This window comes from Glutamicibacter sp. JL.03c (genome assembly GCF_025854375.1).
Lineage (GTDB): Bacteria > Actinomycetota > Actinomycetes > Actinomycetales > Micrococcaceae > Glutamicibacter.
This window is the reverse complement of the sequence record NZ_CP107575.1, coordinates 1,033,584-1,264,269: the sequence shown is the minus strand read 5'-3', so window position 1 is coordinate 1,264,269 and position 230,686 is coordinate 1,033,584. Positions and strand designations below refer to the sequence as shown.

Sequence of the window (230,686 nt, the reverse complement as noted above, 5' to 3'; positions counted from 1 at the left end):
ACAGGACAACGAGCCACACGAGGCCCATGAAGTCATTCATTGCCAGCCTCCTGCTCCGCTGCCACCGGTTCGAAGCGGACCTGCGCGATACGCCGGCCATCGAGCTCGGTCACGGTAAAGGTGCCGTTCTCCGTCTCGACCTGGTCGTTGAGTTCGGCCAAGCGGCCTAGTTCGGCAAGCATGAATCCACCGATGGTTTCGTAAGAGGACTCCTCGGGGATCACCTCGTGGTCGAAGTTCTCATTGACCTGGTCCGGCCGGAACATGCCGGGAAACAGCCAGTTGCCATTGGGCTGGGTGACTGCTTCTTCCTCGTCCTCGTCATGTTCGTCGGAGACTTCGCCGACGATCTCTTCAACCAGGTCCTCCAAGGTGACCAGGCCCGCGGTTCCACCGTATTCATCCATCACGATGGCGATCTGGAATTCTGCGGCGCGCAGCTGCTCCAGGAGCACATCAAGGTGGATGGTTTCCGGGACGTACAGTGCGTCACGGGCGAACTCGCCCACCTGCAATGCAGCACGGCGTTCGCGCGGCACAGAGACAACCGCCTTGACATGGCAGATCCCCTGGATCTCATCGCTGGATCCCTCGATCACAGGAAAACGCGAAAAACCGGTGTCGGCGCTGACTTCGATCAGCTCGGAGAGCGGAGCCTGCGAATCGATGGTGGACATCGAGGTGCGCGGCGTCATCACGTCGGCCGCGGTGCGTTCGGAAAACTCGATCGTGGATTCGACAAATCGTGCGGTCTGCACATCGAGGGTTCCCAATTCAGCAGATCGTCGGACCAGCGAGGCCAGTTCCTGTGATGAACGGGCAGCGGAAATTTCTTCCTTGGCTTCAAGGCCGAAGAACCGGTGGAGCACGGCGTTGGAAAAACCATTGAGCACCACGATGGCCGGCTTGAAGATGGCGGTGAAGAGCAGCTGCGGGCGGGCCAAGAGCTTGCCCATGGTCATGGCCTGGGCGATGGCCATGTTCTTCGGGACCAGCTCACCGATGAGCATCGAGAGCAATGTCGCCACGATCAACGCCACGACTACGGAGATTGCTACCGAGCTGGCTTCGGGGATGCCGATCCGCTCCATCAGCGGTTCCAGCAAAGAGCTCATCGCCGGTTCCAGCACGTAACCGGTGAGCAATGTGGTTAAAGTAATGCCCAGCTGGCAGCTGGAGAGCTGGGTGGACAATGAGGTCAGGCATTGCAGAAGCGGCTTGGCGCCGCGTTCGCCGCGCTCTACGGCGTTTTGCACTGTGCTTTTGTCAAGGGCGACCAATGAGAATTCCACGGCCACGAAGAAGCCAGTGCCGAGAATCAGCAACAGGCCAAGAAGTATGAAGAGCCAATCCATAGGTGGTTACCACCACCTGTTCATCGGCATGAGGATGTGAGATTCAGTGCCGATTCGACGGCAACTAGAAGGCTCCATTCGGGAGCCGGAACCTGCTGAACATGGACTGTGTTGGCCGGCACTGCGCCCGTGGGCGGCACACCGGCTTGGAGAGTGTGATTCCATAGTGCGATTTAGTCTATCCAATGATGCCCCTTTGCGCACCACTTGGACAAGGTGGCGTTCAACGGTAGCCTCACCACGCCGAACGGGATGTTATACACAACACTTTCGTGAGATTACATACGTGCCGTGGCCAAGTGCGCGTAAAAGTAACTAGACTGGTGCGCAGGTCTAGAAATCTTGTGAGCCGAAGTGGTCGATTCACGTCCTCGGAAGACCACCGGCTCAAGCTAGAACAACGTAGAAATCAGGGAAGAGGCGTTGCACGTGCCAGAGCAAGCACACCACCGACTTACTGAAGAGTTTGGTGGAAACGAGTGGCTAGTAGACGAGCTGTTCGAACAGTATCTCGTCGACAAGAACTCGGTAGATAAGAAATGGTGGGATATTTTCGAATCTCTCGCCGCGGACAAGAAGGCACCGGCAGCGCAGCCGGCGCCAGCGGCGCCAGCAGCAACTACTGCAGCACCGGCAACGACCGGGCCGAGCGCACCACGCGCCGCAGCCCAGGCCCGGACTTCGGAGCCAGCGCCAGCTGCAAAGCCAGCACCAGCCGCAGCGCCCGCCGCTGAGGCCAAGAAGGCAGAGCCAGCACCGAAGACTGCGCCGATTCCGGCGCAGGCTCCAAAGGCTGCCCCTTCCACCGAACTTTTCGGTGAGGAAAAGCGCACTCCACTGCGCGGGCCAATGAAGGCCATCGCGACCAACATGGATGCCAGCCTCGCCGTGCCGACCGCAACCACCGTGCGCGCGGTTCCGGCCAAGGTGATGATCGACAACCGCATCGTCATCAACAACCACCTCAAGCGTGCTCGCGGTGGCAAGATCTCCTTCACCCACTTGATCGGCTTCGCCGTGATCCGTGCGCTGAAGCAGATCCCGTCGATGAACGTCACCTACGATGTCATCGACAAGAAGCCGACTGCGATCCAGCCGGCCCACGTGAACTTCGGCATCGCCATCGACATGCCCAAGCCAGATGGCACCCGCATGCTGGCCGTGCCGAACGTCAAGGCCGCCGAGACGCTGAGCTTCAACGAGTTCTGGGCCACCTATGAAGACCTGATCAAGCGGGCGCGTGGCAACAAGCTGACCGCCGACGATTACGCTGGCACCACCGTGTCGCTGACCAACCCCGGCGGCATCGGCACCGTCCACTCGGTTCCACGCCTGTCCAAGGGCCAGGCCGCCATCATCGGCGTCGGCGCACTGGAATACCCGGCTGAATACCGCGGCGCTTCGGAGAAGACCGTGTCAAGCCTGGGTATCGGCAAGCACATCACCCTGACTTCCACCTACGACCACCGCGTCATCCAGGGTGCCGGTTCGGGCGAATTCCTGAAGCTGGTTGAATCCCTCTTGCTCGGCGAGCAGGGCTTCTACGACGAGATCTTCGAGCAGCTGCGCATCCCCTACGAGCCAGTTCGCTGGGCCGTTGACAACCAGGTCGACATCGATCTGCAGGTCAACAAGGTCGCTCGCATCCAGCACCTGATCAACTCCTACCGGGAGCGCGGCCACCTAATGGCCGACATCAACCCGCTGGAATACGTCCAGCGCAAGCACCCTGACCTGGACATCAACAACTACGGCCTGACCCTGTGGGATCTGGACCGCGAGTGGATCACCGGCGGCTTCGGCGGCGCGGACCGCCTCTTGCTGCGCGATATCCTTGGCACCCTGCGCGACGCATACTGCCGCACCATCGGCACCGAGTACATGCACCTGCAGAATCCGGAAGAGCGCGAATGGTTCCAGGCCAAGCTGGAATCGCGCTACGCGAAGCCAACCCGCGAAGAGCAGCTGCGCATCCTGAGCAAGCTGAACTCCGCAGAGGCCTTCGAGACCTTCCTGCAGACCAAGTTCGTCGGCCAGAAGCGCTTCAGCCTCGAAGGCGGCGAATCGCTGATCCCACTGCTCGATGCGATCATCTCCGATGCCGCCGACGACCAGCTGGACGAGGTCGCCATCGGCATGGCCCACCGCGGCCGACTGAACGTGCTGACCAATATCGCTGGCAAGACCTACGCACAGGTCTTCCGCGAATTCGAAGGCACCGCTACCCCGGGCTCGGTCCAGGGGTCGGGCGATGTGAAGTACCACCTGGGCACCGAGGGTTCGTACACTTCGGATGCCGGCAACCAGACCAAGGTCTACCTGGCTGCCAACCCGTCGCACCTGGAAGCTGTTGATCCAGTGCTCGAGGGCATCACCCGCGCCAAGCTGGATCGCTTGGGCTCGAAGAATGAAGTGCTGCCGATCCTGGTGCACGGCGACGCGGCCTTCGCAGGCCAGGGCGTGGTCTCCGAGGTCCTGGCCATGAGCCAGCTGCCCGGCTACAAGACCGGCGGCACCGTTCACGTGATCGTGAACAACCAGATCGGCTTCACTACCGCTCCTAGCTCCTCGCGCTCCTCGGTCTACGCCTCGGATGTGGCCCGCACCGTGCAGGCGCCGATCTTCCACGTCAACGGGGATGACCCGGAGGCAGTGGTCCACGTAGGCCAGCTGGCCTTCGAGTACCGCCAGAAGTTCGGCAAGGACGTCGTTATCGACCTGATCTGCTACCGCCGCCGCGGCCACAACGAGGGTGACGATCCTTCGATGACCCAGCCGATCATGTACAACCTGATCGAAGCCAAGCGCTCAACCCGCAAGCTGTACACCGAGGCCCTGGTTGGCCGCGGCGACATCACGCAGGAAGAAGCAGAGCACGTCTTGGCCGAGTACAAGGAGAACCTGGAGCGCATCTTCGCTGAGACGCATGCCGCACAGACCTCCCCGATCCCGATCATCACCCCGGGCTCGACCATCAACGACCTGGAGAAGCCATTCGCCCAGGCCGCCGACGAGAACACCGTCGACGGCGCCCGCGGTTCGGCCATCTCGGCACAGACTTTGGCACACATCGGTGCAGCCCACGTTCAGATCCCTGAAGGCTTCACCATGCACACCAAGCTGAAGTCGCTGCTCGAACGCCGCGAGAAGATGTCCCGCGAAGGCGGCATCGACTGGGGCTTTGCAGAAGTTGCGGCCCTGGGCTCGCTGTCCATGGAAGGCGTGCCAGTTCGCCTGGCCGGCCAGGATTCGCGCCGCGGCACCTTCGTGCAGCGCCACTCGGTCTTCCACGACCGCGAGAACGACAACGAGTGGTACCCGCTGCACCACCTGAGCGACGATCAGGCTCCGCTGTGGATCTACGACTCGCTGCTCTCCGAATACGCGGCGCTCGGCTTCGAGTACGGCTACTCGGTGGAACGCCCGGATGCACTGGTGATGTGGGAAGCCCAGTTCGGCGACTTCGTCAACGGCGCGCAGACCGTGATCGACGAGTTCATCTCCTCGGCCGAGCAGAAGTGGTCGCAGTCCTCCTCGCTGGTCATGCTGTTGCCGCACGGCTACGAGGGCCAGGGCCCGGACCACTCCTCGGCACGCATCGAACGCTTCTTGCAGCTGTGCGCAGAGAACAACATGGTTGTGGCCCAGCCTTCCACCGGCGCCAACCACTTCCACCTGTTGCGCCGCCAGGCCTACGCCCGTCCGCGCAAGCCGCTGATCGTGTTCACCCCGAAGCAGCTGTTGCGCCTGAAGGCCGCTGCCAGCTCGGTCGAGGACTTCACCACCGGCGGTTTCCAGGAGGTTATCGGCGATAACACCATCACCGATGCCAACGCCGTGGACAAGGTGCTGCTGTGCTCCGGTCGCGTCTACTACGACCTGATCGCCGCACGCAGCAAGGCCCAGGATTCCAAGACTGCCATTGTGCGTGTCGAGCAGCTCTACCCGGCTCCTGCCGAGCAGATCGCCGCTGAGCTGGCCAAGTACCCGAATGCCAAGGCAGCGTGGGTACAGGATGAGCCAGCCAACCAGGGCCCATGGCCGTTCTTCGGCCTGTATGTCGCGCCGCAGCTGGATCAGAAGATCACCCTGGTCTCCCGTCCGGCATCGGCTGCGACCTCAGCAGGCACCGCGAAGCGCCACGATGCAGAAAACGCAGTGCTGCTGCAGCAGGCCTTCGCCCGCTAAAGCACGCCGCAACACGCTGCCGACGTGAAGTTGCCGGCGAGAATTCCCAGCTGATGCTGGGGAAACTCGCCGGCAACTGCTCTTTAACCCGTGCTGGGGACCGATCGGTAACGTGTGGCGTGCATCCTGCGCGAATCTCCCCCGTTGGCAGTGCCTTCACTGCTAAGGTGGGGATCGATTCATATTCTTGAAGCCAACGAAAGGTCGCCCAGTTGGAGTTACGCACAATCCGCATTACCGCAATCGGAGATGAGCTGCTGGCCGGACATGGGGACCCGCGTGGGCTAGGCTGGTTCGGCCGTGTCATGGCCCGAACCCAGGATCCAGCGCTGCGCTTGCAGTCCTTCGTTTTGGCCTCCCCCGCCGAGGGTTCCGAGGCGCTGGCAGAACGCTGGATGGGCGAAGCCTCACGGCGTTTCAGCGACCAGTACGAGAACCGCCTGGTCATCGCGCTCTCAGATCGCGACGTAGACCTCGACGTCTCCACCGCGCGCAGCCGGCTGAACCTGGCCAATATCCTGGATTCGGCTTCGCAGATGAGCATCAAGGCGCTGCTCGTCGGCCCGGCTCCCGGCCTGGATGACGCCCGCAACCAGCGAGTGGCCGAGCTCAACCGCGTGTACTCCGATGTGGCCCTGCGCCGCAACCACCATTATGTTGACACCTTCACTCCCCTGCGGTCGCACGCGCAGTGGCGGGCCGACCTGAACGCCTCCGGCGGGGTGCCCGGGCAGGCAGGCTACGGCCTGATGGCCTGGCTGGTGCTGCACCGCGGATGGTACTCGTGGCTGGACCTGCCGGAGCCCGGCGAGGGCTAACGCGCCTTCCTCGCGTTAGGAGAATCGGCGCAAAGTATGAAAGACTATTAGTCGGCCCGAATTATCGGGAAGATCCATTGATCCCTCAAAGGAGTCACCATGTCGAAGCGCGCTCGTAAGCGTCGCGATCGCAAGCGTGGCGGTGCCAACCACGGCAAGCGCCCAAACAGCTAAGCGAAGCGAACATAAAAAGAACCCCGTACCATTCGAGTTTGGCTCGAACGCTACGGGGTTTCTCTTTGCCTGCTAGTGGCCCGACTCGACTCGGATCTGCGAGATCCGGGCGATGATATTGGCCTTCAGCGTCCGCGGGGCCTGCTCCTGGCAGCTGCGGCGCACCACCGAACGGATAATGCACTCCAGGTCGTACTCTTCGGTGCACTCCGGGCAGCCATCCAAATGCGACTTGACCTCTTTGAGGTCGCTGAGCGTCAAGGCACCGTCGAGGTACTCATAGATGCGTACGATGCGGTCATCGGCGCAATCACCCAATGAATTGCAATCCATCTTACTTCGCTCCTCCATCAGCCTTCGCCGCGCTCTTATTCCGCGCCCCGGTGGCTATCCCACGATCTGCCGCATAATCGGCGAGCAGTTCCCTCAAGTTCTTGCGTCCACGATGCAAACGGGACATCACGGTGCCAATAGGCACGCCCAGGATGTCGCTGGCTTCCTTGTAGCTGAAGCCTTCGACGTCCACGAAGTACACGGCCATCCGGAAATCCTCGCCGATGGCCTGCAAAGCAGCCTTCACGTCCGAGTCCGGAAGGTGGTCCAAGGCCTCGACCTCAGCCGAACGCAAGCCGGTAGGCGAATGCTCCATGGCCGAAGCCATCTGCCAATCCTCGACGGTATCCGTGCTGGTACGCAGCGGCTCACGCTGGCGCTTGCGGTACAGGTTGATATACGTGTTGGTCAGGATCCGATACAGCCAGGCCTTCAGGTTGGTCCCTGGCTTGTACTGGTGGAAGGCCGAGTACGCCTTGGTGTAGGCCTCCTGCACCAGGTCCTCTGCGTCGGTCGGATTTCGGGCCATACGCAGGGCAGCCGAATACAGCTGGTCCACATACTCCATGGCGTCACGCTCGAACCGTTCGCGACGCTGTGCCTCGGACTCGGTGGCCACATCGGGCAAGTTCTCGTCCACACTCTTGTTGTTCATCACGCTTGAGTCTACGCGGTTGCTGGCGCTATTGCGCGAATCCGCCCGCGATCGGGTAGCAGTACGAGTGCCCCGTGGCTCGTCGGCCACCACGCAGGTGGTGCCGCCCGCTGTCGAAGTATCCTGTCTGGTCGTCACACTGTGTATAACCACAGGAGCTAAAACCTTATTCCCGCACCGATCTCGGCTAGGATTTAACTAAAACCGCACGAGCCTAAGGATCAGCAATCAGCACTGCAAGCGCCTCTGGAAACTCCCAGTTAGATCGATCGAACGACGAAGGCAACTGGTGGCCTGCCCCGCATGTGACCACCGGGGTTGACGCCATCGTTTCGGTGCCCGCTTCCAAGTCGCTGACCAACCGCTATCTGATCCTCGCGGCCCTGGCCTCCTCCCCCTCAACCATCCACAACACGCTGATCAGCCGCGACACCGAGCTGATGCTCACGGCCTTGGCCAGCCTAGGGACGGGGATCGAACGCAGCGAGCAGCCCGATGGCTCCACCACCGTGATCGTCACCCCGGCGGCAGCCCTGGAACGCGGGCCGCTGGAGATCAACTGCGGACTGGCCGGCACGGTGATGCGCTTTGTCCCTCCGCTGGCCGCGGTGGCCGGAGCCACGGTGAGCTTCGACGGCGATCCGCACGCCCGCCTGCGCCCAATGGCACCAGTACTCGACGCCCTGCAGGCACTGGGCGTCGCCATGAGCTTCGCCGGCGAGCAAGGCATGCTGCCCTTCACCATGGATGCCAGCGGGCTGAAGCCGGTCGCTCCGGTTGTGATCGATGCCTCCAGCAGTTCCCAGTTCATTTCAGCGCTGTTGCTCGTCGGCCACGCCCTGCCCGGCGGGCTGGAGTTGCGCGCCGCCGACGGCCCGGTCGCCTCGCCGGATCACATCATGATGACCGTGCAGACCCTCAAAGAGCTCGGCGTGCAAATCACCGTGGACGATGACCAGCGCGGTTGGCGCGTCGATAAGGGCGAACTGCGCGGGTTCACGGTCACCGTGGAGCCCGACCTGTCCAATGCCGGCCCATTCCTCGCCGCGGCCCTGGCCAGCAAGGGCAGCGTCGGCATCCGCTTCTGGCCTGCCTCCACCACCCAGGTCGGCGGCAAATGGGTGCAGATCCTGGCCGCGATGGGCGCCGAGGTGCACCATGGTGCGGACGGTGTGCTGACAGTGCGCTCCACCGGCCAGCTGCGCGGCATCGATTATGCCGACGCCTCCGAACTCGCTCCGACCCTCGCGGCCTTGTGCGCCCTGGCCGACTCCCCGAGCACGCTGACCGGCATCGGGCACCTGCGCGGACATGAAACCGACCGCCTGGCGGCATTGGAAACCGAGCTGGGCAAGGTCGGGGTGAAGGTCGTAGCCACCGAGGACAGCCTGCAGATCACCCCGGGCCCCTTGCACGCCGCTGATCTGCACAGCTACGCCGACCACCGCATGGCCACCGCTGGAGCCCTGCTGGGCCTGGCCATCGACGGGATCCGGGTCGAGGATATCGCCACCACCGCCAAGACCATGCCGCAATTCCCTCAATTGTGGGCGGATATGGTCGCGACCGTGAAGGCAGCTGGCTGATGCGCTACTCAGAATATGACGAGTCATCGGTCCGCGTTCGCCCGAACAAGCGCGGCTCACGCCCCCGCACCAAGGACCGGCCGGCCTACGAGAAGGCCGAGATCGGCCGCATCATCACCGTGGACCGCGGCCGGTACACCGCAATTCTGGACGAGGACACCAGTGCCGAGCGCATTGTGATCGCCGCCCGCGCGCGCGAGCTGCGCCGCCAGGCCATTGTTCCCGGCGACCTGGTCGCCTTGGTCGGTGATACGTCCGGCAAGCCCGATACCCTCGCCCGTTTGGTACGGATCGAAGAGCGCACCACCTTGCTGCGGCGCAGCGCCGATGATACCGACGCCACCGAACGCGTGGTCGTGGCCAATGTGGACAAGCTGGTCATCGTGGTCGCGGCCGCCAATCCCGAGCCCCGCACCGGCTTTGTGGACCGTGCCCTGGTGGCTGCCTACGATGCCGGGATCCAGCCGGTGCTCTGCGTGACCAAGGCGGATGTGAAGGATCCTGCCGGTTTCCTGGCGCACTATGAGGGACTTGATTTCCCGGTGGTCATCTCCCGCACTACCACTGCCGATGCCTCCGGCGTGGATGCCCGGGGCGCCGACGGCTCCAGCGCCCGCCTGGATGCGAACGCGCTGAAGGAATTGGACGAACTACTCGCCGGCTGCGTTTCGGTGGTCCTGGGCCACTCCGGGGTAGGGAAGTCCACGCTGGTCAATGCGCTGACCGGATCGACCCGCGCCACCGGACACGTCAACGCGGTCACCGGACGCGGACGCCACACGTCCTCCAATGCCCTGGCCCTGCGCTTCGGCCAGGTTCCAGGCTCGTGGCTGATCGACACCCCCGGCATCCGCTCCTTCGGGCTGGGACTGGTGGATACCGATAACATCCTCGCGGCCTTCGAGGACCTTGCCGAAGTCGCCACCGATTGCCCCCGCGGCTGCACCCATGCCGCCGGCGAGGCCGGCTGCGCCCTCGAAGCCTGGGCGCAAGCGGCCGAAAGCAGCCAACCGGCCAATCGCTTGGCCTCATACCGCCGATTGGTCACCACCGAGGAAACCACGCATGAAAAGGAGCTCGGCGCGCTTTGAGCGCCGGAACACCATGGCAGATTTCACCCTGGAGCAAGATCTCGAATTCGCTTTGGCCTTGGCCGAAAAGGTCGACAAGCTGACCTTGGCCCGCTACGGCGCCAACGACCTGGTCGTCGAGTCCAAGCCGGACATGACTCCGGTGTCCGACGCAGACCGCGGCGCGGAGCAGCTGATCCTGGCCGAATTGGCTGAGCACCGACCCGATGATTCGGTCCTGGGCGAAGAGTTCGGCGTGCACGGCAGCGGATCGCGGCGCTGGGTGATCGATCCGATCGACGGCACGAAGAACTTTGTGCGCCGGGTCCCGGTCTGGGCCACGCTCATTGCCCTGCTCGTTGACGATGAGCCGGTGCTCGGCGTGATTTCTGCTCCGGCGCTGAGCCGCCGTTGGCATGCAGCGACCGGCCTGGGTGCCCACGTGAGTGAACCGGCCGCGGATGGCGGACAATCCACCCGGCAGATCTCGGTCTCCTCGGTCGCCGATCTGTCCGATTCCTCCCTGGCCTACGCCTCGCTGAGCGGATGGAAGGACGCTGGCAAGCTCGACGGATTCCTGGACCTGCTGGATGCCGCCTGGCGCACCCGCGGCTACGGCGACTTCTACTCCTATGCACTGCTGGCTGAAGGGTCCGTGGATGCGGCCTTCGAACCCGAGCTGGAACTCTACGACATGGCCGCGCTGGTTCCGGTCGTCCGCGAAGCCGGGGGACGCTTCACCTCGGTGGCCGGCGAGGAAGGCTGCCATGGCGGCAATGCGCTGGCGACCAACGGCAAACTGCACGAAGCCATCCTCCCGTACCTGAACCGCTGATGCTGACCACCAGCGAGGAAGACTACCTCAAGGCGCTCTACACGCTAACCGAATGGGAAGATACCGAGGTGAGCACCGGGGCGCTGGCCGACCAGCTGGGGCTCTCTCCTGCCTCGGTGACCTCGATGATCCATAAGCTCTCCGGCAAGGGCCTGGTCAATCATGTGCCGCGCAAGACGGTCGCGCTGAGCCCCACCGGCCGTCGCGAAGCCCTGCGAATGGTGCGACGCCATCGTCTGCTGGAAACTTTCCTGCGCGACGAACTGGGCTACGGCTGGGACGAGGTGCACGATGAAGCCGAAGCGCTGGAGCATACCGTCAGCGACCGCTTCATCGATGCCCTGGATGCTCGGCTAGGCCATCCCCGCCACGACCCCCACGGCGATGCGATCCCCGCCCCCGATGGAAGCCTTCCGGCCTCCCAAGCAGTGCGCCTGGACCGCTATACCGGACAGAGGGCCGTGATCGATCGCATCAGCGACGAAGACCCGGATTTCCTTCGCCGGGCCGCAGCCCGGGGGCTGGTGCCCGGCGCATCAATCGAACTGCCACACCAATTGGACTACATCGAGGCCTCGATGATCTGGGTCCGCGGCGCTGGCTCAAAGTGAGCCGCAAGATGCCTGCCCCAAGATTTGCCCTGCGCCCGATCGAAGTGCTTTTGGTCTTCGTCGGCGGTGGTGCCGGGACCGCCAGCCGTCTGGCGGTCAGCCTTGCACTGCCGCAGCACGGATCGGTGCCGGTGGCGATTTTGCTTATCAATGTCTCAGGCGCCTTCGCCCTGGGCTGGCTGCTCACCTCGCTATCGGCCCGGGGACCTGAAACGCCGCGGCGCAAGAGCCTGAGGCTGCTGCTTGGCACTGGATTCTTCGGTGGCTTCACCACCTACAGTGCGCTGGCCACCGACACCATGTTGTTGTTCGGCCAAGGTTCGCTCACTGCGGCACTCGCCTACGGGCTGGGCACCGTACTGCTCGGCGCCTTGGCGACCTGGTGCGGAATGCTTGCGGGCAGCAAGCGCGAACCGTCATCTGGCGGTGCCTCATGATGGCTGTGACGCCTGCCCTCTTTGTAGTCGTTGCACTGTGCGGCGGACTGGGTGCGGTATTGCGCTATGTCCTTGACTCATTCATCGCGCTGAAAACCGGTGGTGTGCTGCCATGGGGCACATTCACGATTAATATTTCCGGCTCGCTGCTGCTCGGTTTCCTGACCGGCTTGCTGGCCAGCACCGGTATAGATAGCGCGTGGCTGCTGGCCGTGGGCACCGGGGTGGCCGGTGGCTACACCACCTTCTCGACCGCCAGTTTTGATACCCTCCGCCTGCTGCGGGCAGGCCGTTCGCTCGCCAGCCTGATATACGCGCTCGGCACGCTAGCAGCCTCTGTCCTCGCGGCCTACGGCGGTTATCTGCTCGCTTCGCTGCTCTAGGAAGGTAGCGGCACATATTCTGGCTCCCCTGCATAAACTAAAAGCCCAGCCTTTCGTGGCTGGGCAATATTGCTAGCGAGCGGCTCGTCTTCCCTTGGGAGCTCCGGTGGCGTGGCGGCTGGGGGCAGGTTTGACCGGTTTCGGCGTGCGATCGTGCGGGACCACGTAGCCACCGGTAGCGAGAATCAGGATCGCACTGATCCCCGTGAGCGACAGCATGGCAATCGCCCAGATTTGGGATTGATCGTAAAAACTGTGGTCAACACTGAGCCACAGCACGTAGGCGCCGATCAAGTAGATGAGGTGTACCAGCAGGACCCGGGTGCGCAAGCGGAGTCTGATCACGGCCTTGGGCGAGAAGAAGAGCGACCAGATCAACAGCAGCGGGATGACAACTACCAAAATAGCCAGAATCATTGGCCAAGGTATGAATGCGATGGCCGCAAGAGCGGCTGCAAAAAGCAGTCCAACCTCAAGCAGGAAGGCAACCATCGCGTAGATGCCTGAAAGGAACGGCGATACCCGCTGGGAGTCTTTTTTGCCCATCGACTTTAATCTCACTCCAATTCCTTGCAGTCCACCGACCAGTTATCTCCGGCTTTCATCTCAAGTCTATGTGTAAATCCTCAAAGCCGCGAATAGACTCGCGAAGCTCCACCAGTGTTTAGCGCACACGACGTAGCCTTCATACATTGGCGGTGGCATGAGGCGTGGCGAATATGTCGCCAATAAAAAAGCTCCGGAACCAGGCCATGCACCTAGTTCCAGAGCTTCAATATGTGGAGATGGGGAGAATTGAACTCCCGTCCGATGTGGTGTTGCCAGGTCTTCTCCGGGCGCAGTTTGCTGCGGATTTTCTCTGCCCCAACCATCACGCAAACATGTGGTTGATCCGGGCACAGTTACCTAAATATGTACCCAGCAGCGGTAACAACCGCAGGATACAGTGGCTATCTAAATGACGTTAGGATCAGAGGCAATAGCAACCTCTGGCTAACGGACTGTCTGGCTGCTTAGGCAGCGAGAGCGAAGTCAGTGCGCTTTGATTCGGCACTTATTGGTTTGCAAAGAGCGTTTACGAGATAACTTTGCGTCCTCGGCCCGCTTCATCTGTCGCGACTCACACCGTCGAAACCGATCATCCCCGTATTTTGTTGTCAGTCCCGGTTTCCCGGATACAACCACGCCCGAAGCCATGTCTATCAATCATAGCTCATTTGCCCGGTCTCCCCAAAGCAAGATGCGCCACAGCAAGACCCCTGAGCTAGCGGCGATTGCGCTCGCGCATGGCCCGCAATGCTTCACGATTATCCTGCTGCTCGCGCATGGTCTGGCGCTTGTCATATTCGCGCTTGCCTCGAGCGACACCGATCTCAATTTTTGCCCGCCCCGATTTGAAGTACAAACTCAGCGGTACAACGGTCAAACCGGCTTCGCCGATTTTGCGTTCGATCTTGAGCAGTTCTTGACGGTGGAGCAAGAGCTTACGACGGCGGCGTGCCGCATGATTGGTCCACGAACCGTTGAGATACTCCGGGATGTAGACGTTCTCGATATAAAGCTCACCACGGTAGAACTGGCCGAATCCGTCAACGAGCGAAGCTTTGCCTTCGCGCAACGACTTGACTTCGGTTCCAGTGAGGACCATGCCAGCTTCGAAGGTATCGAGGATTTCAAAATCGTGGCGCGCCTTGCGGTTGCTCGCGATCACCCGATCTTCTTGATTCTTCTTAGCCACGTTACTCCTTGCATGTCGCGTACGGATTCTCGCACGCAGACTTCAAGTCTAGCGCTAGAGAAGTCCCAATGGGTTCACGGCCGTGCCGTTGACGACCGTTTCGAAGTGCAGGTGGCATCCTGTGGAGTTACCGGTGGTGCCAACATAGCCAATAACCTGGCCCTGCTTCACGTGCTGTCCGACACTAACGGCAACACGCGACATATGGTGGTATCCGGTGGCCAAGGCCTTGCCCTTGACGACACCGTGAGAAATAAGCACCTTATTCCCGGAGGTACCGCCCCAACCGGCCATCCACACTTCGCCGTCAGCCGCAGCCGTAATCGGCGCACCGCACTGGCCGCCGAAGCCCCAGTCAATTCCGGCGTGTACGTATCCGCCCTGTCCCCCGTAGTCAATGGTTCCTGCAGGCGTTGGGCGCCACCCGAAGCTGGAGGTCAGGTTGTTGCTGGTAGTTGGCTTGACCAAGCCCCAGGCGCTGGAACCATTGGAAGTGTTGACCTCAGGCTCCGCAGGGGTTGAAGGAACATAGGCCTTTTTCTTGTAAGCCTTCTTCTTTGCCGCAGCTTCCTCGGCCAAACGCTTCTGCTCGGCTTCGTATGCCGCTTTGCGCTTGGCTTCAGCTTCGGCTGCCTTGCGCTTGCGCTCGGCTTCTTCGCGCAGCAAACGTTCCTGGCGTTCCTTGATGTCAGCCTGAACCTGAGCGTATTCCTTCTGCTGCGAAGCTAGCTTGGCCTGAATCTGAGGCTTCTTGGCTTCGAGCTCAGCGCCAAGCTTTTCGGTGCTGGCAACCAGCGCGTCCAGTTCATTCTTCGCGTTCTGCGCCTGAGTCCGAGCTGCCTGCTCTTGAGCCAGCGCGTCTTCGGCTTGTGACTTGAGCGATGAGATTTCCTTCTCAACGGCGTCCAGTCGAACCTTGTTGTTTTCGTTGTTCGCTTGCTCTTGCGCAAGGTCGTTGTAGGTCGCACTCTGCGATTCCATCGCACGATTTGCCAGATCCAACCCGTCGGCAATCTCGGTGGCAGAATCCATATTCAGGATCATGTCCAGGCCGCTCGACACGCCACCGCGCTTGTAGGCCTCCGAAGCGATCGAAGCCATGGCTTCTTTTGCTTCCGAGATCTTCTTGGCATTCGCCTCGATTTCAGCAGCCACTTGATCGCGAGTGCCCTGGGCAGCGATCAGTCGGTCGTTCAGGTCGGCGACAGCCGCTTGGGCATTGGCGACACGGCTCTGCGCGTCAGCCAATGCCTGCTCTGCCGCAGGGACCTGAGCCTGCTGCTCACGCAATTTCTGGTCGGTCGCCTGAATATCGGCGTCCAGGAATTCCATGTCTTGCTCTAGGTTATTAATGTTTCCCTCAACCTGAGCCTTCCTGTCATCCAGCTCGTCAGCAACGACTAGCCCAGCTGGCAACGTTAAAGCCAGTGCCATCGCACCACCGAGGGTGGCGCGCAAGAACTTACTTCGCACTGCGTTGGACAGCATGTGGCTCCTTAAAGAGTTTTGTCGTGCTTTAGATAGGCCGAAGATAACGTTTCGGCTAAACCTTCAGGTAACGCTTCAAGGTTACCACTGATGAAATTGTGGCCAAAACGATACCAATTATCAAGAGGACAGGCGCAACGAGCCAAACTTCGCCCGTCGAAATGAAGGCAACGCCGACATTTTCGCTGGCGAGCTTGTCTTCAACGAGGAACTTGAGGAGCAGCCACAAGGTACCCGAAGCCAGCAATCCACCTATCAACGAAGCAATAACACCTTCAATGATGAATGGAAGCTGAATCGTCGCTTTTGAAGCTCCGACTAGTCTCATGATGGTTGTTTCCAAGCGTCGGTGCATTGCCGAGAGCTGAATAGTCGTTCCGGTGAGCAAGACGGCGCAAACAATCATGACGATGGCTACCACTGCGGCCGCAGCCGAAGCCACTCGGACCAACTGGAAGACCTTCTCAAGCAGGTCTCTCTGATCTATCACCGAATCCACACCGTCAACTGTCGAGAACGCTTCGTTGATCACCGGATACTTTTCGGGATCCACCAAGGCAACTCGGAAAGACTCAGGCAACTGGGCCGGAGTGATCTGGTCGACTAGGGATGAATTCTCGTACTGATCACGGAAGTTCTTATACGCCTGGTCTTTCGACTCGTAGGCATATTCCTTGATGTACGGGGCCAGCTGTTCAGACTTGAGAATCTTTTCGATGTTCTGTCGCTGCGCGTCGGTGACTTCATTTCCACCGCAGTTCGGTGAGGTGCTGGTGTCGTCGCAGAGGTAGATCGCTACCTCCATGCGGTCATACCAGTAGCCCTTCATCTGGTTGATCTGCAGTTGCAGAAGGACCGAAGCGCCAACGAACGTCAGCGATACGAATGTCACCAGTACGACCGAAACGACCATCACGACATTCTGCCGAAGGCCTTTCGCCGCTTCGCGGAGAATAAATCCTAGTCTCACTGGTCCTCGTCTTTCTGGTCCTCAGCAACCTGTGAATCTTCGTCGTGCTCCACAGCGGAATCGCCCAAGAGGAGTTCTCGGGAACCGTCCTGGTTCACCACGGTGGTCATCGGCGTGTACTGGCCTTCGATCTCATCGCGGATCACCTGTCCGCGCTGCAGTTCAATTACGCGATGACGATATTCGCTAACAAGTTCGTGTGCGTGCGTCGCCATCAAAACGGTGGTGCCGTTTTGATTAATCCGGTTCAGCACGTTCATGACTTCAATGCTGTTTTTCCGGTCAAGGTTACCGGTGGGCTCATCGGCCAACAGGATCGACGGCTTGTTGACGATGGCACGCGCAATACCGACACGTTGCTGTTCACCACCGGACAGTTCAGTTGGCTTGCGGCGAGCCTTGTCCTCAAGTCCTACAAGCTTCAACGCATCGGGAACTCGTTCACGGATCTGTGCTCGCGAAGCGCCAATGACTTCCATCGCGAAGGCCACGTTGTCAAAGACCGTGCGTTCTCGCAATAGCCGGAAATCCTGGAAGACGAACCCGATATCGCGACGCAGTTTTGGCACACGTCGGCTCGGGATTCGGTTCAGGTTCTGCCCTGCAACATAAACAGCACCGTCGGTGGATCGCTTTTCACGGAGCACCAAACTCAGGAAGGTCGATTTCCCGGAACCGGATTCACCGACCAAGAAGGCGAATTCGCCACGGCTGATCTCGATGTTTATATCGTCCAATGCAGCATTCTGCTGTCTTGGTTCATAAACCATCGAGACGTTTTCGAATTTAATCATGTCTTCAATCGCTAGTCTTCGTCGGGGCGCGACCCACGAATACCTATCTCGAGATCAAACGTCAATAGATGCGCCAGTGTTCCAAACACTATCGGTGCAACCTGCCGAACCCGCCTAAATCCTAGGTGTGTTGCCAAATTCATCCGATACGCACAGCCAGAAAAATGGTCGAGATCTTGAATGACCTGATGTCTTTCGCCCTCACCAAAGAGCTTCGGTGACGATACTTACACTATTTATGGAAAGTCCAACCAACTCGATAGGTATTCGCGATATCGACTATTTGCTTGGGCGACGCTGTCCTGCACGCCAACGGATGCCTGCATCGATGAAATCATCGATTTCACCGTCAAGCACCGCCTGAGTATTTCCAACTTCATGTTCAGTGCGCAGATCCTTAACCATCTGATACGGATTGAGCACGTACGAACGCATTTGATCGCCCCATGAGGCTTTCACATCACCAGCAAGCTCTTTTTTCTGAGCATCTTCCTGCTCCTTTTTCAAGAGCAGGAGCCTGGATTGCAAAACTCGAAGCGCGGCGGCCCGGTTCTGAATCTGCGACTTTTCATTTTGCATGGAAACAACAACACCGGTTGGGATGTGTGTCATGCGAACTGCCGAGTCGGTCGTATTGACGCTCTGTCCGCCAGGACCGGAAGACCGAAACACATCCACGCGAATTTCAGACTCAGGGATTTCGATGCTGTCGGTCTGTTCAATCAAAGGCACCACTTCAACAGCGGCAAAAGAAGTTTGACGCCGTCCCTGATTGTCAAAAGGAGAAATTCGCACGAGGCGGTGCGTTCCAGCCTCTACGGACAGAGTTCCGAATGCGTAGGGCTCATCGATCTCAAAAGTAGCCGATTTCAGGCCAGCTTCTTCCGCGTAGGAAGTGTCCATCACGGTCGCCTTGTAGCCGCGCTTTTCGGCCCAACGCAGATACATACGCATGAGCATCTCGGCGAAATCCGCGGCATCCACGCCACCGGCACCCGAGCGAATCGTCACTACAGCACCGCGCGAATCAAATTCGCCGTTGAGCAAGGTGACAATTTCAAGATCGTCCAAGGCTTTGTGGATGCTGATGAGTTCTTTATCGGCTTCCTGCAAGGTTTCGTCATCGTCCTCGAGTTCAGCCAGCTCAACAAGTACTTCAAGATCGTCAATTCGTGTTTTGAGCTTGGTCAGGCGTTCGAGTTCCGACTGGCGGTAGGAAAGCTTACTAGTGACAATTTGCGCAGCTGCGGGATCGTCCCAAAGATCAGGGGCCCCTGCTTCCTCAGAGAGCGTCGCAATGTCAGCCTTGATCTGATCAACATCGCTTACATCTTCAATTGCAGCGAAAGTTGAGCGCAGTGTGTGGATTTCAGCAGAGAAGTCAGTTTTTGCCATGGTCCTCTAAGACTACGTCATTTCGGCGATAATCCCTGATTCCTCCGTTATCGGCTGAGTACCGTCTGAGCCGTGGAGTTCACTGTAATCGGAACCCCATTCGGAACAATCCAACCGACAATCGGCGGTTGCACAGATCCAGAGAGTTGAAGCGTCGCTCCTTGTCCATCCGGGCGGATACGCACCGAAGAAATCCGCAAATTATCAATTCTGCCGGCAGCGCCGACGTCGGACAGGTACTTGCTTACCGCTTGTTGGGCCCTTTTTTGGTTCAATTCGATGCGAGGGTTTGGACCGTCGGCTACGAATTCGAACTCATCGACTGCAGCGACCACTGCGCCGTCGGCGATGGACAACAGTTGGCGTGCTTTTAGGTTGACTGCACTAGCGGCTAGGACGACCGAAATCGTCAAGAGCGTCACTGCGCAGAGGCCGATAGCGAGCACCAAGGACTGTCCTTCATCCGCGGAGATCCGGCTCTTCACCATCTTCCACCTAGCCAAATTGATCAACCCTCTGAGACGCGGCTGCATCAACTGTGAACACCGAAGCATCAATCATTTCAGAGACGAAGGGCAAGGGGACATCAAGCTCAACGGTGACCGTTACGACGCTTCCCGGGCTCAAGCACTCAGCGTCGCAGGAAATAGTGGTAATCGCATCGGTATACCCGAAGTTGTTCATGGCACGGCTGACTGTTTCCTTGGCATTCGATTGGGCCTGAACTGGCGTATCGGAAACGGCAAATACCTTCGCTGCTTGGTCTGCAGCGCCAACCACCGCATAGCTTCCTGCTTGGAGATAGCTGGCAGCGAGGATCAGATAGATCATGGGAATCAGCAACACTGTCGCGGCAAATATGAACTCCACGATCGCGCTTCCCGTTTCATCGCGTGCTGTTTTTCGCAGAAGCGATGAAATTGCCTGTCGTAAATCAGTCATATTTCACCGCTTCGCCTTGCACATGGAGATCCCAGCCGTTCGGCAGCAAACCGACCAACGGCACTCGCGTATCAACCGATACCGTAATCACCTGGCTCTCACCGATTTGCGCGGTGCGAACGCCGACGTTGCCTGCAAACCCTGCGTGCAGGCTCTCAGTGATCAAGTGTTGCGTTCTATCCTGGGCATCAGCGGCAGACCGATTCGCCAGGGCACCATAGCGCGCACCATTGGCAGCAGCGTCGATCAACGTATTACGCACATGCAGAGCGAGGGCGAGTTGGATCAGCGTCATCGCAATGAGGACCAACAACGTCATGATCATGACAAATTCTGCAACGGCAGATCCTTGGGAGTCTCCCGTCAACCGTCGCAAAAACCGCGGTTCGTTCCGGGAGATGACGGAACGCATCTTCGACCGCTAGCCCAGTCCCGAAACCCGATCAATTGCTTGATTGAATAGATCCTGCAGTCGAGGACCCGCAATAGCCAGCAAAGCTGCCACCAGGACCGCTGACATCAAGGTGATCATGACCCAACCAGGCACATCACCTCGACTGTCTAGGAGTTTGGGCGACATTTTCTCCCACATTCTTTTGAGGAACGATGTCCCTCTTAAGAAGAAGACCACTAAGAATTCTTGAATGCTGCACATGACTTTCCTTCCGGTGATTCGTTGATGTAAATTGCGGTTGATCTCGTTGTTCTTTCCGATCAATAGCTCATCTCCAATAGCGCCAATCCTGGGAATACGGCAAACACGATGGTCAACGGAAGAATGCCAAAAACAACAGGAACTAGCATCAGGATCTCCCGTTTTCCGGCGACCTCCATCAGCTCGCGTTTTGATGCATCACGAACGTCTTGCGCCTGATCACGCAATACCTGAGCAAGAGGAGTTCCTCGTTCAGTTGCTACGACGATAGCGTCGACGAATCTGGCGATTGTTCCAACCTGTATGCGTTCCGACATATTCTGCATCGCTTGAACCATCGGCGTTCCGGCATGGATGTCGTTCAGAGTCTTCACGAATTCGTCGCCTATCACTCCATGACAGATACGAGAAATTCGCTCAATCGCCCCAGTGGTGGACTCCCCCGCACCGACAGTCAGTGCGAGGACTTCTGCGACGGTTGGAAATTGGGTCAATATCCTGCGAGCTCTGCGATGGATTTGCTCCCCGAGCCACCAACCTCGCAAGGCGTACCCCAACACCCCACAGCAGATGACCACGAGGATCGAAAAAACGACCGACAAGTTATATTGCATCGCCGCGAGCACTGTGCAGACTGATCCTGCTACCACGCCAGCCAGGGCACAAATGATTTCCTGCGACCGATAGTCGATCAAGCTGATGTCGAGGCCCGCCGCGTTTAGCCTCTTCTTGAGAATGTCATTTGACGGACTGTGATTTGTGGCGAACTTCTGGATCTGCAAAATCAGCGGTGCTGCCAGTTGCCCCAAGGCGGAGTGTCCCGACTCCGAATGCCAGGAGTCCTCAAGCATCCGAGAGCTCCTTACACCTACGCGAACATGCGGTGCAATTCGTTCAGCGAAGGCCATCCTTCTCCATCCGGGCAGATTGATCAGGATGATCCATATCCCCAGGCCAAGGCCGAGTCCGCACAGTGCCGCCCATGATGTATATGAGTTCATGACAGCACCCTTTCTTCCACAGGAAGCGTGCCAAGCCTGAGCATGATCCGGTAGCAGACAATGGAGATTCCTACGCCCACGCCTAGAACGATGACTCCGCCAGGGGTCATATACGCTTCTTTTGCGGCTTCCTGAGTTCCCAAAATCAAAAGCAGGATCCAGGGTGCTGCCACGGCTAATCGCGCGGCGGATACGATCCATGATTGCCTTGCAGCTAATTCACCTCGCGTGCGAACGTCATCGCGTAAGAATGCAGACAGCGTTGCTAGGGTCTGTCCCAAGTCTGTGCCGCCGACTTCACGAGTGATTCGGAGTGTCGTGAGAATCTTATCGGCCACAGGATCCGCCAACCGCTCGCCTAACTGATCTAACGCAACACTGAAGTTCGCTGTGGCCCTGTAGTCCAAGGCGAAGTCACCGAACTGGGGCCTGAGTATTTGCGGCCCCACCGTTGCCAGTTGCCCCAAAGCCTCAGGCAACGACAGTCCGGCACGGATGGCGCTTCTGAGATGGTCGACAACTTCGGGCCATTGCTCTTGTAATGCTGCCCGCCGTTTGGAAGCTTGGTGCCGGATGAATGCCCAAGGTGCGAAGAAGCCGAAACTGAAAAACAACAGGGCAAAGAGCCACGCTCCCGTAAGCCCCAAGGTCAAGAGTCCCGAAATCAATCCACATACCAAACAGATCAATGCGAACTTGCTTGGGGAAACATTTGTCATCCCTGCTTGAAGCAAGGCGGTTTTGATCTTCGACTTACGTTTTGGTGCGCGCACCCACGGAGCGAAGAGAAGCCAGTCAACCAAGATGGCTAGACCGAGGCCGCCAAGTAACGCGAAGATTGCGATCATGATTGCCCCGCCATTAGCTCCGCGATATTGATCCCCGACAGTTCAAACTTTTCATGTTCCCAATCGGCCCCCTGCGAGGAGATAAGAGCTCCATCTCGTCTTTCAAACAAAGTCGAGGATTCAATTTGGCCTGATTCGACACGATTTCGAATACTGAGGATTTCATTGACATACCGGTGTCCACTTGGACTTCGGACACAGTGAACGACCAAATCAATACAGGCAGCAACAGTCTTAATTGTGAAGTCGCTCGTTATGTTCGGGCCTGCTAACAAAGGCAAAGTGCAAATCTTTGTTATCGCATCTCTTGCTGAATTCGCGTGGAGCGTACACAATCCTGAAATGCCGGAATTCAAGGCAATGAGCATGTCTAGCGATTCAGCCTCTCGTACCTCCCCCACAACGATGCGATCGGGCCTCATGCGAAGTGCCTCTTTCACGAGGCGCCGCATCGTAATTTCGCCGGTTCCTTCAAGGTTTGCCAATCGCGTCTGCATGGCAACTACGTCTCTCAGGGCTAGGTTAATCTCAAAAATTTCTTCTATGGTGATGATGCGTTCACGCGGACCAATTGAAGAAGCCAAACAATTAAGCATCGTTGTTTTGCCGGCTTGAGTCGGGCCCGTGACGATCACGTTGAGGCCCGCATTAATGGCCGTCGACAGATACAACGCCGCGGTTCGGCTCAGGGAATCGAGTTCCACCAGGTCATCTAGTTTGCTGGCCCTCGCGATGAATTTGCGTATGTTTACTGCCCAATGTTCGTGTGTGATGTCAGGAATGACGACATGTAGACGGGATCCGTCCGGAAGCTGGCAGTCGACGAATGGTTGGGACAGATCCAAACGTCGGCCCGACGACTTGAGCATGCGCTCAACCAAGGCAGCGATCTCTGATGCTTCCATGCGAATGTGGGTCAGCTGGCTTTGCCCACCTCGAGCGCAAAACACCTGATGTGGAGCGTTGATCCAAATTTCTTCGACCGTCGGATCATCGAGAAGTGGCTGGAGGGCACCAAAGCCTGCTACGTTGTCGAAAATGGTTTGACGGGCCGCATCGAGCGATCCAAGAGAAGGCACTGCACCAAGCAGTGCACGCTCGTCATAGTCCCTGATGACTTCTTCGATCAATGACTTGATCATCGTAGGCTGTTTCGCCGGATCGAGTCCACGCCTTCTCACCAACTCACGAACTTCGTCTTCAACGATGGACAGTGCTTCCACAACGAGCTCCTGTGGTTCTTCGTATCAAAGATTCCCGAAGTCGGGGACCATCGGCGAGCGCATCGTCGGTGCAGCATTCATATTCGTATGACAAGGGATGCTATAGGCACTTCGGCTACCTTTCAAGAGCTTTTCGTGTTGTGGATAACCGAAAATTCATTCTCCACAGGCGGTCTTTTAGTTATTCGAGAAGGTTACTTAGCACGCTTTGATTACTCCCATACTGCTCTTCACTTTTATTCAGGATTCTTCATGGCCCGCTACGAATTTCTCTTGATATCTCAAAATTTCCAGCATCCGCGTCAATTTGAGCTGGTCTCGAGTGGAAGGTTGACCGGCGTAAAGTTGGCTTCGCTTCTTCAGTCCTCGTTTCCTGATGAACATTGGTACGTCGAACAAGAAAATCTTGAAAGTATTGGCACTCTGGCGTCGGATCAGCGATTAGTTCTCAGCGACATACCTCGGATACCGGCAAAATCTTTGGCCGCTTCGTCAACATTAAAGCTCTACGTTCTCAGCGGCCCAGATGCCGGCGCTTGGATATCTATAACGCACGGAGAGCAGTCTATTGGCCGTAATGCCCCTCTTTGGCTTGAGGATCCGCTTATTTCACGGGGCCACGCAACCTTGAGCGTATCGGCGAGGCGGATACGACTCCTGGCAACAGCCAACCATCAATTGATTCGTGACGATGGCACTGCTTGCAGCTCGATAGATCTCTCATTGGGATCTCGGTTTCGTTTAGGGAATACGGATTTCGCCGTTGGTGACCCCCTCGTCTCGGAGTCTAGAACGAGGATTCTGGCTGACGATTTGGAAGTCCTGCTCCCGCCAAGGCCTGAAATGAGCAGATTGGTGATGCTCACGCTGGCTGCCCTCGTACCGGTCCTTACCGGAATCCTGCTGGCAATCCTTATGGGCACTATGCTTTTTCTCATCATCAGTGGAGTTTCCGCTCTTATGGGCTTGGTCCCGGCGTGCCAGATCGTCGCAGAACTCAATCGTTGGAACCGATCCTTGGCCGCGCAACGCAGTGCGGTGGTCGAAGCCAGGTCCCGATACGCACCCCCATTGGGACACGCAATAGTGGCCGGGCTGGATGCAACAACGCTCGGTATCAATTCTCTGACGGCTCCTCCCCTTGTTTGGGGCAATGGCCAATGGTCACCGCAAATTTCCGCACCGTCTCAGCCTCAGCGCTCCCATAAAGCTTGGCCAATACTCAGGAAGAAAAAGCTGGATGCTCCATGGCCTGGTCCTGTCTTTGCTCCTGCGACACCTGTCGTTTGGCAACTGGTGGGAATTCAAGGCCAAGATATGGGAGAAATCCTAGCTGGAGCTCTCGCGCGGTTCTTGCCGCTTATCGCTGCGGGCAGGCTTTCGCTCGTTATCGATCCGTCTATTCATTGCTTGCCGGCGTCATTGCTGCTTCTGCAGAATGTCACGGCGACCAATCTGACGCCTCCGAGTTCTGATCAGAATTCTTGGAAACACGACAATCCGGCGCTCAAGACCATTTATCTGACCACAAGCCCGACAGGTCCGATACCCGATACCCTAGTTATCGAGTTGGGGCCAGCGCTTCATGAGACCGCTGAGCATTGGATAATGCTCGATTCCTTAGCGTCCCATCTGCCAGATCAACGATTCTCTCTGACCGAGCTGCAAAAATTGAGCCTGACGCGCTTTGACCGCACCGTACAACGGTTTCTGGCTCTTTCGCCATCATCAAATTCAGACTCGTTACGACCGTTCAAGGAACCAGGCGATCGGTTACTAGCTTCAATTGGGGTCAGCAAAAGCGGCGACGAAGTTTCAGTAGATTTCGATGCAGACGGACCGCACATGTTGATCTGCGGAACTACTGGCTCTGGAAAATCGGAAGCACTGCGTCGAATCGTCGCTGACCTGTCTTATCAGTTCTCGCCACAGCAGTTGGCGTTCGCATTGATCGATTTCAAGGGTGGCGCGGGATTATCAGTTTACGAGCAACTTCCTCACGTCCAGCTCTTCTCCAGCGATTTGGATGACTCTTGCGCACAACGCACGCTTGAACAGCTCGAATTCGAGGTTCGCCGCAGGGAAAAGCTACTAGCTGACAATGGTTGTAGCGACCTCGGCGAATACCGATTGCTTACTTCACCACCACAGCCCCTGCCTAGGCTTGTCGTGATTGTCGATGAGTTTCGAGTATTTATCGAAACCCTGCCAACGGCCGGACAACGGATCGACCGGTTGGCAGCGGTAGGACGGGCATTAGGAATCCATCTGATTCTCAGTACACAGCGTCCTGCCGGCACACTCACCGGCCAGACACGCGCGAACATTAATGCGGTCATTGCGTTGCGAGTTAATGATCCGAGCGAGTCTGTTGAGCTCGTGGGCTCAACAGCGGCGACGTTACTGGATCGCCCTGGACTCGCAATAATCAAAAGCTCGGCAAGGCCTACAGAGCATTTCCAATTTCATCTCGCGGCTGAACCTGAAATCAAAGGTGAGATTCTTGAGCGAAACCGCACCAACATGTCCTTATCCAAATTCGCCACGTTCGCCCCCGCCCCTGCGATACCCGGGCGAGATCCGCTTACAGAACTAGTCGACTTGGTGAACGCATGCTGGGGTTCAGCACCCACGTGCAATTCTGGCTTCGCACCGCCGCTTCCCCCAGGCGTCGACGATGTTCCTATGCCGACTAGTTGGAAGGGCCGGAACGAGGGTGCAATCTTCTGCGGGGTGCGAGATAACTTGGCTGGCGGAACGCAAGAGCCATTGATCATCAACACCCAGCGGTGGCGTTCCCTGCTTATTTGCGGATTACCCGAGGCCGGCGCTCGACTGGCATTTGAATATTTCGCTTCGTTGTCCCGAAAAATTCTTTGTTTCGGGCCGTCACCTGTCCAGCACGCATGGCGATTTGGGAATCTCAAGGTGGTGACCGGCGAAGATACTTATGCATTCCTGGATGCACTGGACTTCCTGGAAGCACAGCCGAATGACGAATCCCTGATCATCATGATTCATTCATTGGCGCAGCTCCAATCGAGCCTGCCGCCTCAACATTTTCAACGCTTTGACGAAGCAGTGGGGTCGTTACTACGGCTCGGCGGCTCGCGGGGTCCTTTTATCGTTTGCGCCGTTGATCGTGATCAGAACTGCCTGAAGTCCACAGGATTGTTCACTACACAGTGGTACTTCCCGCTCAATGCCACAGAGCCATTGAAAATGATCTGGCCCAAACTTCCGGCTTGCTCGCCCATTCCCGGCAGAGGAGTGGTTCTAAATTCCGATCATTCCGCCCAAGTTTTCCAACTTGCTCCTGCCCGGGCCGAGCATCACAAAGACTGTACTTGGATCGATACCAGTGCGATGCTCCGTGCAGAATCCTCGCCGTTCGGTGACGAAGTCGAGCTTCTTGGCTACCATCCGTTTACGGGTAGCCCCGTGGTCCTCCCCCATCAGGCGCGCTTCCTAATCATCTGCGCCGATGCCAAAGAACGGTTAACAATTTCTTCTTGCCTGGCCAAGCGCTGGAAAGCCGCACATTCAAACGGCATCGAAAGCTTGGCCGCCACGCTCGATGATTATGATTCAGAACGGCAAATTCGTCCACACCTCATGTGCATCAACGTGGACAGCCCCTCAGATCCGCGACTCGTAGCGATGCTGGAAAGGCTCAAGGCCTCAGATGTGCGTTTGGTTCTGTTTGCTCCGCCTTCGGCACGGCTCGCCTATGAACTCGGTCTACCGTCCCTCGCCGTAGACGACCGGGAAGTCGCAATTGTCGAGGCAGAGCATTCACAAGACATGCAACCAATGCAATGGCCATCCCTGCACCAAGACCCCCAGAGAACAAGTCGGCCCTACTGGCGTGCCGTCGTCGCTCGCTACGGACAACCCCGCATGGTGCTCGTTCCCCGAGAGGCGTGAAGCAAGCGACTACTGCGAGGGTCGATCCCCTAAGAATGCCGTGGTTTTCGGAGCGAAGAGCAGGACAATGCTCGCACCGGCGACCAGGATCGAAACCGCTGCCCCAATCTTGACCACGCCGATATCCGAATTAAGGAACGAGACTGACAAGATGAGTTGGAACAATTGCCAGACGATGATTGGGGCGCGGGTAAAAGCGCTGCCCTTGAAGAAGTTGATAGCTACGGAACCTTGCCAGATAGCAAGCAAAAGGCAGAGCACCAGCATGAAGATTTGCCCGCCGACATTGACTACTCCGTCGATCGAAAGGTTTCCCAGGTAGCTGATGGCATAACCCAGGACTGCCAGCGCTTCGAGCAAGACTAGTGCGGCTACGATGACAACACTGATTGGTCGGGGCACATTACTTTGTTGGTTGCTCACGTCAACAATCTTCGTCGACGTCTGGCAGGAACTCAAACTGCCATGAGCACCCACGCTGTAGCCCAAGACACACCAAGAGGTACTAGCGGACTTGCCTGTCAAATGCCATGTGAGAAAGCACTCAGGCATTCAGCAACATTTCGCTATCATGACTCTTGTTTACTTCCTCGTAACATGAAAACCTTATGTGGTCGGTTAAACGAGGAACCCAATCGGTCCTCGCCGAAGATCAGAAGAGCCAATCGGTAACCGTTGGGTAATCAGGATTTAATTACATTCCTAATTAGTTGTTACCCCTCCGTTGCTTGCCGTTGGCCCTTCAGACCCCTCTCAGATTTCAAGGAGCATCAATAAGCATGGATTGGCGTAGCCGCGCGGCGTGTCTGGAAAAGGATCCGGAACTGTTTTTCCCAGTGGGAAACACCGGTCCGGCCCTATTGCAGATCGAAGAGGCCAAGAGCGTCTGCCGTCGATGTGAAGTAACCGAGACTTGCTTGCAGTGGGCTATTGAGTCCGGTCAGGATGCAGGCGTATGGGGCGGCATGAGCGAAGATGAGCGTCGCGCTTTGAAGCGCCGCGCTGCCCGCGCTCGTCGCGCTTCGTGAATATGCGCTCGAGGTAAATCTCGCAACCCGAGACGCCAAACGAAATCCGCCAGAGGTCAACACCACTGGCGGATTTCGAGTTTAACCGGCATTTTGCCAGCTCGGCTAGGTAAATTAAAAGTAGTGTTATTGTTCGAAAGGATCTGTTAGTGACTTTGGCCTGCTTCGCGCGCACAATTCAGGCGGGTGCGGACGGAAAATGAGCTCAGCCCTGACAGACCCGAATCTGGGCAAAACTCTCGACGGCAGATATCGCCTCGACCATCTTCTAGCCCTTGGCGGCATGTCCCGCATCTACCGCAGCATGGACAAGAGGCTCCATCGCGCAGTCGTCGTGAAAATTCTGAACGACAATTACGCGAGCGAACCCACCGTACGCGAGCGCTTCCAATCGGAAGCCGTAATCGCCGCGAATATCACGCACCCGAACGTGGTCTCAATCCGTGACCACAACGTCAGCGACAATCTCGTGTACCTCGTCATGGAGTACGTGCGCGGCCGCAACCTCGACCAAGTCATCGCCGAGCGTGGCCGATTCACACCCCGCCAGACGCTGAGCGTGCTGGAACAAATTTGCAGCGGGCTCAGCGCTGCCCATCGCGAAGGAATCATTCACCGGGATATGAAACCCGCGAATGTCTTGCTGGCCGATAGCGGGGAAATCAAGCTCACCGACTTCGGCCTGGCGCGCGCTGCCAGCGCGCACACCCAGTCCGCAACCCTCCTGGCAACGCTTTCCCACGTTTCTCCGGAGCTTGTTTCCGGTGCCTCCGCTGATTCCCGCAGCGATATCTACGCTCTTGGCATCATGATCTACCAAATGCTCACCGGCAAGCTGCCGTACTCGGAAACGAATCCAGCGGCCATGATGAAGCATCATCTGGACTCCCCCATGCCATTGCCATCGCAAACGGTTCCGGGATTGGCAGAAGACCTCGACGAGCTGGTGCAGTGGTGCACCGAAAAGGATCCCGAAAAGCGCCCCCAGGATGCCTCGCTGCTGCTGGAGGAAGTCCGCCAGATCCACTCGACGCTCACCGATGAGCAACTGGATCTCGGCGTGGATTCTCTGGGGACTATCGACGATCTGATCCCGCAAACATTCACCCACATGCCGACGACCTTGCAACAGCGTCTTGACGCTATGCAACGCGACCGGGAGTTCGAGCGCGAACAGCAATGGCTCGAACTCAATTCCACCTCCGCCGACGGCAGCTACGAGGTCGACGATGAGGAATCCAGCGAATCCCCCACTACGGTCATCGCCGCTGGCGACGCAACCGAGGTCCTGGATCTACGCGACGCCCAGGCCACTCTAGCGCTTGCGCAGTCCGGCAATGCGCCTGCGCTGAATGCGACCAGTGTCTATGCGCGTGATGAGCTTGCCCAGCCTGCGCCCGAGTCAATCGAGAACGGGCCAAGCCCCCGGGACTCCAAGCGCGCGCAAAAGCAGGCCAACAAGCGGTGGCGCAAGGAAGCCCAGATTCCCACGCACCAGCTTCGAAAACCGCGAACGGTCACGCAGAAGATCGTCACCACTCTCCTATGGATCGTGATCGTGGCCCTGGTTGCCGGCGCCGGGTGGTTCTTCGGGCGCGGTCCGGGTACGATCGTGCGCATTCCTTCGCTCACTGGCATGCTCCAGGAACGAGCTATCGCACAACTGGACAGCCAGGGTGTCCCCGTCAGGGTCAATACTGCCTATGACGACGAGGTCGCCATTGGCCGAGTGGTCGATTCCCGTCCGAGCACGGGCAAGAACATCATGAAATTCCAGGGCGTAGAGCTCACGGTTTCCCAGGGACCAGAGCTCTTCGATGTTCCCGATGTGACGGGCCTGAAGCTGGAGAGTGCCAAGAAGTCGCTGGCCACGGCCGGCTTCAAGAATCTGGACACCAGCGAAGAGTATTCCTCGACGGTTGAAACCGGTGCGGTCATCGGTGCCAGCCCCGGGGCCGGCACGCGGCTGCCAAAGAAGAACACCATCACGCTCACCGTTTCCAAGGGCCACGCTCCGGTCGAGGTTCCCTCCGTGATCGGGCTGAGCCGCGATGAGGCTTCACAGAAGCTCAACGCAGTCGGGCTGTCCTTGAAATCCGGCGCCGATGTTCATTCAGCGCAGATCGAGCAGGGTCTGGTCGCTTCCCAGGAACCGGCAGAGGGTACCGCGCAATTCGGCAGCGCCATCACCGTGAACCTGTCTTCCGGGCCTGAATACGTCCAGATTCCATCGGTTGTCGGCCTGAGCGTCCAGGACGCCACCTCCACGTTGGAAGAAGCAGGCTTCAAGGTCAAAACCCACAGCGTTTTTGGCGGCCAGGACCAAACAGTGCGGATGCAGACACCGCTGAACCAGAAAGCGATCCTCGGCAGCGAGATTACCATCTACGCTTTCTAGCAGGTACGGCAAAGGCTCGGTTCCCTGTGGAACCGAGCCTTTGCGTTATGCCTTAGCGGTTGCGGCTACGGCTTTGCAGTGCCGAGGAAACCAGGAAGGCCATTTCCAGGGACTGGCGGTGGTTTAGGCGTGGGTCGCAGACGGACTCGTACAGCGAGTCGAAGTCTTCCTCGCGGATCGGGTCTGCGCCACCGAGGCACTCAGCTACGTCGTCACCGGTCATCTCGACATGCAGACCGCCTGGGAAGGTGCCCAGGGAGTCGTGTACCTCGAAGAAGCCGCGGACTTCATCCATGACCGCGTCGAAGTTGCGGGTCTTGTAGCCGTTCTGGCTGGTGACGGTGTTGCCGTGCATCGGGTCGGTGACCCACAGTACCTGCGCACCGGAAGCGGTGACCTTTTCAACCAGGCTTGGCAGCTTCTCGCGAATGTTCTTCGCGCCCATGCGAGTGATGAAGGTCAGGCGTCCTGGTTCGCGATTCGGATCAAGCTTCTCGATCAAACGCAGCGCGTCGTCCGGCTCGGTGGTCGGGCCTAGCTTCACGCCAATCGGGTTGCGCACGCGCGAAAGGAAATCGATATGCGCGTGATCCAGCTGGCGGGTTCGTTCGCCGATCCACAGGAAGTGGCCGCTGGTGTCGTAGGGCAGGCCGGTACGCGAATCGGTGCGGGTCAAGGCACGCTCGTAGTCCAGCAGCAAGGCTTCGTGCGAAGCAAAGAATTCGGTGCGCTTGAGCGCCTCGAAGTCCGCACCGCAGGCGTCCATGAATCGGATGGCCGAGTCGATTTCGCCGGCGAGCTGCTCGTACGCCGAGTGCGCCGGGTTGGCCATGAATCCGCTGTTCCACGAGTGCACGCTGCGCAGGTCGGCAAAGCCGCCCTGGGTGAAGGCGCGGATCAGGTTCAGCGTGGCCGATGAGGTGTTGTAGGCCTGCACCATGCGCTTTGGATCGTGGGCCCGCGATTCCTCGGTGAATTCGTAGCCATTGACGATATCGCCGCGGAATGCCGGCAGGGTTACGCCGTCTCGGGTTTCGTCATTCGAGGAACGTGGCTTGGCGAACTGGCCGGCCATGCGGCCCATCTTGATGACAGGCATCGACGAACCGTAGGTCAAAACGACGGCCATCTGCAGGATCGTGCGTACCCGTGCGGAAATCTTGTCGGCGGTAGCGTCGGCAAAGGTTTCGGCGCAGTCACCACCCTGCAGCAGGAAGGCCTTGCCCTGGGCGGCCTGAGCCAGCCGTTCGCGCAGGACATCTACCTCGCCGGCAAAGACCAGAGGAGGACGCGAACCCAATTCGTTGATGGAGGACTGATAGTCCTTGTGCTCACGCCAGGTTGGCTGCTGGGCAATAGGCAATTCACGCCACAAATCTAGCTGCGGATCAGTGGCGGGGCCGGCTACAGAGGAGCCGGGCAATGGGGTTCGGTTTACTTCGCTCACCTTGAAGATTCTACGTCCCTGAACGGCAAAGCACAGCTACGAATGTAACAACGGCGCGTAATACTGTGAGCAGGCTTCTACTTCTCGGCCTTGCGGGGTGCGTACACGTCGACATAGCTCTGCCCAGAGAGCACGTTGATCGCCTGCCGGATTTCATCGGCGCAGGCTCGCAGCGCCTGCGGATCGTCGTGTTTTCCTGCCAGATGCTCAAAGCGCAGCGGCTTGCCGATTTTGATCCCGATCTTCCCCGGATGCGGCAGGCTCTGCCCAATGGGCTGAACCTTGTCGGTGCCGATCATGGCCACAGGGATCACCGGAGCCCCGGATTCCAGTGCGAGTTTCGCAACTCCGAGCTTGGCTCGGTATAGCCGCCCGTCAGGCGAACGGGTGCCTTCGGGGTAGATCCCCAGGATCTTCCCCTCATCCAGGGCCTGCTTGGCACTGGCCAGCGAAGCGGCCGACTTTTGGCCACCTGATCGATCCATGGGCAACTGATTGATATTGCGGAAGAACCAGGCAGTAGTGCGCCCCTTGAGCCCGCGCCCATTGAAATATTCGTCCTTGGCCAGAAAAATCACCGTCCGTTCAAGCATCGCCGGCAAGAACACCGAGTCGCTGACCGACAGGTGGTTTGAAGCCAGGATTGCCGCCCCGGACTGCGGGATGTTGTTGATCCCCTGCAGATCCACCCGGAAGAAGATCGCCACCAGTGGCCTAACGGCAAATCGCTTGAGGAAGTCGTACAGCACGGCAGTAAAATTCCTTCTTCTCGGGGTTCAGCTTTGTCGCGGGGACATGCGATGATCACAAAACTCGTGACACTGTCCGCACACTTCAATTGTGCACTACGCTCGAAGGTGTCAGCAGAAAATTGGAGTAGCCATGATGGAAAATGATGCACAAAACACCTCGGATCTCCCGTCGCGTACTCCCAGCGCGGTGCTGCTGATCCATGGCTTCACCGGTTCTCCCACGGCCATCCAGCCGTGGGCTGCATCATTAGCGCGCTCGGGATTCGCTACCGCTATGCCTCTTCTTCCCGGCCATGGGACTCGTTGGCAGGATATGATTCCGGTGGCCTACAGAGATTGGATCGAAGCCACCGAAGAGGCTTTTGACGATCTTGCCCGCACCCACGAGAAGGTCTTCGTGGCCGGGCTGTCCATGGGAGGGGCCCTGGCCCTGCATTTGGCCACTCGGCGCAACGTTGCCGGGATTTCGCTGGTGAACCCCGGGCTTGTCGTCGACTCCAAGCTGGCGCCGCTCACGCCCTGGTTGAAGCATGTCTTGCGCAGCGTGGCGCCCATCAGCAATGACATCGCCAAACGAGGGATGGACGAGGGAGCTTATCCGCGCACCCCTGTGGCGGCGGTGGCGCAGCTGCACGCCCTGTTTGCCCAGACCCGTTCACGCCTGGAATTGGTGGCCGCGCCGGTGCAGCTGTTTCGATCGACTGTTGACAATGTGGTCTCCGAAGCGTCGGTACGGGAGCTGGTCGCGGGGCTGGCCCCTGGGACCTTGACCGAACACCATATGCTGCTGCATTCAAAGCACGTGGCCACGCTGGATTATGACGCCGAACAGATTTTCCACGAGTCCGCCCGTTTCTTCTCCAAGCTAGCCGGCAGCGCGCCCGGCACGACAGGGAGGCATCCATGACCCCGTCCGACGCCGTTCCGCCGGAACAGGAAGATCCTCGTTGGGATGATCTGGTGAAGAACTTCCAGCAGCTCGACGCGCAAGCGCCTCGGGAACCCAGCGCCCAGGAACGCGCAGATCAGCTCAAGAAGCTGTTTAATACCGGGCCTGGAGCCATGAGCGGGCCGCGCGATTTTGCGCCTGAGGAATCTGATGAGCCATTTGTCCCTGACGAGCCGGCCGCTTTGGGTTCCGGGAGCCCGATGCTCAACCTGGCCTGGACAGCGGCAGCCGGCGGGCCGATCGGCTTGCTGTTGTGCGTGCTGTTCTTCCGTTCGGCACCGGCTTTTGTGGTCATCGGCTTGGCGCTCGCCACCCTGGCTGGCATTGCCTACTTGGTCAAGAGTCTTCCCACTTCCCGCGATCCGGGAGATGATGGGGCTCAGGTCTGACGTGAACTTGGAGCGTCCAGAGCTGTAGGTTACTGTAAAGTAATAAAATGTGATGCGGATTACCCGACATTGCTCATGGGGTCACACAAAGTTCAGGAGATGAATACCAGATGCGCGAATACAGCTCGCCAATTCGCATCCACACGCCTCAGCAGTCAAATATCACCGATCTGTTGCTCCGCCACGCTAACTCGGCGGCTAATCCAGCCTTGTTCGCCAAACCCGGAGCGGACTCAACCTGGCAGGACGTCACCGCATCACAGTTCGCCGCGGATGCCAAGGCCATCGCCAAGGGCTTCATCGCCAATGGAATCAATCCAGGCGAGCGCATCGCGCTGATGGCGAAAACCCGCTACGAATGGACCTTGGTCGACTTCGCGATCTGGTTCGCCGGATGCGTCACCGTGCCAATCTACGAGACCTCCTCCCCCAGCCAAGTAGCCTGGATCGTCGCAGACTCCGAGGTCAAAGCCGTCGTTCTCGAATCCGCAACCCACGAAGGCGTGGTGCGTCGGGCGGCCCATCAAGAACAGCTCGACACCCTGGAGAACATTTGGCAGTTCGGGGACGGCCTTGATCAGCTGGTCGAAGACGGCAAGGCCATTGACGACGAACAGCTCGAAGCCCGCCGATCAGCGGTGACGTTGAGCGACCTGGCCACCATCATCTACACCTCCGGCACCACCGGGCGCCCCAAGGGCTGCGAACTGACCCACAGCAACTTCGTGGAGCTGGCCGAAAATGCCGCCGCATCGCTGCCCCAGGCTGTCTACCCCGGCGCCTCCACCATCATGTTCCTGCCGCTGGCCCACGTCTTCGCGCGATTCATCTCGGTGATCAACGTGGCCGCAGGCTGCCGCACCGGGCATACTCCGGACGTCAAGAACCTGCTCGGCGATCTGCAGTCCTTCAAGCCGAATTTCATCCTCGCCGTTCCGCGCGTCTTCGAAAAGGTCTACAACTCGGCCATGCTCAAGGCCGAAGACAGCGGCAAGGGCAAGGTCTTCCACGCCGGGGTCGACGTCGCGGTCGCCTATTCAAAGGCCCAGCAATCGGGCAAGATCCCGCTGGCGCTCAATCTCAAGCACAAGCTTTTTGATGCCCTGCTCTACAAGAAATTGCGCGATGCGATGGGCGGCAACATCCGCCACGCGGTCTCCGGCGGCGGCCCGCTGGGAGAACGCCTGGGCCACTTCTTCAACGGCATCGGCGTCACCGTGCTCGAAGGCTACGGATTGACCGAGACCACTGCGCCGATCACCGTGAATACCCTTGAACGCATCAAGATCGGCACGGTCGGCAAGCCGCTGCCAGGCAATGCGGTGCGGATCGCCGACGACGGCGAGATCCTTGCCAAGGGCTTGTGCGTGATGAGCGGGTATCACAATCGCCCCGAGCTGCAAGCAGAGACCTTCACCGACGGCTGGTTCCACACCGGCGACATCGGCCAACTGGATGCCGACGGATTCCTCAAGATCACCGGCCGCAAGAAGGAAATCATCGTTACCTCCAGCGGCAAGAACGTGATTCCCGCATTGCTCGAGGACCAGATCCGGGCCGATGCGCTGGTGTCCCAGTGCGTAGTGATCGGCGAGGGCCGTCCATTCATCGCCGCCCTGGTCACCCTGGATCCCGAAGCGCTTCCGGGCTGGCTTGATCGCCATCAGCTGGATAAGAGCACCCCGCTCGAAGAGCTGGCAAATCATCCTGCGGTGCTGGAAACCATTGACAAGGTCATCGCCAAGGCGAACACCTCGGTGTCCAAGGCCGAAGCCATCAAGTCCTTCCGCGTGGTGCCAGCAGACTTCACCGAGGAAACCGGCCATTTGACTCCCTCGATGAAGATCAAGCGCGCTGTTGTGCTCAAGGACTACAACGAGCTGATCGAAGAGATCTACTCGGCGCCCAAGCCCAAGGAGTAGTCAAGAACAGCGGTAACCAGCTCCCACGATTCACGAGCCGAAGCGGCCCAGGGCAACCTGAGGCCGCTTTGCCGTGTCCGGGCAAAGTAGCTGCGTGGCAGCACCACACGGTTGAAAGCGGGCAGGTCGCTGGCACGTTGGCCATCGTCGATCACCGCGAAGATCAGATTCTCGGCCAGCGGCTGGCGGCCATTGGCCAGCAGCCATTGCACCAGTTCCATCAGCTGATCTTCGCCATCTGGCCCGGTCTCCCCGACGACCACCAGCACGTCGACACCGGCGAATTTGCCCTCGAGCACCGATTCGACCCGTTGCGGACCGGCGGTGGAGACCTCGGCGCGCAGCTCGAGTTCGCCGAATTGCTCGGCCAAGTGCTCGGCAATTTCGAAAAAGGGCAGGTGCGTGCTGAGCGTGAAGACCAGCACCCCCAGTCGATCGCGGCCTGCAGCAACTTCGCTGGCTCGGGCGGCGACTTCCGCTGGCGCGGCCCCGGCCGGAGTTTTATGTGCTCGCATCACGGCTCCTTGTAATGAGTCTGCTTGTACTGGATCTGCGTTTTGTACTGGATCTGCGTGGAAAATCTTGTGAGAGCACAGGGGCCCGCAACCAAAGTTGCGAGCCCCTGCGCTCGATCAGGCCGGAGGCCTGGATGCTACTTGGCTTCGATGACCACGAGCAGATCGCCGCCCTGGACCTGGCTGGTCCCGTCGAGGGTGATCTGGGTGACGACACCGGTGGCGTTGGCGGTAATGCCAGCTTCCATCTTCATCGCCTCGATCGTGGCCACCGACTGGCCTGCCTCGACGAGGTCGCCGGTCTTCACATTCACGGTCACCGCGCCGGCGAACGGCGCTGCCACATGGCCTGCGTTGTTCGGATCGGCCTTCGGGGCGGACTTCACGGTGGATTCCACCGACTCGTCGCGGACCTTGATCTGGCGGGACTGGCCGTTGAGCGTGACCACCACGGTGCGCAGGCCCTTCTCGTCGGCGTCGGACACCGAAACCAGCTTGACCAGCAGGCGGACACCGGTGCCCAGCGAGATCACATGCTCGAACCCCGGGGTCAGGCCGTAGAGGTAATCACGGGTGTGCAGTACCGACAGGTCGCCGAAGTTCTCCACCGACTTCTCGAAGTCGCGGGTCGGGCCGGCGAAGAGCAGGCGGTTCAGGGTTGCCCGGATGGTGTCCGAATCAGCGCCTAGTGCCTGGGCGTCCTCGGCTGACAGGTCCTCGACGCGGGCCTTCACGTTACGGCCCTGCAGCGCCTTGGTGCGGAATGGCTCTGGCCAGCCGCCCGGAGGGTTGCCCAGTTCACCGGAGAGGAACTGGATCACCGAATCCGGGATGTCGTAATTCTGCGGATTGGCCTCGAAGTCGGCTGCGGACACTCCGGATCCGACCAGCTGCAGCGCCAGGTCGCCGACCACCTTGGAGGAAGGGGTCACCTTGACCACGTTGCCGAGCATCGCGTTCACCGATGCGTACATCGACTCGATGGCTTCGAAGCGTTCGCCCAATCCCAGCGCGATGGCCTGCTGGCGCAGGTTCGAGAGCTGGCCGCCAGGGATTTCGTGCTGGTAGACACGGCCGGTTGGCGCCGGCAGTCCCGACTCGAATGGCTTGTACAGGGCGCGTACTGCTTCCCAGTACGGTTCCAGCGAGGCCACTGCATCCAATGACAGGCCCGGATCGCGCTCGGTGTATTCCAGTGCGGCGATCAGCGCAGAGGCAGAAGGCTGCGAGGTGGTCCCGGCCATTGCCGCGCTGGCCACGTCCACAGCATCCACACCGGCGTCGATGGCTGCCATCAAGGTGGCCAGCTGGCCGCCGGAGGTGTCGTGGGTGTGCAGGTGCACCGGAAGGTCGAAGCGTTCGCGCAACGCGGTCACCAACTTGGTCGCCGCGGCAGGACGCAGCAGCCCGGCCATGTCCTTGATCGCGATGATGTGGGCCCCAGCATCAACAATCTGCTGCGCCAGGTCCAGGTAGTAGTCCAGCGTGTACAGCTTCTCGTTGGCATCCAGCAGGTTGCCGGTGTAGCACAGTGCCACCTCGGCCACCGCGGTGCCGGTCTCCCGCACGGCCTTGATGGCCGGTGCCATCTGCGACACGTCGTTGAGCGCGTCGAAGATGCGGAAGATGTCGATGCCGGCCGCTGCGGCTTCCTTCACGAAGGCGTCGGTGACTTCCGTTGGGTACGGGGTGTAGCCCACGGTGTTGCGGCCGCGCAACAGCATCTGCAGCGGGATGTTCGGAAGTTCGGCACGCAGCAGCTCCAAGCGCTTCCAGGGGTCTTCGCCAAGGAATCGCAGAGCAACGTCGTAGGTCGCACCTCCCCAGACCTCCATGGAGAACAGCTGCGGCACGCTGTGCGCATACGCCGGCGCGGCAGCCAGAAGGTCTCGGGTACGCACGCGGGTAGCCAGCAGGGACTGGTGCGCGTCACGGAAGGTGGTGTCGGTGATGCCCACGGCCTTGGAATCGCGCAGCGCCTTGGCGAATCCTTCTGGGCCGAGCTCCAGCAGCTTCTGGCGCCATCCATCAGCCGGCACAGCCGACTTGGACGGACCGTCAAATGGCGAACGCTCCGGCTCGTCGGACTTGTCCCCCGGGAAGGCAGGCAGTTTCTTGCGAGGGTCGATGCCCTCGATACGCTCGCCGTTGGGTTGGTTCACGGTGACGTGAGCCAGGAAGTTCAGGGCCTTGGTGCCTCGGTCCTGGGACTCATTGCCGGTCAGCAGGTCCGGGCGCGCGTCGATGAAGTCGGTGGCAACGTCGCCGGCCAGGAACTGCGGGTCGCCCAGCACGTTCTGGATGAACGGGATATTGGTGGCCACACCGCGAACACGGAATTCTGCCAGCGCACGACGCGCGCGTGCTACCGCGGTCTTGTAGTCACGGCCGCGGCAGGTGAGCTTGACCAGCATCGAGTCGAAGTGCGGGGAGACCTCGGCGCCGGTGTAGATGGTGCCGCCGTCCAGGCGCACGCCCGAACCGCCGGCCGAGCGGTACACGGTAATGGTTCCCACGTCCGGGCGGAAGCCATTGGCAGGATCCTCGGTAGTGATGCGCGACTGCAGGGCCCAGCCGCGGACCTGCACGCTGTCCTGGGTGATGCCCAGATCCGCCAGCGACTCGCCAGCGGCAATGCGCATCTGCGCCTGCACCAAGTCGATGTCGGTGACTTCTTCGGTCACCGTGTGCTCGACCTGGATGCGCGGGTTCATTTCGATGAACACGTGCTGGCCGGCACGTTCGCCCACGGTGTCTACGAGGAACTCGACCGTTCCCGCGTTCTGGTAGCCCAGGGTTTTGGCGAACTTCACCGCGTCGCGGAACAGCGCCTGGCGAATGGAGTCATCCAGGTTTGGCGCTGGAGCGATCTCGACGACCTTCTGGTGGCGACGCTGCAGCGAGCAGTCGCGCTCGTGGAGGTGAACGATGTTTCCATGTTCATCGGCCAGGATCTGGACCTCGATGTGGCGAGGGCGGAGCACTGCCTGCTCCAGGAAGACCGTTGGATCGCCGAAAGCGGTGCCTGCTTCACGCATGGCCGCACCCATCAGCTCCGGCAGGTCCTCGCGCTTGTCGACACGGCGCATGCCGCGTCCGCCGCCGCCGGCAACTGCCTTGACGAAGATCGGGAAGCCGATTCGGTCAGCTTCGGCGATCAGGAAATCTACATCGTCGCTTGGCGCGGAGGATTCGAGCACTGGAATGCCGGCTTCGCGGGCTGCCTTCAGCGCCGCGACCTTGTTGCCGGCCAGTTCAAGTACGTCCGCCTTTGGACCAATGAACTTGATGCCTTCAGCCGCAGCGGCGCGAGCGAGATCGGGATTTTCGGACATGAATCCATAGCCAGGGTAGATTGCATCGGCGCCGGCTTCCTTGGCAACGCGGATGATCTCGTCGATATCCAGGTAGGCGCGGACCGGGTGGCCCTCTTCGCCAATCTGGTAGGCCTCTGCGGCCTTCTGGCGGTGAATCGAATTTCGATCCTCGTGTGGGTAGACGGCAACGGTCTTTGCGCCTAGCTCGTAGCTGGCTCGGAAAGCGCGAATTGCAATCTCACCGCGGTTGGCGACCAAGATTTTTTCAAACATAGTTTCCCTACATCGAATCAGTACAGGTTGATTGTGCTCAGACGGGGATGGAATCCCCTGGTCCGACGTGAGACATCAACAGCCTGTCGGGTCTCGAAAAGTAACAGCTTTGCCACTTCTGTGAAACACACTACATCGACGTCGTGCTGAACGTCCAAACATTTCGCCATGTGGTCAGACCACAAGAAATATTTGATGAGGATGATCTTTTAATCACTAAGTTGGATCCATAGCCAAAAACTGACGTTGCAAAGTCGGGGAAATGGGCTTCGGCACACTATGATGATGAGAGACTAAATATTCGGTGGGACGTTAAATTAGCGAACAGTGAAAGGCGTGGTCTGGTCCGTGCACGTAGTGAGCATCAGCAGCCTCAAGGGTGGCGTGGGAAAAACCTCCGTAACGCTCGGCCTGGCTTCAGCAGCACTTGCCGCCGGCATTCCGACTCTCGTCATTGACTTGGATCCCCATGCGGATGCCAGCACTGGCCTCGGAGTTCGGGCAAACGGAAAACAGCCAATTGGGCAAATGCTCAAGAATGCTCGTCGTGCCCGCCTGCAAGATCAGGTAGTCGCCAGCGCGTGGCAGTCCAAGGCAGCAGAGAAGAAGTCCCGCACCCGCATTCCAGTGCTGGATGTTGCCGTAGGCGATGCTTACACCGGAATCTATGACCGCCCGGATCTGCGCACCAGGGACCTTCGACGCCTCACCCAGATTCTTAGCCGCACGAGCGGTTACCAGCTCGTGCTGATCGACTGCCCCCCATCGCTCAACGGCCTGACCCGCATGGCATGGAGCGCATCGGATCAGTTGCTGCTCGTAGCAGAACCAAGCCTCTTCTCGGTGGCCGGCACCGAACGCACCCAACGCGCCCTGGACCTGTTCCGACGCGAATTCGCGCCGTCGCTGGGCCCGGTCAAGGTGGTCGCCAACCGAGTCCGCAAGGACTCGGCGGAGCACACTTTCCGTCTAGGCGAGATGCGCCAGATGTTCGGCGAGTCCATGGTCAAGCCAGAAATTCCGGAACACCCGGAGTGGCAGCAAATTCAGGGTGCCGCCTATTCGGTTCACCAGTGGCCTTCAAAGGCCACTGCGCCAATGCTCAACCAGTTTGATGCCTTGCTCAAGGAAGTCATGGCGAGCGCAGGAGCTTCGAACCGCTAGCGTTCGCCAAACTTCGGCTAGATAGACTTCGGGCCGGATCACCATCTGGTGGTCCGGCCCGAAGTCTATTTACGTTTATAAGGAATAATTAGCCGACGTTGCGTGCGGCCTTGGCAGCACGACGCGCTGCGAGCTCGTCTTCCGGCATGGCTTGCTCAGCGGAGTTTTCCGAAGGAAGCTGCGCCAGCGAACCTTCAACCTCGCGCCAGACGCGTCCAACGGCGATGCCAAAGACTCCTTGGCCTTTTTGCACGAGGTCAATGACTTCGTCCGCACTGGTGCATTCGTATACGGAGGCACCATCGCTCATCAATGTAATCTGCGCCAGGTCTTCTACGCCGCGCTCGCGCAGATGCAGTACGGCCGCCCTGATCTGCTGCAGGGATACTCCCGTGTCCAGCAGGCGCTTGACGACCTTCAGGACCAGGATATCGCGGAAGGAATACAACCGGTGGCTGCCAGAACCCTTGGCGCCCCGAACCGCCGGCTCAACCAGGCCGGTACGTGCCCAATAATCGAGCTGACGGTAAGTGATACCCGCAGCCTTGCAAACAACCGGGCCACGGTAACCAGCATGCTCATCCAGCTCGGGCAGGTCATCGGTGAAGAGCAACCCCTGTGTATTGGATTGCTTGTTGCCACCGTCGGACCCATAATGAGACCCTGTCTGGCGTGACTCCATCCAATTGCTCCTTGCGTATCAGCACGTTCCTAAACGAGTAAATAGACGACTAAATTAGAACCGTGCAGATGCGAGCGATGATCACACAAACAGTTCCCGATTAATGTCTCTATTCATTGACGGTACGGCCATCTGACCTAATGGTCAAAGACCTTCAAGCTTAACTTTAAGCCGTGTCGCGCACGCAAATCGAATATCCCAAATGAGCTTCGATAATTCACTGAATTCAGCAATGCTTCGGCTAAGAAGAAAAGTCTTCGGGATCAATGTTGTCCAAAAATTCGCGGAACTCACGAAGCTGCTCTTCAGGAGCTTCTTCGCCATCGCCATCAGTTTCGATGGATACTCCGGCTTCTTCCAGAACATCTTCGGCGCACATGATGGGGCATTTGGCCCGAACAGCCAGAGCCACCGCGTCAGAAGACCTGGAGTCGACACGTTTGCCGTTGGAAAAGACAAGTTCGGCAACAAAAACAGCATTGTGCACCGAAACGATTTCAATTCTTTCTAGCGTCACTCCCAATGCCTCAAAAACGCTAATCATCAGATCATGAGTCATTGGACGAGGCGGGGTAAGCCCCTGTTCCGACATTGCGATAGCCGACGCTTCGGGGGCTCCGATCCACAATGGGAGATAGAGATTCTGATCTGGATATTTAAGCAACAGCAGTGGCTGATTCGCAGGCAGTTGAATACGAATCCCGGAAAACTCCAGTTCCAGCATGCCGGCCTCCTAGAGTTGTAAAAGCCTGATGAAAATTAGCCTAGCGATCAAGCTGTGAAATAGCACGTTGCACGAGTGCTTCGTGAATTTCCAGGAATTGACGTGAAATTTCTTGCGCTTCTTCCGCCGCCCGTGCACGGGCTGAAACTTCCGGCTTCTTCAAGTCATTGCCAATGATCGATTCAATCAGTGAAAATTCGCGATCAGCTGCAGTACGGAACTGGCGCAGGTGCCTTGGCTCCACACCGTGATTGGCCAGCTGCACGGCGGATTTAGTCACCTTGATGCAATTCGAATCGAACAAGCCTCCTTGTGATTCGATGAGGCCAAACTTCAGCAACTCGTCGACGAGTTCTTCGCTGGCGCCGGAGAGTCCTTGCAGCTCGGCCAGGGAGACCAGACGGGTCTTGCTCTCCACGGCTTCGGCCATGTCGCTATTGACCAGTTGTGGAGCGGCTGGCGCTCCCCCGGGCAGAGCTTCTGGAGCTTCGCCTCGGTCAACAGCGTCCAAGTGGTCTTTGATGACCTTCAGAGGCAGATATTGGTCGCGCTGCACTGAGAGGATGAAGCGAAGACGGCTGACATCGGAAGCAGTGTATTTGCGGTAGCCGGCGGAGGTCCGCTGCGGGATGATCAGTCCCTTGTCCTCCAGAAAACGGATCTTGGATGCCGTGGCCCGTGGGAATTCATCCTTTAGCTCCGAGAGCACTTCGCCGATATTCAGCGCTGTGTGCCGGACAGTCTCGCGACGTGCTGCCTCGAGTCGTGGGCTACGGGCTGCGTCAAAGATCGGCAAAGGGTCTGCACCTCGGAAGTAAAAATATCTCGACGGACAGGCCGTCGGCGGAAATCTAGAGCCCTACCAGTTTAAAGGTTCGGCACGCTCTGGTAGAAATTCAGGCGGAACTTGCCAATCTGCACTTGGACTCCGCTATTCAATTGGATTTCGTCAATACGGTCGCCATTGATGTATGTGCCATTGAGCGAGCCGATGTCGCTGAGCAAGAAGTTTTCACCCGTCCTGGTGAACTTCGCATGGCGACGCGATACCGTGACATCATCCAAGAAAATATCTGCATTAGGATGACGCCCGGCAATGCTCTCATCGGTGTCCAGCAGGAAGCGGGCTCCCTTGTTTGGCCCCGAGTGGGCAATGAGCAAAGCAGAGCCCGATGGAAGTGCGCGTACCGCATTCTTCTCATCCTCGCTCAACGTGTAAATCACCGAAGGCTCTGTAGCCTTGTTCATTGAAGGTAGAGCAATATTGGTCGTCTCGGAGGCAGACTCGTTATTTGGGTCAACCGGCCCATGTTCCGACATTTGGGATCCTCCAGAAAATCTTGCTAACGGCTCGTGCGCGACGACCTTGTGTTCAAATTCGGCATAGTATGCAATACCAAACTATCTACAGATTAGCCTACTCACCACCCAAGTGATAACAGAAGTATCGATAATTTCCGGTGCGCGGATTTCTTGACGCCACGGCTGCTGGTGAACGACCATTGATGCGACCGTCGCTATAACATCGACCATTCGCTGAATCGGGTGTCCGTGGAAGCCATGATCACTATCCTGCAGGTGGACAATGACAGAAATTCTGATTAAGCGTGCTTACGCGGAGCCCAGTGAAGACGACGGGTACCGAATACTGGTGGACCGCCTGTGGCCTCGCGGGCTAACCAAAGCCGCGCTCGAGCTTGATCAGTGGGCCAAATCCTTGGCCCCCAGTTCCGAGTTGCGGAAGGCATGGAACCACGACCCAGATAGGTTTGAGCAGTTCGCCGAACAGTACAAGGACGAGCTGAATCAGAACGCAGGCGTCGACGAGTTCCTGGAACTAGCTGAGCAGTTCCCTACGATCACCTTGGTTTTTGCGGCGCGCAATGAACAGGCTAATCACGCGATGGTGTTGCGAGAGTATCTTCTTGAACAGATGAAGCTCCGCTAGACGGAACAAAGCAGACTCCGTCGGTGCACACCAAGTCCGACTCAACAACCTGCTGAAGGTCAAAACTAAATTCTTGGCTCATGGTTTCACCCTTGTGCTCGGATCAATTCATCTGTCACTGCTTCCAACTTCTGATGCCCGGAAAATATTCCATTGCTGGCAGACCAGAATTCCGTTGAGGCGCTTCGTTCTCAACTGCGCCCCAACGGTGCTCTTCCAGCGTGACTTAGTTCTGCGCGACCAAGACTCCGTCAAAGAATCGAGCCAGCTCCGCTGTCGCGTTCAGTGGTAGAACATTGGCTACGTACATATCTGGTCGGACGATGACGATGGCGCCATCGCGCGAGATCTGGCGATCATCGAAAATATCGGACGATTCCAAAACCGTATAGACCTTCTCGTAGTCCGCCAAACCGAATGCGCCCACATTGGGGCGGAAGATTTTTGGCGCTTCGTTGACGTTGATGGTCGTATAGTCCTGCTGATAGATGACTTTCACGTCGAAGAGGGCGTCAAGGTCTGCCCCCTTCGGCGTGAAGCGGTTGACCGGCGATTCACTAGATTCCAAAAGCCATTGGGCCAGCGACGCGACTTTGCCCGCTTCGCCGACGTGGCTCTGGTCTGCAAAGACGTAGATTCGGTAACGGCCATCAGCGCGGTGGTGGTGTCCCAAATGCTTGGGATTCGCGTCCGCAATCCGCATGACTTCCGCAGACTTGAACCGCTTTCCAATCGGGAAGCCGGCAGCCAGGCCCTGATGCACTTGGTCGGCGGTGAGTTCAGAGGCAGCGTATTCGGTCATGAATCCAGCCGGGAATTCAGCGGTGCGCACGTAGAACTGCGCGACGCCTTCTTGTCCTTCCAAGGCCTCGGGCGTTGCGGCCATGATCGAAGACCATTGCTTGTCAAAATCGATAAGGTCCTTGGCGATGACTTTTCGTTCGGCCGAATAGGTACGCAACAGGCTCTGCGGGGCTTGGCCGGACAAGACGTACCCGAGCTTCCATGCCAGGTTAAAACCGTCCTGCATGGAAACGTTCATCCCCTGGCCTGCCTTGGCGGAGTGGGTGTGGCAGGCATCGCCGGTGATGAATACTCGTGGATCGCGCTTGCCGATCTCTTCGACAGCTACGTCGTCGAAGCGATCTGCCAAACGGTGCCCGACCTCGTAGACGCTATGCCACGCCACGTCCTTCACGTCCAGGGAGTATGGGTTGAGGATCGCCTTGGCGCGTTCGATGATTTCTTGCAGCGGTGTCTGGCGAACTTTGCCGTTGTCGTTCTCGGGCACTTCACCCAGATCAACGTAGAGCCGGAAGAGCTGGCCCCCCTCGCGAGGGATCAGCAGAATTGATCCGGCCTGTGAGTGGATCGCGCATTTGGCGCGCACGTCGGGGAAATCCGTGAGCGCCAAAGTGTCCATCACTCCCCATGCGTGATTCGCCTTGTCGCCAGACAGCTTGGTTCCGATGGAACGGCGGACGTTGCTGCGTGCCCCGTCGGCGCCAACAACATATTTGGCACGCACGACCCGCTCAAGACCCTGATTATCGTCGCCGCAGCCCAGCAGGGTTACCCTCACCGGGTATTCATGGTTTTCCTCCACCACTAGACCCTGGAAATCCCAGCCGAAGTCTGGAGCAAGGCGTGTTGGAGAGTTGTAAGCATACTCGGCGAAGTAATCAATCACGCGGGCTTGATTGACAACAAGGTGCGGGAATTCGCTGACGCCAGTGGGATCATCCGGGGTTCGATCGGTGCGGATAATACGATCGGGATTCTGCGGATCCGGATTCCAGAAGGTGGTCTCCCTGATGACGTAGGCCTCCGAGATGATGCGCTCGGCAAAGCCGAAAGCCTGAAAGGTCTCCACCGTTCGGCACTGGATGCCGTCAGCTTGCCCGATCTCCAGACGTCCGGCTCGTCGGTCAATAATCCGGGTGTGAACTTGAGGGAACTGTGAGAGTTGGGCTGCAGCAATGATGCCTGCAGGACCAGTGCCGACAATCAGCACGTCCATCTGTTCCGGCAGCTCGGTGGGTCGGCCCAACCCCGTACCGGCGGCGGGCTGAACGCGTGGATCAGCGGATACATATCCGTTGTGGTGAAACTGCATTGTTCCATTCCCTAATTCTCTAACAGTGCATCCAGACTTCTGAATCAAAATTCTATAAACGAACACTGTAATCTTTTATCGCACTCAAATCATATGCAATCTGTGAGCTCAGGCACAAGGCGACTGGTGGTGCAGCAGATATCCGCCAATTCAGGGCGCAAAAAGCCCCGGCAACCATCGATGATTGCCGGGGCACTGTTGCCGACAACGGGCTGTGCTCCGCTTCGCCTCTGCATGAATGCAGAAGAACGACTCGGGTGAACTAGCGCACGACCTGGACTGTCCCTTCACGCACATGCAAACGTTGCAGGCCCGGATGCTCCTTCAGTTTCTGTTGCCATCTGCGGTCATGGCTCACTGTGATCACGGTTCCGGGGAAATCCTCCAGCGCGTCTTCAAGCTGTTCAACCAGCGCCGGCGAGATATGGTTAGTTGGCTCATCGAGGAACAGCACATGCGCTTGCGAACTCACCGCAATGGCCAGTTCGAGCCTGCGGCGTTGCCCTACCGAAAGCGCCAGCGGATGCCTCAAGAAGTCTTCGGGCGCAAATAGCCCCAGCTTGGCCAGGACTTCGGCAGCGTCATCAACATATTGATCAGTTGCCAGCGCGAAGGCTTCAATCAGGCTATCGCCCGTCACCTCGCCAAGATCTTGCCGCAACCAAGCGCAACGCACATCTGATGCTCGCTGAATGATGCCTTCTTCATGGTCCAGCTCGCCAGAGAGCATCTTGAGCAGTGAGCTTTTACCGGCACCGTTAGGGCCGGTGACCAGCCATCGTTCGCCGAGTTTGACCTCGAAGGATCCCGTGCTGAGCGTTGGAGATTGCTCGCGCCGGGCGTTCTGGACGAGGATCAAGGTCTCCGCCGAGTCATGAAGCGCTGCGCCAGCGGGCAGGGAAAACTCAAGTTCCGTGGCAGGCTTTGGCGCTGGATCAGACTCTAGCTCTTCCATCCGGGACTTGGCTTGGCGGATCTTGGAGGTAGATCCATGGCTGCGTTCACGCGAACGAAAATTTCCGTGCCCAAAACCGGCCATCTCCATTTTTCGGGGAATGGCCGCGACCCTCGCGGCGTTCTTCTCGATTAGTTTCTTGGAATGCTCCATCTCTGCCAGCCACAGGTCGTAGGCTTCCACAGCGGCTGCCCGCTCCTGCTCCTTGGAATGGAGGTAGCCGTCATAGCCATTGCCGTATCTGCCCAATTGCCCGTCGTGGACTTCGAGGATTGATCGCGCAAAGCGTTTGAGGAACATGCGGTCGTGCGTGATGAGAACCAAGGCGCCACGATGCTTGTCCACGCTTCTCTCCAGCCAAGCCAAAGCAGCTTCATCCAGGTCGTTGGTCGGTTCATCGAGCAGCAATAGTTGCGTTCCGGAACACAGTACACATGCCAAGGCGAGTCGTGACCGCTGGCCGCCGGAGAGCCGCGAGACATCAGCCTCTCGGTCCATCTCCCCCAGCCCCAGTTGCTGCAGCGCGCTGTCCAGTCGCTGGGCCAGTGTATAGCCGTCGGCGGCTTCGTAAATGTCGGTGACCTGTTGCAGCTGGGCCATGAGGCGCTCAGCTGCCGCACCCTCAGCTGCTTGAAGCTTGCCACTGATGATGCGCATCAGGTTCTCCAGCTCTCGGAAGCGAGCATGATAGGAATCGATTACCTGCTGAATACTCATCCTGGCGGCAAACCGAGGATTCTGCGCCGCATAAGCTACGCCACCCGGAGCATTCATGTGCCGCTGGCCGCCGTCGGCTTCCAGTGTCCCGGCGATCACCCGCATCAGCGTGGACTTGCCCGAACCGTTATCGCCGAGCACTGCCAGGCGTTCCCGCCCGGAAATAGTCAAGTCGCAGTGCACGAGCACGTCACGATCTGCGAAGCTGACACTGATGTCGTCCAGCAAGCAAATATAGTCAGGGGCACTTTCACGATTTTCAGGCGACGAACGGCGCTGGTCATGGAATTGGGTCATGGGATTTTCCTGCCTATCGCCGGGCGGCTTTCTCGCAGAAGTTCCGAAAGGCGGCGATTATCGGGCATCACAACGATGCAAAAGAGTATAGGGAGAAGAAGCGGCGAGCAATCGCCTGCTGCCTAGAGGAAATAGATCCCGGAAATTATCGTGCCCATTTCTCAAGACTAAGCCGGTTAGCTGGTACTCGCAAGATTTCCTTCACCTAGAGCTCGATGGTTCCCTTGATCAATATTGCACTCGTCCCGCCGACCCATAGCTGGTCATCGACAAGATTCATGTGCACCTGCCCGTCACGCCCGACAGCGGTTCCCTGGTGGTTTGTCCAAGGCGCGGTTGCATACCCTGCATCGATCAGCCATTGCGCTGCGGCACCGTTCAGGCTGCCGGTCACGGGGTCCTCACGCAAGGCCCCGTCCTCGATGGTCAGCGCCCGGACTTCGAATTTTTCTGGCCACCGCCCTAACGGCAGGGCGCCGATCACGCCGATTTTCCATCGGCCCGGGCGCTGCGGAATCTTGGGAACAATGTCCAGCACCCGTTCCGAGTTCTCCAGGAGGATCGCTGCCCATCCCGGCCCGTTGTCGACCCATTGGGCATCGATCATTGCAGTTGGTTCGATATCAAGGATCTCCAGCATTTCCGCCAGTTCGTCAGCATCGATCGGTCCGCTGCGCACGGGCGCTGGCGAGGCGAAGGAGAGCATGTCCTGATCGATGTTGATCGGCACCAACCCTGCGCCGCATTCAACAATGAGTTGGCGCGGATCTCGCGGCACTCCCCCGGCTTCCAGCCACGCGCGGGCGGTGCCCAGAGCAGGATGGCCTGCAAAACGGTACTCATGCTGCCGCGCGAAAATACGGAATCTGAAGTCCGCTTTCGGATCCGTGGCAGGAAGAACGTAGGTGACTTCGGAGAGATTGGACCACAGTGAATAGTCCTGCATCGCCGGCGTGTCCAGTTCTTGGCCATCGAGCACCACACCCAGTGGATTGCCCTTGTAGGCGGTGCTGCTGAAAACATCTACCTGGTAGAACCGACGATGCATCGGGCGCCCTTCCGAACTTGTCCTGGGTAGCACGAAACCCCGCCGAGAGTGTTCTCGACGGGGTTGCGCGAGCTGGTCGGGCTAGCGGGATTTGAACCCACGGCCTCCTCACCCCCAGTGAGGCGCGCTACCAAGCTGCGCCATAGCCCGATGCCTCCGCAGCCGTTATCCCCAAGTCGTGAGAACCAAGGGTGCCGTCTGCAAAAGCTCCTCTATTACCCTACACCAAGTGAAGGGCTAATTTCGAACTCTAGCGCTTACGTCCGCGGCGTTCACGGATTCGCATGGAAACTTCGATCGGAGTGCCCTCGAATCCAAAGGTCTCACGCAGTCGGCGGGTGATGAATCGGCGGTAGCCAGGATCCAGGAAGCCGGTGGTGAACAGCACGAAGCGTGGCGGACGAGCCGATGCCTGGGTGCCGAAGAGGATACGTGGCTGCTTGCCGCCGCGCACCGGGTGCGGGTGCGCGGCGACGAGTTCGCCGAGGAAGGCGTTGAGCTTGCCGGTGGGAATGCGCTTATCCCACGAGTCCAGCGCGGTGTTCAGCGCGGGAACCAGCTTGTCCTTGTGCCATCCGGTCTTGGCCGAAATATTCACTCGTGGCGCCCATTCGATGTGCGCGAGGTCGCGCTCGATCTCCTGGTCCAGGTAGTAGCGACGATCTTCGTCGACTTCATCCCACTTGTTATAGACAATCACCATGGCGCGTCCGGCTTCAATGGCCAACTGGATGATCCGCACGTCCTGCTCGGAAACCACTTCATTCGCGGCCAGCAGGATGACGGCCACTTCGGCCTTTTCCAGTGCGCTCTGGGTGCGCAGTGATGCGTAGTAGTCGGACCCCACGGCCATATGCTGGCGGCGGCGGATACCGGCGGTATCAACAAAGCGCCAGACATTTCCGCCGAGTTCGATCAGCTCATCCACCGGGTCGCGGGTGGTGCCAGCGTAGTCGTCGACCACGACGCGCTCGGAACCAGCCAGCTTGTTCAACAGCGAGGACTTGCCCACGTTCGGGCGCCCGATCAGGGCGATACGGCGAGGACCGCCAGATGGAATCAGGCCGCCGAATGCCGAGTGCTCAGGCAGCTTCTCCATGACAGCATCGAGCAGGTCCGCGGTGCCGCGGCCGTGCAGAGCCGAGACCGGCCAAGGCTGGCCGAAGCCCAGGCCCCAGAGCACGGCGGCTTCGGCTTCCTGGTTGAAGTCATCGACCTTGTTGGCCACGAGGAAGACCGGCTTGCCCTTCTTGCGCAGCATCTTCACCACGGCCTCGTCGGTGGCGGTGGCGCCAACGTGCGAGTCCACGACAAAGAGGATGGCGTCGGCGACGTCTGCCGCGATCTCCGCCTGGTCGGCCACGGAGGCATGGATGCCCTTGGCGTCGTGCTCCCAGCCGCCGGTATCAACGATGGTGAAGGGGCGGCCCATCCACTCGGCGGAGTAGGACACGCGGTCGCGGGTGACACCCGGGGTGTCTTCAACCACGGCTTCGCGGCGGCCCAGGATGCGGTTGACCAGGGTGGACTTGCCCACGTTGGGGCGCCCGATCACGGCGAGCACGGGTGGAATGACCACATCGGCGTCGTCGTCATCAAAGTCATCCAAACCTGCGAGCAGGGCCGAGTCTTCCTCATCCAGCTCGTAGTCTTCCAGTCCGCTGAGCAGAGCCTGCGCGCGAATGGCGGCTTCTTCCTCGCTCAGTTCGGCCAGGCGCTCGGCGATATCGTCGTCTCCAACGGGGATGTATTCCTCGTCGTGGGTGGAGTTGTTCTCGCTCATGATTTTCCCTTCACAGCGATCGTAATCTTCATCGGCTCTCGCCGAGGATGGGCACCAGCTTGTGGCTAGTTTTTCGTTGCAGTGCTGATTGCGTCAAGCACGGCCTTGATGGTTTGCTCGAAATCCAAGTCTGAGGAATCCACGGTCATCACGCCATCGGCGGCCTGGGTGAAGTTCACCACGGTGGAATCCTTGGCATCGCGGGCCAGCACCTGGTTGGCCAGCTGCGAGTCGTTCTGGGTGCCGCCGAGCTGCAGGCCACGGCGGCGCAAACGCGCTTCTTCCGAAGCGGTCAGCAGGATGCGGGCATCGGCGTCCGGGGCCACCACGGTGGTGATGTCGCGGCCTTCGGCCACGATGCGTGCGTTGGCCTTGATGATGTCCTGCTGTCGGCGCACCAGTTCGGCGCGGGCCTCCAGGTTGGTGGCCACGGTTGAAACCTGCTCGGAGATGCGCGGTTCGCGGATGGCGCTGGTGACATCGACGCCGCCGATCTCCACCAATTCGGCGTCCGGGTCCACCGAGATCTCCAGCTGGGCATCGCGCACGGCCTGGGCGATCGCGCTGGCGTCTGCCAGGTCGGTTCCGTCGGCGAGCACCGAGTAGGTAATGGCACGGTACATCGCCCCGGTATCGAGGTAGGCAGCACCCAATTCCCGGGCGACGGCCTTGGAGACCGAAGACTTGCCAGAGCCGCTGGGGCCGTCGATGGCAATGACGAGCTGGTCGTTGTTCAAGGTGCTCACTGGGCTACTTTCCATCCGTTCGTAGTCAATACGTTAATCAGTTCGTCGCGGCGTCCGGGGACCACCGAAACATCCACCATGCCGACCTGGTGGCCGGCAGAGTGCTCCATGCGCAAATCTTCAATATTAATGCCGGCCTCGCCGATGTCGGCCAGCAGTTGCGCGATCTGTCCCGGTCGGTCGTCGACCAGAACCGTGACCAGCGCGAAGGCTTGAGGCGGGGCGCCATGCTTGCCCGGAATGCGCGCCTTGCCGGCGTTGCCCTCGGTCATCAGCTGCGAGAGGTCCAGCAGCGCGCCAGGGCCCTGCGGGTTGCTCAAGGTCTTGATCAACCGGTCCAGGTCTTCTTTCATCCCGCTCAAGATTGGCACCAGCGCCTGGGCGTTGTGCGAGAAAATCTGGATCCAGAGCTTCTCGTCGCTGGCCGCGATACGCGTGGTATCCCGCAGCCCGTTGCCCGCCAATGCCAGCTGATGAGCCTCGGCATTCAGCAGCCGCGAGGCGATCATCGAGCTGGCGGCCTGCGGGAAGTGGCTGATCAAGGCCACGGACTGGTCATGTTCGGTGGCCGACATCCGATGCATGGTGGCACCAAGGTCGATCGCCAGGGATTCGGCGACCTTCACGCGGGCCGGGTCTGCCCCCTCGTGAGCGCAAATCACCCATGGCATGGAGGTGAACAGCTCGCCGCGTGCTGCGGCCGGGCCCGACTTTTCGCGTCCTGCCATGGGGTGGGTGCCCACATAGCGGGCGGTCTCGGCCGGGCGCAGCCGCTCATCTGCCAGGACCGCGGAAAGGATCGAGCCCTTCACGCTGGCGATGTCCACCACGGTGGCATTGGGATACGCCAACAGCGCGTCAGACGCCAGGCTTGCGGTGACATCCGGTGGCGCGCCGATGACGACGAGTTCCGGGGCGATAGCGCGCTGCTCGAGCAGCACGCCGGCTCCGATGTCTTGCGCTACGCCGGCGGCGGTCGGCGAGACATCGCTCAGGTAGACCGGCACGCCTTTGGCGCGCAGGCCCAGTCCCACCGAGGTGCCCAGCAGCCCGGTGCCGATGACCAGAACCGGGCCGGCAAGGTGAGAGGACAGCATGGGTTACATCCCCACCATGGCCATCAGGTGCCCGACTTCCTGGTTGCCCAGGGAGCGGATGGTGCCCTGCTTCTGGTCGCCCAGCTGGATCGGTCCCACGGCGACGCGCACCAGGCGCTGGACCGGGTGTCCGACGGCGTCGAACATGCGGCGCACGATGCGGTTGCGGCCCGAGTGCAGGGTCACCTCGACCATGACGTTCTTCGGGGTGGTGGCGATGATCTTCAGGTCATCGACCTTGATCCAGCCGTCTTCGAGCTTGATGCCTTCGCGCAGCTGGTTGCTCACTGCACGTGGCAGCGGGCCTGGGATCTGCACCAGGTAGGTCTTGGGCACTTCGTACTTCGGGTGCTGCAGGCGGTTGGCCAGCTCGCCGTCGTTGGTCAGGATCAGCACGCCCTCGGTCTTGTAGTCCAGGCGTCCGACGTGGAACAGGCGCTGGGAGTGGTGCTCGTTCTTGAAGTAGTCGGCGATGGTGCGACGGCCTTCCGGGTCATCCATCGTGCACATCACGTGCTTCGGCTTGTTGAACACGTAGTAGCGGTTGGCCTGGTTCATCTGGATGCGCATGCCGTCGACGTGGATGGAATCCTTGGCCGGGTCCACGCGGGTTCCCAGCTCGACCACGAGGCTGCCGTTGACCTCGACGCGGCCTTCGAGGATCATCTCTTCGCAGACGCGTCGCGAAGCGACACCGGCGTTGGCCATGGCCTTTTGCAGGCGGATGCCGTCCTGCATTTCGCCGTTGGCCTCGCGAGTCGCCTGGTTCTCAGCGCGAGCCTGGGCGCGTGCGCGCTGGGTTGGACGGGCGTAATTGGTCGGCACCGAATTTCCGAAGCGTTCCTTGCCGAAGGCGCGTTCGGAGTTCTTGCGTACTGCTGAGGTGTTGCGCTTGGCCGAGTTCGACTTGGCCGAACCCGACTTGGCTCCTGGCTTCGCGGTCCTGTCATATGGCTTCTCGCCGAAGGACTTGCCGCCCTGCTGCTTGCCGCGGCCGCCTGCCGGCTTGCCGCCGAAGTTGGAATTGTTGCCGCGTGGTGTGCGGCCGGAGGAAGATCCCCTGCTCATGCTTCGCTGTGTCCCTTGCTGTTGCGTTTCACTGCGCGGGCCCATCGATGGGGGGCTCCACGCGTGCTTAGTCCGTTGTAGCCGCCAGCTGGCTGCTACTTAGTCGTCGTAGGTTGCCGAATCGAGCGATTCAAGATCGGCCACCCCAGGAAGATACGGGGATAGCGCAGGCAACTCATCTAGCGAGCCCAATCCCAGTCGTTCCAGGAAGTATTCGGTGCTCTGGTACAGCGTGGCACCGCCATCACCAGTTTCCGGATACTCCGTGATCAATCCGCGGGTGAGCAATGTGCGCACCACAGAATCGACGTTCACACCTCGAATCGCCGAAATACGTCCACGCGAGACCGGCTGACGGTAGGCGATGACAGCCAGGGTTTCCAAGGCGGCCTGCGACAAGCGCGCGCTCTGCCCGTCGAGCACAAAGCTGGAGACGAAATCGGCGTAATCGCTGCGCGTATAGAAACGCCACCCGGAGGCGACACGACGCAGTTCAAATCCGCGCGGGCGATCCTTTCCATCATACTCGGTTGCCAGTTTCTCCAAAGCTTCGGCAACTCGCGCCGTAGGCACCTGGAAGATTTCGGCCAAACGCGCCGAACTGACGGGGATATCAGCGACCATCAGCACCGCTTCGAGGCCCGATTCCAGGCCTCCTGGCAGCTGGTCAATGGGTGCAATCTCACTCATGATTCACCTCACCCCCGCTTCCCTCATACTCGTCTTGCACCGCTTCGGCATCGAAGGAAGACTCCGAAGCCAGGCTGATCCGCAGCGGGCCGAGCGGATCCTCTTGCTCAAAGCTAATCGCACGCTGCCTGAACATCTCCAACAATGCCAGAAAACGCACCACGACCACCAGATGCGCTGAAGCGTCAGCAACCACCTCGCGGAAGTCCAGCGGGCCGCGCGCCTGGAGCAGCGCGGTGATGGCCTCGGCTTCCTCGGCGATGGTGACGTTAGCCCCATGCAGGTGCCCGATCCCCACTTCGGTGATCGGCTCGGCCTTAGGTGCCAGGGCCTTGGCAGCCAGCGCCGCCAAGGCGTCGGGTCCGATGGTGAAAACCAACTCGGGGAGCAACGAAGCGAACTCGGGCTCCAGCGATACCTCGCGAGGATGGCGCGAGCCTTCGATCTCATAGCGTTCGCCAAGGAATTCCGCGGCCTGCTTAAAGGCCTTGTACTGCAGCAACCGGGCAAAGAGCAGATCGCGGGCCTCCAGCAGCTCGAAGTCCTCCTCGTCGGCCATTTCGCCGCGGGGCAGCAATCGCGCCGCCTTCAGATCAAGCAGCGTGGAGGCGACCACCAGGAATTCGGTGGTCTCATCCAGGACCTTCATCCCGTCATTGCCTTCGGCCATGCTGGCCTGGAGCTCGCGCAGGTAGGCGATGAATTCGTCGGTCACTTCGGCCAGCGCCACCTCGGTGATGTCCAGTTCGCGCTGGGTGATCAGGTGCAGCAGGAGGTCGAAGGGCCCATTAAAATTCTCCAGGGCAAGGCGAAAACCGCCAGACGATTCCTGCTCAGTCTCAGCTGGCGGTGGGGAATCGTTGGCGGTTTGCTCGGTGAGCGTGGTGCTCATTACGGGGCGCCACCGCGCCAAATCAATTCGCGCGCCAGATTGCGGTAGGCCTCGGCACCGGGGTGGTTGGCCGCATAGCTGGTAATCGGCTCCGCAGCCACGTTGGCATCAGCGAACTTGATGGTTCGCTTGATCACCGTTTCAAAGAGCTTGTCGCCGAAGGCCTCGTCCAGGCGGGTAATCACTTCGCGGCTGTGCAAGGTGCGCGCGTCGTACATGGTGGCCACTACGCCGTCGAGCTCCAAGACCTGGTTCAGCCGGTCCTTGACCTTGTCGATGGTCTCCATCAGCAGGGCCACAGCACGCAGGGCGAAGAATTCTGCAGTCAGCGGGATGATCACGCCATGGGCGGCAGTCAGCGCATTGATGGTCAGCAGGCCCAGCGATGGCTGGCAATCGATCAGCACTACGTCATAGTCGTCGATGACGTGGCGCAGCGCCCGCTCGAGCACCTGCTCGCGCGCGACTTCGTTGACCAGTTGCACTTCAGCGGCCGACAGGTCGATGTTTGCCGGCAGCAGGTCGATGTTTTCCACATCGGTATGCAAGATCGCGTCCGTGATTTTCACCTGGCGATCCATCAGCACGTTGTAGACGGTGATGTCCATTTCATGCGGGTTGGTGCCAAATCCGGCAGACAGAGCGCCCTGCGGGTCGAAGTCCACCAGCAGCACCTTGCGGCCGTACTCGGCGAGCGCGGCGGCCAGATTGATGGTGGAGGTGGTCTTGCCGACGCCACCCTTCTGGTTAACCATGGCGATCACGCGTGCTGGGCCGTGCGAAGGCAACGGTGCTGGCACCGGGAAATCTGTCAATGGCTTGCCAGTTGGACCCACCGGACGAGGCTCCTTGAGCATTCCCGCCCCGCGGTGCTTATTTCCCTGTTCCTCGCTCACGATGGGTCAACCACACTTCCCGTTCGATACACCAAATTCTTTGAGCTATAGGCTCATTTCAAGGTTATCGGCCGAAGCAAAAGATCCCGGTTTTTGGGCTCTTGCACGGCGAGCCTTTACCTTGAACCTTAGCTCTAATGTTGTATGCGAGCTGAATACCCACTGGCATTTCACGAAATCACACGATGAGCACCATGGAGATGTTCGCGGGCCCGGCGTCAGCCGAGCCGGAGAGCGAAGGAGCCAGCGTTGCCGCGCTGCTCCAGGCACAGCCGGATGACGGGTGGCTGATCAGCGTGCGTGGCGACCAGGGCCGCTCCTCCAACAGCAGCTGGTTGCAGGCGGTGCCGGCTGGCATCCGCGAATCCGCGCTCGTCATGGCGGGACCGGACGAACCGGCCCCGGGGCGACCTGGGCCCAAACCCTGCACGATGGCTGGGAGCACATCCAGTCGATCCCCGCTGCGCAACAGCTGAACTTGCCGATCTACGAGCTGAACGCCCCCGAGCATGAAGTCCAGTTCGCCCCGCGTCTGCAAAACCTGCTGGCCGCGTCAGGCCATGGACCCGGCCTGGGATCGGGGCAAGAGACGAGAACCATCACGGACAAGGAATCCCGGACCATGCTCGCTTCTTTGGAGCACTCGTTGCAGCCCAGCAGCGGAACGCTCCCACACCGTGCAGCGATTGGACGGTGCGCAAGCTGCTCGGACATGTGGCGGGCATGAATCTGGTCTTCGCCGCCATGCTGTCCGGGAAGCGCCCGCCCTCTGGCGATGCCGATGTGCTGGGCAAGGATCCTGCCGACGCCTTCGCCCGCCCATCAGCTATGATTTGCTCGCCCGCCTCTGGGATCTGGCCCAAGCCAGCGGGCAGCTCGCTGATTCTCCGCGCTCCGGACGCTTCGTTCCCCCGCAGCCGGTCAGCGACGAGGCGCCGGCCCTGGACCGGCTCGCCGCGTTCCTCGGCCAGCCAGTGCTGTAGACCCCGCACCGATAATTTGCCCTCGATCCGCAGAAGTCCTTGAACCGGGCGCACCCCGGTGGTCAAATGGTGCCACACACCAAGACCAGACGGCGTGAGGGGCGAGCCAGATGTTCACGGGAATGCTCGGCAATTGCACGGTATCGGAGGTGGCCCGCGCCGAGCTCTGGTATGCCCGGCTCTTTGGCAGATCCCCGGATCGGCGGCCCATGGACGGATTGCTCGAATGGCACCTGGCCCCGGGCTACGGCGTCCAGGTGTACTGCGAACCCGAACGCGCCGGGCACAGCACCCTGGTCCTGGAAGTTGCCGATCTCGACACCCAGGCGTCGCGGCTGCTGGAATCGGGGATCGAGCATCACGGCCCGCAGCCTGGCGGCGGGGGGCGAATCCTGCAGCTACAGGATCCCGACGGCAATCGGGTAGTGCTCACTTCCCCGTTGACCGGCCTCGCGCGCTGAACCTGGCCTCAGGAACTCAGGCTTGCTCCGCTAGCCAATCGAATGACAACGGCAGCAGCTCTCGAGCGCTGACGCTGCGCGGCCCGTTCGGGGTATCGACGATGACCCGCAACTGCGGGTAGTTATCCGCCATCACCTGGCGGCAGCGACCGCACGGGTTCTTGATTCCGCGCCCCTCGTTGCCCACCGCAACTACCACCTGCGGGTTCACGGCCCCGGCGGCACGGGCCGCCCCGAAAGCCACCAGCTCGGCGCAGGGCCCGCCGGTGAAGTGGTAGAAATTCACGCCCGCGTGCATCGTGCCATTGGCAGCCAGCACCGCGGCCCCCATGGTGTGCACCCCGTCCCCGCCTTCGGGCGCATCGGTGGTGGCCTCGATGGTCTGCCGGGCCAATTCGATTAGTGCTTTTTCGGCATCAGCCAGTTCTCGATAGTGCTGCTGGTAGGGTGTCGCGTTCATGGCTCCAGCCTAGCTGCCGCGTCCTGTAGCCAGGCATCCCACGCCCCGCTGGCCAGCCCGGCCAGCAAGTCGTATCCTGCGGCGCGTGGATGCGCCCCGTCATCGGCGGCCACTTCACGACGCCACAGTTCATTGCCGGCCAGGTCTTCGTGGACGCCCAGATACGGCACCGTCTTCGGGCGGCAGATTGCTCGCATCTGCGCGTCCAGCTCAAGCAGTTCCGCGTTCAAGGCATCGTCGGCAAGCGCTGGCGGCCCGATCATCAATGCCGGCAAGCTCCGTTCCCCGGCCGCATCCAGGATTGCCGCGAGGCTGGGGATCCGATCTTCGGCTGCCAACCGTGGCTTCGCGCCCCAGCGAATGACGTCGTTGACGCCGAAGGAGAAGACCACGCCCACCGCATGGCCCCCTGGCGGGAGCCGCGCAGCGCATTCGGCTTCGAATCGCTGTCTGATCATGGAGCTGGTATCGCCGCGCACCCCGAGATTATAGCCAGTGAGCTCGTAGCCGCGTTTGATTCCCCGGGCGATAAGCCGTCCTGCCCATCCGCGGTGGGTTTCATCGCCGACTCCCGTGACCAATGAATCCCCCGACGAAGCACACTCGCAGCGCTGCACCCATGATGTCGGCTCGACCGGTTGGCTGTCTTGCCACCCAAGGCGAATCCTCCCAAAGATTCCAAGACGCAAAAAATCCGCTACCCGAACACTTCGGATAGCGGATTCTCCACTGCGGGCTAGTGGCCCTCGACGCTGGTTTCGTCGAACGGGCGGTTGCCGGCCAGCACGGCCTTGGCCTGGTCCATATCAATTTCGCTGGTCCATTTGCCAATCAGCAACGTGGCCACGGCATTGCCGGTGAAGTTGGTCAGCGCGCGGGCTTCGGACATGAACTTGTCGATGCCCACGATCACGCCCATGCCGTCCAGCAGTTCCGGACGGTGCGACTGCAGCCCCGCGGCCAAGGTGGCCAGGCCGGCTCCGGTCACTCCGGCGGCGCCCTTGGAAGCAATGATCATGAAGACCAGCAAGCCAATCTGCTCGCCCAGATCCATCGGCATACCCATCGCAGTGGACACGAACAATGCCGCCATGGTCAGGTAGATCGCGGTGCCGTCAAGGTTGAAGGAGTAGCCGGTGGGCACGGTGATGCCGACAACCGGCTTCGAAACACCGGCATGCTCCATCTTGGCGATCAAGCGCGGCAGGGCCGACTCGGAGGAGCTGGTGGAGAAAATCAGCAGGTATTCACGAGCCAGGTACTTGAGCAGCAAGAAGATATTCAGGCCGGTCACCACGCGCAGCAAGGAGCCAAGGATGACAACGATGAACAGGGCGCAAGTCAGGTAGAAGGCGCCCATCAGGATCGCCATGGAACCGATGGCGGCCCAACCGGTGGCACCGACCACTGCGGCAATGGCGCCGAAGGCACCGATCGGGGCAACCCACATGATCATCATCATCAGGCGGAAGACCACGGCCTGGATGTGCTTGATGCCGTTGAGCACCGGCTCGCCGGCCTTGCCCATGGACTGCAGGGCGAAGCCGACCAGCAGGGCCAGCACCAGGGTGGGCAGCACCGGGATGTCGCCGGGGATCAGTTCCAGCAAGAAGGCGACGGTGGCGTTCTCTCCCCCGCCGGTGCTCGCCTCATATGGCTCGAGCTTCAATCCGGATCCGGGGTTGATGATGTTGCCGACGACCAGGCCGATGGCCAGGGCGAAGGTGGACATGGTGATGAAGTACAGCAGGGCCAGGCCGCCGACCTTGCCGACCGTGGCGGCCTTGGCGATGGAGCCGACGCCGAGGGCGATGGTGCAGAAGATCACCGGGGCGATCAGCATCTTGATCAATGCCACGAACCCGGTGCCCAGTGGCTTGAGCGCCTTGCCGAGGTCCGGGGCGAGCAGTCCGACCGCTGCGCCGAGCACCACGGCGGCAATCACCATGATGTAGAGCCAGTGGGTCTTGTCTTTTTTCTTCGTTCCGGCCTGGGCTGAGTTGCCGCCCGGCTTGATGTCGTCAGTGACAGTCATGTGCTTAGTCCTACCCTTGAAAATTGCCTGCAACCGCCTCTAGCGTCCTTGCCAAGCCGGTATTACGTAGAATCGTTCTGTTCAATGGTGCGCGCCAAGGTGATGTGCATCTCTATTGCGTTCATATTGGTCACGCAGTAGCACTCCAAAGGACGACGCCGCAAGAGGAGGAGCGCAACATGACAGACCACTTCACGGACTTGTCCTCGCCCCGCGAGGCTCAGAACGATGCCATCCCCGCTCCGCTGAGCCGCAACGGCTGGTCTTTTGCGGTGCTGATCTTCGCCGCGCAAATGCTCGTGGTCATTTTGGTGGTCATTGGAATGGCGGTCTCGACCTACCGGCAACAGGCCCGGGTCATCCTCGACGACAAGCAAGCCACCGTTGCCGCGATCTCCATTACGCTGGCCAACGACCCTTTCGTGAGCAGCGCGCTGGCCGGGGACCATCCCTCGGAACTGTTGCAGCCCTACACCAACAAGATCCTGGACCGCGGCCAAGGTGTCGATTTCATTTCGATCATGACCCCGGACACCAAGCGCGTCACCCACCCCAATCCCGAGCGGATTGGCCAGAACTACGCAGGTTCCACCGAACAGGCGCTCGCCGGCCACACCTATAACGAGGTGGCGCTGGGAACCCTGGGCCGCTCGGTGCGCACCATTGCGCCGGTGTACCACGACGGAAAGCTTGTCGGGCTGGTGGCCACCGGAATCACCCTGGAGAACCTGCAGATGATCTACCGCAGCGAGGTACCGCAAATCTTGTTGGTTTCCGCACTCGCCCTGATCCTGGCCGGCTTCACCTCGTGGTGCTTCTCACGCTACGTCTACCAGGCGACCTTGGGCTTCGGCCCGCATGGCCTGCGCCGGCTCTATGCCTTCTATTTCTCCGCACTGCATTCGGTGCGCGAAGGGCTAGTGCTGCTCGATCGGCGGCATCGGATCGTGCTCTATAACCAAGAGGCCGCGAAATTGCTGGATTTGCCCGATGAGGTACCTCCCCATGGCCTGGATCTCAACCAGGTCCAGATGCCCGAAACCCTGCGCACGGTCATGGCCACCGGCCGCAGCTGCAAGGACGAGATTCATCTGGGAACCCGCAGCGTACTGTCCATTTCCCAAGGGCCCGCACGCTTGACCAACGCGGGATTGCCCCGGCGAGGCGGCGCTCCCCGGCGCTGGCTTGGCGTGCAGCCGCTCACCGGCCAGGTTCTGACCTTGCGCGACCTCACCGAGGTGCAGGAACTGGCCGGCGAGGTCCAGTCGCTGAAAACCTTCTCCACCGCCCTGCGAGCGCAAACCCATGAGCATGCCAACCGGCTGCACACCATCGCCACGCTGATAGAAAATGGCCAGAACGAGCGGGCCTTGGCTTTTGCGGTGGACGACCGGCAGCATTCGCAAAAGCTCACCGATGCCATCGTGCATTCCATCGATGACGCCTACCTCTCCAGCCTGCTGGTGGCCAAAGCCGCCCAGGCACATGAGCGCGGGGTCAAACTGGATATCACCGCGCAGGGATTCATCCCCGCCGATGCAGTGGCCGCCAGCGACATGGTCACCATTGTGGGCAATCTCCTGGACAACGCCCTGGACGTTTCGGCCGGCACCAGGGAATCCACCGTCTGGGTGGAGGTCACCGCGGGGCATGGGGAACTGATCATATCCGTGGCCGATTCCGGGCCCGGCATTGAACCGGAATTCCTGGACCAGCTGCTGCGTTTCGGGGTGAGCACCAAAAAGGGGGAGCAGCCGCGCGGACTGGGCTTGGCCCTGGTGCAGCAGGCCGTGCTGCGCCTGGGTGGCACAATGAATGTTGACAACGATGCCGGGGCGATCTTCACCGTGACCCTGCCGCTAGAGTCCAGCAGCTAGCCAAGGAGAGTTCCATGACAGATCCCCGCATCGTCCCACCCGCCCGTTCTTCACACGGCGAGGACATCGTTGTGCTCGTGGTCGACGACGAACCCGAAACGGCGGCATCCCACGCCAAGTACGTTAATCGGGTCCCCGGATTCGCGACCGGCGCGATCGCCAGCAACGGGCAAGAAGCACTGTCCCTGCTCACACGCGCCCGTAATTCAGGGGCCGCCTTCGATCTGGTCCTCCTTGACATGACTTTGCCCGATTTGCACGGGATTGACGTGGCCAAACGGATGCGCGGGCTGGGCCTGACCACCGACATCATCGCCATCACCGCGGTCCGCGATCTTGCCGTGGTCCGCTCCGCGGTCGCCACCGGCATCACCCAGTACCTCATCAAGCCCTTCACCTTTGCGGCTTTCAGCGAGAAGCTGGAGAATCACCGTCGCTTCATCTCCACCATGCGGTCCACCGGGCCGGACACCAGCCAGGCCGCCCTGGACACCGCCTTTTCCGCGCTGCGCACATCTACCGCTTCCGCTTCCCTGCCCAAGGGCCTGATCCCGGAGACCTTGGCACAGATCAGCGAGCATCTGGCCCGGCAGGCCGAGCGCTGCTTTTCAGCCACCGAACTGGGCGAAGAACTAGGCATCTCGCGGGTCACCGCGCGGCGCTATCTGGAGCACCTGTTCGAAACCAGGGCGGTGCTCAAACAACCGCGGCATGGCACCAGGGGCCGCCCGGAATATGAATACCGGGCAGCGCCTCGAAGCTAGGCCGCCAGCCTAGACTTGCGCACGCAGCAGCGGCACCAATTCATCGAGCACTGCAGGGTCTTCGATGGTGGATGGAACGGTGTACTCCTTGCCGTCGGCAATCTGGCGCATGGTCTTGCGCAGGATTTTGCCCGAACGGGTCTTCGGCAACGCCGCGACCACAGTGACTTCGCGGAAGTCCGCCACGGCACCGATCTGCTGGCGCACGAGGGCGACAATTTCCCGCGCCAATGTTTCGTCATCGATCTGCACGCCGGATTTGAGCACCACATAGCCGCTGGCGCGTTGCCCCTTGAGCGCATCCGCCAGGCCGATCACGGCGCATTCCGCGACCGCCGGATGGCTGGACAGCACCTGCTCGATGGCGCCGGTGGACAGCCGGTGCCCGGAAACGTTGATCACGTCATCGGTGCGGCCCATCACGAAGAGGTAGCCGTCCTCATCCAGGAACCCCGAGTCCCCGGTCAGGTAGCATCCCTCGATTTGCGCCAGATACGTGTCGATAAAGCGCTGGTCGTTGCCCCACAGCGTGGTCAAGGCACCGGGTGGCAACGGCAGGCGGACAACAATATTTCCCTCCTGGCCCGCCGGCAGCTGCTCGCCCAGGCCATCGCGAATCTGCACCGTGAAACCAGGCACCGGGGTGGTGGGCGATCCCGCCTTGGCCGGCAGGGCTTCCAGCCCCAGCGGATTCGCGGCGATCGGCCAGCCGGTCTCGGTCTGCCACCAGTTGTCCACCACGGGAATCCGCAGAAGATCGGAGGCGAAGTGGAAGGTTTCCGGGTCCAGGCGCTCTCCGGCGACAAACAGCGCCCGCAGGCTGGACAGGTCATGGCTGGCGATCAGCGCCCCCTGCGGATCCGCCTTGCGCACGGCCCGCAAAGCAGTTGGCGCGGTGAACATCGTTGTGACCCCGTGGTCCTCGATAATGCGCCCAATAGCTCCGGCATCGGGCGTGCCCACCGGCTTGCCTTCATAGAGCACCGTGGTGGCTCCGGCGATCAGCGGCGCGTACACGATGTAGGAGTGGCCGACGACCCAGCCGACATCGGAGGCGGTGAACATGGTGTCCCCGGGATGCACATCATAGATGGCGTTCATCGAGTATTGCAGCGCTGTGCCGTAGCCACCGGTATCACGGACCACTCCCTTGGGCGCACCGGTGGTGCCCGAGGTATACAGCACATAGAGCGGATGGGTCGATGGCACTGGCACGGCCGCGGCGGGAGCTGCCTGCTGCGCCTGCTCATCCCAGTCCAGCCAGGTGATCTGCTGGCCGTTGATCGGCTGATTCCGGTATTCGGCGAGGCCATGCTCGAACCCGTCGCGGTGGGCCACGATCACGTCCTTAACCGCTGGTTCTGCCAGCGACAGCGCCTCGGCCACCGCCGGCAGGTATTCGATGCGCCTGCTCGGCTCGATGCCGCCGGAGGCGGTGACCACCGCGACCGGCGCGCAGTCGGTAATACGGGCCGCCAGTTCCTTCGGGGCAAAGCCGCCAAAGACCACCGAATGCACGGCGCCGAGTCGAGCGCAAGCGAGCATGGCGATCACGGCCTGCGGGATCATCGGCAAGTAGATCAGCACGCGGTCCCCCGTCGTGACACCGCGTCCGGCCAGCACGCCGGCGAAGGTCTCGACTTCACTGAGCAGCTGGGCATAGGTGTACGATTCGACGCTGCCGAGCATGGCGGAATCGTAGATCAGTGCGGTGTTCTCCCCGCGGCCTGCGGCGACGTGGCGATCCAGCGCGTTGACCGAGAGGTTGAGCTTCCCGTCGGGGAACCATGAATACAGCGGCTTGCGCGAGTCGTCGATGGCCGCCTGCGGAGCAACGTCCCATTGGAGATCCTGGGCCGCTTGCAGCCAGAAAGCAGCGGGGTCATGGGTGGCTTGGGCAAAGGCCCGACGGTATTCCTGTGCCATTGTACTTTCCTCCTGGCACCGGGCGTCATTACCCGGCATCTGCGTGGTGACTGAGGTCGTCCTCTGCCTCAACTTTATGAGGGCAATCACACCACCGCAAGGTTTGTGTATACATGGATTGAAAATCTATGCGGATTTTTCGCCACATCTCTCGCTTTTGCCAGTTCCATGTATACAATTGCAGCATGAGAGCAAGCGACAAGGTCTACGAGAGCCTGCGCGCCGACATTGTCGAATGGCGCTTGGCCCCGGGTACCGTACTTGCCGAAGTTGAGCAGTCAGAACGCCTGGGGGTGTCGCGGACGCCCGTTCGAGAAGCGCTGGGGCGGCTGGTTGCCGACGGACTGGCAGTACAGCAACGCGGACGCGGCACGGTCGTCTCGGAGGTCAGCGAAGACCATGTGGAAGACCTGTTCGTCCTGCGCGTGGCACTGGAATGCGCCAGCGCTCGGCAAGCTGCCGGCTCTGCGCAACGCGCAAGCTTCGCAGTACTGGCGCAGCGTTTCGAGCTTGCCGCCCACGAGGTCGAGATCCCGGGAACCCGCGAGGCCTACTACCGGCTAGTGCAGCTGCTCGATGATTCCATCGACGAAGCAGCGAACAACAAATACCTGTCCAACGCACTGCGCACCCTGCGAGTCCACCTGCAAAGGGTGAGGCGCATGGCCAAGGACAATCCGGAACGGCTCAAGGCCTCCGCCGGCGAACACGCCGCCATAGCGCGAGCGATTGCCAGCGGGAATCCCGAGGTTGCCGCGGCGGCCACCACAGTTCACCTGCACCAATCCCTCACCCACATCATGGCCCACGCGGCCGGATCAGAAAGGCAATGATTATGATCAAGCACCCTGTACGCGTATACCGCTCCGAGGAGAACCTGGCTCGCGAAGACCAGCTGGCACATAAGATCGCTGCCGTCGCCGCCGATCCGGTAGAGGTCACCGCCGAAGTGACCGACATGATCATCAACCGCATCATCGACAATGCCTCGGTGGCCATCGCTTCGCTGAACCGAGGCCCCATCGTGGCCGCCCGCGCGCAAGCGCTGACCCACGCGCCATCCACCGGCGGATCCGGCGCCTCGGTCTTCGGCATCACCGAAAAAGTCTCCCCCGAATGGGCCGCCTGGGCCAACGGCGTGGCCGTGCGCGAACTGGACTACCACGACACCTTCCTGGCTGCCGAATACTCCCACCCGGGCGATAACATCCCGCCGATCCTGGCCGTAGCCCAGCACGCAGGAGCTTCGGGCAAGGAGTTGATCCGCGGCATCGCCACCGGCTACGAAATCCAGGTGGATCTGGTCAAGGCCATCTGCCTGCACAAGCACAAGATCGACCACGTCGCGCACCTGGGCCCATCGGCGGCCGCTGGCATCGGCACCCTGCTGGGTCTGGATGTCGAGACCATCTTCCAGGCCGTTGGCCAGGGGCTGCACACCACCACCGCTACCCGCCAGTCGCGCAAGGGCGAAATCTCCACCTGGAAGGCCCATGCCCCGGCCTTCGCCGGCAAGATGGCTGTCGAAGCTGCCGACCGCGCCATGCGCGGCCAGACCTCCCCAGTGCCGATCTACGAAGGCGAAGACGGCGTGATCGCATGGATGCTCGATGGCAAGGACGCCGCCTACGAGGTTCCGCTGCCAGAGGCTGGCGAAGCCAAGCGCGCCATCCTCGACACCTACACCAAGGAACACTCGGCCGAATACCAGGCCCAGGCCTGGATCGACCTGGCTCGCAAGCTGCACAACGAGCACCCGGAAGCTGCCGATCCGAAGAACGTGGCCTCGGTGCTGATCAAGACCAGCCACCACACCCACTACGTCATCGGCTCCGGCGCCAACGACCCGCAGAAGTACGATCCGACCGCCAGCCGCGAGACCCTGGACCACTCGATTCCATATATCTTCACCGTCGCATTGCAGGACGGCGCTTGGCATCACGTGGATTCCTACTCGCCAGCGCGTGCCGGCCGTGCCGACACCGTCGAGCTGTGGCACAAGGTCACCACCGAGGAAGACCCGGAGTGGACCCGCCGCTACCACTCGCTGGACATCGCGGAGAAGGCCTTCGGCGGCTCGGTGGAAATCACCTTGGCCGACGGCACCGTGATCACCGATGAGATTGCAGTGGCCGACGCGCACCCGCTGGGCGCACGTCCCTTCGCCCGCGAACAGTACATCAACAAGTTCCGCACGCTGGCCACCGGCCTAGTGGACGACGCTGAAATCGACCGCTTCATCGCGGCCGCCGAAAACCTGGAAAACCTCGCCGCCGGTGAACTGGACCAGTTGAACATCATTGCCGCAGCCGGCGTGATCGATCCTGCGGCCGCACCGAAGGGCCTGTTCTAATATGTTGTACTCAACGAAGACTCCTGCCGCGAAGCGGCAAGCGCTGCGCGAATTGCTCACCCCGGGGGCTGCCCGCCAGTTCCCCGGCGCCTTCAACCCGCTCTCGGCCAAGCTGATCAGCGAGAAGCAGTTTGACGGCATCTACATCTCCGGCGCAGTGCTCGCCAACGATCTGGGCCTGCCCGATATCGGGCTGACCTCGTTGACAGAGGTAGCCACGCGTGCCGGGCAGATCGCCCGCATGTCCGACTTGCCGGCGATCGTGGATGCCGACACCGGCTTCGGCGAACCCATGAACGTGGCCCGCACCATCCAAGAGCTGGAATACGCCGGGCTGGCTGGCTGCCATATCGAGGACCAGTTCAACCCGAAGCGTTGCGGCCACCTGGACGGCAAGAATGTGGTGGATACCGCCACCATGCTCAAGCGCATCGCTGCCGCCGCCGACGCGCGCATCGATGAGAACTTCCTGATCATGGCCCGCACCGACATCCGCGCGGTGGAAGGCCTGGACGCTGCAATCGACCGGGCCAAGGCCATGGTGGATGCCGGCGCCGACGCGATCTTCCCCGAAGCGATGAAGAACGTCGCCGAGTTCGAGGCCGTGTGCAACGCGGTGGACGTACCGGTTTTGGCGAATATGACCGAGTTCGGCAAGTCCGAACTGTTCAACCGCCAGGAGCTGGCCGACGCCGGTGTCGCGTTGATCATCTACCCGGTCACGTTGCTGCGCAGCGCCATGGGCGCGGCCGAACGTGTGCTGGATGCGATCAGCGAAGATGGCACCCAGCAGCGCGAGGTGGATAACATGTTAACCAGGTCACGTCTCTACGAGCTCGTGGACTACGAAGCCTACAACCGCTTTGACACCGGAATTTTCAATTTCCAGGTCCCGACCTTGGACATTGATTCCAATAGCGCGAACCTCTAGGTTCTCGCGAGATAACTACCCCGTGCGCCGGTCGGCCCGCCCGGCCGGCGCACTCCCAATGCATTAGTTCTCCGCCAATGAAGAGGAGCAAGAATGACTACCACCGAGGAAATCAAAAAAGGCCTGGCAGGCGTCGTCGTTGACTACACCGCCGTCTCCAAGGTCAACCCGGAAACCAACTCGCTGCTGTACCGCGGCTACCCGGTCCAGGATCTAGCGGCCAACAAGTCGTTCGAAGAAGTCGCGCTGCTGCTGTGGACCGGCGAGCTGCCGACCCAAAGCGAACTCACCGAGTTCACCGCCTTTGAACGAGCCAACCGGGCGCTGGATCCCCGAGTCAAGGCCGCGATCGACTTGCTCCCCACCGACTGCCACCCGATGGACGTTGGACGCACCGCGGTCTCGGTGATCGGCGCAAACCACCCAGAAGCCGAGAACTCCTCCCCCGAAGCCGAGCTGCTCAAGGCCAAGGAGCTCTTTGCCGCCTTCCCGGCTGTCGTCGCTTACGATCAGCGCCGACGCCGTGGACTGGAGCTCGTCGCTCCCCGCGAGGACTTGGACTATTCCTCCAACTTCCTGTGGATGACCTTCGGCGAAGAAGCCGCCCCAGCGGTGGTTGATGCGTTCCGCGTCTCGATGGTGCTCTACGCGGAGCACTCGTTCAATGCCTCGACCTTCACCGCCCGCGTAATCACCTCAACCCTGTCGGACCTGCACTCGGCGGTCACCGGCGCCATCGGAGCCTTGAAAGGCCCGTTGCATGGCGGTGCCAACGAAGCGGTGATGCATACCTTCACCGAGATCGGCATCAACAAGGACGAATCCCGCGAAGACGCGGCACAGCGCGCCAAGGCATGGATGGAAGAAGCGCTAGCTGCCAAGCAGAAAGTCATGGGCTTCGGACACCGCGTGTACAAGCATGGCGACTCCCGCGTGCCAACCATGAAAGCCGCTTTGGATCGGATGATCGAGCATTATGGCCGCCATGAGATGCTGGGGCTGTATGACGGGCTGGAAGCCGCCATGGACGAAGCGAAGTCCATCAAGCCGAATCTGGATTACCCGGCCGGCCCAACCTATCACCTGATGGGCTTCGACACCGAGATGTTCACGCCGATCTTCATCGCGGCTCGCATTACCGGCTGGACGAGCCACATCTTCGAACAGCGCGCGGCGAATGCGCTGATCCGCCCGCTCTCTGCCTACAACGGCTCAGAGCAGCGCGCACTGTAGCACGCGTTCAGCGAGCAACGATGGCCACGCGGCCGGCAACTAACTACCGGCCCCGTGGCCATCGTTATTTGCTGGCCGCTGGCACCGGTGCGACTCGGAGACCAAGGTTGCGGTTTCGAAACGAGCAACCTATCGTTTAACGATAGAAACATTTCGAAGAACGATAAGGTCTAGCGCTATGGGAAAATTCAGCATTGTCGGCCTCAAGGTAGTTTTGGCCCTGATTCTGGCTGGCACTCTTTTCGTGCAGCTATTCATGATCCCGATGATCTTGATTCACGAAGCACCTGGAAACGGTACCGATAAATTCTTTCAGGCTTCGTTCCTCGGCTACCTGTTCGTGGCTGGACTCATTATTGAAACTTGCGTCTACTGCGTCTGGAAGCTAGCAACCAGGGTTAAGCGAGGCACCGTATTCGACCCCGCATCGCTGGGTTTTGTCACTCCAATCATCATTGCCTTTGCCATCGGCTCGGTGGCAACGCTGGCATTGGGCGTCATCTTCGCGGCCAGCACCGAAATCGCGCCGGGAGCAGTTCTCCTCGTTGGCGGCGCTGGATTACTGATGGTCGGCATCAGCATTATCGTGCTCGTCTTGCGGCAGCTGCTGGAGCAAGCAGCGATGACCCAGGCGCAAGCTGCCGAACTTCGCGACGAATTGGGTGGCGTGATCTAGTGGGGATACGTGTTGAGGTCGATGTCATGCTGGCCAAGCGAAAAATGGGGGTGGGCGAGCTATCAGAGAAAATCGGCATCACTCCAGCGAATCTTGCAGTGCTGAAAAACGGCCGGGCTAAAGCCGTCAGATTCAGCACCCTAGAAGCATTGTGCCGTGAATTGGAATGCCAGCCAGGGGATTTGCTGATGTTCGAGGAGGACAGCGATGGCGAAAGCACAAACTAATGACCAGAGCTAGTCCCACGCTTCAAAATTGATTGATCGTACTGACGCATTATCGGTGGCTAATACTATAGTTGCCGTGAACCGCTGACCCGCTGCCAGTTGCGGCAGCCACATGCTGGAGTCTTGCCACATCTGATCGACTGGCAACTGGTCCACACGCGACCACAGCGGCTCGAGTTCGTCGCTAATGTGCACCTCGCCCGAGGCTGAACGCGCAATATAGGCCGTGCAGTCCATGTCGGCGTCAGGCAGGGCGCTGAACCTGAAATTAATCTGAGCAGTGTGCGTCAGTTCTGCTGCCGTAACCCGCAGTCCGGTTTCCTCGAAGAACTCTCGTATGGCCGCGTCCATCACCGGCTCCCCCGGTTCTGCTTTGCCGCCAGGCAAGACGATTTTGCCTCGCCCAAATCCTCTCAGCTTTCGCCCCAGGAGAATGTGCGGGCTGCCTTCTCGCTCAGCAATCAACGCCACCAGTGCCACCGGACGGGCAGCCGTCGACTGGTTCTCCCCACCCATAGCTACTTGACCCTTGGATGGGCCAATTGATAAGCCTCACGCAACGAATCAACCGTCACTTTGGTATAGATCTGAGTCGTGGTTACCGATGCATGTCCGAGGAGTTCTTGAACTACGCGGACGTCCGCGCCACCTTCCAGCAGGTGAGTGGCGAAAGAGTGGCGCAGCGTATGTGGCGATACTTCCACATTGATCCCGGAACGCTCCGCCGCCTTGCTGATTAGTAGCCAAACGGACTGACGGGAAAGCCGACCACCGCGCTGGTTCAGAAACAGTGCGGGTGTGCCCTTGCCCTTCAAGGCCAGTCCAGGGCGCGAACGCACCAAATAGTCGCTGACTGCCCTCTGGGCATACCCGCCAACGGGAACGATGCGCTCTTTAGAACCTTTTCCGAAGAGCCGGACTACTGCGTCTTCGGCAAAATGAAGGTCGTCCACATCGAGATCAACGACCTCCGAAATTCGTGCTCCCGTGGCGTACAGGAATTCAAGGATGGCCTTATCGCGCAGTCCCGCGGGTGTGTCGGTATTGATCGAATCAAGCAGCCGGCTAACTTGCGCAATTGAGACGGCTTTGGGCAAGGATTGCCCAATGGCTGGTGGCTGAATCTCGCGTGCAGGATTCGGAGCACACATTCCTTCGAGCTCCCAATACTTGTGCAGTTGCCGAATCGCCACAGCATGACGAGCCACGGACCGCGCTGCCAGCGGCTTGTGTGTCTCGTCCCCGCGAGAGAGATCCTGCAGATATCCGCTGATTGTGGCCGCAGTAATCTGCTGCAGATCTGTTAGCTGGTAAGCCTGCAGGGCGTGGACGTAACGGGAGAGATCGCGCCGGTACGATGCCAAGGTATTCTCAGCCAGGCCACGCTCGATAGCCAGGTGCTGCAAGTAGCGTTTGACCGCCCGCTCAAAAGATTCACTCATCCTTCGCGCAAATAAGGGTGAACGTCGAACGGCTCGTTCGCGTCGCGCAGATTGGTGTAGTTGCTTGATCGCGCGGCTTGAGCCGCCAGGATGGCGATCATTGCCGTTGGATTGTGGATTTTTCCGGCCAGAACCGCGGCAACCGCTTCCTCAAGGGGTACCCAGGTGCTGATCATTTCGGCTTCTTCTTCGGTGCGCTCGTGCTGCTGATCTTCGGGAACGAGCCGCGGTTCACGAGCCAGATAGACTCGCACGGCTTCCGCTGAAGAACCCGGGGTCAGGAAGACGTCGGTCAAAATAGCCCAATGCTCGGCTGTTCGATCTGCTTCTTCCCACAGTTCTCGCTTTGCTGCATCCAGAGGTGCCTCGCCGTCGACATCCAATAGCCCTGCTGGGATCTCCCATAAACGCATGCCAACTGGATGACGGTACTGATTGACCATGAGCACGCGCTCTTCATCGTCCATCACCAGGACACTGACTGCGCCAGGGTGGCTGATGTAATCACGCTCGATAGTCCCACCGGTATCCGAAAGCTTCACCGAGTCGTGAATGACGTTCCAGATACGCCCTTCATACACAGTTTCCCGGCTCAGCAGTTCGCGGGGAGAGAATTCGTCAGAAATCGGAGGCATCGGCACCGGATTCATCCTTTGGTAGGTAAGAGCTGTCCTTCATTTTCAAGCTTAAACAGCTGCGCGCCGGTCAAGAGTGACCGGCGCGCTAGCGCTTGCAGAGAATTCACTCTGCTCGGGTATATCTAGCTACGCTGCTCCAGAGCTGCAGCAACCAGACCCGCGAACATCGGGTGAGGTCGGGTTGGGCGGCTGGAGAGTTCAGGGTGCGCCTGGGTGGAAACGTAGTAAGGGTGCACGTCCTTTGGCAGCTCAACGAATTCTACGAGGCTGCCATCCGGCGAGGTGCCGGAGAAGACCAGGCCTGCTTCTTCAAGCTGCGCACGGTACGAGTTGTTGACTTCGTAACGGTGGCGGTGACGTTCTGCAACATCGGTCGTGCCGTAAGTTTCGGCGAGGACCGAACCTGCGGCCAATTTGGCTTCATAGAGGCCGAGGCGCATGGTGCCACCCAAGTCGCCCTTGCCGTCGACGATCTCCAGCTGCTCCTCCATGGTCGCAATGACCGGGGTGGTGGTTTCTGGATCGAATTCAGTCGATGAGGCGCCTTCGAGGCCTGCCACGTTTCGTGCGTATTCAATGACCATGGACTGCAACCCCAGGCACAGGCCCAAGGTAGGCAGCTTGTTCTCGCGAGCAAAACGCAGAGCGCCCAGTTTGCCCTCTAGGCCACGGATACCGAAACCGCCGGGAACGCAAATCGCTTCAGCACCAGCAAGGGCCTTGGCAGCCCCAGCTTCGGTTGCGCAGTCGTCAGCTGGAACCCAGCGGATGTTGACCTTAGCGTTGTTGGCGAAACCGCCAGCACGCAGTGCTTCGGTCACCGACAGGTAGGCGTCAGGAAGGTCGATGTACTTGCCAACCAGGGCAACCGTCAGTTCGGTGCTGGGGTTGTGCACGACGTCGAGCAGTCGATCCCACGAGGTCCAATCAACATCGCGGAACTTCAGTTCGAGAGTCTGAACGATGTAAGCATCCAGGCCCTGTGCGTGGATGACCTTAGGAATGTCATAGATGCTTGGTGCATCTGCGCAGTTGATGACGGCTTCGGTGTCCACGTCACAGGTGCGGCCGAGCTTGGCGCGCATTTCAGCTGGAATCGGACGGTCCGAACGGATCACCAGGGAGTCCGGCTGGATACCGATGGAACGCAACGCAGCGACTGAGTGCTGGGTTGGCTTGGTCTTCAATTCATGGCTTGGGCCGATGAAAGGCACCAGGGAAACGTGGACGAAGAAGGCGTTCTTGCGGCCGATGTCCTGGCGGACCTGGCGAGCTGCTTCCAAGAACGGCTGGGACTCGATATCGCCGACGGTTCCACCGATTTCGGTGATAATCACGTCTGGAGCCGGCTTCCCAGGAGCAGGATCGGTGGCTGCCAAACGCATGCGGCGCTTGATTTCATCAGTAATGTGAGGGATCACCTGAACGGTATCGCCCAGGTACTCGCCACGACGTTCACGTTCAAGAACGGTTGAGTAAACCTGACCGGTGGTCACGTTGGCGGTACCTGGAAGGTTTTCATCCAGGAAACGCTCGTAGTGTCCGATATCCAGATCGGTTTCGGCGCCATCATCGGTCACGAAGACTTCGCCGTGCTGGAATGGGTTCATGGTACCTGGATCGACGTTCAGGTACGGGTCGAGCTTCTGCATGGTCACGGAGAGACCACGAGCTCGAAGTAGATGTCCAAGGCTGGATGCCGTCAAACCCTTACCCAGGGATGAGGCCACACCGCCGGTGACGAAGATATGCTTTGTCGTTTCAGACGACCGAGAATCACGAGTTGAATTACGCTGCACCACGGGATTTCATCCTATCACCATTCCAATATTTCGCATCCTTCTAGAACTCTAGTGCACCTTGACCCGAAGCCCTAGCGTCGGCGCAATTCAGCCATTCATCAAGACTTTTAGCCCGAAAATCAATTTGCAGTGGTGAGCGATGACACTAGAATCTGGGCTTCGGAAAGCAGTTCCTCGGCATGCGCCTGAGCTGTGTCCGATTCCTCTTGGCCCGCCAGCATTCGCGCCAATTCCTTGACGCGCGCATCTTGATCAAGGCTGATCACATCGCTTGCGGTGTACCCGGCGCCTGATTTTGATTTCGCGTCCGAATTCTTGATCACCCTGATATGGCGATCCGCATATGCGGCGACCTGAGGCAGATGCGTCACGACGATGACCTGCACGTGTCGGGCTAACATTGCCAGGCGTTCGCCAATGGCCACGGCAGCCTTGCCGCCAACACCCTGGTCGACTTCGTCAAAGACAAAGGTCGGCACCGGGTCAACCGCTGCCAAGACGACTTCAATGGCCAGCATGACACGCGATAGCTCGCCGCCGCTGGCACCCTTCCCCAAGGGGCGAGGGGACGCGCCTGCATGAGGCGAGAGCAACATCGAGATGGCGTCCTGGCCGAATGCCCCTGGCTCATCCAATTCGTTGACCTCGATGACGAGTTTGGCGTCGGGCATCGCCAAGACCTTCAATTCAGCCGAGACCTGCGCGGAAAGTTTCTTTGCTGCCTTGCGGCGTGACTCGGATAATTCCGAAGCCAGGGACGCGACATGGTGCTCTTGCTCAACGACTTGGCCTTCAAGTTCTTCGATCCGCGAATCGTCACCGCCGAGTTGTTCCAGCCTGGAACGGGCTTCGGCCGCCCAAGCGATCACGTCATCAATGCTCGGAGCGTATTTGCGCATGAGCTTGCTGAGGTCGGCGCGGCGCGCTTCGATTTGCGCGAGCCGCTCCGGGCCTTCTTCGTCCAGATCGGCGGCATAGGCGGCAAGATCGCTGGAAAGTTCTGAAGCGAGGATCCCCAATTCAGCGGCGCGTTCGGCAAATGAAGACAGCACGGGGTCATCACCGCTGGCCTGCGCGAGCACTCCCCTGGCGGTTTCCACCAGAGTGGTGACGCCAGGGTTTTCAAAGTCCTCGGAGTCGATCACGGCCTGTGCTTGCTGGCTGGCCGATCGCAGCGACTCGACGTTGCCCAGCTTGATGGACTGCTCACGCAGAGTTTCGTCTTCACCGGGTTGCGGATCAAGAGAATCAATCTCGTCCAGGGCTAGACGCAGGTTTTCGGCTTCGCGTACACGGTTGCGCGATTCGGTTTTCAGGCTTGAAAGTTCTTTGACCGCCGAGCGCCACTGTCGGTACGAACGCTGGTAGCTGCTCAACAGGCGGCTGAGCGACTGGCCGGCGTAGCGATCCAGCGCGTCACGTTGGGCGACCGGTTCCTTGAGCCGGATCTGGTCGGATTGGCCATGGACCGCAACGAGGTCATGGCCCAGTTCAGCAAGCAAACCCACAGGGGCGCCGCGCCCGCCGATAGTAGCCCGGGAACGCCCTTGCGCCGAGAGCGATCGTGAAAGCAATAATTCGCTTTGTTCGCCGGCAGGTTCGATGAAGGCGCCCGCCTGGCTTGCCGCGTCAAGAACGTGATGGTCAGGTGGCAGATGCACCACGGCTTCGGCCAGCGCATGCTTGGCGCCATTGCGAACCGCTCCGGCATCCGCACGTCGCCCCAGCAGCAACGACAGGGCGGTAATCACCATCGTCTTGCCAGCACCGGTCTCACCGGTGACCACCGTGAGCCCCGGGCCCAGAGGTAAGGTGGCCTCGGTGATTACACCAAGGTTGGAGATCTGGATTTCCTGAATCATTGCCTGCTCCCGAGTCTCGAGTTCAAGTCGTACCGTGCGAGTTTAGTATATGTGTTCTAACCTCTTTTTCGTAACTTTGTTCGACCCTGTGGAAAATTTTTCGAGAAACTCGTTGCCTACGCGTTGTCCTCAGGCCGAGCGACCATCGGAATTCCCGGTTCATCACGGTGATGCGGCTCGACGCTTTGCAAGCCAGGCCCAACGATCGGAAGGGCGGTGGTAGCAGGGCGGCGAGTATCTTCCTTGGCTGGCCCGCGCCACCCTGTGATCGGCAATTCGAACTTGTTGACAAGTCGTTCAGAAAACGGAGTGGTGTTAAGGCGAGCCAGATACACCGGCCGGCTGCTTCGCGTGACTTCCACGCGCGCTCCGGGCGGCAGTTCAATCGTGCGCCGGCCATCGCACCAGAGCACGGCACCGGCATCGGTTCGGGTGAGGATTTCCACGGCCATCACCGAATCCGGGGAAACTACCAACGGCTTGGCGAACAACGCATGGGCTGAAATGGGCACCATGATCAGCGCGGCCACATCTGGCCATACCACGGGTCCGCCAGCGGAGAAGGAATATGCGGTAGAACCGGTAGGGGTTGCCATCACCACTCCGTCGCAGCCGAAAGTGGAAATCGGGCGACCGTCAACTTCGATCACGACCTCGATCATGCGCTCTCGGTTGGCCTTTTCCACGGCTGCTTCGTTGAGGGCCCACGTCTGCGCAAGGCAAACATTGTCGAGCCAGACCTTGACCTCGATGGTCATGCGCTCTTCCACGGTGTAGGCCTGGTTCACCAGCGCATCTACGGTGGCTGCGAGCTCACTGCGTTCAGCTTCGGCTAGGAAGCCCACATGCCCGAGGTTCACGCCGACCAGTGGCAGCGGGGCTTCGCGGACAAGTTCGGCGGCACGAAGCACCGATCCGTCTCCCCCGAGCACGACGCCCAGATCCACGTCATCGATCTGGCAGTCTTCGCCCAGGATCTCGATGGCGTCCATGGGCTTGCCGATGGCCTCGGTCATGGCCTCATGGTCTTTACGCCGCATCACCGTTATGGCACCGGCAGACTTGAGCAGGGAACAAGTTTCTATGGCCGCGGCAATCGCTTCTTGGCGTCCGGTATGGGTGAAAACTAGGATTCGGCGCAAGGCGGGCGGCCCCTCTCAGGATTGTGAGGTGCAAAATGACCAAGGCGTTCGACCCCAGCTAATGCACGTCACTTCTAAGAATAGTCAACGTTCTGCTCGATCAGCGGAACATCTGCAGGCAGTGCATTCTCGCTGGCCATGAGCCAGAGGAAGAATTCGACATTGCCGTCTTGGCCGGGCAGCGGACTGCGTGCCAGGCCTCGCAAATTCAGCCCCGCTGCCCGTGCGCTGGCAATAACGGCCTGGACTGATGATTGGCGCAGTTGCGGATCGGTGACCACGCCGGTGCGGATCAGATGTTCGCGACCGACCTCGAACTGGGGCTTGACCATCAGAACCAGCGACCCGCCAGGCTTGGTGGCGCCGGCCAAGGCATCAATCACCAGCCGCAGCGAGATGAAGGACAAGTCGGCTACTACCAGGTCGACAACTCCCCCAATATCATCGAGCGTGAGGTAGCGGACATTCAGCCCCTCATGAACTGAGACCCGGGGGTTTTCGCGAATTTCTGCGACGAGCTGGCCATGGCCGACATCGGCTGCGACCACATGTTCTGCACCTCTGCGCAATAGCACGTCGGTAAAGCCGCCGGTGGATGCCCCGGCATCCAGGCAGCGCAGCCCGGCGGGATCGATACTGGTAAATACATCTAGTGCGCCAGCCAGTTTATGTCCGGCGCGGGACACGTACTCTTCGCCTTCGCTGGGCAGCACTTTCAGCTCATCCGTTGGCGCAACCTTCTTCGAAGCCTTGGTCACCGCGGTGCCATCGAGCAAGACGCGTCCGGAGGCGAGCAGCTTGGCCGCCTCGGTGCGCGAACGCGCCAGGGCACGGGTAACGAGTTCTTGATCAAGCCGATTCACCGGCCATGCTCCGTACGGTTGAGTTCTTGCTGCAGTCCATCGAGCAGCCGCTCATAGATGCCTGCATGTTCGGTAATGTCGTGATCGGCCAGCGATGACAGCGCCTGCTCCACCTGCGCATCGTCCATGCCAAGCGGGCCGGGAGCCGGCTGGGGGTTCTGCGAGTTCATCGCTAGCCCCGAACCCGGCGCAGGGTGTCCAGTCCGCGCTCGGTAAACCGGATTTCGGGATCTTCATGCCCGCTTTGTCGCGGATGGGCCAGCCACCAGGCATGGCTGGCTGCCCGCCATGCGTTCAAGTCCGATTCGCTGCCCGAAACCTCAATGGAACCGGCGTCGACCTTGGCCACTGCATCGCCGACCTGCACGCCATAGCCCAGCACCTTGATGGTCGGGTATGGCCGGTACAAGTCAGCGAGCGTGTTGATGAGGTAGTTGGGCCGCTGTTCGACCGGAGCACCCAGGGCTGTCCGCGGCGAATCGACGCCGGTCAGCACCAAGGCGGTAGAGAATCCAGCGCGGAAGCCACCGAGAATGTCGGTATCCAGCCGGTCGCCGACCACCAGCGGGCGATGCGAATCCAATCGATCAGCGGCCCGGGCAAAGAGGTAGGACTCCGGCTTGCCTGCGACCTTGGGTTCGGCACCCGTGGCAAGCTTCACCGCGTTGACCAGTGAGCCGTTGCCCGGGGCAATGCCCTCGGCACGCGGGATGGTCAGATCGGAATTGGTGGCGACCCAGGACGCGCCATTGTTGATGGCGTAGCTGGCTTCCGCGAGGTTCTTCCATGACAGATCGGGGTCAAACCCCTGGATGACTGCTACCGGTTCATCGGCGTGGGACTCGACGACCTCCAGGCCGCGCACCGCGATGCATTCACGCAGGTAGGGGGAACCCACCACCAGGACCTTGGCCCCGGGATTCAGCTCGCGCGCGAGCAACTCGGCGCCAGCGTCCGCTGAACCGAAAACCTGCTCTGCGCTGGTCTTGACTCCGAGCTGGCGCAGGTGCGCTGCGACAGACATCGGTGAACGCCCCGCATTGTTGGTAATGAACGCCAAAGTAACGTTCACTTCCGCAAGGGTGTTCAGCGACTCTACAGCGTCGTCGATGGCGTTGGCGCCAGCGTATACGACCCCGTCGAGATCGGAGAGGACAGAATCAAATCCAGAAATCAGCATTCGGTGGTGGTTCCTACTACTTGTAGTTTTTGGCTGCTACTGCCACAGCTTACTTAGATGATTCGTCCTCTGCGTCAGCTGGCCCGGCCTCCGTGTCGGATTCGGCGATCTCTACTAGGCCGTCTTCCTCGTCGATTCCGCTCTCAGCGACCTCGGCTTCTTCAGCCTTTTCCTCGTCCTGGCCCGATTCAATCAGGTCCTTGGCACGAGGAGCTTCTTCCTCTTCATCCATTTCCGGAGCCAGATCCATGATGAATGATTCGGTTTCCTGCTCGATGCCCAACGCGCGTTCGGCAACCTCGACCTGCTGGTTCCAGCGCTTCGCGTCTTCTGCACGGCCTGCAGCGGACAGCAGGTCAGCATAGGCGGTGAACAATCGAGGGCTGAAGGAGAATGCACGGTTGAAGTTCAACTGCTCTAGCGACTCCAACTCGGCCAATGCTTCGTTCAGCTTGCCCTGGTCGCCGTAGGCGCCGGCAGCGACGATCTGCATTTCGACCTTGACGGCAGCTTCCAGGTTCGCCGACTCCTCAGAGTGCGCCAATTCGATGGCCTTCTCCGGGCGGCCCAGCGCGCGCAGCGAATCAGCGATCAACGGCAGGTTGTAATCGGAACCGGAAATGCGACGGTGGGTCCGCAATTCGCGCAGGGCATCGGCGTACTTGCCAGCGTGGTAGGCAGCAATGCCGACAGCTTCGCGAACCACAGCTACGCGACCGCCACGACGGGATGCTGCCAAGGTGTGCTCGTAGGCCAGCTCTGGATCTTCTTCCAGTAGACGGCCAGCCATGACCAGGTGCTTGGCAACCCAGCTTGCCGAACGCTCTTCGAGGTATCGAAGCTGAGCGCGAGCAACGCGATCCAGCTCCTTGCCAGTGACATCTTCATCGATGTCTGGAGACTGTGAACGATCTGCGCGGTTGGAGATTCGCAGATCGCCTGGGTTGTGAGGACGCGCAGCCTCGGCCCGTGGATCGTCGAAGCGCTGGCCGCGTGCCGGGCGGTCGCCCTTTGAACGGTCATCCTTGCGGAAATTGCCGCGGTCCTCATTGCGCTTGAAACCACCACGGTTGTCGTCACGGTCCTCGCGGAAGCCACCACGGTCTTCATTGCGCTTGAAACCACCACGGTTGTCGTCACGGCGATCGTTGCGGAAACCACCACGGTCTTCATTGCGCTTGAAGCCACCGCGGTTGTCGTCACGGCGATCGTTACGGAAGCCACCGCGGTCTTCGTTGCGCTTGAAGCCGCCACGGTTGTCGTCACGGTCTTGGCGGAAGCCGCCACGGTTGTCATCGCGGCGATCGTTACGGAAGCCACCGCGGTCTTCGTTGCGCTTGAAGCCGCCACGGTTATCGTCACGGCGATCATTGCGGAAGCCACCACGGTCATCATTGCGCTTGAAGCCGCCACGGTCATCATTGTGCTTGAAGCCGCCACGGTTGTCGTCACGGCGATCGTTGCGGAAGCCACCGCGGTCTTCGTTGCGCTTGAAACCACCGCGGTTGTCGTCACGGCGATCGTTACGGAAGCCAGCGCGGTCTTCGTTGCGCTTGAAACCGCCACGGTTGTCGTCACGGTCTTGGCGGAAGCCGCCACGGTTGTCATCGCGGCGATCGTTACGGAAGCCACCGCGGTCTTCGTTGCGCTTGAAGCCACCACGGTCATCATTGCGCTTGAAGCCGCCACGGTTATCGTCACGGCGATCATTGCGGAAGCCACCACGGTCATCATTGCGTTTGAAGCCGCCACGGTTATCGTCACGGCGATCGTTACGGAAGCCACCACGGTCATCATTGCGCTTGAAGCCGCCACGGTTATCTTCGCGACGATCGTTACGGAAGCCACCACGGTCATCGTTGCGCTTGAATTCGCCTCGATCGTCACGGCGCTTGAAGCCATCGCGCGAATTGTTGCGGTTTGAATCTGAGTTCCGGAAGTCGCCTCGCCCGTTATCGGAACTACGGCGGAAATCGTTAGACATTTAATGTCCCCTTCAGCGGCAATCTCAATACCGCAACCTTCGTGATCGCTTGCGCAATGCACTTCACTATTAACTAATCAGCGTGCTCCAAAGGCACGAACAACTACCCTCAAGTCTACGGGAGCAAAGAGCCATACCATAGGGAATAAGGGGCAATGTGGTCAGACACTCAGTTCAATGAACTTTCCAGCCAGATTGATGTTGAAGATTACGGTTACGGGCGGCCGGCGGGCACGCGCCCCTTAAACACGACAAGGGAGCCAGGCCACCAGCCCCAACACCAACACCAACACCAAGCCGGCAACCAGCCCACCACCAAACTACTGGTTAAACAGGTGAGGCCCTGACACACACCGTGTGCCAGGGCCTCAAACCATCATCTCAAGTTAAGTCCGGCGGTGACCTACTCTCCCACACCCTCACGAGTGCAGTACCATCGGCGCAATGGGCCTTAGCTTCCGGGTTCGGTATGGGACCGGGCGTTTCCCCCACGCTATGACCGCCGTAACAATCACGAAGCACACAAACCAACTCATGGTGAACGTGTATTCGGTGCTACCAGCAAGACCACCAAGGGTCCTGCCTCAAACCTCATGTTTTCCGGTAAGAGGTTGTTGTCTCGTAACCGCATAGTGAACGCGAACAGCAATAATAATTGCTAGTAAAATATTGTTTTATTGTGTGTTGAAAGTCATCGGCCTATTAGTACAGGTCAGCTACACAAGTCTTCAGTCCTTGCTTCCACATCCTGCCTATCAACCCAGTGGTCTAGCTGGGGGCCTCACACACACAAGGTGCATGGAAATCTCATCTCGAAGCAGGCTTCCCGCTTAGATGCTTTCAGCGGTTATCCCTTCCCAACGTAGCTAATCAGCGATGCACTTGGCAGTACAACTGACACACCAGAGGTTAGTCCGTCCCGGTCCTCTCGTACTAAGGACAGCCCTTCTCAAATTTCCAACGCGCGCAGCGGATAGGGACCGAACTGTCTCACGACGTTCTAAACCCAGCTCGCGTACCGCTTTAATGGGCGAACAGCCCAACCCTTGGGACCTACTCCAGCCCCAGGATGCGACGAGCCGACATCGAGGTGCCAAACCATGCCGTCGATATGGACTCTTGGGCAAGATCAGCCTGTTATCCCCGAGGTACCTTTTATCCGTTGAGCGACGGCCCTTCCACGAGGTGCCGCCGGATCACTAGTCCCGACTTTCGTCCCTGCTCGAGCTGTCACTCTCACAGTCAAGCTCCCTTGTGCACTTACACTCGACACCTGATTGCCAACCAGGCTGAGGGAACCTTTGGGCGCCTCCGTTACATTTTAGGAGGCAACCGCCCCAGTTAAACTACCCATCAGGCACTGTCCCTGAACCAGATCATGGTCCGAAGTTAGGTGACCGGTACAGCCAGAGTGGTATTTCAACGATGACTCCACCTGAACTAGCGTCCAAGCTTCACAGTCTCCCACCTATCCTACACAAGCTGCACCGAACACCAATACCAAACTATAGTAAAGGTCTCGGGGTCTTTCCGTCCTGCTGCGCGTAACGAGCATCTTTACTCGTACTGCAATTTCGCCGAGTTCATGGTTGAGACAGCGGGGAAGTCGTTACTCCATTCGTGCAGGTCGGAACTTACCCGACAAGGAATTTCGCTACCTTAGGATGGTTATAGTTACCACCGCCGTTTACTGGGGCTTAAATTCTCAGCTTCGCCACAAGGGCTAACCAGTCCTCTTAACCTTCCAGCACCGGGCAGGAGTCAGTCCGTATACATCGTCTTGCGACTTCGCACGGACCTGTGTTTTTAGTAAACAGTCGCTTCCCCCTGGTCTCTGCGGCCCACACCCGCTCAAAGAAGCAAGTTCTCATCACGAGGCAGGCCCCCCTTCTTCCGAAGTTACGGGGGCATTTTGCCGAGTTCCTTAACCATGATTCTCTCGATCGCCTTAGTATTCTCTACCTGATCACCTGTGTCGGTTTGGGGTACGGGCGGACTGGGACCTCGCGCCGATGCTTTTCTAGGCAGCATAGGATCACCGAATCACCCGCCAAAGCGGGCGCCTATCAGGTCTCAGAACATATGAGCGGCGGATTTGCCAACCACTCTTCCTACACCCTTGGACCAGGTCAATTCCATTGCCTGGCTCGGCTACCTTCCTGCGTCACACCTGTTAATACGCTGACCTCACTGCATCGGTTCCCACCACACCACCAGCAACCATTCCCGAAGGAACACATCACCGGATCCGTCATGGTTAGCATCCACAGCTCAGTATGGGCGGTCCTTCGCCGGTACGGGAATATCAACCCGTTATCCATCGACTACGCCTGTCGGCCTCGCCTTAGGCCCCGACTAACCCAGGGCAGATTAGCTTAACCCTGGAACCCTTGATCATTCGGCGGACGGGTTTCCCACCCGTCATTCGCTACTCATGCCTGCATTCTCACTCGTATAGCGTCCACCGCTGGTTTCCACCGCGACTTCACCCGCTATACGACGCTCCCCTACCCATCCAAACACCCAATCGAAACCGGGCAAAAATTTGAATGACGCAACTTCGGCGGTGTGCTTGAGCCCCGCTACATTATCGGCGCGGAATCACTTGACCAGTGAGCTATTACGCACTCTTTCAAGGGTGGCTGCTTCTAAGCCAACCTCCTGGTTGTCACAGCAACTCCACATCCTTTCCCACTTAGCACACGCTTAGGGGCCTTAGTTGGCGTTCTGGGCTGTTTCCCTCTCGACTATGAAGCTTATCCCCCACAGTCTCACTGCTACGCTCTCACTTACCGGCATTCGGAGTTTGGCTAAGGTCAGTAACCTTGTAGGGCCCATCGCCTATCCAGTAGCTCTACCTCCAGCAAGAAACACGTAACGCTGCACCTAAATGCATTTCGGGGAGAACCAGCTATCACGAAGTTTGATTGGCCTTTCACCCCTACCCACAGCTCATCCCCTCCATTTTCAACTGAAGTGGGTTCGGTCCTCCACACGCTCTTACACGCGCTTCAACCTGGCCATGGGTAGATCACTTCGCTTCGGGTCTAGACCGTGCCACTCAAACGCCCTATTCAGACTCGCTTTCGCTACGGCTACCCCACACGGGTTAACCTCGCGACACAGCACTAACTCGCAGGCTCATTCTTCAAAAGGCACGCCATCACCCAGGAACAAGTCCCAGGCCCTGACGGATTGTAAGCGCACGGTTTCAGGTACTATTTCACTCCCCTCCCGGGGTACTTTTCACCATTCCCTCACGGTACTGATTCACTATCGGTCATCAAGTAGTATTCAGGCTTACCAGGTGGTCCTGGCAGATTCACACAAGGTTTCACGGGCCCCGTGCTACTCGGGTATCAACACTAGAACGGCAGACACGCATTACACCTACGGGACTATCACCCTCTATGGTCCGGCATTCCAACCGATTCACCTATACGCCTGCACCTCATCCCGCCAGCAAGATAGCACTGGCACATGTCAACCCCACAACCCCGATGATGCAACGCCTATCCGCTATCACACACCAACCGGTTTAGCCCCATCCGCGTTCGCTCGCCACTACTAACGGAATCACTATTGTTTTCTCTTCCTGCGGGTACTGAGATGTTTCACTTCCCCGCGTTCCCTCCACACAGCCTATACATTCAGCTGCAGGTCACACCACATAACATGGTGCGGGGTTCCCCCATTCGGAAATCCTGGCCTCAACGTCCGGTTATCGACTCCACCAGGCTTATCGCAGATTCCCACGTCCTTCATCGGCTCTTGATGCCAAGGCATCCACCGTGCGCCCTTAAAAACTTCAACACAACATCAAAGTCTCAAAAGTATGAGCAATAAAACAATCTAACAAAATCACGCAGACAAGACTCAAACACCAGGCAACCCCAGGAAAAGGGCCACCCGACTCATCTCATCCGCAAGATGCTCGCGTTCACTATACAGTTCCCAAACAACAACCCCGCACCCCCGCAACCACACCACCGGCAAAGGCAGCACGACCACGGCAAACACAGGACAAACACCGAAACACCAAGAACCCCACACCACAACAACAACCCCCACAAAAAAGGGGCCATCACCGCGGCCTGGAGGCTTGTTGCCTCAAAACCCAACAGCATGCCAAACCATACAAACCACACAACACCACCACCGCTTTTCCAACACCACAACAACCCCGAAAGATCATCATGCTGCGTACTCACCAGCAACAACACCATGCAGCCACAGCCAGTACCCCACACACACCACACAACCCCACAAAGGATCGAACAGCATGCATGCCTTCCAGTACTGAGTCCATTGATATTCCACCCATGAGCAACCCACCCGCACCACACTCGGGCACAGACATGGGCAACCAAAAATGGTTAGCTCCTTAGAAAGGAGGTGATCCAGCCGCACCTTCCGGTACGGCTACCTTGTTACGACTTAGTCCCAATCGCCAGTCCCACCTTCGACGACTCCCCCCACACAAGGTGGTTAGGCCATCGGCTTCGGGTGTTACCAACTTTCGTGACTTGACGGGCGGTGTGTACAAGGCCCGGGAACGTATTCACCGCAGCGTTGCTGATCTGCGATTACTAGCGACTCCGACTTCATGGGGTCGAGTTGCAGACCCCAATCCGAACTGAGACCGGCTTTTAGGGATTAGCTCCACCTCACAGTATCGCAACCCATTGTACCGGCCATTGTAGCATGCGTGAAGCCCAAGACATAAGGGGCATGATGATTTGACGTCATCCCCACCTTCCTCCGAGTTGACCCCGGCAGTCTCCCATGAGTCCCCACCACTACGTGCTGGCAACATGGAACGAGGGTTGCGCTCGTTGCGGGACTTAACCCAACATCTCACGACACGAGCTGACGACAACCATGCACCACCTGTGAACCAGCCCCGAAGGGAAACCCCATCTCTGGAGCGGTCTGGCACATGTCAAGCCTTGGTAAGGTTCTTCGCGTTGCATCGAATTAATCCGCATGCTCCGCCGCTTGTGCGGGCCCCCGTCAATTCCTTTGAGTTTTAGCCTTGCGGCCGTACTCCCCAGGCGGGGCACTTAATGCGTTAGCTACGGCGCGGAAAACGTGGAATGTCCCCCACACCTAGTGCCCAACGTTTACGGCATGGACTACCAGGGTATCTAATCCTGTTCGCTCCCCATGCTTTCGCTCCTCAGCGTCAGTAAATGCCCAGAGACCTGCCTTCGCCATCGGTGTTCCTCCTGATATCTGCGCATTTCACCGCTACACCAGGAATTCCAGTCTCCCCTACATCACTCTAGTCTGCCCGTACCCACCGCAGATCCGAGGTTGAGCCTCGGACTTTCACGGCAGACGCGACAAACCGCCTACGAGCTCTTTACGCCCAATAAATCCGGATAACGCTTGCGCCCTACGTATTACCGCGGCTGCTGGCACGTAGTTAGCCGGCGCTTCTTCTGCAGGTACCGTCACTTTCGCTTCTTCCCTACTGAAAGAGGTTTACAACCCGAAGGCCGTCATCCCTCACGCGGCGTCGCTGCATCAGGCTTCCGCCCATTGTGCAATATTCCCCACTGCTGCCTCCCGTAGGAGTCTGGGCCGTGTCTCAGTCCCAGTGTGGCCGGTCACCCTCTCAGGCCGGCTACCCGTCGTCGCCTTGGTGAGCCATTACCTCACCAACAAGCTGATAGGCCGCGAGTCCATCCCCCACCGATAAATCTTTCAACAACCCACCATGCAGTAGGAAGTCATATCCGGTATTAGACCCAGTTTCCCGGGCTTATCCCAGAGTCGGGGGCAGGTTACTCACGTGTTACTCACCCGTTCGCCACTAATCCACCCTGCAAGCAGGGCTTCATCGTTCGACTTGCATGTGTTAAGCACGCCGCCAGCGTTCATCCTGAGCCAGGATCAAACTCTCCATAAAAAACAAAAAGCCACCGAAACCCCTCGGAAAATAAGGGAGAATCAATGAAAAAATCCTGGCGAATAAAAAACACTCAAGAACACTGCACGGGGGTGCAATGCCTCAAGCAAATGTTATGTATTCACCAAATAAAATAATTCGGTATCAACAAACTTGGCACACTATTGAGTTCTCAAACAACAAACACTCTCGACACCACAACCACCACAACACGGTGACTGCTTCGCTCCGGAGCAACTTTTCAAGCTTACCACCAAGTCAACCAAAGTCAACTCGATGTTTTCCGCTTGTTCACCCCGCTGCTTCTTCCGGGCTCTTTCGGCCCGTCCGGATCAGCGGCGCGAGATAAAACTTTACACGGGTTCCCACCAGACGCAAAATCGGCAAACAAGTCGCATGCGTGCGCGCATTTGCTGCTTGACTTGGGGTTTCCTTCGGCGAGTACAACAAAACCACCAAAAAAGTGTGCTGCTTCACAACATTTTTTGGTGGTTTCGTGTAGTGCGTCGGTTTTCAGGCCTACTGGGCCAGTTCGATCACTGCCATATTCTTCTTACCGCGACGCACGATGGCGTATCGGCCATGCAGGAAATCAGACTCGCTGAGTAAAGTGTCGATACCCTCGACCTTTTCGTTATTGACGTAGGCGCCGCCCTCGTTTACCGTGCGCCGGGCCTCGGACTGCGACTTGCTCAGTCCGGAAGCCTGCAAAACGTTCAGGATTCCTAGATCTTCTGCAGACACCTTGGCGGTTGGCAGTTCAGCAATCACCGATTCCAACGTAGAAAGGTCGATCGCGCTCAGATCGCCATTGCCGAATACCGCAGCCGAAGCGGCGATAACCTGCTCGGTTGCCTGCTCACCGTGAACCAGCGCGGTGACTTCCCAAGCCAAGGTGCGCTGGGCGACACGCTTGAATGGGCTCTCGGCTACCTCGATCTCCAGCTGCGCGATCTGTTCGCGGGTCAAGAAGGTGAACACCTTCAAGCGGTCGATCACGTCGGCGTCGGCAGTGTTCAGCCAGAACTGGTAGAAGGTGTACGGGCTGCACATGTCGGCATCCAGCCAGATGGCATTTCCTTCGGACTTGCCGAACTTGGTGCCATCCGAATTGGTGATCAGCGGGGTGCCGTAGGCGTGCACCGAATTGCCCTGGACCTTGCGGATCAGGTCGGCGCCGCTGGTCAGGTTGCCCCACTGGTCCGAACCGCCGGTTTGCAGGGTGCAGCCGTACTGGCGGTTCAGCTCCAGGAAGTCGTAGCCCTGCAGCACCTGGTAGGAGAACTCCGTGTAGCTGATGCCTTCGTCCGAGTTCAGGCGCGCGGCGACAATCTCCTTCTTGACCATGGTGCCCACGCGGAAGTACTTGCCCACATCGCGAAGGAAGTCCAGCGCGGACAATTGCTGGGTCCAATCCAGGTTGTTGACCAGGCGCACCGCGTTCTGCCCCTCAGCCGAAAGGAAACGCGAAACCTGGGCCTGCAGCTTGGAGACCCATTCGTTGACGGTCTCCTTGGTGTTCAAGGTGCGCTCGGCGGTCTGGCGCGGATCGCCGATCAAGCCGGTGGAACCGCCGACCAGGGCCAGGGGCTTGTGGCCGGCCAACTGGAGTCGGCGCATATTCAGCAGCTGCACCAGGTTGCCCAGGTGCAGGGAAGGTGCGGTGGGGTCGAACCCGCAATAGTAGGTCACAGTCTCTTCAGACAGGGCTCGCTCCAGCTCGGTTTCGTCGGTGGAAACGTGCACCAGGCCGCGCCACTTCAGTTCCTGCCAGACGTTCTCGAAAGATGCGTCGTTGCTCTGTCCCGCAATGACGGGATTCTGCTTGGTATCAGACATGCTCACTGTGACCATTTTCTGTCTTCGTTCTGCCCCTGGCGCGCGCAATAAATTCACGCGCTGATGCTTTGGCGCCGTGAGTCGGGGTTGCCTTCCCGGCGCGCAGGTTCCAGATTATCGCTTGGCCATGGACAAGTGCCAGTTGGGCCTCTTCGCCCTTGGTCACATCCGGCCAGGCTTAGCCCAGGCCCTGCGGCAGCGGCTGGCTGTGGACCACATGCAAGCGCTGGGTCGTACGGGTCATGGCCACATACAAATCGCCCACGCCGCCATCGACCTCCGCCACCAGCTGCGCCGGTTCGAGAATCAGCACGCCGTCGAATTCCAGGCCCTTGGACTCCCGGGCGGAAATCACCACGATGTCCTGGCTCAAGCCGCCCGATCCGGACCCCACGCGATCGCCATAGACCTCTGCCACCGCCGAGCGGACCCGCGGAAGATCCTGCTGCGGGACGATCACCGCTTGCAAGCCACCAGCCGAATGCTCCAGTTCCTGATCGAGCGCTGACAGCAGGGCCGCATCGATATTCTCCTGTGCGGCGCTGGTCATCACCGGCGGCCAATCGCCCTCGCGTACCGCCCGAGGGGTGGTGATGCGCAGCCCCGCAGCCTGGGCGACCCGCGCCGCGGCATCGGCGATCTGGGCCGGGGTGCGGTAGTTCACCGTCAGCTCTTCAAGCTCAAAACGCTCCCCGAAGAATGGTTCCAGGGCCTGCGACCAGCTGCTGGCGCCCGATGCGGCCGAAGTCTGCGCGATATCACCGACAATGGTGAAGGACTTCATCGGGCAGCGACGCACCAGCAGGCGCCACTGCATCGGTGATAGCTCCTGGGCCTCGTCAACAACGATGTGGCCATAGGCCCAGGTGCGATCGGCGACCGCCCGTTCTGCGGCGGTGAGCTTCGCAGCGGTTTCCTGGTTCACCCCGGCCACCTGCTCGGCGGTGATCACCCCATCGATGCCGGCGTTCTCCAGCATGGTGTGCATATTGCGCAATGCCGCCTTGGCATTTTCGACATCCGCTTCGTATTGGGCGGTATGGGCTGCGGCATTCGGGTCGGCGAACTCGCCCAGCAGCTGGGCTGCCTCATCGAGCAGCGGCACATCGGCCTCGGTGAACGGTGCGCCGGCCCGGCGGTAGAGCGCGTCGCGCTCGGCTTCCTTCAAATGCGGCGCGGCGGCTGCCAGCAGGTGCGGCTTGGCGAAAAGCTCGGCGACCAGCTGCTGCGGGCTCATGGGCATCCAGCACAGGTTCAGCAGCACGCGCACATCCTGGGATTCGCGGACTTCCTGCGGCAGGTAGGAACGATCGGTGGTCGAAGACTGGCCTGCGGATTCCTCCAGCTTGCGGCGCAGCTGCTCCGCCAGGTCTCCGACGAGGACCTTCACGAAGGTTTCGCGGGCCTCGTTGTAGGGCTTGTGCGCATGGCGGGCGCGCTCCCGGGCGTTCTTGACCATCTTGGGGGTGAGCGTCAGGCGCGTGCCCTCAACCACCACGGTGCGATCATCCGGGATCAAACGCTGGCGGTTGCGCACTGCGTTGGCGATGACCTTGGCCATGGACAGCTGGCCCTTGAGCCGGGCCACAGTGCGATTGGATTCCGGCACGGCATGCACCCCGTGGTAGAGATCGCCCACCGAGGACATCACCACGCCGGTTTCGCCCAGCGACGGGAGCACGCGCTCGATGTAGCGCATGAAGGAGTTGGAAGGGCCGACGATCAGCACGCCGGCGTTCTTCAGCCGTTCGCGGTACTCGTAGAGCAGGAAGGCGGCGCGGTGCAGGGCGACCGCGGTCTTGCCGGTGCCCGGACCGCCCTGGACCACCACCGCACCTGGAAGTTCGGCACGGATGATCGCATCCTGCTCGGCTTGGATGGTGCCGACGATATCGCCCATGCGGCCCGTGCGCTTTTCCCGCAGGGCAGCCATCAGGGCGCCCTCGCCATGATGGGTGTGGCCCTCGTCGAGCCAAGTCTCATCGAGCACGTCGTCTTCGATGCCGGCAACCGAACGGCCCTTGAGCATCAAGTGGCGGCGACGGCGCACCCCGCGCGGATTCAGCGCGGTGGCCTGGTAGAACGGGGCGGCCTCGGTGGCCCGCCAGTCGATCATCAGCCGGTTCAGGTCCTCGTCGGACAAGCCGATGCGCCCGATGTAGCGTGGTCCCTGCTCCTGGTCCTTGCCGGCCATGTCGAGACGGCCGAACACCAGCCGGTCCTGGACCGCATCCAATTGGGCAATCCGGTCCTCATACAAGGTGGCGAAGGAATCGCGCTCGGACATGTTCTGGAAGGTTCCCACGGCGCCTTGGGCCCGGGTGCGCTCCAGCTGCTCGACCTTTTCTGCGCGCAGCTCATCGAGCCGCTGGTACAAGCGCCCGACATACTCGGATTCAGCCAACAAGTCGCGTTCGATCGTCTCGGTCACCCTGGTCCCCCTCGCGCTCACAATCTGCTCCTGCGCAAAATCACAGGACAGACAATGATACGCGCCTTTGACCGTGCCGAGGTAATCCTCCGGTTGCCGGACCCCGCGTCCCGGGGCTGGCCGTGCCCGTTGTTCGCCAGCGGCGTGAAACACTGCGCACTATTACCGCGCGGGCAACGCGATCCGCGGCAAATTTCAGGAGTGGACGACCTGCAGGCAGTGCACGCGATGCCCTTCGAGCTTTCCGCGGCCATCAAGCCCGTCAAGCTCCAGAACCACGCCGACCCCGGCCACCACGGCGCCGGTTTTCTCGATCAAGCGCACCGAGGAGCCGACCGTGCCGCCGGTGGCAAGCACGTCGTCGAGGATCAGCACTCGCGTGTCCGGGGCGATCTCGTTCTTGTGCACTTCCAGGCAGCTGGTCCCGTACTCCAGGGTGTACTCATCCCGGTACACCTCGCGCGGCAGCTTGCCGGCCTTGCGGATGGTGAGCATGCCCTTGCCCGAAGCGTAGGCCGCGGCCGCGGCCAGCACGAAGCCGCGGGCTTCCAGGCCGGCGACAATGTCGAATTGCCCTTCAAAGGGGGCGATCAATTCGTCAACCATGCGGCGCAGGCCCACCGGATCGGCGAAGACCGGGGTCAGGTCCTTGAAGGAGATCCCGGGCTGCGGATAGTCGGGGACGATCTTGCTCAGTCGGTCCAGCAGGTCGCTAATGCTCTCAGAAGTACTCACGCCTAGCAATTTTAGTCCTTTTGACCGCCTGATGATGCGCCAGCGTGCATAATCATGAGCACACTTTGGGTGCAGGCCATGCACGCGGGAGGTTAACGTGGCATCAATCGGTCGCTGGGCCACGGCAGCAATTGCGGGTCGGCGGCCCCATCGGCAGCCGCAGTCACGCGGATCGATCCGGGGATCCCCCGCCCGGCAAGCCAGGCCGCCAACTCGAAATCCGTACCCGACAAGACCCACGACTTCTCGCCTTGGCCCAAGACAGTGCGGGTTTTTCCATGTGGTTGCAGAACCAGCCGGGTCCCTCGCGGCACGCGGGCTTCCAGGGCGCGGAAGAGATGGGCGCAAAATTCGGCCGGCCAGGAAGCTGGCGGACGCGCCATCTGGTCGAGGTCCGTGGCGTGGATCAGCATTTCCCGCCACGTGGCATACATCATGTCGGCGGCCTTCGCGCCGGGGCGGTAGCCGACGGCTGCTTCCCAATTAGCCGCGGCGGCGGGCAGCGAAGCCCGCAGCTTCGCCAGCGCGTCGAGGACAAGTGCCTGCAGCGACTGAGGCCGCATCAATGCGGTCATGTTGATCGCCTCGATCCGCCCCTCGGCTCCCCCGTCGTACATGGGCGGCAGATTAGCAGCGCCTGCGTTCTCGAACTGGCGTACCGCCGCCTTGGCAAGGGATGCCAGATGCGCGATCAGCTGGGCGGTGCTCCACCCCGGCAGTGAACTGGGCTTGGAGTATTCGGTCAGCGGGACCCGGCGCAGCTGTTCGGACAGCTCGTCCAATGCGGTGGTGACTTGCGCGATCAGCTGCGCCGGAGCCAGAAGTTGTGCCATAGCACACACTTTAGCGCGGATGTCCGGTTAACGCGCAAGCGGCCGCCGCGCTGATTCTTCCGCGCGGCGGCCGCTAAGGCAGGCAGATTTGAAGCCAGATGGCTATCTGGCCCAGAAGCCTACTGCGCCCACGCCTTGATGTCGGCAAGCTGGCGTTCGAATTCCACCAGCTGGGCAGCGACGGCACTCGGGGCGGTGCCGCCCTGGCCGTTGCGCGCATTCAGCGAACCTTCGGTGGACAGCACTTCGCGGACCTGCGGAGTCAGGTGCTCGGAAATGCCGGCGTATTCCTCGTCGGTCAGATCCCACAGCTCCACCCCGCGCGATTCAGCCAGCTGCACGGCCGCGCCGGATAGTTCGTGCGCGTCGCGGAATGGAACACCCTGGCGAACCAGCCATTCGGCGATGTCGGTGGCCAAGGCGAAGCCCTGCGGAGCCAGCTGCGCCATGCGCTCGGTATTAAAAGTCAGCGTGCCCATCATGCCGGCAACCGCCGGCAACAGGATCTCCAAGGTGTCAGCGGCGTCGAAGACCGGCTCCTTGTCCTCCTGCAGATCGCGGTTGTAGGCCAACGGCAGCGCCTTGAGTGTGGCCAGCAGGCCGGTCAGGTCGCCGATCAAGCGGCCCGCTTTGCCACGGGCCAGCTCGGCGATGTCCGGATTCTTCTTCTGCGGCATGATCGAGGAACCGGTGGAGAAGGAATCGTGCAGCTTCACGAAGCTGAATTCCTTGGTGGCCCAGAGGATCACTTCCTCCGAGACGCGCGAGAGGTCCACGCCGATCATCGCGGCGATCCAGGAGAATTCTGCGAACACGTCGCGGGCGGCGGTGCCGTCGATCGAGTTGTGCACCGCGGAGTCGAAGCCCAGCTCAGCGGCGACGAAGTTCGGGTCCAGGCCCAAGGTCTGGCCGGCCAGGGCGCCGGAGCCATAAGGGGAAATCGCGGCGCGCTTATCCCAGTCGATCAGGCGCTGCACGTCGCGCAGCAGTGGCCAGGAGTAGGCCAGCAGAAGGTGCGAGAGCAGGATCGGCTGGGCATGCTGCAGGTGGGTGCGCCCTGGCATGGGCGCGTATGGGTGCGCCTTGACCTGTTCGAGCATGGCGTCGAGGGTGTCGATCACGCCGCGGGCGATGATGCGAGCGTGATCTCGCAGGAACATGCGGCCCAAGGTGGCGATCTGGTCGTTGCGGGAACGGCCGGCGCGCAGCTTGCCTCCAAGCTGGGTGCCAGCGCGTTCGAGCAATCCGCGTTCGAGCGAGCCATGGACGTCTTCGTCGCTTTCCGCTGCGACATAGGCTTCGGATTTCACGTCGGCTTCCAGCTGGTCCAGGGCCGCGATCATGTCGGTGAGTTCGGCGTCGGTGAGCAGGCCAGCGCGGTTCAGGACCTTGGCGTGGGCTCGGGAACCGGCAATATCGTAGCTGGCCAGGCGCCAGTCGAAGTGGGTTGACTTGCTCAGCGCAGCCATTGCGTCCGCGGGGCCGCCGGAGAAGCGACCGCCCCAGAGCGATCCTTCATTTGTTGACGAGGCCATGGCCTGTTCCTTTCTGCCGGTGAAAATTTGCACTGCACCCTACTCTAGCAAAGGTTTATGCAATGTTGCTCATAAATATTCATTGTTGTGTCGATTCATGCATTTCCGCGTCACAAGCCCAGGGCAAGCGACCCGCGGGAAACTCGAAGATTAACCTCTTCCAGTCCACGGCGCCCGGGCGTATGGTGTTGCCATAACCGAATCGGAACTATCTTCGGAGGTACGAAATGGAAATCCAGTTGTACCGTGGTGACATCACCACCCTGCACGTAGATGCCATTGTGAACGCTGCCAATCCTTCACTTTTAGGTGGCGGCGGTGTTGATGGAGCGATTCATGAAGCCGCCGGTCCCAGCCTGCTGGCCGCATGCCGGGAAGTCCGCGCGCAGCGCTATCCGGACGGAATCCCATCGGGCATTGCCGTAGCAACGAAAGCCGGCGAGCTCGACGCAAAGTGGGTCATCCATACGGCTGCGCCAAATCTAGCGCTGATCAAGCCAAACCCAAAAATTTTGAGCGACTGCTTTGTGAATTCGCTCTACGTAGCCGCTCGCCACGATGCCCACTCGATCGCCTTCCCCGCCGTTGGCGCGGGCGCTTTCGGCTGGGACCCACAGCAGGTGGCCGATATTGCCCGCGAAGCGATCGACCGGTGGATCGAGACCAACAAGCACATTTCGCCGATTCACAAGATCGTCATGGTGGCGCATACCAACGAGGTCCAGGCTGCCTTTGAAAAGGCCTTCAACCTCGACGCTGTTCAGGACATCGCCGCTTAATCAGACGAGACCAGAACGCATGAGTCTGCCGCGCCCGTAATTACGGGCGCGGCAGACTCATGCCCTGGCTGGGGACAGCTGGGCACGGCGGATCGTGTCGGCGCTCAGCCGGACCGCGCGAAGTAGGTATTGCGCTGTGGCCGTTGATCGGGATCCAGGTGCTTGGGCAGAATGACGTACGGCAGTTTCCTGATCTTCACCATTTTCAGATGCCCGGCATGAACCATGACATGATGTGCGGTGCATAGCGGACAGCAGTCCTGCAATCGCGTGTGCCCGCCTTTGGACCACGGCATGAAGTGGTGGTATTCGAGCAGGGCCGGTTCCTCGGTGCAGCCTGGCACCAGACAGCCGCCGTCGCGGTCGCGCGCGGCGAGTTTCATCCAGCGCGGGAACAACCTGGCATCCCGGCCGATGTCCATGATCACCCCGTCGGCGTTGTAGATCGGGCTGAGGACTTTCGCCTCGCAGAGCATCGTGCGTAGTTCAGGTGCGGAGAGCTTGACCCCATGTGCGGTGATCCCGCTGATCGAAGCGAGGTCGGCGAGGTCCTGGTAGCTGGCATGCACCACTATTTCCGGGGTAATGCGCTTGGCGCTGTTGTTCGGATCGATATTTCGCAGGATGGCATTGAGCGCGTTGAGCCTTCGTTCCGGAACGGTGCATGTCGTTGGCACGATGGGCACCGAAGCTTCCGGTGGGGCGCTAGGCGAAGCACTTGTTCCTTCGCCCGCCGGCTGCGGACCCCGGGCCCAGTCAGGAATCGGCTCGTCGCTATGCCAAAGATCGTCTTGTACCGGCTCATCGGTGCAGGTTTCGGCGCGGGACGATTCGCGGCCGGTCCGCTCCGGCTCATCGGAAGGCTCCGGGTCATCAGACCGCTCCGGCTCATCAGGTGGTGCACTGTGGGCGGCTTGGCGGGCGGCTGCGCCAGCCCGGGTGCGCTTGTTGTCAGCCTGGGCGATCAACGAGTTCCACAGCTCGGCGTCCAGGGCACGCACACGGACAATGAATTCGTGGACGCCATTGACGACGCGGCCGCGGAAAAGGCCCAACGGAGGCGTGCGGGTTTCGCTATGCGCCTCTTTGTAGTCCTTGACCAGCGTGTTCAGCTGCTTTTGGCGGGTTCGCAACGGTGTTTCGGCCAGCAGCGCTGCGGCTTGCTCCTCCAGCAGCGTGCCATCGGCAGCCGTGGCGGTCGCCGAGGTGGGGATGCCGTCGAAGGTGGTGTCTGCCGGTTCGAACTTGTTCAATGCCCGGGCGGTTTTCAGCACTTCGCGGGGGTCGCGCACATGATGCAGGTCCGGTGGAGCCCAGGGCGCGGACGCGCAACGGGCAGCGTCGAGCGGGTCGGCAGCGGCGGCAAAATGCCCGGCCAATGCGGTGAAACGCGGAGCGCAGGCGGTGCCGGAGCTATCGCGCCGGGCGTGGACCAGGTGCGCATCCTCGACGCGGCGCGCGGCGTCAAAGTAGTTCAGATCGAGTACCGCGGCCAGGAGGCTGGCGGCGTCGGGGTAAACCGTGCGGCCGGCGGCGAGGCGCGGTTCGGCGCTGAAGTCGGTGCGGCCCGCGCGCAGATCGTCGAGTTCATCCAGGTGCAGCGCGTGGGCGCCGGTGGTTTCCACGAGGCTGGCAGCAATGACGGTCCCGCGGGTGGCCTGGCGGCCCAGGGCTTCCGCGAACTGCGCATTGGCCACGGCGGCCCGCGGGTCGGTCAGCTGTTCGGCCTGCCGGGACAGATTCCCGATCAGTTGCAGGAGGATGGCTTGGGCCTGCAGCAGTTGCGGCGTGCTGGGGGCAGGCTCACCGGAGCCCTGATCGGCCATGTGGCCGGCCAGCGCGGTGAGCGAGTGCGCGAGCTGCTGGAGATCCATGGATCGATCATGCGCCGCCGCCAAGGGCTTGGGCACGGCACCGCCACGCTCTGTGGAAAAGCGCGTGGCGGTGCGGGGCAGGGGCGGTATGCGGTTAGCGCGGCTCGGCCAGCTGCAGGAAGCGGGCGGCGACTTCCGCGCCGCCGTCGACCTCGCGGGTGGTGACCATGATGGTGTCATCTCCCGCGATGCAGCCCAGGATCGAGGGCATCTGCGAATGGTCGATGGCCAGGGCCAGCAGGTTCGCTGCACCCGGCGGGGTGCGCAGCACCACGATATTCCCGGAGGCTTCGGCGGTGACCAGCTGTTCGGCGCAGATCTTCGCCAGGCGCGCGTCGAGCACCTCCTGGGTGATGACGGTCTGCGGGGAACGGTCCCCGCCCTCCTGGCGCACCGCGTAGATCAGCTGGCCGGAGTGGTCGCGGATGCGCACCGCACCGATTTCCACCAGGTCGCGCGAGAGCGTGGCCTGGGTGACTTCCAGCCCGTCATCCTTGAGCAGCCCGAGCAGTTCGGCCTGGGATTTGACCGAGTTGTTGCCCAAAAATGCGCGGATGCGGGCCTGGCGGGCGGTTTTGGTGCTTGGCTGCGAGGACATGCTAGAGCTCCACTCGTGGATCTTCGGCAAGCCCGGAGGCGACCATGAGCCAGGTCATGATGGCCTTCTGGGCGTGGACGCGGTTCTCGGCTTCGTCGAAGACTACCGACTGCGGACCATCAATGACCTCGGCGGAAATTTCGTAGCCGCGGTAGGCAGGAAGGCAATGCAGCACGATCGCATCCTCCTTGGCCAGCTTCATCGCCTCGGAAGTTACCGAGTAGTCGGTGAACAGCTTCAGCCGTGCTTCCTTTTCATCTTCCTGGCCCATGGATACCCAGGTGTCGGTGACCACCACATCGGCGTTGTTCAACGCGGCGGCGGCATCGGTGGTGATGGTGACCGATCCCCCGGTGAGCTTCGCCCGCTCTTGCGCTGCGGCAATGATCGATTCGGCCGGCAGGTAGCCTTCGGGGCCGGCGATGCGCACGTGCATGCCGGCGGTCACGCCTGCAAGCAGGTAGGAGTTGGCCATGTTGTTGGCCGCATCGCCCAGGTAGCTCATGGTCAGCCCCTGGGTGGCTCCCTTGTGCTCGCGCACGGTGAGCAGATCGGCGATCAGCTGGCACGGGTGGTAGTCATCGCTCAATGCGTTGATCACCGGCACCGAGGAATTCGCGGCCATGTCCTCCAGCCCGGACTGTGCATAGGTGCGCCAGACGATGGTGGAGACCATGCGTTCGAGCACCTTGGCGGAGTCGGCGATGGATTCCTTGTGGCCCAGCTGGGATTCGCCGGAGTTGATGACCAGCGGGGAACCGCCGAGCTCGGCGATGCCGGCGTGGAAGGAAACGCGGGTACGGGTGCTGGTCTTGTCGAAGAAGACCGCGACGGTCTGCGGGCCTGCGTAGGGCTGGTAGCCGAACTTGTCGGCTTTCATGGCGGCGGCCAGATCGAGCACCTTGGACTGCTCGTCGGGGGTGAAATCCAGGTCGGTCAGGAAGTGGCGGGTTGCGCTCATCAGTTGGTTCCTTAGAGTTGTGCGAAGTTCTAGGCGGCGGCGATCAGCTGCGGCAGGGCGGCCAGGAAGCTGCCCAGTTGCTCTTGGGTGATCACCAGTGGCGGGGCCAGGCGGATGGTCTTCTCATCGGTGGCGTTGACGATGAACCCGGCATCCAGGGCGGCGGCCACCAGTTTCGGCGCGTTCGCTTCGGCCAGTTCGAAGGCGGTGAGCATGCCTGCCCCGCGCACCTGGCTGACCCCGGCGATGCCGGAGAGCTGTTCGCGCAGCCAGATGCCGTTCTCCCGGACCTTGTCGAGCAGGTTCTGCGATTCGATGGTGTGGATGACGGCCAGTCCGGCGGCGCAGGCCACCGGGTTGCCGCCGAAGGTGGTGCCGTGATCGCCCGGGGTCAGCCACGCGGTGTTCGCTTCACCGAAGACGATCATCGCGCCGATCGGGAAGCCGCCTCCCAGGCCCTTGGCCAGGGTCATCACATCGGGAATCACCGGTGCGGAGGCGAAGAAGGAGCCGGTGCGGCCCATGCCGGTCTGCACCTCGTCGAAGACCAGCAGGGCGCCGGCCTGAGCCGTGATCTCGCGTGCGGCCTGCAGATACTGCGCGGAGAGCATCTTCACCCCGGCTTCGCCCTGGATCGGCTCGATGAATACGGCCGAGACGGTATCGTCCACCGCGTTGCGCAAGGCGTCGATATCGCCGGCCGGAATCCAGGTGACATTCTGCGGCAGCGGCGCAAAAGGCGTCCGGTACTTTTCCTTGTAGGTCAGCGACAGCGCGCCCAGGGTGCGGCCGTGGAAGGCGTGCTCCAGTGCGATCACGCGGGTTCGCGGGGCAGCTTCGGTGCCGGCGTTGCGGCGGGTGAGCTTCAGCGCGGCCTCATTGGCTTCGGTGCCGGAGTTGGCGAAAAAGACCTTGGACCCGGCCGGGGCGGCGGAGATTTCCAGCAGCTTTTCGGCCAGGGCGATCTGGCTCGGGGAGGTGAAGAAGTTCGACACGTGCCCCAAGGTGGCCAGCTGGCTGGTGATCACCGAGGTCAGCAGCGGGTTGGCGTGGCCCAGGGTATTCACCGCGATGCCGCCGAGCAGATCCAGATACTGGTGGCCATCGGCATCCCAGACGTGGCAGCCGGCCCCGCGCACCAGAACACGCTGCGGGGCGCCGAAAACGCCCAGCAGGGATTGCTGGTAGCGCTCGGACAGCGCCGAGGAGGAGAGCTGCGCGAGCTCTTGCACCTCGTCGGTGGCCAGCTCGGAAGCGCCGGTGGTTTCTGCGGTGTGCGCGGTCTGCTCGCTCACTTGATGTCCTTCGAGTCGGTGTGGGACGCCGGGAGCACCTGGGTGCCCACGCCGGCGGTGGTGAAGATTTCCAGCAGCATCGAGTGCGGGGCCCGGCCATCGACGATGTGGGCCTGTGCCACGCCTTCGTCCACGGCTTTGAGGCAGGCCCCCATCTTGGGGATCATGCCCGATTCGAGGCTGGGCAGCATGCCGCGCAGCTCGTCGTTGGTGATCGAGCTGATCAGCGAGGACTTGTCCGGCCAGGCAGCGTACAGGCCCTCCACATCCGTGAGGATCACCAGCTTGGTGGCGCCCAGCGCGCTGGCCAGCGCGGCCGCTGCGGTATCCGCGTTGACGTTGAGCACCGCGCCGGTGGGATCGCCGTGTGCGTCGAATTCCGGGGCGACGGTGGAGATGACCGGGATCATGCCGGCCTCCACCAGCGAGTCCACCTGGTCGGTGCGCACCCGGGTGACCTCGCCGACCAGTCCCAGATCCACCGGCAGCCCGTCGACCACGGTGCCGGTGCGGATGGCCTGCAAGGTGGCGCCGTCTTCTCCTGACATGCCCACGGAGTAGGGGCCGTGCGAGTTGATCAGGCCGACCAGATCGCGCTGCACCTGGCCAGTGAGCACCATGCGCACCACGTCCATGGCCTCGGGGGTGGTCACGCGCAGCCCGCCGCGGAATTCGGAGTTGATCCCCAGGGTGTCGAGCATCTTGTTGATTTGCGGTCCGCCGCCATGCACGACCACCGGGTTGACCCCGGCATGGCGCAGGAACACGATGTCTTCGGCGAAGGCGCGGCGCAGCTCGTCGTTGACCATGGCATTGCCGCCGTATTTGATGACCATTGTGGTTCCGGCGAAGCGCTGGATCCACGGCAATGCTTCGATCAGCGCTTCGGCCTTGGCTTGGGCGATGTCCAGATTGGTGCGGATGGTTTGGGCCATGGGGTGATTCCTCAAGTGCTGCCTAGCTGGAGTAGGCGGAGTTTTCGTGGACGTAGTCGTGGGTCAGGTCGTTGGTCAGCACGGTGGCTTCCTCGCTGCCCGCGTTCAGGTCGATCTCGATCACGACGTTGCGTTCTTCGAGGCTGACCAGGTTGCGGTCTTCCCCGACCCCGCCGTTCTTGCAGACCATCACGGAGTTGATCGACACGTTGAGCTCATCGGCTTCGAAGGCGGCCTTGGTGGTGCCCACTTCGGAGAGCACGCGTCCCCAGTTCGGATCCTTGCCGAACACCGCGGTCTTCACCAGGTTGGAGCGGGAGACGGCCTTGGAGACTTCCAGGGCGTCGGCTTCGGTGGCGGCGTTGTAGGTGCGGATCGCGATGGTGTGATCGGCCCCTTCGGCATCCTCGATGAGCTTGGCGGCCAGTTCGCAGCAGGCGTCGGTGAGCGCAGCGGTGAATTCGCCGATATCCGGGGTGGCACCCGAGGCGCCGGAGGCCAGCAGCAGCACCGTGTCGTTGGTGGACATGCAGCCATCGGAGTCGGCGCGGTCAAAGCTCATGGCGGTGGCCGCACGCAGTGCGGTGTCGGCCTGCTCTTTGGAGAGCACGGCGTCGGTGGTAAGCACAACGAGCATGGTGGCCAGCGCCGGGGCGAGCATGCCCGCGCCCTTGGCCATGCCGCCGATGGCGACCTGATCGGAGCCATCGGGGCCCACCAGGCGCGAGACCAGCTTCGGCACGGTGTCGGTGGTCATGATGCCGGCGGCAGCCTGGTCGGCGGCGTTCTGGTCGTCGGCCATCAGCTCGGCGGCGGCTTTCATGCCGGGCAGCAGCTTGTCCATGGGCAGCTGCACGCCGATCAGCCCGGTGGAGGCTACAGCCACGTCCGAAGCGGAGACGCCCAGCAGCTCAGCGGCATATTCGGCGCTGCGGTGGGTGTTGCCAAATCCTTCGGCGCCGGTGCAGGCATTAGCTCCGCCGGAGTTCAGCAACACCGCGTCAACACGGCCGTCGGCGAGCACCTGCCTGGACCAGTGCACCGGGGCGGCGGCGACGCGGTTGGAGGTGAAAACCCCGGCGGCGGTGAACTGCGGGCCGAGGTTCTTCACCAGGACGACATCGTTCTTGCCGGTGGATTTCAGGCCTGCCGGCACGCCGGCCGCGGTGAATCCTGCCGGCGCGGTGACGCCGGTTGCGGCGGCCGACGGGTGGGCGGGGGTGTAGGCGAGACTCACGGTGCGACTCCTTGCATGAGCAATCCGGTATTTTCTTCCAGGCCCAAGGCGATGTTCATCGACTGGACTGCGGCACCTGCGGTGCCTTTGGTGAGGTTATCCAGCGCGGCGGTGACGATCACGCGGTTGGCGTGGGTATCGAAGGCCAGCTGGAGCTGGACGTGGTTGGAGCCTTGGACCGCGCTGGTGGTTGGCCATTGGCCCTCGGGCAGCAGGTGCACAAATTGCTCATCGGCGTAGGCCTGTTCCCAGGCGGCGCGCAACTGCGCTTCGCTCACGCCGGCCTTGGCCTTCGCGGTGGCGGTGGTGAGGATGCCGCGGGGCATCGGGGCCAGGGTCGGGGTGAAGGAGACGGTGACCGGTTCGCCGGCGAGCTTGGAGAATCCCTGCTCCATTTCCGGGATGTGCCGGTGGATGCCGCCCACGCCGTAGGTACTCATCGAGCCCATGACTTCACTGCCCAGCAGGTTGGGCTTCAGCGACTTGCCGGCCCCGGAGGTGCCGGAGGCTGAAACGATGACCACGTCGTCGGCTTCGAGCAATCCCGCGCCGAAGCCCGGGGCCAGGGCCAGCTGGCCACCGGTTGGGTAGCAGCCTGGGACGGCAACACGCTTGGTGCCGACCAGCTTCTCGCGCTGGCCAGGAAGCTCGGGCAAGCCATAGGGCCAGAATCCGGCATGCTCCGAACCATAGAACTTTTCCCAGGCGGCGGCTGATTCAAGACGGTGGTCCGCACCGGCGTCGATGACCAGGGTGTTTTCCGGCAGGGCCGCGGCAACGGCGGCCGAGGCGCCGTGCGGCAGGGCCAGGAACACGACGTCATGCCCGGCGAGGTTTTCCACGGTCGTGTCGACCAGGACGCGGTCGGCGAGCGCGTGCAGGTGCGGTGCGATCGAACCGAGTCGCTGCCCGGCCTGGGAGTGCGCGGTGATCGCGCCAATCTCTACTTCTGGATGGGCCGCAAGGATGCGAAGGACCTCACCGCCGGCGTATCCGCTGGCGCCGGAGACAGCTACTGAAATCGTCATGACCAGATTCTATCGCGAAATATTCACGCACGCTAATAAATATTCATAAAATACTTCGTCACGTAACCCGACATCCATCCGGCCCTTCCCCCACCTTGGCGGGCGAAGTCCTAAACTGGCGATAGAGACCCGCCCGAAGACCCCGGGACACCGCGTATTTCAGGAGCACCGCATCATGCAGCAACAAGCCATCGTGGTCAACGAACCCACCGACGCCACCGGATTGCAGCCAACCCGCCTCCCGGTCCCCACCCCGGGCCCCGGCCAGCTGCTGGTCAAGGTCGCGGCCACCGGCGTGAACTTCATCGAAACCTATCAGCGCAGCGGCGTCTACACCGTGGACTACCCCTTCGTCCCGGGCTCCGAATTCGCCGGAGTGGTGGAGCAGATTGGCGAAGGCGTCCAGAACTTCAAGCTGGGCGATCGGGTGGCCACCGCCTCCGGCGAGGCCGGCTACTCGCAGTATGCCCTGGTGGATGCCGACCTGACCGCCAAGGTCCCCGACTCCGTGAACCTGCACATCGCCGCCGCCTTGCCGCTGCAGGGGATGACCGCCCACTATCTGGTCCACTCCAGCTACATGGTGCACGACGGCGATGTCATCCTCACCTACGCCGGCGCCGGCGGCGTTGGGCTGATCCTCACCCAGCTGCTCAAGCTCAAGGGAGCTACCGTCATCACCACAGCCTCCACCCAGGAGAAGAAGGACCTGGCCAAGGCAGCCGGGGCCGACTACGTGGTGGACTACGAGCAGGTCGCCGAGACCGTCGAGAAGGTCACCGGCGGCCAAGGCGTCAACGCGGTCTACGACGGCATCGGCAAGGACACCTTCGAAACCTCGCTGGCGGCCCTGCGCCGCCGCGGCACGCTGGTGCTCTTCGGCGGAGCCAGCGGCCAGGTGCCGCCTTTCGACCTGCAGCGCCTGAACGCCGGCGGATCGTTGACGGTCACCCGTCCGAAGCTCGCGGACTTCCTCACCTCGCAGCAGGAGATGCATTGGCGCTTCGGGGATATGGTCGGCTGGGTGGCCACCGGAAAGATCGATGTGCGCATCGGCGCCCAATACCCGCTGGCCGAGGCAGGTGCCGCCCACGCCGCGCTGGAATCGCGTGCCACCACCGGCAAGGTCATTTTGCTGCCCTAACTAGCAGTTACATGTCCGGGGCACAACATCGAGCACGGTGCCCCGGGCCTGCGGCGTAGCAGTAGCGAAATCTATGAGACTTAGCCGACAATTCAGCCAAGACAGCCCCTGCGATTCACCGATTCCGTATTAAATAGCTATCGGATCCCCGATCCGCCCCTCCAGCATCCATTTCCTTTTTTGGGCCGCGCTCCCCCAGCGCCCCGAAGACCATTTACGCAGTTAAGTGAAGGGATGGATCCGTTCATCATGGACAACGATCAAACTCTTGCGCCGGATCGAGAAATCTACGCCCCCCAGTTTCCTTCCGGCGCTCTGGCCCCGGCCGCCCGCACGCTGGTAGACATCCTGCAGGCCACCGCCGAGGCCCACCCTGACGCGCCCGCCATCGATGACGGCGAGCGCGCAGAAAGCTACGCCGAGCTAATCGAAGAGGTCAAGGCCAAGGCCCGCCGCCTGCACGAGCACGGCCTCGGTGCCGGCGACCGCATCGGCGTGCGCGTTGAATCGGGCACGCGCCACCTCTACGAGTGGATCCTGGCCATCATCTGGGTCGGCGCCGCCTATGTCCCGGTGGATGCGGACGATCCCGACGAGCGAGCCAAAACGGTGTTCACCGAAGCCGAAGTGGCCGGCATCGTCAAGGGCATCGATACCATCGTGGTGGATGCCGCACGGCCCAAGCCGTTCGCGTCCCCGCGCCTGCCGAACCTGTCCGATGACGCCTGGATCATCTTCACCTCCGGCTCCACCGGCAAACCCAAGGGCGTCGCGGTCTCCCATCGTTCCGCGGCGGCCTTCGTCGATGCCGAAGCGCAGATGTTCCTGGCCAGCGACCCGCTGAACACCACCGACCGGGTCCTGGCCGGGCTCTCGGTCGCCTTCGACGCCTCCTGCGAGGAAATGTGGATCGCCTGGCGCAATGGCGCCTGCCTGGTACCCGCCCCGCGCGCCCTGGTGCGCAGCGGCATGGACCTCGGCCCTTGGCTGATTGCCCGCTCGATCACCGCGGTCTCCACCGTCCCCACCTTGGCGGCCCTGTGGCCAGCCCAGGCCCTGGACTCGGTGCGCCTGCTCATTTTCGGTGGCGAGGCCTGCCCGCCAGAACTGGCCGGCCGCCTGGCTACCGAGGGCCGCGAAGTCTGGAATACCTACGGGCCAACCGAAGCGACCGTAGTGGCCTGCGGAGCCACCATGGACGGCAGCCTGCCGGTGCGCATCGGATTGCCGCTGGCCGGCTGGGATCTGGCCGTGGTCGACCCCCAGGGCATTCCGGTGGCCGAGGGCGAATCCGGCGAGCTGATCATCGGCGGCGTGGGCTTGGCCCGCTACCTGGATCCAGAAAAGGATGCCGAAAAGTACGCGCCGATGCCCACCCTGGGCTGGGAGCGCGCCTACCGCTCCGGCGACATGGTGGTCAACGACAGCCAAGGCCTGATCTTCATCGGCCGTGTTGACGACCAGGTGAAGATCGGCGGCCGACGGATCGAGCTGGGCGAAATCGATGCCGCGCTCAACTCGCTGGCCGGGGTTACCGCCGGCGCGGTGGCCGTGCGCGAAACCGCCACCGGAAACAAGATCCTGGTCGGCTACCTCCAGGCGCCTGAAGACTACGACTTGTCCGCGGCCCGCACCGCCTTGCTGGAGGACCTGCCGGCGCCCATGGTGCCGATCCTGGCCGTCATGGACAACCTGCCGATGAAAACCAGCGGCAAGGTCGACCGCAATGCCCTGCCCTGGCCACTGCCCGGTGCCGAGCAGAATGAATCCTCCGGCGAGCTGCCGCCACTGGATGAGGTGGGAGAATTCATTGCCGAAGCATGGCAGGGAGCGCTCGGCGCACCTGTATCCGGGGTAGACGCCGACTTCTTCGCCGCCGGCGGCGGTTCCCTCTCGGCCGCCCAGCTCGTCTCCGCCTTGCGCGTGCGCTATCCGGATCTGACGGTGGCCGAACTCTATGACTACCCGCGCTTCGGAGCCCTGGTTGAATTCCTCGGCGGCCAGCAAGCCACGAGCGAGCCGGTGGAACCGCGGACCGTGGCGCGCACCAAGCGCATCACCCAAGTGGCGCAGACCCTGGTGGCTTTCCCGCTGTTCATCCTTTCGGGGCTGCGCTGGTTCACCTATTTGATGATCGGGCACGTGGCCCTGGCGGCCATGGGAATTTTTGACGACCCATTGCCCACCCCGTGGTACGTGATCGCCGGATTATGGCTTCTCTTCGCCACCCCGCTCGGGCGCATGGCGCTGTCCATCCTGGCCACGAGGCTGCTGCTGCGCGGGCTGGAGCCCGGGGTCTATCCGCGCTCTGGTTCGGTCCACCTGCGCCTGTGGCTGGCGCAGCACGCAGCCGATGTAGTGGATCCGATTTCGCTCTCCAGCGCGCCGCTGCTGCCGTGGTACGCACGCATGCTTGGCGCGAAGATCGACCGCACAGCCACCTTGCACACCCTGCCGCCGGTGACCGGAATGCTCACCGTGGGCCCGGGCGCCACCATCGAGCCCGAGGTGGATGTCAGCGGTTACTGGATTGACGGCGACAAGGTGCACGTGGGGGCCATCGAGGTTGGCGCCCGCGCATCGATCGGCGCGCGCAGCACCTTGGCCCCCGGAGCGGTGATCGGCGAGGGCACGATCGTCGAGGCCGGTTCGGCCGTCTACGGAAGTGCCCGCGGCAGCTCCCGGTACGCCGGCTCCCCTGCGACCCGGCAGTCCAAGGCCAAGCCCAAGTGGCCCGAAGCAGAACCGGCCTACCGCAGGATGCCTCGCGTGCTCGCCGGCTTCGCCTCGATCCTGCTGAACCTGTGGCAGTGGATCCCGGTGGTTCTCGCTTTCCTCTCGGTCACCCCGATCCTGCGGCCGGCCCAGTCGCTGGCAGAAATCGGCTGGCGTTTCATCCCGGCGGTGATCGTGGCGGCAATGGTCTGGTTCCTGTCGAGCATGATCCTGACGGTCATCGTGGTGCGCTTGCTGTCGATCGGCTTGGTCGAAGGATGGCATCCGGTCACCTCGCGCGTGGGCTGGCAGGCCTGGGCGACCGAGCGGGTCCTGGATGCCGCCCGCGATCAGCTCTTCCCGCTCTACGCTTCGCTGTTCACCCCGATCTGGCTTCGCCTCTTGGGAGCCAAGGTGGGACGCGATGTGGAAATTTCCACGGTCCTGCTGATCCCGAAGATGACCACCATCTCCTCCGGCGCCTTCCTGGCCGATGACACCATGGTGGCCTCCTACGAACTGGGCGGCGGATGGATGCATATCGCGCCGGTGCGCGTGGGCAAGAAGGCCTTTTTGGGCAACTCCGGCATCCTGCATGCAGGACGCCGCGTGCCAAAGCGATCGCTGATTGCGGTGCTCTCGGCCACGCCGAAGAAGATGAAGGCCGGGACGTCGTGGATCGGTTCCCCGCCGAACAAGCTGCGCCGCACCACGGTGGAAGCCGAGTCGGAGCGCACCTACCGTCCGGCCCCGAAATTGAAGATCATGCGTTCCTTCTGGGAGCTGGCCCGTTCCCTGGCGGTCTTCACGACCGTGGCCATCGCCGGTGGCGTGCTGTGGGCCCTTGCCGCCCTGGCCACCTACGCCGGCGTGTGGGCCAGCATGCTGCTCTCCGGCGCGGTGCTGGTGCTTGCCGGCGCGTTGGCTGCCGTCATCGCGGTCGCCGCCAAATGGCTGGTGGTCGGCGCGATCCGCCCCGGCGAGCACACCCTGTGGAGCTCGTTCATCTGGCGCACCGAAATGGTCGATTCCTTCACCGAACTGGTGTGCGCCCAGTGGTTCGCCCGCCTCGCTAGCGGAACCCCGGCCTTGGTCTGGTTCCTGCGCGCCCAGGGCGCCACGATCGGCCATGGAGTGTGGTGCGAAAGCTACTGGCTGCCGGAGGCCGACCTGGTCACCCTGGAGGATCACTCCACGGTCAACCGCGGCTCGGTGCTGCAAACCCACCTGTTCCACGACCGCATCATGTCCATTGACGCGGTCACCCTGGGAGCAGGGGCGACGCTCGGCCCGCATAGCGTGATCCTGCCAGCGGCGCGGATCTCCGAGGGCACCACCACCGGCCCGGCCAGCTTGGTCCTTCGCGGCGAGGTTCTGCCTGCCAATACCTACTGGCGCGGCAATCCGGCAGTACGCTGGAACACCACCCCGGATACACAATGTACGAAGCCCATCGCACAGGAAGCCTGAGGCAACGCACCGATGCACCATCGCATACTGGATGAGTACACCAAGCACTACGGCTCCCCGACCTACACCGTGGAACATTACGATGTGAACCTCGTGGTGAAGCTCGCGAGCAACCACCTCGATGGCCGAGCCATGCTGCGCATTCGCGCGCTCGAAGATCTCAACGAGATCCCGCTGAACCTCAATGGGCTGAAGATCATGAAGGCCACTTGCCAGGGACGCAAGGTCTCGGTCAGCAAAAAGCACCACCGTGTGGTCATCTCGACCCCGAACCGGATCCAAGCCGGGGATTATATCGAATTGAACCTGCGCTACGGTGGAAATCCCAGCGTCGATAACGGGCAATGGGGCGAGGTGGGCTGGGAAGAGCTCACCGACGGCATCCTCGTTTCGGGCCAGCCGGTGGGAGCTTCGACCTGGTTCCCCTGCAATGACCATCCAAGCCACAAGTCCTCCTACCGTTTCGAGGTATCCACCGATGCGGGCTACCGCGTGGTGGCCAATGGAGACTTGATCTCGCACAGCCGCTCGGCCAGCCGCAATACCTGGGTGTACGAACAGCGCGAGCCCATGGCCACCTATCTGGCGACCTTGCAGATCGGGCGCTACATCGAAATCGCCTTTGACCGCGGGCACCACCTGCTGGCCTACTCGGTTCCAGGCAATGATCTGCCGGTGCGCGGAGCCTTCGCGAAGCAAAGCCAGATGGCCGAGATCTTCGAGCGCAAATTCGGCCCCTACCCCTTCGGGAATTACAAGATCGTCGTGGTCGACGACGAATTGGAGATTCCGCTGGAAGCCCAGGGAATGAGCATTTTCGGGCGCAATCATCTCTCGCTTCAGTGGGAGGCCCAGCGCCTGATCGCCCATGAGTTCGCGCACCAGTGGTTCGGCAATTCGCTGACTCCCTCACAATGGCAGGACATCTGGCTGAACGAGGGCTTCGCCTGCTTCAGCGAGTGGGTGTACTCGGAACACGCCGGGGTCATGCCGATCAAGCAGCGAGCCCGCGCGGCCTGGGAGAAGCTCAAGTCCCTGCCCCAGGATCTGCAGATCGGGGACCCCGGCCCGAAGGACATGTTCGACGATCGGGTCTACAAGCGCGGGGCGCTGACCCTGTACGCATTGCTCATTGCGCTAGGCGAAGAGGCCTTCTACGAGATGCTGCGCGATTGGACGGCGAGCTACGCGCACGGCAGCGTTGATACGAAGAAGTTCACGAGCCATCTGAAGAAGCATGCTTCTGGCATCGATGTGGATCAGATTCTGCAATCCTGGCTCACCGATCTTGAACTGCCGGGCTTCCCGGCCTAAGAGTTCGGCTGGCCTGTTGTCCAGTTCACGATCCATTCATTATCAGTTCATCCACGAAATTTAGGCTTGCCACCATGAGTGTAGAAATGCCCCTGCTCGATGATGCCTTCCGCGGCTATTCGGTGCTCGACGATGATGACGATGATCCGTTGCTGCTGCGCGCCGATGGCACCGTCGTTGACACCTGGCGCGAAGACTACCCCTACGCCCTGAAACTCGACCGCGAAACCTACGAGATTGAAAAGCGGGCCCTGCAGATCGAGCTCCTGAAGCTCCAGAAATGGGTCAAGGCCAACGGCCGGCGCATCATGATCGTTTTCGAGGGCCGTGATGCCGCAGGCAAGGGGGGAACGATCAAGCGCTTCACCGAGCATCTGAACCCTCGTGGCGCCCGCGTTGTCGCGTTGGAAAAACCCAGCGAACGCGAATCCTCCCAGTGGTACTACCAGCGCTATGTGCAGCACTTCCCCTCAGCCGGGGAAATCGTGCTCTTCGACCGTTCCTGGTACAACCGTGCCGGCGTGGAACGGGTCATGGGCTTTTGCTCCCCGGAACAGGTGGACCACTTCCTGGACCAGACCCCGCTCTTCGAAAAGCTCGTGGTCGATGAGGGCATCGATTTGGTGAAGTTCTGGTTCTCTGTCTCTGCTAGCGAGCAGCTCACCCGCTTCACCATTCGGCGAATCGACCCGGTGCGCCAGTGGAAGCTCTCCCCGATGGATCTCGAGTCCCTGGATAAATGGGAGAAGTACACGGAAGCCAAGAAGGAAATGTTCCTCAAGACCGACACCGATCACGCTCCGTGGACAGTGGTGAAGTCCAATGACAAGAAGCGCGCCCGGCTTCAGGCGATGCGCCACGTGCTGAACCTGTTTGACTACAAGGGCAAGGATCATGAGCTGATCGGATCCCCCGATCCCCAAATCGTGGGACGCGCTGCAAACGTCATCACCCACGGCGAAGAGTTCTAGGGCGTTACGAGTTTCATCGCACGGTGATCGCCGTGGCCAGCAGGCCACGGCCCACTGGGGATTCGCTCATCCATGTCCCGCAGAGCACTGACAGGTCAACGCCGCCGTGCACGGGGCTGGCCTGCAGGATCCGGGCGGTGAAGGCTCCTGGCTCGTGGCCGACCGTAATCTCGCATTCAAGAAAATCAAGCCAGCGCCGGGCCAGCGGATACCACGTTTTGAAGACGCTCTCCTTGGCGCTGAACATCAGTTTGTCCCAAGCGATGCCGGGATCTTCTGCTTGGAGGCGAGCGGCCAAGCGCTGTTCTTCCGGCAACAGGATCAGGCCGGCCACTTCTGCTGGCAACGCCTGATGCGGCTCTGCGTCGATGCCGATACCGCTGAAATCACCGGTGCTGGCCACGGCGGAGGCTCGCAGTCCGACTGCATGCGTCATGCTGCCCACGATATTCGGGGGCCACACCGGCGCACGGTGCTCATCGGGAACGAGGATGTAATCGCCGTACCCGAATTCGGCGAGCGCTTGACGGGCGCAAATGCGCACGGTGCGGAACTCCCGTTGACGGGATTGGACCGCGTCGGCCACATACTGATCCTCTTGCCAGAATCTAGGCCCGTCATCAAGCTCGGTACGCGTCTCGGCCACGCGTACGGCCCCGGGCAGGAGTTTGGAAAAAATCTGCATGGGTTTCCGTTTAGAACCGCGACGATCCGCCGGAGCCCGAGAAGCTGCCGCCACCGGAGTATCCGGTTGAGACCGACCCGGACGAACTAGAGGACGCGCGGGATTGATCCACCGAGTTGGTTCCCGCAGTGTAGCCAGCGTTGTAGCCGCCCACGCTCCAGTACAGCGATGCGGGATTCACAACGTCCAGGATGGTCCCTCCTCGCGGGCCCTGGCCCGCCGTGGAATAGCGGGAGCGTTCCATTTCCCTGCGCATCTGCTCCTTCTCTTCATCGTTCTCCGCGTAGGCTTCGATCTGGGCCTTGGCAAAGTCGTCCAAGCGCTCTGTCAGCCCGCGTCGAAGATCGGAGAGCTCATCCAAGGCCGCATCGACGTCGATTTGTCCGGCCTTCAATTGGGTTCCCAGCGATTCCAGCGATTGTGTTGCCGACTCACGGTACGAGGCGAGCGCCGCCGCGCTGCCCATCAGCTCAGGCTCCACGTCATCGATCAGCGTGGAGATTTGGGCGAGATCGCCTGCCAGCGGCTTCGTCTGCGCGCGCCAGGCCTCTTCCCACGAGGCTGAACGGGTGTAGAGCGCGGCGGCAGCGATGATGGCGTCATCGGTGAGATCAAGGTTTTGCGCTTCGGCCTTGAACTCCTTGGCGGCGTCCACGCCACGGCTAGAGGAACGGTATTTCTTCTCCGCTGCTTCAAGCTTGGCTTGCGAATCGAAGGATTCACGATACTTCGACATGAAGTCGGCAAATCGGCGTTCAAGTTCCGCGGCGTGGGTTGACCCGGTGGGCAGCGTCTTAGCGGCGAGCTCGGTTTCTTCCAAGTCCATCGTGACATTGGTCAGATGCTCTCGTCCCGCGTAAAAATCCTTGGCAAAATTCTTGCGTCGCGAAGACCGCACTGCGGCGGTGGCCGCCAGGACAACACCGGTGCCGCCGCCACCTGCCGCAACGGTCCACCATAGGGCGGGACTTTTGTACCACGGCCGATTCATGATTGCCGATGCCTTGTCGGCAACCGCGATCACGCCGTCGGTCCACCGCGACAGGTTGAAGTCGTCATACCCTGCCTCGTGGATGCTTTCCATCTGGCTAGTGGTCACTTTGCGATCCTCGCCAAAATACGTGCCAATTTGACCGTCCCCGCTGCCTTCGACCGACAAGGTGATGATCAGCATCCCGTCGGCCCAATAGTCGCCATAGTCCTCGGCCTCTGCCGAGATCCATTCTGGATGGCTCTTGCGCGCGAATTCGAGCGTTTTGGTATTGATGTCATCGGAATACTCGCCGTCGCGTGTATACACCGCGATGTTGGTCGGTTCGTTGAAATCCAGTTCATCCAAGGCGTCCATGAGCCGGTCGCGATTGATCACGCCCGCCGTGTCGTCAATGCTGACCTCCCCCAGATTCTCACCTGCGTGGATCTGCGCTCCCGACACCGCCTGGGCCGGGACTACCACGTTCAACAGGCCGAAGGACAGGACCGCTGCTGCGCTGACCACTCGCCTGGACAGATTGCTTCGTGCCATGTTCGCTTCTCCTCGGGACCGATGCTGGATGGCTGGTGAACGACTGCTCGCACCAGTTTATCGATCAAAAGTGATTTTTTGGCGCAACCGGTAGTGACCTGTCGTGCAGCCCACCATCACTGCGTTAGCTTTTCCAACGCAGTTCTTCGAGTTCCTTGCCTTCGGCAGAGGTGTCGATGACGTGATGAATTGCTCAGACTAGGGGTCTCTTCTCGGATTCTTGCCTGATCAATAAGCGTTAAACGCTCCAGACTAGTGATGTAAAACAGGACCAGGTCATTGCTTCCTGCACGACTACGCCGAAAACGGCGGTAAAATTGCAGAATGACTAGCATTGACGATTCCGGGGCATCCGTCCTTTCAGAGCCAGAGCGCGAAATTCTCACCTGGGACACCTTCGGTGAAGCCTCCCGCGAACTTGCACAGACCATCGTAGACAGCGGCTTCGAGCCCGACATCGTCTTGGCGGTAGCACGCGGCGGCCTGCTCTTGGCCGGATCGATCTCCTACGCACTGGGTGTCAAGGCTTGCGGCGCCCTGAACGTCGAGTTCTACACCGGGATCGGCACCGTTCTCCCGGAGCCAGTTGTGCTGCCACCGATGCTGGATGACGGCCACCTGCGCGACAAGAAGATCCTGATCGTTGACGACGTTTCCGACTCGGGCCGCACCTTGGAAAAGGTCGTCGACCTGGTTTCGGCATGGGGCGCGGATGTCAAGACCGTTTGCCTCTACACCAAGCCACGCACCATCATGGTCCCGGACTACGAATGGCGCCGCACCGACAAGTGGATCACCTTCCCATGGTCCGATCTTCCACCTGTCACCGCAGGCGGAGCAAAGTAAATTATCATTCTTCAGCGGGGAACGATGCGAATCGTTTCCCGCTGTTGTTTGCCCTTTTGGCGCCGTTCGTTTGATCAGACACAGATTTTTTAGTGGGCTGAGTTCATCCCATAGGCTGATGGTATGAGTTCCTCAGTACAACTAAGGGCAATTGACGGAACCGATACGGATTTCATCGTGGGTCTCAGCGCGGATGAGCGCGTCACCGCGTTCATTGGCGATGGCCAGCCATGGAGCCGCGAATACGCGCTACAGCGAGTAAATCAAGCGATCGACAGCAATGGGATTTCATGGTTCATCGTATGGCTCGATGGCGTGCGAATAGGCTTGTTCACTGCCACGGACCGTGCCCATGCCACAGAGATCGGCTATTGGCTTGCGCCCGCAATGTGGGGCCAGGGCTTGGCCAAGGCCATCGTCGCCCAAGGATTGCAGCATCTGCAAGAATCCGGAATCACGGATCTCATGGCCAGGGTGGCACCAGAAAATATCGCATCACTCAAAGTCCTGGAGCGGCACGGATTCATCCGCCAAAGCCACGATGCAGCGCTGGTGACCCTGACCCGGGCAACACCGCAGGCCTAGGCTGCAGTCGCTTCCTGCGGCAGCCCGAAGCTGCTTGGCCGCATGGGATCCGGTGCTTCCTCTTCTGGCTGGTAGGTCGGGGTAGGCTCATCTTGCAAATGCGCTCCGGCGCCGCGTTCGATGAAGACAATCACTCCCCAACCTGCTGCAATCAAGGCAGCGACAGCCAGGAAGCCAAGGAATAACACCAACAGCACAGCGCCGCAAGATCGCAGTCCCTTCACGGCTCACCACTTCCCTGATCGTCATTAGTTATTGAGGAATCCCAGAAACAAGTGTAGTCGCCCTTCGGGAGTTCGACGTTGCGACTATGCAGCAATGCCCCGCTGATCGCCTTGGGGTCAAGGCACGCAGCGGGGCATCGCGGGTTTCAGCTAGCGCTGGGTGGCGCCAAACTTCTCGGCAGCCACGGCGACTGCCGCGGCGCGCGCCTCGGAGGCCTCGTCAGCGGTCAGGGTGCGGTCGGTGGCGCGGAAGCGCAGGCCGAAGGCCAGCGACTTCTTGCCATCCTCGATGCCCTTGCCCTGGTACACATCGAAGAGTGCAATGTCTTCCAGCAGGTCTCCGGCACCTTCGCGCAGAGCCGCCAGGACGTCGCCGGCGACAACATCCTGATCCACGACCAGGGCGACGTCCTGGGTGGCCACTGGCTGGGTGGACAGGTGCTCGGCAACGACCACGGCAGGAGCCGCGACCATCAGGGCCGCAGCGTTCAGCTCCATGGCCACGGTGCGCGCTGGCAGGTCCTGGTCCTTGAGCAGCTGCGGGTGCAGTTCACCGGCGTAGCCGACGACTTCCCCGGCAACCTTCAAGGTCGCGGCACGGCCAGGGTGGAACGCCTGGTGGCTGCCCTGGGCGATCTCCAGCTCGACGCCGAGGATACCGGCAACCGTACGTGCTGCCTCCAGTGCGTCGGCCCAATCCCAGGCACGCGGCGCAAAGCCGGCAGCGGCGGAAGCCTCGTTGCCGGTCAGCACAGCAGCCAAATGCCACGGCTGGTTCGGAACTCCGTTGAACAGTTCGGCCAGCACCTCGTCACTTGGCTTGGCGCCCAGTGGAGGGAGCACGCTGGAACCCAGCTGCTCGCCTGGCTGGAAGACCAGTCCGCCCTCGTAGAGGGCCAGATCGCGGAAGCCGCGTCCGATGTTGCGGCGCGCGGTTTCCAGCAGGCCTGGCAGCAGGCTGGTGCGCAGGAAGCGGAATTCCTTGGAGATCGGATTGGCCAGGGAAATGGCCTTGACCTCGGTGCCGGCCTGGGCTGCGCCGAAGGTGCTGTTCTGCAGCTCGGAGACAAACGGGTAGGAGAGGATCTCGGTCAATCCCGCGTCGGCCAAGCCCTGGAGCAGGCGGCGGCGCTGGGACTGGACGCGGGTCAAGCCGCGGCCCGGAGGAGCCACCGGCAAGGTAGCCGGGATCTTGTCGTAGCCGACGACTCGGGCTACTTCTTCGACCAGGTCTTCCTTGATGGCCAGGTCCGGACGCCAGCCTGGCGCGGTGACCAGGAAGCCGGTGCCGTTCTGCTCGACGCTCGCGCCGATGCCTTCCAGCGACGCGACGGTCTGCTCGTCGGTGTAGTCCACGCCGATCAGGGAGCTGGCGAAACCCGATGGCAGCTGGATCTGGGTATCAGCTGGCTGGGCGCCGGTATCGGTGATCTTGGTGGTTTCGGTACCGCCGGCCAGCTCGACGAGCAGGTTCACCGCACGCTGGGCCGCGATCTGCATGATCTGCGGATCCACGCCGCGTTCGAAGCGCTTAGAGGCTTCGGACGGCAGCTTGTGGCGGCGGCGCGAACGGCCGATGGATACCGCATCGAAGTGCGCTGCTTCGATCAGCACGCGGGTGGTCGAATCGGTGACTTCGGTGGCGGCTCCGCCCATGACGCCGGCGATGCCCAGGGCACCTGACTCGTCGGTGATCAGCAGGTCTTCGACCGACAGTTCGCGTTCCTTGTCGTCCAAAGTCGTCAACTTCTCGCCGGCGTGGGCGCGGCGCACGGTGATGGCACCGGTGAGCTTGTCAGCGTCGTAGAAGTGCAGCGGCGCGCCGAGTTCCAGCATCACGTAGTTCGAGATGTCCACGGGCAGCGAGATGGAGCGCATGCCGGCCAGCTGCAGGCGCGAAGCCATCCAGCGCGGGGTCGGCAGGCACGGGTTGATGCCGGTGACCTCGCGGGTCACGAAGCGGGTGCAGCCTGGAACATCGTAGATCGGTGACTGGTCAGCCAGGACCACGTCGTGGCCGGCCTCGGTGGCTTCGGAGACCGCAACGGTGGTGGCCGGGTCGGTGAAGGAGGTTCCGGTAGCCAGCGCGTACTCGCGGGCCACGCCGCGGATCGAGAAGCAGTAGCCGCGGTCCGGGGTCACGTTGATCTCCGCGGCCTGGTCATCGAGTCCGAAGAGCTCGAAGATATCGGTGCCCAGTTCCGGGTCCAGCCCGTAGTTGGAGAGCACGATGATGCCGTCGTGGTCATCGCCGATGCCCAGTTCGCGCGAGGAGGCGATCATGCCGGCCGAGGTGTGGCCGTAGGTCTTGCGCGGGGAGATCTTGAAGTCCCCGGGCAGCACGGCGCCGGGCAGGGTGACAACAACTTTGTCGCCCTCAACGAAGTTGTGCGCACCGCACACGATGCCCTGCACGCCGGAGGGGTCGATGCCCTTGCCGGCCAGGGTCTGCTCGGCGCCTTCCGGGACCACGCGGACCTGGCACCAGTTGATGGTCTTGCCGTTGGAGGCGACCTCCTTTTCCAAGGAGAGCACCTGGCCCACCACGATCGGGCCTGAAAGCTCATCGGAGGGACGGTGCACGTCTTCTTCTTCGAGGCCGACCTTGACCAGGTCCGCCATCACGTCTTCAGCCGAGGCGTCGGCTGGTACCTGCGCGTACTCGCGCAGCCAAGATAGTGGAATACGCATAACTTAGATCTCCATCCCGAAGTGCTGGCTGAAACGGATGTCGCCCTCGATCATGTCGTGCATGTCCGGGACGTCGTTGCGGAACATGAGCGTGCGCTCGATGCCCATGCCGAAGGCAAAGCCGGAGTACTCATCCGGGTCGATGCCGGCAGCGCGCAGCACGTTCGGGTTGATCATGCCGCAGCCGCCCCATTCGATCCAGCGCGGGCCGCCCTTGGCACCCGGGTGCCAGATATCCAGCTCGGCGGATGGCTCGGTGAACGGGAAGTAGGCTGGGCGCAAGCGGATCTGGGCTTCTTCGCCGAACATCTGGCGGGCGAAGTGCTCCAGGGTGCCGCGCAGGTCGGCCATGGTCAGGCCCTTGTCCACGGCCAGGCCTTCGAACTGGTGGAAGACCGGGGTGTGGGTGGCATCGAGCTCATCGGTGCGGAAGGTGCGTCCAGGGCACAGCACGTAGACCGGCAGGTCGCGTTCGAGCAGGGAGCGGACCTGCACCGGGGAGGTGTGGGTGCGCAGCACGAGGTGGGCGTCGGCAGGCTCGATGAAGAAGGTGTCCTGCATTTCGCGGGCCGGGTGGTCCGGCTTGAAGTTCAGCGCGTCGAAGTTGAACCATTCGGATTCGACTTCCGGGCCTTCTGCAATTTCCCAGCCCATGCCGACGAAAATGTCGGCTACGCGGTCCTGCAGGACCGAGAGCGGGTGGCGAGCGCCGACCGGGCGGCGGCGTGGGGCCGCGGTGACATCAACGGTCTCTTCGATGAGGATGCGGGCTGCTTCGGCTTCTTCCAGCACCGTGGTGCGGGCCGCGAGGGCCTTGTTGACGCGGCCGCGAGCCGAGCCGACCAGCTTGCCGGCGATGGCCTTGTCCGATTTGTCGAGCTTGCCGATCTGCCGGTTGGCCAATGACAGGGCCGACTTTTCGCCGGTGTGCGCTAGTCGGGCATCCTTCAGCTCGTTCAGGTCTCCGGCAGCCTCGATGGCGGCCAAGGCGGCGCCAACGGCCGCCTGGATGCCTGCTTCGTCGGTTGGGTGCGGAACGTTGGACTCCCCGTCGGGAGCTTGTCCAGTTGTCTGATCAGACATGGGATCGATCGATCCTTACTCTTATCTTGTACTTACGCGTAGAACACTTTGGTTCCATTCTATTGCCAAGGGCCCGTGATCGTTTCACCGATGACGGGCCCTTGGCGTGAAGCTTCTTACCTCGAAGCTGGTTATTGCTGCTTAGTGCTCTTCTTTGGCTCCCTTGGGGGCGAAGGCCAGCACGAAGACCAGGGTCAGCACGAGCAGTGCGCCGCCGAAGATCGAGGCGTAGAACAGCGTGTGGTCGAACTTGCCGGTGGCCTGGTAGACCTGGGCGCCCTTGATCATGTCAAAGGTGACCGAGTGGTGCTCGACTTCGCCCGGAGCGTGCGAGGTGACTTCACCCGGGAAGTTCACGTGCAGGTTCGCTTCGGTGAAGGAGGAATCAACGGCAGCCTTGTCCCCTGGCATGGAGAAGGTCACTTCCTTGCCATCGTCGGCGAGGTTGATCTCGAAGCCGAAGACCTTGAAGGCGTCCTTGAGCTGGGTGTAGGTCTTCACGCCATCGGTGTCGAAGCGCAGTCCGACGTTCTCGCCCTCTTCGATCTTCGAGTAGGTCCACTTGCCATCAAGCTGCTGTTCCATGGCCGCGGTGTCGACCTGGGTTGCCAGAAGCTCGTCGAGGCTCATGCCTTGGAGGTTCTCCTTGTTGATGGTGACTTCTACCGAACCGGTTGTCTTGTCAGGGCCCTGGACGTTGACGTCTGCGTTCATGTTGACGCAGCCGGACAACGCTAGGACGGCGGCAAAGGCCAGTGCGATCACGCTCAAAAGTCGCTTCACGGAAAAGGGCTCCTCAAAAAGTGTTCGGGTGCAAATAATGGTGCCAAGCCTCAAAAGGCGCTGCTTCAAGCTTACGCGTCTTTAATGGGCCGATCCTGCATGTACCTGTTCAAGGCATGCCGCGACGATGGGCGCGTCGGCCGGAATCCATTCGACGATCCCGGGCAGCGAGTCGTCGAGGTCGAGCCAGGCCAGCTGGTCGTGGCCGTCCAGGGTATCCGGTTCGCCCTCGGTGATCTGGGCGAACCACATGCGCATGGCGGCTTTCTCGTTCAGCGGCCATCCTTGCGGGTGCGGCCCGGGGATCATTGCGCCCAGGGTGACGGCCACGCCCAGCTCTTCGCTGAGTTCACGGTGCACCGCGGCAATTTCGCTCTCCCCCGGCTCGACCTTCCCTCCGGGGAATTCCCACAATCCGGCGAGGGCCGCAGGCCGGTTGCGCCGGGCGGCCAAGAGCTTGGCGGGAGCTGCCAGATCATCGACGATCGCTACGGCCACAATTTGCTTCAGGACTGATGCTTCAGCCACGGGCTAGCCCTGCTTTGCCGTGTGCTGGGCTCGTGCCGAGGCGTAGAGGCACACGGTTGCGGCGGTGCCAACATTCAGCGACTCGGCTACGCCGTAGAGCGGAACAGCCACTGCATGGTCAGCCGCCTGTTTTTCGTGTTCGTCCAGGCCCTGTCCTTCATTGCCGAAGAGCCATAGCGTGGGCGCTTCAAGGACCGGCTGGCCTTCGGGGGCCGGTGCGTCGGCGGCCGGCTGGTGGGCGCGCAAAACCGCGGCATCCTGCAACGAGTCCAGGTTCAAGGCCCCGTAGCCGTCGGCGGCGAGGATTTGGTTTCCGGTGGTTTTCGCCGCCTCGATCAGGTGGTCGAATTCGAGGTTGTTAAGCACCGGCAGGTGGAATAGCGATCCGACCGTGGAGCGCACGGCCTTCGGGTTATAGATGTCGACGCTGCCCTTGGTCAGGATGACGGCATCAGCTCCGGCGGCGTCTGCGGCGCGGAGCACCGTGCCCGCGTTTCCGGGGTCCTGGACCCGGCACAGGACCGCGATGAGCCGCGGCTTGGCGGCGAGCACTTCGCTCAGTTGCGGCTGGGCGATCGCGGCAACGGCGAGAATCCCCTGCGGGGTCTGGGTGTCGGCCATGGCATGCAGCACTTCGCCGGTGACGATGCGTGTTGGCACCTGTGTTTGATCGAGCAGTTCCGCGAACTCGTCGTGGCTTTCGAGGAATCCGCCGACAACGTAGACGGCCTGCACGAGGTTGTCGTCGTCCAGGTGCGCCTTGAGCGCTTCGCGCACGGCCTGCGGGCCTTCGACGAGGAATTCCCCTGTGGCTTCACGGCCCTTGCGGTTGGCAAGCCGGGCGACCGACTTGACTCGTTCGGCACGTGGGTTGGTCATCACTTCAGCGGAAAAACTGCTCATACTTCGAGAATACCGGTAGAAACACTAATGGGTGGGTTCCGCGTGATCGCGGGACCCACCCATCGGTGTGATCTGTCCTACCTGAGCTTTAGCTCAAAGGGAGAAAAGATTTACTTCATCTGCTGGCGGGATTCCCCGCCAGCTGGCTCGAAGCCGGCAGCCTTGGCTGCTTCAACCGAGTTGAACCAGTATTCGGCTTCGGTCTGCTCGTACCAGGTCGAGCCTGGAACGTGGTACTTGTTCGAGCCAGCGTTGCCCTTGATGATGAAGCCCTCAGGAGCGTCTTCGCCTTCAACAGCCTTGATTACGCCTTCGCCCTCGATGGCCTTTTCAGCAGCCTTTGGAGCGGCAGCCTTAGGAGCCTTGGCAGCCTTTGGAGCAGCAACCTCAGCAGCAGCGCGTGGAGCGTTGACGTCAGCTGGAAGAGCTTCCTTTGCAACCTTAACCAAGGTTGCGAATGCGTTGGAGTCCGATACAGCCAGCTCGGCCAGCATGCGGCGGTCAACCTCGATCTCAGCAGCCTTCAGGCCCTGGATCAGACGGTTGTAGGTCATGCCGTTGGCGCGGGATGCAGCGTTGATGCGCTGGATCCACAGGCGACGGAAGTCACCCTTGCGCTTACGGCGGTCGTTGAAGCTGTAAACGAACGAGTGGAGCAGCTGCTCCTTGGCCTTACGGTACAGGCGCGAACGCTGACCGCGGTAACCCTTTGCGCGTTCCAGAACGACGCGACGCTTCTTGTGGGCGTTTACTGCCCGCTTCACACGTGCCACGTGTGTACTCCTTCAAGTCGGTTCCCCAGTGCTCGCGGTTTTGCGAGATGGGAGAAATCTATGGGTGGTGGGGTATTGCTTCCCCGAATTGCGAAAGGGAGAGCTTAGAGGCCCAGCATCCGCTTGATGGTCTTTACATCGGCCTTAGCGACGATCTGGTCAGAAGCCAGGCGACGGGTAACGCGCGAGGACTTGTGCTCCAGGTAGTGGCGACGGTTGGCCTGCTGGCGAGCGAGCTTACCGCTACCGGTGAGCTTGAAGCGCTTCTTGGCGCCACTGTGAGTCTTGAACTTCGGCATAGCTGCCGTTCTCCTTACGTGCTCCACGCGGCGAAAGTACCGCGTGGGGATCATCCGAAGCGGGCCCCATTCAAGGTGACCGCTGTTGTTCTCTTGTAGTTGGATCTTCCTTGCGAGAAGATCCTTCACCGTAAACGGTGACGGGCTCGAAAGCCCAACAGGCTTGGCTAGGCGTCGCCTTCAGCTGCTTGGCGAGCCTGCTCCAACTTGGCGCGGGCTTCGTCATCCATGGCTGCTGCGACGTTCTGGCCCTCGGTCTCAGCTGGAGCGTCGGTGCGGATCTTGCGCTTGGCCGAGTTGCGGCCACCGGACTTCTGCTGCTGTTCGCGGCGAGCCTCTGCCTTGTTCTTCAGCGGACCAACAACCATGACCATATTCCGGCCATCGATGCGCGGGCTGGACTCGATGATTCCAACCTCAGCTACGTCTGCTGCAAACTTTTCCAGCAAGCGGATACCCATCTCTGGACGCTGCTGTTCACGACCGCGGAACTGGATCATGGCTTTCACCTTGTCGCCAGCGCCCAGGAAGCGCAATGCGTGCCCGACCTTGGTCTCGTAGTCGTGAGTATCAATCTTCAGGCGGAAGCGAACTTCCTTCAAGACCGTGTTGGTCTGGTTCTTACGAGCCTCGCGAGCCTTGACAGCGGCTTCGTACTTGTACTTGCCGAAGTCCATCAGTTTGCACACTGGAGGCTTGGCGTTGGGTGCCACCTCGACCAAGTCCAGATCGGACTCGTGAGCCAAACGAAGCGCGTCCTCGATGCGGACGATGCCTACCTGCTCACCATTGGGGCCGACGAGACGTACCTCTGGCACGCGAATGCGCTCATTAATGCGTGGATCGCTGATGTGTCACTCCTGAAATTCGTAATCCATAACCGCAAACGAAGAAGGCCCCCGTCTGCGATTGCAGGCGAAGGCCAAAGAGAAACGACACGACGAAAGGCGCAAAATCATTGCGCCTGCATCTGGGGAGCACCCGAAGGAGTTCCTGCCGAATTACCCGGAAGCCTGGAAACGGCGACAGCGGGTGGGAGTTGGCCTCCACTTGCATGGCTCAATACTAGTACGAATCCCTTGCCCAGAGCTAACTGGACGTCATGAGAAGTACCGGCATCGAGTCGGTCTGTGACAAGCTTAGCAGTATGAGTACCGAAGACACCAACTCGCATCAGCACCTCGTCGACCAGCAGGTGCGCGACATCGCCGAAGTTCCGGCAGTAGAAATCATCACCACCGCAGCTGTTCACCTGATGAGCGCGGCCGCCGTCAAATGTGGTCTGGCCGAGGGCGAAGACGCTGCTGAGCTGAAAGATCTGGACGAAGCACGCAAGCTCATCACCGCCCTTGCAGGCCTAGTCACCGCGGGCGCACCTGAGATCGGTTCGCAGCACGCAGCACCGCTGCGCGATGGCCTGCGCAGCCTGCAGCTGGCATTCCGCGAAGCCTCGTTGATTCCTGACGCACCCGGCAAGGGCCCAGGCGAAAAGTTCACCGGCGCTGTCAACTAAGCAATCATCCTAGTTTCTTAAGAGATTAACATCATGGGCTCGACTCCTTCGGGAGCGGGCCCATGGTTGTTGAGATCACACAGTTCCCGGCTGTCCGGCAAACAGGCTTCTTCGGGCTAATGTTGTGCCCATGGAACTGATCGAGCAGCCTGTCTTGAACGCAACGCCCTATTATTTGCGCCCGTTTTCCCTTCAGGACATCCCGCTCATCAAGCAGGCTTCGACGGATCCCTACATCACGCAGATCACCACCGTGCCTCCACAGGGCGAGCATCAACAATGCGTTGACTTCATCCACCGCCAATGGAGCCGGACCACGGATGGGACCGGATACTCCTTCTCCATAGCGGATTCGGCCACTGAACAGGCCGTCGGGCAGATGGGGCTATGGTTCCACGACGCCCGCCACGGACGGGCAAGCATCGGCTACTGGGTGGGACCGGGGCATCGCCGGCAAGGCATTGCCAGCTGCGCCCTGGGCATCCTCGCGGATTGGGCTCTGGAATATCCAGGCATCCATCGTGTCGAGTTGTACGTCGAACCGTGGAACGTAGGGTCCTGGCGCGCTGCCGAACGCTGCGGGTTCCAACGCGAAGGGTTGTTGCGCCGGTGGGAGCTGATCGGCAACGAGCCAAAGGACATGTACATGTACTCGCGCATCGCCCAGCGGGTGCAGAACTAGGCAGTGGTTTCCCAGCGCTGGCGGCGCGAGCGGCGCACGCGACGGCGAATTTGCTGCGCCACCAAGGCTGACAACACCACGATGGCCGCCATGATGCCAATACCGACAAAGGCATAAGCCGGACCCACGTTGTCTACGAACAACCCGGTGACCGGCGAACCCAAGGCGGTGCCGGCAGTCATCGCCGATCCGTACCAGCCCATGGCCTCGCCGCGGCGCTTCTCAGCCACCAGATCGGTGAGCCATTCCGAGGCGGCCGAGAGCGTTGGCGCGCAGAGGAAACCTGGCAGGGCGGAGAACAGGGCCAGCGACCAGGTATCCCAGGCGAAGTACATCGGGATCGTCAAGATCGCCATGAACAACAACAGGAGCAGTGGCGAAATGACACGCTTCATGGAGCCGTAGATCAGACCGCCGATCAGCGATGCGCCGCACCAGAAGAAGAACACCAGCCCCAGCCGGTGGCTTTGCATGGCCGCATCAAGCTCCGCGACAATCGCCACCTCGGTACCGGTGAGCAACATGCCGGCCCCGGCCGAAGCAATGAATACCGCCAAGACGGAGGCGCTGATCCAGCTGAACCGGCTTTTGAATGCCCGGCCTCGTTTCTTGATCCTGGCGCGGGCTGATTTCCAGCCGGCGACAATCAGTTCGCCTTCGACTTCCTGCACGCCAATCGGCGCGGCAGCGATGAAGCTTGCCTCCGCGCCCAGGCGTTCTTCGTGGGCGTTGGCCTGCATGGCGATGGCTTTAGGGTCATCGCTGCGCGTGGGCGGGTTCAGAAGCATCAAGGCCAAGCCGGCCAGTGAGGCGGTGACGCCGATGACGCTCAGTCCGATGACGCTGCTGATCTGCGTGGCGACAATGCCAGCTGTGGCCGGTCCGACAATGAACACCAGCTCCGTGGCCGTGGCATCCAAGGCGAATGCGGTTCGACGTTGCTCACCGGTGGTCATGATGCCAAGCGCCGTGCGCACCACGGAGAATACCGGCAGAGCGAAGAGGCCTCCGACGAAGGCCAGCGGATAGACCCATACGAGTGGTACGTGCGGAATGGTGCACCATACGAAGGTTTCAACGACGACCGAGGGCAGCATAGCCCTGCGCAATCCCCAGGAGTCAACGCGCGCTCCACGCCACGGGGCGCCAATGGCGATACCGAGGGTCATCAGCGCGGTCACCAAGCCGGCCGAGACCCAGCTCTGGTCGAGGTGGTTGACCAGATGAAGCAGCAGGAGCATGCTCAGCGCGGAGTGCGGAAGGCGGGCAATCATGCCGATAAGCAGCAGCATCGCGATCTGCGGCTGACGCAAAATCTGCCAATAGCTTTTCATGCCCGAACTGTTCCTTACTGTTTCAAGGAGCCCGCCGAGATCAACTTGGCGCGCTGTGCAAACTGAGTTCTAGAGAATCCACTGCTTCAGTGAATTCAGTGTTCTGGGACAAGCGTCCCTGAATTGCGCTGGTAATTTCCTGCGCTTGGTTCTGGCTTGTTCCCGGTGCGAAAACAAACTGCAAATTAAGTTCCGGTCCGGAGCCACCGCCTGGAACCATCTGGCCGTCACGTGATCTTGACCCTACTCCCCTGCCGGGGGCTAGCTGCACGGCCTGCAGTTGGCTAAAGCCTTCGGTGGCATCGTGCACGAGATTGGCGATCTGCTGGTTCTGATAGCTCGGAATCCAGTCGACCTGTTTGGCGAGGTTCCAGACCCCCGGTCGTCGCAGGACAAAGGTGAAGTCGCTGCCCGGGTCGAGTACCAGCAGCTGGCATTCTTCGCTGACTGCCGACAGCGCGGCTCGCGGAGCGAAGACCGCCACTGGACGAGCTTCCTTGTGCCAGGCTTGCAGGCGTTCGACGGTGGTAAAGACCGGGAGCGCCATGCGTCCGTCCGGTGCCTTGATTTTCACCAGCGCCATGTCGGCTTCCTTGTCCGAGGCGAATCCGTGATCGGTCATAGCTTCTTCACCCAATTGCGCCACGACGGCAACGAATACTCGCGCGGTGGCCAGGGCCTTGTGGACTTCGGTTTCAGAGCCTTTGCCTTCGCGCAGTCGCGCGAGGGCGGCCATGGTTGGAGCGTCGGCGCTGCCGTCGTCCTTGTCGAAGTTGTGCAGCGGGTTGCCTTCGCCGCTGAGGTCGCGGCCATCCCAACTCTGTCCTGCAGAGTCGGCGGGTGAACCGGCCTGAGCCAGTGCCGCGACAATATGTCCTGGCAGGTGGCGTTTTGGCGCTGATTCAGAATGCTCCGTACTCATACATCCATGCTATCGGTGGTTTTGGGTCTGGTGGAGGGAAGAGTTGATTCTTCTCTCATGAGCTTGAACACCACCGTCAAGGTGTTTCAGATCTTTTTTGCGTCATTCTGCAGGGAACAGCGGAATCGGTAACGGTTGGACGTTGTTCCTGCTTCAGAAAACAGTTGACGGCTTGAAAGCCGTTGGGCTTTCAAGCCGTCAATTGTGTGGCTTGGCGAATCTAGCGACGCCCAGCGACGTCCAATGCTTCTTGCAAGGTGAATTGACCCGAGTACAGAGCCTTGCCCATAATGGCTCCTTCGATTCCTTCAGGCACAAGTTCACGCAGGACACGGAGATCCTCGAGCGATGAGATGCCGCCGGAGGCGACAACAGGCTTGTTGGTCTTGGCGGCGATTTCGCGCAGCAGATCCACGTTCGGCCCGCGAAGGGTGCCATCTTTGGTCACGTCGGTGACGACATAGCGTGCGCAACCGGCATCTTCCAGACGGGCGAGAACATCCCACAGGTCTCCGCCGTCTTTGGTCCAGCCGTGACCTGACAACGTGGTGCCGCGAACGTCCAGGCCCACTGCGATCTTGTCGCCGTGCCGGGCAATAGCCTGCTTGGTCCATTCTGGATTCTCCAGCGCAGCGGTGCCCAAGTTGACCCGGGTGGCGCCAAATTCCAAGGCGCGGTCCAGGGAGGCATCGTCGCGGATGCCACCGGAGAGTTCCACCTTGATATTCAGTTCTTTGGCGATACGCTGCACGATCTCGACGTTGCTGCCGCGGTCGAACGCCGCGTCCAAGTCAACGAGGTGAAGCCATTCGGCACCGGCGTTCTGCCAGGAAAGCGCCGCTTCCAGCGGGTCGCCGTAGCCGGTTTCGGATCCGGCCTCGCCCTGTACCAGTCGAACGGCTTGTCCCCCGGCGATGTCTACTGCAGGCAATAGTTCGAGAATTGGTTGCTCGCTCATGATGTCCTTAGTGAAGTAATGATTTTTAGAGGGTCAAGACCCATGCGGCAATAATGCTCATAGCCGCGAGTACCCATAGCGCGATAACCCATGAAATATGGGCCTTCTGGCTTTTGAGCGAGATCGCTCCACCTGCCAGAAATGCGCCGACGAACCCAAGCACGATGGTCCACATGCTTACAAGGTGCCCAACCAGTTGCGCAGAAGCTGCGCGCCGGCTTCCCCGGATTTTTCCGGATGGAACTGCACCGCCGAGAGCGGGCCGTTTTCCACTGCCGCGACAAAAGGCGTCCCATGGGTGCTCCACGTAACTTGCGGTGGAGTCATCGCTGGCTGAGTCACATCGAATTCCCACTTCTGCACGGCGTAGGAGTGCACAAAGTAAAAACGCTCGTTCTCAACGCCGGCGAATAGCTTGCTGCTTTCTGGCGGCTGAACGGTATTCCATCCCATATGCGGGATGACATCGGACTTCAGACGCTCCACGGTGCCGGGCCATTCGCCGATACCGGCGGTCTTGACTCCGTGCTCAACGCCTTCCTCGAAGAAGACCTGGTGGCCAACGCAGATTCCCAATACCGGTTGCCCACCAGCAATGCGGCGGCCGATCCAGCGCAGTGCGCCGATCTTGGTCAGCTGTTCCATCACCGAAGCGTAGGCGCCAACGCCGGGGACAACGAGCCCATCCGCATTCATGACCTTCTCTGGGTCCGCGGTCAGTTCAACCGAGGCACCTGCGGCTTCGAGCGCTCGTACCGCAGAACGGACGTTGCCCGAACCGTAGTCGAAAACAACTACATTCTTCTGTCCCACTTACAGTGCACCTTTCGTGGATGGAATCTTGTCGCCCATGCGTTCGTCGAACTCGACAGCTTCGCGCAGTGCTCGTGCAAAGGACTTGAATTGGGCCTCGACAATATGATGAGGATCGCGGCCCGATAGCACCTCGATATGTGCACAAATTTGTGCGTGGAAGGTGATGGCTTCGAAGACGTGGCGAGTCATCGAGCCAGTGAAGTGGCCGCCGATCAAATGGTATTCCTGCCCTGCCGGTTCACCGGAGTGAACCAGGTATGGGCGGCCCGAAACGTCCACGACCGAGCGCGCGAGCGCTTCATCCAAAGGAGCGTATGCGGTGCCGAAGCGTCGGATTCCCGCCTTGTTGCCCAGGGCTACGCGCAGCACTTCGCCAATAGTGATCGCGGTGTCTTCGACGGTGTGGTGCACGTCGATGTGGGTATCACCCGTGGCTCGGACTGTCAGGTCGATCAGGGAGTGCTTCGACAGCGCGGTGAGCATGTGGTCGTAGAACGGCACCGAAGTGCTGATCTCTGACACGCCGGTGCCGTCGAGATCTAGTTCCACGAATACAGACGATTCGCTGGTGACGCGTTCCATGCGGGCGCGACGTGCGCCAATCAATTCGGCAGACATGTCTTCCTTCGCTTGTTCTTGCTTACTTTTCCGCGCCGAGCAGCTCGGCTAGGCGATTCAAGAACGCAGTAGTTTCTGATTCGGTTCCGGCAGTTACACGCAGAGTCCCCGGGATCCCATTGTCGCGGACAATAATGCCAGCTTCCAATAGGCCTTCCCATACCGCGTGAGGGTTCTCCAGCCCGCTGAAGAAGACGAAATTGGAGTCTGAGACTGAAGGATTGAGCCCCAGCTCTTTGAGACGGACAACAATTCGGTCTCGCTGGGACTTAATGTCTTCTACCTGGGCCAGCAAAAGATCAATGTTTTTCAGCGCCGCAATTGCTGTTGCCTGGGTGACAGCCGACAGGTGGTAAGGCAATCGCACGAGGCGGATCGCATCGGTGACTTCGGGCGCTGCTGCGAGGTATCCAACGCGGGCGCCGGCCAGGCCGAAGGCCTTGGACATGGTCCGCGAGACGATCAGGCGCTGCCGTCCTTCAAGCAGGGTCAGCGCTGATTTTGTGCTCGACAGGGAAAATTCGGCGTAGGCCTCATCCACAATGACCATGCCGTTGTGCTCGCTCATGGCATCGTAGACAGCGGTGATCACGTCGAGGCCGAGCGCAGTACCTGTGGGGTTGTTGGGGGAACACAGGAAGACGATGTTCGGCTTGTGTTCGCGGACCTGTTGCGCGGCTGATTCTGCGGAGAGGGTGAAGTCCTCTGAACGTTCGCCGGCGATGTAAGCCGTATCAGTCCCGCTAGCGAGCAACGGATACATGGAATAGGTAGGGCCGAAGCTCATGAGGCTCCGCCCAGGTCCGCCAAAGGCTTGTAGGATCTGCTGCAGGATTTCATTGGATCCGTTCGCCGCCCAGATATTCTCGGCGGTCAGGGAATGACCGAGATAATCGGCAAGAAGTTCTCGCAGTTCGGTGAATTCACGATCTGGATATCTGTTCAGGCTAGTCGCCGCTTTAGCGACTTCCTGCGCAATGGCTTCTACGACAGTTTGAGGAAGCGGATGGGTGTTCTCGTTGACATTCAGCTGGATGGGCACGTCGATTTGCGGTGCGCCATATGGGGATAGCCCGCGGAGATTCTCACGCAAGGGCAGCTGACTCAAAAGTTCACTGCGGTCATTCACGCAATTAGTCTACGTGGGGACCAGCTTCGCGGGTGAATCCGCTACGAGTGAAGGTAACAATCCCCCGACTCACTTCGAGTCCTTAGCCAGCGAGGACTGGAATCGACAGCGAGTCGCCCACGTGGATTTCGCTCCCCTGCAGGGAATTGAGTTCCGAGATGTGGTTGACTGCCGAAGTGACGTCATAGCCCTGCGAGTACTCCTTGGCAAGGCTCCAGACGGTGTCACCAGGAATAACAGTCACGTCAATTGTTTCGACACCCGTTGGCAGTTCAGAGGATGCGTGAGCATTGGAGGCAAACATCGAGAAGAAGAATGCGGCTGCAACAGTGAGTGCAAATACGGGAATGCCTACCAATACCGCCCAACCACGGCGGTTGATGCGGATCTTCATTGGAGTCCGGGTTTGATTTGAGTCAAGCGCGACAGTTGCCATGACCTTATCTCCTCAAGTTTATCGAGTGGTGCGAAGTTGTATTCGATATCTACGCTTCGAAGAAGTGTTCGAAACTAGTACATCTGTTCTAACAGAGCTTCGTCCGACTTGTCCAGAAGTTTTCGAACAAATCTTTGAAAGAAGCTCGCTTATCCACTAAGATTTCGAAGTAGACGAGCAATGAAAACATCACACCATCTGGCTCCGACAGTTTGGACCACTGAACTTTCGTCAGATAGCTAGGGAAGGCAAAATCTCATGTCAGCTTCACAACGCACTCCCCGATCGAATGCACGCTCGCTGACGATTCGCCAAAAGAAGATCCTGGAAACCATCCAGCGAGCAATCGGCAAGAACGGCTATCCACCATCCATGCGTGAGATTGGCGACTCTGTAGGACTCAAGAGCCTCTCAAGCGTCACTCACCAGTTGAGCCAGCTCGAAAAGCTTGGATACATTCGCCGAGATCCACGCCGTCCGCGCGCCATGGAAATTCTGTTGCCACTACAGCTCGCGGATGATGCAGAGAATCCGGCGACCGCAGAGGCTGCTGACACCAAGGCCGCCGAGGATGCGATGGTGATCGAGCTCAGCACGTCCGCTGACACCACGATGGTCCCACTGGTAGGACGAATCGCCGCCGGTGGTCCGATCCTTGCCGATCAGTCCGTTGAAGATGTTTTCTCGTTGCCTCGCCAGTTGGTCGGACACGGCGAACTATTCATGCTCAAGGTTTCTGGTGATTCCATGGTTGATGCAGCCATCTGTGATGGGGACTGGGTGGTCGTCCGACGTCAGCAAAATGCAGAGAACGGTGATATCGTCGCTGCGCTGCTCGATGAGGAAGCTACCGTCAAGACCTTCCGGCAGCGCGATGGGCACACCTGGCTGCTTCCGCAGAACTCGCGCTACGAGCCGATTCTTGGCGATGCTGCAAAGATCATGGGTCGTGTTGTTTCCGTGATGCGCTCGCTCTAACCACATCTCAAAACGGCGCCGATGCATGAGCATCGGCGCCGTTTCCGTGTTTGCTATCTACAGGTTTTCACTTCGAATCGCATCGATCCGCAGCGCTGAAGACCATCCATCGCTGAACTGCTGCTGAGAGCCGCCGGGGCTCGTCATCGACAAGACTGCCTGCGGTTGACGAAATCATCTGCTGAGCCATATCTCGAACTTCATGATCCAAGCGCTCGTCATTCACGCACAGGGCCAAATAGCGGCAGAGAATTCCGGCAAACAGATTACCGTCTCCTCCTCCGTTTACCGGCAGAATCCCGGATTCATCAGCCAGGTGCCGACGAGTAGCCCGAACCAGCGTTGCGGCGTGGTCCAAATCGACGGCAGTGCCCAGCTCAAGCAACGCTCCAAGTATTGGCCCCTGGTTGTAGGTGTACAGCGCTTCTTCCATCTTGTGCCCTGAGGAAGTAATTCGCAGTCCGTCCAAATACAGTCCCTGGTGGCCGCTAAAAAGCTTAGTCCGCATCCAGTCGAGGAGCCTTCGGGACTGATCGCGGTCACCGCTGCGCGCGAAAAATAGCGCGGCCGGAGCATTGGCCGGAACATTCTTGAAGTCTCGCTTACGCGACCAGTACAGGCCACCGTCCAAGACGTCATCAATGCCGCCTTCGAGTTGCTTGCGCAAGGTTGTCACGGCCTGTTTGGCACGGCGATGGCTGCGTCCTTCAACCTGTCGCGAAAAACCAACCAGCCGTTGGCAAGCCAAAGCCAGCCATGCCATATCGTCAAAGAAATAGTTGGGGAGTACCCCGAAGTTCCGCACTCGGATGCCAGCCAGCAAGTCTTTGGCCCGGCGTAATTCGTTCTGGGCAGCACCGTGGTCGCCATCGGCCAAATAAGCCAACCCGTCATCGATTATGGCATCCAAGTAGTGGGCCTGCCACCAGTAGTTCCACTCAACAAACGGATGCGAAAAACCGTTGATATCGCTGAGCATGCTTCCGTCGCGCAACTGGTGCCGAAGACTATACGGACGGCCGATCCACGTACCTGGCAGGCTAAATAGCCTATGGCCAAAACGGGCGTGCGTATCTTCGGCCGCGGCACGCGCCAGCTCCTTCATGGACTTCATCTTGCCTTCCGGTTCTCGGACTTCCCCGTGGCACAGACATTAGTACACTCAGCTAGCCATGGACACCAGATTCGGGGCCCACAAGCTGAAGCCTACTTTTCAGCGGGCTTCAACCGCTCCAGAACCCCGGAGATAACCTTCTTGTCCACGGTCGGCCACATCGGAGGCAGAGTAGCCTTCAGGAAGCTGCCATAACGCGCCGTAGCCATTCGCGAATCAAGGATGGCAACCACGCCACGGTCGTTGACCGAACGGATCAATCGACCGGCTCCCTGAGCTAAGCGAATCGCGGCATGCGTGGCAGAGACCTGCATGAATCCATTGCCACCATGTTTGGCGACGTCCTCGGTTCGAGCCTTCGAAATTGGATCGTCAGGTCTCGGGAATGGAATCTTGTCGATGATGACCAAACGGCAGGAATCCCCTGGAACATCGACTCCCTGCCACAGCGTCATCGTGCCGAAAAGACAGGTATCGCGCTCGGCCGCAAACTGCTCCACCAAGGATTTCATGCTCGCTTCGCCCTGGCACAAGATGTCTACGTCCAGGCGCTCCCGCAAAATGCTTGCAGCTTCTTCAGCCGAACGCTTCGATGTGAAGAGCGCCAAAGCTCCACCACCGGACGCTTTGATCAGATCTTCAATTTCGTCCAGCGTCTCGGCTGCGAGTTGGCGGCCCGGTTTTGGCAGGTGCTTGGCGACGTACAAGATGCCCTGCTTCGGATAATCAAATGGGCTGCCCACATCAACACCGGTCCATGACGGAGCGCCGGCCCCCATCAGCCCTAGCGAACCGGCCACCGCATCAAACTGGGATCCGATGGCCAAGGTCGCGCTGGTGAGCACCACGGTACGGCCATCAAAAAGGCCTTCGCGGAGTTTTCCTGCCACCGATAGCGGTGCTACGTTCAACGTTGCAGGTTGGGACTCTTCCGCCTCAACATAGCCACGGCCTTCGACAAATTCCCGAGGGCGCGTCGTATAGAGAACTTCTCGTCGTTCTTCGGATTCAAGCATTCGAATGGCGTCATCCATGACGGCCTGCAGCTGGGAGCGTGCCGTCTGACGTCCGCCGTCAGCAGGCGCATTGGCTTCTGGCTTGGACAAGGCCAAGGCCAGCCGCGCCTGTTCAACGATGTCGTTAAGCGCGATTCCCATATCTTCACGCAGGCCATGTTCCAACAACCCAGTAGGAATCCCAGTCAGGGACTTCTCCAGTCGGTTCGCTGCCTTGACCATTTCATCAACGTTCACACCGCAGTGCCGTTTGGCGCCACCAGCAGCAGTCATCACCGTTCGCGCGGACAGAGCACCAGATACGGAACTGGTCACACGATCCTGAAGCTCATGGGCCTCGTCAATAATCGCGACATCAAAATCAGGCAGTACCGACAACCCCTCAAAGGCAGAAACCGCCAGCAATGCGTGATTCGTGATCACCACATCGGATTCTGCCGCACGAGCGCGTGCCATCTCCGAAAAGCATTCGTCGGCCATGGGGCACTTTTGAGAACCCAAGCACTCCATCGCGGATACCGAGACTTGCTTCCACGCTTTGTCGCTGACGCCGGGCACCAGCTCGTCCCGGTCACCGGTATCCGTGCGCTCAGCCCAGTCTCGAAGCTTCATCACTTCGCTTGCCAGTGGCGAATACGTCGTGCTTGCGGGGACCGCTGGCTCGTCCATCGAGAACAATGTGCCTTCATCGTCGGGGTATCCCCCGCCGAGCTTGTATTGGCACAGGTAGTTGGAGCGGCCCTTAAGCAGGGCAACATCCATGGGCCGGGAGAGCTTGCCCTTGAGCGATTCAAGTAACCGCGGCACATCGCGACCGACAATCTGCGATTGCAATGCGAGAGTTGCGGTGGAAACAATGACCGGCTTGGCGCTAGTTTGCGCATGCGCGAGCGCTGGAATGAGATAGCCCATGGACTTTCCCGTTCCGGTACCGGCTTGAACCAGCAAATGCTCTTCGTCTTCCAGGGCAGTCACCACGTGCTTGACCATTTCCTGCTGGCCGGTGCGCATGGCACCGCCCATGGAAGTTACCGCGGCCTCAAGAAGCTCAAGGGCCTGCTCTTGCTTATCCATGAATGTTGAAAGTCTCCAACTCTGCAGCGAGTGAATCGCGAACCTTCACGATCAGTCGAGTGCCGTTTTCCAGGTGTTCGCTCTGCAAGATCTCAGATTCGCTCTGGTGCAACTTGGCGATCAGATCCCCGCGGTTATACGGGATGAGGACCTCCAGCTGAATGCCAGGGCGTGGAATCGAAGTGCTGATCTTCTCCAGCAGCTCTTCGATACCCTCACCCGTGTGCGCGGACACTACTGAGGTATTCGATTCGCGATTACGGATGCGCTCAATGACGCATGGATCCGCAACATCTGCCTTGTTCAGGACGATGATTTCAGGGATATTCAATGCATCGACTTCGCCAAGTACTGTTCGAACAGCCTGGATCTGTCCCTCTGGGTCGGGGTGCGAGGCATCCACGACGTGCAAGATGAGATCCGAATCGGCGATTTCTTCCAAAGTTGAACGGAAGGCTTCGACCAACTGAGTGGGAAGGTTCGAAACGAACCCGACGGTGTCCGCCAGCGTGTAGGTCAGCCCGTCTTCAGTCGAGGACTGGCGCACGGTCGGATCCAGCGTTGCGAACAATGCGTTTTCCACCAGCACGCCGGCGTTGGTCAGGCGGTTGAGCAAAGAGGACTTGCCAGCGTTGGTATACCCGGCGATAGCCACGGCAGGTACTTCATTGCGCTTGCGATTGGCTCGTTTTGCTTCACGCGCAGGCTTCATGGCCTTGATTTCACGACGCAGCTTCGCCATGCGGTCACGAATGCGACGACGGTCCATTTCGATCTTGGTTTCACCGGGACCACGCGAACCGATACCGCCACCGGCCGCACCGACGCGTCCACCAGCCTGACGGGACATCGATTCACCCCAACCACGAAGACGTGGCAGGAGGTATTCAAGCTGGGCTAGCTCGACCTGTGCTTTACCTTCACGGGACTTCGCATGCTGGGCGAAAATATCCAGGATCAAGCTGGTGCGGTCAATGACCTTGACCTTCACGATATCTTCGAGGGCACGACGTTGTGAGGGTGCCAATTCGGCATCAACCACCACAGTATCGGCACCGTTGGAGGCAACGATTCCTCGCAGCTCCTCGGCTTTGCCTGATCCCAGGAATGTGGATGGATCCGGCTTGCTGCGTCGCTGAACGACGCCGTCGAGAACCTCGGAACCTGCGGTTTCTGCCAAAGCGGCAAGCTCACGCAGGGAATTTTCCGCGTCCGTGACGGTACCTTCGCTCCAGATGCCAGCCAAGACAACGCGTTCAAGGCGAAGCTGGCGGTATTCGACTTCGGTAACGTCTTCCAGCTCGGTGGATAAACCGGCAACACGACGAAGAGCGCGGCGTTCCGCGAGGTCGTCTTGGTCCCCATCGTATTGGGTGAAACCTGAGGAGAAGCGGTTCAGTGCGGTGGCTTGTCCGGAGAAGATCGAGGAATCTTCTTCTCCGAAATGTTGCACTTGCGGGCTTTGGGCTTCATCAGCTTCGAGGATCCGGTCGATTGCGGCCTGGATCTGGGCATCATCCATTGATGCCGAATCGTGCTCGTGTGACTCGGAGTTAGTCATGGTCTCCTTAGAAGTACTTCGCATTCCAGAATAGTGCGGGTGACCCCCAGTTCGCGACGTGACGCGATGGGGTTCAGTCGGTTCATCAAACATTCGTGGTCCTTTTGACGGCGCTCAAAACTACAGGCAGGCAGGTGAATGCGGGGTTACCGAGGAGCAAAGGCGAATGGCAAGTGTGTGATGCACGACTTGCAGAAATTAAAAATGACTTCGCTGCCTATGGATCGTTCAAGGCGGGCACGGCAAAATGGCGCGCCGGCGCAGAAGATCTCGTGGTAACCACGGCGGTTACGGATTAGACGAAAACGAAAGTCATAGGGAAAACTCTATCAGTCATGGCCTTAGCTGCCTATATCGCTTTGCTCACGTTGATTGCACTGGTCTTTGGCCTCGGGATGCACAAGGATAAACTTTGGCTATGACCTCGGATCACTACTTCACCGCCAGCCCGGCTTCGGCAGACGAACGACGCATTATCGACGTAGAACTCAACGGCACGGTACGCAAGGTTGAAACTGCCGCAGGGATTTTCTCGCCGGCCGGTTTGGATAAAGGCACCGCGGTGTTGCTGCAGCATGTACCGACGCCCCGCGGACGGGTATTGGATATCGGGTGCGGTTGGGGTCCCATCACCTTGACTGCCGCTGAACAGTCGCCGGCGTCTACGGTCCATGGAGTCGATGTCAATGAACGTTCCATCGAGTTGACTCGGCTCAATGCTCGGCGTCTGGGCCTGGACAACGTCGTTGTCGGGGCCCCCGATTCCGTAGATGCAGCACTCGAATTCGATACGATCTGGTCCAATCCGCCCATCCGCATCGGCAAGGAAGCCTTGCACGAGCTGCTGATGCTTTGGCTGCCTCGACTTGCAGCCGGCGGAGAAGCTTGGCTGGTCGTGCAAAAGAATCTGGGAAGTGATTCGCTGCAGAAATGGCTGATCGGCCAGCTTCCCTCCGATTGGTCCGTGACGCGTGAGGCCACGGCCAAGGCCTTCCGCGTATTGAAGGTTTCGCGCCCCGCTTAGTTCACCTTTTAGACGACTGCAGGCATCCGTCCAGAGGACAGATGCCTGCAGTTTTTGGCTCTACCTGCTATTTGGAGCCAATATCGCCCCGAGCCACTATCTCCGCGGGACCCGAAAGGATCGTGTCTTCGCCGCCACGTTCGTTGGCGCGGAATTCAACGCCGACCACGCCGCCTGGAACCGACACGGCCCACTGGTTGATCAGCGCGGTGCCACGGGCCCAATAGCGAACGGCAGCAGCTGCCGCACAGGCACCGGTACCGCAGGACAGCGTCTCCCCTACGCCACGTTCGTGAACGCGCATCGTCACCTGTGCCACGCCGTCTTCCTCGATCAGGGGCTCATTGGGAACCACGAACTCGACGTTGGTGCCATTCTCCGGCTTGGGCGCGACTTCTGGTTCGACAAACAGGTCAAGGCTTTCAAGCATGTCGAGATCGGGCAGGGCTACTACCGTGTGCGGGTTGCCCATGGTGATGCTCAAGGCTGGAACGGCTTGCTCCCAGCCACGAGGCTTGACCATGGAATCGATGGAGTCTGCTTCGGCCTTGTCCTCGAAGATCAGTCCCCACGGCCCCAGATTCACCGCGTAGCCTTCGACAAGCCTGGTGATGGTCTTGACACCAGCGCGGCTCCCGATGAAGATGCTCTGGCCAATCTGGAGATCCACCAGGCCTTCAGCAATCAGGAAATGGGCGAAGGCGCGCACCCCATTGCCGCACATTTCGGCGATGGACCCATCGCTGTTGCGGTAGTCCATGAACCAGTAGGCCTCAGGATTCTCGGTCACCTGCTGTTCGTATCCGGGCACTTTGGCGGTCGGAACTGCGCGGATGAGCCCGTCGCCGCCAATGCCGAAGCGTCGATGGCACAGCGCTGCGACCTGCTCAGCGGTCAGCTCAACCGCGGCCTCCGGGTCCGCTATCAAAACGAAGTCGTTTCCGGTGGCGTGCCCCTTGGCGAAGGTCTGTCCCGCCAGTTGGCCCAGTTCGGTGCTGTACATCGATGCTCCTTGCATGGTGGTTCCTCTTACGACTTGCCGATCAAGGCAAGTGCCTTGCCAATGAGGTCCGGCTCGGTGGGGTTCAACCAGCTGACCCGTGGGTCTGCGTTGAACCATGTGATCTGGCGTCGGGCAAATTTCCTGGTAGCTATCACCGTCTGGCTGATGGCTTCAGCCCTGGTAATGGTCCCGTCTAGATAATCTGTGTACTGCTGGTATCCAATGGCACGAGAGGCTGTCTTGCCGTCGCGCAAGCCGCGTTCGAGCAATCCGGCTACTTCTTCAGCCAGTCCCATCGCATCCATTTTGTACACACGTGCTTCCAATGCTTCATGTAACGCTGGACGATCATAATTTAGTCCGATCTGCAGTGCCGGGGCGATGTACTCGCGCTGTGGCATGTAGGAGCTGAACGGACGCGCGGAGATTTCATAGACTTCCAGCGCCCTGATGGCCCGGCGCAAATCCAGGTTGCGTGCCGCCGACTCCGGGTCCACAGCGGCGAGGCGGCGGCGAAGCTCCCCATCGCCCTGCCGCTCCACTTCTGCTTCCAGCTTCTTCCTGACGTCCGGATCAGTAGGCGGAAAATCGATGACATCCAGCGCTGCGCGGACATAGAGCCCTGACCCGCCAACCATCACCGGCATTTTGCCTCGAGCACGAATGCGGCTGAATTGTGCTCGCGCTTGCTCCTGGAAGGCAGCGACTGAAGCCTCTTCCGTAATGTCCAGGATATCCATCAAATGGTGCTCTACGCCCCCGCGTTCGGAGACCGACAGTTTCGCTGTGCCGATATCCATTCCGCGATAGAACTGCAGTGCGTCGGAATTGACAATTTCCCCGCCCAGTTCCTGGGCCAGTGCAATCGCCAGGTCCGATTTACCGGTTCCGGTGGGCCCGACGATGGCGATGACCGGCAAGTTAGTAGCGGCCATCGGGTTAGCTGCGCACCTTGAGGGTCGGCATGCCAAGGTTCGTTCGCCCCGCTGCGTTGCTGGTTCCTGGAGTTGGAACGCCACAGCTCTCTGCCTGGGATCGATCCCACGCATCGCCGGCACGGGAACGGCGCAACGAGTATTGGTCAATGCTTGGATCCGAGATCAGGTGGAAGGCCGCAACCTCAGTCACCGGCAACGTCACCAGATCGCCTGGTCGCGGCGCTTCTGCGCCTTCAGGCACAGAGAAATGCACGAGTCGCTGATCCTGCGCACGGCCAGCGAGGCGATGGGTTTCCTCAGCCTTGCGCCCGGACTGTTCGGTCACCATGACCTCCACGGTGCGTCCCAGTTGCCTCGCGTTTTCTTCCTTGGCGATTCGATCCTGCAATGCGGTAAGACGCTCGTAGCGCTCTTGGACGACAGCCTTTGGCAGCTGATCTTCAAGGCTGGCCGCTGGAGTCCCAGGGCGCTTGGAGTACTGGAAGGTGAATGCCGAGGAAAAGCGCGAAGCCTCAACGACATCCAAGGTCGCCTGGAAGTCTTCTTCGGTTTCCCCAGGGAAACCGACAATGATGTCGGTGGTGATCGCGGCATGGGGAATGCGCTCTCGCACCTTGTCCAGGATTCCCAGGAACTTCTTGGAACGGTAGGAGCGGCGCATGTCCTTGAGCACCTTGTCGGAGCCGGACTGCAATGGCATATGCAGCTGCGGCATCACATTGGGCGTTTCGGCCATGGTCTCAATGACGTCGTCGGTGAATGCAGCCGGGTGCGGGCTGGTGAAGCGAACGCGTTCGAGCCCTTCGATTTCGCCGCAAGCGCGCAGGAGCTTGCCGAAGGCTAGTCGATCACCGAATTCAACGCCGTATGAGTTCACGTTCTGACCCAGCAGGGTTACTTCGATGGCTCCGTCATCAACCAGTGCTTGGATCTCAGCCAGTATCTCGCCGGGACGGCGGTCCCGTTCCTTGCCTCGCAAGGAGGGGACGATGCAGAAAGTGCAGGTGTTGTTGCAGCCCACCGAGATGGATACCCAGCCTGCGTATACCGACTCGCGTCGTGTTGGCAACGTTGATGGGAACACATCCAGGGACTCGAGGATCTCTAGTTCTGCCTTCTTGTTGTGCTCGGAACGTGCCAGCAAGGTAGGCAATGAGCCGATGTTGTGTGTACCGAATACCACGTCGACCCAAGGGGCCTTTTTCAAGATGGTGTCTCGGTCTTTCTGCGCCAGGCAGCCTCCGACGGCGATCTGCATTCCGGGGCGTTCGGCTTTGATGTTCTTGAGGATACCGAGGTTTCCGTAGAGCTTGTTATCCGCATTTTCCCGAACGGCGCAGGTGTTGAAGACGACAACGTCAGCAACATCATCCTTGAGCTCTTCGGGCTTGCGGCTTAGCCCGGCGTCTTCCAGAAGGCCCGAAAGACGCTCGGAATCATGGACGTTCATCTGGCAGCCGAAGGTGCGTACTTCATAGGTACGCGACGATTCTTCAGTTGCCGGGTTGCTCACGGTTTGTTGCTCAGTCACCCTTCAAGATTACCGAAATTTTCAAGGAGCTGAAATGTAGGCAACCCTAGGGAGAATGCTTTCCTATCGGAGCCTGATGCTCGTGGATAAACCCATGCCTGTCGTCGACAATTTCCGATAGAGTCGAGTTGTTCCACCTGTTGATGATACAAAGGATTGCGCTGCCCCATGGGAGAAAACTCTGGAGGACAAGCCAGCAGGCCTTCAAAGCGGGCTTCGCTTCCCCTGTCGCGCTCAATGAAGGTATTCCACTGGTGGATGGCTTCGCTCACTGCCCTATTCCTCTTTGCCATTCCGATCATCATCGGCGTCATCCCGCCAATCGATTACAAAACAGATGATCTGCTTTTCAACGTTGGCGTGGGTTCTGCATTAGTTGGAATTACCGCGATCTGCCTATGGGTATACCAAAGTTTCGACGACTGGCTATTCCGCCTGGGCAAGGGGCCGACACGAGGCCGGAAGAAACGCTAGTCAACAGACCTGAATCGCTCTTCCCACTCCTCACGGGCTACCTTGAACGCCATAGAACCGTTATAGCCTTTGCGCCCCAGCATTCCGACCAGGCGGCGCAGCGCCTTATCCCGGTCCACTCCCATTGATTCCGGACGAAGCTTGGCGCGCACCAGTTCCCTGGCTCGCCGTTCCTCGGCTTCATCATCAATTTGTTCCAGGGCCTCGGCCGCGAGCTCATCGTCTACGCCTTTGGAACGCAGTTCATGTTTGATTGCACCACGTGCGAGTCCTCGAGAGCGGGCCCGGGTGACGACCCAGGACTTGGCAAAACGCTGGTCGTCAACGAGGCTGATTTCTGCATATCGCTCGATGACTTCGTCGGCGATATCCTCCGGGCAGTCTTTTTCCAGCAGCTTGTCCTTGAGCTGCTTTGCGGTCTTATCGCTTGCGGTGAGCTGGCGCAGCAGGATGCCTCGTGCCTTCTCCCGCCATTGCTCGCCAGTCAGCTCTTCAGACTCCCCAGATTCCCGGGCAACCTTGCGGGCTTCGCGCGCCTCGCGTCGTTCCTTTTTCGAGGGCTTCTCTGGGGCCGGAGCGGCAACGATGCGTTCCATCGCCGCGCGCAGTTCATCAACGCTCTCCTGCTTTTTGCTCTCTGCCGGCGCAGGAATAATGATGCGGCGATTACCGTGTTCAGGAAGTCTCGATTCGGTTGATCCACCGCTTCTCGGCTTTTCACCGCGGTCCTGCATTTCTTGTGGATCAGGCTTCGCCCAATCCGGCATGTCGTCAAAGCTTCCTTGAAACTCTTTCGAAACGGACGTAGCGTCCGACCCGGATTTGCTTCCGGGGCGGACGCTACGTCGTTGGAAGTTTGAGGACACTACTTGTCGCCCTCGACAACTCGCAGTTCTGTCTCGTCTTCTTCAACTTCGTCCTTTGGCAGGACGCCAAGCTTCTGCAAGATCTGACGCTCGAGTTCGTCAGACAGGTCTGGGTTATCGCGCAGGAAGCGACGGGCATTTTCCTTGCCCTGGCCCAGCTGGTCTCCATCGTAGGTGAACCATGCACCGGACTTCTTGACCAGGTTATGCTCAACACCCATGTCAATCAGCGAGCCTTCGCGCGAGATTCCGTGACCGTAGAGGATGTCGAATTCAGCCTGCTTGAAAGGAGGAGCCATCTTGTTCTTGACGACCTTGCAGCGGGTACGGTTACCCACCGGGTTGGTGCCCTCTTTCAGGGTTTCAATACGGCGAATATCGATACGAACCGAAGCGTAGAACTTCAGGGCCTTACCACCGGTGGTGGTCTCAGGGCTGCCGAAGAAGACGCCGATCTTTTCACGCAGCTGGTTGATGAAGATCGCGGTGGTCTTGGATGCCGACAGGCGACCGGTGATCTTGCGCAGAGCCTGCGACATCAGTCGAGCCTGAAGACCGACGTGGCTATCGCCCATTTCGCCTTCGATTTCGGCACGTGGTACCAGTGCTGCCACGGAGTCGATAACGATGATGTCCAACGCGCCGGAGCCTACGAGCATATCCATGATTTCCAGTGCCTGTTCACCGGTATCTGGCTGGGAAACCAGAAGCGCATCGGTATCTACGCCGAGCTTCTTGGCGTATTCCGGATCCAAGGCGTGCTCAGCATCGATGAAGGCGGCGACGCCGCCAGCCTTCTGCGCGCTGGCAACAGCATGAAGTGCCACGGTGGTCTTACCCGAAGATTCCGGGCCGTAGATTTCTACGACGCGTCCGCGTGGCAGGCCGCCAATTCCCAGAGCGACATCCAATGCGACCGAACCGGTTGGGATCACTTCAATAGGCGCACGGGTTTCATCGCCCAGGCGCATGACCGAGCCCTTGCCATAGGCCTTGTCAATTTGGCCGAGGACAGCCTCTAGTGCCTTTTCTCGATCATTATTTGCTGCCATGGTTCACCTTTGCTCGTGCAAGCCGATAGCGACCTGCTCATGATTTATGTCCTGCTGTAGACAGTATGCTCGTCCACCGACACTTTGGACCCCGATAGCCCGCCAGTGTGGACAATCTCAGTGCTTAAGTTTTTGGTGCAGTTTCCTGCGTTGTTTCTAGGATAACCATATCCGAACAGATGTTCGAAATCCAACACGGCATTTTCGAAGTTTCGAAAACACAATTTTCGAGTTGTATGGCTAGGAATCCTTGGGTTCGATATCCACGCCGAGCCAGCGCTCTGCGGGAACATCCTGGGCGCGGCATAGCGCTTCCCAGATTTGCTTGGGCTTGATGCCCTTGTTCAATGCCTCGGAAGGCGTAAGGCTCTCAAGTTCGGTCAGCGCCATGGAGTCGGCCAGGACGTGCGAGTACCGCGGCCCGAACTCGGCCTCCATGTTGCGCCAGAAATCGCTGATCTTCACCTAGTTATTCTCCCATGACATAGACAAGGAGCCCACGCGGTGAGCGTGGGCTCCTTGTGCGGTTCCGGAAAACTCGATTACTGAGTAGCGGACACCATAAGATTTTTTGGACTTAGACCGAAGCCAATGGCTTTCCGGCGCTCTTGTCAGCGAACTCGTTGGCCATGTCGGTAGGCACGGTATCAGGGATGGCGATACCTTCGGCCAGTGCTACACGCTCGGATACCTCACGGAGCATCAGGGACAGGGGGATTTCTAGCGCCACGCAAATCGAGGAAAGCAGCTCCGAGGATGCTTCTTTCTGACCGCGTTCAACTTCGGAAAGATATCCGAGGGAAACTCGGGCGCTATGTGAAACCTCGCGAAGGGTGCGTCCTTGGCGCTGACGGACGTCGCGCAGAACATCGCCGATTTCATGACGGAGTACTACCATTTTGTGCTCCTCCTTCTCGGGCTGGACCGTATGGGCTTCTCCCATATCGCGCCAACGGACAACACCATTGACAGTAACGGGTTGCTTGACCATAAATTTAGCCTTTGCTCCTAGGTCCATCTCGAAGATCTGTTTAATACGGGGGCCATCCTTGTGGCCCTGTAATTCGTACAACGGCGGGTCATACGATTTTGTTCCCCGATCCTCAGCCTAATCTGAAAAATGAGACACATTCCACATAAAGCACGATTTTTGCGAAATATCTCGGGAATCATAGTCTTGCGCGTCTTACTGTGAAGAAGCTTTATTCAAGATGGCAGCCAACTGCTGAAGTGCCGCCGTGGCGCTTTGCTCGCGAATCTGGGCTCGGTCACCAACAAAGTGATGAACTTTGGATCCCGATTCTTCGCCCGTGGCCCAGCCGATGTAGACCGTCCCAACAGCCTTGCCGTCGTGTGCATCCGGTCCGGCGACGCCCGTGGCCGAGACGGCCAGGTCCGCACCGCAAGCTTGCAGCGCGCCAACCGCCATCTGCCGAGCGACCTCGGGATCAACCGACCCCTGGGCTTCAAGCAGCTGCGCGTCAACGCCGAGCAGCTGCCGCTTCACGTCGGAGGAATAGCTGACAACTCCCCCGCGCAACACAGCCGATGCGCCAGGCACTTCAGCCAAGCGGGCGGCGATCATCCCAGCCGTGAGGGACTCTGCCGTGGCCAGCTGAACGCCCCGTTCGATAGCTGTTGCAATGACGATGGGAGCCTGCGGCTTCATCATGGCCTGGAACCTACTTCTGCTTCTTGGAAGCGGCGACCAGCTGGCCTGCCTTGATCAGGTACTCCACACCGGTCACTACCGTCACCGCCACGGTCAGCAGCATCAGGTACCAGGCAACAGTGTGCAGCCATTCGATGGTCTGCGTGTATGGAAGCAGGTAAAGGCCGATCACGACCGACTGCAAAACGGTCTTGACCTTGCCGCCCATATTCGCGGCAATGACCCCATAACGGATGACCACAACGCGCAGCAGGGTGATGCCCCACTCCCGAACCAGAATCACGATGGTGACCCACCATGGAAGCTCGGCCAGGATCGAGAAGCAGACGAGCGCGGATCCAGTGAGCAGCTTGTCGGCGATCGGGTCGGCGATCTTGCCGAAGTTGGTGATCAGCCCGCGGCTGCGTGCCAGGTCCCCATCCAGCTTGTCCGTGTACATGGCCAGGACGAACAGCACCAGGGCAACCCAGCGCCATAAGCCCTGCTGCGAATCATCGGCCAGCAGCGCCCAGACGAAGAAAGGCACTATGATGATGCGGATGGTCGTGAGCACATTGGCGATGTTCAGCGTCGGTACCGGTGGCTGGGCGCCGTGGCCAGCTTGCTCGCTCATGGTTTCTAGTTTCTTCCTGTCAGGTCCCAGGCGTCTTCGCCGGGTTCGTCGGAGCCGTCGAAGTAGTCAACGGCTTGCGGGCGATCATCCAGATCCTTGGCCACCAGGTCTTCGGCGTACTCGGCCACCGGATCCGCGTGGTTCACCTTGGCTTCCTGCACCAGCGCGGCTTCGGTGGCTGACGGCGCGGTAGTGGCAGGATCGTCGCCGCGCATGGCGGCCAGCACCATCGGCAGGTCATCGGGCTGGATGAGCACGTCGCGGGCCTTGGAGCCCTCGGAAGGTCCTACGACTCCGCGCGATTCCATCAAGTCCATCAGGCGTCCTGCCTTGGCGAAGCCGACACGCAGCTTGCGCTGCAGCATCGAGGTGGAACCGAACTGGCTGGTGACCACCAATTCGGTGGCCTGCAGCAGCAGGTCCAGATCGTCTCCGATGTCCTCGTCGATCTGCTTCTTCTTCTCGGCGGCCGGAATGACATCTTCGCGGTATTCCGGGGCCAGCTGCGTCTTGACGTGTTCGACCACGCGCTGGATCTCGGACTCGGTCACCCAGGCGCCCTGCACACGCATCGGCTTGGAGGTGCCCATGGGCAGGAACAGGGCGTCACCCTGGCCCAGCAGCTTCTCGGCGCCCGGCTGGTCCAGGACCACGCGGGAGTCGGTGACCGAGGAGGTCGCGAAGGCCATGCGCGAAGGCACGTTGGCCTTGATCAAACCGGTGACAACATCCACCGATGGACGCTGGGTCGCGAGCACCAGGTGGATACCGGCGGCACGAGCCAGCTGGGTGATGCGCACGATCGACTCTTCCACATCGCGCGGTGCGACCATCATCAAATCGGCGAGCTCGTCCACGATCACCAAGAGGTACGGGTACGGCTTGAGCACGCGCTGCGAGCCCTCAGGCGGATGGACCTTGCCCGCCTTGACGGCCTTGTTGAAGTCGTCGATGTGCTTGTACCCGAAGTTCGCCAGATCGTCGTAGCGGGTGTCCATTTCGCGAACCACCCATTGCAGGGCTTCGGCGGCCTTCTTGGGGTTGGTGATGATCGGGGTGATCAGGTGCGGCACGCCCTCATAGGCGGTGAGTTCCACGCGCTTGGGGTCGACCATGACCATGCGCACCTCATCCGGGGTGGCGCGCATCAGGATCGAGGTGATCATCGAGTTCACGAACGAGGACTTGCCGGCACCGGTGGCGCCTGCCACCAACAGGTGCGGCATCTTGGCAAGATTGGCGACAACAAAGCCGCCTTCCACGTCCTTGCCCACGCCCATCACCATCGGATGCTCGGTCTTGCGGGCGTTGTTGCTGCGCAGCACGTCGCCGAGGGCGACAACTTCCTTGTCGGTGTTCGGGATCTCGATGCCGATGGCGGACTTGCCGGGGATCGGCGAAAGGATGCGGACATCCGATGAGGCCACCGCGTAGGAGATGTTCTTGGCCAGGGCCGTGACCTTTTCCACCTTGGTGCCCGGGGACAGCTCGATTTCGTAGCGTGTCACCGTCGGGCCACGGGAGAATCCGGTGACCTGGGCGTCGACTTTGAACTGCTGCAGGGTGTTGGTCAGCGCGTCGACTACCACCTGGTTGGCTTCCGAGGCTTCCTTGGCCGGCGGGCCGGCGGGCAGGTAGCTGTCTTCTGGCAGGGTGTAGGTGACGTCGCCCGAGAGCTGCAGCTGCTCGCTGCGCGCCGGGATTGGTGCCTGCGGGCTGGCCGAGAGGCCGGCGGCCCGCGAGGAAACCTGGTCCATGGCGGAGGTGGTGGCCTCTGGCTCGGCCTTCAGGCCGATGTTGGCCATGATCTCGGCCATGTCGCTTTCGGCCTTGGTGGGGCGCTTCACCCCTGGAGGCGGGCCGGCAGGCTTGGGCGTCGACGCGGCCGGGATGGCCTGGGTGGCTGCTTCGCTGGCGTCGGGGCCATCGAAGTCCGGACGGGCGATGGCCTGCGTAGCCGCTTCATCGGCGTCGAAGATCTTGCCGGAATTGCGGTTGCTGACCGGCAGCGAGGTCGTCGAGGCTTCGGAGAAGTCTTCTGGTCCGATGACCGCCTTGTCGTAGGCGACATCGCCTGGGCGCTCGGTGCTTTCACGTCCGTCCACGTCGTAGACCTCGGTGACCTGGCGGGCAGCGGCGGCGCGGCGTTCGAAGAATCCTGGCTTCTTCTTCGGGGCCGGGGCCACCGGCTCGTCCTCGGGATAGAGGTAGGACTGGTCGTGCTGTTCGCGCGTCGGATCCAATTCGGCCGGGGTGCTCTGGCGTGCAGGCTTCGGTGCCTGCGGGTCCTGGCCCAGCAGGCGGTTGTAGCCGGCGCGGATTCGCTGTGGAATCTGGGTAAATGGCGTCGCGGTGACAATCAGGATGGACATGAAGGCCAGGAAGATGAACACGGCCATGGCGCCGGGGACCGTGATCAACAGTCCCAGCGGCGTTCCGAGAATGGAGCCAGCCATTCCGCCGGCACTCCACAAGACCTCGAAATCATCGCTCACCGCTGGCGATCCTTGCGCCAGCGACGCGATGGATGAGCCGGAGAGCGTCATGATCAGCAGGCCGATGCCGATGCGGTTATTAGCCGTCACTGCTTCCGGGTAGCGGAAGAGCCGAAAGGCCCCGATGAACAAGATCACCGGCAGCAGCACGGCCATGAAGCCCAGGGTGCCGCCGACGACGGCATGCACTCCTTGGCCGAACCAGCCCGATTCGCGCAGTCCCCACCATTCGATGATGGCAACAGTAATGGCGATCAGGGCGAGGAAAAGTCCTGTGCCGTCACGGCGCAGTTTGTAGTCAGGGCTGACAGTCCCGCCGATGCGGCGGAAGGCGCCACCAAAAATCCGGGCGATGCCCATCCATACGCTGCGCAGGGCGCGTAAGGGCAGGGCGAGTTCCTGTTCCGGATTCTCGGGCGTTTTCTTGGAGGACGAAGAGCTGGACGCCTTGGGTTTACGCGTCGCCGGCTTCTTCGTCCCCTGAGACTGAGTACGTGGGGCCATAGTTCAAGGGTATCGCCAACAGCTGTATGCGCCCCGAATTTACACGTCTGCACGGGGTTTGGCGAGAGCTAGAGAATGATCACGTGATTGGCAGCTGGCCTATTTCGAATAGCCGATCACCAGGGTGTAGCCACCAGCGCTTTGCAGGCAAGCGTGTTTTCTGACTTTGTAGCCCGATGACTTGAATGCCGCGACGGTGGCGGTTTCCATTGTGGTGCAGGTACCGGCACTGGCCACCGGTTGGGTGTAGGTCTTGTTGTTTGCCTGGGCCGCCGGCATGGCGGATAATCCCATCACGCAGGCCAGGAGGCCGGCCATCGCAGACCTGCCTAGGCGACTGTTCAGCGTCATTTTTCCTCCTCGGCTTTGTCCCCGATGCCTCTCGCGCAGCCTTCGCCCACTGATCCGCGGCGGTTATATCCCGCCGACCCCGGCAGGCTCCATGTCCACACCCCAAAACATATGTTGGCTAGGCGTCATTTACAACTGCTCGCATCCAATCCAGGCTACGAGAAGTCCAGTCCCAAGAGGGCATTTTCCGTGACCTCCGGTAGTGCAGGGTGGATCCAGTATTGCTCGGTGGCGACTTCCCGCACGTCCAAATCGAACGCCATCACCGTGATCATCTGCTGGATCAACGTCGAGGCCTGCGGCCCCATGTAGTGGGCACCAAGCAGTTTGCCGGTGTTCCTATCAGCGATCAGCTTGGCCAGCCCGCTGTGATCTTCCATTGCCCAGCCATAGGCCACATCACCGAACTTTTGCACTTTGACCGTGATTTCATGCCCTGCTTGGCGGGCTTCGTCCTCGGTCATGCCCACATAGGCGATTTGCGGATGGGTGAACACGGCCGCAGGGACATGGTCATGTGGCATCTTTTTCATGTTCTGCGGGTTGAGCAGGTTGTGCCGCACTGCGCGCATTTCCGCGTTAGCCACGTGCTTGAGCATGTACGGAGATGAGACATCGCCCAATGCCCAGATGCCCTGGGCCGAGGTGGACCGGCCAAATTCATCAACGCTGATGCGACCGTCCTCGGCTTCGATGCCGGCGCGTTCCACGTCGAGTTCGTCGCCGTTGGGAATGCGGCCTGTGGCGACCAACAGCACCTCGGCGCTAACGGTTGATTCATCATCCAGTGTCACGGTGACCCCGTGGCCGTCCTGGCTGACCCCCGCGATGGTTTTGCCGGAGTGCACATCGTAGCGTTGCGCGGCCAGGTCATTAAAGGGTTCACGCAGGTCGGTATCCAGATGGCGCAGCAGTTCGGAGCGGGCAATGATACTCACCTTGGTGCCCAGGGCTTCGAAGACATGGGCGAATTCCATGGCGATATATCCGCCACCGACGATCACTATCGATGCTGGTTGCCCGGCCAGGCGCATGATGTCGTCATTGGTATGGAAATGGACACCGCTCTGGGCAATCACGTCGGGGATGAAGGGACGGGAGCCAGCGGCCAGAACGATCTGATCCGCGCTGATAGTCAGCTGTTTCGACCCCTGCCCGGTCGTGAGGGTCCGTTCCGCGACGAACCGGGCGTGCTGGTCATAAACGTCGATGTTCGGGGTCTGATCCCCTCGGCGATATTCTTCTCCGCCTCTGGCGATGAGGTCGATCCGCTGATCAAAAACTCGATTGACGATGCCTGGCCAATCCACCGAGTTCACTTGGGCGTCAATTCCCAGGCGCGAGGACTCGCGGGTTTCCAATGCGGTATCGGCGGCGTAGACGTACATCTTGGTTGGGATGCAGCCCACGTTGAGGCAGGTGCCTCCGAAGGTTCCCTTTTCGATGATGGCAATGGATTTGTCATCGAATTCGGGGCCGGGAATCGAATTGCCCGAGCCTGTACCGAGAATGATCAAATCGTAGTGCTTGTCTACCGAAACAGCAGTGGAATTCATCTTGGCAAGTCCCTTTCACGGTAACGGATCGCTCTTCCCGGAGGTTATCACCCTGGAAATGATTCGTCGGTTGTAGATCGTGTTAAAGCGATTCAGCGGCCTGCCACAGTTCTCTGATCCGGTGGTTGGCCGCTGAATAAAATGGCTTCACGCAGCGCCGCTGCGCCTACAGCCCCTGCTCCGAGAGCCACGATTTAGCGATATCAGCAGCCGATTTCTTATCGACAGTGCTTTGGACGTTCAGGTCAATCAGCTCTTGGGCGGTGAGCTTTTCGCTGACCGGGTTCAAGACCTCCCCGAGCTTCGAGGATTGATCCGCGGTGACCACCGGAACGACATTCGAGGCCAGGAAGAGGGACTTGGGGTCCTCAAGGACGACAAGGTCTTCGGTCTTGATGCGTGGATCAGCGGTGAACACATTGGCCACGTTGACCGTACCGGCCACAAGATCTTCCACCGTGGTGTCACCGGTCGCTGAGAACTCGGTCTTCACGCCATAGGTGCTCTCCAGGCCCTTCGGTCCGTACGGGCGCTCTGCCAGCTCAGGTGGGCCGCCAAGGGTCAGCTGTTCCTTGGCCTTCGCTAGATCTTCGATGCTCTTCAGGTTGTTGTCCTGCGCAAATTTGCGGGTCACCGTGTAGGAGTCCTGGTCAGAAGCTTCAGCCTCGTCGAGGACTGCCAGCGACTCAGGAAGCTCCTGCTCCAGTTCCTTGTAGACTTCCTCGGATGAGCGGGCATTGGTGTCTTCCTTGAAGAACTGGAGCAGGTTGCCGGTGTACTCGGGGAAGACATTGATGCTGCCGTTCTCCAGCTGAGGCATGTAGGCGTCGCGCTGTCCGATGTTGAACTGGCGATCGACTTGCAAGCCTGAATTCTCCAGAGCCTGCGCGTAGATTTCAGCTACGATCTCGTTGGAATAATAGGCCTGCGAACCCACAACGACTGTCTCGGAGCCCGACTTCTCCGAACTGCTCTGCGTCGCTAGCGGATCCGAGCTGGAGCATCCGGCCAAAGCCAACGACCCCGCCGTCACCACTGCTGCCACGCGTGCCACCTGTTTGATTTTCATGTCAGTTCCTTATCTTCCGCTTTTGAGTGATCTGCTTCGTGCTTTTTGGTTGTCGTCTTTGGGAAGCCTAGCCCACGCGGGATCGAGGCCTTCTGTGCTAGTGCAAGTAGCAAATCAAGCAGCAGGGCCAGCACCGCGACCAGCAATGCGCCGCCAAGCACCATGTCGAATCGGCGCAGGTTCAACCCGGTAATGATCGGAAGTCCCAGTCCCCCAAGGTTCACATAGGCTGCGATTGTTACCGTCGCTACCACTTGCAAGGTCGCCGCCCGGATTCCTCCGACCAGCAAGGACAGCCCCAGAGGGATCTCAACCTTCAACAAGATCTGCCATTCGGTCATTCCCATGGCCCGGGCTGCGTCGACAGTTTTGCGATCGATGGCCTCGAATCCGGTATAAGCTCCGGCGAGCAACGAAGGTATGGCGAGGACGACGAACGCCACGAGCGCCGCTGCCGGCTTATGGGTGACACCGAAGAGCAGCACCAACAAAATCAGCAGGCCGAAGGAAGGCACAGCGCGGGCAATGCCGGCGGCTGCCACCGCGATCTCGCGCCCCCTGCCGGTATGGCCGATGGCCCATCCGACAGGGATGGCGATGATGCCGGCGATGACAACCGAGAACAGGGTGAAGAGCAGATGCGCTCCCAGCAGCGCCTGCAGCCCGTCTTTGCCCTCCCACTGTTCGGGGGCGAATAACCATGTGAATGCTTCAACCAGCAAGTTCATGAGGCGACCGCCTGCGAACTCGTCGCCGTGCTTTTGGCTTTCTGCTGCGGATCTTTCCGGATCCAGGGCATGAGCCAGCGTCCTAGCAGAACCAGGAGCAGGTCAACGATCAAGGCAATGAGAGCCACCGCCACCAGCCCCGAAAACACCTCGACGATGATGCGCCGCTGCAGGCCATTGGTGAACAAGTAGCCAAGGTTCGTGACACCGACCAGGATTCCCACGGTGGCGAGCGAAATCGTGCTCACCGCGGTCACTCGAAGCCCCGCCAGGATGACCGGTCCAGCCAATGGCAGGTCCACGGCGAAGAACCGGCGGGCGCTGCCGTAGCCCATGGCCGTGGCTGCCGAGCGTGTTGCGGAATCCACCGAGTTCAGTCCGTCCACGACGCCCCGGACCATGATGGCCACCGCATAGATGCTCAGGGCGACAATCAAGTTCGCTTCGCTGATGGCGCTCATTCCGGTGATCACCGGAAGAATCATCAGCAAGGCCAGCGAGGGAATGGTGTAGAGCAATCCTGTCAGCGTGACGAGCGGTCCGCCGACCAATCTGTAGCGCCAGGCGATCCACCCCAACGGAACGGACAGCACGAATCCGATGACTATCGCGATCAAGGACTGGCGCAAATGCTCGATGGACAGTGAAGCAATCAACGCCAGATTGTCTGAAATCCAGGTCATGGACGCGGTCCGTCCTCAATCAGCCGGCCTTGCGTGCGTCCCTGCGCGTCGACCAGCACCGGGCCGTGCGCCGTCTGCTTGACGCTCAATGCCCTGGATCCGCGCTGAGCGCCGATGAAGGAAGCGACAAAGTCGTTGGCGGGATTCTCGATGATGTCGCTCGGGCTACCCACTTGGAGTTTCTGGGCGCCTGCGGCGAGGATGACTACCTGGTCCCCCAGCAAGAACGCTTCGTCGATGTCGTGCGTGACAAAAACGATGGTCTTATCCAGTTCCTTCTGCAATCTGAGCAGCTCGTTTTGCAATTCGGTGCGGACGATGGGGTCCACTGCTCCGAAAGGCTCATCCATCAGCAAGATGTTGGGGTCCGAGGCCAAGCCGCGGGCTACGCCCACGCGCTGCTGCTGGCCTCCAGATAGCTGGTGCGGGTACCTGTCGGCCATGGAATCGGAAAGCCCGACAGTTTCCATCAATTCCAGCGCCCTGCGGCGAGAGGACTTCCTTGGCTCCCCCATCAGCCGGGGAACGGTCGCGATATTCTCTGCCACGGTGAAGTGCGGGAGAAGCCCCGAGTTCTGCATGACGTAGCCAATGCTCCGGCGCAATTCCACAGCATTCTTGGCTGAAATGTCTTCGCCATCGATGCGTACCGCGCCCGCACTGGGGTCCACCATGCGGTTGATCATCCGCAGCAGGGTCGTCTTGCCGCAACCGGACGATCCGACAAAAACGGTTGAGCTGTGGGCGGGGATCTGCAGGTTGAAGTCGCTGACCGCAACGGTGCCATCAGGATAGTGCTTGGAAATATTTTCGAATTCGATCACTTCTCGACTCCTCAAGATGGCTCTACGGTCATTCTGCCTCATCGAAGTACTTCCCGATACACGGCACAGGCTCAACACTGCACCCAAGTGGCTGGGAATTTAAAGGCAAATTAATAGATCAACAGTAGGATTGGTTACAATGCCCGACACTCCTGGAGGAATATTGTGAAGCGTCGTACTCTGCTGGTTCTCTGCCCATCATTACTTGCCGCAACTGTGGCATTTGCCGCTGCCGCGTCGGCGAGTGAAGTTTTTCCTGCCCCATCGGATGATTGGAAATCCGTGAAACTGCTAGATGTGGGCACGGGCAAGGAACTGGGCCATTGGGTGCCCGCCCAGTCGGATACGGTGATTGAAATGGAAGTGGAAACCGGGCGCGTGCTGCGACGCATTCAGTGCGATGGGTGGCAGGATGGCAGTGCTCCAGAAGCCTGCGAGGGCCACGTAGTCGGCATGGTGCCGTATCGGCCCGCGCATTTGCCCGGAGTGCAGGGACTGCTCTAGGCATAGCGGGCCCGACAAGCCCGGAGACAAGCAATGCCCCAAACCAGTCACTGGGTTTGGGGCATTCTTGGTTGAAGCCTAGGCTTCGAGAACTACCGGAACGATCATCGGGCGGCGACGCAGTTTGCGCGAAACCCACGAGCCGATCACACGACGGGTGATCTGCTGCAGCTGGTGCGTGGAGTGGTTCGGGTTATTCGATACCGCTTCCACAATCGCCGCTGCGATCTTCGGCTTGATTTCGTTGAAGACCGAGTCTTCTTCAGCCACACCGCGGGCGTGGATGTCCGGGCCGGAGATGATGGTGCCATTCTGGCGATTGATCACGGTGATCACCGAGATGAAGCCTTCTTCGCCCAGGGTGACGCGGTCCTTGAGGTCGTCATCGGTAATGGTGCCGACCTTGGAACCGTCAACGTAGACGTAGCCGCATTCAACCTGGCCGACAAGCTGGGCAACTCCGTCCTTCATGTCGATGACTGATCCGTCTTCTGCCAGCAGCACGTTCTCTTCCGGCACGCCGGACTGCGCAGCCAGGCGGCCGTTGGCGATCAGGTGGCGGGTTTCGCCGTGTACCGGCAATACATTCTTCGGGCGAAGGATGTTGTAGCAGTAGAGCAGCTCGCCAGCCGATGCGTGGCCGGAAACGTGGACCTTGGCCATGCCCTTGTGGATGACCTCGGCGCCCAAGCGCATCAGGCCATTGATCACGCGGAAGACCGAGTTCTCATTGCCCGGGATCAGGCTGGAGGCCAGGATGACGGTGTCGCCCGGGTTGATCTGCACCTTGTGCTCGCCGTTGGCCATGCGCGACAGCGCGGCCATTGGCTCGCCCTGGGAACCGGTGGACATCAATACGACCTTGTGGTCCGGCAGCGAATCGATCTGCTTGAGATCAACCAGCACACCCTGGGGGATATCCAGGTAGCCAAGGCGTTCGGCGATGCCCATGTTGCGCACCATCGAGCGGCCGATGAAGGCCACCTTGCGGCCATGCATGGCGGCGGCATCCAGGACCTGCTGCACGCGGTGAACGTGCGAGGAGAAGGAGGCGACGATGATGCGGCGGCGGGCGCGAGCGAACTTGGCTTCGAGCACTGGGCCGATTTCGCGTTCTGCCACGGTGAAGCCCGGCACTTCTGCGTTGGTCGAGTCAGGCAGGAACAGGTCCACGCCTTCCTCGCCCAAACGCGCGAAGTGGCGAAGGTCGGTGATGCGGCCGTCAAGCGGCAGCTGATCCATCTTGAAGTCGCCAGTGTGCAGCACGGTGCCGGCTTCGGTGCGCAGGAACACAGCCAGCGCGTCAGGGATCGAGTGGTTCACGGCGACGAATTCGCATTCGAAGTTGCCGATCTGCGCGATCTCGCCTTCCACCACGATGTTGGTGTTGGCCTTGATCCGGTGCTCTGCCAGCTTCGCTTCGACGAAGGCCAAGGTCAGCTTGGACCCATACAGCGGGATGTCTTCGCGCAGGCGCAGCAGGTATGGCACCGCACCGATGTGGTCTTCGTGGCCGTGGGTGAGCACAACGCCCACCACATCGTCCAAGCGGTCCTTGATGTATGAGAAGTCCGGCAGGATCAGATCCACGCCAGGCTGGTGTTCCTCGGGGAAGAGCACACCGCAGTCGACGATCAACAGTTTCCCGTTGAGTTCGAAGACGGTCATGTTTCGGCCGACTTCGCCCAGGCCGCCGAGGGGAACAATGCGCATTGTCCCCTTCTTCAGCCGAGCCGGCGTCTGCAAGCGGGCAGAGTCGGCCTTACCTACTGAACTCTCAGTCATATGTAGTTAGTCCCTTTCGTTACAGATCCCATCCACCTTCACGAAGGTCCGCGCGGATGGCATCGAGCTCTGCGTCCGACGGTGCCACAAGCGGCAGCCGGACGACGGTGTTCGGCAGGACACCCTGCCAGTGAAGTCCATATTTTGCGGCAACGGCGCCCTGAATGTGGCCCATGATGCCGCGCTGGATCGCGTCCAGCTCAAAGTGTGTGGTGCGTGCAGTGGCCAAATCGCCTGCATGCATTGCATTAACAAGCGTACGGTACTTCGCGGCCGCAACGTGAGCCGTGACCGAAACCACGCCGACAGCACCGGCTGCCATGAGTGGCAAAGTCAGTGAATCGTCGCCCGAGTAAACGTGCAGGTCGGTGTTGGCCAGCACGGTGGTGGTGGACTGGTAATCGGCCTTGGCATCCTTCAACGCGATGACCTGAGGAATCTTGGCGAGTTCGATAATCGTTTCCGGCGCCAGCGCGATTCCGGTGCGACCTGGAATGTCATAGAGCATGATGGGCAGCTCGACAGCTTCGGCGATGGCCTTGACGTGCGCAATGACGCCTGCCTGGCTTGGCTTGTTGTAGTACGGGGTGGTCAACAGCACACCGTCAACGCCAGCGTCCTTTGCTGCGAGCGAGAGCTTGATCGAGTGGCGGGTGTCGTTGGTGGTGGAGCCGGCCAGCACGGCAGCGCGGTCACCGACAGCTGCGACCACAGTGCGGAACATCTGGATATTCTCTTCGTCGCTCAACGTCGAAGTCTCGCCGGTCGTGCCGGTGACGACCAATCCGTCGCAACCATCGTCGACGAGCTTCTGGGCCAATTTTGCTGCGAGCGCGTAGTCGACTTCCCCCGCATCATTGAAGGGGGTAACCATTGCAGTGAGCACGGTGCCAAACGGGTATGCCTGATTATCAATTGCACTTGTAGCCATGGTTTTAAATCTACACTCGCGCATGTTGCAATGGCATCCTCCCCCACTTCCGTGGTGCGATGTTTCCATGCATATTTTGGGGAAGCCGCAACGCGTTCTGGCTGTAGACGTTGCCCGACTTGTGGCCATCCTGGGAATGTTCGCCGCGCATGTTTTCCCGCTGTATAGATACACCGTTCCCGAGGCCTACTCCCCAACATTTACCGGGGCAGTAGCTTCTGGACGGGCTTCGGTTTTGTTCATGGTGCTGGCCGGATTGTCGCTGGCTTTGATGAGCAATTCGCTGGCGCGCAAAGGCTTTTCCCACCCTAAGATTTACTCAGTCCTTGCCCGGAGAGCATTAATTATTGCCGTGCTCGGAATGGCGATTGGGACGGTAAATGAAGGCATCGCAGTCATACTTGTCCACTATGGGCTACTGTTTCTGTTGCTTCCTCTGTCCCTCAAGCTCTCAAGGCCAACCATTTTGGTAGTCTCGGCGTCCTGGCTGGTCTTCGCCCCCATTATTTGGCGCCCGCTGGCGGCCGACGCGTTAGGGCAGTCCCTAGGACATAATCCCGGCTTTGGCGACCTGCTGCACCCGGCGCTTCTCCTCCAGGATTTGGCCGTCTCCGGCTACTACCCACTTCTTATTTGGATTGGCTACGGGTTGCTGGGGGTCGCCCTGGGCAAATGCGATCTGGAAAGCAGGAATACAGCAAGCGTCTTGGCACTGGTTGGTGGTCTCGTGGCAGTTGCCAGCTACGTTGCCGGTCGCATCCTGAGCCTCGGGCATGTCGAGCAAATCGCCGCTGCCGCCCAAACGGATCCTTCCCTCGTGCCAACGTTGATTACTACAGGACGGCTTCCCGGGAAATCCCTCGACCCATATCTGGCAGATGCCGCTTACCTCTGGCTCCCTACCGGGCACAGCAACGGGCTGCTCGCCACGGTGCATGCCGCAGCCTGTGCCGTGGCAGTTATCGGGTTGCTATTGCTTATCGTGCCTCGCCTCGGACTGCTCGGCCAGTTTCTTGCCGGCGCGGGACGAGCCCCGCTGACCTTGTATGCAGGCCACTTGGTGCTGCTGCCGGCGCTGGATAATTTCCTCGAGCCGTCGACGATTTGGTGGATCTTATGCGCGTTCACCGCCTGCTGCGGACTGTGGCTCGGATTTTCCAAGGCATCGGGCCCACTTGAATTCTGCGTTAGAGTACTCAGCGGCGCCGGCACGAAGCCGGACCCGACCAATCTGGCTGACCGGAACTAGCCGAGGAAGAACCGCATCGGTAGACAAAAAGCCCACGTTCAGCCGCGGTGAACGCAAAAATCCGCTGGATCCCTGTACCCAATTTGTATTTGGCGACCAGGTTCCAGCGGATCAGCCAAGCGCATCCCTCAGTCTTGCTTGAAGGCAGCATCAAATGAAGTCGATGATGCAGGGAAATCCAACTTTTTCAGCGCGGCTAGCGCCTGTGGAGCCCCATAGAGCCGGTCCATTCCAGCGTCTTCCCACTCGATTGAAATTGGGCCGTCGTAGCCGATTGCTGTCAGTGCCCTAAACGCATCTTCCCATGGCACATCACCTCGTCCCGCGGAGACGAAGTCCCAACCACGTCGAGGATCGCCCCAGGGCAGATGCGATCCCAAACCACCATTGCGGCCGTTGCCCATCCGCATTCGGGTGTCCTTGCAATCCACGTGATAGATCCGGTCAGCGAAGTCGGAGATGAATCCGACTGTATCGATGCCTTGCCACACCATGTGGCTTGGATCCCAGTTCAGGCCAAAAGCCTCGCGATGCCCGATGGCCTCAAGGGTCTTGACCGTCGACCAGTAATCATAGGCAATCTCCGATGGGTGGACTTCATGTGCAAAGCGCACACCGCATTCGTCAAAAACATCCAAGATCGGGTTCCAGCGGTCAGCAAAATCTTGGTACCCGGCGTCGATGACCTCTGCCGGCACAGGCGGGAACATGGCGACATACTGCCAAATCGAGGATCCGGTGAATCCGACGACGGTTTCTACGCCCAGGCGCTTGGCCAGCCGTGCGGTGTTCTTCATTTCCTCGGCAGCCCGCAGGCGCACTCCCTCGGGGTCTCCATCGCCCCAGACCCTGTCTCCCACAATGGCCTGATGACGGAAGTCGATCGGGTTGTCGCACACTGCCTGCCCCTTGAGGTGATTGGAGATGGCCCATACCTTCAAGCCATATTTTTCCAGGATCCCCAGGCGCTCGGCGATGTAGTCGTCATCATCCCACCGCCACGCGTCGAGATGCTCACCGGAGACCGCGATCTCCAGGCCGTCATATCCCCACTCAGAAGCTAGTCGAGCTACTTTTTCCAGGGGCAGGTCGGCCCACTGGCCGGTAAATAGGGTGAAATCGCGTGCCATCCGTTGGCTCCTTATTCGTTTGGTTTGTTTTTGCTGTCTTGGGGTGTTCCTTATGCCGTGGTGGTCCATGTGCTGTTGTTGGCCGCACTGCGCTGGACCGCGTCCAAGACGCACTGCACTTGATGCCCGTCATCGAAAGACGGCTTTGGCTGCTGGCCGGCCCCGATGGCATCAATGAAGTCCTTGGCCTGGTGGACAAATCCGTGCTCATACCCCAGCGTATGTCCAGTGGGCCACCAGGCAGAGATGTAGGGATGCTCCGGTTCAGTCACCATAATTTGTGTGAATCCTTGACGGGTGGCGGTTGCAGTTGCATCGTAGTAGCCCAGCGAATTGTAGTTCTCCAGGTCAAAGGAAATTGCCCCCTTGGAGCCCGAGACCTCAATGCGCAATGAATTCTTGCGCCCGGTGGCCATGCGGGTCGCCTCGAATGTGCCGAGAATTCCGCCATCAAATCGAGCCGTGAACGCTGCAGCGTCATCCACGCTCACCGGTCCCAGCTGCGTGGGTGCATCGAGCAACGGGCGTTCGTCGACAAAAGTCTGCAGCAGGCCGCTTACTCCAACAACCTTCTGGCCGGTGATGAACTGGGAAAGGTCCACGGCATGGGCCCCGATGTCCCCCAGGGCGCCGGTGCCGGCGTGCTCCTTTTGCAGCCGCCAAGTCAACGGCGAACGATCATCGTGCAGCCAATCTTGCAGATAGGCGGCGCGCACCTGGCGCACTTGCCCGATCGCTCCGCTGGCCACCAGGTCACGGGCAAAGGTAGCAGCGGGCACCCTGCGGTAGGTGAATCCGACCATCGCCTGGACACCCTTATCTGCGTTGCGGGCTGCGGCAGCCATGGCTTCGGCCTCTTCAAGGGTGTTGGCCAAAGGCTTTTCGCACAGGACGTGCTTGCCGGCAGCCAAGGCGGCAATGGCTATTTCCGCATGAGAATTTCCCGGCGTGACAATATCGACTACGTCAATGTCTTCGCGTTCTACGGCTGTGCGCCAGTCTGTTGACGTTTCAGCCCAGCCCCATTTTTCCGCAGCAGCGTCGACGCCGGCTGGGTTGCGGCCAACCAGCAGTGTCATTTCTGGTTGAAATGGAAGGTCAAAAAACCTTGGCGCGACTCGCCATCCTTGTGAATGCGCAGCACCCATGAATCCGTGCCCGATGAGGGCGATTTTGAGGGCTGGCTTTTGGTTGGGCATGTGTTTCCTCCTGCTGTGGATCTTCATGGGATAGCGTTCGGGGCAGCGTGGTGCATGACGTCCGTTGCCCCGAACCCAATTGTTTTCTAGCTAGGAGGTGAATGCCGTCGGCAGATACTGGTCGACATTTTCCGAAGTTACGACGGGCGCGTTCAGAACGATGCGCTTGGGCACCTCTACTTCGACCAGATCGCTCATGGCCTTGTTCTGCGCGATCAGTCGTGCCAGGCGAACACCGTCTGCGGCCTGGGTGGATGGGTAGAGAACCGTGGCTTCCAGCACTGATTCACCGCCCTTGATCAGATCCATGGCATTTTTGGAACCAGCACCACCGACCATGAAGAATTCATCGCGGCCAGCGCTGTCGATGGCCGCGAGCACGCCATGGCCCTGGTCATCATCGTGATTCCAGATGGCATCGATCTTCGGTGCCGCGGAGAGCAACTGCGATGCCGCTGCTTCGCCACCGGCGACCGTGAAGTCAGCAGGCACGCGGTTATCGACGTCCAAGCCACAGGTCTTCAGCGCGTCAGCAAAGCCTTTGCTGCGGTCCTGGGTCAGGGGCAGAGAATCCACTCCAGGAATTTCTGCCACGACTGCATCCGGCTTGTCCCCCAGGCGCTCGCAGATGTATTCGCCTGCGCTTCGGCCCATACCGTAGTTGTCACCCAAAATTGTGGTGCGGGCGGCCGCTGGGTTCGAGAACTCTCGGTCTACATTGATCACCGGAATCCCGGCTTCCATGGCTTTGGTTGCGACAGCAGTCAAGGCAGCGCCATCGGTAGGCAGAAGCACAATCGCATCGACCTTGTCGTTGATGAACTGCTCTACCTGACTAATCTGCAGGTTTGCGTCATTTGTTCCCTCCGCCACGCGCAGGTCGACGTCTTCCAGCGAATCGCCTTGCGCAATGGCTGCAGAGTTGATTGCGCCAAGCCAACCATGGTCGGCCGCAGGGCCAGAGAATCCAATGACGACTTCATCGCCAGCCGCCGCGTTTCCTTCGCTCGAAGCATTTGAAGGCTGGGCACTTGAGTCGCTTGAGCCCGACGAGCAGCCGGTGATCAACGCGCCTGCCGCCAGAAGGGCGCCAGTTGTGACAAGCATTTTCCGTCCTGAACGAACCGCAAACATGTCTCTCTCCTCAGTGAGTTAGGTGCAGCGCCGCTGTGTGAAGCCGACCAATTCGGCCACTAGCAAGCGTGACTATTGTCACAATAACAGAAGTTCGAAGATAATCGACGAACTTCTACCGATTGCCGACATAATGTGTTAGTTTCATCACATGATGCAAGATGAAAACACCCGTCCGCTCCTAGAGGTACGCGGTCTCACGAAGCGATTCGGAGCCGTTCAAGCACTCAAGGGCGTCAATTTATCCGTGCTCCCAGGTGAAGTTCACTGCGTCATGGGACAAAACGGCGCTGGCAAATCCACCCTGATCAAAACCCTGTCCGGCGTGCACACGCCCGATACTGGGGAAATCTTGTGGGAAGGCGAGAAAGTAGAACTTTCCAACCCAACTGCCGCTTTGTCTTTAGGTATTGCAACCATGTATCAGGAACTTGACGTGGTCGACGGTCTAAGCATTGCCGAGAACATTTTCCTCGGACATGAACAGGCAACCGGTGGTGTTCTGCACGTCAAGAAGGCCAACTCAATAGCCCGGTCGCTCTTGCAAAGGCTGGGCCACGGCAAGCTATCCCCATCACGCGAAGTTGGTTCCCTCTCGGCGGCCAATAAGCAAATCGTGAGTATGGCTCGGGCTCTGTCGCGAGACACGAAGCTGATCATTATGGATGAACCTAGCGCCATTCTTGATGCTGGCGAAGTGCAGAATTTGTTCAGAGTGGTACGCGAACTGACGTCACAAGGCATCGCGGTGGTCTACATTTCTCATCGTCTGGAAGAGATCCGAGAAATCGGCGACCGAATTTCGGTAATCAAGGACGGTCAAAGTACCGCCAATAATCTTGATGTTGAGCAAACTCCGAAGGCTGAACTGATTCGCAGAATGACCGGCCGCGATGTCGCAAATGCCTTCCCGGAACGTGCCTCTCTGGCAGCCGATGCTCAAGTGGTTCTGGAAGTTGCCGATCTAGAACTTGCAGGTCATTTCGAAAAGCTCAGTTTTGACGTGCGAGCTGGTGAAATCCTTGGCTTTGCTGGCCTTGTCGGATCACAGCGATCGGAAATTATCGAAACCATCTATGGAGCACGCAAAGCTACCTCTGGACAGGTGTCGGTCAACGGCAAACAACTCGTGCCTGGATCCGTCGCTTCGGCCGTGGATGCAGGAATCGGTTTGTCGCCGGAAGAGCGAAAGAGCCAGGGGCTCATCCTGGATGAACCTATCTATAAAAATGTCACGCTATCCACCTTCGAGCGTTTCGCGCGCACCGGATTACTGGATGAAGCGGCAGAGCGGCGGGCAGCCCTCGAGCAAATTGATGCCCTGGAACTCCGTCCAGCCGACCCGCAGCGACCCGCGAGAACCCTTTCTGGCGGAAACCAACAAAAAATCCTATTGGCCCGTTGGCTGGTGCACGGTACGACCGTCCTGCTACTCGATGAGCCTACTCGGGGCGTTGATGTGGGAGCTCGTGCAGAAATCTATACACTCATCCGGCGACTGGCCGATGCCGGGACGGCCATCATTATCATTTCCAGCGAGATTGAAGAGGTTCTTGGTCTCTCAAATAATGTCTTGGTCATTGATAACGGTCAGGTCCTGGCCCAGAAAACAGCAACCGAAATTGACGAGCACGGTGTGCTCGACCTAGTCATGAAGGGAAGTGCCGCGTGAGCAAGCAAGAGGCGCAGGTCGCTCAGCAACCACAAGACCAGCCGGCTTCGGCATCAACCAAGGGCGCCGATGGCTCTGCCGAATCCGGTGGGATAGCGCAGTTTCTGCTCCACGGTGCGGCAGGGCGCAGCCTGGGCCTAGTTGTAGCACTGGTGGTACTGGTACTGATCGGCATTATCACCAGTGGCGACAGGTTCGCTTCATCCGAAAATTTGCTTGTCATTTTGCGGCATGCTTCGATCATCGGCGTGTTGAGCATCGGGGTCACCTTCGTGATTACGGCCGGCGGTATCGACCTCTCCGTGGGGTCGGTCCTGGGTCTGACCTCCGTTGTCGGCAGCCTCACCGCTGTACAAGCTGCAGCCTCCGAATCCACATGGCTCCTTATGGTTCTCGCCGCCCTTCTGGTAGGCGCATTGGCCGGACTCATCAACGGAGTGGTCATCGCCTACGGCAACGTTGTGGCCTTCATTGCTACTCTGGCGACGCTTGTTGCCGCACGCGGACTAGCTGAGATCATCTCGGAACGCCGTACCCTGTTGGTGACGAACACCGACTTCACCAAATTCATGCGGGCAGATTTCCTGGGAATTCCTGTACTCGTCTGGATCTTTGCAGTAACGGCTGCAGCAGGTTGGTTCCTCCTGAACCGCACGACCTTTGGCCGGCGGACCGTCGCCATCGGTGGAAATTTGGAAGCCTCCCGTTTGGCAGGTATTAAAGTCAAAAGGCATATTGTCTCCCTTTACGTACTTGTTGGTATCACCGCCGGTATCGCCGGAGTGATGATGATGGGGCGCACAACTTCGGGTACTTCAACGCATGGCTACCTCTATGAGCTTGACGCGATCGCGGCTGTCGTAGTCGGTGGAACACTGCTCATCGGCGGCCGTGGAACCATCATCGGGACTGTCATTGGTGTTCTGATATTCAGCACACTGACCAATGTGTTTACCCAGAACAACATGGACACCTCTGTCCAGGCTTTGGCCAAGGGCGCCATCATTGTGCTCGCGGTCTTGCTCCAGCAGCGTTTTGCGTCACGCAAGGCACGTAGTGCAAGGAAACAACCCTCGGCGTAGTAGTAACCTCTCCTCATTCAGTGGAGCCTCGCGACATGTATGCCAACTTCATCCCCCTTGCGAATCCGTGATTACGCAGTGCCGGCGGGCCCAGGATCAAGATCGAGAATCCTTCGACCCGTACTGGGCCCGCTGCCTGTGCTTGCCCAACGGGCTGCGACAGCTTGCGAAGTCTGGACCGCGTAAACGGTGCTTTTTCACTGGTGTTCCCAGGCAGTCTTGGAATAGGACGTGAAATTCAGTCAATGGCGTGCTCAGGACACAGTTGTGTCGATTTGTATGGTGTAATGAGTCGATGAATGACATAAGCAACTTCAGTGGCCTGAGCGGCTCAGGCGCCAGCGAGCTATTCCAACTTCTGCGAGACGGCCGCCCCCGTACGCGAACCGAACTTGCCGATGCCATGGGCTTGGCCCGCTCGACGGTAACCCTTCGAATCGAAGCCCTCATGGATATTGGCCTCGTAGGATATGTAGATGACGCGGTCTCGACCGGTGGTCGCCCCTCCACCCGGATTGCACTGAAGTCTGGTAGCAAAGTCGTGCTAGGTATCGATATTGGCGCCTCGCACGTACGAGTTGCCCTTACAGACCTGCTGGGCCACCGAATAAAAGAAGGCGGCCAGTCCATCGAGGTCTCCAAAGGACCTGAAACTGTCTTGGAAGCGGCGGTCAAGCTCGGAAAGAAACTACTCAAGGAATCGGCGCATTCGCTGGACGACCTGCTGTCCGTCGGCGTTGGCGTGCCTGGTCCGGTTGAACACCGTACCGGCCGTCCATTTAATCCCCCCATCATGCCTGGATGGAATGGTTTCGATGTTCCAGGACTGCTCAAAGAACAGTTTCATGTCCCCGTTCTGGTGGATAACGACGTCAATATCATGGCCTTGGGAGAACGCAACGCGTCATGGCCAGACGTGGACAACATGCTCTTCGTCAAAATTGCCACCGGCATCGGTTCGGGGATTATTTCCAGCGGCCGATTGCAACGTGGCGCCGACGGTGTTGCCGGCGACATCGGCCATATTCGGATTCATAACGGGACCGGAGCCCCCTGCCATTGTGGAAATCTGGATTGCTTAGAGGCCGTCGCTTCGGGCCCCGCAGTGGCAGCAAAATTACGAGCTCAGGGCCATGAAGCGAATACCAGCGAAGACGTAATCAAGTTGGTCAAATCAGGAAACGCGCAGGCCGTCCAGGCAGTCCGGCAGGCCGGGCGCGATGTAGGCGAGGTACTGTCCTCCTGCATTAGCCTCATCAATCCCTCGGTAATCGTTATCGGTGGCTCAATGACTCTTACCGGCGAGCACTTCATTGCAGGAATTCGCGAAATGGTTTACTCGCGAGCCATACCCGTTGCAACCCAGCATCTGCGAATCGTGCAGTCAGGCTCCGGACTTGATGCAGGCGTTCTGGGCGCTTGCATGCTTGCGATTCATCATGCCATGTCACCAGAACATATTGATTCACTGGTGAATGCGGGAAAACCGCTCTAGGCATCGGAAATCGACGAACTTTCGTCGAAAATCGACAACTTTTGCTTGACAGGCAACAGAGTCCGAAAATAGTGTTGTGTGCGTCACATGACGAAAGCGCTGATGCTGGTTGCATCTAGCGTTAACCGCACGCTAGAAAGGCGTCACTATGTGCTTCGGTTTTAATGGCTCTGCTGCTCTCAAGCGCTCCCTCGAACAAAAGGAAGTAGGCCGACGCGGCTTCCTCGCCGGCGCTGCAGCGTTGGGTGCCACCATGGGGTTGGCGGGCATGGGAATGGCCCCTGCCACCGCTTCACCTGTCGGCCGTCGTCCCGTGCCACCGGGGCAGATCAGTATCCAGCTGTACACCCTTCGCTCCATCATGAATGGTGCAGGAGTTGATCGGACTTTCAAGGCCCTTGCCGATTACGGCTACACCAAGGTTGAGCTAGCTGGATTCTATGGACGCAGCGCCAAAGAACTTCGTGCAACGCTGGACTCGCTTGGGATCACACCTTCATCCAGCCACACAGGAATCACCGACTCCGCGGCAGCGCTTGATGCCAAGCTATCTGATGCCCTCACCCTGGGGCAGAAATACATCAACGTTCCGTACCTTGTTTCCAGCAACGGCGACGATTGGCGTCGTTGGGCAGATCAAATGAATGTTGAAGCGGCGGCAGCCAAGAGCGCCGGCTTGAAATACGGCTACCACAACCATGCACACGAATTCACCACGGACCTTGGCAACGGCGAAACCCCATGGGATATTTTCACCAGTCGACTGGATCCAAATCTGGTCCACCTCGAAGTCGACTTGTACTGGGCCGTAACTGCTGGTGTAGGCGTTGGGGCTACCGACCCAATTCAGTTCGCCATCGACACGATCGCCCAGGCTCCGCAGCAAACCTTGCAATACCACGTCAAGGATCGGGACCTCGCTGGCGGCTTCGCGGACCTGGGCACGGGAGCCATCGACTTCTCGCGAATCTTTGCGGCTCATCGCCCCAAGGAATTCATTGTCGAGAACGACCAGCCAGACGTCACTCCCCTTCAAACGGCAGAGGTCGGCTACAACTTCCTGAGGAAAGCGCGCTTCTAGAATGCTCGGTGCAGCGCACTGCACACAATGATCAATACCAAATGCAGAAGTGGCCAGGCCCCGAGGGGTACCTGGCCACTTTGCTTGATTCGAGTTTCAGATCCTCTAGCCGTTGACCTTCGTGTCCTGCAGCCAGTAGCGGATCGCGGTGCGCATGGATTTGCGAGCCCGGGTCTTATCGCCGCAGGCCTCATAGGCCAACGCCAATCGATACCAGGACTTCCAGGATTCCGGGTTCTCTTCCACGTCGCGCTGGTGGTTTGGAAAATCCTCATCAGCGGCTGCTCGAACAAAACGTCCCGAAGGCATCCGAGGCAGGTCCATCGGGAGCTCACCGGCGGCGGCAAGGGACTTGCCCATCTTTTCGGTGCGCAGCCCGAAGAGAACTTCGCGAATCAAAACCCATGTGCAAAAGGCCGGAATCACCAAAATGGCCACTCCCATGACCTGGGCGATCAGTTCGCCGGTGCTCAAGAAACGGACGGCCTGGGTGAAAGTCATGCCGATGTACAGTGCAAAAAGCAGCAGGATTCCGCAGACCCAGAGTTTGGTTTTCACTGGCCAAGCTCCAGATAGCCGTCCAACCCATAGGTAAGCCCAGGACGCGACGCCACCGTGCGCAAGCCCAAGAGGACACCAGGCATGAAGGAGGCGCGGTCAAAGGAATCATGCCGCAGGGTCAGTTGCTCCCCGGGGCCGCCAAGGAGGACTTCCTGGTGCGCCACCAGGCCGCGCAGTCGCACGGAGTGAACGTGGATTCCATCGACGACCGAGCCGCGGGCTCCATCCAATTGGGTTTCCGTGGCATCCGGGCTGGCAGGGACGCCGGCTGCTTCACGAGACTTGGCAACAAGCTCTGCGGTGCGCACCGCAGTACCGCTAGGCGCGTCGACCTTGTTCGGATGATGCAGCTCGATGATTTCCACGGATTCAAAATATTTCGACGCAGTCGCTGCGAAAGCGCTGGCCAGCACGGACCCCAAAGCGAAATTGGGTGCAATCAAGACACCGGCTTCTGGGTGCTCATTGAGCAGCGAATCGAGCTCGGCTCGACGGTCATCATCCCAACCGGTTGTTCCGACCACTGCGTGAAGACCGTTTTCCACTGCGAACCGGACGTTGGCTTCAGTAGCGGCAGGGACCGAAAGGTCAACCACGTGGGTTGCCCCTGCTTCGAGAATTTGAGCGAGGTCATCGCCTCGGCCCAGGCTGGCCACCAACTCCATATCGGGAGCTTCGGAAACAGCCTTGACCGCTTCAGCTCCCATTCGTCCGGCCGCACCGAGCACGGCCACCTTGATCTGTGCACTCATGGGGTTAAGCCTATCGTTCCTCCGGGTTCCTCCTTGCCAACGATGACGTGAAATCCGCCCTGTTTGACTCAACGCAACTCCAACATCAATCCGCTATTTTTGAATACCTCATCGCGCTACGGCCAGTCCGGCTTGTATTGCCTGAGGACACGGGGAAAAATAAATTCCAGGAGTCTCCAAGTAGTTAGCAGGGCCATGGGTCAGAAAATTGGGCGTTTCAGTCTGGGCATCAGTGTCATGCTGGCCATGGGTCTTGCCGTGACATCGTGCGGTTCAGGCAACGAACCTATCTCCCTGTCGGATCAAGAGCTGGCAGACGTTGTCAACATCGTTCAGGCACATGGGACAGTCCTAGAGTCCGCTTCCTGCCAAGTTGAAGTCTTCCGCATTGAAGGTTCCACGACTTACGGCTGGGCCACGTGCGCTCCAACAAGCGAGAGCGCCTCTGATGCGGCTGCTCAAGTGGATGCCTTCCCGTTCCGACTCGATGGCGAAGACCTTCGCCGCCCAGACGAGGGCAAGAATTACCAGAAGGACGTTGAGGAGCTCTTCCCGGAAGATCTGCGCTCGGCTATCAACCAGCACACCACGGGTTTGGCTAAATAGGCTTGTTCTCCCGATCCGCTTTTCTCTTGCGCAGATTCAGCAACGAGCATCTGGTTGAGCGCACGATGGGCGCAATGAAGGGCCACCGTGCGCCACGAACATTTCGGGCATCGGCCTGAAACTTGAATTACACGCTTGTCGGTGCGCATCGCAGGGCCAAGGACCGGAGGTCGCACTCATTCATGGTTTGGGTGCCTCCCACCGATACTTCACTCCACTGGCCAATATTCTGGCAAAGAAATACCGAGTGCGCGTTCCGGATCTTCCCGGCCATGGCACGAAACTTGATGATGACCGGCCTGTCACGGTAGCTCGTTTCGCCCACAAGGATGCACTGGCCTTGCGTGAACTGAAAGTGGCCCATGCGATTGTGCTGGGGCATCCTCTGGGGGCACAAGTCTCTACCGAACTAGCTCGAACATGGCTCGCTCTGGTAAAGCACCTGCCTATTGCAGCACTCGCGGTCAACGATCGGGAGGCGACGCTATTCCGGCAGGCTCGCCGATTGCTCCGGGCTTTCCCAACGAGCTGAATTCAGTCAAGGCGATTTTGCTGGCGTTGAACACGCGAAGCTCACCACCATGGATCATGGGCCCACAGCTTCAATTTCTTGCATGCCCCAGAGCTTGCGAAGATGATCGACGACGCCATATGGGCGGTCCGGATCTTTAATCCACGGCGGGATGGCATCGTCTGTGGGATGCCACCCCGTACTGGTTTCGGCTACAGTCCGAGAGCCGCTTCGTTTGCGAAAGGACCGACCACGGTGATCACTCGGTCCCTGGCGGCCAATTCTTGAGCGAGCTCCTGCACCTGCTTCGTGGTCACGGCATTGACTCGATCCAGCGCTTCATCGATGTCTTGGAACTCGCCGGTCACCATCTCGGCCCGTCCCAGTCGGGACATGCGGCTTCCGGGATCTTCGAGGGCGAGCACGGTGCCGCCAGCCAGCTGCCCCTTGGCCTGGGTCAGTTCCTGCTCGGTGATGCCATCGCTGGCGAGTCTGTCGAGTTCGGCACCAAGCAAGGTGATGACCTCTGCGGCCTTGGAGGGCGCGCATCCGGCGTACATGCCGAAGTATCCAGCGTCTGTATAGGCTGCCGAGAACGAATAGGTGGAGTACACCAGTCCGCGCTTCTCGCGGATTTCCTGGAACAAGCGCGAGCTCATGCCGCCACCCAGAACAGCGTTGAGCACTGCTAGCACCTGCCGGCGATCATCATGGCCGGTGATGCCAGCGCAACCCATGATGATATTCGCCTGCTCTACTGGCCGATTGATCACTTCGATCCCGGCCTTGGAGGTAATCTGCGCTGGCTCTTCCCCGCGGCGTGGCTGCGGTACTGCCAGCGGGTCCAGTTCCCAGCCGGCTTCGCTCAGGGCGTTGAGCACCATGGAGCACAATTTCTCATGTTCCAGCGACCCGGCTGCGGTGATGATGAGTTCGCTGGGGCGGTAGTGGGCCCGGTAGTGTTCCATCACCGCTTCACGGCTGATCTTGTTGATTTCATCGGGGGTGCCGCCGATAGGGCGCCCCAGAGGGTGATCGCCCAAGACCCGTGCTACGAATCGTTCGTGGGCGACGTCGGTGGCGTCATCAGCATCCATCGCGAGTTCTTCGATGATCACCCCGCGCTCCTGCTCCAGCTCCTGGGGATCGATGACTGCGGAGGTCACCATGTCGGCGATGACATCCAGGGCCATTGGCAGATCGGTATCCAGCACGCGGGCGTAGTAGCAGGTGGATTCCTTCGCCGTTGCGGCATTGGATTCGCCGCCAACGGCGTCGAAGGACTGGGCAATATCCAAGGCCGAGCGCTTTTTGGTGCCCTTGAACAGCAAGTGCTCAAGGAAGTGAGTGGAACCGTAGTGTCCGGCTTCTTCGTCGCGCGAGCCTACTGGCACCCAAAAACCGACGGTAGTGGATCGTTGCCCGGGCATGGCTTCGGTGAGCACGCGAACGCCGCCGGGCAGAATGCTTCGCCGGACTTCCGAGCCGCCTTCGCCGCGGTGAACCAGCGTGGGGTCCGCCGGGTCGATCGGAGAGAACTGAGTTGTCTCCACCGAATGCAACGGCAATGGAATCATGGCCACGAAATACGTCCTTAAATCTTTAGTGTTGAGCCAACCTGAGGCCCGGAACATTGCCCTCATTCTCCCACAGAACCGTTGGCGTAGGGCAACAGTCCACTCAGTCGCCAAGGCTCAATTCTCCGGGCATCACACGACGGGCGCTGCGGTTCAAGGCAATTCTCGTTCCCGATCTCATCGAGATCAGCGCGCAGTACATCCAAGGTCGATGGATCGCAGACGCCGGCTTGTCGCAGCCTGCAGAGCACCCGGTCGATGAACTGTTCGGCGTGGCTTGCGCAGCAGGGAGGAAACCAAAAATCGAAGAACCGATCCTAGGATTCGTCGAGGTACCCGCGCTGGCCGGCATCGGCGCACACCGGGGTGCTGCGTTCGGCATCCACCGACGAGCAAGCGAGATAAATTGAGTTCGCGGCTTCTTCGAGGCTCAATTCCTCGTAGCCCACGGAACCCGGATTGTACGAAACCGCCGTGCTCCACTCATCCAAGTCCTTGCACTCGTTCAGTCCCTTGGTTTCGGCTTCCCGGATTTTCTCTTCCGAAGCGTCGTGATCCGACCACGCTTCGTTTTGCTCTTGTATCGCCTTTTGGCAGGCGTCGCCAATGGTCGTGGTGCGCGCCGAGTCCAGATCTGCACATCCGCTGGTTGAACAAATAATGAACGCGACAACGGCGGCTGTGGAAAGAACTTTGCGCATATCAATCATGCTACCTAGGACAGATATGGTTTTGCTGAGACGCCCTCGGCGCTTCGAGCCTTTGTGTCTCAAAAGCCAATGACCTCGCACTTCAAAAGTGAAACGCGAGGTCATTTGTCCCCCTGAGTCGGCCTAGGCGAGCTTTGAACGCTTGAAGGCGTCCAGGCTAATGCCCTGCTCAAGAATCACCTTGGCCCACTCGCGCGCGGAATGCAGCGAGTGGTCCCGGTAGTTGCCGCAGCTCTTGGCTTCGGTACCCGGAACGTCTTCCCAAGTAATGCGCTCGGCGATGTCCTCCAGCGAGCTTTTCACTGCTGCGGCGACCTCGGCCGGCTCTGGCTCGCCCCAAAGGATCATATGGAAACCGGTTCGGCAACCAAACGGTGAGAAATCGATCAGGCCATCAATGCGGGTGCGCAACAGCCCAGCCATGGTGTGCTCGATGGTGTGCAGTCCTGCGGTAGGGATTTCACCGTGGTTAGGCTGCACAAAACGGATGTCATAGTTGGTGATGGCGTCGCCCTTTGGGCCGCGTTCCACACCAATCTTGCGGACATAAGGCGCCTTGACCTTGGTGTGATCCAAGGCAAAGCTTTCAACTTCGGCAAGTTCGATATCACTCATGAATAAAGTGTATCGGTTTGGTCAACGGCGAATCGACGTTCGTAAATGCGACGTAACCGGTAGACTTCTTAGGACGTCCGGGACCAGGAAATTTCCCGGACTGACTTCTTTAGAAGGGAAATTCATGTCGGAACAGAAGTCCTTGCTCGTCTTTGCGCATGCAGACGAAGCAGTCGCCTTCGCAGATGTTGACCACCTGATTTCGGGCGTCGGCAAAATCAACGCTTCGGTCGCTTTGGCTGGCGCCATCGCCGACGGCAATATCAAAAACGTCATCGTGCTTGGTACCGCCGGAGTCGTTGGACATGCGGGCGAAGACCGCCCCAGCCTGGACACCATCTACCAGGTCACCAAGCTGATCCAGCACGATTTCCCCTTGCCATCGGCTGACGTTGATCCGACAGGCGAAGTCCTTCTGGAGGATTACCAGGTCACCATGGCCACCGGCGATGTCTTCGTTTCAGACGACCGGCAGCGCGCCCATGTCAAGAGCCTCGGCGCATCGCTGGTGGATATGGAAGGCTATGCCTACGCCAGCGTCTGCCAGCGCTTTGATGTGCCTCTGCAGATCTTCAAGATCCCTTCTGATTATGCCGACGATTCTGCCTCGATCGATGAATGGGACGACATCGCCAAGGCGAAGAGCGTCCAGCTTCGCGAATTCTACGATGAGCACCTGCGCTAAGCGCGCAGCATCTGCAATCTCCCAAACGCCTGACCGGTCTGCCGGTCGGGCGTTTGCTTTTCCTCGGCTTCTGGAAGTGGCGACCCGCACCACAGCCCCTGCATGGCCGAACCGAATCCGCTGGCTACTATGGTGCACGTCACCATACGACACTCGCAACCGTTGCACGTCCCTAGTCAATGATGATTTGAGGTAGCAGAAAACATGAGTGTTCCTACAGCAAAACACGGCGGTACGGCCGCCTCCAGGGCAATGCGCCCGATCAATAGTCTTGTCGAGAAGTTCATCCCTTCGGCATTGGTCTTCGCCATCGCGCTGACCTTCTTCGTAGCCATTCTCGCCTTGATCGCCACGGATTCGTCCCCGGCGCTCATCGTGCAAAGCTGGGGTGATGGCCTGTCCGGGCTGCTCAGCTTCATCACCCAAATGGCGCTGGTGCTCATGCTGGGATTCATCCTGGCCAATACCCGTCCAGTACGCAAGATGCTTCGAGCTCTGAGCAGCATCCCCAAAACTGCGCTGGCCAGCTACATCTTCGTGTTTCTCGTTGCCGCCATCGCCTCGTTGATCACCTGGGGACTCGGGCTTGTGGTCGGCGGGCTGCTGGCGCGCGAGGTCGCGGCCCAGGCTCGTGCACGCAATGTCCGCGTCCACTTCCCTCTGCTGGTCGCCTCCGGCTTTGCTGGATTTGTCATCTGGCATATGGGCTACTCGGGTTCCGGGCCGCTCACCGCCGCCACTCCGGATTCGTTCATCGCCAAGCAGCTCGGCGCTCCCCTGCCCATCTCCGAAACGATCTTCGCGCCGTGGAACCTGATCGCGATCGTCGCGACCATCGTACTGGTGGGGCTGGCCCTGTACCTCGTTGCCCCACGCGGCCACGATGAGATCCATGAGCTGCGCACCGATGCACGGGAAAAGCTCGTGGACCTCGATGATGAGGTCAGCACCCCCGCTGACCGGGTAGATGCCAGCCGCCTGCCGACCTTGCTGCTGGGGCTGATGCTCCTGGCATATCTGGTCATTCATTTTGCCAAGGGCGGGACGCTGACCTTGGACATCGTGAATTGGTCGTTCTTATGCCTGATCCTGCTGCTGGTGCGCAATCCTTTCGAACTGATGGCCCTGACCAAGCACTCGGCATCCAACGTCGGCGAGATCCTCCTGCAATTCCCGCTCTATGCCGGCATCTTGGGGATCATGACCGGCACCGGGCTCATCGAGGCGATCTCCGAGGTGATGATTGCCGTGTCCACGCCGCAGACCTTTGGCCTGCTGGCCTTCCTGTCGGCCGGAGTAGTGAATTTCTTCGTGCCATCCGGGGGCGGGCAGTTCGCGGTGCAGGCCCCGATCATGCTGACCGCAGCCGCAGAGCTGGGAGTTGACCCGTCGATTCCTATTATGGCGGTCGCCTACGGGGATCAGTGGACAAATATGATCCAGCCGTTCTGGGCCCTGCCGCTCTTGGCCATCGCAGGGCTGAAGATGCGAGACATCCTCGGCTACACCACGATCGTGCTGATCGCTTCGGGCATTGTCTTCGCCGCCACCATGGTTGTTGTCTCGCGCTAGATCAGTCTTCAATCCTGATTCCGGGTAATCGAGTAGGTGGGGGTGTCTAGCCCCCACCTCTCACACCACCAGGACATGCGGGCCCGCATCCGGCGGTTCGCTAGGTCACTGAAAACGCTCCCAAGCCCGGCGAAAGAACACCACACCCAACTCCTCCCAATAGGAAGTCGGCAAGGCACGGTGAAGAATCGGGGACTTCGCCACGCGCCAAAAGGCACGCGAGCTGTTCCCCCACTGATAAGCCTTATCCTTAACAATCCCCAGACGGCGAAGATTCGCCACCCGAGTACGAGGAAGCTTCCACTCCTTCCAGCGGATCTGACGTAAACGGCGCCTGAACCATTCATCAAGATCAGAGAACTTCCCCGGCGTCACAGACAACCGGAAGTAGCCCATCCAACCCCGAACAAAACGATTCAACTGCTCGATACGGTAGTCCATCGACACACTCCACCGCCGAGAAGTCAGATCTCGGATCCGTTGCTTCATGCGTTTGAACGCCTTCGGAGCAACCTTGATCCTGACTTTCGACCCTTTGACGAAGTAGAAACCAAAACCCAGCAACGTAGCTACACTCGCCGGATTGATCACTGATTTCTGCCGATTGACCCTCAACTTCAAACGCTGTTCAAGGACTTTCGTCGCCTGATCCAGCACCCGTTGAGCTGCCCGTTTCGACTTCACAAAAATTCTGATGTCATCGGCATACCGCACGAAACGGTGATCCCTCGACCAGAACTCCTGATCAAAATCATCCAACATGATATTCGAGAGCAACGGCGACAAAGGAGACCCCTGCGGGGTTCCCTCCACCGTTTCCCGGCGAACACCCTGCGCCATGATCCCAGCCGTCAAATACTTGCGAACAAGCTTCAGAACTCGCTTGTCTTTCACCTTCCGCGCAACCCTGGACATCAGCACGTCATGGTTCACCCGATCAAAGAACGCATCAAGATCAACCTCCACAACCCACCGATACCCCTGCTCGATGGCCTCACGAGCCATCGAAGCAGCGTCGTGGGCGCTTTTGCCCGGCCGGAACCCGTAGGAGACCGGCACGAACCCCTCATCGAAAATCGGGGACAAGACTTGCGCGAGAGCCTGTTGAATCAACCGATCCAACACGGACGGAACACCCAGCATCCGTTCCCCAGCGTCAGGCTTCGGAATCATCACCTGACGCACCGGCAACGGCGCATACGTTCCAGCATCAAGCGCCTTCCGAGTCTCCATCCAATGCTCATGGCACCATGCGCGCAACTCATGCGCTTCAAGGCCGTCAACACCGGCAGAACCCTTATTCCGCTCAACACGTTTCAATGCAACCAACAAGTTCCCTCGCGAGAACACCTGCTCCCACAGATCGACTTGTTGATCCCTGATGTCTTCCCCATCAGCCACCGGTTCAACGCTACGCGCAAGAAAATACTCTCCCGGATTCACCGGTACCATCCTCCCTCTGCCCCACCACGTCCGTGGGTTTTCTGCGATGATCGCGTGAGCACGAGAACTCATGCTTCAGTCCATCAATTCCCAGCGTTCAGCCCTTCCCTGCCTCCCTCATCAACCACAACGGGTCTCGGGCAAACGATCGGGTTCCTCACCCGACGCGATTCCCAGGCAGGTACTATGACCTCTGCTGACTTCTGCCCCATCAGTATCTGACCTCACGACCAGAACCGCCCCACCCGTCCAAGGACTGGTGGTGCACTGGGACAGACCTCCCCAGATAAGAACATTCACTTTCACCCTGCGCCTGCCACATTTACACACCTGCCGTTTTGATGGAGCGGGCTTCACCATCTCTTGCTGGCTTACCCCGACAAACATGCCTTATATGTGATTCGTGTTCCTCAGTGCAGAGGTTTGCCTCCGGCTTCCTTCCCACCCCACCTCGCGGTGACGCAGTTGCCTTCAGCTAAGCCTTAAACCACCTTCTCGGCCAGAGGACTTTCACCTCCAAGTAAATGCCCATGCTGGGCGTACAAGAAAACCCCGGCCCACCAAGTGGACCGGGGTTTCTTGCAGCGTCTAAAGACTACTCAGCAGCAGCTTCTTCTTCAGCCTCGTCGATGACTGGAGCCAGCGACAGCTTGCCGCGGTCATCAATCTTGGTGATCTCCACCTGCAGCTTCTGGCCAACGCCGACAACGTCTTCAACGTCCTCGACACGCTTGCCATCGTTGATCTTGCGCAGCTCGGAGATGTGCAGCAGACCGTCCTTGCCAGGGGTCAGCGAAACGAACGCACCGAAGGTGGTCAGCTTCACGACGGTACCCAGGTAGCGCTCGCCGACCTCAGGAACCTGAGGGTTGGCAATAGCATTGATGGCCGAGCGGGCAGCCTCGGCGGACTCGCCGTTGGTTGCGCCGATCAGCACGGTGCCGTCATCCTCGATCGAGATGTCCGCGCCGGTGTCTTCCTGGATCTGGTTGATCATCTTGCCCTTAGGGCCGATGACCTCGCCGATCTTGTCCACTGGGATCTTCACGGAGATGATGCGCGGAGCGTTGACGTTCAGCTCATCCGGGGTGTCGATGGCCTGGTTCAGGACGTTCAGAATGTGCAGGCGGGCTTCGCGAGCCTGGGTCAGCGCGGCGGCGAGAACCGAAGCTGGAATGCCATCCAGCTTGGTGTCCAGCTGGATTGCGGTGACGAACTCGGAAGTACCGGCAACCTTGAAGTCCATGTCGCCCATGGCATCTTCAGCACCGAGGATATCGGTCAGGGCAGCGTAACGGGTTTCACCATTGACGGTGTCCGAAACCAGGCCCATGGCGATACCGGCTACCGGTGCCTTCAGCGGCACGCCAGCGTTCAGCAGCGACAGGGTCGAAGCGCACACCGAGCCCATGGAGGTCGAGCCGTTGGAGCCCAACGCCTCGGAGACCTGGCGGATTGCGTACGGGAATTCCTCGCGGCTTGGCAACACTGGTACCAGTGCGCGCTCGGCCAGTGCGCCGTGGCCGATTTCGCGGCGCTTTGGCGAACCCACACGGCCGGTCTCGCCGGTCGAGTATGGAGGGAAGTTGTAGTTGTGCATGTAGCGCTTGGACTTCACTGGGGACAGCGAGTCGATCTGCTGTTCCATCTTCAGCATGTTCAAGGTGGTCACGCCCATGATCTGGGTTTCGCCACGCTCGAAGATTGCCGAACCGTGAACGCGAGGCAGAACCTCGACCTCGGCGGAGAGCTGGCGGATGTCAGCCAGTCCACGTCCATCGATACGGATCTGGTCGGTCAGGATGCGCTGGCGCACGATGTGCTTGGTGACAGCGCCGAAGGCCTTGGAGATCTCACCCTCGCGGCCTTCGAAGGTGTTGCCTTCGCCGGCCAGCGATGCCAGGACTTCGTCCTTGTAGGCGCCGGCAGCGTTGTCGCGCTCCTGCTTGTCAGCGATGGTGTAGATCTCAGCCAGGCGGGTCGAAGCGGCAGCCTCGACAGCAGCGAAGGCGTCTTCTTCGTAATCGCGGAAGACTGGGAATTCAACGGTTTCCTTGGCAGCGCGAGCAGCCAGGTCGGCCTGGGCCTCGCACAGGACCTTGATGAACGGCTTGGCAGCCTCAAGGCCTTCTGCAACAACCTCTTCGGTTGGAGCAACAGCGCCGCGGTCCTTGATCAGTTCCCACGCGTTGTCGGTAGCTTCAGCTTCCACCATCATGATGGCAACGTCGTCGCCAGCGATACGGCCGGCAACAACCATGTTGAAGACAGCGTTCTTCAGCTCGGAGTGGCGTGGGAAAGCAACCCACTGTGCGCCGTTTCCGTCGTCAACCAGTGCAACGCGAACGCCACCGATTGGGCCGGAGAATGGCAGGCCCGAAAGCTGGGTGGACATCGAGGAAGCGTTGATTGCTACAACGTCGTACAGTTCATCTGGCTCGATGGACAGTACGGTGACAACAACCTGGACCTCGTTGCGCAGGCCCTTCACGAACGCGGGGCGCAGGGGGCGGTCCATCAGGCGGCAAGCCAGGATGGCTTCGGTCGATGGGCGGCCTTCGCGGCGGAAGAAGCTGCCTGGGATGCGGCCGGCGGCGTACATGCGCTCTTCAACGTCCACGGTCAGTGGGAAGAAGTCGAAGCCTTCGCGTGGGTGCTTGCCTGCGGTGGTTGCCGAGAGCAGTGCGGTTTCGTCATCGATATAGACCATGGCCGAACCTGCAGCCTGCTTGGCTAGGCGGCCGGTTTCGAAGCGGATGGTGCGGGTGCCGTAGCGACCGTTGTCGATCTGCGCTTCGGCGAATTGGATTTCTGGACCCTCCATTAAGGGGGTGCTCCTTTCGATCGCTCCCAGCTAGGTGGATGAGCGAACCGCGTGGCCCTACCCAGATCTGGTCTTCGATCGAGACCCGCGCTGGAACCAGAAATGGCCCTAGCGAAAGTCACTACCGAGGACCGCGAAACTGGCGGTCGGGACCAACGGTCAGTCAGCCCTGGGAGTTATTTTCATTCGGGACCCGCATAGAACATGCAGACCCAGGTACTAGCCTACCGGGAATTGGCCCGAGGTGCAGATCCCGGCTATCCGGCCGCGTCCTGTGCCCCTGATGCCCACCACCGAGATTTCGCTGCCGGCAGCAGCTCTGAAGCCTATTTCCACCACGCACTCAGGCGATGGTAGTTGGAGCGACGTGTGGGGCCGTAGCCCAGCTGGAGAGCATTTTGAGGCCTTCTTCGCTCGGGCTGCCGGGCTTGGCCACATAGATGCTCATTTCGTGGGTCGCCCGCGGCAACTGGTTGATATCGAAGGAACGATAATCCAAATCCAGCCTTCCCACCACTGGGTGCTGGATCCGTTTGGTGCCCTCATGGGTGAATCGGATGTTGTGGGTGGCCCAAAGGGTGCGGAATTCTTCGCTGAGCGTGGAAAGCTCGCCGATCAAATCATGCAGCGCCTTGTCGTTCGGTTCCCGTCCGGCTTCGGCCCGCAGCAACGCAGCAGTAGCCGCGGCTCCACCTTTCCAATCGAGGAAGAACTCTTTGGCGGCTGGATCAAGAAAATGGAATCGGGCAAAATTCGCGTTGCCATTGGCCAGCGTTGTTTCGCTGCTCATCATCGGCGCGTGCAGGGCGCGGCCGAGCTGGTTCGAAGCGACCACATCCAATCGGCCGTTGCGGACAAAACCGGCTGACAGAGTGGCTGAATCCAGGAACCACTGCACCGATTCGGCAATAGGCTCGGCTTTTTTGCGGCGCGCCGGCTTCCGCGCGCTGCCACGTGCGGCGTGCGCCAGCTCGAAGAGATAGGTGCGTTCCTCTTCATTCAATCGCAGGGCCGTAGCTACTGCCACGAGGACATCCTCGGAGACGCCGGCAATATTCCCTTTTTCCAACCGCGTGTACCACTCTGGACTGACCCCGGCGAGCACGGCGACTTCTTCCCTGCGCAATCCAGGCACTCGTCGACGATTGCCTGCCGGCAATCCGACATCCCCGGGGCGCAGCCTCGCCCTGCGACTGGTGAGGAAATCGTTGATGTTACTGCGCTGGGCGTCGGGTTCGTTCATGGTTCCACGGTAAAGCACATTCGATGATTTTCAGGGGTACCAGTGGTACCCCCATAAACTCACCCTTTTTGGCGGTTGCCGCTCGGGATGTAATGGATGGGCAAGCAAAAGAAGTTAGAAGAATAGGAACTTGATGAACGTCGACGAACGTCGTCTTCCTGTGCCATCCGGCACCACTGCACGTAGGACAACCGGCAGGCGGATCCCGCTGGTCGTATACATCCTTGCTGCCGGCACCTTCACGATGCTCACCACGGAGTTCATCGTCGCTGGAATCCTCACCCAACTTGCGGCTGACCTGGAAATCAGCATTTCCCAAGCCGGCCTGCTCATCACGGTGTTTGCCGCGGGCATGGTCATCGGCGCCCCGCTGATGGCCCTGCTCACCTTGCGGTTGCCCAAACGGCTTACGCTGCTCCTGGCTTTGGCGGTTTTCGCCACTGGGCACGTCGTTGTCGCTCTTGGTTCGAACCTCCAGCTGTTGCTCATGGCGCGATTCATCACGGCACTGGCCACTGGCGCGTTCTGGGCTATCGCCGGTGTGGTCGCGGCCAAAAGCGCTGGCCCGGGCATGGCTTCACGGGCCTTGGGAATCATCAATGCCGGTGGCATGCTCGCCACGGTCCTCGGGGTGCCCTTGGGCGCCTTTGCTACGCAATATTTCGGCTGGCGCGGATCGTTCTGGGGCCTGGCAGCGCTTGCTGTAGTTTCCGCCGTGCTTATCGCCCGCTTCGTGCCGCAGGATAAAGCGAAACACTCCGGTGTTTCGGTACGCAATGAGATAGCCGGCCTTGCCTCGGGCCCAATGTGGCTCACTCTGGCGGCCTGCGCCACTACGACCGGCGGTGTCCTGGCTGCTTATTCGTATATCTCGCCTCTGCTCGTTGATGCCACGGGGTTCAGCGAAATATCCATACCTCTGGTGTTGATCGGCTTTGGCATCGGTTCACTAGTTGGTTCGCTAGTGGGTGGCAGACTTGGTGATGCTCATCCGCATCTGCTCACCATCATCGCTCCAGCGGTCTCGACCCTGATCCTGCTGGCAATCTGCCTGCTTTCGGACCAGAAGCTGCCAACGATCGCATTGATTGCCCTGCTTGGGTTCTTCGGTCTCGGAGCGAATCCGATCCTCGCTTCCCTGGCCATTGCCTACGGCAAGAAAGCGCCAACAATGGCTTCCTCGCTAACCGTTGCTGGTTTCAACGCCGGCACGGTCCTCGCTTCGTGGGCCGGAGGCAAGGCGCTGGAATCCTCAATGGGCACCACTGGCCCGATGCTCCTTGGCGCCTGTGTGGCCGTGCTGACCTTGATTCCTGTGACCATTCTGGCCATTCTGGCCCGGAGGTCCGCACGGCACGAACCGCTTCGAGCTGGCAACGATTTGAATCCGGCCCGACTCCCCTGCCGGAACTGAAAAAGCAAGAAATTTCGTCGGGTTGGGATTATTTACCCATCGGACGCTGTTGTCGCTAGAGGGAATAAGTCATATTTCTCCCGCTAAGCATCAAATCTCACAAGAATCGCTTGCGACAATGCGCGAAAATCTGGATTCGCCAGTAACTGAATACCTCCGTAAGCCGGCACCGGCTGACGGTGACAAGTAAACAGATAAACAAAGGAAGAACACTCCTATGACAACTATCGCCAATGCATATGCAGCCCCATCAGCAACTGAGCCACTGGCTCCGATCCAGATCGAGCGTCGGGCAGTGGGTCCAAAGGACGTTCTGATCGACATCAAGTTCGCCGGCATCTGCCACTCCGACATCCACACCGTTAAGGGCGATTGGGGACCGCAGTCCTACCCCCTGGCTCCAGGGCACGAAATCGCTGGCATCGTTGCAGAGGTCGGCTCCGAGGTCACCAAGCACAAGGTCGGCGACCGTGTCGGCGTGGGCTGCATGGTCAACTCCTGCGGCAAGTGCGAATACTGTGTTGCCGGGGAAGAACAGTTCTGCGTTGAGGGCATGGTTGGCACCTACGGTGCCACCGACCGCGACGGCACCATCACCCAGGGTGGCTACACCACCAACGTGGTTGTCACCGAAGACTTTGTCCTGAGCATCCCTGATGGCATCGAGCTTGATGTTGCGGCTCCCCTGCTTTGCGCCGGCATCACCACCTACTCGCCGCTGCACCATTGGAACGCAGGCCCGGGCAAGAAGGTTGCTGTCGTAGGTTTGGGCGGCTTGGGCCACATGGCAGTGAAGATCGCCAGCGCCATGGGCGCCGACGTGACCGTTCTGTCCCAGTCGCTGAAGAAGAAGGAAGACGGCTTGAAGCTCGGCGCTAGCGACTACCGCGCTACCAGCGACGAGAGCACCTTCAAGGATCTGCACAAGACCTTCGACCTCATCATCAACACGGTCAGCGCCTCGATCGACATCAGTTCCTACCTGCAGTTGCTGCGTGTTGATGGCACCTTGGTCAATGTTGGTGCTCCCGCTGAGCCGCTTCCCGTGAACGCGTTCGCCCTGATCGGTGGACGCCGCTCCTTCGCTGGTTCCAGCATTGGTGGAATCAAGGAGACCCAGGAAATGCTGGACTTCTGCGGCGAGCACGGTATCGGCGCAGAAATTGAAATCATTTCTGCAGACCAGATCAACGAGGCTTACGAGCGCGTCCTGAAGTCGGATGTCCGCTACCGCTTCGTGATTGACACCGCGACGATGGCCTAGTCATTGAACTCTTGGCGGCGTCCGATTCATCAACTGATAGGTTGGTGGATCGGACGCCGCTCGTCCTTGAAGTCTTCCCGTTCATCAGAAAGTTTCCTCGTGACCGAACCAAATTTCGCAGAATACTCTTGGGAACATCTAGAGCGAGGCAGCGTCTTGGTGGTGACTCTCAGCGGACTAGCCAATGTCAGGCTGATGGATCCAGAGAATTTCGCGTCCTTCGAAGACGGTGAAAAATACGACTTTCACGGCGGCGTCGCCCGCCGAGCGCCCTACCGGGTCAAAGTACCGCATTCAGGGCCCTGGTTCTTAGTCATCGATCTTGAGGGTCTGCCCGGCCGTGGCGTTCGCCATGAGGTCATCGTTGCACCACCGCAAAAGCTTGAAGAACGAAGGTCCTAGACAGCCGATGGCGATCTGCCGAACGGCTCAACGCGCGTACACCCCTGACACTCATCAGTACACGCGCGCTGCCTTGCCTTAATTCCAGTGCGGTCGTCCTGTTGGCCAGGAACCCTCAGCTACTTCGACGAGACGAGAACTTCTGCAGCGGTGTCCATGTGCGCACTGATCACGGCAGCAGCCAACCCGACATCAGCCGAATCGATAGCATCAACGATTTCTTCGTGGCGAGAGACATCCATGTTCTTGATTCCGCGCTCTTTGCCGGCCCACATGATGGACATGCGAATGCTACCTTCAAGCTGTTCCCATGCGTGGAGCAGCGACTCGTTGCCGGTGATCCGGCAAAGCACTCGGTGGAAGTCGAGATCCGCTTCGATACCGCGTTCAAGGCTATGCTTGACTTCGTTGTCCATGAGTTTCAGGGCCGATCGCAATTGGGCGACGGCATCGCTTCGGTCATCGAGTCGGCATAGCGTCTGTGCAGCCAGTGTCTCCAGCGCGGCGCGCACCGCAAAGATGTCCCTGATCTCCTTGACGTCCAAGCTGCGCACCGAGAGCCGTCCCCGCGCGCCGGGTGCAACCAGGCCTTCCTGCTGGAGCTGACGCAGTGCTTCGCGCAACGTGCCGCGGCTGATATTGAGCATCTCGGACAGCTCGGTTTCCACCAGATGCTTTCCTGGTTCGAGCTGCCCGGTGGTGATGGCCTGGCGCAAGGCAGTGAGGGTTTGTTCCCTCAGGCTCGTTTTTTCAAGCCCCAACAAGGCCATTGGTCCTGCAGCCATGGTTTCCACCCTCTTCTATGAGTCAACAGTCGACAGTTGCACGTTTGGTTCCATAGTAGTCGCCGGGAACCGCGGATAACGCGGTTCCCGGAATTTACTACAGTCCTGCGAGCACCTTCTGCACAATACGGACTACCGATAGCCCGTAACGGTCATGCAAGGTTGGCAGCGCGCCAGCATGCAGGAACTCGTCTGGAAGCCCAACCGGGAGAACCTGCTTGCCGATTCCAGCTTGAACCATGGACGAAGCCACCGTTTCAAAAAGCCCGCCGACCACCGTGTGGTTTTCCAGCGTCAGCGCCAGACGATCGGTGTTGATTTCGCGCAGTACCGTCTCGGAATCAAATGGCTTGATGGTCGGGGTGTGAACTACCGAGACATCAACGTTGTGCTTTTCCAATTCCTTGGCTGCGCTCAAGGCACGCATGGTCATCAGACCGCTGGAAACCATGACGACGTCCTTACCTGGGCGCAACACCTTCGCCTTGCCCAGTTCAAAGCTGTAATCGTACTCATCGAGCACCGTGGGAACGTTGCCACGCAGCAAGCGCAAATAACTGGGGCCGTCGCTGGCCGCCAGCTGCGGCACTGCCTGTTCGATGTCCACCGAGTCGCACGGATCAACAATGGTCAGGTTCGGCATGCCACGGAAGATGGCCATGTCTTCGGTTGCCTGGTGGCTTGGTCCGTACCCGGTAGTCAGCCCTGGCAGCCCGCCGACGATGTTGACGTTCAGGTTCGGCTCGGCTGCATCCAGGCACAGGAAGTCGTAGGCGCGACGAGCAGCGAAAACCGAGTAGGTCGAGGCAAAGGGCACCAGGCCGGTCTGAGCCATGCCGGTTGCCGCGCCGATTAGCAGCTGCTCTGCCATGCCCATCTGGAAGAAGCGCTCTGGGAAGGCCTTGGCGAAGATGTGCATATCCGTGTATTTTCCGAGGTCCGCTGTCAGACCGACGATGGCAGGGTTTTCCTCTGCGGCCTTGACCAGCGCATGGCCAAATGGCGCCGGAGCCGTCGTCTGGCCAGGATCTGCGAAGGAGGCGATCATGGCCGAGGTCTTGAGCCGGGTCTTTGCCGGGGTGCTGGTCATTACTTCTCTCCTTCGTAGCCCGCAGTGAGTTGCTCACGGCAGATCTGCCATTCGTTTTCTTCAATCCGCATGAAGTGCGCTTTTTCACGCTGTTCCAATAGCGGCACCCCGCGCCCGATACGGGTATCGCAGAGGATCACCGATGGGCGGGCATCGTTCTTTGCTTCGGCTGCCACCGCGTCGAATGCGGCCAGCAACGCGCCGGCATCATTGCCGTCGACGCGCTGCACGAACCAGCCGCTGGCGGCCCATTTGTCGGCAACTGGTTCAGTGCGCAAGACGGTGTCGGTTTTTCCATCAGCCTGCAGCGCGTTGATATCGACGAGGACGGTCAGGTTTCCCAATCCATGGTGGTGGGCTCCCATCACCGCTTCCCAGGTTGATCCTTCGTCCAGTTCGCCGTCCGACATGAAGTTGATGACGCGTGCCGAGGACCCCTGGTGGCGCAATCCCAACGCGGTGCCGATGGCGATTGGCAGGCCGTGCCCCAGCGAACCGCCGGAAATTTCCATGCCCGGAGTATAGGTGGACATTCCCGACATTGGCAGGCGGGAGTCATCCGAACCGTAGGTCTCAAGCTCGTCGATCGGTACGATCCCGGCCTGGGCCAATGCGGCATAGTGGCCGATGGCGTAGTGTCCGGTCGATAGCAGGAAACGATCACGCTGATCCCAGTTTGGATCTTCTGCGCGGTAATTCAGCTGGTCTGCATATACAGCTGCAAACATGTCGGCGGATCCCAGGGCTTGGCCAACATAGCCCTGGCCTTGGACCTCGCCCATGTTCAGTGCATGGTGTCGTGCTTTGTAGGCGAATTCCTCCACCTTCTGACGGCGCTCGGTGCTCACCGCCGTGGGATTAGCAGTGGCAACAGTTGATGCGTTCATGTCTGATCCTTCAGTAATTGCGGGGCCGGTTAGGCTTGGATTTTGTGTGCGGGGGTGGCTTGTTCGGCCTCGTCGGCCAAGCGACGTTCGTTCTTGCCCCAGGTTTCACGTGTGACCAGCGCTGCCCAGAGGCCGATGGCTCCGTACAGACTGAAGAGCAACGCCGGGCCGACCCAGCCGAAGGCTACGAAGAGCAAGGTGGTGATGAAAGGCGTGAACCCGGAGACCATGGCGGAGATCTGATAAGCGAGCGACGCACCAGACGAGCGAGTCTTGGCCTGGAACAGCTCCGGGAACCATGCTCCCTGTACACCGGCCAGCGAGTTCTGGCAGACAGCGTAGGAAATGACGACCGTGGCGATAATCAGGAAGAACAGTCCCGTGTTGACCAAGAGGAACATGGGAATTCCAAAGAGCACTGCAAAGCCGGTGGAGATCAGGTACAGCGGGCGGCGGCCGATCTTATCGGTGAGCGAGCCCCAGAACATAGTGGCGAAGATGCCGATCGCAGCTGCAATGCATAGCGCAAACAGGGTCTGGGTCTTGTCGGCCAATCCGCTGTCGTGAAGGTAGGAAATCATGTAGGTAATGGATACTGCGTAGCCGGCGGTTTCTGCCACGCGCAGCCCGATACCACGCAAGATGTTGCGCCAGTCATCGCGGATCACTTCGATAATTGGCGAACGCGAGATATCGCCGGAGCTTTTCACTTCCTCGAACACCGGAGATTCCGGCACTTTGGAGCGAATCAGCAAACCGATGAATACCAGCAACAGGCTAGCCAGGAATGGCACACGCCAGGCCCAGTCGCCGTCGAGATTCACGCTGTAGAGGAAGACGACATTGGCCAACAGCAATCCGATTGGGAAACCCGCTTGGACGATGCCGGTGTACTTGCCCTTCTTCTTCCATGGGGCGTGCTCATAGCTCATGAGGATCGCTCCGCCCCACTCGGCGCCGAAGGCCAAGCCCTGGATGATGCGAATGAGCACCAGAAGTGTCGGCGCCAGCATGCCTACTTGCGAGAAAGTCGGCAACAAGCCGATGGCGAAAGTGGACAGGCCCATCAGCACGAGCGATGCAACCAGCACCGGCTTTCGACCGACCTTATCTCCCAGGTGGCCGCCGAGGATGCCTCCCAGAGGGCGAGCGGCGAAGCCGACACCGAGAGTTGCGAATGCGGCCAGCGTTCCGGTGACAGCATTGTCGCTTGGGAAGAAGGCCGTGCCGAAATACAGTGCGGCGGCGGTGCCGAAGCCGATGAAATCATAAGTCTCAATGACGGCTCCAACGCTGGAACCGATAGCGACGCGTTTGGCATCCTTGGTGCCGTGGACATGTCCACGCATCGCAAGTCCTTGGTTCGTCATGTCACTAACCTTTCAGGATGACAGCCCTTCATTGGACGGTCATTGTCAACAGTCAACAGGATACGTCCACCAGTGTGTTTCACACCACTCTCCATTGTCAACAGTTAACACCAACTTATTTTTAACAGTTGACTGTTAACAGTCGACATGGATAAAGTGTCTTCCATCACAAGACGAGACGACGGCGTCGCACTGAAACGCTTGCCGTCAAGATTCCAAAGGAGTCCAATCATGGGCAACGTTTCACGCACCGCAGTCATCACCGGAGCCGCATCCCCACAAGGCATCGGCATGGCTACCGCCAACCGCTTCGCCAAGGAAGGCTGGGCCGTGGTCATCCTCGATCTGGATGGCGCCAAAGCTTCTGAAGTAGCCCAAGAAATAGGTGCAGCGCACGGCGTACCGGCATTCGGCTACAGCGTTGACGTCGCCGACGAAAACTCGGTCACCGCCGCTCAGGAAGCAGTTCAAGCTGAAGTAGCAGCCGGCAACCTTCCAGTTGTCGGTGCGCTAGCCAACATTGCTGGCATCACTTCACCGGTCCCCTTCTTGGAAACCACGCGCGAGTTGTGGGACAAGATTTTCGCGGTCAACGCGACCGGCACCTATCTCGTCACCAAGGCGTTCCTTCCAGAGATGATCGCCAACGGATGGGGACGAATCGTTAACATGTCGTCGGTTTCCGCGCAGCGCGGCGGAGGCGTGTTCGGCAAGGTCCCTTATTCGGCAGCCAAGGCGGCGGTCCTCGGATTCACCAAGGCCCTTGCCCGCGAGCTCGGAGACAGCGGCGTCACCGTCAACGCGGTCACCCCGGGTGCCGTCGACACCAATATCCGCGTTGGATCCACGCCTGAGACCGAAGCCGCCATCGCTCGCGACATCCCGATTGGCCGCACCGCAACCACCGAAGAAGTCTCGGCGGTCATTACATTCCTGTCCAGCGAGGCAGCCTCATATCTGACCGGCACCACTCTTGATATCAACGGTGGCAGCCACATGCACTAGCCGCACAAAATGCAACGGCCGCTACCCCAACCAAAAGTTGGAGTAGCGGCCGTTGTCGTCGCTAAGTCTTACGCCCCAATTTTTATCGAGTGCGCGATGTGTAACGATCTATCAAATTACTTGGCTACTGCGTTGCTGTTCTTCAGCTCGCGGTTGGCTGGGATATCTGCCCATCCGCCAAGACCGTTGTCGCCGTAGTTGTAGTCGACAGTTGCCGAGTCACCCTTGATGTTCAGCTTGACGGTTGGGCCAAGAGTCCCACCGCGCACGAAGTTATCCTTGGTTCCGATGGTATCGATGAAGGACTGAACCAGACCGCCAGGCATGACATAGTGCGAGTATGCCTGGAACTGACCTGGGTGCTGGTTGTAGTCAGGAGCGAATGGGCTGCCTGCAGCAAAGTTCAGGTTCGAAGGGCTACCCAGCGCCAGGCCCGAACCGCGGTTCAGTGGCTGGTAGTCGCTGCGGATCCCGTTGCCGACGAAGCCGTAGACGCCTTCTGGGCCGTCGATGCCGGCGGCGAAGGTGGAGCGGTGGCTAATGGTGAACAGATAGTACTTGCCATCCTGCATGTAGATCTGCGGGCGCTCGGTCTGGTCGGTGACGCAATTAGCGGACAGGATCGGTGGCAGGAACTCCCACTCGGTCAGTTCCTTGTTCTTGGCGCGAGCCAGGCCAACGTTACCGATCTGGTAGGTTGCCCCGGACTTGTTCACTTCGTCAACGGTTTCACCGTTGGTTTCGCCCTCGCGGTAGCCGAGATCCTTGGAGGTGCACTTGGCCGAGTCGCGGTTCTGCGCGGTGTTGCCCTCGAAGACCATGTAGGTCTCGCCGGGGTGTGCCGGATCCTCGAAGGTGAACGGATCGCGGAAGTTGAAGAAGGAGTTCTGCTCTGCGGTCTGGTAGTACTTGCCGTCTGCCTGAAGCAGTTCGGTGACCTTGTTGAAGCCGGTCAGCTTCACGCCATTCTTGTTGGAGTGGACGTGCCCAACGCTCAATGCGATGCGGGGGTCATAGGGCTTGATATCCTTGCCATCCTGGTCGCGGTAGAACGCAACATCGGTGAAGAACAGCTTGATTTCGCCGTTTTTGGTCACCCGTGCCGAGCCGGACCACTGGGTCTGGTGGCTGAAGGACTGGTCCTCGAAGATCTTGCCGGTGACTCCTTCATCGAAGACCTGGCCGCCGTAGGTCCAGCCGCCATCTTCTGGACGCTCATCAGCTGGAACGCCAGCTGGGCGGTAGAAGTAGCCGATGCGTGCGTACTGGTGACGCTCATCGAAGCCGAGGTCGCGGTCGGCAACCAGGGAGAAGATGATCTCCTGGCCGTTAACGCTGTACTGGTTGGCATTCTCGTCAGTCAGTGGCCAAGTATCCCAGACCCAGACTTCCTCATTGCTCATGTCAGGAAATTCCTGGGGAATGGTTGGCATGGTGTACTCCGTTGGCATGGAGTTCTCACGTGAACCTGCGTTTGGATCAGACATGGCCTTGAGCTGCTTTGCGTCAGCACGGGTCCAACGCGAGGTGAAGTCGTCGGTTGGGCTGTAGGCCTTCTGGGTGTGTTCGGTTGGCTGAGGGAAGCCAGGTACTGGTTCGGTTGCAGCCATTGCTGGCCCCGAAATCAAGGTTGCTCCGAGCGCCCCGATGCTCAGTGCTGCAGCAAGAATGCCGCGTTTGGTGCGTTGCTTGTTCACGATTGTTTGCCTTTGTTCGATATGGAATCGGACAATCGCTCGGATCGCGACACACGTTCTCTCCACAGTCGAATCTAAGGATCCGCATAGCTTGTGTCAATCAATCCAAAACGTTTTGGAAGCAGGATCACATTTTTTAGGATTCTTAACGAAAGTTCCGTCACACTGTTTGCAAAACGTTTTGGATGTTCGCTAGCGTGGATAGCGGTCACTCGTAGTGATGCACGATCTCTCCCCCAAAATCTTTGCGACGTCGCAGCCGCGCCGTCCTCCTAGTCTGGCGTTTCGAACCCAACTATTGGAAAGACCGATGACAGAACCACAGCAAAAGAACTCCAAAAGGCCTTTAGCGATCGCAGTCCTCTGCTTCTTGGCACTCGGATCCGTGGTGTCATGGCAGTTCCTCGGTTCTTGGCCAGATTCTCCAACTCCTGAAGGCGACCAGCATACTCAGGAAGACTCGAAATTCCAGCGCCCTGAGGCCTGGTCTGAATATCGCCCTGCCGCGCATCTGACGCCCGGGAAAAATTGGATGAACGACCCGCAGCGCCCTTTTTTCCTCGATGGGCTATGGCACTTCTACTACCTCTACAACGCTGACTACCCGGACGGGAACGGAACCGAGTGGTACCACGCCACATCCACGGACCTCGTTCATTGGAAAGACGAAGGCATAGCCATCGAGAAGTACAAGAATGGTCTCGGTGATATCTGGACCGGCAGCGCGGTAGTCGATATCGAAAACACCGCTGGCTTTGGCAAGAATGCGGTGATCTCCTTGGTCACCCAACAGGTCGACGGCGTACAACGCCAGTCCCTGTTCTACTCAACCGATGGCGGATATTCATTCAGCTCGTACGACGGCAATCCAGTCATGGACAATCCCGGCGTCGAGGCTTGGCGAGATCCGAAAGTCGTGTGGGACAAAGAACGCAATCAATGGCTCATGCTGCTGGCCGAAGGAAACAAAGTCGGTTTCTACACTTCCAAAGACCTGAGATCATGGGACTACCAATCAGGCTTCGAGACCACCGATTTGGGCGTCGTCGAATGCCCTGACTTCTTCCCGATGTCAGTGGACGGCGATCCGCAACGCACCATGTGGGTGCTGGGCATCAGTGCCAACGGCGCAAACTCGGGTCGTACCACCGGCTACACCTACTGGACCGGTTCCTTCGATGGCAAGAGCTTCAAAGCCGATGAAAAGGATCCACGCTGGCTGGACGCAGGATCAGACTTCTACGCGGCCGTTACTTGGGACGATCCCGCGGCGCAAGATCCTACGAAGCAGCGTTATGCGCTGGGCTGGATGAACAACTGGGCGTACGCGGGCGATCTGCCACTCGGCGATTGGGCCGGTGGAACCATGTCCACGGTACGCCAGCTTTCGTTGCGTGACGTTGATGGACATGCCCAGCTGTTCTCAAAACCCATTGATGCGCTGGAGAAACTCGAGGGCGAAGCGGTAGTGGCCCAACCCGGCGCAGTGGCAAAGGACCAAGAGGCTTCACTGGGCAAAGCCGAATCCGACGCCTATCGATTCCATGTTGATCTATCCCAGGATCAAAGTGCGCCGGCCGAAGAAACCCAGGTTCAGCTCAAGGACGCTCAAGGCTCCACCGTCACGGTTGGCTATAACTTCAACGACCAGACACTGTTCTTGAACCGCGATAACGACAAAGCCGCCGGCAACATGCCGGAATCCTATCGAGAAGTTCGCAGCGAGAAACTCCCGGTGGACAACGGACAGCTCTCCTTGGACATCCTGGTGGATACCACCTCGATTGAGGTTTTCGCCGAAGACGGCCAGGCGACACTGAGCTCAACGGCTTTCCTTTCCCCCGGCGATCACGAACTATCGCTTAAGTCTTTCGGCGGTACTACCGATATGCGCGAATCATCCACGACGCCACTGGCAGTCGCTGAAACCCAACGGCAGTGATGGCTAGCGCTTCGGCGCTCCGACCGAATCGCGCTGCACCAATTGGCAACGCAGCAGCTCCGCTGTGCGAACATCCGACTGTGCCGTTGCCTGGGCAAACAACTGGGAAACAGCCCAATGCCCCATCTGATAGTGGGGCAGCGCGATAGTCGTCAGGTTCGGAACCAGCGCTTGGGTGATCAGCTGGAGATCGTCCACGCCGATGACCGATAGGTCATCAGGAATGGACAGTCCGAGATCGTTGGCGGCCTGATAGACACCCATAGCCATTTCATCGTTGAAACAGAAAATGGCGGTGGGTCGATCTTTTCTGCCAAGAATTTCACGCCCGGCGGCGCGCCCGCCCTGGGCATCGCCACTTTTCGCTGAAATCCATACATCGTTGGCACGAATCCCGGCCGCTTCCAACGCCGCGCGATAGCCGCGCTCGCGACCTGCCGCGGCTGGAACTTCATCGGTCACCGTGGCAAAGCCGATCTTCCGATGGCCGTAGCCGAGCAAATGCGCGGTGGCATCAATGCCGATCTGCTGTTCGTCGGGAACCACCGAGGAGTACTCCAGATCGGCGCTCGAAGCGTTGGCCAGCACCACCGGGATACCGTCCAGCTCTTTGGGTACCGTCACCGACTGATGAGACATCTTCGCATAGACCAACCCATCAACTCGATGATCCACCAAGGTGCGAATACCAAGTAGTTCACGTTGCGGATCTCCGGTGGAGTCCAAGGCAAGCACCACGCTCTGATGCTCGGCAGCAGCGTCTTGCGCGCCACTGATAATCCGCCCAGCATACGGCGTCACCGCGATGGTGTCGCTGAGCAAGCCGACGGTGAATGTCCGAGAACTCCTCAGGCCCCGCGCGCGCGGGTCCGGGGAATAGCCGAGCTTTTGAGCCACGTCCAGTACGCGCAAGCGTGTTTCCGCATTAATGGCGCGCGCGCCGCTGAGCGCATGCGAAACCGTTGTGGGAGAAACCCCTGCAGCGGCGGCAACATCTCGAATGCCTACCCGGGCAGACTTTCCGAGCTTTTTGTCCATACTTTATTTTTTCACATTCTCAACCGCACGTTAAACCCTCTGCAATCAGGCAAGCGCTACGGGGATCTGCTGATTTGCGATACCGGTCAAGATGACTTCGGCTGGGCCGCCAACCCGCAACCGGTCATCCTTGGCACTGATAAATATTTCCCCGTTGCGCCCCATGGCACTGCGCCGCCCTGCCATGTGGGGTGCCGTTGCCCGTGCAGTGGAAATCAGCCATTCGGCAGCCGCCGCATAAAAGCTTCCGGTTACCGGGTCTTCCCGCAGAGGTTCAGCTCGCTCGGTGAAAAATCCGCATACTTCAAAAGCTAATCGCCTATGTGGACACCGTCGCGACCTCTGCCGGATGCCTTAAATACGTCGCAACTTATGGGTTGGACTTCAACGTTCTTCAAGGCCACTTTTCGCGGTCTAACCCTGCCTTCACGGGCGCCTTTGGAAAATGGCCTGGATTTTCGCCGGTCCACCATTACATCTTTTTCAAAGGCATTGTGCTTAATGGTTGGAGCTGTACGAAATTCCTGCCAATTTCCGGAGGTGAGATGCGCATCTTTCCATGGATCTCAAAGGTCTACTCTGTAGGATCGACTTAGTCTGCGTTTATTCCGTTTCGTGCCGTCGGCTGAAATCGCCCGCTCAAGTTCTTCTCACAGCGGGTCAAGGAATAATGTAGAAGAGCAAACTTCCCGAAGACGCTACCAGCGTCCATCGGTGAGGACGTTTCATCGCAGTATGCACCGCACAGATAGTCCAGCAGAAACGAAGGCAACACTTTGAACGGCAATGCCACCTTTAAGCACCACAACGTTGCGCTTTTATCAGTGAACAGCGTCCTCGCGCCCGAGGTGGTGAGTTCATCAGAATTCGATGAGCGGCTGGCTCCAAGTTTGAAACGACTGCGACTATCCAAGAAACTTCTCGAGCGGGTTTCAGGTGTCAAGGAACGCCGCTGGTGGTCTGACGGCGTCGAATTCGACGATGCGGCCATCCTTGCCGGCAAAAAGGCGTTGGCCCAGGCTGGTGTTGACGCCAGCGAAATCGGCTTGCTGATCAACACCTCTGTGACCCGTCGCAACCTTGAGCCATCGGTGGCTTCCAAGGTACACAACGGCTTGGGCTTGCCCTCCTCCGCGATGAACTTCGACGTGGCCAACGCCTGCCTCGGCTTCGTGAACGGCATGAGCCTGGCCGCGAATATGATCGACTCCGGCCAGATCAAGTATGCGCTGATCGTTGCCGGCGAGGACGCCAAGGCAACCCAGGAGACCACCTTCGAGCGACTGAACGCCGAGACTTCCACCCGCGATGACTACATGCGCGAATTCGCTACCCTGACACTTGGGTCCGGTGCCGCCGCCGCTGTCATCGGCCCAGCCGATGCCCACCCGGAAGCCCATCGCATCCTTGGAGGTGTCTCCCGTGCAGGCACCGAGCACCACGAACTGTGTGTTGGCGGCCCCGGCGGCATGTACACCGACACCAAGGGCCTGCTGGACAATGGCCTGGATCTGGTAGTCAACGCGTGGGATGAAGCGCACCGCACCGGGTGGAACTGGAAGTCCATGGACCGCTACGTCACCCACCAGGTCTCCAAGTCCTACACCAACGCCATCATCAAGGCCGTTGGGCTGATCAAGGACCGTGTGCCGATCACGTTCTCCAAGTGGGGCAATGTCGGTCCGGCATCGTTGCCGATGACTCTGTCGCAAGAAGCCGAGTCGCTCAAGCCCGGCGATCGCGTGCTATGCATGGGTGTGGGCTCCGGACTAAACACCGCGATGATGGAGATTGTCTGGTGACCGAGATTTTCCCCGGCGTCAAGGAAATCTACTCAAGGTATCTCAGCGTTCCATCAACCTCAGCAGTTGATAATCCCGGAACAACCCATCGCTGGCATGTGCTGGATAACCAGGAAGAACTGGCACAGCGCGGCATCACCCCGGTGGGCACGCTCATCTGTGTCCATGGCAACCCCACCTGGTCCTACCTCTGGCGCAGCCTGCTGAACCACGTCTCCGAGAATCAGCTGGCATGGCGCGTGGTCGCCATCGACCAGCTGGACATGGGATTCTCCGATCGCACCGGCACCTTCCGCCGCCTGGCAGACCGGGTCAACGACCTGGACAATCTGATTGACGCCCTGGACCTGGGCGATAACATCACGACGGTCGGCCATGACTGGGGCGGGATCATTTCCCTGGGCTGGGCCGTGGCCCACCAAGACCGCCTGGCAAATGTCGTTCTGACCAATACCGCCATCCACCCTGCCGGCTTCGAACTGCCTTCGGCCCTGAAATTGGCCTCCCATCCGGCAGTGCATGGCTGGGGCACCAAAACCACCCGTGCTTTCCTCCAGGTCACCCATTCACTGGCCCAGCCCGCGCTGGCTCCTCAGGTGCGCACAGCGTTCATGGCGCCATATGCGACCGCGGAGAAACGCGATGGCGTGGCCAACTTCGTTGCCGACATCCCCTTTGATCCCGAACACCCCAGCCGGCCAGCCCTGGATGAAATTTCCGACGCCGTCCGCTCCCTGCAAGTCCCGGCGCTGATGCTGTGGGGCCCCAAGGATCCGGTCTTCTCCGATCGCTACCTGCGCGATCTGATCGGCCGTCTGCCACAAGCACAGGTGCACCGTTTTGAAGGTGCCAGCCATCTGGTGGGCGAAGACCGCGATATCGCCACACCGATTTTCAGCTGGCTCAACGACCGCTCAGATTCGCACGCGGCATCACGTGCGCAAGGCCAGGGCGGTTATCGTCCGATGCTCGCCGAATTGGATTCGCGCCAGGACGATCAAAGCACCGCAGTGGTCGATATCCATCCACCACGTTCCTTGTCGTGGGCCGAGCTGGGCGAACGCGTCACTGCGCTGGCGTCCGGCCTGCAGCAGATCGGCGTGAAGCCCGGCGACCGAGTGAGCCTCTTGGTTCCCCCTGGCATCGAATTGACTTCCCTGATTTATGCGTGCCTGCGCTTGGGCGCGGTCATCGTAGTGGCCGATGCCGGGTTGGGCACCAAGGGCCTGGGCCGTGCCATCAAGGGCGCCGGGCCGAGCTTCCTGATTGGCATCGACCGCGCGCTGACCGGTGCGCGGCTGCTGGGCTGGCCAGGGACCAAGATCGCCGTAGGCAACCCGTCCGTGGCCAAGCGCAAGGCGCTGGGCGTGGAATATACCTTGGATGAGCTCCTGGAGGCCGGCAGCAAGGCATCGGCCCAGGCGCCGGATTGTGCCGCCGCCGACCCGGATGCGGATGCGGCTGTGCTGTTCACTTCCGGCTCCACCGGACCGGCCAAGGGTGTTGTGTACACCCACCGGCAACTGGCCGCCATGCGCGATACCCTGCGTGAAACCTACAACTTGAAGGCTGGCTCGGCATTGGTGGCCGGGTTCGCTCCCTTCGCCTTGCTGGGTCCAGCTTTGGGTGCCACCTCGGTCACCCCGGATATGGACGTCACGGCGCCTCGCACGCTGACCGCCAGCGCCCTGGCCGATGCCGCCGTCGCGGTGAATGCAACCACGGTCTTCGCCTCCCCGGCCGCGCTGGCCAATGTCCTGGCAACCAAGCGGGAGCTGAATACCGCTCAGCGCAAGACCCTCGCCGGGGTTGAGCTGATGCTTTCGGCCGGTGCCCCGATCCCGGAATCCCTCTTGGCCAAGGTGCAGGAACTGGTGCCCAATGCCACGGTGCATACCCCTTATGGAATGACCGAGGCATTGCCCGTCACCGACATCGATCTGCCGGGAATCCAGGCAGCTGGTGACGGCAACGGCGTATGCGTCGGCACCGCGGTAGCCGGAGCCACGGTAGCTATCGCGCCGATCGACGGGCTGGGTATTGCTGGCGACCAGCCGGAATATGTTCCCGGTGTCACGGGTGAAATCCTGGTGCGCGCCCCGCACGTCAAGGACCGCTACGACCGATTGTGGATCACCGAGCAGGCCAGCAGTTCCATCGCTGGCTGGCATCGCACCGGCGATGTCGGACACCTTGATGATGCTGGACGGCTGTGGGTTGAAGGCCGTCTGGGACATGTGCTGAGCACCGCCACCGGTGCGATCACCCCGGTAGCCGCAGAACACGCAGTGCAATCGGTGCCTGGCGCCGGACGCGCTGCCCTGGTGGGCGTTGGGCCGGCAGGCACCCAGGCCGCCGTGGTCGTGATGGAAACCGTGCCCGCTGCACGCAAACCGGGCCCGGCATCGAGCGAGCTTGCCAGCAAGGTCAGGGCAGCAGTCGCTGCCACCGGAACCGAGGTCGCGGCCGTGCTGGTGCTGCCGGTCTTGCCCACCGACATTCGCCACAACTCGAAAATCGACCGGGCGGCGTTGGCCCAATGGGCCAGTGCAACACTGGCCGGTGGAAGGATCCGCACCCCATGAGCACTTCCGATACCTCGTTGACGGCTCGTCGGGTTCTGGTCACCGGTGCCAGTGGCATGCTCGGCGGAGCGGTAGCCCAGCTGCTTCGCGACAAGGGCCACCACGTGCGCACCTTCCAACGGCGTGCCTCGGCCGGCGCCGGCGATGAAGTCCTGGGTTCGCTGACTGATCTGCAGGCAGTAGCCCAAGCTGTGGCTTCCATGGATGCGGTGATCCACCTTGCCGCCAAGGTGTCCTTCACCGGGCACTGGCAGGAGTTTGCCGACATCAACGTCACCGGGACCGGCAACCTGCTCAAGGCAGCGCAAGATGCCGGCATCAAGGATTTCGTTTTTGTGTCTTCTCCCTCGGTAGCGCATTTCGGCGATTCCTTGGCCGGGGCCGCCGCTGGCACCGCCAACCCGCAGCTGGCCCATGGCCATTACGCGCGTTCCAAGGCGGCAGCCGAACTCGATGCCTTAGCAGCGGATTCCGGTGCCTTCCGTGTCACCGCCATTCGCCCGCATGTTGTATGGGGGCCTGGGGATACCCAGTTGGTGGAACGCGTCATCGAACGCGCCAAGGCCGGGCGGCTCCCGCTGCTCGATCAGGGTGCTGCGCTGATCGACACCACCTACATCGACAATGCCGCTGCCGCCATTGTCCGAGGCCTGGAGCGCATGGATCACGCGCACGGGCGCGCGCTCGTAGTGACCAATGGCGAACCGCGTTCGGTGGGCGAGCTGATTGCCGGAATCTGCCAAGCCGGCGGTGCACCGGTGCCGACACTCAACGTGCCCGGCTGGCTTGCGCGCGGGGCCGGATCAGTCATCGAAAAGCTCTGGCTCGCTGCCGGTTCACGGGGCCTGGTCCAGGACGAGCCCCCGATGACCCGCTTCCTGGCTGAACAGCTATCCACCGCGCACTGGTTTGATCAGCGAGAAACCCACGAGGTCCTGGATTGGAAACCTGCAGTGAGTATCGATGAAGGCCTATCCAAGCTCTCCGCGCATTACTCGGCCTATCCAGCCTAGCTTCTGGAAATCGGATCAAAACCGCGCTGCCCTGGATTCTTTCCAGGCGTCGCGGTTTTGTCATGAAATGGCACCAACAACGCGTTGCGGGGCAATCGACGGTACCTTGAAATGATGGGCAACAAGATTTCTTACCAAGGTGAAGCCGGCTCCAATTCGAATATGGCCTGCACCCAGCAATTCCCCGATATGCAGGCCGTTCCTTGCGCCAGCTTCGAGGATGCGTTCGCCATGGTGGAAAACGGCGAAGCGGATCTGGCCATGATTCCGATCGAGAATTCCCTGGCAGGCCGTGTCGCCGACATCCACGTCCTCTTGCCCGAATCGGATTTGCAGATTGTGGGTGAACATTATCTTCGGATTCGCTTCGAGCTCTTAGGTCTGCCGGGCAGTTCTGTTGAAGAAGCTACCGAGGTGCACAGCCACATCCATGCATTGGGCCAGTGCCGCAAAATCATCCGCGAGCACCAGCTGACTCCGGTGATTGCCGGGGACACCGCGGGATCAGCGCGTGAGGTCAGGGACTGGAACGACCCGACGAAGCTGTCGCTGGCTCCGCCCTTGGCCGCAGAGCTCTATGGCCTGGAAGTCTTGGCCTCGGGTGTGGAAGACGATTCGACCAACACCACGCGCTTCGTCGTCCTTGCGCGCAAGCAGGAGTTGCCAACCCGCTCCGAGCTTCCCGAAGCCGCCGTCACCACCCTGGTTTTCAAGGTACGCAACGTTCCTAGCGCCCTGTACAAGGCGCTCGGCGGATTTGCGACTAATGGCGTGAATATCACGCGTTTGGAGAGCTACATGGTCGGCTCTTCCTTCGCTGCGACGACGTTCATGATTGACGTTGAAGGACACCCCGAGGATCTGCCGGTCCGCCTGGCATTGGAAGAACTGGAATTCTTCACCTGGGAGATCAAGATCCTGGGCACGTACGCGGCCAGCGAGCACCGCACGAGCGTCTCGGCGGAGTTCGTCTAGTCGCTAGAAGGTATGTCAGAGTCCACGGACTTGTTCTGGGGCTGCAAGGAACTCGCTTGTGGATATCCATGCAACCAGGACTTATGAGTCCTGGTTGCCGCAAGAAATGAAGCTGACGGTCTTGTTTCATGTTTGCGGCTACCAGCAAAGAAATCACGTGGCATCATATTGGCCGCTGGTAGCCCGCGCACCGCCCCTGTCCAAGCAGGCACCAGACTTACTGCCACGGCAAGGCCCGCCGCCCCTTTCACCGCGATAAAACCAGGTCAACCCCGCTGGCGTTGTGATCTGGAGGGTGGAAGCAGGCGACTAGCTATTCCAGGAGTAGCGCCGTTCAGGACGCCCCACTCCCCCATAACGAAGATTGACCACAGCCAGGTTTTCTTCTGCCAGATACTCCAGATACCGGCGAGCGCTCACACGCGAAGTCCCCAGCTTTTCTGCGGTTTCCGTTGCGGAAATCGGCTCTGTGGCTTCCTTCACGATGTTCTCCACCAGCACCATAGTTTCAGCACTGCAGCCCTTGGGCAGCGGCCTGCGATTTTGACCGCCCAGACCAAAGAGGCGGTTCACGTCAGCTTGCTCCAATTCCTGGTCTGCGGCCACATCCAGCGGCTGGTAGGTCTTGGCATAGTGCTTCAATCTCTCACGCAAGTCATCCCAGGAGAACGGCTTCATGAGGTAATGCACGATCCCACCACGCAACGCCTTGCGAACAGTTTCCATCTCGCGAGCCGCGCTGATAACGATGACGTCTAGTTCCGGCTGGACCTCGCGCAGCCGTTGCAGCAGCTCCAGCCCGTTCATATCGGGTAGGTGGATATCGAGCAGCGCGAGATCCGGGTCCAGCTCGGTGGCGGCCTTGATGGCGTCACTGGCGGTGTGGGCTATTCCAGCCACCATGAAGCCCGGCTCTTTGTTGACGAATCCGGCGTGCACCTTTGCAACCATGAAGTCGTCATCGATCACCAACACTTTGATCACGAGTTTCGTCCTACTTTCTGAGTGTGGCGGTAAATTGCGCGCCTTCGTCGTTGACCGCTGTGATGTCCCCATTGCGGCGCCGGCAGACCAATCTGCTCAGGGCCAGGCCGAACCCTCGGCCGCCAGAGACCGAAGCATCCTTGGTCGAGAATCCCTGAGTGAAAATTTCTTTCATGGCCTCGTCGGCAATCCCAGCCCCATTGTCTCGAACAATCACGGTGATCTGCTCATCGAATTCCTGGATCGAGATGACGATCTCCGGCTCATCAATCTCGGCAATCGCATCCATGGCATTGTCGATCAGATTTCCGATGACCGTGGTCAGGTCCCTCGCGGTCTGCTCATCTACCCGGCCCAATTGAGAGTCTTTGGAAACTTCCAGCACGATGCCACGTTCAGTGGCGACGCTGGCTTTGGCAATCAATAAGGCGGCAATGGTCGGCTCCGCAATGTGCGCTGAAACATCCTCGAAAACCTTGCTCCGGCTGAAGCTGACTCCGTCGATGAACCGAACGACTTCCTGGTATTCCTGGAGCTGGATCAGCCCGGAAATAGCGTGCAGGTGATTGGCGAATTCATGGGTCTGCGCTCGCAGCATGTCCGCTGTTGCCTTGCTATCACCCAGCTCTTGTTCCAACAAGGTCAGCTCGGTACGGTCACGGAAGGTCGTGACAGACCCAAGGTCTTTCCGGGCGGTTTTGACCGGCATGCGGTTGAAGACAACGACACGCTCACCGATCAGGAACTGCCTATCAGGTTGGTGCTGCTGGGTCGTCAACGCACGCGTCACCTGCGGAGCTACATCCAGTTCCGTCAGGGTTTGGCCGACACAGTTCAGTGGCAACTGGAGCAACTCGATAGCGATGTCATTGGCCAGCATGACCCGGCTATCAGGCGAGACCGAAATGATGCCTTCTTTCACACCATGCAGCAGCGCTTCGCGGTGTTCGAAAAGTTCTGCAATTTCCCGCGGCTCCATGCCCCTGGTTTGATGTTTGACCCTGCGTGAAAGCAGCACCGACCCGGTGGTTCCAAGTGCAACGGCGATGACAAGGGTGATCAGCGCGCTGGGAGCAATTTCTTGGATGAGTTCCTGGGTGCTGGGGTAGCTTTGTCCTGCGCTGACGATGCCGACCATCTTGCCTGCGTCGTCGAGCACTGGCACCTGGGCTATGAGCACATGGTCGCCATTGCGGGTGATGTCCCCCGCCCATCCGCGCCCCTCCGCCACTTGGGATTCAGGATGAAGGATCGAAGTGCCCACGTCATCGGGGAACGTCGAGGTGATGACGGTTCCATCCCGATCTGCGAGCACGACGAACTGCAGGCCAGAAGTACTGCGGGTGGACTCCGCCATCGCGGGCAGTGCCGAACCCATCTCCGGGGCCGCATTGGGGATAAGCACCCGCAGCAGCGGATTGGCCGCTAGCGACTCGGCGGCTGATAGGCTGCGCCGGCCTTCGACCTTTTCGAAGTTGTTGGTGGATTGTGTCAGGGACACTGCGACAACCCCGGCTAGGACCACGCCGATAATCAGCAATTGAAGGATCAGGTACTGGCCTGCCAACGACATTCGGTGAGCGAAAAAGGTGTTCAGCCGTGAAGCTTTGATTCCCACGCATCGACTCCCTGTCGTTAGATCCTGGATTCCCCTCTTCGGGCCACTGGGCAACTTTACCGCCCTTTTGAATGATTCGGATCTTGGTTTTTGGTTACACAATGAACAGTATTTTCTTTGAGTACGCAAGAGTGACCCAGTTCACAACGATGCTTAGGGTGGAACTACTCGCAACTTAGATGAAAGCAACGAGGCTGAAATCAATGAAAAACTTCAAATCCTTCCGTGCACTGACGGCTCTCGCCGCCACCGCGGCACTGGCATTGGGCGCGACCGGCTGCGGTGTCACTTCGGAAACCTCCGGCGGCGACGCATCGGCGTCGAACGCCCCGCTGTCGAACCTTCGCATCATGGTTCCGAATACTCCCGGCGGCGGCTACGACACCACCGCCAGAGTCGGCGCCAAGGTCATGGATGAGGCCGGCCTGGCTACCAACCCCGAAGTCTTCAACCTGGCCGGCGCCGGTGGAACCGTGGGCCTGGCTCGCATGATCAATGAAAAGGGCAATGGCGATCTGGCCATGCTCATGGGTCTTGGCGTCGTCGGCGCCAGCTACACCAATGACACCGAAGCCAAGCTGACGGACACCACCCCGATCGCCAAGCTGATCGAAGAGCCAGGCGCCATCATGGTCTCCCAGGACTCCCCGTACAAGACCATCGATGACCTGGTCGCGGCCTGGAAGAAGGACCCGAGCAAGATCTCCGTCGGCGGCGGCTCCTCGCCAGGCGGCCCGGACCACCTGCTGCCGATGCAACTCGCCCAGGCTGTGGGCATCGACCCCAAGGATGTGAACTTCGTTTCCTTCGATGGCGGCGGCGATCTGCTTCCTGCCATTCTGGGCAACAAGGTCGGATTCGCGGCCTCGGGGGCCGGCGAATACATGCAGCAGATCGAAAAGGGCTCTGTCCGGGTCCTTGCCACCAGCGGCGAAGAGCCCCTTGAAGGCGTTGACGCGCCAACCTTGAAGGAATCGGATATCGACCTGGTCTTCTCGAACTGGCGCGGCCTGGTCGCTCCTCCTGAAATTTCGGATGAAGACAAGGCCAAGTGGGTTGAGCTGATCACCAAGATGCACGAGTCCGAGCAGTGGAAGGAAGCACTGGAGACCAACGGCTGGACCGATGCGTTCATGACCGGCGATGATTTCTCGGCATTCCTCACCGAACAGGACGAGCGCGTAGCCAGCGTCCTGAAGACCCTGGGTCTGGCGTGAGCGAAGTAATTTCCGCTCAGAAGAAACGCGTCGAACTGCTGTTCGCCGCGTTTCTTCTGCTCGTCGGAATCATCGTGTTTGTTGACGCGTCGCAGCTGCATGCGACGTACTCCCAGGCCGATGCCATCGGACCCAAAGCGGTCCCCTACATCGTCTCCGGGATCCTGGTCCTTTCCTCCATCGCGCTAGGCATCACCGTGCTGCGCGGCAATCTCGCCGAAGGCGAAGAAGGCGAAGACGTGGATCTGAGCCAGCCTTCGGATTGGAAGGTCCTGATCCCGCTGCTTGGCTTCTTCGTCGTGAACCTCCTGCTGATCAATTGGGCCGGCTGGGTCATCTCCGGAACGATCCTGTTCTTCGGTACCGCGATCAGCCTGGGATCCCGCCGCTGGGTACTGACCCTGCTGATTTCAGTGGTCCTGGCATTGGGTTCGTTCTACGGCTTCTATCTGGGGCTTGGCATTAAGCTGCCGGCCGGAATTCTTTCGGGGGTGCTGTAATTGGATACGCTCAGCCTCTTGATGGATGGCTTCGCTTCGGCGCTGACCCCCATCAATCTGCTCTTCGCCCTTGCCGGCGTGATCCTCGGAACCGCGGTCGGCGTATTGCCCGGCATCGGACCGGCGATGGCCGTGGCGCTGTTGCTGCCGCTGACCTTCGGCATGGAAACCTCCAGCGCGCTGATCATGTTCGCGGGCATCTACTACGGCGGCATGTACGGCGGGTCAACCACGTCCATCCTGCTCAATACCCCCGGTGAATCGGCGACCGTCATCACCGCCATCGAGGGCCACAAGATGGCCAAGGCTGGCCGTGCTTCGCAGGCATTGGCCACCGCCGCCATCGGTTCCTTTGTTGCTGGAACCATCGGCACGGCCCTGCTGGTCACGGTCACCCCGATCGTCGTGAAGTTCGCTGTGAGCCTTGGCGCTCCGAGCTACTTCGCCATCATGGTGCTCTCCTTGGTCACGGTCACCGCGGTGCTCGGATCCTCGAAGATCCGTGGTTTCGCCGCACTGGGCCTGGGCCTGGCCATCGGCCTGGTCGGCATGGATCCGGTCTCCGGCCAGCAGCGCCTCACCTTCGGCTTTGCGCCATTGGTCGACGGCATCGACATCGTGGTGGTCGCTGTGGCGGTCTTCGCTATCGGCGAGGCCCTCTGGATTGCCGCGCACCTGCGCCGTACCCCGATGCGCACCATCCCGGTCGGCACGCCATGGATGGGCAAGGATGACTGGAAGCGCTCCTGGAAGCCATGGCTTCGCGGCACCGCCTTCGGTTTCCCCTTTGGTGCATTGCCTGCCGGCGGCGCCGAGGTGCCGACATTCCTGTCCTACGTGACGGAGAAGAAGCTCTCGAAACACCCCGAGGAGTTCGGCCATGGCGCCATTGAAGGCGTGGCTGGCCCGGAGGCAGCGAATAACGCCTCGGCCGCCGGTACGCTGACCCCGATGCTGGCCCTGGGCCTGCCGACCAACGCCACCGCCGCGGTGATGCTGGCCTTCTTGACCATGAAGGGCATCCAGCCCGGTCCGTTCCTCTTCGAGAATGAACCGGACCTGGTCTGGGCCCTGATCGCCAGCCTGTTCATCGGCAATACGCTGCTGTTGCTGATCAACCTGCCACTGGCTCCCTTGTGGGCCAAGCTGCTGAAGATCCCGCGCCCGTACCTCTATGCCGGAATCCTGTTCTTTGCCACCCTTGGCGCCTTCTCCGTCAACATGCAGGTCGCCGATCTGTGGATCCTGCTGCTGATCGGCCTGCTCGGCTTCGCGCTGCGCCGTTTCGGCCTGCCGGTACTTCCGCTGATCCTCGGCGTCATCATCGGCCCCATGGCCGAAGAGCAGTTGCGCAAGACCTTCCAGCTTTCCTCAGGCTCGGTCACCGGAATCTGGAGCGAACCTCTGGCGGTCGCGATCTACGTCATCATTGCGATCCTGTTGCTGCTGCCGCTGCTGGTCGCCGCCATTCGCCGCTCGCGCGGAAAGCACGATGTTCTCGCCGAGCAGATTTTTGGCGAAGAGCACCTGGAGCCAAAGCACAAGGCCGCTGTCAACAGCGAGGGGCAGGAGCAGAACGGGAAGGACGAATCATGAGCATAGTTGTCGGATACATTCCTTCTCCCGAAGGCGAGACCGCACTGGCCGGGGCCATCGAGGAAGCACGGCGCCGCGATGCCAAACTGGTGGTGGTCAATTCCTCCAAGGGCGACCAGCTGGTCGATGACCGGCTCATCGATGCCAAGCAGTACCACGAGCTGGAGTCCCGCTTGGCCGAGACCGGACTGGACTTCTGGATCGAACGCCGGTCCCAGGGCGTTGATGCCGCAGACCAGATTCTGCAGGTTGCTGAGGCTCAACGGGCACAGTTGATTGTGATTGGGCTTCGCAAGCGCAGCGCCATGGGCAAATTCCTCATGGGTTCGGTCGCACAGCGCGTCCTGCTCCAGGCAGGTTGCCCGGTGCTATCGCTGAAAGCCAGCAACGACTGGTAGGGCATGAAATAAGCAAGGCATTAACGGAGAGCGGGCCAGCACCATGTGGTGCTGGCCCGTCCTCCGTGGTGAGCTACTTCTGGTACGGATTGGTTGGCGGAGTGGTTCCGCCATCGGCAGGGCCGGTCTGTGGACCACGCTGAGTCGGGTACTGCGTGGTCGGGTTGCTGTAGCCCTGGGGCGCGGACGGATTGCCTGGGTACGGTGCATCCCCGACTTCGAAGGGAGGACGCCCGCCAGCCAGGCGAATCAGCTCGGCAGTATTCTCCGCGGTACGGATCGAAGCGATCAGCGACTCAAGCCCGGCACGGGCCAAGACCAGGTAGATCAGGACAAACAATGGGCCGATGATGATCAGCATCAACAAGCCGAACAAGGCATCTTCGGAGAACGCTGCGATCACCATCGCAATGTAGCCGAGAACAAGGAAGACCATGATCAAGATGTAGACAATCTTGATGATCGATGGGGTGACGAACTTCCTGAAATCAAAATCGAAAAGGGCTTTCATCCTGCCGCCTGCTTTCTGCTGAAGAAACGAATGACATAGCTGAGACTATCGAACTCATAGTCACGACGAAAGTAGATCTAGATAATAGTTCCTACTCGATCACATCATTCAAGAGATCAAACCGTCGATTTAGGACTTGCTTATCGCCTCTCTTAATGCCGAAAGAAGCAATGCCACAGAACCAGGATTCGCGTTCGGACCCATCAACCCGATGCGCCACACGGTATCGGCGTACTGCCCGACTCCCCCGCCAATCTCAATGTTGAAGCGGTCCAGCAGGTAACCGCGCACCTTGGCCGAATCGACACCCTCGGGTACCTCCACCGTAGTCAGCTGAGGCAAGCGGTACCCTTCCTGCGCAAAGAGTCCCAGGCCCATATCCTGCAACCCATTTTGCAACAAGCTGCCTGCTTCCTGATGACGCGCGGTGACCGCGTCAAGCCCCTCGGACAGGATGCGTTCAATACCAGCTTCCAACGAGGCCACCATCGCTACCGGAGCAGTGTGGTGATAGGTTCGGCCGCCACCGGTGGACCCGGTGGCATAGCCGCCGAGCAAGCCAAGATCCAGATACCAGGATTGGGGCTTGAGCACGCGGCGCTCAAAGGCGCGATCGGAAATGGTGAAGGGCGCCAGTCCCGGGGCGACACCAAGGCACTTCTGCGTACCGGCATAACCCACATCGATTCCCCACTGGTCGGCAAGCACCGGCATGCCGCCAATGGACGTCACCGCATCGGTGATCAGCAGTGCCTCTCCCTTGCCTGCTCCCAAGGCGGCGATGTCCGAGACCACCCCGGTGCTCGTTTCCGCGTGCACGGCAGCAATCACCGCAGGGTTGGGATGAGCTTCTGCCACACGCTGCGCGTCCACCGGCGTGCCGTATGCGTGGTCAACCCGGACAACCTCGGCACCCACACGTGACGCGACTTCGCACATGCGCTCGCCGAAGAGGCCATTAACGGCGATTACCGCAACGTCGCCAGGGTTGATGGTGTTAACAAACGCCGCTTCCATGCCGGCCGAACCGGTGGCACTCAGTGGCAAGGTCCGCAGGTTCTCGGTCCCCCACAGCGTGCGCAGGCCATCGGCCACACGATCCATGCGGGCAATGAATTCCGGATCCAGATGACCCAGCAACGGCAGTCCCAATGCGGCCGTCGCTTCCGGATAGGGGTTGCATGGACCAGGTCCAAAGAGGTGACGCTGAAGAACTGTATTGCTCATGATGTCTCGCATTCCTGCTCATCTCGGACGTTCAAATCAACTTCAGCCTAGCCGTTGGCCTGCCGTTCGCTCGGTAATACTTCGAGTGGAAACGCCAAGATGCTATTTTCAAAGGTGCGCCAGCCTCGGATCCCTGCACGGACAGCGAGTTCGCGAGCAGCCGGCGATAGCCCGCCATGCTCCACTGCCGTCAACAACGAAATGATGTCATGACCCGCGATACAACAAGCACGCGCCACCTAGCACCGCTCTTCGCCGCCGGATTCACTACCGCTTTTGGAGCACATAGCATTGCTGCAGGCCTCGGATCCGAATTCGAGGCACTAGGTTCCAGCCTGTTCACGCTGGGCATCTTGCTCGCCGTCTACGATGTTGCCGAAGTCATTTTGAAACCGGTATTTGGAACCCTGAGCGACCGCATCGGCGCAAAACCGGTGATTCTCGGCGGCCTCATTGTATTCGCACTCATGTCGACCCTGGGCATCTTCGCGCATTCAGCACTTGCTCTGGGCCTGGTCCGGCTTGGCCAGGGTGCTGCGGCCTCGGCGTTTTCGCCCGCGGCCTCCGCAGCGGTGGCTCGGCTCTCCGGGCCTCGCCCTGGCCAGTATTTCGGCCGATACGGCGCTTGGAAAACCCTCGGCTACGTCTTGGGCCCCCTGATCGGTGCCGGCTTGATCTTCGTCTCCGGCTTCCCCGCGCTCTTTGCCTTCATGGCAGTAATCTCGTTGACCGCGGCGATCTGGGTGTGGCGCAGAGTGCCGGTCCTGCCCATGCTCCCCAAGCGGCGTTACACGCTGGCAGATCTTGCGCGCCAAACGGTGCAGCCCGGTTTCCTGGTGCCGACCATGGTTCTGGCTGCGGCTACCGGCGCGTTGGGCGCGGCCGTTGGCTTCCTGCCGCTGATCGGCTCGAGGCTCGGACTCGACGAGATGCAAAGCATGGGCGTGGTGTCGATATTGGCGATCTGTTCGGCCCTCGTACAGCCATGGATCGGCCGGATCAAGGACCAGGCCAAGATCAGTTTTGCCGCAGGCATGGCTCTTGGCCTCCTGCTGCTCATCGCGGGACTGGTCTCGGTCGCGATCTGGCAAAGCTTTGCCACATTGTTGCTGAGCGCGCTGCTTCTGGGAACCGGCGTCGGGATCGCTACACCGCTGGGCTTTGCGCATCTAGCCTCGACGACTCCCGAAGAACGCATTGGGCGCACCATGGGATCAGCAGAACTCGGGCGCGAACTCGGGGACGCCGGCGGTCCGATCCTGGTGGGTGCCGTCGCTGCCGCGGCCAGCGTCTCGGCGGGCTTATGGGCCCTGGCCGCCGTGATCTTGGCTATTGCTTTGCTGGGAATCCTGATGCTTCGCTTGCCTGAATCCCCCTCCAAACAGGGAGCAATCGCATAGAACTCTGGAAACCGCCTAGGTGCGGTTGAAGCCTTGCCAACTTTGTACAAGGCTGGGAGGACAAATGCGAAAGGAGTACCCCGTGAAGAAAATCCTGATGGTCCTAACTAGCGTTTCCGAACTCGGTGCTGGCGGAGACCCCACCGGATATAACGTCGCGGAAGCAGCTCATCCTTGGAAGGTCTTCCGAGATTCAGGGCATTTCGTCGACTTTGCCTCGATCAAGGGCGGACAGCCTCCCCGTGACACTGTCGATACGGACGATCCAATCCAGGTGCAATTCACTGAAGATGAAACGACCCGGGCCGGCCTGTACAACACGGCCAGGGTGGAAGTCATTGACCCGGAGCAATACGACGCGATCTACCTAGTAGGCGGTCACGGCACCATGTGGGATTTCCCCGACAATGAAGGCCTGCAAAAGCTCATTGGGGATATTTATAACAAGGGTGGAGTCGTCGGCGCAGTGTGCCATGGCCCGGCGGGTCTGCTCGATGTGGAACTGCACCACGGCATCAAGCTGCTCAGCGGCAAGGATGTCGCGGCCTTCACCAACGATGAGGAAATAGCCGTTGGCAAGGATCAGATCATCCCCTTCTTCTTGGCCGACAAACTGGTCGAGCAAGGCGCCAACCATATCCCCGCGGATAATTTTGAAGAGAACGTTCAAGTCTCCGAACGTCTGGTCACCGGCCAGAACCCTGCGTCGGCCGCAGGAGTCGCTAAGGAGATGGAGAAGCTTCTCGCAGAAGTAATCCACCAGGAAAAGGCAGCCGAAGAAGCCGCTGCCGAAGCCGAAGCGGACTAAAAATCGGCGTCACCCTCGCAAAGATGACGTAAAAATTGCGCTTGAACCCGTGCCATCGCACGGGTTCAAGCTCTTTTCGGCCCACTGAGTTCCACGATAACGTTCTCCAGCTAGAGGCTGGCTCAACGAGGATCCAGCACTTCGCAGCCGAGCCCAAAGAGCTGATAGTGATTGATGTGTACCCATCCCGAGTGGCCGAGAGACCTGGCTCTGCGATGCCGCAGCAACCTATCCAGCTGATGAAGAATGAGCTTTTGCGGATATGGTGCTACCGCCAGAACCGATGGAAAGGTGGCTTTGGCATGTCTTCGCAGGCCCCGGATCATATCCTTACCACCCACGCCGGCTCCCTGCCGCGCACCCCGGAGCTCTTGGCGGCAACGCGGCCAAGGAGAACTATCCCGAGGATGTTGCCGGTTTTACCGAATTGCTCTTACCCGCTGTGGCGGATGTCGTCCAGCTAAAACGCATTGCCGGGATTGATATTCCCAATGATGGCGAATACGGCCGTACGATGTCCTCGCCGGTGGACTACGGGGCCTGGTGGAGCTATTCCTTCGCACACCTTGAAGGCTTGGAATCTACGACCGTGGACCGGCGGGCTGAAACGGAAGTTCGCCGCTCTTCGCGTTATGTTGTTGCCAGCCCCTGAAAGAGGATCATAGGGGCCGTCAACAACATAACGGGTTGGAACAGTGCTGCAAGAAATTCAGTGGAAAATTCCCTCATGAGGCCTTTCGGCCATAAAAAAGTCCCCGCCTTCCACAAGGAAGGCGGGGATCTTCGCACCAGCGCGAGAGACTACTTACGCAGGCCCAAGCGCTCGATCAGCGAACGGTAACGCTCGATGTCGGTGTTCTTCAGGTAGCCGAGCATACGACGACGACGACCAACCAGAGCCATCAGGCCACGGCGGGTGTGGTGGTCATGCTTGTGCATCTTCAGGTGCTCGGTCAGGTCCGAAATACGGCGGGACATGACGGCAATCTGAACCTCAGGCGAACCGGTGTCACCCTCGTGGGTAGCGTAAGCCTTGATGATTTCGTTCTTGATAGTGGCATCCAATGCCATAACAAACTCCTAGAGTTGGACCGCGTTCATAAGTCAGTGCAAACGCCGAAACGTTTACGGCGGATACTCGCAACCGCGGACTGCAGCGAGAACCATCGTCAATCATATCACCGTCGGGGACGCCGACGGGACCTCCAAGCATGGGTGAGATACGGCACCTGCACCCTTGCGGATGGCTCGTGTCCAAGGTGCTCGGTCCAATACCATCGAAGATTCGCTTCGACCTTGGCTTGTGTCGTTGCCGTTGCCTTGCGGTAATAACTGCGGGATTTGGTCAGTTCAACGATTTCTGGGAAGTCCAGCGGCATGGACCAGTGCCAAATTCCGTGTTCGGGCTTCCGGAACTCCGGGCCTAGCGGCGGTTCAAGCTCGGGACGATGCACGTCGCCAGCGTGCATGATGCGGGCCAGCCGGTGAACCCAGGGAATCGAGACATCCAATTGGTTCCACAGCAGCGTCAGCCATCCATGATCACGCAATAACCGGGCCGCTTCTGCGCTGGCCTTGGGATGATCAACCCAGTGCCAGGCCTGTGCGTAGGTCACCAAATCAAAACTGTTCCCGGCCAGACCGGTTGCCTCGCCGTGAGCGCAGAGCATTGCTACTTCGGGAAGTCGATTGGCCAGAACCGAAAGCATGGCTTCGGACGGATCAACAGCGGTAACATCCAGGCCGCGACCCACAAGTTGCTCGGTGAAAATTCCTGAGCCACAACCGATATCCACTGCCTCGGCTGGGTGGTTTTGCAGGGTGAAGTCCAAAGCCTCGTCAGGATAGGACGGACGAATCTTGTCATAGCTCTCGGCATCCGATTGGAAAGCAGAAGCTAGTTCATCACGTCGCTGCGCGCTGACCACGAAGGCTCGTTGTGGCAGGGAAGGGATTTCAGCCATGAATTCTAGTGGCGTTCTGTAGCCAAAACGGTTCGCGCCTGGTCTACGTCTTCGGTCATTTGCTCGATCAACGCTTCGATGCCACGGTAGGCAACCATGGGGCGGAGGTGTGCGATGAACTCCACCACGATCTGCTGACCATAGAGGTCAAAATCTTCGACGCCTTCTTCCGGGCGGTCGATCACGTGAGCCTCGACGACTCGTGAAACACCGTCGAAAGTCGGGTTGGATCCCACTGAAATTGCTGCTGGCCAGCGGACCTCGGCCTCGTCGATAACCCAGCCGGCGTAGACTCCGTCGGCAGGAATGATGCCGGTGGCTTCAGGATCAAGATTGGCCGTAGGGAAACCCAATTCACGTCCGCGGGCGTGGCCATGGACCACTTCTCCGCGCATGCGGTGAGGCCGTCCAAGGATCTCGGACGCAGCTTCAACGTTGCCCGCAGCCAGCTCTTCACGAACCCAGGTGGATGACAAACGGCGCTTGTCCCCCACGTCTTCGACACCAATCACGTCAAAGCTGTACTTCTCGCCCAGCTCTTGCATGAAGCTGAAGTCCCCGGAATTGCTCCGGCCGAAGCGCACGTCATGGCCCACAACAACGGCCACCGCATGAAGCTTCTCGACGATGATGGAACGAACAAATTCTTCGGCGCTTTGGTCAGCGAAATCCAGCGTGTAATGGATCATCAATGTTGCGTCCAAGCCGACGCTGGCCAGGGTATCAACCCGGTCGGCGATACCCATGATCAGTTCAGGGGCATTGTCCGGGCGATGGACCAAGGCCGGGTGAGGGTCAAAGGTGATGGCCACGGATTGGGCAGAGCGCGCTTTGGCCTGCGTGACCGCGGCATCCAGGACCTCGCAGTGTCCCAAATGCACACCGTCGAAGTTGCCAATGGTCACGACAGTGGGAGCCATATCCGCGGGGACGGCGTCCAAGCCCTTCCAATAGTGCACTGTGCTCCTTTAGAAATTCTTGTGGTGGGTAGAGAACCCACCGAGGCAATTCTTACACGTCTTCAGGCGTGGCGCTCACTGCGGTTACGATACAGCCACCACAATCCGATCATCGGCAGGATTAATGGGATATATCCATACCCCTGGCCGAAGCCGCTCCATACCGACGGGTGCGCAAAGATTTCCGGGTGCGTCAGCGACAAGATGCCCACGACGATCACGCCCACCAGCTCGATGCTGACCGCCCACAAGGACAGCAGCCACGCTTTCGGCTTGGCCGACGAGAGCGAGAAGGTGGCCAGCAGGTAGATCAAACCGGAGATCATTGACAGCGTGTACGCCACCGGCGCCTCATCGAACTTGCTCAGGATCTGGTACACGCCGCGGACCGTTGCGGCCAGCGCCAAGATTCCATACACGGCGATGATGACCCGGCCGAGCCCGGTGGACCGGCTCGGCTTGGGTGTTTTGTCGGCGGAGCGTGCTTCAGCTGCCTGAAGGATGCGGGAATTGCGTGGCTTGTCGCCCATGGCTATGACTCCTAGTGCCAGATCTGTTCCATGCGGAACAGCATGATGAAAGTGACCAATGCCGAAGCGCCAAGTACCGCGTTGGACCAGCGGCTCTTTTCGCTGATCGCCCAGAAGAACGCTACCGGCGGCATCACCAATGCGGTAATGAGGTATCCCCAGAATTCCCACGGATCGCCCTGCACCGCATTTCCGGATGCCTGCCGGATGGCCGCGGCAATGCCGTAGACCACCAGGAAAGCTTCGGTGGCCGCGGCACCGATCAAGGCCCAGTCATCGGGGTGCTTGCGGATAACCGTCGCCACGAGCGCCACCAGTAATGCCGCTGCGCAAATCACAGCACCGGCGATAAAAAATCCGTTCAAGGCAAACAACGGCTCGTCCTTTCGGGATTACTTCGCGGTGAATACGAGGGCAGTGCGGGCTTTATCGCCCTTGTCCTCCAGCAAAGCCACCAGCACGCCGTTGGGCGCGAACGCCGCGACGGTCTGCCCTGGCTCGATGTCCATGCTCAGGTGGGAAGCGCGGATGGTTCGGCCGAATGACAGCTCGATGGCTTCATCGACACTGACGGTTCGATTGGGGAATAGCGCGGCCGCTGCTTGTTCAATCGGCAGCAGGGCAAATTCTCCCGCCAGCTGTTCGAGCGTACGGGTGAGCTCGATCTTGTAGGGGCCCACCTCGGTCCGGCGCAGAGCAGTCAGGTGGCCACCCACGTCCAGGGCTTCGCCCAGGTCGCGCGCCAGAGCCCGAATATAGGTACCGGATGAGCATGAAACAGTGACGTCCACGTCGAGAATCTTGCCGCCGTTCTCGCGGCGGATTTCGTGGATGTCGAAGCGCGAGATGGTGACCGGTCGGGACTTGAGCTCAACCTGCTCGCCGGCGCGCACCCGAGCGTAAGAGCGCTTGCCGTCCACCTTGATGGCCGAGACCTGGCTTGGGACCTGCTCGATTTCACCGCGCAGCTTGGCCACTTCGCGTGCAATGTCTTCGTCCGAAACCGCCGCGGCAATGCGCTCGGAAATGATCTCGCCTTCGGCATCGTCGGTGACGGTGTTCTGGCCGAGGCGGATTGTGGCGGTATAAGTCTTGTCGTGGCCGACAATATAGGTCAGCAGCCGTGTCGCCTTGTTGACGCCGATCACCAGAACGCCTGTGGCCATCGGATCCAGGGTCCCGGCGTGGCCCACCTTGCGGGTGCCCGCAAGCCGCCGGATGCGTCCTACCACATCGTGGGAGGTCATTCCCTGATCTTTGTCGACTAATACGAGGCCCGATGCCTGCTCTTCAGTGTTCTGCCCGGCTTTACTCACGCTCTCCAGTATATGGCTTCGGCCGGAAATTAGCCTGCCGCCGGTGGCAAGCGTGGCCGATCCCACGTGCTTCCGCTGCCATCGCGCCAGGGGCGCCAGGCCTGTGCCCGGGCGATGGAAACTCATCGCCGTTGCGCTCTTCCCCTCTGGCACTGCACGGTCCACGGGACACTTTTCATCAGTAGTTCCAGAAGATTCCAATCCGCGTGGACCTGTGCCCCGAATGCTTCATGAGAGCCCCCTCCGCTCGGACGGGAGCAGGTCCGACGACGACTGTCGCGGCGAAGCAAGGAGAAAATCATGAAGCGCACATACAGCAAAGTCGCTGGGGCATTCGGGATCATCGCGGCCGCCGCCATGGGACTGAGCGCCTGCTCCACCGTTTCGGAAACCACGGAATCGACAATGGCGTCCGCCTCGGACTCCAGCTCCCCGATGTCCAGCGAATCAGCCATGGATCCAACTGGAAATCTCGTTGGTTCCGGCTGCGCAGCCTACGCCGAAGCCGTCCCGACAGGTGATGGTTCGGTCGCCGGAATGGCACTGGACCCCGTAGCCGTCGCAGCGTCGAATAACCCGCTGCTGACCACATTGACTGCAGCCGTCTCAGGCAAGCTCAACCCGGATGTGGACCTGGTTGACACCCTCAACGGTGACGAATTCACTGTTTTCGCACCGGTTGATGAGGCGTTCGCCGCAATCCCCGAGGATGATCTTGCTGCCGTCACCAAGGATGCTGACACCCTGAGCAGCATCCTGACCTACCACGTGGTCCCCGGCCAAATTGCTCCAGAGGAGCTTTCCGGAAAGCTCACCACAGTGCAAGGCGGGGATGTTGAAGTCACTGGCAGCGGTGATGAACTCGAAGTCAACGGTGCATCGGTCATTTGCGGAGGCGTGCAGACAGCCAACGCGACCGTGTACATGGTGGACACGGTCCTGATGCCTCCGGCAAAGAAGTAGCTGCCCCGCAAGGAAGGCCGCGGGCAACCGTCAACGATGATGCTTGGCCTGGACTCCAGGCATCACTGTTGACGGTGAAGCGGGCTCTTCGTGCCTTGGCCATTGCAATACGCAAACGCCACGCCACAGGAGACAAGCAAAATGACACAGATGCGTGAGACCCTTAGATTCATGAGTTCAAATAGGCTCGATGCGAAGGAAGACGACACTGTGCAGACACCAGACGCCCTGATGCAACAGGTCGCGCTGGGGTACGAAGACGCCTTCGAATTGCTCTACGATGCCATGGCGTCCCGGGTTTTCGGACTGGTGTTGAGGGTGCTCAGGGACAATGCGCAGAGCGAAGAAGTCACCCAGGAAGTTTTTGTCGAAGCGTGGCAACATGCACGGCGCTTTGATCCCGGGCGTGGCAGCGCTGCTTCCTGGCTTTTGACCATAGCCCATCGCCGGGCGGTCGATCGGGTCCGATCGAGCCAAGCGAGCCAGGACAGGGATTTGCGCATTGGAATCAAGGAATTCCAGGACAGCTATGACGATGTGGAAGAAAACGCCATCCTCCACGATGAGTCCCTCCGGGTAGTCCAGGCGCTGCATCGCCTCAACCAGGCCCAACGCGAGGCCATACACCTTGCATACTTTGGCGGGTATACGCACACGGAAGTCGCGGAACTGCTGAAGATCCCGGTGGGAACAGCTAAAACACGAATACGTGATGGAATGAACAAGCTTCGAGAACTGATGGGAGTAGCGTGATGGATAAGCATGAGAATGGGCTGACCAGCAGCTTCGCCCTGGACGCTCTGGGAGACAAGGAGCGCGAGGAGCTCCTGCACGGCCAAGAGCCGTCCCCGCAAGCACGTGGGGCGCTGGACGCCCTGCAGGAAACCACCGGGCTACTCGGCCTTGCGGCCGCGCCCGTTGCTCCCCCGGCACGACTGAAGAACAGCGTCATGGACGCCATTCGCCAAACCAAGCAGCTGGAACCGGTTGAGGATTCTTCTTCGGTCGAGGACAGCGCATCAGCACGGGATACCTCTCCGTCGGCTGAACAGGAATCAGCGCCCTCTGATCCAACGGCCACGGTTGAACATGGCGGGAGCCGCGGAACTCAACGGTTCTTCGCCCTGGCCGCCGGCGTCCTGCTGTTGGCCGCGGTCGCTCTGGGCGGCTTGGCCATCAACCAGAATTCCGAGCAGCGCGAGCTGGAAAACCAGATGGCAGCCATGACGGCCCATCAAGAAGAGCTGGCCAGGATCATCAGCGCCCCAGACACGCAGTCCAAGACGCAAACCCTGGAAGATGGCGCCCGGATCACCCTGTCCTATTCGGCCGATGAAGGGCTCATGGCGGTGTCGACCTCCGGGATGCCGAACCTGCCCAGCGACAAGGGGTACGAGCTGTGGCTGATTTCTTCTGACGGCGCGGTTTCGGCAGGAATGCTTGACGGCAGCCATGCCAACGGCACGATGCTGGTTTCCGACCCCATGAAGGGAGTAACCCATTTCGGGATCTCCGTGGAGCCAGCGACGGGCTCGCCCGCCCCGACCACGGATCCCATCATGGTCCAGGCGCTCTGATCCGGCAGGAATTCTTGTAGCCGAACCCAATCCATTTATTTGGCTGTTCCGAAAACATTGTGAGTGGTTGTTCCCCTGCCCAACGCAGGGGAACATGGATCGCAGAGCATGAGGTGAGTAGCAGTGGGAATTCCGAAGAAGGCCAGCAGCAAAGTTCTCGTTTTTCACGCAATATCCGGGTTCTGTTCGGCAGCAGTCATGTTTGCCGTTGCACAATTTGCCTCAGCGTTCGCCAGCAGCGCCTCTTCGCCCTTCTTTGCGCTGGGCTCGGCCATCATCGATTTGACTCCGCCATGGCTCAAGGACTTCGCCATTGCGACCTTCGGCACAAATGACAAGCTCGCCTTGTTCGTCTCCATCGGCATCGTGGCAACACTGATGGCTGCCCTGATCGGCGTGCTGGCCAAACGGAGTTTTGCCTGGGCCTGCACCGTCATCGTGGCTCTCGCCGTCGTGTTGGGCAGTGCTGTGGCGTCCCGTGCGTCAACCGGCACCCTCGACATTGTGCCGACAGTGCTCGGTGCCATTGCCGGCATCGGGATTCTGCGTTGGCTCACGCATTTGGCCTGGGCTGCAGCCCCGGGAGCGCCAGCGGGTCCAATCTCCCCGAACAGTGCTGCCGGCACTAGCCGCAGGAACTTCCTGCTGGGCTCAGCAGCGTCTCTGGCTGTAGCGGCCCTGGCCGCCGGCGTTTCCACTTCGTTGTCGGCAACCCGCAATTTGGCTGATGCGGCCCGCAAGGCGCTGCGGCTGCCAGCGGCCCGCACCACGGTCAAGGATCTGCCCCAGGGCGTCCAGATAGATGAGCCCGGCATGCCGCGCTTCATTACTCCCAACCCGGATTTCTACCGAATTGATACCGCGCTGTCGGTACCACAGATCGATCCATCCCAGTGGTCCTTACGCATCCATGGCATGGTGGAGAACGAATTCACGCTCAGCTTCGACGAGTTGCTGGGCGAGGAGCTCGTGGAAAAGTATCTCACGTTGACCTGCGTTTCCAACCCCGTGGGCGGCGACCTGATTGGCAATGCCAAGTGGCTGGGCTATCCGCTGCGCAAGCTCTTGGAGCGGGCAGCTCCGCAAGCCGGAGCCGATATGGTCCTGTCCACCTCCCATGACGGATTCAGCGCGTCCACGCCGCTGGAAGCCCTGACCGATGACCGGATGGCCTTGCTGGCCGTGGGCATGAACGGCGAGCCATTGCCGTTCGAGCACGGCTTCCCGGTGCGCATGGTGGTTCCCGGACTCTATGGCTACGTCTCGGCCACCAAATGGGTGGTCGATTTGGAAGTGACGAGATTCCAGGACAAAACCGCCTACTGGACCACGCGCGGATGGTCAGAACGCGGCCCCATCAAGATGTCCTCGCGGATCGATACCCCGCGCTCCTTTGCCAAGGTTCCTTCGGGAGAAGTCGTGCTTGGCGGAACCGCCTGGGCCCAGACCCGGGGCATTTCGCGGGTGCAGGTGCAGATCGATGACGGCCCGTGGGAAGATGCGCAACTGGCTGAAGAGGCCACCTTGGACACCTGGCGGCAGTGGCGCCATGTCTGGTCCGGGGCACGCCCCGGAATGCACACCGGCCGGGTGCGGGCCTACGACGCCTCCGGAGAATTGCAGACCAGTGACAGGGCCAATCCGGTACCTAATGGTGCCAGCGGCTGGCATCAGGTGCAGTTCACTGTGGAATAATCCAACCGATATTCAGTCTCGCCCCTCCGAGGCTAGCAGCCTGTGGCATTGGCTAGGCTTCGGAGGGACGCCGAGCGAGCCACTTTTCACGGGCCACGTCAACGCCTGGTCCTTGCAGCAGCTCCCAGCGCGGTGCCCGTCCGGACCGCAACATGACCAGTTCGGTGATGGGACCTGAGATCTCTTCGCCACTGCCCTGGCTGTAATCGGCGTCAGTGGCCACCATGCGCAGGGATTTGAGCATGGGGCGGCTTCCGAGCAAGAGTCCCGTGTGCGCCAACCGGCGCGCGACCTCCACCGCGGCTACCAATGGCATGCCCTGCTCAATGGACAAGGGGCGAACGATATCCTGGAAATGCACCAAGGAATCGGTCAGGGTTTCGCGCATGCTCACCACGGCCGGTCCACGAGGCACCGTTGCAAAGCGATCGAATTGGCTGAGTATGGATGCTACCCCGGCCCGTCCACGCCGCTGCCCGTCACGCAGCGTCGTGCCGTTGTAGCCGTAGCGCAGCATCTGCGGCATCAGTTTCAGGATGGCGGCGGGGCCCAGCTGCGGAGCGCTGATCACGTGTGCGGCGACGTCTTGCACCGTCCACCCGACACACAGGGATGGTATCGCCCATTGCTCGGGATCAAGCTTGCGCAGAATCCCTGCAAGCTGCAACCGCTGCTCAATGACGGTTTCCCAGATCTGCCCCTTGTTCATCACCCGCGCGTCCTCCCAAGTAGTCAGTGCCCCTGACTAAATAGTCAGCTATTCTTACTACTATGTCAATGGAATCGCCCCAGGAAATTTCGGTTGGAACGCTTCTGTTCATTGCGCAACGGGCCTTCGAAGAAGAAATCGTCGCCGAGCTGCATGAACAAGGTTTTCAGTTCACTATGGCACAGGGCCGGCTAGCGGCGCGCATCGCCCAACAGGGCAGCCGGCTGACTGAGCTGGCAGAGGCTGCTGGAATCACCAAGCAAAGCGCGGCCTATCTGCTCAAGGAGCTGAAAAGCTCTGGCCTGGTGCAAATTCAGCCAGACCCCAAGGATGCACGTGCCCAACGAGTGCTGCTGACCGATCGGGGCCATGCCGCCCAGCAGGCCGCTCGCGTCATTGAACGAGGCATCGAGCACCGCTGGTCGCAGCTGATCGGTGCCGCAGACTTCGCGCAATTGAAGAAAATCCTGGAAAGCTTGCGCCCGAACCTGGATCGGCATCAGCCTGAGGCAGACTCATCGTGAACCTGTGACAGCTGTCCCGTGCCGGCCGGCCGATTCCCCGACAGCCGGGATCGACTGCCCTTTGCTTGCCCGGTGCTCTTGAATCTCCCGAGGCTCGCGCACGAACCGGACAGCATTTCACCCCACGCCTTGGCCACGTGGACCGGTTCACCGCGGGACCACCACTTCGCGTTGCGGGCTACTGGCTGCGCAGCACCTTGATCACCTTTTCGACCCGGCGCGTCCTGGTGTCTTCGCCGCGGGCCGCCACGATGGGATCCACGTGGCCTCGCTGCTTGCTGTAGGACAGCTTGTTCCAGGCTTCAAGAAGTTCCGGCTCCGCGGAGAGCAGCACGGCCAGCGGTTCCGGTACTTCGACGGTCCGCGGCTCTTCGTCCAGTTCGAGGTTGACCCTGGCTTCGTCGCCCGCGCCCTTGCCGGTGGCCGCCCTGGTTTCAGCGTTGAAGGAAATCAGGAACTGCCCGTGCATGGAAGAAATGCTGCTCCGGTAGGTGTAGTCCCCGTCAATGCACACAACGACCGGGACGCGTTTGCCACGGCCGAATCCGAGCACGATGTCATCGGGAACGACGATGCCCACGTTGTTCCCGCCAGTGGCGCTGAGCGTTGTAGTGAATTCTGGCATGTGCGGCACCTTTGGTCGGATCCGGCGGTTTTGACCACGCTATCGCACGGCCTGCCCGGCGACCAGCCCCTTGCCCGGATTCCCGCTTCGCTACGAGGGGCACCGGGCTTAAAGCACAGCGCCCCGGCCAGCACGCGATGCGTGTTGTCCGGGGCGCTGGCCCAGGAAGGGCCCAGCCCAGAAGCCCTTAGGCTTCTTCGGCGGCCTCGTCCTTCTTGTAGGGGTCCTGTTCGCCGGCGAAGTCCTTGCCTTCGCGCAGAGCTGCGACCTCAGCGTCCTTCTCGCGGGCCTTGGCCAGCAATTCCTCAAGGTGCGAGGCACCCTCAGGGATCTCGTCGGCCACGAAGGCCAGCGTCGGGGTCAGACGAATGGTCAGGTTGCGGCCCAATTCCTTGCGCAGCGCACCGCCGCGCTTTTCGAGCATTTCGGCGATATCCTTCTTCATTTGGTCGTCGCCAAAGACGGTGTAGTACACGGTGGCGTGCTGCAGGTCGTTGGTGACGCGGGCGTCGGTCACGGTGACATTGTCGATGCGCTCATCCTTGATGACGTTGCGCAGCGACTGGGCCATGAGGACCTGCACGCGCTTGGCTAGGCGTGCGGCGCGGGCGGAATCAGCCATGGTTCTCTCCTAATGGTTCAAAACTCGTGGGCGCTTGACCAAAGCTTATCGATCAAACGCCCACGAATCAGTGAGTCACACTGCTAAGTGCCGTGAAGCAATTAGTCGCGTGGCTTTTCGCGCATCTCGAAGGTCTCGATGATGTCGCCTTCCTTGATGTCGTTGAACGACCCCAGGCCGATACCGCATTCGAAGCCTTCGCGCACCTCGGTGACGTCGTCCTTTTCACGGCGCAGCGAGTCGATCGACAGGTTGTCGCCCACCACGTTGCCATCGCGTACCAGGCGAGCCTTGGAATTGCGCTTGATGGTGCCCGAGCGGATGATCGAACCGGCGATGTTGCCGAACTTCGAGGAACGGAAGACCATGCGGATCTCGGCGGTACCGAGGGCCACTTCTTCGTATTCCGGCTTGAGCATGCCCTTGAGCGCTGCTTCGATGTCGTCGATAGCGGAGTAGATGACCGAGTAAAAGCGCATATCCACGCCTTCTTTGTCAGCCAGTTCAGACACACGCTCGGCTGGGCGGACGTTGAAGCCAATGATGATGGCGTTGTCCACGGTAGCCAGGTTGACGTCGTTCTGGGTGATAGCACCAACACCGCGGTGGATCACGCGCAGCTGAACGTCGTCGCCAACCTCGATCTTCATCAGCGAATCTTCCAGTGCTTCAACGGCACCCGAAGCGTCACCCTTCAGGATCAGGTTCAGCGTATCGATCTTGCCGTCTGCAACAGCCTTATCGAAGTCTTCCAGCGTGATGCGCTTGCGACGCTTGGCCAGCAGGGCGTTGCGCTCTGCGGTTTCGCGCTTGTCAGCGATCTGGCGTGCGGTGCGCTCGTCTTCGGTGATCAAGAAGCCGTCGCCGGCGCGAGGCACCGAGGACATGCCCAGGACCTGGACCGGACGCGATGGCAGTGCCACGTCGAGGTTCTCGCCGTTTTCGTTGAACATGGCACGCACGCGGCCGTGGGCGGTACCCACAACCATGGTGTCGCCGACGCACAAGGTACCGGACTGGACCAGGACGGTGACAACCGAACCGCGGCCCTTATCCAGGTTCGCTTCAATGGCTACACCACGAGCGGACTTGTCCGGGTTGGCCTTCAGTTCCAGGACATCGCTGGTCAGCAGGACGGCGTCGAGCAGCTCGTCGATACCCTGCTTCTGCAGTGCCGAAACCTTCACGAACATGGTGTCGCCACCGTATTCTTCAGGAACCAGACCGTATTCGGTGAGCTGACCCATGACCTTGTCCGGGTTAGCGCCTTCCTTATCGATCTTGTTCACTGCGACGATGATCGGCACGCCAGCAGCCTGTGCGTGGTTCAACGCTTCCACGGTCTGTGGCATGACGCCATCATCCGCAGCGACAACCAGAACGGCGACGTCGGTGACCTCGGCACCACGAGCACGCATGGCGGTGAACGCCTCGTGACCCGGGGTATCGATGAAGGTCATCGCGCGATCGCGGCCCTCGTGCTCATGGTTGATCTGGTATGCGCCGATGTGCTGGGTGATACCGCCGTGCTCGCCCTCGATGACGTTCGACTGGCGGATGGCATCCAGCAGTCGGGTCTTACCGTGGTCAACGTGGCCCATGATGGTGATGACTGGAGCGCGCTCTTCGAGCACGTCTTCGCCTTCAGCTTCGAGCTCAGCTTCCAGGTCAAGGCCGAAGCCTTCGAGCAGTTCCTTGTCCTCGTCCTCTGGGGAGACAACCAGGACCTTGTAGCCCAGCTCTTCGCCGAGTACTTCGAAGGTTGCCTCATCCAGCGACTGGGTGGCCGTAGCCATTTCGCCGAGGTGGAAAAGCACGGTGACCAGTGCGGCCGGGTTTGCGCCAATCTTGTCAGCGAAGTCGGTGATCGAAGCACCACGACGCAGACGGATCTCGGTGTCGCCGGTACCGCGAGGTACGTTCACGCCGCCCAGCGACGGAACGCTCATCTGCTCCAGTTCCTGGCGCTTTGCGCGCTTGGACTTGCGCTGCTTGCCGCGACCGGCGCCTCCCTTGCCGAAGGCACCGCCAACGCCACCGCGACCGCGTGGTGCACCTGGGCGGAAGCCGCCACCGGTTCCGCCACCGTTGCCGCCGCCTGGGCGACCGCGTCCGCCGCCACCGGCACCTGGACGTCCGCCGCCTGCTGGGGCTGGACGATCGGTGCGGTTAGGCATCATGCGTGGGGTTGCGGTGGTTCCTGCACCTGCGCCTGGACGTGGACCGCCAGCGCCTGCGCCTGCTGGACGTGGGCCACCCTGGCCGGCAGGACGTGGACCGCCCTGGCCTGCTGGGCGTGGGCTACGCTGTCCGTCGCGTGCTGGACGTGGACCGCCCTGTCCGTCGCGTGGTGGACGTGGGCCGCCCTGGCCCTGTCCGCCTGGACGTGGGCCGCGCTGGCCGTCGCGTGGTGGACGTGGGCCGCCCTGGCCTCCCTGTCCGCCTTCGCCACGCATTCCCTGCTGGGAAGAGAACGGGTTGTTCCCCGGGCGTGGACCGCCCGGGCGTGGAGCGCCCGGACGTGGTGCACGGTTGCCGTCGCGGTTCTGGCCACGGCGTTCGCCGGAATCAGTCGAACGCATGCCCTGCTGGGAGGAGAACGGGTTGTTGCCTGGGCGTGGTGCCCCTGGCTTCGGACCCGGCTTGCTGCCTGGCTTCGGCGCTGCACCTGGCAGCGGTGCGCCCGGGGTTGCCTTAGGCGCTGGCGCTGCTGGGGTCGCTGGAGCAGCCGGTGCCGGGGTGGCAGCGGCAGGCTTGGCACCTGGCTTTGCAGCGGTGCTTGCGCCCGGGGTCGCAGCTGGCTTGGAAGCCGGCTTTGGCGCGCCCGGGGTTGCGGGCTTCGCGGCTGCCGGCTTGGCAGCAGCGGCATTGTTCGAACCCGGGAAGGCATCGCGCAGCTTGCGCGCTACTGGAGGCTCAACGGTCGAGGATGCCGAGCGAACGAATTCGCCCATGTCCTGCAATTTGGTTAGTGCTTCTTTTGAAGTGATTCCGAGCTCTTTCGCGAGCTCGTGAACGCGGGGTTTAGCCACATCTCTCCTGTATTGATGTGATCTGCTCAAACCCCGGGTCCAAAGAAAAAATCTTTAATACAGGAGGTCTGGCAAATCAGCTGTGTAATTCGTGAAATTCTTCCGTCGCACGGTGGATCACGCAGAACTGATAATTCATCGTTGTGCGCTCAACATTGCCGACTCATCGGGTTGCCATCAGATTTCTGACCCGCTTTCATCATGTTTGCCAGATTGCTGGCGTACTGCCAGCTGATCTTCGTATGCGGTAAATTCCTGCACTACCTGCGAATCGTCCACAGCAGACCGGAAGGTCCGCGCGAACGCCTTGCGCTGCACAGCTTGCCGCACACACTTTTCTGTTCCGTGGGTCCAGGTTCCCCGCCCGGAGGCGGAACCCTGCAGATCCAGGCTCACCACACGCAGTGGTGCGCCGTCATTGAGGACCCAGCGTAGTAGCTCGTTTTTACCGGTGACAGTTCGACAGCCAATGCACGTTCGTTGCTGATGCAGCTTCATGCGAGCGCCGTCGCCACCTTCCCTAGTTATACGAGCCATCTACTAGTCTAGCGCGTTTAGCGGCCATAGCGCGCATGAGTTCTGGCTCACACGTCACCATGGCTACCTGGCGTCATCCTAGCTTTTCCTGGTGCAACGCGTTTAGAGCTGCGGCTCCTTGCCACCGGATGCAGCCAAGATGTCAATGCGCCAGCCGGTCAGCTTGGCAGCCAGGCGGGCGTTCTGCCCCTCCTTGCCAATAGCCAGCGACAGCTGGGAGTCAGGAACCACCACGCGGGCACGGCGTTCGGCCTCATCCAGGATCTCGACTGAGACCACCTTGGATGGCGACAGGGCCGCTGCGATGAACTTCGCTGGATCCTCGTTGTAGTCAACGATGTCGATCTTCTCGTCGTTCAGTTCGTTCATCACGGCGCGCACGCGGGTGCCCATTTCGCCGATGCAGGCGCCCTTGGCGTTCACCCCAGGCTTGGTGGCGCGCACGGCGATCTTGGTACGGTGGCCAGCTTCGCGAGCCAGCGCTTCGACCACAACGGTGCCGTCTGCGATTTCCGGAACTTCCATTTCGAACAGCAGGCGCACCATGCCTGGGTGCGAACGCGACAGGGTCACTGCCGGGCCCTTGTTGCCGCGCTCTGCGGAAACCACGAAGGCGCGCAGGCGGTTGCCGTGGATGTACTTCTCGCCCGGGGACTGCTCGACAGGAGGCAGCAGCGCTTCAAGATCGCCGATCTTCACCTGGACCATATGTGCGGAGTAGCCCTGCTGGATGACGCCGGAAATCAGGGTGCCAACACGTGCGGAGTATTCGCCGACGACCTGTGCGTCTTCGGCTTCGCGCAGTCGCTGCATGATGACCTGGCGTGCGGTCGAGGCGGCAATGCGGCCAAAACCGTGAGGGGTATCGTCGAATTCGCCGAGCAGCACGCCAGCGTTGTCGCGGTCCTCAACCAAGATGGCTACGTGGCCGGTGCTGCGCTCAATCTGAGCACGAGCCCCCGGCATCGCGCCTTCGGTCTTGTTGTAAGCCAGCAGCAGTGCCGACTCGATGGTCGGGATCAAAACATCCATGGGGATGTCGCGATCTTTTTCCAGAATGCGCAGAGCGTTGAGATCGATATCCACGCTTAGCCCTCCAAATCTTCAGGATCAACGGTGTCTAATAGTGCGTCATCGAAGTTCAGTTCTGGATCGACAACAGCTTTACGGATATTTTCAAAAGCGTGCAGGGCAGGATCGAGGACCTTGGTTTTCATGCCTTTTTTGGCCGGCTCACGGTGCTCGGCAACCAGGACATCATCGTCATTGACTTCAAGCAGGCGTCCGCGCAGCTTGGTTCCGTCACTGAGGGAGATCTTGACCATGCGGTTCAGGGCTCGCACCCAGTGGCGCTGTGCGGTCAGCGGGCGGGATAGACCTGGGGAGCTCACTTCGAGCTCATATGGGTCCGCCGATGCGTAAGCCGCATCCTTGTCCAAGGCATTCGAGATGGTGGTGGTAACCTCACCGAGTTCATCAAGAGTCACCGAATTGCGGCCATCGGCTTTGTCGACGATGATCTGGACGATCATCTGCTTCCCGGAGGGGCGCAAAGTCACTTCTTCTAAGAGAAGCCCGTGGGATTCTACTTCCTTGGAAAGCAAAGCAGTCAGTCGCTGCGCTTCCTGTTCGGTATCGGCCGGCATTCCGGTCATGGATATCCTCCCACGCTATTCGATGTTGTCCTTTAAGCGTATAGTGCGTTTCGCTCGTTGAGAACTGCCAAACCGTCTCAGGTGAAAGAACTCACGCACTTTTTCTCCCCGTGGTGTCGCGCAACACGGCCATTGCCCGGAAACACGGGTCAATCATGGCATGATCGAATCGCTATGACTGAAAATTCCCGCCGATTTCCCAACCGCAAGAAGAGGCCATCACGCCGAGCACCGGGATGGATTGCCCCGGCCCTGGCAGGCGTGGTTGCCGTCGCCGTGACATGGGGAATTGGCAGCACCGTTTTTCATGGCGTGCTGGTGGATCATGGTTTGCCAGAACAGGTCAAGGACGCATCAGACGACGAACGCGCCCTGTGGATCCAAGGAGCTGAACTTGCCGATCTGGCAACGCGAGCCAACAAATTAGCCGAACTGGCTGACGGCGACGAGTCCCAAGGACTGGCGAGTCTGGGCGCATCACTGTCCCAGGGCTCCGCCTTGCTCGGAGAGCTGCAATTTGAGGAAGACTCCCCCGCGCAGGCCCCTTCAAGCTACACCCCTGAACTAGCCGCAACCTTGTTGCAGGATGTTGCGAATTTCTCCGCTTCGATGCCCGCTTTGGAGGAGCCGACGCTGGAACGCAACCAGCTGCTCTCTGAAATCGCGTTCCAGGTGAATCTTGATGCACTCGATGCTTCGGAATCATTGGATGAGAAGAACGTCCCGGAACTTGCCCAGCCGCTGAGCGCAACAACCCAGGATGAGAATTCCCAGCCAGTCAGTTGCCTGCCTGCCGGCGATCTTCTCGATCCTTCCACCCCGGTAGGCGAAGCCAAGGACCTTGAATCGGTAACTGTGGCACGCGCTCTGGACCGAGGATACGCTTTGGATTTCATCCTTCAATTGCAGGCGGCTCGTGGTTCGTCAGCTGAGGTCAACGGGATTGAAGAACAGCGCACCGCGTTGGGTAAGCAGCTTCAGACATTGCGTTCGGTGATCGATACCCAGTGCGCCGACCTGCGCCAGCCAGCCTACGCCCTGCCGGACAAGGGGCTGGATAACCTCGACAAGGTTGCTGCCGATGCACGCGAGGACTTCGATGACGCCCTCGTTCTTGCGGCCGGAAACTCAGACGGCGAAGCGAGAGCAACAATCGCCAATGTGGCGTTTGGCGCTCTGCGCGATGATTCGGCTGGAATTCCCGATCAGCGCGTCCTGGAAACCGGCACAGGCGTGAACTGAGCCTGCGTTTTAACGGGTTTCCAGACCCGCTGACTCGTGGTAGCTGTATTACAAAATAATCACAACGGTATTTTTTACTTCAAGGATCAATCATTACTTCAGATGAATTCAATTGCTGATCGCAGCTAGATTCGTGACCTGGTACCAGGCCGCCACTCATCCTCCACTGGACCAAGATTTCTCTTATATCCACAAGTCAAATATCATTTTATTCACGCATGGCGACCCCTAATGCATAACAAATATTCACCGGCAATACAGATTCATGCGAAATGTCGGAATAATGGAAATTTACTCCTGTCAATCATGCTCTCGCAATTCATCGAATTAACGGCTATGGTGAAAAGAAGAGCCGAAGGTTCACGATTTAACACCCTCATTAAACGGCGAGAAATAATCCGCAACTGGGGCGCTCACAGGGGGATCCAGACACTCGTTACAACTGCGTACACAGGAGAATGGATAATGCCAGGTCGATTTGTACGATCCAAAATAGCGGAATCAGTCAGTGAAATCATCAGTTCGAGGCAGGGCCGCGCGCAGCTCAGCTCGCACGGTTGGGTGCAAGGCATGCCTATCGTTATCGCGCAACCAGAAGAGCAGCTCAGTGACGTGATGTCCCTGGCCGCAGCGCATCAGCCACCGGTCCTCGTAGCCACCACTGACCCAGCCAACGGCGATCTATGGTTCATGTACGTATCTATCGGGTGCACTGCCCTTCAGGTGGTAGAACCGATGCCGCAGGACACCAGCATCGGCGAGCTGTACCGCACGGCATCTCGTGGAAGTTTCTTGACCTTCCGCATTGATCAGATGCCTGCCAGCTCTTTGGTGCATGCTATCGCGCCACAGCAGGTCAAGCATCACACGGGCTATACCACTGTGGAAGCTTCAAGCATACGTACCGGCTAGCTGCAACAATCCTGCCGGACTACTCTCTGGCAAATATCATGTCTGAGCCAAGCTTGATGATCAGCGCGCTGACAACAACGACAAAGACGATGCGGATAAAAGCACTTCCCTTGGAGATCGCCATGCGCGCTCCGAGATAGCCGCCGATCATGTTCATGACGCCCATGGCCAGGCCTAGACCGACCAGTACATGGCCGGTTGGAACGAACAGCAGCAAGGCACCAAGATTCGTGCACAGATTGACAATCTTGGCTTTCGCCGAGGACTGCAGGAAGTTGTACCCGAGTACTGTCACCATGGCGATGATCAGGAATGATCCGGTGCCGGGACCGACCATGCCGTCATAACCGCCGATAACCAGGCCAATCATGATGGCCCGCAAATAATGCTGGTGCCCGGTGTATCGCAGACGAGAGAGCTCGCCTGCTTTTGGCTTGAAAATCGTAAAGAGCAGGACCGCGATCAGCGCCGCGATGATGATCGGCTTGATTGCTTCCGAGGGAAGCACTGTCGCCAATGCGGCTCCGCCGAATGCGCCGATCAAAGCCGTCAGCGCCATCGGAATCGCTGTTTTCAGGTCCGGGCTGGTCCGCCGGTAGTACGTGATCGCGCTAGTGGTCGTGCCGAAGATCGACCCCAACTTATTGGTCGCCAGCGCTTGCACCGGGGTGATCCCGGGAAAAAGAAGCAGCGCGGGCAATTGAATCAGGCCCCCACCTCCAACAACCGCGTCGATCCATCCTGCACCCAAGGCCGCCAGCAAAAGCAGGGCCAAGGGCCAGAAGGAAACGGACTCGCCGTTGACGGACAGGAATTCCAGAATCTCTTGCACCGCGCCACTCCCCTATTTAATTATTTTTGAAGTTCTCAGGCGGTCAGCTCGGCAACCACGTCGTCAACCTTCACGTCACGACGTTCACCGGTAACTCGATCCTTCACTTCAACGACTCCATCAGCCAGGCCACGTCCCACGACAACGATCGTTGGAATACCGATCAGCTCAGCGTCGGAGAACTTCACGCCAGCCGAAAGCTTCGGACGGTCGTCAAGGATGACTTCCTGCCCGGCAGCTTCGAGCTCGGCAGCCAGCTTCTCGGCGGCTTCAAGCATCTCTGCGCCCTTGCCGGTGACGACAATGTGGACGTCGGCTGGGGCAATCTGCTTAGGCCAAGCCAGGCCATTCTCATCGTGGTAGGCCTCAGCTAAGGCAGCGACGGCTCGGGTGACACCGATGCCGTAGGAGCCCATGGTGACAACCTGCAGCTTGCCGTTCTGGTCAAGCACCCGCAGATCCAGGGCTTCCGCGTACTTGCGGCCGAGCTGGAAGATATGCCCCATTTCGATACCGCGCTCGGTACGCAGAGGACCTGATCCGTCCGGAGCAGGATCGCCTTCAAGGACGTTGACGGCTTCGATGGTGCCATCAAACGCGAAGTCGCGACCGGCCACCAGGCCGAACACGTGCTTGCCGTGCTCGTTGGCGCCGGTGATCCAGGTGCTGCCGGAAACGACGCGAGGATCTACCAGGTAGGTGATCGCACCTTCGGTGTCCTTGCCCAGCAGCTGCTTATCCAGTCCGAGGGCTGGGCCGAGGTAGCCGGTGACGATCTCTGGGTGGCTCTTGAGGTCTTCTGCCGTGGCCTGCTCAACGGCAACTTCACCGTTGATGCCCAGCGCGAGACCGATGGTGGCTTCAAGGCGCTTTTCGTCTACCTGGCGGTCACCTGGCACACCGAGAACGACCAAGTGGCGGTTGCCTTCAGGGTCGGTGATGGCCAGCACGACGTTCT

At 60.0% G+C, this 230,686-nt stretch carries 212 protein-coding genes, 1 tRNA gene, 3 rRNA genes, 1 other RNA gene, 1 pseudogene and 1 riboswitch (2 of these 219 only partly in view); of the genes and pseudogenes, 73 read left to right on the top strand and 145 right to left on the bottom strand.

Annotation, left to right across the window (positions count from 1 at the left end):
• Together OF385_RS05840 and OF385_RS05835 are read right to left on the bottom strand one after the other, a co-directional pair.
• On the bottom strand, window positions 1-40 hold the start of the coding sequence (locus OF385_RS05840; protein WP_264277409.1) for a hemolysin family protein. The gene continues 1,034 nt to the left of window position 1, outside the view; the window shows 40 of its 1,074 coding nt (coding positions 1-40); the start codon lies at window positions 38-40; its stop codon lies off the left edge, out of view.
• Window positions 33-1,355: a hemolysin family protein gene (locus OF385_RS05835; RefSeq protein WP_264277408.1), complete on the bottom strand. Its 1,323-nt coding sequence runs from the start codon at window positions 1,353-1,355 to the stop codon at window positions 33-35. Before OF385_RS05835 ends, OF385_RS05840 begins: the two co-directional genes overlap by 8 nt.
• Before the next feature lie 429 nt (window positions 1,356-1,784).
• Between OF385_RS05835 and OF385_RS05830 the strand changes: the two genes are divergently transcribed.
• From OF385_RS05830 to OF385_RS16715, 3 genes are all read left to right on the top strand, one after another.
• A complete protein-coding gene (locus OF385_RS05830) occupies window positions 1,785-5,543 on the top strand; it encodes a multifunctional oxoglutarate decarboxylase/oxoglutarate dehydrogenase thiamine pyrophosphate-binding subunit/dihydrolipoyllysine-residue succinyltransferase subunit (protein WP_264277407.1) in 3,759 nt (1,252 codons plus the stop codon).
• A gap of 212 nt (window positions 5,544-5,755) precedes the next feature.
• Window positions 5,756-6,361 (top strand): GDSL-type esterase/lipase family protein, encoded by a 606-nt coding sequence (locus OF385_RS05825; RefSeq protein ID WP_022876852.1) that lies wholly within the window; start codon window positions 5,756-5,758, stop codon window positions 6,359-6,361.
• A 99-nt stretch (window positions 6,362-6,460) separates the two neighbouring features.
• On the top strand, window positions 6,461-6,535 hold the full coding sequence (locus OF385_RS16715; protein WP_369299107.1) for a 50S ribosomal protein bL37: 75 nt from the start codon (window positions 6,461-6,463) through the stop codon (window positions 6,533-6,535).
• Between the two features lie 72 nt (window positions 6,536-6,607).
• Here OF385_RS16715 and rsrA read toward each other — a convergent pair whose 3' ends face one another.
• Entirely contained in the window at window positions 6,608-6,868 is a 261-nt protein-coding gene (gene rsrA, locus OF385_RS05820) for a mycothiol system anti-sigma-R factor (RefSeq protein WP_022876851.1), read from the bottom strand.
• A gap of 1 nt (window position 6,869) precedes the next feature.
• Window positions 6,870-7,523, bottom strand: a complete 654-nt coding sequence (locus OF385_RS05815; RefSeq protein WP_052165331.1) for a sigma-70 family RNA polymerase sigma factor — start codon at window positions 7,521-7,523, stop codon at window positions 6,870-6,872.
• A 305-nt stretch (window positions 7,524-7,828) separates the two neighbouring features.
• On the opposite strand from OF385_RS05815, the gene aroA reads away from it, so the two are divergent.
• The 6 genes from aroA to crcB are packed head-to-tail and all read left to right on the top strand — an operon-like array spanning window position 7,829 to window position 12,445.
• A complete protein-coding gene (aroA, locus tag OF385_RS05810) occupies window positions 7,829-9,109 on the top strand; it encodes a 3-phosphoshikimate 1-carboxyvinyltransferase (protein WP_264277406.1) in 1,281 nt (426 codons plus the stop codon).
• Window positions 9,109-10,200: a ribosome small subunit-dependent GTPase A gene (locus OF385_RS05805; RefSeq protein WP_264277405.1), complete on the top strand. Its 1,092-nt coding sequence runs from the start codon at window positions 9,109-9,111 to the stop codon at window positions 10,198-10,200. Before aroA ends, OF385_RS05805 begins: the two co-directional genes overlap by 1 nt.
• Window positions 10,201-10,213: 13 nt before the next feature.
• Complete coding sequence (gene hisN, locus OF385_RS05800; RefSeq protein ID WP_264277869.1) at window positions 10,214-11,014, top strand: histidinol-phosphatase; 801 nt, start codon at window positions 10,214-10,216, stop codon at window positions 11,012-11,014.
• Entirely contained in the window at window positions 11,014-11,625 is a 612-nt protein-coding gene (locus OF385_RS05795; protein WP_264277404.1) for a metal-dependent transcriptional regulator, read from the top strand. Before hisN ends, OF385_RS05795 begins: the two co-directional genes overlap by 1 nt.
• Window positions 11,626-11,633: 8 nt before the next feature.
• The gene (locus OF385_RS05790; RefSeq protein ID WP_264277403.1) at window positions 11,634-12,062 is read left to right on the top strand and encodes a fluoride efflux transporter FluC; all 429 of its coding nucleotides are present in this window, start codon (window positions 11,634-11,636) and stop codon (window positions 12,060-12,062) included.
• A complete protein-coding gene (crcB, locus tag OF385_RS05785; protein WP_264277402.1) occupies window positions 12,059-12,445 on the top strand; it encodes a fluoride efflux transporter CrcB in 387 nt (128 codons plus the stop codon). The genes OF385_RS05790 and crcB overlap by 4 nt, the downstream gene beginning before the upstream one ends.
• A 72-nt stretch (window positions 12,446-12,517) precedes the next feature.
• Here crcB and OF385_RS05780 read toward each other — a convergent pair whose 3' ends face one another.
• The 14 genes from OF385_RS05780 to OF385_RS05715 form a co-directional block, all read right to left on the bottom strand.
• On the bottom strand, window positions 12,518-12,991 hold the full coding sequence (locus OF385_RS05780) for a DUF2568 domain-containing protein (protein ID WP_264277401.1): 474 nt from the start codon (window positions 12,989-12,991) through the stop codon (window positions 12,518-12,520).
• Between the two features lie 231 nt (window positions 12,992-13,222).
• Window positions 13,223-13,591: a transfer-messenger RNA gene (gene ssrA, locus OF385_RS05775) on the bottom strand.
• Between the two features lie 118 nt (window positions 13,592-13,709).
• Window positions 13,710-14,183, bottom strand: coding sequence for an SsrA-binding protein SmpB (gene smpB / locus OF385_RS05770; RefSeq protein ID WP_264277400.1), 474 nt, complete (start codon window positions 14,181-14,183; stop codon window positions 13,710-13,712).
• A gap of 54 nt (window positions 14,184-14,237) precedes the next feature.
• Window positions 14,238-15,671 (bottom strand): M23 family metallopeptidase, encoded by a 1,434-nt coding sequence (locus OF385_RS05765; RefSeq protein ID WP_264277399.1) that lies wholly within the window; start codon window positions 15,669-15,671, stop codon window positions 14,238-14,240.
• Window positions 15,672-15,726: 55 nt separating this feature from the next.
• On the bottom strand, window positions 15,727-16,641 hold the full coding sequence (gene ftsX, locus OF385_RS05760; RefSeq protein WP_264277398.1) for a permease-like cell division protein FtsX: 915 nt from the start codon (window positions 16,639-16,641) through the stop codon (window positions 15,727-15,729).
• On the bottom strand, window positions 16,638-17,435 hold the full coding sequence (gene ftsE, locus OF385_RS05755) for a cell division ATP-binding protein FtsE (RefSeq protein ID WP_264277397.1): 798 nt from the start codon (window positions 17,433-17,435) through the stop codon (window positions 16,638-16,640). The genes ftsX and ftsE overlap by 4 nt, the downstream gene beginning before the upstream one ends.
• Before the next feature lie 279 nt (window positions 17,436-17,714).
• Window positions 17,715-18,830 carry a peptide chain release factor 2 gene (gene prfB, locus OF385_RS05750; protein WP_264277396.1) on the bottom strand — a complete coding sequence of 372 codons (1,116 nt, stop codon included), beginning with the start codon at window positions 18,828-18,830 and terminating at the stop codon, window positions 17,715-17,717.
• 47 nt (window positions 18,831-18,877) lie between these two features.
• On the bottom strand, window positions 18,878-19,318 hold the full coding sequence (locus tag OF385_RS05745; RefSeq protein WP_264277395.1) for a hypothetical protein: 441 nt from the start codon (window positions 19,316-19,318) through the stop codon (window positions 18,878-18,880).
• A gap of 7 nt (window positions 19,319-19,325) precedes the next feature.
• On the bottom strand, window positions 19,326-19,772 hold the full coding sequence (locus OF385_RS05740; protein ID WP_264277394.1) for a TadE/TadG family type IV pilus assembly protein: 447 nt from the start codon (window positions 19,770-19,772) through the stop codon (window positions 19,326-19,328).
• Complete coding sequence (locus OF385_RS05735) at window positions 19,765-20,097, bottom strand: TadE family protein (RefSeq protein WP_264277393.1); 333 nt, start codon at window positions 20,095-20,097, stop codon at window positions 19,765-19,767. The genes OF385_RS05740 and OF385_RS05735 overlap by 8 nt, the downstream gene beginning before the upstream one ends.
• A gap of 96 nt (window positions 20,098-20,193) precedes the next feature.
• Window positions 20,194-20,490 carry a hypothetical protein gene (locus OF385_RS05730; protein ID WP_264277963.1) on the bottom strand — a complete coding sequence of 99 codons (297 nt, stop codon included), beginning with the start codon at window positions 20,488-20,490 and terminating at the stop codon, window positions 20,194-20,196.
• Window positions 20,487-21,278, bottom strand: coding sequence for a type II secretion system F family protein (locus tag OF385_RS05725; RefSeq protein WP_264277392.1), 792 nt, complete (start codon window positions 21,276-21,278; stop codon window positions 20,487-20,489). Before OF385_RS05725 ends, OF385_RS05730 begins: the two co-directional genes overlap by 4 nt.
• A gap of 146 nt (window positions 21,279-21,424) precedes the next feature.
• Window positions 21,425-22,276 (bottom strand): type II secretion system F family protein, encoded by an 852-nt coding sequence (locus OF385_RS05720; RefSeq protein ID WP_264277391.1) that lies wholly within the window; start codon window positions 22,274-22,276, stop codon window positions 21,425-21,427.
• Window positions 22,273-23,499, bottom strand: coding sequence for a CpaF family protein (locus OF385_RS05715; RefSeq protein ID WP_264277390.1), 1,227 nt, complete (start codon window positions 23,497-23,499; stop codon window positions 22,273-22,275). The genes OF385_RS05720 and OF385_RS05715 overlap by 4 nt, the downstream gene beginning before the upstream one ends.
• 87 nt (window positions 23,500-23,586) lie before the next feature.
• Between OF385_RS05715 and OF385_RS05710 the strand changes: the two genes are divergently transcribed.
• Window positions 23,587-27,426, top strand: a complete 3,840-nt coding sequence (locus OF385_RS05710) for an FtsK/SpoIIIE domain-containing protein (RefSeq protein WP_264277389.1) — start codon at window positions 23,587-23,589, stop codon at window positions 27,424-27,426.
• 9 nt (window positions 27,427-27,435) lie between these two features.
• On the opposite strand, the gene OF385_RS05705 is transcribed toward OF385_RS05710, so the two are convergent.
• Window positions 27,436-27,849 carry a hypothetical protein gene (locus OF385_RS05705; RefSeq protein ID WP_264277388.1) on the bottom strand — a complete coding sequence of 138 codons (414 nt, stop codon included), beginning with the start codon at window positions 27,847-27,849 and terminating at the stop codon, window positions 27,436-27,438.
• 356 nt (window positions 27,850-28,205) lie between these two features.
• Here OF385_RS05705 and OF385_RS05700 point away from each other — a divergent pair, with 356 nt between their 5' ends.
• Window positions 28,206-28,454, top strand: coding sequence for a WhiB family transcriptional regulator (locus OF385_RS05700; RefSeq protein WP_013348560.1), 249 nt, complete (start codon window positions 28,206-28,208; stop codon window positions 28,452-28,454).
• A gap of 199 nt (window positions 28,455-28,653) precedes the next feature.
• Window positions 28,654-30,852 (top strand): Stk1 family PASTA domain-containing Ser/Thr kinase, encoded by a 2,199-nt coding sequence (locus OF385_RS05695; protein ID WP_264277387.1) that lies wholly within the window; start codon window positions 28,654-28,656, stop codon window positions 30,850-30,852.
• A 52-nt stretch (window positions 30,853-30,904) separates the two neighbouring features.
• Here the strand turns inward: OF385_RS05695 and OF385_RS05690 are convergent, their stop codons facing one another.
• The gene (locus OF385_RS05690; protein ID WP_264277386.1) at window positions 30,905-32,299 is read right to left on the bottom strand and encodes a class II 3-deoxy-7-phosphoheptulonate synthase; all 1,395 of its coding nucleotides are present in this window, start codon (window positions 32,297-32,299) and stop codon (window positions 30,905-30,907) included.
• A 77-nt stretch (window positions 32,300-32,376) separates the two neighbouring features.
• The gene (locus OF385_RS05685; RefSeq protein ID WP_264277385.1) at window positions 32,377-33,048 is read right to left on the bottom strand and encodes a lysophospholipid acyltransferase family protein; all 672 of its coding nucleotides are present in this window, start codon (window positions 33,046-33,048) and stop codon (window positions 32,377-32,379) included.
• A 133-nt stretch (window positions 33,049-33,181) separates the two neighbouring features.
• Between OF385_RS05685 and OF385_RS05680 the strand changes: the two genes are divergently transcribed.
• From OF385_RS05680 to OF385_RS05670, 3 genes are all read left to right on the top strand, one after another.
• On the top strand, window positions 33,182-33,958 hold the full coding sequence (locus OF385_RS05680) for an alpha/beta hydrolase (protein ID WP_264277384.1): 777 nt from the start codon (window positions 33,182-33,184) through the stop codon (window positions 33,956-33,958).
• Entirely contained in the window at window positions 33,955-34,389 is a 435-nt protein-coding gene (locus OF385_RS05675) for a hypothetical protein (RefSeq protein WP_264277383.1), read from the top strand. Before OF385_RS05680 ends, OF385_RS05675 begins: the two co-directional genes overlap by 4 nt.
• Before the next feature lie 110 nt (window positions 34,390-34,499).
• Window positions 34,500-36,311, top strand: a complete 1,812-nt coding sequence (locus tag OF385_RS05670; RefSeq protein WP_264277382.1) for an AMP-dependent synthetase/ligase — start codon at window positions 34,500-34,502, stop codon at window positions 36,309-36,311.
• Here the strand turns inward: OF385_RS05670 and OF385_RS05665 are convergent.
• The gene (locus tag OF385_RS05665) at window positions 36,284-36,826 is read right to left on the bottom strand and encodes a hypothetical protein (protein WP_264277381.1); all 543 of its coding nucleotides are present in this window, start codon (window positions 36,824-36,826) and stop codon (window positions 36,284-36,286) included. The two genes, OF385_RS05670 and OF385_RS05665, sit on opposite strands and share 28 nt — an antisense overlap.
• Window positions 36,827-36,963: 137 nt before the next feature.
• Window positions 36,964-40,416: a pyruvate carboxylase gene (locus OF385_RS05660; protein WP_264277380.1), complete on the bottom strand. Its 3,453-nt coding sequence runs from the start codon at window positions 40,414-40,416 to the stop codon at window positions 36,964-36,966.
• Window positions 40,417-40,764: 348 nt separating this feature from the next.
• On the opposite strand from OF385_RS05660, the gene OF385_RS05655 reads away from it, so the two are divergent.
• Complete coding sequence (locus OF385_RS05655; RefSeq protein ID WP_264277379.1) at window positions 40,765-41,580, top strand: ParA family protein; 816 nt, start codon at window positions 40,765-40,767, stop codon at window positions 41,578-41,580.
• A gap of 88 nt (window positions 41,581-41,668) precedes the next feature.
• Here OF385_RS05655 and OF385_RS05650 read toward each other — a convergent pair whose 3' ends face one another.
• The 4 genes from OF385_RS05650 to OF385_RS05635 all read right to left on the bottom strand — a co-directional run bounded on the left by OF385_RS05650 (window position 41,669) and on the right by OF385_RS05635 (window position 44,306).
• Window positions 41,669-42,262, bottom strand: coding sequence for a MerR family transcriptional regulator (locus tag OF385_RS05650; RefSeq protein ID WP_264277378.1), 594 nt, complete (start codon window positions 42,260-42,262; stop codon window positions 41,669-41,671).
• A 241-nt stretch (window positions 42,263-42,503) separates the two neighbouring features.
• Window positions 42,504-42,986, bottom strand: coding sequence for a bifunctional nuclease family protein (locus OF385_RS05645; RefSeq protein WP_264277377.1), 483 nt, complete (start codon window positions 42,984-42,986; stop codon window positions 42,504-42,506).
• A 40-nt stretch (window positions 42,987-43,026) separates the two neighbouring features.
• Window positions 43,027-43,782 (bottom strand): MerR family transcriptional regulator, encoded by a 756-nt coding sequence (locus tag OF385_RS05640; protein WP_264277376.1) that lies wholly within the window; start codon window positions 43,780-43,782, stop codon window positions 43,027-43,029.
• Window positions 43,783-43,853: 71 nt separating this feature from the next.
• Window positions 43,854-44,306: an FHA domain-containing protein gene (locus tag OF385_RS05635; protein WP_264277375.1), complete on the bottom strand. Its 453-nt coding sequence runs from the start codon at window positions 44,304-44,306 to the stop codon at window positions 43,854-43,856.
• A gap of 265 nt (window positions 44,307-44,571) precedes the next feature.
• On the opposite strand from OF385_RS05635, the gene OF385_RS05630 reads away from it, so the two are divergent.
• Window positions 44,572-44,934: a DUF488 domain-containing protein gene (locus OF385_RS05630; RefSeq protein ID WP_264277374.1), complete on the top strand. Its 363-nt coding sequence runs from the start codon at window positions 44,572-44,574 to the stop codon at window positions 44,932-44,934.
• Window positions 44,935-45,160: 226 nt separating this feature from the next.
• Here OF385_RS05630 and OF385_RS05625 read toward each other — a convergent pair whose 3' ends face one another.
• From OF385_RS05625 to OF385_RS05570, 12 genes are all read right to left on the bottom strand, one after another.
• Window positions 45,161-47,050, bottom strand: coding sequence for an FAD-binding monooxygenase (locus OF385_RS05625; protein ID WP_264277373.1), 1,890 nt, complete (start codon window positions 47,048-47,050; stop codon window positions 45,161-45,163).
• Window positions 47,051-47,312: 262 nt separating this feature from the next.
• A complete protein-coding gene (locus tag OF385_RS05620) occupies window positions 47,313-49,019 on the bottom strand; it encodes an ABC-F family ATP-binding cassette domain-containing protein (RefSeq protein WP_264277372.1) in 1,707 nt (568 codons plus the stop codon).
• 205 nt (window positions 49,020-49,224) lie between these two features.
• Entirely contained in the window at window positions 49,225-50,067 is an 843-nt protein-coding gene (locus OF385_RS05615) for a PhzF family phenazine biosynthesis protein (RefSeq protein ID WP_264277371.1), read from the bottom strand.
• A gap of 73 nt (window positions 50,068-50,140) precedes the next feature.
• Window positions 50,141-50,217, bottom strand: a tRNA-Pro gene (locus OF385_RS05610).
• Between the two features lie 100 nt (window positions 50,218-50,317).
• Entirely contained in the window at window positions 50,318-51,850 is a 1,533-nt protein-coding gene (gene der / locus OF385_RS05605; RefSeq protein WP_264277370.1) for a ribosome biogenesis GTPase Der, read from the bottom strand.
• Between the two features lie 65 nt (window positions 51,851-51,915).
• A complete protein-coding gene (gene cmk, locus OF385_RS05600; protein ID WP_264277369.1) occupies window positions 51,916-52,611 on the bottom strand; it encodes a (d)CMP kinase in 696 nt (231 codons plus the stop codon).
• Window positions 52,593-53,693, bottom strand: coding sequence for a prephenate dehydrogenase (locus tag OF385_RS05595; RefSeq protein WP_264277368.1), 1,101 nt, complete (start codon window positions 53,691-53,693; stop codon window positions 52,593-52,595). The genes cmk and OF385_RS05595 overlap by 19 nt, the downstream gene beginning before the upstream one ends.
• A gap of 3 nt (window positions 53,694-53,696) precedes the next feature.
• Entirely contained in the window at window positions 53,697-54,761 is a 1,065-nt protein-coding gene (locus OF385_RS05590; RefSeq protein ID WP_264277367.1) for a pseudouridine synthase, read from the bottom strand.
• A 99-nt stretch (window positions 54,762-54,860) separates the two neighbouring features.
• Window positions 54,861-55,451, bottom strand: coding sequence for an SMC-Scp complex subunit ScpB (scpB, locus tag OF385_RS05585; protein ID WP_264277366.1), 591 nt, complete (start codon window positions 55,449-55,451; stop codon window positions 54,861-54,863).
• On the bottom strand, window positions 55,444-56,343 hold the full coding sequence (locus OF385_RS05580) for a segregation and condensation protein A (RefSeq protein ID WP_264277365.1): 900 nt from the start codon (window positions 56,341-56,343) through the stop codon (window positions 55,444-55,446). Before OF385_RS05580 ends, scpB begins: the two co-directional genes overlap by 8 nt.
• On the bottom strand, window positions 56,343-57,239 hold the full coding sequence (locus OF385_RS05575; RefSeq protein WP_413468106.1) for a ParA family protein: 897 nt from the start codon (window positions 57,237-57,239) through the stop codon (window positions 56,343-56,345). The genes OF385_RS05580 and OF385_RS05575 overlap by 1 nt, the downstream gene beginning before the upstream one ends.
• 178 nt (window positions 57,240-57,417) lie before the next feature.
• Window positions 57,418-57,750 carry a hypothetical protein gene (locus tag OF385_RS05570; RefSeq protein WP_264277364.1) on the bottom strand — a complete coding sequence of 111 codons (333 nt, stop codon included), beginning with the start codon at window positions 57,748-57,750 and terminating at the stop codon, window positions 57,418-57,420.
• 65 nt (window positions 57,751-57,815) lie between these two features.
• Here OF385_RS05570 and OF385_RS16710 point away from each other — a divergent pair.
• The 3 genes and pseudogenes from OF385_RS16710 to OF385_RS05560 form a co-directional block, all read left to right on the top strand.
• A pseudogene (locus OF385_RS16710) lies at window positions 57,816-57,974 on the top strand (maleylpyruvate isomerase N-terminal domain-containing protein); the annotation flags it as partial.
• A 98-nt stretch (window positions 57,975-58,072) separates the two neighbouring features.
• Window positions 58,073-58,222 (top strand): hypothetical protein, encoded by a 150-nt coding sequence (locus tag OF385_RS05565; protein ID WP_264277363.1) that lies wholly within the window; start codon window positions 58,073-58,075, stop codon window positions 58,220-58,222.
• A 110-nt stretch (window positions 58,223-58,332) separates the two neighbouring features.
• The gene (locus OF385_RS05560) at window positions 58,333-58,683 is read left to right on the top strand and encodes a VOC family protein (protein WP_264277362.1); all 351 of its coding nucleotides are present in this window, start codon (window positions 58,333-58,335) and stop codon (window positions 58,681-58,683) included.
• 16 nt (window positions 58,684-58,699) lie between these two features.
• On the opposite strand, the gene OF385_RS05555 is transcribed toward OF385_RS05560, so the two are convergent.
• The 3 genes from OF385_RS05555 to OF385_RS05545 all read right to left on the bottom strand — a co-directional run bounded on the left by OF385_RS05555 (window position 58,700) and on the right by OF385_RS05545 (window position 61,178).
• Window positions 58,700-59,143: a cytidine deaminase gene (locus OF385_RS05555; RefSeq protein WP_264277361.1), complete on the bottom strand. Its 444-nt coding sequence runs from the start codon at window positions 59,141-59,143 to the stop codon at window positions 58,700-58,702.
• Window positions 59,140-59,724: a GDSL-type esterase/lipase family protein gene (locus tag OF385_RS05550; RefSeq protein WP_264277360.1), complete on the bottom strand. Its 585-nt coding sequence runs from the start codon at window positions 59,722-59,724 to the stop codon at window positions 59,140-59,142. Before OF385_RS05550 ends, OF385_RS05555 begins: the two co-directional genes overlap by 4 nt.
• 155 nt (window positions 59,725-59,879) lie before the next feature.
• Window positions 59,880-61,178: a cation:dicarboxylate symporter family transporter gene (locus OF385_RS05545; RefSeq protein WP_264277359.1), complete on the bottom strand. Its 1,299-nt coding sequence runs from the start codon at window positions 61,176-61,178 to the stop codon at window positions 59,880-59,882.
• Between the two features lie 179 nt (window positions 61,179-61,357).
• Between OF385_RS05545 and OF385_RS05540 the strand changes: the two genes are divergently transcribed.
• Both OF385_RS05540 and OF385_RS05535 read left to right on the top strand, forming a co-directional pair.
• Window positions 61,358-63,055 (top strand): sensor histidine kinase, encoded by a 1,698-nt coding sequence (locus OF385_RS05540; RefSeq protein ID WP_264277358.1) that lies wholly within the window; start codon window positions 61,358-61,360, stop codon window positions 63,053-63,055.
• A 14-nt stretch (window positions 63,056-63,069) separates the two neighbouring features.
• Window positions 63,070-63,819: a response regulator gene (locus tag OF385_RS05535; RefSeq protein ID WP_264277357.1), complete on the top strand. Its 750-nt coding sequence runs from the start codon at window positions 63,070-63,072 to the stop codon at window positions 63,817-63,819.
• A gap of 9 nt (window positions 63,820-63,828) precedes the next feature.
• Here OF385_RS05535 and OF385_RS05530 read toward each other — a convergent pair whose 3' ends face one another.
• Window positions 63,829-65,745 carry an AMP-binding protein gene (locus tag OF385_RS05530; protein ID WP_264277356.1) on the bottom strand — a complete coding sequence of 639 codons (1,917 nt, stop codon included), beginning with the start codon at window positions 65,743-65,745 and terminating at the stop codon, window positions 63,829-63,831.
• A gap of 185 nt (window positions 65,746-65,930) precedes the next feature.
• Between OF385_RS05530 and OF385_RS05525 the strand changes: the two genes are divergently transcribed.
• The 6 genes from OF385_RS05525 (at window position 65,931) to OF385_RS05500 (ending at window position 71,165) form a co-directional block, all read left to right on the top strand.
• The gene (locus tag OF385_RS05525; protein ID WP_264277355.1) at window positions 65,931-66,578 is read left to right on the top strand and encodes a GntR family transcriptional regulator; all 648 of its coding nucleotides are present in this window, start codon (window positions 65,931-65,933) and stop codon (window positions 66,576-66,578) included.
• A 2-nt stretch (window positions 66,579-66,580) separates the two neighbouring features.
• Window positions 66,581-68,098 (top strand): MmgE/PrpD family protein, encoded by a 1,518-nt coding sequence (locus OF385_RS05520; protein ID WP_264277354.1) that lies wholly within the window; start codon window positions 66,581-66,583, stop codon window positions 68,096-68,098.
• Window position 68,099: 1 nt separating this feature from the next.
• On the top strand, window positions 68,100-69,029 hold the full coding sequence (gene prpB, locus OF385_RS05515) for a methylisocitrate lyase (RefSeq protein WP_264277353.1): 930 nt from the start codon (window positions 68,100-68,102) through the stop codon (window positions 69,027-69,029).
• 93 nt (window positions 69,030-69,122) lie between these two features.
• The gene (locus OF385_RS05510; RefSeq protein WP_264277352.1) at window positions 69,123-70,262 is read left to right on the top strand and encodes a bifunctional 2-methylcitrate synthase/citrate synthase; all 1,140 of its coding nucleotides are present in this window, start codon (window positions 69,123-69,125) and stop codon (window positions 70,260-70,262) included.
• A gap of 178 nt (window positions 70,263-70,440) precedes the next feature.
• A complete protein-coding gene (locus OF385_RS05505; RefSeq protein ID WP_264277351.1) occupies window positions 70,441-70,938 on the top strand; it encodes a DUF2975 domain-containing protein in 498 nt (165 codons plus the stop codon).
• 26 nt (window positions 70,939-70,964) lie between these two features.
• Window positions 70,965-71,165, top strand: coding sequence for a helix-turn-helix domain-containing protein (locus tag OF385_RS05500; RefSeq protein ID WP_413468105.1), 201 nt, complete (start codon window positions 70,965-70,967; stop codon window positions 71,163-71,165).
• 9 nt (window positions 71,166-71,174) lie between these two features.
• On the opposite strand, the gene OF385_RS05495 is transcribed toward OF385_RS05500, so the two are convergent.
• From OF385_RS05495 to argH, 18 genes are all read right to left on the bottom strand, one after another.
• Window positions 71,175-71,681 carry an 8-oxo-dGTP diphosphatase gene (locus OF385_RS05495; RefSeq protein ID WP_264277349.1) on the bottom strand — a complete coding sequence of 169 codons (507 nt, stop codon included), beginning with the start codon at window positions 71,679-71,681 and terminating at the stop codon, window positions 71,175-71,177.
• Between the two features lie 2 nt (window positions 71,682-71,683).
• Complete coding sequence (gene xerD / locus OF385_RS05490; RefSeq protein ID WP_264277348.1) at window positions 71,684-72,607, bottom strand: site-specific tyrosine recombinase XerD; 924 nt, start codon at window positions 72,605-72,607, stop codon at window positions 71,684-71,686.
• Window positions 72,604-73,242: an NUDIX domain-containing protein gene (locus OF385_RS05485; protein ID WP_264277347.1), complete on the bottom strand. Its 639-nt coding sequence runs from the start codon at window positions 73,240-73,242 to the stop codon at window positions 72,604-72,606. Before OF385_RS05485 ends, xerD begins: the two co-directional genes overlap by 4 nt.
• Before the next feature lie 125 nt (window positions 73,243-73,367).
• A complete protein-coding gene (locus OF385_RS05480; protein WP_319019261.1) occupies window positions 73,368-75,047 on the bottom strand; it encodes a CTP synthase in 1,680 nt (559 codons plus the stop codon).
• A 119-nt stretch (window positions 75,048-75,166) separates the two neighbouring features.
• Entirely contained in the window at window positions 75,167-76,909 is a 1,743-nt protein-coding gene (gene recN, locus OF385_RS05475) for a DNA repair protein RecN (protein ID WP_264277346.1), read from the bottom strand.
• 116 nt (window positions 76,910-77,025) lie between these two features.
• Window positions 77,026-78,051 carry an NAD kinase gene (locus OF385_RS05470; protein WP_061952461.1) on the bottom strand — a complete coding sequence of 342 codons (1,026 nt, stop codon included), beginning with the start codon at window positions 78,049-78,051 and terminating at the stop codon, window positions 77,026-77,028.
• A gap of 74 nt (window positions 78,052-78,125) precedes the next feature.
• Window positions 78,126-78,914 (bottom strand): TlyA family RNA methyltransferase, encoded by a 789-nt coding sequence (locus OF385_RS05465; protein WP_264277345.1) that lies wholly within the window; start codon window positions 78,912-78,914, stop codon window positions 78,126-78,128.
• Window positions 78,911-79,084: a hypothetical protein gene (locus OF385_RS05460; protein ID WP_264277344.1), complete on the bottom strand. Its 174-nt coding sequence runs from the start codon at window positions 79,082-79,084 to the stop codon at window positions 78,911-78,913. Before OF385_RS05460 ends, OF385_RS05465 begins: the two co-directional genes overlap by 4 nt.
• 2 nt (window positions 79,085-79,086) lie before the next feature.
• Window positions 79,087-80,094 carry an HAD-IIA family hydrolase gene (locus OF385_RS05455; protein ID WP_264277343.1) on the bottom strand — a complete coding sequence of 336 codons (1,008 nt, stop codon included), beginning with the start codon at window positions 80,092-80,094 and terminating at the stop codon, window positions 79,087-79,089.
• A 49-nt stretch (window positions 80,095-80,143) separates the two neighbouring features.
• Window positions 80,144-82,078, bottom strand: coding sequence for a hypothetical protein (locus OF385_RS05450; RefSeq protein ID WP_264277342.1), 1,935 nt, complete (start codon window positions 82,076-82,078; stop codon window positions 80,144-80,146).
• A 390-nt stretch (window positions 82,079-82,468) separates the two neighbouring features.
• Window positions 82,469-82,585, bottom strand: a 5S ribosomal RNA gene (gene rrf, locus OF385_RS05445).
• A gap of 174 nt (window positions 82,586-82,759) precedes the next feature.
• A 23S ribosomal RNA gene (locus OF385_RS05440) occupies window positions 82,760-85,891 on the bottom strand.
• 575 nt (window positions 85,892-86,466) lie between these two features.
• Window positions 86,467-87,992 (bottom strand): 16S ribosomal RNA (locus tag OF385_RS05435).
• Together the 16S, 23S and 5S rRNA genes form the textbook arrangement of a ribosomal RNA operon.
• Before the next feature lie 519 nt (window positions 87,993-88,511).
• Window positions 88,512-89,831, bottom strand: a complete 1,320-nt coding sequence (gene tyrS / locus OF385_RS05430) for a tyrosine--tRNA ligase (protein ID WP_264277866.1) — start codon at window positions 89,829-89,831, stop codon at window positions 88,512-88,514.
• A 178-nt stretch (window positions 89,832-90,009) separates the two neighbouring features.
• On the bottom strand, window positions 90,010-92,262 hold the full coding sequence (locus tag OF385_RS05425; protein WP_264277341.1) for a HelD family protein: 2,253 nt from the start codon (window positions 92,260-92,262) through the stop codon (window positions 90,010-90,012).
• 195 nt (window positions 92,263-92,457) lie between these two features.
• The gene (locus OF385_RS05420) at window positions 92,458-93,006 is read right to left on the bottom strand and encodes an adenine phosphoribosyltransferase (RefSeq protein ID WP_264277340.1); all 549 of its coding nucleotides are present in this window, start codon (window positions 93,004-93,006) and stop codon (window positions 92,458-92,460) included.
• A gap of 83 nt (window positions 93,007-93,089) precedes the next feature.
• On the bottom strand, window positions 93,090-93,830 hold the full coding sequence (locus tag OF385_RS05415) for a maleylpyruvate isomerase family mycothiol-dependent enzyme (RefSeq protein ID WP_264277339.1): 741 nt from the start codon (window positions 93,828-93,830) through the stop codon (window positions 93,090-93,092).
• 119 nt (window positions 93,831-93,949) lie between these two features.
• Complete coding sequence (argH, locus tag OF385_RS05410; protein ID WP_264277338.1) at window positions 93,950-95,365, bottom strand: argininosuccinate lyase; 1,416 nt, start codon at window positions 95,363-95,365, stop codon at window positions 93,950-93,952.
• A 227-nt stretch (window positions 95,366-95,592) separates the two neighbouring features.
• Between argH and OF385_RS05405 the strand changes: the two genes are divergently transcribed.
• On the top strand, window positions 95,593-96,144 hold the full coding sequence (locus tag OF385_RS05405; protein WP_264277337.1) for a macro domain-containing protein: 552 nt from the start codon (window positions 95,593-95,595) through the stop codon (window positions 96,142-96,144).
• Between the two features lie 104 nt (window positions 96,145-96,248).
• Here OF385_RS05405 and OF385_RS05400 read toward each other — a convergent pair whose 3' ends face one another.
• The 7 genes from OF385_RS05400 to argC form a co-directional block, all read right to left on the bottom strand.
• Window positions 96,249-98,018 carry an HNH endonuclease signature motif containing protein gene (locus tag OF385_RS05400; protein ID WP_264277336.1) on the bottom strand — a complete coding sequence of 590 codons (1,770 nt, stop codon included), beginning with the start codon at window positions 98,016-98,018 and terminating at the stop codon, window positions 96,249-96,251.
• A gap of 94 nt (window positions 98,019-98,112) precedes the next feature.
• Window positions 98,113-98,616 (bottom strand): arginine repressor, encoded by a 504-nt coding sequence (locus OF385_RS05395; protein WP_264277335.1) that lies wholly within the window; start codon window positions 98,614-98,616, stop codon window positions 98,113-98,115.
• A 1-nt stretch (window position 98,617) separates the two neighbouring features.
• Window positions 98,618-99,577, bottom strand: a complete 960-nt coding sequence (gene argF, locus OF385_RS05390; protein ID WP_264277334.1) for an ornithine carbamoyltransferase — start codon at window positions 99,575-99,577, stop codon at window positions 98,618-98,620.
• Window positions 99,578-99,606: 29 nt separating this feature from the next.
• Window positions 99,607-100,872 (bottom strand): acetylornithine transaminase, encoded by a 1,266-nt coding sequence (locus tag OF385_RS05385; protein WP_413468104.1) that lies wholly within the window; start codon window positions 100,870-100,872, stop codon window positions 99,607-99,609.
• A complete protein-coding gene (argB, locus tag OF385_RS05380; protein ID WP_264277333.1) occupies window positions 100,869-101,807 on the bottom strand; it encodes an acetylglutamate kinase in 939 nt (312 codons plus the stop codon). The genes OF385_RS05385 and argB overlap by 4 nt, the downstream gene beginning before the upstream one ends.
• A 22-nt stretch (window positions 101,808-101,829) precedes the next feature.
• Window positions 101,830-103,044, bottom strand: a complete 1,215-nt coding sequence (gene argJ, locus OF385_RS05375) for a bifunctional glutamate N-acetyltransferase/amino-acid acetyltransferase ArgJ (RefSeq protein WP_264277332.1) — start codon at window positions 103,042-103,044, stop codon at window positions 101,830-101,832.
• Window positions 103,041-104,072 carry an N-acetyl-gamma-glutamyl-phosphate reductase gene (argC, locus tag OF385_RS05370; protein ID WP_264277331.1) on the bottom strand — a complete coding sequence of 344 codons (1,032 nt, stop codon included), beginning with the start codon at window positions 104,070-104,072 and terminating at the stop codon, window positions 103,041-103,043. The genes argJ and argC overlap by 4 nt, the downstream gene beginning before the upstream one ends.
• 175 nt (window positions 104,073-104,247) lie before the next feature.
• Between argC and OF385_RS05365 the strand changes: the two genes are divergently transcribed.
• From OF385_RS05365 to ppk2, 4 genes are all read left to right on the top strand, one after another.
• Window positions 104,248-105,216: a quinone oxidoreductase family protein gene (locus OF385_RS05365; RefSeq protein WP_264277330.1), complete on the top strand. Its 969-nt coding sequence runs from the start codon at window positions 104,248-104,250 to the stop codon at window positions 105,214-105,216.
• A gap of 249 nt (window positions 105,217-105,465) precedes the next feature.
• Complete coding sequence (locus OF385_RS05360; RefSeq protein ID WP_264277329.1) at window positions 105,466-109,401, top strand: Pls/PosA family non-ribosomal peptide synthetase; 3,936 nt, start codon at window positions 105,466-105,468, stop codon at window positions 109,399-109,401.
• 12 nt (window positions 109,402-109,413) lie between these two features.
• A complete protein-coding gene (locus OF385_RS05355) occupies window positions 109,414-110,715 on the top strand; it encodes a M1 family metallopeptidase (RefSeq protein ID WP_264277328.1) in 1,302 nt (433 codons plus the stop codon).
• A gap of 74 nt (window positions 110,716-110,789) precedes the next feature.
• Complete coding sequence (gene ppk2 / locus OF385_RS05350; RefSeq protein WP_264277327.1) at window positions 110,790-111,686, top strand: polyphosphate kinase 2; 897 nt, start codon at window positions 110,790-110,792, stop codon at window positions 111,684-111,686.
• A gap of 13 nt (window positions 111,687-111,699) precedes the next feature.
• Here ppk2 and OF385_RS05345 read toward each other — a convergent pair whose 3' ends face one another.
• Both OF385_RS05345 and OF385_RS05340 read right to left on the bottom strand, forming a co-directional pair.
• Window positions 111,700-112,371 carry a 4'-phosphopantetheinyl transferase family protein gene (locus OF385_RS05345; RefSeq protein WP_264277326.1) on the bottom strand — a complete coding sequence of 224 codons (672 nt, stop codon included), beginning with the start codon at window positions 112,369-112,371 and terminating at the stop codon, window positions 111,700-111,702.
• A gap of 10 nt (window positions 112,372-112,381) precedes the next feature.
• Complete coding sequence (locus OF385_RS05340) at window positions 112,382-113,896, bottom strand: DUF5129 domain-containing protein (protein ID WP_264277325.1); 1,515 nt, start codon at window positions 113,894-113,896, stop codon at window positions 112,382-112,384.
• A 324-nt stretch (window positions 113,897-114,220) separates the two neighbouring features.
• On the opposite strand from OF385_RS05340, the gene OF385_RS05335 reads away from it, so the two are divergent.
• Both OF385_RS05335 and OF385_RS05330 read left to right on the top strand, forming a co-directional pair.
• A complete protein-coding gene (locus OF385_RS05335) occupies window positions 114,221-114,742 on the top strand; it encodes a phosphoribosyltransferase (protein WP_264277324.1) in 522 nt (173 codons plus the stop codon).
• Window positions 114,743-114,865: 123 nt separating this feature from the next.
• On the top strand, window positions 114,866-115,327 hold the full coding sequence (locus OF385_RS05330; RefSeq protein WP_264277323.1) for a GNAT family N-acetyltransferase: 462 nt from the start codon (window positions 114,866-114,868) through the stop codon (window positions 115,325-115,327).
• Here OF385_RS05330 and OF385_RS05325 read toward each other — a convergent pair.
• From OF385_RS05325 to infC, 9 genes are all read right to left on the bottom strand, one after another.
• Window positions 115,324-115,551, bottom strand: coding sequence for a hypothetical protein (locus OF385_RS05325; protein ID WP_264277322.1), 228 nt, complete (start codon window positions 115,549-115,551; stop codon window positions 115,324-115,326). The two genes, OF385_RS05330 and OF385_RS05325, sit on opposite strands and share 4 nt — an antisense overlap.
• 150 nt (window positions 115,552-115,701) lie before the next feature.
• Complete coding sequence (gene pheT, locus OF385_RS05320; protein WP_264277321.1) at window positions 115,702-118,242, bottom strand: phenylalanine--tRNA ligase subunit beta; 2,541 nt, start codon at window positions 118,240-118,242, stop codon at window positions 115,702-115,704.
• 3 nt (window positions 118,243-118,245) lie between these two features.
• A complete protein-coding gene (gene pheS / locus OF385_RS05315) occupies window positions 118,246-119,325 on the bottom strand; it encodes a phenylalanine--tRNA ligase subunit alpha (protein WP_264277320.1) in 1,080 nt (359 codons plus the stop codon).
• A 141-nt stretch (window positions 119,326-119,466) separates the two neighbouring features.
• Window positions 119,467-120,108 (bottom strand): LppM family (lipo)protein, encoded by a 642-nt coding sequence (locus OF385_RS05310; protein WP_264277319.1) that lies wholly within the window; start codon window positions 120,106-120,108, stop codon window positions 119,467-119,469.
• A gap of 81 nt (window positions 120,109-120,189) precedes the next feature.
• On the bottom strand, window positions 120,190-120,636 hold the full coding sequence (locus OF385_RS05305) for an NUDIX domain-containing protein (protein ID WP_319019257.1): 447 nt from the start codon (window positions 120,634-120,636) through the stop codon (window positions 120,190-120,192).
• Window positions 120,637-120,639: 3 nt separating this feature from the next.
• Window positions 120,640-121,539: a TrmH family RNA methyltransferase gene (locus OF385_RS05300; RefSeq protein ID WP_264277318.1), complete on the bottom strand. Its 900-nt coding sequence runs from the start codon at window positions 121,537-121,539 to the stop codon at window positions 120,640-120,642.
• Window positions 121,540-121,649: 110 nt separating this feature from the next.
• Window positions 121,650-122,312, bottom strand: a complete 663-nt coding sequence (rplT, locus tag OF385_RS05295) for a 50S ribosomal protein L20 (protein WP_264277317.1) — start codon at window positions 122,310-122,312, stop codon at window positions 121,650-121,652.
• A 104-nt stretch (window positions 122,313-122,416) separates the two neighbouring features.
• Window positions 122,417-122,611 carry a 50S ribosomal protein L35 gene (gene rpmI / locus OF385_RS05290; RefSeq protein ID WP_013348480.1) on the bottom strand — a complete coding sequence of 65 codons (195 nt, stop codon included), beginning with the start codon at window positions 122,609-122,611 and terminating at the stop codon, window positions 122,417-122,419.
• A gap of 167 nt (window positions 122,612-122,778) precedes the next feature.
• Window positions 122,779-123,429, bottom strand: coding sequence for a translation initiation factor IF-3 (gene infC, locus OF385_RS05285; protein WP_022875835.1), 651 nt, complete (start codon window positions 123,427-123,429; stop codon window positions 122,779-122,781).
• Window positions 123,430-123,758: 329 nt separating this feature from the next.
• Here infC and OF385_RS05280 point away from each other — a divergent pair, with 329 nt between their 5' ends.
• On the top strand, window positions 123,759-124,124 hold the full coding sequence (locus tag OF385_RS05280) for a DUF1844 domain-containing protein (RefSeq protein ID WP_022875836.1): 366 nt from the start codon (window positions 123,759-123,761) through the stop codon (window positions 124,122-124,124).
• 130 nt (window positions 124,125-124,254) lie between these two features.
• The gene (locus OF385_RS05275) at window positions 124,255-124,806 is read left to right on the top strand and encodes a GNAT family N-acetyltransferase (RefSeq protein ID WP_264277316.1); all 552 of its coding nucleotides are present in this window, start codon (window positions 124,255-124,257) and stop codon (window positions 124,804-124,806) included.
• Here OF385_RS05275 and OF385_RS05270 read toward each other — a convergent pair.
• From OF385_RS05270 to OF385_RS05235, 8 genes are all read right to left on the bottom strand, one after another.
• On the bottom strand, window positions 124,803-126,140 hold the full coding sequence (locus OF385_RS05270; protein WP_264277315.1) for an MFS transporter: 1,338 nt from the start codon (window positions 126,138-126,140) through the stop codon (window positions 124,803-124,805). The two genes, OF385_RS05275 and OF385_RS05270, sit on opposite strands and share 4 nt — an antisense overlap.
• Before the next feature lie 40 nt (window positions 126,141-126,180).
• The gene (locus OF385_RS05265; RefSeq protein WP_264277314.1) at window positions 126,181-127,062 is read right to left on the bottom strand and encodes an SseB family protein; all 882 of its coding nucleotides are present in this window, start codon (window positions 127,060-127,062) and stop codon (window positions 126,181-126,183) included.
• Between the two features lie 220 nt (window positions 127,063-127,282).
• Window positions 127,283-128,020 carry a bifunctional 1-(5-phosphoribosyl)-5-((5-phosphoribosylamino)methylideneamino)imidazole-4-carboxamide isomerase/phosphoribosylanthranilate isomerase PriA gene (gene priA / locus OF385_RS05260; protein ID WP_264277313.1) on the bottom strand — a complete coding sequence of 246 codons (738 nt, stop codon included), beginning with the start codon at window positions 128,018-128,020 and terminating at the stop codon, window positions 127,283-127,285.
• A gap of 25 nt (window positions 128,021-128,045) precedes the next feature.
• Window positions 128,046-128,195, bottom strand: coding sequence for a hypothetical protein (locus OF385_RS05255; protein WP_022875841.1), 150 nt, complete (start codon window positions 128,193-128,195; stop codon window positions 128,046-128,048).
• Window positions 128,196-128,197: 2 nt separating this feature from the next.
• Window positions 128,198-128,833, bottom strand: a complete 636-nt coding sequence (gene hisH, locus OF385_RS05250) for an imidazole glycerol phosphate synthase subunit HisH (RefSeq protein WP_264277312.1) — start codon at window positions 128,831-128,833, stop codon at window positions 128,198-128,200.
• A complete protein-coding gene (hisB, locus tag OF385_RS05245; protein WP_264277311.1) occupies window positions 128,834-129,454 on the bottom strand; it encodes an imidazoleglycerol-phosphate dehydratase HisB in 621 nt (206 codons plus the stop codon).
• Window positions 129,455-129,476: 22 nt separating this feature from the next.
• Window positions 129,477-130,583: a histidinol-phosphate transaminase gene (locus tag OF385_RS05240; protein WP_264277310.1), complete on the bottom strand. Its 1,107-nt coding sequence runs from the start codon at window positions 130,581-130,583 to the stop codon at window positions 129,477-129,479.
• Between the two features lie 82 nt (window positions 130,584-130,665).
• Complete coding sequence (locus OF385_RS05235; RefSeq protein WP_264277309.1) at window positions 130,666-131,019, bottom strand: LysM peptidoglycan-binding domain-containing protein; 354 nt, start codon at window positions 131,017-131,019, stop codon at window positions 130,666-130,668.
• A gap of 258 nt (window positions 131,020-131,277) precedes the next feature.
• Here OF385_RS05235 and lexA point away from each other — a divergent pair, with 258 nt between their 5' ends.
• On the top strand, window positions 131,278-131,997 hold the full coding sequence (gene lexA / locus OF385_RS05230) for a transcriptional repressor LexA (protein ID WP_264277308.1): 720 nt from the start codon (window positions 131,278-131,280) through the stop codon (window positions 131,995-131,997).
• Window positions 131,998-132,064: 67 nt separating this feature from the next.
• Here the strand turns inward: lexA and OF385_RS05225 are convergent, their stop codons facing one another.
• The 3 genes from OF385_RS05225 to hflX all read right to left on the bottom strand — a co-directional run bounded on the left by OF385_RS05225 (window position 132,065) and on the right by hflX (window position 136,855).
• Window positions 132,065-133,102: a glycoside hydrolase family 76 protein gene (locus tag OF385_RS05225; RefSeq protein ID WP_264277307.1), complete on the bottom strand. Its 1,038-nt coding sequence runs from the start codon at window positions 133,100-133,102 to the stop codon at window positions 132,065-132,067.
• 101 nt (window positions 133,103-133,203) lie between these two features.
• Window positions 133,204-135,201, bottom strand: coding sequence for an ATP-dependent DNA helicase (locus tag OF385_RS05220; RefSeq protein ID WP_264277306.1), 1,998 nt, complete (start codon window positions 135,199-135,201; stop codon window positions 133,204-133,206).
• Window positions 135,194-136,855 carry a GTPase HflX gene (hflX, locus tag OF385_RS05215; protein WP_413468103.1) on the bottom strand — a complete coding sequence of 554 codons (1,662 nt, stop codon included), beginning with the start codon at window positions 136,853-136,855 and terminating at the stop codon, window positions 135,194-135,196. Before hflX ends, OF385_RS05220 begins: the two co-directional genes overlap by 8 nt.
• A gap of 325 nt (window positions 136,856-137,180) precedes the next feature.
• Between hflX and OF385_RS05210 the strand changes: the two genes are divergently transcribed.
• On the top strand, window positions 137,181-137,786 hold the full coding sequence (locus OF385_RS05210) for a class I SAM-dependent methyltransferase (RefSeq protein WP_264277304.1): 606 nt from the start codon (window positions 137,181-137,183) through the stop codon (window positions 137,784-137,786).
• A gap of 67 nt (window positions 137,787-137,853) precedes the next feature.
• Here OF385_RS05210 and dapF read toward each other — a convergent pair whose 3' ends face one another.
• From dapF to OF385_RS05190, 4 genes are all read right to left on the bottom strand, one after another.
• Window positions 137,854-138,789, bottom strand: coding sequence for a diaminopimelate epimerase (gene dapF, locus OF385_RS05205; RefSeq protein ID WP_264277303.1), 936 nt, complete (start codon window positions 138,787-138,789; stop codon window positions 137,854-137,856).
• A 26-nt stretch (window positions 138,790-138,815) separates the two neighbouring features.
• Window positions 138,816-139,724 carry a tRNA (adenosine(37)-N6)-dimethylallyltransferase MiaA gene (gene miaA, locus OF385_RS05200; protein WP_264277302.1) on the bottom strand — a complete coding sequence of 303 codons (909 nt, stop codon included), beginning with the start codon at window positions 139,722-139,724 and terminating at the stop codon, window positions 138,816-138,818.
• 4 nt (window positions 139,725-139,728) lie between these two features.
• Window positions 139,729-141,177: a tRNA (N6-isopentenyl adenosine(37)-C2)-methylthiotransferase MiaB gene (gene miaB / locus OF385_RS05195; RefSeq protein ID WP_264277863.1), complete on the bottom strand. Its 1,449-nt coding sequence runs from the start codon at window positions 141,175-141,177 to the stop codon at window positions 139,729-139,731.
• Window positions 141,178-141,254: 77 nt separating this feature from the next.
• Window positions 141,255-141,530 carry a hypothetical protein gene (locus OF385_RS05190; protein ID WP_264277301.1) on the bottom strand — a complete coding sequence of 92 codons (276 nt, stop codon included), beginning with the start codon at window positions 141,528-141,530 and terminating at the stop codon, window positions 141,255-141,257.
• On the opposite strand from OF385_RS05190, the gene OF385_RS05185 reads away from it, so the two are divergent.
• Window positions 141,517-141,732 carry a hypothetical protein gene (locus OF385_RS05185; protein WP_264277300.1) on the top strand — a complete coding sequence of 72 codons (216 nt, stop codon included), beginning with the start codon at window positions 141,517-141,519 and terminating at the stop codon, window positions 141,730-141,732. The genes OF385_RS05190 and OF385_RS05185 overlap by 14 nt on opposite strands.
• Here the strand turns inward: OF385_RS05185 and OF385_RS05180 are convergent.
• The 13 genes from OF385_RS05180 to OF385_RS05120 all read right to left on the bottom strand — a co-directional run bounded on the left by OF385_RS05180 (window position 141,729) and on the right by OF385_RS05120 (window position 154,145).
• Window positions 141,729-142,499 (bottom strand): regulatory protein RecX, encoded by a 771-nt coding sequence (locus OF385_RS05180; protein WP_264277299.1) that lies wholly within the window; start codon window positions 142,497-142,499, stop codon window positions 141,729-141,731. The genes OF385_RS05185 and OF385_RS05180 overlap by 4 nt on opposite strands.
• 98 nt (window positions 142,500-142,597) lie before the next feature.
• Window positions 142,598-143,650 carry a recombinase RecA gene (recA, locus tag OF385_RS05175; protein WP_022875856.1) on the bottom strand — a complete coding sequence of 351 codons (1,053 nt, stop codon included), beginning with the start codon at window positions 143,648-143,650 and terminating at the stop codon, window positions 142,598-142,600.
• Window positions 143,651-143,890: 240 nt separating this feature from the next.
• On the bottom strand, window positions 143,891-144,115 hold the full coding sequence (locus tag OF385_RS05170) for a DUF3046 domain-containing protein (RefSeq protein ID WP_022875857.1): 225 nt from the start codon (window positions 144,113-144,115) through the stop codon (window positions 143,891-143,893).
• A gap of 112 nt (window positions 144,116-144,227) precedes the next feature.
• Window positions 144,228-144,641: a helix-turn-helix domain-containing protein gene (locus OF385_RS05165; RefSeq protein ID WP_022875858.1), complete on the bottom strand. Its 414-nt coding sequence runs from the start codon at window positions 144,639-144,641 to the stop codon at window positions 144,228-144,230.
• A 195-nt stretch (window positions 144,642-144,836) separates the two neighbouring features.
• A complete protein-coding gene (locus tag OF385_RS05160) occupies window positions 144,837-145,319 on the bottom strand; it encodes a CinA family protein (protein ID WP_264277862.1) in 483 nt (160 codons plus the stop codon).
• A 13-nt stretch (window positions 145,320-145,332) separates the two neighbouring features.
• Window positions 145,333-145,935: a CDP-diacylglycerol--glycerol-3-phosphate 3-phosphatidyltransferase gene (pgsA, locus tag OF385_RS05155; protein WP_264277298.1), complete on the bottom strand. Its 603-nt coding sequence runs from the start codon at window positions 145,933-145,935 to the stop codon at window positions 145,333-145,335.
• Between the two features lie 5 nt (window positions 145,936-145,940).
• On the bottom strand, window positions 145,941-148,934 hold the full coding sequence (locus OF385_RS05150) for an FtsK/SpoIIIE family DNA translocase (RefSeq protein ID WP_264277297.1): 2,994 nt from the start codon (window positions 148,932-148,934) through the stop codon (window positions 145,941-145,943).
• Window positions 148,935-149,033: 99 nt separating this feature from the next.
• Window positions 149,034-149,285, bottom strand: coding sequence for a hypothetical protein (locus OF385_RS05145; protein ID WP_264277296.1), 252 nt, complete (start codon window positions 149,283-149,285; stop codon window positions 149,034-149,036).
• Between the two features lie 155 nt (window positions 149,286-149,440).
• Window positions 149,441-150,841, bottom strand: coding sequence for a mycothione reductase (mtr, locus tag OF385_RS05140; protein ID WP_264277295.1), 1,401 nt, complete (start codon window positions 150,839-150,841; stop codon window positions 149,441-149,443).
• Between the two features lie 166 nt (window positions 150,842-151,007).
• Window positions 151,008-151,910, bottom strand: a complete 903-nt coding sequence (locus tag OF385_RS05135; protein ID WP_264277294.1) for an ABC transporter substrate-binding protein — start codon at window positions 151,908-151,910, stop codon at window positions 151,008-151,010.
• Window positions 151,907-152,638, bottom strand: coding sequence for an ABC transporter permease (locus OF385_RS05130; RefSeq protein ID WP_264277293.1), 732 nt, complete (start codon window positions 152,636-152,638; stop codon window positions 151,907-151,909). Before OF385_RS05130 ends, OF385_RS05135 begins: the two co-directional genes overlap by 4 nt.
• Window positions 152,635-153,321 carry an ABC transporter permease gene (locus tag OF385_RS05125; RefSeq protein ID WP_264277292.1) on the bottom strand — a complete coding sequence of 229 codons (687 nt, stop codon included), beginning with the start codon at window positions 153,319-153,321 and terminating at the stop codon, window positions 152,635-152,637. The genes OF385_RS05130 and OF385_RS05125 overlap by 4 nt, the downstream gene beginning before the upstream one ends.
• Entirely contained in the window at window positions 153,318-154,145 is an 828-nt protein-coding gene (locus OF385_RS05120) for an ABC transporter ATP-binding protein (RefSeq protein WP_264277291.1), read from the bottom strand. The genes OF385_RS05125 and OF385_RS05120 overlap by 4 nt, the downstream gene beginning before the upstream one ends.
• A 282-nt stretch (window positions 154,146-154,427) precedes the next feature.
• On the opposite strand from OF385_RS05120, the gene OF385_RS05115 reads away from it, so the two are divergent.
• Window positions 154,428-154,649: a hypothetical protein gene (locus OF385_RS05115; protein WP_264277290.1), complete on the top strand. Its 222-nt coding sequence runs from the start codon at window positions 154,428-154,430 to the stop codon at window positions 154,647-154,649.
• A 78-nt stretch (window positions 154,650-154,727) separates the two neighbouring features.
• On the opposite strand, the gene OF385_RS05110 is transcribed toward OF385_RS05115, so the two are convergent.
• Entirely contained in the window at window positions 154,728-156,434 is a 1,707-nt protein-coding gene (locus tag OF385_RS05110; RefSeq protein WP_022875869.1) for a ribonuclease J, read from the bottom strand.
• Window positions 156,435-156,453: 19 nt separating this feature from the next.
• Window positions 156,454-157,365 carry a 4-hydroxy-tetrahydrodipicolinate synthase gene (dapA, locus tag OF385_RS05105; RefSeq protein ID WP_264277289.1) on the bottom strand — a complete coding sequence of 304 codons (912 nt, stop codon included), beginning with the start codon at window positions 157,363-157,365 and terminating at the stop codon, window positions 156,454-156,456.
• 67 nt (window positions 157,366-157,432) lie between these two features.
• On the opposite strand from dapA, the gene OF385_RS05100 reads away from it, so the two are divergent.
• On the top strand, window positions 157,433-158,614 hold the full coding sequence (locus OF385_RS05100) for a heparan-alpha-glucosaminide N-acetyltransferase domain-containing protein (protein WP_264277288.1): 1,182 nt from the start codon (window positions 157,433-157,435) through the stop codon (window positions 158,612-158,614).
• Between the two features lie 128 nt (window positions 158,615-158,742).
• On the opposite strand, the gene OF385_RS05095 is transcribed toward OF385_RS05100, so the two are convergent.
• From OF385_RS05095 to OF385_RS05085, 3 genes are all read right to left on the bottom strand, one after another.
• The gene (locus tag OF385_RS05095) at window positions 158,743-159,744 is read right to left on the bottom strand and encodes a sugar phosphate isomerase/epimerase family protein (protein ID WP_264277287.1); all 1,002 of its coding nucleotides are present in this window, start codon (window positions 159,742-159,744) and stop codon (window positions 158,743-158,745) included.
• A 50-nt stretch (window positions 159,745-159,794) separates the two neighbouring features.
• Window positions 159,795-160,943 carry a Gfo/Idh/MocA family protein gene (locus OF385_RS05090; RefSeq protein WP_264277286.1) on the bottom strand — a complete coding sequence of 383 codons (1,149 nt, stop codon included), beginning with the start codon at window positions 160,941-160,943 and terminating at the stop codon, window positions 159,795-159,797.
• Window positions 160,944-161,033: 90 nt separating this feature from the next.
• Window positions 161,034-162,050 (bottom strand): substrate-binding domain-containing protein, encoded by a 1,017-nt coding sequence (locus OF385_RS05085; RefSeq protein WP_264277285.1) that lies wholly within the window; start codon window positions 162,048-162,050, stop codon window positions 161,034-161,036.
• A gap of 178 nt (window positions 162,051-162,228) precedes the next feature.
• On the opposite strand from OF385_RS05085, the gene OF385_RS05080 reads away from it, so the two are divergent.
• From OF385_RS05080 to OF385_RS05065, 4 genes are all read left to right on the top strand, one after another.
• Complete coding sequence (locus OF385_RS05080; RefSeq protein ID WP_264277284.1) at window positions 162,229-163,749, top strand: sugar ABC transporter ATP-binding protein; 1,521 nt, start codon at window positions 162,229-162,231, stop codon at window positions 163,747-163,749.
• Window positions 163,746-164,831 carry an ABC transporter permease gene (locus OF385_RS05075; protein WP_413468102.1) on the top strand — a complete coding sequence of 362 codons (1,086 nt, stop codon included), beginning with the start codon at window positions 163,746-163,748 and terminating at the stop codon, window positions 164,829-164,831. The genes OF385_RS05080 and OF385_RS05075 overlap by 4 nt, the downstream gene beginning before the upstream one ends.
• 295 nt (window positions 164,832-165,126) lie before the next feature.
• Complete coding sequence (locus OF385_RS05070) at window positions 165,127-166,326, top strand: ROK family transcriptional regulator (RefSeq protein ID WP_264277283.1); 1,200 nt, start codon at window positions 165,127-165,129, stop codon at window positions 166,324-166,326.
• A 148-nt stretch (window positions 166,327-166,474) separates the two neighbouring features.
• Window positions 166,475-167,407, top strand: coding sequence for a sugar phosphate isomerase/epimerase family protein (locus OF385_RS05065; protein WP_264277282.1), 933 nt, complete (start codon window positions 166,475-166,477; stop codon window positions 167,405-167,407).
• A 105-nt stretch (window positions 167,408-167,512) separates the two neighbouring features.
• On the opposite strand, the gene OF385_RS05060 is transcribed toward OF385_RS05065, so the two are convergent.
• Together OF385_RS05060 and dapB are read right to left on the bottom strand one after the other, a co-directional pair.
• Window positions 167,513-167,965: a tetratricopeptide repeat protein gene (locus OF385_RS05060; RefSeq protein ID WP_264277281.1), complete on the bottom strand. Its 453-nt coding sequence runs from the start codon at window positions 167,963-167,965 to the stop codon at window positions 167,513-167,515.
• Window positions 167,962-168,720 carry a 4-hydroxy-tetrahydrodipicolinate reductase gene (gene dapB / locus OF385_RS05055; protein ID WP_264277280.1) on the bottom strand — a complete coding sequence of 253 codons (759 nt, stop codon included), beginning with the start codon at window positions 168,718-168,720 and terminating at the stop codon, window positions 167,962-167,964. Before dapB ends, OF385_RS05060 begins: the two co-directional genes overlap by 4 nt.
• A 195-nt stretch (window positions 168,721-168,915) precedes the next feature.
• Between dapB and OF385_RS05050 the strand changes: the two genes are divergently transcribed.
• On the top strand, window positions 168,916-169,326 hold the full coding sequence (locus tag OF385_RS05050) for a hypothetical protein (RefSeq protein WP_264277279.1): 411 nt from the start codon (window positions 168,916-168,918) through the stop codon (window positions 169,324-169,326).
• Between the two features lie 187 nt (window positions 169,327-169,513).
• A complete protein-coding gene (locus OF385_RS16705) occupies window positions 169,514-169,858 on the top strand; it encodes an alpha/beta fold hydrolase (protein WP_413468101.1) in 345 nt (114 codons plus the stop codon).
• Between the two features lie 191 nt (window positions 169,859-170,049).
• Here the strand turns inward: OF385_RS16705 and OF385_RS05045 are convergent, their stop codons facing one another.
• From OF385_RS05045 to OF385_RS05035, 3 genes are all read right to left on the bottom strand, one after another.
• Window positions 170,050-171,420: a M16 family metallopeptidase gene (locus OF385_RS05045; RefSeq protein WP_413468100.1), complete on the bottom strand. Its 1,371-nt coding sequence runs from the start codon at window positions 171,418-171,420 to the stop codon at window positions 170,050-170,052.
• Window positions 171,421-171,731: 311 nt separating this feature from the next.
• On the bottom strand, window positions 171,732-172,115 hold the full coding sequence (locus OF385_RS05040) for a hypothetical protein (protein ID WP_264277278.1): 384 nt from the start codon (window positions 172,113-172,115) through the stop codon (window positions 171,732-171,734).
• 132 nt (window positions 172,116-172,247) lie between these two features.
• Complete coding sequence (locus OF385_RS05035) at window positions 172,248-172,739, bottom strand: S-ribosylhomocysteine lyase (RefSeq protein WP_022875897.1); 492 nt, start codon at window positions 172,737-172,739, stop codon at window positions 172,248-172,250.
• A gap of 124 nt (window positions 172,740-172,863) precedes the next feature.
• Between OF385_RS05035 and OF385_RS05030 the strand changes: the two genes are divergently transcribed.
• On the top strand, window positions 172,864-173,424 hold the full coding sequence (locus OF385_RS05030; RefSeq protein WP_264277277.1) for a purine-nucleoside phosphorylase: 561 nt from the start codon (window positions 172,864-172,866) through the stop codon (window positions 173,422-173,424).
• 204 nt (window positions 173,425-173,628) lie between these two features.
• On the top strand, window positions 173,629-174,996 hold the full coding sequence (locus tag OF385_RS05025; RefSeq protein ID WP_264277276.1) for a short-chain fatty acid transporter: 1,368 nt from the start codon (window positions 173,629-173,631) through the stop codon (window positions 174,994-174,996).
• A gap of 105 nt (window positions 174,997-175,101) precedes the next feature.
• Here the strand turns inward: OF385_RS05025 and ltrA are convergent, their stop codons facing one another.
• The 3 genes from ltrA to OF385_RS05010 form a co-directional block, all read right to left on the bottom strand.
• Window positions 175,102-176,448, bottom strand: a complete 1,347-nt coding sequence (ltrA, locus tag OF385_RS05020; RefSeq protein ID WP_264277838.1) for a group II intron reverse transcriptase/maturase — start codon at window positions 176,446-176,448, stop codon at window positions 175,102-175,104.
• A gap of 586 nt (window positions 176,449-177,034) precedes the next feature.
• Window positions 177,035-179,263, bottom strand: a complete 2,229-nt coding sequence (locus OF385_RS05015; protein WP_264277275.1) for a polyribonucleotide nucleotidyltransferase — start codon at window positions 179,261-179,263, stop codon at window positions 177,035-177,037.
• A 343-nt stretch (window positions 179,264-179,606) separates the two neighbouring features.
• Window positions 179,607-180,506, bottom strand: a complete 900-nt coding sequence (locus OF385_RS05010; protein ID WP_264277274.1) for a helix-turn-helix transcriptional regulator — start codon at window positions 180,504-180,506, stop codon at window positions 179,607-179,609.
• Between the two features lie 133 nt (window positions 180,507-180,639).
• Here OF385_RS05010 and OF385_RS05005 point away from each other — a divergent pair, with 133 nt between their 5' ends.
• The 3 genes from OF385_RS05005 (at window position 180,640) to OF385_RS04995 (ending at window position 183,586) form a co-directional block, all read left to right on the top strand.
• Window positions 180,640-181,920: an MFS transporter gene (locus OF385_RS05005; protein ID WP_264277273.1), complete on the top strand. Its 1,281-nt coding sequence runs from the start codon at window positions 180,640-180,642 to the stop codon at window positions 181,918-181,920.
• Between the two features lie 217 nt (window positions 181,921-182,137).
• Window positions 182,138-183,184 carry an NAD(P)-dependent alcohol dehydrogenase gene (locus OF385_RS05000; protein WP_264277272.1) on the top strand — a complete coding sequence of 349 codons (1,047 nt, stop codon included), beginning with the start codon at window positions 182,138-182,140 and terminating at the stop codon, window positions 183,182-183,184.
• A gap of 99 nt (window positions 183,185-183,283) precedes the next feature.
• Window positions 183,284-183,586: a DUF1883 domain-containing protein gene (locus OF385_RS04995; protein ID WP_264277271.1), complete on the top strand. Its 303-nt coding sequence runs from the start codon at window positions 183,284-183,286 to the stop codon at window positions 183,584-183,586.
• Window positions 183,587-183,705: 119 nt separating this feature from the next.
• Here the strand turns inward: OF385_RS04995 and OF385_RS04990 are convergent, their stop codons facing one another.
• From OF385_RS04990 to OF385_RS04975, 4 genes are all read right to left on the bottom strand, one after another.
• Complete coding sequence (locus OF385_RS04990; protein ID WP_264277270.1) at window positions 183,706-184,371, bottom strand: GntR family transcriptional regulator; 666 nt, start codon at window positions 184,369-184,371, stop codon at window positions 183,706-183,708.
• A 97-nt stretch (window positions 184,372-184,468) separates the two neighbouring features.
• Window positions 184,469-185,461 carry a transketolase family protein gene (locus OF385_RS04985; protein ID WP_264277269.1) on the bottom strand — a complete coding sequence of 331 codons (993 nt, stop codon included), beginning with the start codon at window positions 185,459-185,461 and terminating at the stop codon, window positions 184,469-184,471.
• Window positions 185,461-186,348 carry a transketolase gene (locus tag OF385_RS04980; RefSeq protein WP_264277268.1) on the bottom strand — a complete coding sequence of 296 codons (888 nt, stop codon included), beginning with the start codon at window positions 186,346-186,348 and terminating at the stop codon, window positions 185,461-185,463. The genes OF385_RS04985 and OF385_RS04980 overlap by 1 nt, the downstream gene beginning before the upstream one ends.
• 29 nt (window positions 186,349-186,377) lie before the next feature.
• Complete coding sequence (locus tag OF385_RS04975; RefSeq protein WP_264277267.1) at window positions 186,378-187,718, bottom strand: MFS transporter; 1,341 nt, start codon at window positions 187,716-187,718, stop codon at window positions 186,378-186,380.
• A gap of 231 nt (window positions 187,719-187,949) precedes the next feature.
• Between OF385_RS04975 and OF385_RS04970 the strand changes: the two genes are divergently transcribed.
• The gene (locus OF385_RS04970; RefSeq protein WP_264277266.1) at window positions 187,950-188,723 is read left to right on the top strand and encodes an SDR family NAD(P)-dependent oxidoreductase; all 774 of its coding nucleotides are present in this window, start codon (window positions 187,950-187,952) and stop codon (window positions 188,721-188,723) included.
• 116 nt (window positions 188,724-188,839) lie between these two features.
• Here the strand turns inward: OF385_RS04970 and OF385_RS04965 are convergent, their stop codons facing one another.
• Window positions 188,840-190,420 carry a glycoside hydrolase family 68 protein gene (locus OF385_RS04965; protein WP_264277265.1) on the bottom strand — a complete coding sequence of 527 codons (1,581 nt, stop codon included), beginning with the start codon at window positions 190,418-190,420 and terminating at the stop codon, window positions 188,840-188,842.
• Window positions 190,421-190,952: 532 nt separating this feature from the next.
• Between OF385_RS04965 and OF385_RS04960 the strand changes: the two genes are divergently transcribed.
• Entirely contained in the window at window positions 190,953-192,362 is a 1,410-nt protein-coding gene (locus tag OF385_RS04960) for a glycoside hydrolase family 32 protein (RefSeq protein ID WP_264277264.1), read from the top strand.
• Window positions 192,363-192,365: 3 nt separating this feature from the next.
• Here the strand turns inward: OF385_RS04960 and OF385_RS04955 are convergent, their stop codons facing one another.
• Window positions 192,366-193,400 (bottom strand): LacI family DNA-binding transcriptional regulator, encoded by a 1,035-nt coding sequence (locus OF385_RS04955; protein WP_264277263.1) that lies wholly within the window; start codon window positions 193,398-193,400, stop codon window positions 192,366-192,368.
• A gap of 776 nt (window positions 193,401-194,176) precedes the next feature.
• On the opposite strand from OF385_RS04955, the gene OF385_RS04950 reads away from it, so the two are divergent.
• The 4 genes from OF385_RS04950 (at window position 194,177) to OF385_RS04935 (ending at window position 199,775) form a co-directional block, all read left to right on the top strand.
• Window positions 194,177-195,202 (top strand): 3-oxoacyl-ACP synthase III, encoded by a 1,026-nt coding sequence (locus OF385_RS04950; protein ID WP_264277262.1) that lies wholly within the window; start codon window positions 194,177-194,179, stop codon window positions 195,200-195,202.
• Window positions 195,199-197,787 carry an alpha/beta fold hydrolase gene (locus OF385_RS04945; protein WP_413468099.1) on the top strand — a complete coding sequence of 863 codons (2,589 nt, stop codon included), beginning with the start codon at window positions 195,199-195,201 and terminating at the stop codon, window positions 197,785-197,787. Before OF385_RS04950 ends, OF385_RS04945 begins: the two co-directional genes overlap by 4 nt.
• Window positions 197,784-198,800 carry an NAD-dependent epimerase/dehydratase family protein gene (locus OF385_RS04940; RefSeq protein WP_264277260.1) on the top strand — a complete coding sequence of 339 codons (1,017 nt, stop codon included), beginning with the start codon at window positions 197,784-197,786 and terminating at the stop codon, window positions 198,798-198,800. Before OF385_RS04945 ends, OF385_RS04940 begins: the two co-directional genes overlap by 4 nt.
• Window positions 198,801-198,914: 114 nt before the next feature.
• The gene (locus OF385_RS04935; protein ID WP_264277259.1) at window positions 198,915-199,775 is read left to right on the top strand and encodes a prephenate dehydratase; all 861 of its coding nucleotides are present in this window, start codon (window positions 198,915-198,917) and stop codon (window positions 199,773-199,775) included.
• 309 nt (window positions 199,776-200,084) lie between these two features.
• Here the strand turns inward: OF385_RS04935 and OF385_RS04930 are convergent, their stop codons facing one another.
• Both OF385_RS04930 and OF385_RS04925 read right to left on the bottom strand, forming a co-directional pair.
• Window positions 200,085-200,759, bottom strand: coding sequence for a response regulator (locus OF385_RS04930; RefSeq protein WP_264277258.1), 675 nt, complete (start codon window positions 200,757-200,759; stop codon window positions 200,085-200,087).
• Between the two features lie 10 nt (window positions 200,760-200,769).
• Window positions 200,770-202,377 (bottom strand): ATP-binding protein, encoded by a 1,608-nt coding sequence (locus tag OF385_RS04925; protein ID WP_319019246.1) that lies wholly within the window; start codon window positions 202,375-202,377, stop codon window positions 200,770-200,772.
• Window positions 202,378-202,580: 203 nt separating this feature from the next.
• Here OF385_RS04925 and OF385_RS04920 point away from each other — a divergent pair, with 203 nt between their 5' ends.
• Genes OF385_RS04920 through OF385_RS04905 form a run of 4 tightly spaced genes read left to right on the top strand, consistent with a single transcriptional unit; the run spans window position 202,581 to window position 206,088 of the window.
• The gene (locus OF385_RS04920) at window positions 202,581-203,594 is read left to right on the top strand and encodes a Bug family tripartite tricarboxylate transporter substrate binding protein (protein WP_264277257.1); all 1,014 of its coding nucleotides are present in this window, start codon (window positions 202,581-202,583) and stop codon (window positions 203,592-203,594) included.
• Complete coding sequence (locus OF385_RS04915; RefSeq protein ID WP_264277256.1) at window positions 203,591-204,094, top strand: tripartite tricarboxylate transporter TctB family protein; 504 nt, start codon at window positions 203,591-203,593, stop codon at window positions 204,092-204,094. Before OF385_RS04920 ends, OF385_RS04915 begins: the two co-directional genes overlap by 4 nt.
• Entirely contained in the window at window positions 204,095-205,690 is a 1,596-nt protein-coding gene (locus tag OF385_RS04910; protein WP_264277255.1) for a tripartite tricarboxylate transporter permease, read from the top strand.
• A complete protein-coding gene (locus tag OF385_RS04905) occupies window positions 205,687-206,088 on the top strand; it encodes a universal stress protein (RefSeq protein ID WP_264277254.1) in 402 nt (133 codons plus the stop codon). Before OF385_RS04910 ends, OF385_RS04905 begins: the two co-directional genes overlap by 4 nt.
• 73 nt (window positions 206,089-206,161) lie before the next feature.
• Here OF385_RS04905 and OF385_RS04900 read toward each other — a convergent pair whose 3' ends face one another.
• Both OF385_RS04900 and OF385_RS04895 read right to left on the bottom strand, forming a co-directional pair.
• Window positions 206,162-206,599, bottom strand: coding sequence for a DUF4282 domain-containing protein (locus OF385_RS04900; RefSeq protein WP_264277253.1), 438 nt, complete (start codon window positions 206,597-206,599; stop codon window positions 206,162-206,164).
• A 129-nt stretch (window positions 206,600-206,728) separates the two neighbouring features.
• Window positions 206,729-207,826: a pyridoxal-phosphate-dependent aminotransferase family protein gene (locus OF385_RS04895; RefSeq protein WP_264277252.1), complete on the bottom strand. Its 1,098-nt coding sequence runs from the start codon at window positions 207,824-207,826 to the stop codon at window positions 206,729-206,731.
• A gap of 209 nt (window positions 207,827-208,035) precedes the next feature.
• On the opposite strand from OF385_RS04895, the gene OF385_RS04890 reads away from it, so the two are divergent.
• The 3 genes from OF385_RS04890 to OF385_RS04880 all read left to right on the top strand — a co-directional run bounded on the left by OF385_RS04890 (window position 208,036) and on the right by OF385_RS04880 (window position 210,686).
• On the top strand, window positions 208,036-209,226 hold the full coding sequence (locus OF385_RS04890; RefSeq protein ID WP_264277251.1) for an MFS transporter: 1,191 nt from the start codon (window positions 208,036-208,038) through the stop codon (window positions 209,224-209,226).
• Between the two features lie 82 nt (window positions 209,227-209,308).
• Window positions 209,309-210,034: a type 1 glutamine amidotransferase domain-containing protein gene (locus OF385_RS04885; RefSeq protein ID WP_264277250.1), complete on the top strand. Its 726-nt coding sequence runs from the start codon at window positions 209,309-209,311 to the stop codon at window positions 210,032-210,034.
• A gap of 179 nt (window positions 210,035-210,213) precedes the next feature.
• A riboswitch (SAM riboswitch) is annotated at window positions 210,214-210,324 on the top strand.
• Window positions 210,318-210,686, top strand: coding sequence for a hypothetical protein (locus OF385_RS04880; protein WP_264277249.1), 369 nt, complete (start codon window positions 210,318-210,320; stop codon window positions 210,684-210,686). It overlaps the preceding riboswitch by 7 nt.
• Window positions 210,687-210,835: 149 nt before the next feature.
• Here OF385_RS04880 and rpsO read toward each other — a convergent pair whose 3' ends face one another.
• The 6 genes from rpsO to truB all read right to left on the bottom strand — a co-directional run bounded on the left by rpsO (window position 210,836) and on the right by truB (window position 214,803).
• Window positions 210,836-211,105 (bottom strand): 30S ribosomal protein S15, encoded by a 270-nt coding sequence (gene rpsO / locus OF385_RS04875; RefSeq protein ID WP_013348393.1) that lies wholly within the window; start codon window positions 211,103-211,105, stop codon window positions 210,836-210,838.
• A gap of 107 nt (window positions 211,106-211,212) precedes the next feature.
• Window positions 211,213-211,998 (bottom strand): class I SAM-dependent methyltransferase, encoded by a 786-nt coding sequence (locus OF385_RS04870; RefSeq protein WP_264277248.1) that lies wholly within the window; start codon window positions 211,996-211,998, stop codon window positions 211,213-211,215.
• Between the two features lie 5 nt (window positions 211,999-212,003).
• On the bottom strand, window positions 212,004-212,957 hold the full coding sequence (locus tag OF385_RS04865) for a bifunctional riboflavin kinase/FAD synthetase (protein WP_264277247.1): 954 nt from the start codon (window positions 212,955-212,957) through the stop codon (window positions 212,004-212,006).
• A 62-nt stretch (window positions 212,958-213,019) separates the two neighbouring features.
• Window positions 213,020-213,487 carry a hypothetical protein gene (locus tag OF385_RS04860; RefSeq protein ID WP_264277246.1) on the bottom strand — a complete coding sequence of 156 codons (468 nt, stop codon included), beginning with the start codon at window positions 213,485-213,487 and terminating at the stop codon, window positions 213,020-213,022.
• An 11-nt stretch (window positions 213,488-213,498) separates the two neighbouring features.
• On the bottom strand, window positions 213,499-213,861 hold the full coding sequence (locus tag OF385_RS04855; RefSeq protein WP_264277245.1) for a hypothetical protein: 363 nt from the start codon (window positions 213,859-213,861) through the stop codon (window positions 213,499-213,501).
• An 18-nt stretch (window positions 213,862-213,879) separates the two neighbouring features.
• A complete protein-coding gene (gene truB / locus OF385_RS04850; protein ID WP_264277244.1) occupies window positions 213,880-214,803 on the bottom strand; it encodes a tRNA pseudouridine(55) synthase TruB in 924 nt (307 codons plus the stop codon).
• 300 nt (window positions 214,804-215,103) lie between these two features.
• On the opposite strand from truB, the gene OF385_RS04845 reads away from it, so the two are divergent.
• From OF385_RS04845 to OF385_RS04830, 4 genes are all read left to right on the top strand, one after another.
• Complete coding sequence (locus tag OF385_RS04845; protein ID WP_264277243.1) at window positions 215,104-215,766, top strand: fasciclin domain-containing protein; 663 nt, start codon at window positions 215,104-215,106, stop codon at window positions 215,764-215,766.
• A 171-nt stretch (window positions 215,767-215,937) separates the two neighbouring features.
• Entirely contained in the window at window positions 215,938-216,519 is a 582-nt protein-coding gene (gene sigK, locus OF385_RS04840; RefSeq protein ID WP_264277242.1) for an ECF RNA polymerase sigma factor SigK, read from the top strand.
• Window positions 216,519-217,343: an anti-sigma factor gene (locus tag OF385_RS04835; protein WP_264277241.1), complete on the top strand. Its 825-nt coding sequence runs from the start codon at window positions 216,519-216,521 to the stop codon at window positions 217,341-217,343. Before sigK ends, OF385_RS04835 begins: the two co-directional genes overlap by 1 nt.
• A gap of 198 nt (window positions 217,344-217,541) precedes the next feature.
• Window positions 217,542-219,038 (top strand): molybdopterin-dependent oxidoreductase, encoded by a 1,497-nt coding sequence (locus OF385_RS04830; RefSeq protein ID WP_264277240.1) that lies wholly within the window; start codon window positions 217,542-217,544, stop codon window positions 219,036-219,038.
• Between the two features lie 52 nt (window positions 219,039-219,090).
• Here OF385_RS04830 and OF385_RS04825 read toward each other — a convergent pair whose 3' ends face one another.
• Window positions 219,091-219,747 carry a maleylpyruvate isomerase family mycothiol-dependent enzyme gene (locus OF385_RS04825; RefSeq protein ID WP_264277239.1) on the bottom strand — a complete coding sequence of 219 codons (657 nt, stop codon included), beginning with the start codon at window positions 219,745-219,747 and terminating at the stop codon, window positions 219,091-219,093.
• A 62-nt stretch (window positions 219,748-219,809) separates the two neighbouring features.
• On the opposite strand from OF385_RS04825, the gene OF385_RS04820 reads away from it, so the two are divergent.
• Window positions 219,810-220,271, top strand: coding sequence for a MarR family winged helix-turn-helix transcriptional regulator (locus OF385_RS04820; RefSeq protein WP_264277238.1), 462 nt, complete (start codon window positions 219,810-219,812; stop codon window positions 220,269-220,271).
• Window positions 220,272-220,449: 178 nt separating this feature from the next.
• Here OF385_RS04820 and OF385_RS04815 read toward each other — a convergent pair whose 3' ends face one another.
• The 6 genes from OF385_RS04815 to rimP form a co-directional block, all read right to left on the bottom strand.
• The gene (locus OF385_RS04815; protein WP_264277237.1) at window positions 220,450-220,896 is read right to left on the bottom strand and encodes a YdeI/OmpD-associated family protein; all 447 of its coding nucleotides are present in this window, start codon (window positions 220,894-220,896) and stop codon (window positions 220,450-220,452) included.
• 187 nt (window positions 220,897-221,083) lie between these two features.
• Complete coding sequence (gene rbfA, locus OF385_RS04810; protein ID WP_264277236.1) at window positions 221,084-221,518, bottom strand: 30S ribosome-binding factor RbfA; 435 nt, start codon at window positions 221,516-221,518, stop codon at window positions 221,084-221,086.
• 101 nt (window positions 221,519-221,619) lie between these two features.
• Entirely contained in the window at window positions 221,620-224,550 is a 2,931-nt protein-coding gene (gene infB / locus OF385_RS04805; RefSeq protein WP_264277235.1) for a translation initiation factor IF-2, read from the bottom strand.
• Window positions 224,551-224,727: 177 nt separating this feature from the next.
• Complete coding sequence (locus OF385_RS04800; RefSeq protein ID WP_264277234.1) at window positions 224,728-225,048, bottom strand: YlxR family protein; 321 nt, start codon at window positions 225,046-225,048, stop codon at window positions 224,728-224,730.
• A 141-nt stretch (window positions 225,049-225,189) separates the two neighbouring features.
• A complete protein-coding gene (nusA, locus tag OF385_RS04795) occupies window positions 225,190-226,173 on the bottom strand; it encodes a transcription termination factor NusA (RefSeq protein WP_264277233.1) in 984 nt (327 codons plus the stop codon).
• A 2-nt stretch (window positions 226,174-226,175) separates the two neighbouring features.
• Window positions 226,176-226,742 carry a ribosome maturation factor RimP gene (gene rimP / locus OF385_RS04790; protein WP_264277232.1) on the bottom strand — a complete coding sequence of 189 codons (567 nt, stop codon included), beginning with the start codon at window positions 226,740-226,742 and terminating at the stop codon, window positions 226,176-226,178.
• Window positions 226,743-226,916: 174 nt separating this feature from the next.
• Here rimP and OF385_RS04785 point away from each other — a divergent pair, with 174 nt between their 5' ends.
• Together OF385_RS04785 and OF385_RS04780 are read left to right on the top strand one after the other, a co-directional pair.
• Entirely contained in the window at window positions 226,917-227,984 is a 1,068-nt protein-coding gene (locus OF385_RS04785; RefSeq protein WP_264277231.1) for a hypothetical protein, read from the top strand.
• 570 nt (window positions 227,985-228,554) lie between these two features.
• A complete protein-coding gene (locus tag OF385_RS04780) occupies window positions 228,555-228,896 on the top strand; it encodes a hypothetical protein (RefSeq protein ID WP_264277230.1) in 342 nt (113 codons plus the stop codon).
• Between the two features lie 19 nt (window positions 228,897-228,915).
• Here the strand turns inward: OF385_RS04780 and OF385_RS04775 are convergent, their stop codons facing one another.
• Both OF385_RS04775 and OF385_RS04770 read right to left on the bottom strand, forming a co-directional pair.
• On the bottom strand, window positions 228,916-229,728 hold the full coding sequence (locus OF385_RS04775) for a sulfite exporter TauE/SafE family protein (protein ID WP_413468094.1): 813 nt from the start codon (window positions 229,726-229,728) through the stop codon (window positions 228,916-228,918).
• Between the two features lie 35 nt (window positions 229,729-229,763).
• On the bottom strand, window positions 229,764-230,686 hold the 3' portion of the coding sequence (locus tag OF385_RS04770; protein ID WP_264277229.1) for a proline--tRNA ligase. The gene runs 865 nt beyond the window's last position; 923 of the gene's 1,788 nt are visible here — the last part of the coding sequence; the start codon falls outside the window, past its right edge — the gene reads right to left on this strand; its stop codon occupies window positions 229,764-229,766.

Bases quoted from the DNA above. Each gene is read 5' to 3' on its own strand.
- OF385_RS05735 (WP_264277393.1), bottom strand. From the start codon at position 20,097: ATGATCATGACGTTGTTGGTCCTCATTGCGATGACGCTGATCCAACTC.
- pgsA (WP_264277298.1), bottom strand. From the start codon at position 145,935: ATGAGCGAGCAAGCTGGCCACGGCGCCCAGCCACCGGTACCGACGCTG.
- OF385_RS05560 (WP_264277362.1), top strand. From the start codon at position 58,333: ATGTTCACGGGAATGCTCGGCAATTGCACGGTATCGGAGGTGGCCCGC.
- OF385_RS05395 (WP_264277335.1), bottom strand. From the start codon at position 98,616: ATGTCCTCGCAGCCAAGCACCAAAACCGCCCGCCAGGCCCGCATCCGC.
- OF385_RS05040 (WP_264277278.1), bottom strand. From the start codon at position 172,115: ATGCGCAAAGTTCTTTCCACAGCCGCCGTTGTCGCGTTCATTATTTGT.
- OF385_RS04835 (WP_264277241.1), top strand. From the start codon at position 216,519: ATGGATAAGCATGAGAATGGGCTGACCAGCAGCTTCGCCCTGGACGCT.
- OF385_RS04825 (WP_264277239.1), bottom strand. From the start codon at position 219,747: ATGAACAAGGGGCAGATCTGGGAAACCGTCATTGAGCAGCGGTTGCAG.
- OF385_RS05805 (WP_264277405.1), top strand. From the start codon at position 9,109: ATGCGCTACTCAGAATATGACGAGTCATCGGTCCGCGTTCGCCCGAAC.
- OF385_RS05595 (WP_264277368.1), bottom strand. From the start codon at position 53,693: ATGCTGTCCTCTCACCTTGCCGGCCCGGTTCTGGTCATCGGCACCGGG.
- argB (WP_264277333.1), bottom strand. From the start codon at position 101,807: ATGGCCCAAACCATCCGCACCAATCTGGACATCGCCCAAGCCAAGGCC.
- mtr (WP_264277295.1), bottom strand. From the start codon at position 150,841: ATGAATTCCACTGCTGTTTCGGTAGACAAGCACTACGATTTGATCATT.
- OF385_RS05185 (WP_264277300.1), top strand. From the start codon at position 141,517: ATGGCTTCGCTCACTGCCCTATTCCTCTTTGCCATTCCGATCATCATC.
- OF385_RS05335 (WP_264277324.1), top strand. From the start codon at position 114,221: ATGACTAGCATTGACGATTCCGGGGCATCCGTCCTTTCAGAGCCAGAG.
- prfB (WP_264277396.1), bottom strand. From the start codon at position 18,830: ATGGCAAAAACTGACTTCTCTGCTGAAATCCACACACTGCGCTCAACT.
- OF385_RS04780 (WP_264277230.1), top strand. From the start codon at position 228,555: ATGCCTATCGTTATCGCGCAACCAGAAGAGCAGCTCAGTGACGTGATG.
- OF385_RS04860 (WP_264277246.1), bottom strand. From the start codon at position 213,487: ATGGGCGACAAGCCACGCAATTCCCGCATCCTTCAGGCAGCTGAAGCA.
- OF385_RS05790 (WP_264277403.1), top strand. From the start codon at position 11,634: ATGCCTGCCCCAAGATTTGCCCTGCGCCCGATCGAAGTGCTTTTGGTC.
- OF385_RS05360 (WP_264277329.1), top strand. From the start codon at position 105,466: ATGGACAACGATCAAACTCTTGCGCCGGATCGAGAAATCTACGCCCCC.
- argF (WP_264277334.1), bottom strand. From the start codon at position 99,577: ATGAGCGCAACCCGCCACTTCCTGACCGACCTGGATTTCACCCCCGAC.
- OF385_RS05005 (WP_264277273.1), top strand. From the start codon at position 180,640: ATGAACGTCGACGAACGTCGTCTTCCTGTGCCATCCGGCACCACTGCA.
- OF385_RS05100 (WP_264277288.1), top strand. From the start codon at position 157,433: ATGCATATTTTGGGGAAGCCGCAACGCGTTCTGGCTGTAGACGTTGCC.
- OF385_RS05090 (WP_264277286.1), bottom strand. From the start codon at position 160,943: ATGCCCAACCAAAAGCCAGCCCTCAAAATCGCCCTCATCGGGCACGGA.
- OF385_RS04900 (WP_264277253.1), bottom strand. From the start codon at position 206,599: ATGAAAGCCCTTTTCGATTTTGATTTCAGGAAGTTCGTCACCCCATCG.
- OF385_RS05255 (WP_022875841.1), bottom strand. From the start codon at position 128,195: ATGTGGACCATCGTGCTTGGGTTCGTCGGCGCATTTCTGGCAGGTGGA.
- OF385_RS04970 (WP_264277266.1), top strand. From the start codon at position 187,950: ATGGGCAACGTTTCACGCACCGCAGTCATCACCGGAGCCGCATCCCCA.
- OF385_RS04845 (WP_264277243.1), top strand. From the start codon at position 215,104: ATGAAGCGCACATACAGCAAAGTCGCTGGGGCATTCGGGATCATCGCG.
- OF385_RS05070 (WP_264277283.1), top strand. From the start codon at position 165,127: ATGAATGACATAAGCAACTTCAGTGGCCTGAGCGGCTCAGGCGCCAGC.
- OF385_RS05085 (WP_264277285.1), bottom strand. From the start codon at position 162,050: ATGCTTGTCACAACTGGCGCCCTTCTGGCGGCAGGCGCGTTGATCACC.
- OF385_RS05340 (WP_264277325.1), bottom strand. From the start codon at position 113,896: ATGGCACGAAGCAATCTGTCCAGGCGAGTGGTCAGCGCAGCAGCGGTC.
- miaB (WP_264277863.1), bottom strand. From the start codon at position 141,177: ATGAACGTCCATGATTCCGAGCGTCTTTCGGGCCTTCTGGAAGACGCC.
- OF385_RS05080 (WP_264277284.1), top strand. From the start codon at position 162,229: ATGATGCAAGATGAAAACACCCGTCCGCTCCTAGAGGTACGCGGTCTC.
- OF385_RS05635 (WP_264277375.1), bottom strand. From the start codon at position 44,306: ATGTCGGAACATGGGCCGGTTGACCCAAATAACGAGTCTGCCTCCGAG.
- OF385_RS05110 (WP_022875869.1), bottom strand. From the start codon at position 156,434: ATGACTGAGAGTTCAGTAGGTAAGGCCGACTCTGCCCGCTTGCAGACG.
- OF385_RS05010 (WP_264277274.1), bottom strand. From the start codon at position 180,506: ATGAACGAACCCGACGCCCAGCGCAGTAACATCAACGATTTCCTCACC.
- ftsE (WP_264277397.1), bottom strand. From the start codon at position 17,435: ATGATTAAATTCGAAAACGTCTCGATGGTTTATGAACCAAGACAGCAG.
- ppk2 (WP_264277327.1), top strand. From the start codon at position 110,790: ATGAGTGTAGAAATGCCCCTGCTCGATGATGCCTTCCGCGGCTATTCG.
- OF385_RS05345 (WP_264277326.1), bottom strand. From the start codon at position 112,371: ATGCAGATTTTTTCCAAACTCCTGCCCGGGGCCGTACGCGTGGCCGAG.
- OF385_RS05025 (WP_264277276.1), top strand. From the start codon at position 173,629: ATGAGTGTTCCTACAGCAAAACACGGCGGTACGGCCGCCTCCAGGGCA.
- OF385_RS05815 (WP_052165331.1), bottom strand. From the start codon at position 7,523: ATGAACAACAAGAGTGTGGACGAGAACTTGCCCGATGTGGCCACCGAG.
- OF385_RS05030 (WP_264277277.1), top strand. From the start codon at position 172,864: ATGTCGGAACAGAAGTCCTTGCTCGTCTTTGCGCATGCAGACGAAGCA.
- pheS (WP_264277320.1), bottom strand. From the start codon at position 119,325: ATGTCTGATCAGACAACTGGACAAGCTCCCGACGGGGAGTCCAACGTT.
- OF385_RS05570 (WP_264277364.1), bottom strand. From the start codon at position 57,750: ATGCTCGGGGGCGTTCAGCTCGTAGATCGGCAAGTTCAGCTGTTGCGC.
- OF385_RS05620 (WP_264277372.1), bottom strand. From the start codon at position 49,019: ATGACCCAATTCCATGACCAGCGCCGTTCGTCGCCTGAAAATCGTGAA.
- OF385_RS05710 (WP_264277389.1), top strand. From the start codon at position 23,587: ATGACAAGGGATGCTATAGGCACTTCGGCTACCTTTCAAGAGCTTTTC.
- OF385_RS04980 (WP_264277268.1), bottom strand. From the start codon at position 186,348: ATGAACGCATCAACTGTTGCCACTGCTAATCCCACGGCGGTGAGCACC.
- OF385_RS05520 (WP_264277354.1), top strand. From the start codon at position 66,581: ATGATCAAGCACCCTGTACGCGTATACCGCTCCGAGGAGAACCTGGCT.
- OF385_RS05580 (WP_264277365.1), bottom strand. From the start codon at position 56,343: ATGAGCACCACGCTCACCGAGCAAACCGCCAACGATTCCCCACCGCCA.
- OF385_RS05535 (WP_264277357.1), top strand. From the start codon at position 63,070: ATGACAGATCCCCGCATCGTCCCACCCGCCCGTTCTTCACACGGCGAG.
- argH (WP_264277338.1), bottom strand. From the start codon at position 95,365: ATGGCCTCGTCAACAAATGAAGGATCGCTCTGGGGCGGTCGCTTCTCC.
- OF385_RS05015 (WP_264277275.1), bottom strand. From the start codon at position 179,263: ATGGAGGGTCCAGAAATCCAATTCGCCGAAGCGCAGATCGACAACGGT.
- OF385_RS05510 (WP_264277352.1), top strand. From the start codon at position 69,123: ATGACTACCACCGAGGAAATCAAAAAAGGCCTGGCAGGCGTCGTCGTT.
- recN (WP_264277346.1), bottom strand. From the start codon at position 76,909: ATGATTCAGGAAATCCAGATCTCCAACCTTGGTGTAATCACCGAGGCC.
- rpmI (WP_013348480.1), bottom strand. From the start codon at position 122,611: ATGCCGAAGTTCAAGACTCACAGTGGCGCCAAGAAGCGCTTCAAGCTC.
- OF385_RS05590 (WP_264277367.1), bottom strand. From the start codon at position 54,761: ATGAGCAGGGGATCTTCCTCCGGCCGCACACCACGCGGCAACAATTCC.
- prpB (WP_264277353.1), top strand. From the start codon at position 68,100: ATGTTGTACTCAACGAAGACTCCTGCCGCGAAGCGGCAAGCGCTGCGC.
- OF385_RS05275 (WP_264277316.1), top strand. From the start codon at position 124,255: ATGGAACTGATCGAGCAGCCTGTCTTGAACGCAACGCCCTATTATTTG.
- OF385_RS05150 (WP_264277297.1), bottom strand. From the start codon at position 148,934: ATGGCCCCACGTACTCAGTCTCAGGGGACGAAGAAGCCGGCGACGCGT.
- OF385_RS04895 (WP_264277252.1), bottom strand. From the start codon at position 207,826: ATGAGCAATACAGTTCTTCAGCGTCACCTCTTTGGACCTGGTCCATGC.
- xerD (WP_264277348.1), bottom strand. From the start codon at position 72,607: ATGAGTGAATCTTTTGAGCGGGCGGTCAAACGCTACTTGCAGCACCTG.
- OF385_RS04940 (WP_264277260.1), top strand. From the start codon at position 197,784: ATGAGCACTTCCGATACCTCGTTGACGGCTCGTCGGGTTCTGGTCACC.
- recA (WP_022875856.1), bottom strand. From the start codon at position 143,650: ATGGCAGCAAATAATGATCGAGAAAAGGCACTAGAGGCTGTCCTCGGC.
- scpB (WP_264277366.1), bottom strand. From the start codon at position 55,451: ATGAGTGAGATTGCACCCATTGACCAGCTGCCAGGAGGCCTGGAATCG.
- dapA (WP_264277289.1), bottom strand. From the start codon at position 157,365: ATGGCTACAAGTGCAATTGATAATCAGGCATACCCGTTTGGCACCGTG.
- OF385_RS05530 (WP_264277356.1), bottom strand. From the start codon at position 65,745: ATGGCACAGGAATACCGTCGGGCCTTTGCCCAAGCCACCCATGACCCC.
- OF385_RS05615 (WP_264277371.1), bottom strand. From the start codon at position 50,067: ATGCATCGTCGGTTCTACCAGGTAGATGTTTTCAGCAGCACCGCCTAC.
- OF385_RS04935 (WP_264277259.1), top strand. From the start codon at position 198,915: ATGGGCAACAAGATTTCTTACCAAGGTGAAGCCGGCTCCAATTCGAAT.
- OF385_RS04975 (WP_264277267.1), bottom strand. From the start codon at position 187,718: ATGACGAACCAAGGACTTGCGATGCGTGGACATGTCCACGGCACCAAG.
- dapF (WP_264277303.1), bottom strand. From the start codon at position 138,789: ATGTACAGCACCGAACTGGGCCAACTGGCGGGACAGACCTTCGCCAAG.
- OF385_RS05125 (WP_264277292.1), bottom strand. From the start codon at position 153,321: ATGACCTGGATTTCAGACAATCTGGCGTTGATTGCTTCACTGTCCATC.
- OF385_RS05795 (WP_264277404.1), top strand. From the start codon at position 11,014: ATGCTGACCACCAGCGAGGAAGACTACCTCAAGGCGCTCTACACGCTA.
- OF385_RS05135 (WP_264277294.1), bottom strand. From the start codon at position 151,910: ATGAAAATCAAACAGGTGGCACGCGTGGCAGCAGTGGTGACGGCGGGG.
- OF385_RS05300 (WP_264277318.1), bottom strand. From the start codon at position 121,539: ATGAGCAGTTTTTCCGCTGAAGTGATGACCAACCCACGTGCCGAACGA.
- OF385_RS05545 (WP_264277359.1), bottom strand. From the start codon at position 61,178: ATGACTGTCACTGACGACATCAAGCCGGGCGGCAACTCAGCCCAGGCC.
- OF385_RS05405 (WP_264277337.1), top strand. From the start codon at position 95,593: ATGGAAATCCAGTTGTACCGTGGTGACATCACCACCCTGCACGTAGAT.
- OF385_RS05630 (WP_264277374.1), top strand. From the start codon at position 44,572: ATGACAGAAATTCTGATTAAGCGTGCTTACGCGGAGCCCAGTGAAGAC.
- OF385_RS05455 (WP_264277343.1), bottom strand. From the start codon at position 80,094: ATGCTGATTTCTGGATTTGATTCTGTCCTCTCCGATCTCGACGGGGTC.
- OF385_RS04905 (WP_264277254.1), top strand. From the start codon at position 205,687: ATGAGCATAGTTGTCGGATACATTCCTTCTCCCGAAGGCGAGACCGCA.
- OF385_RS05555 (WP_264277361.1), bottom strand. From the start codon at position 59,143: ATGAACGCGACACCCTACCAGCAGCACTATCGAGAACTGGCTGATGCC.
- OF385_RS05330 (WP_264277323.1), top strand. From the start codon at position 114,866: ATGAGTTCCTCAGTACAACTAAGGGCAATTGACGGAACCGATACGGAT.
- argC (WP_264277331.1), bottom strand. From the start codon at position 104,072: ATGACGATTTCAGTAGCTGTCTCCGGCGCCAGCGGATACGCCGGCGGT.
- OF385_RS05280 (WP_022875836.1), top strand. From the start codon at position 123,759: ATGAGTACCGAAGACACCAACTCGCATCAGCACCTCGTCGACCAGCAG.
- OF385_RS05740 (WP_264277394.1), bottom strand. From the start codon at position 19,772: ATGACTGATTTACGACAGGCAATTTCATCGCTTCTGCGAAAAACAGCA.
- rimP (WP_264277232.1), bottom strand. From the start codon at position 226,742: ATGACCGGAATGCCGGCCGATACCGAACAGGAAGCGCAGCGACTGACT.
- OF385_RS05720 (WP_264277391.1), bottom strand. From the start codon at position 22,276: ATGATCGCAATCTTCGCGTTACTTGGCGGCCTCGGTCTAGCCATCTTG.
- OF385_RS05495 (WP_264277349.1), bottom strand. From the start codon at position 71,681: ATGGGTGGGGAGAACCAGTCGACGGCTGCCCGTCCGGTGGCACTGGTG.
- OF385_RS05355 (WP_264277328.1), top strand. From the start codon at position 109,414: ATGCACCATCGCATACTGGATGAGTACACCAAGCACTACGGCTCCCCG.
- OF385_RS05500 (WP_413468105.1), top strand. From the start codon at position 70,965: ATGCTGGCCAAGCGAAAAATGGGGGTGGGCGAGCTATCAGAGAAAATC.
- miaA (WP_264277302.1), bottom strand. From the start codon at position 139,724: ATGGCCGCTACTAACTTGCCGGTCATCGCCATCGTCGGGCCCACCGGA.
- OF385_RS05450 (WP_264277342.1), bottom strand. From the start codon at position 82,078: ATGTCTAACGATTTCCGCCGTAGTTCCGATAACGGGCGAGGCGACTTC.
- OF385_RS05765 (WP_264277399.1), bottom strand. From the start codon at position 15,671: ATGCTGTCCAACGCAGTGCGAAGTAAGTTCTTGCGCGCCACCCTCGGT.
- crcB (WP_264277402.1), top strand. From the start codon at position 12,059: ATGATGGCTGTGACGCCTGCCCTCTTTGTAGTCGTTGCACTGTGCGGC.
- OF385_RS04955 (WP_264277263.1), bottom strand. From the start codon at position 193,400: ATGGACAAAAAGCTCGGAAAGTCTGCCCGGGTAGGCATTCGAGATGTT.
- OF385_RS05745 (WP_264277395.1), bottom strand. From the start codon at position 19,318: ATGGTGAAGAGCCGGATCTCCGCGGATGAAGGACAGTCCTTGGTGCTC.
- OF385_RS05400 (WP_264277336.1), bottom strand. From the start codon at position 98,018: ATGGATCTCCAGCAGCTCGCGCACTCGCTCACCGCGCTGGCCGGCCAC.
- OF385_RS05270 (WP_264277315.1), bottom strand. From the start codon at position 126,140: ATGAAAAGCTATTGGCAGATTTTGCGTCAGCCGCAGATCGCGATGCTG.
- sigK (WP_264277242.1), top strand. From the start codon at position 215,938: ATGAGTTCAAATAGGCTCGATGCGAAGGAAGACGACACTGTGCAGACA.
- OF385_RS05645 (WP_264277377.1), bottom strand. From the start codon at position 42,986: ATGCTGGAACTGGAGTTTTCCGGGATTCGTATTCAACTGCCTGCGAAT.
- priA (WP_264277313.1), bottom strand. From the start codon at position 128,020: ATGAGCGAGCAACCAATTCTCGAACTATTGCCTGCAGTAGACATCGCC.
- rpsO (WP_013348393.1), bottom strand. From the start codon at position 211,105: ATGGCATTGGATGCCACTATCAAGAACGAAATCATCAAGGCTTACGCT.
- OF385_RS05160 (WP_264277862.1), bottom strand. From the start codon at position 145,319: ATGAAGCCGCAGGCTCCCATCGTCATTGCAACAGCTATCGAACGGGGC.
- OF385_RS05675 (WP_264277383.1), top strand. From the start codon at position 33,955: ATGACCCCGTCCGACGCCGTTCCGCCGGAACAGGAAGATCCTCGTTGG.
- OF385_RS05035 (WP_022875897.1), bottom strand. From the start codon at position 172,739: ATGAGTGATATCGAACTTGCCGAAGTTGAAAGCTTTGCCTTGGATCAC.
- OF385_RS05460 (WP_264277344.1), bottom strand. From the start codon at position 79,084: ATGAACTCGCAGAACCCCCAGCCGGCTCCCGGCCCGCTTGGCATGGAC.
- OF385_RS05505 (WP_264277351.1), top strand. From the start codon at position 70,441: ATGGGAAAATTCAGCATTGTCGGCCTCAAGGTAGTTTTGGCCCTGATT.
- OF385_RS05525 (WP_264277355.1), top strand. From the start codon at position 65,931: ATGAGAGCAAGCGACAAGGTCTACGAGAGCCTGCGCGCCGACATTGTC.
- OF385_RS04920 (WP_264277257.1), top strand. From the start codon at position 202,581: ATGAAAAACTTCAAATCCTTCCGTGCACTGACGGCTCTCGCCGCCACC.
- OF385_RS05695 (WP_264277387.1), top strand. From the start codon at position 28,654: ATGAGCTCAGCCCTGACAGACCCGAATCTGGGCAAAACTCTCGACGGC.
- OF385_RS04990 (WP_264277270.1), bottom strand. From the start codon at position 184,371: ATGGCTGCAGGACCAATGGCCTTGTTGGGGCTTGAAAAAACGAGCCTG.
- OF385_RS04870 (WP_264277248.1), bottom strand. From the start codon at position 211,998: ATGGCTGAAATCCCTTCCCTGCCACAACGAGCCTTCGTGGTCAGCGCG.
- hisB (WP_264277311.1), bottom strand. From the start codon at position 129,454: ATGTCTGCCGAATTGATTGGCGCACGTCGCGCCCGCATGGAACGCGTC.
- OF385_RS05680 (WP_264277384.1), top strand. From the start codon at position 33,182: ATGATGGAAAATGATGCACAAAACACCTCGGATCTCCCGTCGCGTACT.
- OF385_RS05665 (WP_264277381.1), bottom strand. From the start codon at position 36,826: ATGCGAGCACATAAAACTCCGGCCGGGGCCGCGCCAGCGGAAGTCGCC.
- rsrA (WP_022876851.1), bottom strand. From the start codon at position 6,868: ATGGATTGCAATTCATTGGGTGATTGCGCCGATGACCGCATCGTACGC.
- OF385_RS05180 (WP_264277299.1), bottom strand. From the start codon at position 142,499: ATGCCGGATTGGGCGAAGCCTGATCCACAAGAAATGCAGGACCGCGGT.
- OF385_RS05660 (WP_264277380.1), bottom strand. From the start codon at position 40,416: ATGTTTGAAAAAATCTTGGTCGCCAACCGCGGTGAGATTGCAATTCGC.
- OF385_RS05065 (WP_264277282.1), top strand. From the start codon at position 166,475: ATGTGCTTCGGTTTTAATGGCTCTGCTGCTCTCAAGCGCTCCCTCGAA.
- ltrA (WP_264277838.1), bottom strand. From the start codon at position 176,448: ATGGTACCGGTGAATCCGGGAGAGTATTTTCTTGCGCGTAGCGTTGAA.
- OF385_RS05220 (WP_264277306.1), bottom strand. From the start codon at position 135,201: ATGGATAAGCAAGAGCAGGCCCTTGAGCTTCTTGAGGCCGCGGTAACT.
- OF385_RS04820 (WP_264277238.1), top strand. From the start codon at position 219,810: ATGTCAATGGAATCGCCCCAGGAAATTTCGGTTGGAACGCTTCTGTTC.
- OF385_RS05625 (WP_264277373.1), bottom strand. From the start codon at position 47,050: ATGCAGTTTCACCACAACGGATATGTATCCGCTGATCCACGCGTTCAG.
- lexA (WP_264277308.1), top strand. From the start codon at position 131,278: ATGTCAGCTTCACAACGCACTCCCCGATCGAATGCACGCTCGCTGACG.
- OF385_RS05725 (WP_264277392.1), bottom strand. From the start codon at position 21,278: ATGCTTGAGGACTCCTGGCATTCGGAGTCGGGACACTCCGCCTTGGGG.
- OF385_RS05050 (WP_264277279.1), top strand. From the start codon at position 168,916: ATGGGTCAGAAAATTGGGCGTTTCAGTCTGGGCATCAGTGTCATGCTG.
- der (WP_264277370.1), bottom strand. From the start codon at position 51,850: ATGAGCGAGAACAACTCCACCCACGACGAGGAATACATCCCCGTTGGA.
- OF385_RS05130 (WP_264277293.1), bottom strand. From the start codon at position 152,638: ATGAACTTGCTGGTTGAAGCATTCACATGGTTATTCGCCCCCGAACAG.
- OF385_RS04985 (WP_264277269.1), bottom strand. From the start codon at position 185,461: ATGACCAGCACCCCGGCAAAGACCCGGCTCAAGACCTCGGCCATGATC.
- tyrS (WP_264277866.1), bottom strand. From the start codon at position 89,831: ATGTCTGATACCAAGCAGAATCCCGTCATTGCGGGACAGAGCAACGAC.
- OF385_RS04800 (WP_264277234.1), bottom strand. From the start codon at position 225,048: ATGAAGCTGCATCAGCAACGAACGTGCATTGGCTGTCGAACTGTCACC.
- OF385_RS04830 (WP_264277240.1), top strand. From the start codon at position 217,542: ATGTTTGCCGTTGCACAATTTGCCTCAGCGTTCGCCAGCAGCGCCTCT.
- OF385_RS05485 (WP_264277347.1), bottom strand. From the start codon at position 73,242: ATGCCTCCGATTTCTGACGAATTCTCTCCCCGCGAACTGCTGAGCCGG.
- OF385_RS04815 (WP_264277237.1), bottom strand. From the start codon at position 220,896: ATGCCAGAATTCACTACAACGCTCAGCGCCACTGGCGGGAACAACGTG.
- hisN (WP_264277869.1), top strand. From the start codon at position 10,214: ATGGCAGATTTCACCCTGGAGCAAGATCTCGAATTCGCTTTGGCCTTG.
- rbfA (WP_264277236.1), bottom strand. From the start codon at position 221,518: ATGGCTGATTCCGCCCGCGCCGCACGCCTAGCCAAGCGCGTGCAGGTC.
- OF385_RS04890 (WP_264277251.1), top strand. From the start codon at position 208,036: ATGACCCGCGATACAACAAGCACGCGCCACCTAGCACCGCTCTTCGCC.
- OF385_RS05835 (WP_264277408.1), bottom strand. From the start codon at position 1,355: ATGGATTGGCTCTTCATACTTCTTGGCCTGTTGCTGATTCTCGGCACT.
- OF385_RS05235 (WP_264277309.1), bottom strand. From the start codon at position 131,019: ATGGCAACTGTCGCGCTTGACTCAAATCAAACCCGGACTCCAATGAAG.
- OF385_RS04880 (WP_264277249.1), top strand. From the start codon at position 210,318: ATGGAAAGGTGGCTTTGGCATGTCTTCGCAGGCCCCGGATCATATCCT.
- OF385_RS05165 (WP_022875858.1), bottom strand. From the start codon at position 144,641: ATGGTCAAGCAACCCGTTACTGTCAATGGTGTTGTCCGTTGGCGCGAT.
- OF385_RS05700 (WP_013348560.1), top strand. From the start codon at position 28,206: ATGGATTGGCGTAGCCGCGCGGCGTGTCTGGAAAAGGATCCGGAACTG.
- OF385_RS05780 (WP_264277401.1), bottom strand. From the start codon at position 12,991: ATGGGCAAAAAAGACTCCCAGCGGGTATCGCCGTTCCTTTCAGGCATC.
- OF385_RS05540 (WP_264277358.1), top strand. From the start codon at position 61,358: ATGACAGACCACTTCACGGACTTGTCCTCGCCCCGCGAGGCTCAGAAC.
- OF385_RS05365 (WP_264277330.1), top strand. From the start codon at position 104,248: ATGCAGCAACAAGCCATCGTGGTCAACGAACCCACCGACGCCACCGGA.
- OF385_RS05415 (WP_264277339.1), bottom strand. From the start codon at position 93,830: ATGGCACAACTTCTGGCTCCGGCGCAGCTGATCGCGCAAGTCACCACC.
- OF385_RS04785 (WP_264277231.1), top strand. From the start codon at position 226,917: ATGACTGAAAATTCCCGCCGATTTCCCAACCGCAAGAAGAGGCCATCA.
- OF385_RS05145 (WP_264277296.1), bottom strand. From the start codon at position 149,285: ATGACGCTGAACAGTCGCCTAGGCAGGTCTGCGATGGCCGGCCTCCTG.
- OF385_RS05650 (WP_264277378.1), bottom strand. From the start codon at position 42,262: ATGGAGTCACGCCAGACAGGGTCTCATTATGGGTCCGACGGTGGCAAC.
- pheT (WP_264277321.1), bottom strand. From the start codon at position 118,242: ATGCGTATTCCACTATCTTGGCTGCGCGAGTACGCGCAGGTACCAGCC.
- OF385_RS05000 (WP_264277272.1), top strand. From the start codon at position 182,138: ATGACAACTATCGCCAATGCATATGCAGCCCCATCAGCAACTGAGCCA.
- OF385_RS05670 (WP_264277382.1), top strand. From the start codon at position 34,500: ATGCGCGAATACAGCTCGCCAATTCGCATCCACACGCCTCAGCAGTCA.
- OF385_RS05225 (WP_264277307.1), bottom strand. From the start codon at position 133,102: ATGAAGGAGCTGGCGCGTGCCGCGGCCGAAGATACGCACGCCCGTTTT.
- OF385_RS05095 (WP_264277287.1), bottom strand. From the start codon at position 159,744: ATGGCACGCGATTTCACCCTATTTACCGGCCAGTGGGCCGACCTGCCC.
- dapB (WP_264277280.1), bottom strand. From the start codon at position 168,720: ATGAGTGCACAGATCAAGGTGGCCGTGCTCGGTGCGGCCGGACGAATG.
- OF385_RS05210 (WP_264277304.1), top strand. From the start codon at position 137,181: ATGACCTCGGATCACTACTTCACCGCCAGCCCGGCTTCGGCAGACGAA.
- OF385_RS05265 (WP_264277314.1), bottom strand. From the start codon at position 127,062: ATGAGTACGGAGCATTCTGAATCAGCGCCAAAACGCCACCTGCCAGGA.
- hflX (WP_413468103.1), bottom strand. From the start codon at position 136,855: ATGTTTGATGAACCGACTGAACCCCATCGCGTCACGTCGCGAACTGGG.
- OF385_RS04960 (WP_264277264.1), top strand. From the start codon at position 190,953: ATGAACGACCCGCAGCGCCCTTTTTTCCTCGATGGGCTATGGCACTTC.
- cmk (WP_264277369.1), bottom strand. From the start codon at position 52,611: ATGGAAAGTAGCCCAGTGAGCACCTTGAACAACGACCAGCTCGTCATT.